240 protein-coding genes, 1 pseudogene and 2 riboswitches are annotated in these 227,658 nt (G+C 42.7%); of the genes and pseudogenes, 189 read left to right on the forward strand and 52 right to left on the reverse strand.

Annotated elements, in window-relative coordinates; all coding sequences use genetic code 11:
• Positions 1-4 precede the first annotated feature (4 nt).
• Positions 5-85 carry an IS3 family transposase gene (locus PQ578_RS22465; protein ID WP_371018277.1) on the forward strand — a complete coding sequence of 27 codons (81 nt, stop codon included), beginning with the start codon at positions 5-7 and terminating at the stop codon, positions 83-85.
• 64 nt (positions 86-149) lie between these two features.
• On the opposite strand, the gene PQ578_RS00005 is transcribed toward PQ578_RS22465, so the two are convergent.
• Together PQ578_RS00005 and PQ578_RS00010 are read right to left on the reverse strand one after the other, a co-directional pair.
• The gene (locus PQ578_RS00005) at positions 150-1,268 is read right to left on the reverse strand and encodes an NADH-dependent flavin oxidoreductase (protein ID WP_273831631.1); all 1,119 of its coding nucleotides are present in this window, start codon (positions 1,266-1,268) and stop codon (positions 150-152) included.
• Positions 1,269-1,417: 149 nt separating this feature from the next.
• A complete protein-coding gene (locus tag PQ578_RS00010; RefSeq protein WP_224884300.1) occupies positions 1,418-2,275 on the reverse strand; it encodes a MurR/RpiR family transcriptional regulator in 858 nt (285 codons plus the stop codon).
• Between the two features lie 154 nt (positions 2,276-2,429).
• On the opposite strand from PQ578_RS00010, the gene gnd reads away from it, so the two are divergent.
• Both gnd and gntK read left to right on the forward strand, forming a co-directional pair.
• Complete coding sequence (gnd, locus tag PQ578_RS00015) at positions 2,430-3,329, forward strand: phosphogluconate dehydrogenase (NAD(+)-dependent, decarboxylating) (protein ID WP_273831632.1); 900 nt, start codon at positions 2,430-2,432, stop codon at positions 3,327-3,329.
• Positions 3,330-3,504: 175 nt separating this feature from the next.
• Positions 3,505-5,052 carry a gluconokinase gene (gntK, locus tag PQ578_RS00020; RefSeq protein ID WP_273833197.1) on the forward strand — a complete coding sequence of 516 codons (1,548 nt, stop codon included), beginning with the start codon at positions 3,505-3,507 and terminating at the stop codon, positions 5,050-5,052.
• A gap of 317 nt (positions 5,053-5,369) precedes the next feature.
• Here the strand turns inward: gntK and PQ578_RS00025 are convergent, their stop codons facing one another.
• Positions 5,370-5,855: a CarD family transcriptional regulator gene (locus PQ578_RS00025; RefSeq protein WP_098445563.1), complete on the reverse strand. Its 486-nt coding sequence runs from the start codon at positions 5,853-5,855 to the stop codon at positions 5,370-5,372.
• 174 nt (positions 5,856-6,029) lie between these two features.
• Between PQ578_RS00025 and PQ578_RS00030 the strand changes: the two genes are divergently transcribed.
• Both PQ578_RS00030 and PQ578_RS00035 read left to right on the forward strand, forming a co-directional pair.
• Positions 6,030-7,001 carry a Gfo/Idh/MocA family protein gene (locus PQ578_RS00030; RefSeq protein WP_273831633.1) on the forward strand — a complete coding sequence of 324 codons (972 nt, stop codon included), beginning with the start codon at positions 6,030-6,032 and terminating at the stop codon, positions 6,999-7,001.
• Positions 7,002-7,067: 66 nt separating this feature from the next.
• Positions 7,068-8,231, forward strand: coding sequence for an iron-containing alcohol dehydrogenase (locus PQ578_RS00035; RefSeq protein ID WP_273831634.1), 1,164 nt, complete (start codon positions 7,068-7,070; stop codon positions 8,229-8,231).
• 41 nt (positions 8,232-8,272) lie between these two features.
• Here the strand turns inward: PQ578_RS00035 and ade are convergent, their stop codons facing one another.
• Positions 8,273-9,988, reverse strand: a complete 1,716-nt coding sequence (ade, locus tag PQ578_RS00040) for an adenine deaminase (protein WP_273831635.1) — start codon at positions 9,986-9,988, stop codon at positions 8,273-8,275.
• 41 nt (positions 9,989-10,029) lie between these two features.
• Positions 10,030-10,131, reverse strand: a riboswitch (purine riboswitch).
• A 211-nt stretch (positions 10,132-10,342) separates the two neighbouring features.
• Between ade and PQ578_RS00045 the strand changes: the two genes are divergently transcribed.
• From PQ578_RS00045 to PQ578_RS00070, 6 genes are all read left to right on the forward strand, one after another.
• Positions 10,343-11,998 carry a glycoside hydrolase family 13 protein gene (locus PQ578_RS00045; protein WP_273831636.1) on the forward strand — a complete coding sequence of 552 codons (1,656 nt, stop codon included), beginning with the start codon at positions 10,343-10,345 and terminating at the stop codon, positions 11,996-11,998.
• A gap of 228 nt (positions 11,999-12,226) precedes the next feature.
• Positions 12,227-12,709, forward strand: a complete 483-nt coding sequence (locus PQ578_RS00050) for a hypothetical protein (protein WP_273831637.1) — start codon at positions 12,227-12,229, stop codon at positions 12,707-12,709.
• Positions 12,710-12,812: 103 nt separating this feature from the next.
• On the forward strand, positions 12,813-13,721 hold the full coding sequence (locus PQ578_RS00055) for an HD-GYP domain-containing protein (protein WP_273831638.1): 909 nt from the start codon (positions 12,813-12,815) through the stop codon (positions 13,719-13,721).
• 126 nt (positions 13,722-13,847) lie between these two features.
• A complete protein-coding gene (locus tag PQ578_RS00060; RefSeq protein ID WP_273831639.1) occupies positions 13,848-16,010 on the forward strand; it encodes a DNA topoisomerase III in 2,163 nt (720 codons plus the stop codon).
• A 340-nt stretch (positions 16,011-16,350) separates the two neighbouring features.
• A complete protein-coding gene (locus PQ578_RS00065; RefSeq protein ID WP_273831640.1) occupies positions 16,351-18,240 on the forward strand; it encodes a cation:proton antiporter in 1,890 nt (629 codons plus the stop codon).
• A gap of 118 nt (positions 18,241-18,358) precedes the next feature.
• Positions 18,359-19,690 carry an NAD(P)/FAD-dependent oxidoreductase gene (locus tag PQ578_RS00070; RefSeq protein ID WP_273831641.1) on the forward strand — a complete coding sequence of 444 codons (1,332 nt, stop codon included), beginning with the start codon at positions 18,359-18,361 and terminating at the stop codon, positions 19,688-19,690.
• Between the two features lie 38 nt (positions 19,691-19,728).
• On the opposite strand, the gene PQ578_RS00075 is transcribed toward PQ578_RS00070, so the two are convergent.
• Positions 19,729-21,126, reverse strand: coding sequence for an MFS transporter (locus tag PQ578_RS00075; protein WP_273831642.1), 1,398 nt, complete (start codon positions 21,124-21,126; stop codon positions 19,729-19,731).
• 219 nt (positions 21,127-21,345) lie between these two features.
• Here PQ578_RS00075 and PQ578_RS00080 point away from each other — a divergent pair, with 219 nt between their 5' ends.
• From PQ578_RS00080 to qoxD, 7 genes are all read left to right on the forward strand, one after another.
• The gene (locus PQ578_RS00080) at positions 21,346-22,335 is read left to right on the forward strand and encodes a LacI family DNA-binding transcriptional regulator (RefSeq protein WP_273831643.1); all 990 of its coding nucleotides are present in this window, start codon (positions 21,346-21,348) and stop codon (positions 22,333-22,335) included.
• A gap of 180 nt (positions 22,336-22,515) precedes the next feature.
• The gene (locus tag PQ578_RS00085; RefSeq protein WP_273831644.1) at positions 22,516-23,910 is read left to right on the forward strand and encodes a sucrose-specific PTS transporter subunit IIBC; all 1,395 of its coding nucleotides are present in this window, start codon (positions 22,516-22,518) and stop codon (positions 23,908-23,910) included.
• Positions 23,911-23,976: 66 nt separating this feature from the next.
• Positions 23,977-25,416, forward strand: coding sequence for a sucrose-6-phosphate hydrolase (locus PQ578_RS00090; RefSeq protein ID WP_273831645.1), 1,440 nt, complete (start codon positions 23,977-23,979; stop codon positions 25,414-25,416).
• A 383-nt stretch (positions 25,417-25,799) separates the two neighbouring features.
• Entirely contained in the window at positions 25,800-26,735 is a 936-nt protein-coding gene (qoxA, locus tag PQ578_RS00095; RefSeq protein ID WP_273833199.1) for a cytochrome aa3 quinol oxidase subunit II, read from the forward strand.
• 17 nt (positions 26,736-26,752) lie between these two features.
• The gene (gene qoxB / locus PQ578_RS00100; RefSeq protein ID WP_159786801.1) at positions 26,753-28,696 is read left to right on the forward strand and encodes a cytochrome aa3 quinol oxidase subunit I; all 1,944 of its coding nucleotides are present in this window, start codon (positions 26,753-26,755) and stop codon (positions 28,694-28,696) included.
• Between the two features lie 14 nt (positions 28,697-28,710).
• Positions 28,711-29,319 (forward strand): cytochrome aa3 quinol oxidase subunit III, encoded by a 609-nt coding sequence (gene qoxC, locus PQ578_RS00105; protein WP_098445549.1) that lies wholly within the window; start codon positions 28,711-28,713, stop codon positions 29,317-29,319.
• Position 29,320: 1 nt separating this feature from the next.
• On the forward strand, positions 29,321-29,644 hold the full coding sequence (gene qoxD, locus PQ578_RS00110) for a cytochrome aa3 quinol oxidase subunit IV (protein ID WP_160918350.1): 324 nt from the start codon (positions 29,321-29,323) through the stop codon (positions 29,642-29,644).
• A 60-nt stretch (positions 29,645-29,704) separates the two neighbouring features.
• Here qoxD and PQ578_RS00115 read toward each other — a convergent pair whose 3' ends face one another.
• Positions 29,705-29,989 (reverse strand): spore morphogenesis/germination protein YwcE, encoded by a 285-nt coding sequence (locus tag PQ578_RS00115; RefSeq protein WP_098445547.1) that lies wholly within the window; start codon positions 29,987-29,989, stop codon positions 29,705-29,707.
• Between the two features lie 181 nt (positions 29,990-30,170).
• Between PQ578_RS00115 and PQ578_RS00120 the strand changes: the two genes are divergently transcribed.
• The 6 genes from PQ578_RS00120 to mmuM all read left to right on the forward strand — a co-directional run bounded on the left by PQ578_RS00120 (position 30,171) and on the right by mmuM (position 36,311).
• On the forward strand, positions 30,171-30,770 hold the full coding sequence (locus PQ578_RS00120) for a hypothetical protein (protein ID WP_273831649.1): 600 nt from the start codon (positions 30,171-30,173) through the stop codon (positions 30,768-30,770).
• Positions 30,763-31,938 (forward strand): GNAT family N-acetyltransferase, encoded by a 1,176-nt coding sequence (locus PQ578_RS00125; RefSeq protein WP_273831650.1) that lies wholly within the window; start codon positions 30,763-30,765, stop codon positions 31,936-31,938. The genes PQ578_RS00120 and PQ578_RS00125 overlap by 8 nt, the downstream gene beginning before the upstream one ends.
• A gap of 291 nt (positions 31,939-32,229) precedes the next feature.
• The gene (locus PQ578_RS00130) at positions 32,230-33,462 is read left to right on the forward strand and encodes an SGNH/GDSL hydrolase family protein (protein ID WP_273831651.1); all 1,233 of its coding nucleotides are present in this window, start codon (positions 32,230-32,232) and stop codon (positions 33,460-33,462) included.
• Positions 33,463-33,591: 129 nt separating this feature from the next.
• Positions 33,592-33,738 (forward strand): hypothetical protein, encoded by a 147-nt coding sequence (locus tag PQ578_RS00135; protein ID WP_273831652.1) that lies wholly within the window; start codon positions 33,592-33,594, stop codon positions 33,736-33,738.
• 65 nt (positions 33,739-33,803) lie between these two features.
• Positions 33,804-33,906, forward strand: a riboswitch (SAM riboswitch).
• Between the two features lie 82 nt (positions 33,907-33,988).
• The gene (gene mmuP / locus PQ578_RS00140; protein ID WP_273831653.1) at positions 33,989-35,392 is read left to right on the forward strand and encodes an S-methylmethionine permease; all 1,404 of its coding nucleotides are present in this window, start codon (positions 33,989-33,991) and stop codon (positions 35,390-35,392) included.
• The gene (mmuM, locus tag PQ578_RS00145) at positions 35,367-36,311 is read left to right on the forward strand and encodes a homocysteine S-methyltransferase (protein ID WP_273831654.1); all 945 of its coding nucleotides are present in this window, start codon (positions 35,367-35,369) and stop codon (positions 36,309-36,311) included. Before mmuP ends, mmuM begins: the two co-directional genes overlap by 26 nt.
• A gap of 60 nt (positions 36,312-36,371) precedes the next feature.
• On the opposite strand, the gene PQ578_RS00150 is transcribed toward mmuM, so the two are convergent.
• The gene (locus tag PQ578_RS00150) at positions 36,372-37,094 is read right to left on the reverse strand and encodes a 3-ketoacyl-ACP reductase (RefSeq protein ID WP_273831655.1); all 723 of its coding nucleotides are present in this window, start codon (positions 37,092-37,094) and stop codon (positions 36,372-36,374) included.
• 202 nt (positions 37,095-37,296) lie between these two features.
• Here PQ578_RS00150 and PQ578_RS00155 point away from each other — a divergent pair, with 202 nt between their 5' ends.
• The 3 genes and pseudogenes from PQ578_RS00155 to PQ578_RS00165 all read left to right on the forward strand — a co-directional run bounded on the left by PQ578_RS00155 (position 37,297) and on the right by PQ578_RS00165 (position 40,371).
• Positions 37,297-38,721, forward strand: coding sequence for an aldehyde dehydrogenase family protein (locus PQ578_RS00155; RefSeq protein WP_273831656.1), 1,425 nt, complete (start codon positions 37,297-37,299; stop codon positions 38,719-38,721).
• Between the two features lie 388 nt (positions 38,722-39,109).
• Positions 39,110-39,790 carry an alpha/beta fold hydrolase gene (locus PQ578_RS00160; protein ID WP_273831657.1) on the forward strand — a complete coding sequence of 227 codons (681 nt, stop codon included), beginning with the start codon at positions 39,110-39,112 and terminating at the stop codon, positions 39,788-39,790.
• Positions 39,787-40,371 (forward strand): annotated as a pseudogene (locus tag PQ578_RS00165) (GNAT family N-acetyltransferase). Before PQ578_RS00160 ends, PQ578_RS00165 begins: the two are co-directional and overlap by 4 nt.
• 39 nt (positions 40,372-40,410) lie before the next feature.
• Here the strand turns inward: PQ578_RS00165 and ulaA are convergent.
• The 3 genes from ulaA to PQ578_RS00180 are packed head-to-tail and all read right to left on the reverse strand — an operon-like array spanning position 40,411 to position 44,189.
• Positions 40,411-41,790 (reverse strand): PTS ascorbate transporter subunit IIC, encoded by a 1,380-nt coding sequence (ulaA, locus tag PQ578_RS00170; RefSeq protein WP_273831658.1) that lies wholly within the window; start codon positions 41,788-41,790, stop codon positions 40,411-40,413.
• A gap of 3 nt (positions 41,791-41,793) precedes the next feature.
• A complete protein-coding gene (locus PQ578_RS00175; protein ID WP_160918338.1) occupies positions 41,794-42,069 on the reverse strand; it encodes a PTS sugar transporter subunit IIB in 276 nt (91 codons plus the stop codon).
• A 14-nt stretch (positions 42,070-42,083) separates the two neighbouring features.
• Positions 42,084-44,189 (reverse strand): BglG family transcription antiterminator, encoded by a 2,106-nt coding sequence (locus tag PQ578_RS00180; RefSeq protein WP_273831659.1) that lies wholly within the window; start codon positions 44,187-44,189, stop codon positions 42,084-42,086.
• 387 nt (positions 44,190-44,576) lie between these two features.
• On the opposite strand from PQ578_RS00180, the gene PQ578_RS00185 reads away from it, so the two are divergent.
• Positions 44,577-45,500 (forward strand): DUF6612 family protein, encoded by a 924-nt coding sequence (locus PQ578_RS00185; RefSeq protein WP_273831660.1) that lies wholly within the window; start codon positions 44,577-44,579, stop codon positions 45,498-45,500.
• Positions 45,501-45,559: 59 nt separating this feature from the next.
• On the forward strand, positions 45,560-46,180 hold the full coding sequence (locus PQ578_RS00190; RefSeq protein WP_273831662.1) for a class D sortase: 621 nt from the start codon (positions 45,560-45,562) through the stop codon (positions 46,178-46,180).
• A gap of 45 nt (positions 46,181-46,225) precedes the next feature.
• On the opposite strand, the gene PQ578_RS00195 is transcribed toward PQ578_RS00190, so the two are convergent.
• Positions 46,226-46,513 (reverse strand): hypothetical protein, encoded by a 288-nt coding sequence (locus PQ578_RS00195; RefSeq protein WP_098445536.1) that lies wholly within the window; start codon positions 46,511-46,513, stop codon positions 46,226-46,228.
• Positions 46,514-46,720: 207 nt separating this feature from the next.
• On the opposite strand from PQ578_RS00195, the gene PQ578_RS00200 reads away from it, so the two are divergent.
• The 3 genes from PQ578_RS00200 (at position 46,721) to PQ578_RS00210 (ending at position 49,427) form a co-directional block, all read left to right on the forward strand.
• Entirely contained in the window at positions 46,721-47,932 is a 1,212-nt protein-coding gene (locus tag PQ578_RS00200) for a dicarboxylate/amino acid:cation symporter (RefSeq protein ID WP_273831663.1), read from the forward strand.
• 228 nt (positions 47,933-48,160) lie between these two features.
• Positions 48,161-48,970: a DUF3100 domain-containing protein gene (locus PQ578_RS00205; protein WP_420541497.1), complete on the forward strand. Its 810-nt coding sequence runs from the start codon at positions 48,161-48,163 to the stop codon at positions 48,968-48,970.
• A 1-nt stretch (position 48,971) separates the two neighbouring features.
• Complete coding sequence (locus PQ578_RS00210; RefSeq protein ID WP_273831665.1) at positions 48,972-49,427, forward strand: hypothetical protein; 456 nt, start codon at positions 48,972-48,974, stop codon at positions 49,425-49,427.
• 44 nt (positions 49,428-49,471) lie between these two features.
• Here the strand turns inward: PQ578_RS00210 and PQ578_RS00215 are convergent, their stop codons facing one another.
• A complete protein-coding gene (locus PQ578_RS00215) occupies positions 49,472-50,569 on the reverse strand; it encodes a DUF2515 family protein (protein ID WP_273831667.1) in 1,098 nt (365 codons plus the stop codon).
• 291 nt (positions 50,570-50,860) lie between these two features.
• Between PQ578_RS00215 and PQ578_RS00220 the strand changes: the two genes are divergently transcribed.
• The gene (locus PQ578_RS00220) at positions 50,861-51,979 is read left to right on the forward strand and encodes an HD domain-containing phosphohydrolase (protein WP_273831669.1); all 1,119 of its coding nucleotides are present in this window, start codon (positions 50,861-50,863) and stop codon (positions 51,977-51,979) included.
• Positions 51,980-52,010: 31 nt separating this feature from the next.
• Here the strand turns inward: PQ578_RS00220 and PQ578_RS00225 are convergent, their stop codons facing one another.
• Positions 52,011-52,955: an ATP-grasp domain-containing protein gene (locus PQ578_RS00225; RefSeq protein ID WP_273831671.1), complete on the reverse strand. Its 945-nt coding sequence runs from the start codon at positions 52,953-52,955 to the stop codon at positions 52,011-52,013.
• Between the two features lie 135 nt (positions 52,956-53,090).
• Positions 53,091-54,323, reverse strand: a complete 1,233-nt coding sequence (locus PQ578_RS00230; RefSeq protein WP_273831672.1) for an aminopeptidase — start codon at positions 54,321-54,323, stop codon at positions 53,091-53,093.
• Between the two features lie 249 nt (positions 54,324-54,572).
• Here PQ578_RS00230 and msrB point away from each other — a divergent pair, with 249 nt between their 5' ends.
• The 3 genes from msrB (at position 54,573) to PQ578_RS00245 (ending at position 57,714) form a co-directional block, all read left to right on the forward strand.
• Positions 54,573-55,529: a peptide-methionine (R)-S-oxide reductase MsrB gene (gene msrB, locus PQ578_RS00235; RefSeq protein ID WP_273831673.1), complete on the forward strand. Its 957-nt coding sequence runs from the start codon at positions 54,573-54,575 to the stop codon at positions 55,527-55,529.
• Positions 55,526-56,521, forward strand: a complete 996-nt coding sequence (locus tag PQ578_RS00240; protein ID WP_273831674.1) for an NAD(P)/FAD-dependent oxidoreductase — start codon at positions 55,526-55,528, stop codon at positions 56,519-56,521. Before msrB ends, PQ578_RS00240 begins: the two co-directional genes overlap by 4 nt.
• A gap of 116 nt (positions 56,522-56,637) precedes the next feature.
• On the forward strand, positions 56,638-57,714 hold the full coding sequence (locus PQ578_RS00245) for a GGDEF domain-containing protein (RefSeq protein WP_273831675.1): 1,077 nt from the start codon (positions 56,638-56,640) through the stop codon (positions 57,712-57,714).
• A gap of 24 nt (positions 57,715-57,738) precedes the next feature.
• Here PQ578_RS00245 and PQ578_RS00250 read toward each other — a convergent pair whose 3' ends face one another.
• Positions 57,739-58,542 carry an MBL fold metallo-hydrolase gene (locus PQ578_RS00250; protein WP_273831676.1) on the reverse strand — a complete coding sequence of 268 codons (804 nt, stop codon included), beginning with the start codon at positions 58,540-58,542 and terminating at the stop codon, positions 57,739-57,741.
• 271 nt (positions 58,543-58,813) lie between these two features.
• Here PQ578_RS00250 and PQ578_RS00255 point away from each other — a divergent pair, with 271 nt between their 5' ends.
• Positions 58,814-59,500, forward strand: coding sequence for a hypothetical protein (locus tag PQ578_RS00255; protein ID WP_273831677.1), 687 nt, complete (start codon positions 58,814-58,816; stop codon positions 59,498-59,500).
• Between the two features lie 116 nt (positions 59,501-59,616).
• Complete coding sequence (locus tag PQ578_RS00260) at positions 59,617-60,246, forward strand: hypothetical protein (RefSeq protein WP_224881291.1); 630 nt, start codon at positions 59,617-59,619, stop codon at positions 60,244-60,246.
• 446 nt (positions 60,247-60,692) lie between these two features.
• Here the strand turns inward: PQ578_RS00260 and PQ578_RS00265 are convergent, their stop codons facing one another.
• Positions 60,693-61,115 carry an organic hydroperoxide resistance protein gene (locus PQ578_RS00265; RefSeq protein ID WP_273831678.1) on the reverse strand — a complete coding sequence of 141 codons (423 nt, stop codon included), beginning with the start codon at positions 61,113-61,115 and terminating at the stop codon, positions 60,693-60,695.
• A 187-nt stretch (positions 61,116-61,302) separates the two neighbouring features.
• On the opposite strand from PQ578_RS00265, the gene PQ578_RS00270 reads away from it, so the two are divergent.
• The 3 genes from PQ578_RS00270 (at position 61,303) to wrbA (ending at position 63,051) form a co-directional block, all read left to right on the forward strand.
• Entirely contained in the window at positions 61,303-61,755 is a 453-nt protein-coding gene (locus PQ578_RS00270) for a MarR family winged helix-turn-helix transcriptional regulator (protein WP_420541524.1), read from the forward strand.
• An 81-nt stretch (positions 61,756-61,836) separates the two neighbouring features.
• Positions 61,837-62,286: a MarR family winged helix-turn-helix transcriptional regulator gene (locus tag PQ578_RS00275; RefSeq protein ID WP_273831680.1), complete on the forward strand. Its 450-nt coding sequence runs from the start codon at positions 61,837-61,839 to the stop codon at positions 62,284-62,286.
• 135 nt (positions 62,287-62,421) lie between these two features.
• The gene (wrbA, locus tag PQ578_RS00280) at positions 62,422-63,051 is read left to right on the forward strand and encodes an NAD(P)H:quinone oxidoreductase (protein WP_273831681.1); all 630 of its coding nucleotides are present in this window, start codon (positions 62,422-62,424) and stop codon (positions 63,049-63,051) included.
• 15 nt (positions 63,052-63,066) lie between these two features.
• Here the strand turns inward: wrbA and PQ578_RS00285 are convergent, their stop codons facing one another.
• Positions 63,067-64,023 carry a YndJ family protein gene (locus PQ578_RS00285; RefSeq protein ID WP_273831682.1) on the reverse strand — a complete coding sequence of 319 codons (957 nt, stop codon included), beginning with the start codon at positions 64,021-64,023 and terminating at the stop codon, positions 63,067-63,069.
• Between the two features lie 78 nt (positions 64,024-64,101).
• Here PQ578_RS00285 and PQ578_RS00290 point away from each other — a divergent pair, with 78 nt between their 5' ends.
• Positions 64,102-64,980, forward strand: coding sequence for an NAD(P)-dependent oxidoreductase (locus PQ578_RS00290; RefSeq protein WP_273831683.1), 879 nt, complete (start codon positions 64,102-64,104; stop codon positions 64,978-64,980).
• A gap of 87 nt (positions 64,981-65,067) precedes the next feature.
• On the opposite strand, the gene PQ578_RS00295 is transcribed toward PQ578_RS00290, so the two are convergent.
• Positions 65,068-65,376, reverse strand: a complete 309-nt coding sequence (locus PQ578_RS00295) for a protein YxiS (RefSeq protein ID WP_098445518.1) — start codon at positions 65,374-65,376, stop codon at positions 65,068-65,070.
• Positions 65,377-65,538: 162 nt separating this feature from the next.
• Here PQ578_RS00295 and PQ578_RS00300 point away from each other — a divergent pair, with 162 nt between their 5' ends.
• Entirely contained in the window at positions 65,539-66,825 is a 1,287-nt protein-coding gene (locus tag PQ578_RS00300) for an MFS transporter (RefSeq protein ID WP_273831684.1), read from the forward strand.
• A gap of 118 nt (positions 66,826-66,943) precedes the next feature.
• Here the strand turns inward: PQ578_RS00300 and PQ578_RS00305 are convergent, their stop codons facing one another.
• Together PQ578_RS00305 and PQ578_RS00310 are read right to left on the reverse strand one after the other, a co-directional pair.
• Positions 66,944-67,861, reverse strand: a complete 918-nt coding sequence (locus tag PQ578_RS00305; protein ID WP_273831685.1) for a zinc dependent phospholipase C family protein — start codon at positions 67,859-67,861, stop codon at positions 66,944-66,946.
• A 160-nt stretch (positions 67,862-68,021) separates the two neighbouring features.
• A complete protein-coding gene (locus tag PQ578_RS00310; protein WP_273831686.1) occupies positions 68,022-68,978 on the reverse strand; it encodes an ABC transporter substrate-binding protein in 957 nt (318 codons plus the stop codon).
• A 166-nt stretch (positions 68,979-69,144) separates the two neighbouring features.
• On the opposite strand from PQ578_RS00310, the gene PQ578_RS00315 reads away from it, so the two are divergent.
• From PQ578_RS00315 to fhuF, 4 genes are read left to right on the forward strand one after another with little or no spacing between them, the layout of a single operon-like run.
• Complete coding sequence (locus PQ578_RS00315; RefSeq protein ID WP_273831687.1) at positions 69,145-70,155, forward strand: FecCD family ABC transporter permease; 1,011 nt, start codon at positions 69,145-69,147, stop codon at positions 70,153-70,155.
• Positions 70,152-71,201 carry a FecCD family ABC transporter permease gene (locus PQ578_RS00320; protein ID WP_273831688.1) on the forward strand — a complete coding sequence of 350 codons (1,050 nt, stop codon included), beginning with the start codon at positions 70,152-70,154 and terminating at the stop codon, positions 71,199-71,201. Before PQ578_RS00315 ends, PQ578_RS00320 begins: the two co-directional genes overlap by 4 nt.
• 12 nt (positions 71,202-71,213) lie before the next feature.
• Positions 71,214-72,029: an ABC transporter ATP-binding protein gene (locus PQ578_RS00325; protein WP_207393216.1), complete on the forward strand. Its 816-nt coding sequence runs from the start codon at positions 71,214-71,216 to the stop codon at positions 72,027-72,029.
• Positions 72,007-72,741, forward strand: a complete 735-nt coding sequence (gene fhuF / locus PQ578_RS00330) for a siderophore-iron reductase FhuF (RefSeq protein WP_273831689.1) — start codon at positions 72,007-72,009, stop codon at positions 72,739-72,741. Before PQ578_RS00325 ends, fhuF begins: the two co-directional genes overlap by 23 nt.
• 68 nt (positions 72,742-72,809) lie before the next feature.
• Here fhuF and PQ578_RS00335 read toward each other — a convergent pair whose 3' ends face one another.
• The 3 genes from PQ578_RS00335 to PQ578_RS00345 all read right to left on the reverse strand — a co-directional run bounded on the left by PQ578_RS00335 (position 72,810) and on the right by PQ578_RS00345 (position 77,063).
• A complete protein-coding gene (locus PQ578_RS00335) occupies positions 72,810-73,703 on the reverse strand; it encodes a DMT family transporter (protein ID WP_273831690.1) in 894 nt (297 codons plus the stop codon).
• Between the two features lie 24 nt (positions 73,704-73,727).
• Positions 73,728-75,179: an amidase gene (locus tag PQ578_RS00340; RefSeq protein WP_273831691.1), complete on the reverse strand. Its 1,452-nt coding sequence runs from the start codon at positions 75,177-75,179 to the stop codon at positions 73,728-73,730.
• Between the two features lie 138 nt (positions 75,180-75,317).
• Entirely contained in the window at positions 75,318-77,063 is a 1,746-nt protein-coding gene (locus PQ578_RS00345) for a B12-binding domain-containing radical SAM protein (RefSeq protein WP_273831692.1), read from the reverse strand.
• Positions 77,064-77,209: 146 nt separating this feature from the next.
• Between PQ578_RS00345 and PQ578_RS00350 the strand changes: the two genes are divergently transcribed.
• From PQ578_RS00350 to PQ578_RS00360, 3 genes are all read left to right on the forward strand, one after another.
• Positions 77,210-78,256, forward strand: coding sequence for a class I SAM-dependent methyltransferase (locus tag PQ578_RS00350; RefSeq protein WP_273831693.1), 1,047 nt, complete (start codon positions 77,210-77,212; stop codon positions 78,254-78,256).
• 63 nt (positions 78,257-78,319) lie between these two features.
• Positions 78,320-78,793 (forward strand): glutathione peroxidase, encoded by a 474-nt coding sequence (locus PQ578_RS00355; protein WP_273831694.1) that lies wholly within the window; start codon positions 78,320-78,322, stop codon positions 78,791-78,793.
• Positions 78,794-78,848: 55 nt separating this feature from the next.
• Entirely contained in the window at positions 78,849-79,043 is a 195-nt protein-coding gene (locus tag PQ578_RS00360) for a hypothetical protein (protein ID WP_098445509.1), read from the forward strand.
• Positions 79,044-79,080: 37 nt separating this feature from the next.
• Here PQ578_RS00360 and PQ578_RS00365 read toward each other — a convergent pair whose 3' ends face one another.
• Entirely contained in the window at positions 79,081-79,704 is a 624-nt protein-coding gene (locus PQ578_RS00365; RefSeq protein WP_273831695.1) for a DUF429 domain-containing protein, read from the reverse strand.
• Between the two features lie 105 nt (positions 79,705-79,809).
• Here PQ578_RS00365 and PQ578_RS00370 point away from each other — a divergent pair, with 105 nt between their 5' ends.
• The 6 genes from PQ578_RS00370 (at position 79,810) to fumC (ending at position 86,578) form a co-directional block, all read left to right on the forward strand.
• A complete protein-coding gene (locus PQ578_RS00370; protein ID WP_273831696.1) occupies positions 79,810-80,871 on the forward strand; it encodes an FUSC family protein in 1,062 nt (353 codons plus the stop codon).
• Positions 80,855-81,217: an SLAP domain-containing protein gene (locus PQ578_RS00375; protein WP_273831697.1), complete on the forward strand. Its 363-nt coding sequence runs from the start codon at positions 80,855-80,857 to the stop codon at positions 81,215-81,217. Before PQ578_RS00370 ends, PQ578_RS00375 begins: the two co-directional genes overlap by 17 nt.
• A gap of 234 nt (positions 81,218-81,451) precedes the next feature.
• Positions 81,452-82,426 carry a TAXI family TRAP transporter solute-binding subunit gene (locus tag PQ578_RS00380; protein ID WP_098445505.1) on the forward strand — a complete coding sequence of 325 codons (975 nt, stop codon included), beginning with the start codon at positions 81,452-81,454 and terminating at the stop codon, positions 82,424-82,426.
• 36 nt (positions 82,427-82,462) lie between these two features.
• A complete protein-coding gene (locus PQ578_RS00385) occupies positions 82,463-83,017 on the forward strand; it encodes a DUF1850 domain-containing protein (RefSeq protein ID WP_224881328.1) in 555 nt (184 codons plus the stop codon).
• Between the two features lie 40 nt (positions 83,018-83,057).
• The gene (locus tag PQ578_RS00390; RefSeq protein WP_166001777.1) at positions 83,058-85,004 is read left to right on the forward strand and encodes a TRAP transporter permease; all 1,947 of its coding nucleotides are present in this window, start codon (positions 83,058-83,060) and stop codon (positions 85,002-85,004) included.
• 185 nt (positions 85,005-85,189) lie between these two features.
• Positions 85,190-86,578 carry a class II fumarate hydratase gene (fumC, locus tag PQ578_RS00395; RefSeq protein WP_273831699.1) on the forward strand — a complete coding sequence of 463 codons (1,389 nt, stop codon included), beginning with the start codon at positions 85,190-85,192 and terminating at the stop codon, positions 86,576-86,578.
• Positions 86,579-86,636: 58 nt separating this feature from the next.
• On the opposite strand, the gene PQ578_RS00400 is transcribed toward fumC, so the two are convergent.
• Complete coding sequence (locus tag PQ578_RS00400) at positions 86,637-86,828, reverse strand: hypothetical protein (protein ID WP_098445502.1); 192 nt, start codon at positions 86,826-86,828, stop codon at positions 86,637-86,639.
• A 230-nt stretch (positions 86,829-87,058) separates the two neighbouring features.
• Between PQ578_RS00400 and PQ578_RS00405 the strand changes: the two genes are divergently transcribed.
• Positions 87,059-88,054, forward strand: a complete 996-nt coding sequence (locus PQ578_RS00405; RefSeq protein ID WP_273831701.1) for a sigma-70 family RNA polymerase sigma factor — start codon at positions 87,059-87,061, stop codon at positions 88,052-88,054.
• Positions 88,047-89,033, forward strand: a complete 987-nt coding sequence (locus tag PQ578_RS00410) for a C45 family autoproteolytic acyltransferase/hydrolase (protein ID WP_273831702.1) — start codon at positions 88,047-88,049, stop codon at positions 89,031-89,033. Before PQ578_RS00405 ends, PQ578_RS00410 begins: the two co-directional genes overlap by 8 nt.
• A 122-nt stretch (positions 89,034-89,155) precedes the next feature.
• On the opposite strand, the gene PQ578_RS00415 is transcribed toward PQ578_RS00410, so the two are convergent.
• Positions 89,156-89,503, reverse strand: a complete 348-nt coding sequence (locus tag PQ578_RS00415; protein ID WP_273831703.1) for a YflT domain-containing protein — start codon at positions 89,501-89,503, stop codon at positions 89,156-89,158.
• 195 nt (positions 89,504-89,698) lie between these two features.
• Between PQ578_RS00415 and PQ578_RS00420 the strand changes: the two genes are divergently transcribed.
• Positions 89,699-90,079, forward strand: a complete 381-nt coding sequence (locus PQ578_RS00420; RefSeq protein WP_273831704.1) for a DUF1499 domain-containing protein — start codon at positions 89,699-89,701, stop codon at positions 90,077-90,079.
• A 39-nt stretch (positions 90,080-90,118) separates the two neighbouring features.
• Here the strand turns inward: PQ578_RS00420 and PQ578_RS00425 are convergent, their stop codons facing one another.
• Positions 90,119-90,940, reverse strand: a complete 822-nt coding sequence (locus tag PQ578_RS00425; RefSeq protein WP_273831705.1) for a TerC family protein — start codon at positions 90,938-90,940, stop codon at positions 90,119-90,121.
• Positions 90,941-91,115: 175 nt separating this feature from the next.
• On the opposite strand from PQ578_RS00425, the gene PQ578_RS00430 reads away from it, so the two are divergent.
• Positions 91,116-91,637, forward strand: coding sequence for a type 1 glutamine amidotransferase domain-containing protein (locus PQ578_RS00430; protein ID WP_273831706.1), 522 nt, complete (start codon positions 91,116-91,118; stop codon positions 91,635-91,637).
• A 44-nt stretch (positions 91,638-91,681) separates the two neighbouring features.
• Here PQ578_RS00430 and PQ578_RS00435 read toward each other — a convergent pair whose 3' ends face one another.
• Positions 91,682-92,230 carry a beta-class carbonic anhydrase gene (locus PQ578_RS00435; RefSeq protein WP_224881340.1) on the reverse strand — a complete coding sequence of 183 codons (549 nt, stop codon included), beginning with the start codon at positions 92,228-92,230 and terminating at the stop codon, positions 91,682-91,684.
• 91 nt (positions 92,231-92,321) lie between these two features.
• Between PQ578_RS00435 and PQ578_RS00440 the strand changes: the two genes are divergently transcribed.
• The gene (locus PQ578_RS00440; protein WP_273831707.1) at positions 92,322-92,612 is read left to right on the forward strand and encodes a DUF5327 family protein; all 291 of its coding nucleotides are present in this window, start codon (positions 92,322-92,324) and stop codon (positions 92,610-92,612) included.
• Between the two features lie 37 nt (positions 92,613-92,649).
• On the opposite strand, the gene PQ578_RS00445 is transcribed toward PQ578_RS00440, so the two are convergent.
• Together PQ578_RS00445 and PQ578_RS00450 are read right to left on the reverse strand one after the other, a co-directional pair.
• On the reverse strand, positions 92,650-93,162 hold the full coding sequence (locus tag PQ578_RS00445) for a GNAT family N-acetyltransferase (RefSeq protein ID WP_273831708.1): 513 nt from the start codon (positions 93,160-93,162) through the stop codon (positions 92,650-92,652).
• A 155-nt stretch (positions 93,163-93,317) separates the two neighbouring features.
• The gene (locus PQ578_RS00450; RefSeq protein WP_273831709.1) at positions 93,318-94,775 is read right to left on the reverse strand and encodes an aldehyde dehydrogenase family protein; all 1,458 of its coding nucleotides are present in this window, start codon (positions 94,773-94,775) and stop codon (positions 93,318-93,320) included.
• A 146-nt stretch (positions 94,776-94,921) separates the two neighbouring features.
• Between PQ578_RS00450 and PQ578_RS00455 the strand changes: the two genes are divergently transcribed.
• Complete coding sequence (locus PQ578_RS00455; protein WP_273831710.1) at positions 94,922-95,191, forward strand: hypothetical protein; 270 nt, start codon at positions 94,922-94,924, stop codon at positions 95,189-95,191.
• On the opposite strand, the gene PQ578_RS00460 is transcribed toward PQ578_RS00455, so the two are convergent.
• From PQ578_RS00460 to pxpB, 3 genes are read right to left on the reverse strand one after another with little or no spacing between them, the layout of a single operon-like run.
• On the reverse strand, positions 95,188-96,111 hold the full coding sequence (locus tag PQ578_RS00460; protein ID WP_273831711.1) for a 5-oxoprolinase subunit C family protein: 924 nt from the start codon (positions 96,109-96,111) through the stop codon (positions 95,188-95,190). The genes PQ578_RS00455 and PQ578_RS00460 overlap by 4 nt on opposite strands.
• On the reverse strand, positions 96,108-96,875 hold the full coding sequence (locus PQ578_RS00465; RefSeq protein ID WP_273831712.1) for a LamB/YcsF family protein: 768 nt from the start codon (positions 96,873-96,875) through the stop codon (positions 96,108-96,110). Before PQ578_RS00465 ends, PQ578_RS00460 begins: the two co-directional genes overlap by 4 nt.
• The gene (gene pxpB, locus PQ578_RS00470; RefSeq protein WP_273831713.1) at positions 96,872-97,594 is read right to left on the reverse strand and encodes a 5-oxoprolinase subunit PxpB; all 723 of its coding nucleotides are present in this window, start codon (positions 97,592-97,594) and stop codon (positions 96,872-96,874) included. The genes PQ578_RS00465 and pxpB overlap by 4 nt, the downstream gene beginning before the upstream one ends.
• A gap of 187 nt (positions 97,595-97,781) precedes the next feature.
• On the opposite strand from pxpB, the gene fliW reads away from it, so the two are divergent.
• The 15 genes from fliW to flgL all read left to right on the forward strand — a co-directional run bounded on the left by fliW (position 97,782) and on the right by flgL (position 107,756).
• Positions 97,782-98,231: a flagellar assembly protein FliW gene (fliW, locus tag PQ578_RS00475; protein ID WP_160918288.1), complete on the forward strand. Its 450-nt coding sequence runs from the start codon at positions 97,782-97,784 to the stop codon at positions 98,229-98,231.
• On the forward strand, positions 98,232-98,465 hold the full coding sequence (gene csrA / locus PQ578_RS00480; protein WP_226654366.1) for a carbon storage regulator CsrA: 234 nt from the start codon (positions 98,232-98,234) through the stop codon (positions 98,463-98,465). It abuts the gene before it with no gap.
• 10 nt (positions 98,466-98,475) lie between these two features.
• Positions 98,476-98,871 carry a VOC family protein gene (locus PQ578_RS00485; RefSeq protein WP_273831714.1) on the forward strand — a complete coding sequence of 132 codons (396 nt, stop codon included), beginning with the start codon at positions 98,476-98,478 and terminating at the stop codon, positions 98,869-98,871.
• A 167-nt stretch (positions 98,872-99,038) separates the two neighbouring features.
• Positions 99,039-99,875 (forward strand): flagellin N-terminal helical domain-containing protein, encoded by an 837-nt coding sequence (locus tag PQ578_RS00490; protein ID WP_273831715.1) that lies wholly within the window; start codon positions 99,039-99,041, stop codon positions 99,873-99,875.
• Positions 99,876-99,949: 74 nt separating this feature from the next.
• Positions 99,950-100,288 carry a flagellar protein FlaG gene (gene flaG / locus PQ578_RS00495; protein ID WP_273831716.1) on the forward strand — a complete coding sequence of 113 codons (339 nt, stop codon included), beginning with the start codon at positions 99,950-99,952 and terminating at the stop codon, positions 100,286-100,288.
• A 108-nt stretch (positions 100,289-100,396) separates the two neighbouring features.
• Entirely contained in the window at positions 100,397-101,869 is a 1,473-nt protein-coding gene (gene fliD, locus PQ578_RS00500) for a flagellar filament capping protein FliD (protein ID WP_273831717.1), read from the forward strand.
• Position 101,870: 1 nt separating this feature from the next.
• Complete coding sequence (gene fliT / locus PQ578_RS00505; RefSeq protein ID WP_273831718.1) at positions 101,871-102,254, forward strand: flagellar protein FliT; 384 nt, start codon at positions 101,871-101,873, stop codon at positions 102,252-102,254.
• 11 nt (positions 102,255-102,265) lie between these two features.
• The gene (gene fliS / locus PQ578_RS00510; RefSeq protein WP_273831719.1) at positions 102,266-102,640 is read left to right on the forward strand and encodes a flagellar export chaperone FliS; all 375 of its coding nucleotides are present in this window, start codon (positions 102,266-102,268) and stop codon (positions 102,638-102,640) included.
• 23 nt (positions 102,641-102,663) lie between these two features.
• The gene (gene motA, locus PQ578_RS00515) at positions 102,664-103,479 is read left to right on the forward strand and encodes a flagellar motor stator protein MotA (protein ID WP_273831720.1); all 816 of its coding nucleotides are present in this window, start codon (positions 102,664-102,666) and stop codon (positions 103,477-103,479) included.
• On the forward strand, positions 103,472-104,248 hold the full coding sequence (motB, locus tag PQ578_RS00520) for a flagellar motor protein MotB (RefSeq protein WP_273831721.1): 777 nt from the start codon (positions 103,472-103,474) through the stop codon (positions 104,246-104,248). The genes motA and motB overlap by 8 nt, the downstream gene beginning before the upstream one ends.
• 16 nt (positions 104,249-104,264) lie before the next feature.
• Entirely contained in the window at positions 104,265-104,696 is a 432-nt protein-coding gene (locus PQ578_RS00525) for a flagellar basal body-associated FliL family protein (protein ID WP_224881380.1), read from the forward strand.
• A gap of 112 nt (positions 104,697-104,808) precedes the next feature.
• Positions 104,809-105,069: a flagellar biosynthesis anti-sigma factor FlgM gene (gene flgM, locus PQ578_RS00530; RefSeq protein WP_224881381.1), complete on the forward strand. Its 261-nt coding sequence runs from the start codon at positions 104,809-104,811 to the stop codon at positions 105,067-105,069.
• A gap of 14 nt (positions 105,070-105,083) precedes the next feature.
• The gene (locus PQ578_RS00535) at positions 105,084-105,551 is read left to right on the forward strand and encodes a flagellar protein FlgN (protein WP_273831723.1); all 468 of its coding nucleotides are present in this window, start codon (positions 105,084-105,086) and stop codon (positions 105,549-105,551) included.
• Between the two features lie 30 nt (positions 105,552-105,581).
• A complete protein-coding gene (gene flgK / locus PQ578_RS00540) occupies positions 105,582-106,862 on the forward strand; it encodes a flagellar hook-associated protein FlgK (RefSeq protein WP_273831724.1) in 1,281 nt (426 codons plus the stop codon).
• An 18-nt stretch (positions 106,863-106,880) separates the two neighbouring features.
• Positions 106,881-107,756 carry a flagellar hook-associated protein FlgL gene (gene flgL, locus PQ578_RS00545; RefSeq protein WP_273831725.1) on the forward strand — a complete coding sequence of 292 codons (876 nt, stop codon included), beginning with the start codon at positions 106,881-106,883 and terminating at the stop codon, positions 107,754-107,756.
• A gap of 40 nt (positions 107,757-107,796) precedes the next feature.
• On the opposite strand, the gene PQ578_RS00550 is transcribed toward flgL, so the two are convergent.
• Together PQ578_RS00550 and PQ578_RS00555 are read right to left on the reverse strand one after the other, a co-directional pair.
• Positions 107,797-108,591, reverse strand: coding sequence for a flagellar hook-basal body protein (locus tag PQ578_RS00550; protein WP_273831726.1), 795 nt, complete (start codon positions 108,589-108,591; stop codon positions 107,797-107,799).
• Between the two features lie 11 nt (positions 108,592-108,602).
• Entirely contained in the window at positions 108,603-109,421 is an 819-nt protein-coding gene (locus PQ578_RS00555) for a flagellar hook-basal body protein (protein ID WP_273831727.1), read from the reverse strand.
• Positions 109,422-109,664: 243 nt separating this feature from the next.
• Between PQ578_RS00555 and flgB the strand changes: the two genes are divergently transcribed.
• The 33 genes from flgB to PQ578_RS00720 all read left to right on the forward strand — a co-directional run bounded on the left by flgB (position 109,665) and on the right by PQ578_RS00720 (position 135,006).
• Positions 109,665-110,054, forward strand: coding sequence for a flagellar basal body rod protein FlgB (gene flgB / locus PQ578_RS00560; protein WP_273831728.1), 390 nt, complete (start codon positions 109,665-109,667; stop codon positions 110,052-110,054).
• A 5-nt stretch (positions 110,055-110,059) separates the two neighbouring features.
• The gene (flgC, locus tag PQ578_RS00565; RefSeq protein ID WP_273831729.1) at positions 110,060-110,500 is read left to right on the forward strand and encodes a flagellar basal body rod protein FlgC; all 441 of its coding nucleotides are present in this window, start codon (positions 110,060-110,062) and stop codon (positions 110,498-110,500) included.
• 24 nt (positions 110,501-110,524) lie between these two features.
• The gene (gene fliE, locus PQ578_RS00570; RefSeq protein ID WP_273831730.1) at positions 110,525-110,815 is read left to right on the forward strand and encodes a flagellar hook-basal body complex protein FliE; all 291 of its coding nucleotides are present in this window, start codon (positions 110,525-110,527) and stop codon (positions 110,813-110,815) included.
• Positions 110,816-110,836: 21 nt separating this feature from the next.
• Positions 110,837-112,471, forward strand: coding sequence for a flagellar basal-body MS-ring/collar protein FliF (fliF, locus tag PQ578_RS00575; RefSeq protein WP_273831731.1), 1,635 nt, complete (start codon positions 110,837-110,839; stop codon positions 112,469-112,471).
• 10 nt (positions 112,472-112,481) lie between these two features.
• Positions 112,482-113,495, forward strand: a complete 1,014-nt coding sequence (gene fliG, locus PQ578_RS00580) for a flagellar motor switch protein FliG (protein WP_098445471.1) — start codon at positions 112,482-112,484, stop codon at positions 113,493-113,495.
• Positions 113,488-114,291, forward strand: coding sequence for a FliH/SctL family protein (locus tag PQ578_RS00585; RefSeq protein WP_273831732.1), 804 nt, complete (start codon positions 113,488-113,490; stop codon positions 114,289-114,291). The genes fliG and PQ578_RS00585 overlap by 8 nt, the downstream gene beginning before the upstream one ends.
• Positions 114,275-115,594, forward strand: coding sequence for a flagellar protein export ATPase FliI (fliI, locus tag PQ578_RS00590; protein ID WP_273831733.1), 1,320 nt, complete (start codon positions 114,275-114,277; stop codon positions 115,592-115,594). The genes PQ578_RS00585 and fliI overlap by 17 nt, the downstream gene beginning before the upstream one ends.
• Before the next feature lie 2 nt (positions 115,595-115,596).
• On the forward strand, positions 115,597-116,049 hold the full coding sequence (locus tag PQ578_RS00595; protein ID WP_489753146.1) for a flagellar export protein FliJ: 453 nt from the start codon (positions 115,597-115,599) through the stop codon (positions 116,047-116,049).
• Between the two features lie 14 nt (positions 116,050-116,063).
• The gene (locus PQ578_RS00600) at positions 116,064-116,909 is read left to right on the forward strand and encodes a hypothetical protein (RefSeq protein ID WP_273831736.1); all 846 of its coding nucleotides are present in this window, start codon (positions 116,064-116,066) and stop codon (positions 116,907-116,909) included.
• 14 nt (positions 116,910-116,923) lie between these two features.
• On the forward strand, positions 116,924-118,309 hold the full coding sequence (locus PQ578_RS00605; protein ID WP_273831737.1) for a flagellar hook-length control protein FliK: 1,386 nt from the start codon (positions 116,924-116,926) through the stop codon (positions 118,307-118,309).
• A 10-nt stretch (positions 118,310-118,319) separates the two neighbouring features.
• Positions 118,320-118,736, forward strand: a complete 417-nt coding sequence (flgD, locus tag PQ578_RS00610) for a flagellar hook assembly protein FlgD (RefSeq protein WP_273831739.1) — start codon at positions 118,320-118,322, stop codon at positions 118,734-118,736.
• Between the two features lies 1 nt (position 118,737).
• On the forward strand, positions 118,738-119,100 hold the full coding sequence (locus PQ578_RS00615; protein ID WP_224881410.1) for a TIGR02530 family flagellar biosynthesis protein: 363 nt from the start codon (positions 118,738-118,740) through the stop codon (positions 119,098-119,100).
• Between the two features lie 73 nt (positions 119,101-119,173).
• Positions 119,174-119,929 (forward strand): flagellar hook-basal body complex protein, encoded by a 756-nt coding sequence (locus PQ578_RS00620; RefSeq protein WP_273831740.1) that lies wholly within the window; start codon positions 119,174-119,176, stop codon positions 119,927-119,929.
• A 41-nt stretch (positions 119,930-119,970) separates the two neighbouring features.
• Entirely contained in the window at positions 119,971-120,165 is a 195-nt protein-coding gene (locus tag PQ578_RS00625) for a flagellar FlbD family protein (RefSeq protein ID WP_273831741.1), read from the forward strand.
• A 19-nt stretch (positions 120,166-120,184) separates the two neighbouring features.
• Positions 120,185-121,168, forward strand: coding sequence for a flagellar motor switch protein FliM (gene fliM, locus PQ578_RS00630; RefSeq protein WP_273831744.1), 984 nt, complete (start codon positions 120,185-120,187; stop codon positions 121,166-121,168).
• A complete protein-coding gene (gene fliY, locus PQ578_RS00635; RefSeq protein WP_273831745.1) occupies positions 121,158-122,273 on the forward strand; it encodes a flagellar motor switch phosphatase FliY in 1,116 nt (371 codons plus the stop codon). The genes fliM and fliY overlap by 11 nt, the downstream gene beginning before the upstream one ends.
• 15 nt (positions 122,274-122,288) lie before the next feature.
• The gene (locus tag PQ578_RS00640) at positions 122,289-122,873 is read left to right on the forward strand and encodes a flagellar biosynthetic protein FliO (RefSeq protein WP_273831746.1); all 585 of its coding nucleotides are present in this window, start codon (positions 122,289-122,291) and stop codon (positions 122,871-122,873) included.
• On the forward strand, positions 122,873-123,556 hold the full coding sequence (fliP, locus tag PQ578_RS00645) for a flagellar type III secretion system pore protein FliP (RefSeq protein WP_098445459.1): 684 nt from the start codon (positions 122,873-122,875) through the stop codon (positions 123,554-123,556). Before PQ578_RS00640 ends, fliP begins: the two co-directional genes overlap by 1 nt.
• A gap of 11 nt (positions 123,557-123,567) precedes the next feature.
• Positions 123,568-123,837: a flagellar biosynthesis protein FliQ gene (fliQ, locus tag PQ578_RS00650; RefSeq protein WP_098445458.1), complete on the forward strand. Its 270-nt coding sequence runs from the start codon at positions 123,568-123,570 to the stop codon at positions 123,835-123,837.
• A gap of 2 nt (positions 123,838-123,839) precedes the next feature.
• Complete coding sequence (gene fliR, locus PQ578_RS00655) at positions 123,840-124,616, forward strand: flagellar biosynthetic protein FliR (RefSeq protein ID WP_273831747.1); 777 nt, start codon at positions 123,840-123,842, stop codon at positions 124,614-124,616.
• 4 nt (positions 124,617-124,620) lie between these two features.
• Positions 124,621-125,721 (forward strand): flagellar biosynthesis protein FlhB, encoded by a 1,101-nt coding sequence (gene flhB, locus PQ578_RS00660; RefSeq protein WP_273831748.1) that lies wholly within the window; start codon positions 124,621-124,623, stop codon positions 125,719-125,721.
• Positions 125,722-125,723: 2 nt separating this feature from the next.
• On the forward strand, positions 125,724-127,757 hold the full coding sequence (flhA, locus tag PQ578_RS00665) for a flagellar biosynthesis protein FlhA (RefSeq protein ID WP_273831749.1): 2,034 nt from the start codon (positions 125,724-125,726) through the stop codon (positions 127,755-127,757).
• Positions 127,754-128,887, forward strand: coding sequence for a flagellar biosynthesis GTPase FlhF (gene flhF, locus PQ578_RS00670; protein ID WP_273831750.1), 1,134 nt, complete (start codon positions 127,754-127,756; stop codon positions 128,885-128,887). The genes flhA and flhF overlap by 4 nt, the downstream gene beginning before the upstream one ends.
• A 1-nt stretch (position 128,888) precedes the next feature.
• Positions 128,889-129,752: a MinD/ParA family protein gene (locus PQ578_RS00675; RefSeq protein ID WP_273831751.1), complete on the forward strand. Its 864-nt coding sequence runs from the start codon at positions 128,889-128,891 to the stop codon at positions 129,750-129,752.
• Positions 129,753-129,782: 30 nt separating this feature from the next.
• Positions 129,783-130,568, forward strand: coding sequence for a FliA/WhiG family RNA polymerase sigma factor (locus PQ578_RS00680; RefSeq protein ID WP_273831752.1), 786 nt, complete (start codon positions 129,783-129,785; stop codon positions 130,566-130,568).
• 14 nt (positions 130,569-130,582) lie between these two features.
• On the forward strand, positions 130,583-131,014 hold the full coding sequence (locus tag PQ578_RS00685; RefSeq protein WP_273831753.1) for a DUF6115 domain-containing protein: 432 nt from the start codon (positions 130,583-130,585) through the stop codon (positions 131,012-131,014).
• Entirely contained in the window at positions 131,011-131,448 is a 438-nt protein-coding gene (locus PQ578_RS00690) for a YaaR family protein (protein WP_273831755.1), read from the forward strand. Before PQ578_RS00685 ends, PQ578_RS00690 begins: the two co-directional genes overlap by 4 nt.
• A 155-nt stretch (positions 131,449-131,603) precedes the next feature.
• Complete coding sequence (locus PQ578_RS00695; RefSeq protein WP_273831756.1) at positions 131,604-132,161, forward strand: sigma-70 family RNA polymerase sigma factor; 558 nt, start codon at positions 131,604-131,606, stop codon at positions 132,159-132,161.
• Positions 132,158-132,304: a YvrJ family protein gene (locus PQ578_RS00700; RefSeq protein WP_098445448.1), complete on the forward strand. Its 147-nt coding sequence runs from the start codon at positions 132,158-132,160 to the stop codon at positions 132,302-132,304. The genes PQ578_RS00695 and PQ578_RS00700 overlap by 4 nt, the downstream gene beginning before the upstream one ends.
• A gap of 2 nt (positions 132,305-132,306) precedes the next feature.
• Entirely contained in the window at positions 132,307-132,549 is a 243-nt protein-coding gene (locus PQ578_RS00705) for a helix-turn-helix domain-containing protein (RefSeq protein ID WP_273831759.1), read from the forward strand.
• A gap of 48 nt (positions 132,550-132,597) precedes the next feature.
• Entirely contained in the window at positions 132,598-133,302 is a 705-nt protein-coding gene (locus PQ578_RS00710) for an ABC transporter ATP-binding protein (RefSeq protein ID WP_273831760.1), read from the forward strand.
• Positions 133,299-134,555 carry an ABC transporter permease gene (locus PQ578_RS00715; RefSeq protein ID WP_273831762.1) on the forward strand — a complete coding sequence of 419 codons (1,257 nt, stop codon included), beginning with the start codon at positions 133,299-133,301 and terminating at the stop codon, positions 134,553-134,555. Before PQ578_RS00710 ends, PQ578_RS00715 begins: the two co-directional genes overlap by 4 nt.
• Before the next feature lie 82 nt (positions 134,556-134,637).
• Positions 134,638-135,006 (forward strand): DUF423 domain-containing protein, encoded by a 369-nt coding sequence (locus PQ578_RS00720; protein WP_165998723.1) that lies wholly within the window; start codon positions 134,638-134,640, stop codon positions 135,004-135,006.
• 190 nt (positions 135,007-135,196) lie between these two features.
• On the opposite strand, the gene gerQ is transcribed toward PQ578_RS00720, so the two are convergent.
• Together gerQ and hemQ are read right to left on the reverse strand one after the other, a co-directional pair.
• Positions 135,197-135,637 carry a spore coat protein GerQ gene (gerQ, locus tag PQ578_RS00725; RefSeq protein WP_337957996.1) on the reverse strand — a complete coding sequence of 147 codons (441 nt, stop codon included), beginning with the start codon at positions 135,635-135,637 and terminating at the stop codon, positions 135,197-135,199.
• Between the two features lie 319 nt (positions 135,638-135,956).
• On the reverse strand, positions 135,957-136,703 hold the full coding sequence (hemQ, locus tag PQ578_RS00730) for a hydrogen peroxide-dependent heme synthase (protein ID WP_098445442.1): 747 nt from the start codon (positions 136,701-136,703) through the stop codon (positions 135,957-135,959).
• A gap of 431 nt (positions 136,704-137,134) precedes the next feature.
• Between hemQ and pta the strand changes: the two genes are divergently transcribed.
• On the forward strand, positions 137,135-138,109 hold the full coding sequence (pta, locus tag PQ578_RS00735) for a phosphate acetyltransferase (RefSeq protein WP_273831765.1): 975 nt from the start codon (positions 137,135-137,137) through the stop codon (positions 138,107-138,109).
• Positions 138,110-138,150: 41 nt separating this feature from the next.
• Here the strand turns inward: pta and lipL are convergent, their stop codons facing one another.
• Positions 138,151-138,987, reverse strand: a complete 837-nt coding sequence (lipL, locus tag PQ578_RS00740) for an octanoyl-[GcvH]:protein N-octanoyltransferase (protein WP_273831766.1) — start codon at positions 138,985-138,987, stop codon at positions 138,151-138,153.
• 411 nt (positions 138,988-139,398) lie between these two features.
• On the opposite strand from lipL, the gene PQ578_RS00745 reads away from it, so the two are divergent.
• From PQ578_RS00745 to PQ578_RS00755, 3 genes are all read left to right on the forward strand, one after another.
• Positions 139,399-140,631, forward strand: coding sequence for a dicarboxylate/amino acid:cation symporter (locus PQ578_RS00745; RefSeq protein WP_273831768.1), 1,233 nt, complete (start codon positions 139,399-139,401; stop codon positions 140,629-140,631).
• A gap of 192 nt (positions 140,632-140,823) precedes the next feature.
• Positions 140,824-142,107 carry an HD domain-containing protein gene (locus PQ578_RS00750; RefSeq protein ID WP_273831770.1) on the forward strand — a complete coding sequence of 428 codons (1,284 nt, stop codon included), beginning with the start codon at positions 140,824-140,826 and terminating at the stop codon, positions 142,105-142,107.
• Positions 142,108-142,277: 170 nt separating this feature from the next.
• On the forward strand, positions 142,278-142,772 hold the full coding sequence (locus tag PQ578_RS00755; protein WP_098445437.1) for a YwgA family protein: 495 nt from the start codon (positions 142,278-142,280) through the stop codon (positions 142,770-142,772).
• 69 nt (positions 142,773-142,841) lie between these two features.
• Here the strand turns inward: PQ578_RS00755 and PQ578_RS00760 are convergent, their stop codons facing one another.
• Complete coding sequence (locus PQ578_RS00760; RefSeq protein ID WP_273831771.1) at positions 142,842-143,270, reverse strand: hypothetical protein; 429 nt, start codon at positions 143,268-143,270, stop codon at positions 142,842-142,844.
• Positions 143,271-143,443: 173 nt separating this feature from the next.
• Between PQ578_RS00760 and PQ578_RS00765 the strand changes: the two genes are divergently transcribed.
• A complete protein-coding gene (locus PQ578_RS00765; protein WP_273831772.1) occupies positions 143,444-144,475 on the forward strand; it encodes an oxidoreductase in 1,032 nt (343 codons plus the stop codon).
• 81 nt (positions 144,476-144,556) lie between these two features.
• Here the strand turns inward: PQ578_RS00765 and PQ578_RS00770 are convergent, their stop codons facing one another.
• A complete protein-coding gene (locus PQ578_RS00770; protein WP_273831773.1) occupies positions 144,557-145,873 on the reverse strand; it encodes an NCS2 family permease in 1,317 nt (438 codons plus the stop codon).
• A 186-nt stretch (positions 145,874-146,059) separates the two neighbouring features.
• Here PQ578_RS00770 and PQ578_RS00775 point away from each other — a divergent pair, with 186 nt between their 5' ends.
• Together PQ578_RS00775 and PQ578_RS00780 are read left to right on the forward strand one after the other, a co-directional pair.
• Positions 146,060-146,587: a YwhD family protein gene (locus tag PQ578_RS00775; RefSeq protein WP_160918238.1), complete on the forward strand. Its 528-nt coding sequence runs from the start codon at positions 146,060-146,062 to the stop codon at positions 146,585-146,587.
• A 177-nt stretch (positions 146,588-146,764) separates the two neighbouring features.
• Positions 146,765-147,016 (forward strand): DUF2164 domain-containing protein, encoded by a 252-nt coding sequence (locus PQ578_RS00780; RefSeq protein ID WP_224881449.1) that lies wholly within the window; start codon positions 146,765-146,767, stop codon positions 147,014-147,016.
• Positions 147,017-147,041: 25 nt separating this feature from the next.
• Here the strand turns inward: PQ578_RS00780 and PQ578_RS00785 are convergent, their stop codons facing one another.
• Complete coding sequence (locus PQ578_RS00785; protein WP_273831774.1) at positions 147,042-149,099, reverse strand: transglycosylase domain-containing protein; 2,058 nt, start codon at positions 149,097-149,099, stop codon at positions 147,042-147,044.
• Positions 149,100-149,287: 188 nt separating this feature from the next.
• Here PQ578_RS00785 and bacA point away from each other — a divergent pair, with 188 nt between their 5' ends.
• The 7 genes from bacA to PQ578_RS00820 all read left to right on the forward strand — a co-directional run bounded on the left by bacA (position 149,288) and on the right by PQ578_RS00820 (position 155,539).
• Positions 149,288-150,067, forward strand: coding sequence for an undecaprenyl-diphosphate phosphatase (gene bacA / locus PQ578_RS00790; protein WP_273831775.1), 780 nt, complete (start codon positions 149,288-149,290; stop codon positions 150,065-150,067).
• 272 nt (positions 150,068-150,339) lie between these two features.
• Entirely contained in the window at positions 150,340-151,167 is an 828-nt protein-coding gene (gene speE, locus PQ578_RS00795) for a polyamine aminopropyltransferase (RefSeq protein ID WP_098445429.1), read from the forward strand.
• A 2-nt stretch (positions 151,168-151,169) separates the two neighbouring features.
• Positions 151,170-152,048: an agmatinase gene (gene speB, locus PQ578_RS00800; RefSeq protein WP_273833205.1), complete on the forward strand. Its 879-nt coding sequence runs from the start codon at positions 151,170-151,172 to the stop codon at positions 152,046-152,048.
• Positions 152,049-152,374: 326 nt separating this feature from the next.
• A complete protein-coding gene (locus PQ578_RS00805) occupies positions 152,375-152,803 on the forward strand; it encodes a YwiB family protein (protein WP_273831776.1) in 429 nt (142 codons plus the stop codon).
• On the forward strand, positions 152,800-154,461 hold the full coding sequence (argS, locus tag PQ578_RS00810) for an arginine--tRNA ligase (protein WP_273831777.1): 1,662 nt from the start codon (positions 152,800-152,802) through the stop codon (positions 154,459-154,461). The genes PQ578_RS00805 and argS overlap by 4 nt, the downstream gene beginning before the upstream one ends.
• A 115-nt stretch (positions 154,462-154,576) precedes the next feature.
• Complete coding sequence (locus tag PQ578_RS00815; RefSeq protein ID WP_098445426.1) at positions 154,577-154,747, forward strand: XapX domain-containing protein; 171 nt, start codon at positions 154,577-154,579, stop codon at positions 154,745-154,747.
• Between the two features lie 18 nt (positions 154,748-154,765).
• Positions 154,766-155,539 (forward strand): alpha/beta fold hydrolase, encoded by a 774-nt coding sequence (locus tag PQ578_RS00820; protein ID WP_273831778.1) that lies wholly within the window; start codon positions 154,766-154,768, stop codon positions 155,537-155,539.
• Here PQ578_RS00820 and uvsE read toward each other — a convergent pair.
• Complete coding sequence (uvsE, locus tag PQ578_RS00825) at positions 155,511-156,467, reverse strand: UV DNA damage repair endonuclease UvsE (RefSeq protein ID WP_273833207.1); 957 nt, start codon at positions 156,465-156,467, stop codon at positions 155,511-155,513. The two genes, PQ578_RS00820 and uvsE, sit on opposite strands and share 29 nt — an antisense overlap.
• A 325-nt stretch (positions 156,468-156,792) precedes the next feature.
• Complete coding sequence (gene cls, locus PQ578_RS00830; protein ID WP_273831779.1) at positions 156,793-157,971, reverse strand: cardiolipin synthase; 1,179 nt, start codon at positions 157,969-157,971, stop codon at positions 156,793-156,795.
• Between the two features lie 241 nt (positions 157,972-158,212).
• On the opposite strand from cls, the gene PQ578_RS00835 reads away from it, so the two are divergent.
• The 10 genes from PQ578_RS00835 (at position 158,213) to pyrG (ending at position 172,579) form a co-directional block, all read left to right on the forward strand.
• Positions 158,213-160,321 carry a (Fe-S)-binding protein gene (locus tag PQ578_RS00835; protein ID WP_273831780.1) on the forward strand — a complete coding sequence of 703 codons (2,109 nt, stop codon included), beginning with the start codon at positions 158,213-158,215 and terminating at the stop codon, positions 160,319-160,321.
• A 147-nt stretch (positions 160,322-160,468) separates the two neighbouring features.
• Entirely contained in the window at positions 160,469-161,647 is a 1,179-nt protein-coding gene (locus PQ578_RS00840; protein ID WP_273831781.1) for an acetyl-CoA C-acetyltransferase, read from the forward strand.
• Positions 161,648-161,661: 14 nt separating this feature from the next.
• A complete protein-coding gene (locus tag PQ578_RS00845) occupies positions 161,662-162,516 on the forward strand; it encodes a 3-hydroxybutyryl-CoA dehydrogenase (RefSeq protein WP_273831782.1) in 855 nt (284 codons plus the stop codon).
• A 20-nt stretch (positions 162,517-162,536) separates the two neighbouring features.
• Positions 162,537-163,679 (forward strand): acyl-CoA dehydrogenase, encoded by a 1,143-nt coding sequence (locus tag PQ578_RS00850; protein ID WP_273831783.1) that lies wholly within the window; start codon positions 162,537-162,539, stop codon positions 163,677-163,679.
• Between the two features lie 181 nt (positions 163,680-163,860).
• On the forward strand, positions 163,861-165,003 hold the full coding sequence (locus tag PQ578_RS00855) for an acyl-CoA dehydrogenase (protein ID WP_098445419.1): 1,143 nt from the start codon (positions 163,861-163,863) through the stop codon (positions 165,001-165,003).
• Between the two features lie 8 nt (positions 165,004-165,011).
• Positions 165,012-165,974 (forward strand): methylmalonyl Co-A mutase-associated GTPase MeaB, encoded by a 963-nt coding sequence (gene meaB, locus PQ578_RS00860; RefSeq protein WP_273831784.1) that lies wholly within the window; start codon positions 165,012-165,014, stop codon positions 165,972-165,974.
• A 17-nt stretch (positions 165,975-165,991) separates the two neighbouring features.
• Positions 165,992-166,597, forward strand: coding sequence for a TetR/AcrR family transcriptional regulator (locus tag PQ578_RS00865; protein ID WP_098445870.1), 606 nt, complete (start codon positions 165,992-165,994; stop codon positions 166,595-166,597).
• Positions 166,598-166,610: 13 nt separating this feature from the next.
• Positions 166,611-169,874, forward strand: coding sequence for a fused isobutyryl-CoA mutase/GTPase IcmF (gene icmF, locus PQ578_RS00870; protein WP_273831785.1), 3,264 nt, complete (start codon positions 166,611-166,613; stop codon positions 169,872-169,874).
• Positions 169,875-170,165: 291 nt separating this feature from the next.
• Positions 170,166-170,654 (forward strand): DNA-directed RNA polymerase subunit delta, encoded by a 489-nt coding sequence (gene rpoE, locus PQ578_RS00875; protein ID WP_242688433.1) that lies wholly within the window; start codon positions 170,166-170,168, stop codon positions 170,652-170,654.
• Positions 170,655-170,968: 314 nt separating this feature from the next.
• Complete coding sequence (gene pyrG, locus PQ578_RS00880) at positions 170,969-172,579, forward strand: CTP synthase (protein WP_165998672.1); 1,611 nt, start codon at positions 170,969-170,971, stop codon at positions 172,577-172,579.
• A 52-nt stretch (positions 172,580-172,631) separates the two neighbouring features.
• On the opposite strand, the gene PQ578_RS00885 is transcribed toward pyrG, so the two are convergent.
• A complete protein-coding gene (locus PQ578_RS00885; protein WP_273831786.1) occupies positions 172,632-173,162 on the reverse strand; it encodes a DUF2529 family protein in 531 nt (176 codons plus the stop codon).
• 253 nt (positions 173,163-173,415) lie between these two features.
• Here PQ578_RS00885 and PQ578_RS00890 point away from each other — a divergent pair, with 253 nt between their 5' ends.
• From PQ578_RS00890 to PQ578_RS00930, 9 genes are all read left to right on the forward strand, one after another.
• Positions 173,416-173,784 (forward strand): response regulator, encoded by a 369-nt coding sequence (locus tag PQ578_RS00890; RefSeq protein ID WP_098445414.1) that lies wholly within the window; start codon positions 173,416-173,418, stop codon positions 173,782-173,784.
• 291 nt (positions 173,785-174,075) lie between these two features.
• Positions 174,076-174,939 carry a class II fructose-1,6-bisphosphate aldolase gene (gene fba, locus PQ578_RS00895; protein ID WP_098445413.1) on the forward strand — a complete coding sequence of 288 codons (864 nt, stop codon included), beginning with the start codon at positions 174,076-174,078 and terminating at the stop codon, positions 174,937-174,939.
• Between the two features lie 185 nt (positions 174,940-175,124).
• On the forward strand, positions 175,125-175,778 hold the full coding sequence (gene fsa / locus PQ578_RS00900; RefSeq protein ID WP_160918221.1) for a fructose-6-phosphate aldolase: 654 nt from the start codon (positions 175,125-175,127) through the stop codon (positions 175,776-175,778).
• Between the two features lie 104 nt (positions 175,779-175,882).
• Positions 175,883-177,172, forward strand: a complete 1,290-nt coding sequence (gene murA / locus PQ578_RS00905; RefSeq protein WP_098445411.1) for a UDP-N-acetylglucosamine 1-carboxyvinyltransferase — start codon at positions 175,883-175,885, stop codon at positions 177,170-177,172.
• A 92-nt stretch (positions 177,173-177,264) separates the two neighbouring features.
• Positions 177,265-178,233, forward strand: a complete 969-nt coding sequence (glpX, locus tag PQ578_RS00910) for a class II fructose-bisphosphatase (RefSeq protein ID WP_273831787.1) — start codon at positions 177,265-177,267, stop codon at positions 178,231-178,233.
• A gap of 484 nt (positions 178,234-178,717) precedes the next feature.
• Positions 178,718-179,983 carry a transcription termination factor Rho gene (rho, locus tag PQ578_RS00915; RefSeq protein WP_098445409.1) on the forward strand — a complete coding sequence of 422 codons (1,266 nt, stop codon included), beginning with the start codon at positions 178,718-178,720 and terminating at the stop codon, positions 179,981-179,983.
• Positions 179,984-180,134: 151 nt separating this feature from the next.
• Complete coding sequence (rpmE, locus tag PQ578_RS00920) at positions 180,135-180,341, forward strand: 50S ribosomal protein L31 (RefSeq protein WP_098445408.1); 207 nt, start codon at positions 180,135-180,137, stop codon at positions 180,339-180,341.
• 303 nt (positions 180,342-180,644) lie between these two features.
• Positions 180,645-181,262 carry a thymidine kinase gene (locus PQ578_RS00925; RefSeq protein WP_273831788.1) on the forward strand — a complete coding sequence of 206 codons (618 nt, stop codon included), beginning with the start codon at positions 180,645-180,647 and terminating at the stop codon, positions 181,260-181,262.
• Between the two features lie 117 nt (positions 181,263-181,379).
• A complete protein-coding gene (locus PQ578_RS00930) occupies positions 181,380-181,754 on the forward strand; it encodes a hypothetical protein (protein ID WP_098445406.1) in 375 nt (124 codons plus the stop codon).
• A 30-nt stretch (positions 181,755-181,784) separates the two neighbouring features.
• Here PQ578_RS00930 and PQ578_RS00935 read toward each other — a convergent pair whose 3' ends face one another.
• The gene (locus PQ578_RS00935; RefSeq protein ID WP_273831789.1) at positions 181,785-183,119 is read right to left on the reverse strand and encodes a CoA-disulfide reductase; all 1,335 of its coding nucleotides are present in this window, start codon (positions 183,117-183,119) and stop codon (positions 181,785-181,787) included.
• Between the two features lie 152 nt (positions 183,120-183,271).
• Here PQ578_RS00935 and prfA point away from each other — a divergent pair, with 152 nt between their 5' ends.
• The 5 genes from prfA to PQ578_RS00960 all read left to right on the forward strand — a co-directional run bounded on the left by prfA (position 183,272) and on the right by PQ578_RS00960 (position 187,634).
• A complete protein-coding gene (gene prfA / locus PQ578_RS00940) occupies positions 183,272-184,342 on the forward strand; it encodes a peptide chain release factor 1 (RefSeq protein WP_098445404.1) in 1,071 nt (356 codons plus the stop codon).
• 7 nt (positions 184,343-184,349) lie between these two features.
• Positions 184,350-185,195, forward strand: a complete 846-nt coding sequence (gene prmC / locus PQ578_RS00945) for a peptide chain release factor N(5)-glutamine methyltransferase (RefSeq protein WP_273833210.1) — start codon at positions 184,350-184,352, stop codon at positions 185,193-185,195.
• Between the two features lie 93 nt (positions 185,196-185,288).
• Positions 185,289-185,897 carry a stage II sporulation protein R gene (gene spoIIR, locus PQ578_RS00950; RefSeq protein WP_273831790.1) on the forward strand — a complete coding sequence of 203 codons (609 nt, stop codon included), beginning with the start codon at positions 185,289-185,291 and terminating at the stop codon, positions 185,895-185,897.
• Positions 185,898-185,973: 76 nt separating this feature from the next.
• Entirely contained in the window at positions 185,974-186,405 is a 432-nt protein-coding gene (locus PQ578_RS00955) for a GNAT family N-acetyltransferase (RefSeq protein ID WP_273831791.1), read from the forward strand.
• A gap of 188 nt (positions 186,406-186,593) precedes the next feature.
• Positions 186,594-187,634, forward strand: coding sequence for an L-threonylcarbamoyladenylate synthase (locus PQ578_RS00960; protein ID WP_273833212.1), 1,041 nt, complete (start codon positions 186,594-186,596; stop codon positions 187,632-187,634).
• A 41-nt stretch (positions 187,635-187,675) separates the two neighbouring features.
• On the opposite strand, the gene PQ578_RS00965 is transcribed toward PQ578_RS00960, so the two are convergent.
• Positions 187,676-187,936, reverse strand: coding sequence for a DUF2533 family protein (locus PQ578_RS00965; RefSeq protein ID WP_159786343.1), 261 nt, complete (start codon positions 187,934-187,936; stop codon positions 187,676-187,678).
• A 143-nt stretch (positions 187,937-188,079) separates the two neighbouring features.
• Between PQ578_RS00965 and PQ578_RS00970 the strand changes: the two genes are divergently transcribed.
• Positions 188,080-188,637 (forward strand): manganese efflux pump MntP, encoded by a 558-nt coding sequence (locus tag PQ578_RS00970; RefSeq protein ID WP_273831793.1) that lies wholly within the window; start codon positions 188,080-188,082, stop codon positions 188,635-188,637.
• Positions 188,638-188,809: 172 nt separating this feature from the next.
• Here PQ578_RS00970 and hflC read toward each other — a convergent pair whose 3' ends face one another.
• Positions 188,810-189,739: a protease modulator HflC gene (gene hflC / locus PQ578_RS00975; protein ID WP_420541498.1), complete on the reverse strand. Its 930-nt coding sequence runs from the start codon at positions 189,737-189,739 to the stop codon at positions 188,810-188,812.
• Positions 189,732-190,697, reverse strand: a complete 966-nt coding sequence (hflK, locus tag PQ578_RS00980; RefSeq protein WP_160918211.1) for an FtsH protease activity modulator HflK — start codon at positions 190,695-190,697, stop codon at positions 189,732-189,734. The genes hflC and hflK overlap by 8 nt, the downstream gene beginning before the upstream one ends.
• Before the next feature lie 139 nt (positions 190,698-190,836).
• Here hflK and PQ578_RS00985 point away from each other — a divergent pair, with 139 nt between their 5' ends.
• The 15 genes from PQ578_RS00985 (at position 190,837) to PQ578_RS01055 (ending at position 202,764) form a co-directional block, all read left to right on the forward strand.
• Complete coding sequence (locus PQ578_RS00985; protein WP_098445397.1) at positions 190,837-191,472, forward strand: low molecular weight protein arginine phosphatase; 636 nt, start codon at positions 190,837-190,839, stop codon at positions 191,470-191,472.
• Positions 191,473-191,474: 2 nt separating this feature from the next.
• Positions 191,475-191,918, forward strand: coding sequence for a ribose 5-phosphate isomerase B (rpiB, locus tag PQ578_RS00990; RefSeq protein WP_160918209.1), 444 nt, complete (start codon positions 191,475-191,477; stop codon positions 191,916-191,918).
• Between the two features lie 13 nt (positions 191,919-191,931).
• Positions 191,932-192,504, forward strand: coding sequence for a TIGR01440 family protein (locus PQ578_RS00995; protein WP_224881512.1), 573 nt, complete (start codon positions 191,932-191,934; stop codon positions 192,502-192,504).
• A gap of 137 nt (positions 192,505-192,641) precedes the next feature.
• Complete coding sequence (gene glyA / locus PQ578_RS01000) at positions 192,642-193,889, forward strand: serine hydroxymethyltransferase (protein WP_273831794.1); 1,248 nt, start codon at positions 192,642-192,644, stop codon at positions 193,887-193,889.
• 185 nt (positions 193,890-194,074) lie between these two features.
• The gene (gene upp / locus PQ578_RS01005; RefSeq protein WP_098445392.1) at positions 194,075-194,704 is read left to right on the forward strand and encodes a uracil phosphoribosyltransferase; all 630 of its coding nucleotides are present in this window, start codon (positions 194,075-194,077) and stop codon (positions 194,702-194,704) included.
• Between the two features lie 301 nt (positions 194,705-195,005).
• A complete protein-coding gene (locus PQ578_RS01010; RefSeq protein ID WP_224881516.1) occupies positions 195,006-195,236 on the forward strand; it encodes an AtpZ/AtpI family protein in 231 nt (76 codons plus the stop codon).
• Positions 195,237-195,605: an ATP synthase subunit I gene (locus tag PQ578_RS01015; protein ID WP_159786316.1), complete on the forward strand. Its 369-nt coding sequence runs from the start codon at positions 195,237-195,239 to the stop codon at positions 195,603-195,605.
• A gap of 19 nt (positions 195,606-195,624) precedes the next feature.
• Positions 195,625-196,335 carry a F0F1 ATP synthase subunit A gene (gene atpB, locus PQ578_RS01020; protein ID WP_165998647.1) on the forward strand — a complete coding sequence of 237 codons (711 nt, stop codon included), beginning with the start codon at positions 195,625-195,627 and terminating at the stop codon, positions 196,333-196,335.
• A gap of 64 nt (positions 196,336-196,399) precedes the next feature.
• On the forward strand, positions 196,400-196,612 hold the full coding sequence (gene atpE, locus PQ578_RS01025) for a F0F1 ATP synthase subunit C (RefSeq protein WP_048311363.1): 213 nt from the start codon (positions 196,400-196,402) through the stop codon (positions 196,610-196,612).
• A gap of 103 nt (positions 196,613-196,715) precedes the next feature.
• A complete protein-coding gene (atpF, locus tag PQ578_RS01030; protein ID WP_098445388.1) occupies positions 196,716-197,225 on the forward strand; it encodes a F0F1 ATP synthase subunit B in 510 nt (169 codons plus the stop codon).
• Entirely contained in the window at positions 197,222-197,776 is a 555-nt protein-coding gene (locus PQ578_RS01035; RefSeq protein ID WP_224881521.1) for a F0F1 ATP synthase subunit delta, read from the forward strand. Before atpF ends, PQ578_RS01035 begins: the two co-directional genes overlap by 4 nt.
• Before the next feature lie 19 nt (positions 197,777-197,795).
• Entirely contained in the window at positions 197,796-199,304 is a 1,509-nt protein-coding gene (gene atpA, locus PQ578_RS01040; RefSeq protein WP_098445386.1) for a F0F1 ATP synthase subunit alpha, read from the forward strand.
• A 49-nt stretch (positions 199,305-199,353) separates the two neighbouring features.
• Complete coding sequence (locus PQ578_RS01045) at positions 199,354-200,217, forward strand: F0F1 ATP synthase subunit gamma (RefSeq protein ID WP_159786300.1); 864 nt, start codon at positions 199,354-199,356, stop codon at positions 200,215-200,217.
• 311 nt (positions 200,218-200,528) lie between these two features.
• The gene (gene atpD, locus PQ578_RS01050; RefSeq protein ID WP_159786297.1) at positions 200,529-201,938 is read left to right on the forward strand and encodes a F0F1 ATP synthase subunit beta; all 1,410 of its coding nucleotides are present in this window, start codon (positions 200,529-200,531) and stop codon (positions 201,936-201,938) included.
• A gap of 424 nt (positions 201,939-202,362) precedes the next feature.
• The gene (locus tag PQ578_RS01055) at positions 202,363-202,764 is read left to right on the forward strand and encodes a F0F1 ATP synthase subunit epsilon (RefSeq protein WP_098445384.1); all 402 of its coding nucleotides are present in this window, start codon (positions 202,363-202,365) and stop codon (positions 202,762-202,764) included.
• A 51-nt stretch (positions 202,765-202,815) separates the two neighbouring features.
• On the opposite strand, the gene PQ578_RS01060 is transcribed toward PQ578_RS01055, so the two are convergent.
• Together PQ578_RS01060 and PQ578_RS01065 are read right to left on the reverse strand one after the other, a co-directional pair.
• Complete coding sequence (locus PQ578_RS01060) at positions 202,816-203,370, reverse strand: DUF1697 domain-containing protein (protein WP_273831795.1); 555 nt, start codon at positions 203,368-203,370, stop codon at positions 202,816-202,818.
• 55 nt (positions 203,371-203,425) lie between these two features.
• Positions 203,426-203,911, reverse strand: coding sequence for a YbgA family protein (locus PQ578_RS01065; protein WP_273831796.1), 486 nt, complete (start codon positions 203,909-203,911; stop codon positions 203,426-203,428).
• Positions 203,912-204,030: 119 nt separating this feature from the next.
• Here PQ578_RS01065 and PQ578_RS01070 point away from each other — a divergent pair, with 119 nt between their 5' ends.
• The 15 genes from PQ578_RS01070 (at position 204,031) to spoIID (ending at position 218,426) form a co-directional block, all read left to right on the forward strand.
• Positions 204,031-204,408: an NADH-quinone oxidoreductase subunit A gene (locus tag PQ578_RS01070; RefSeq protein ID WP_273831797.1), complete on the forward strand. Its 378-nt coding sequence runs from the start codon at positions 204,031-204,033 to the stop codon at positions 204,406-204,408.
• Positions 204,399-204,917 carry a NuoB/complex I 20 kDa subunit family protein gene (locus tag PQ578_RS01075; protein ID WP_142329594.1) on the forward strand — a complete coding sequence of 173 codons (519 nt, stop codon included), beginning with the start codon at positions 204,399-204,401 and terminating at the stop codon, positions 204,915-204,917. The genes PQ578_RS01070 and PQ578_RS01075 overlap by 10 nt, the downstream gene beginning before the upstream one ends.
• Complete coding sequence (locus PQ578_RS01080) at positions 204,914-206,035, forward strand: NADH-quinone oxidoreductase subunit C (protein ID WP_273831798.1); 1,122 nt, start codon at positions 204,914-204,916, stop codon at positions 206,033-206,035. Before PQ578_RS01075 ends, PQ578_RS01080 begins: the two co-directional genes overlap by 4 nt.
• Positions 206,036-206,037: 2 nt before the next feature.
• Positions 206,038-207,135, forward strand: coding sequence for an NADH-quinone oxidoreductase subunit D (locus PQ578_RS01085; RefSeq protein ID WP_273831799.1), 1,098 nt, complete (start codon positions 206,038-206,040; stop codon positions 207,133-207,135).
• Positions 207,135-208,142, forward strand: a complete 1,008-nt coding sequence (gene nuoH / locus PQ578_RS01090; protein WP_098445377.1) for an NADH-quinone oxidoreductase subunit NuoH — start codon at positions 207,135-207,137, stop codon at positions 208,140-208,142. Before PQ578_RS01085 ends, nuoH begins: the two co-directional genes overlap by 1 nt.
• An 18-nt stretch (positions 208,143-208,160) precedes the next feature.
• The gene (gene nuoI / locus PQ578_RS01095; RefSeq protein WP_098445376.1) at positions 208,161-208,580 is read left to right on the forward strand and encodes an NADH-quinone oxidoreductase subunit NuoI; all 420 of its coding nucleotides are present in this window, start codon (positions 208,161-208,163) and stop codon (positions 208,578-208,580) included.
• Positions 208,577-209,086 (forward strand): NADH-quinone oxidoreductase subunit J, encoded by a 510-nt coding sequence (locus PQ578_RS01100; RefSeq protein WP_273831801.1) that lies wholly within the window; start codon positions 208,577-208,579, stop codon positions 209,084-209,086. Before nuoI ends, PQ578_RS01100 begins: the two co-directional genes overlap by 4 nt.
• Positions 209,083-209,397, forward strand: coding sequence for an NADH-quinone oxidoreductase subunit NuoK (gene nuoK / locus PQ578_RS01105; RefSeq protein ID WP_098445374.1), 315 nt, complete (start codon positions 209,083-209,085; stop codon positions 209,395-209,397). Before PQ578_RS01100 ends, nuoK begins: the two co-directional genes overlap by 4 nt.
• A gap of 16 nt (positions 209,398-209,413) precedes the next feature.
• On the forward strand, positions 209,414-211,258 hold the full coding sequence (gene nuoL / locus PQ578_RS01110; RefSeq protein WP_273831802.1) for an NADH-quinone oxidoreductase subunit L: 1,845 nt from the start codon (positions 209,414-209,416) through the stop codon (positions 211,256-211,258).
• Entirely contained in the window at positions 211,258-212,748 is a 1,491-nt protein-coding gene (locus PQ578_RS01115) for a complex I subunit 4 family protein (RefSeq protein ID WP_273831803.1), read from the forward strand. The genes nuoL and PQ578_RS01115 overlap by 1 nt, the downstream gene beginning before the upstream one ends.
• A gap of 3 nt (positions 212,749-212,751) precedes the next feature.
• Positions 212,752-214,278 carry an NADH-quinone oxidoreductase subunit NuoN gene (gene nuoN / locus PQ578_RS01120; protein WP_273831804.1) on the forward strand — a complete coding sequence of 509 codons (1,527 nt, stop codon included), beginning with the start codon at positions 212,752-212,754 and terminating at the stop codon, positions 214,276-214,278.
• Between the two features lie 205 nt (positions 214,279-214,483).
• Entirely contained in the window at positions 214,484-214,717 is a 234-nt protein-coding gene (locus tag PQ578_RS01125; RefSeq protein ID WP_098445370.1) for a DUF1146 family protein, read from the forward strand.
• Positions 214,718-215,145: 428 nt separating this feature from the next.
• The gene (locus PQ578_RS01130) at positions 215,146-215,892 is read left to right on the forward strand and encodes a YwmB family TATA-box binding protein (protein ID WP_273831806.1); all 747 of its coding nucleotides are present in this window, start codon (positions 215,146-215,148) and stop codon (positions 215,890-215,892) included.
• Positions 215,893-215,921: 29 nt separating this feature from the next.
• Positions 215,922-217,247: a UDP-N-acetylglucosamine 1-carboxyvinyltransferase gene (murA, locus tag PQ578_RS01135; protein WP_273831808.1), complete on the forward strand. Its 1,326-nt coding sequence runs from the start codon at positions 215,922-215,924 to the stop codon at positions 217,245-217,247.
• 177 nt (positions 217,248-217,424) lie between these two features.
• Positions 217,425-218,426: a stage II sporulation protein D gene (gene spoIID / locus PQ578_RS01140; protein ID WP_273831810.1), complete on the forward strand. Its 1,002-nt coding sequence runs from the start codon at positions 217,425-217,427 to the stop codon at positions 218,424-218,426.
• Between the two features lie 48 nt (positions 218,427-218,474).
• On the opposite strand, the gene PQ578_RS01145 is transcribed toward spoIID, so the two are convergent.
• Entirely contained in the window at positions 218,475-219,962 is a 1,488-nt protein-coding gene (locus PQ578_RS01145) for a glycosyltransferase (RefSeq protein ID WP_273831811.1), read from the reverse strand.
• A gap of 324 nt (positions 219,963-220,286) precedes the next feature.
• Here PQ578_RS01145 and spoIIQ point away from each other — a divergent pair, with 324 nt between their 5' ends.
• From spoIIQ to PQ578_RS01185, 8 genes are all read left to right on the forward strand, one after another.
• A complete protein-coding gene (gene spoIIQ, locus PQ578_RS01150) occupies positions 220,287-221,189 on the forward strand; it encodes a stage II sporulation protein SpoIIQ (protein WP_273831812.1) in 903 nt (300 codons plus the stop codon).
• A gap of 450 nt (positions 221,190-221,639) precedes the next feature.
• Positions 221,640-221,939, forward strand: coding sequence for a DUF4212 domain-containing protein (locus PQ578_RS01155; RefSeq protein WP_098445364.1), 300 nt, complete (start codon positions 221,640-221,642; stop codon positions 221,937-221,939).
• Positions 221,940-221,951: 12 nt separating this feature from the next.
• Entirely contained in the window at positions 221,952-223,613 is a 1,662-nt protein-coding gene (locus PQ578_RS01160) for a sodium:solute symporter family protein (RefSeq protein WP_098445363.1), read from the forward strand.
• 329 nt (positions 223,614-223,942) lie between these two features.
• Complete coding sequence (gene spoIIID / locus PQ578_RS01165; protein WP_048311390.1) at positions 223,943-224,215, forward strand: sporulation transcriptional regulator SpoIIID; 273 nt, start codon at positions 223,943-223,945, stop codon at positions 224,213-224,215.
• A gap of 139 nt (positions 224,216-224,354) precedes the next feature.
• Positions 224,355-225,356, forward strand: coding sequence for a rod shape-determining protein (locus PQ578_RS01170; RefSeq protein ID WP_273831813.1), 1,002 nt, complete (start codon positions 224,355-224,357; stop codon positions 225,354-225,356).
• A 36-nt stretch (positions 225,357-225,392) separates the two neighbouring features.
• Complete coding sequence (locus PQ578_RS01175) at positions 225,393-225,677, forward strand: DNA-directed RNA polymerase subunit beta (protein ID WP_273831814.1); 285 nt, start codon at positions 225,393-225,395, stop codon at positions 225,675-225,677.
• An 18-nt stretch (positions 225,678-225,695) separates the two neighbouring features.
• Positions 225,696-226,118, forward strand: a complete 423-nt coding sequence (fabZ, locus tag PQ578_RS01180; protein ID WP_098445360.1) for a 3-hydroxyacyl-ACP dehydratase FabZ — start codon at positions 225,696-225,698, stop codon at positions 226,116-226,118.
• Positions 226,119-226,349: 231 nt separating this feature from the next.
• A complete protein-coding gene (locus PQ578_RS01185) occupies positions 226,350-226,523 on the forward strand; it encodes a hypothetical protein (RefSeq protein WP_165998598.1) in 174 nt (57 codons plus the stop codon).
• A gap of 35 nt (positions 226,524-226,558) precedes the next feature.
• Here the strand turns inward: PQ578_RS01185 and PQ578_RS01190 are convergent, their stop codons facing one another.
• Positions 226,559-226,900 (reverse strand): helix-turn-helix domain-containing protein, encoded by a 342-nt coding sequence (locus PQ578_RS01190; protein ID WP_273831815.1) that lies wholly within the window; start codon positions 226,898-226,900, stop codon positions 226,559-226,561.
• A gap of 309 nt (positions 226,901-227,209) precedes the next feature.
• On the opposite strand from PQ578_RS01190, the gene PQ578_RS01195 reads away from it, so the two are divergent.
• Both PQ578_RS01195 and PQ578_RS01200 read left to right on the forward strand, forming a co-directional pair.
• Complete coding sequence (locus PQ578_RS01195) at positions 227,210-227,332, forward strand: anti-repressor SinI family protein (RefSeq protein ID WP_098445358.1); 123 nt, start codon at positions 227,210-227,212, stop codon at positions 227,330-227,332.
• 12 nt (positions 227,333-227,344) lie between these two features.
• A complete protein-coding gene (locus tag PQ578_RS01200) occupies positions 227,345-227,608 on the forward strand; it encodes a hypothetical protein (protein WP_273831816.1) in 264 nt (87 codons plus the stop codon).
• Positions 227,609-227,658 lie beyond the last annotated feature (50 nt).

Raw genomic sequence — 227,658 nt, forward strand, 5'->3', positions numbered from 1 at the left:
ATACATACGATTTTACAATCACCAGAGATTTCAAAAGAAACTAAACAACCTGAGCCCCTATAAATATAGAGCTCAGGCTGCATAAGAATGCTTTTTAATTTCCGTCTACTTGACGGGGGTCACTTCAATATGTGGGGCCTTTCTTCATTTTATTCTTCGATTGGGAACCAGCCAGGTACGCTGAATATCGCGTTCCAAAGCGGATCAGGTAAAACGAGTTCTTGCTGTGCATCTTTCCGTAATGTTACACGAATGTTTTCTTCGTCTCCGTTTTGGACTTTCTCTACCCAGTTCGGTTCCATGATCATTTCGCGACCAAGGGCAATGAGAGGTACGCCTGTATCAAGTGCTTTTTCTACTTCATCTGGAGTATGAAGAGAGCCGACACCGATAACAGGAACAATGTGACCGATTCGTTCTTTGATCATTTCCATGCGTGGTGTAGGGTCTTCCTCACGCATCGAACCTTGATAGAAATCGGATAGTGAAACATGAACATAATCCAGATTGCGTGTGGCAAGTTCATCTACAAGCTGAAGGGTGTCGTCCATTGTGATGCCAGGATTTTCACGTTCTTCAGGTGAGATGCGATAACCAAGAACGAAAGCACCACTAGCGTGTTTTTTGATTGCTGCTTGGGCAGATTCTAAGACAGCTAATGGGAATTTCATACGATTTTCAAGGTTTCCACCCCATGCATCTTCTCTTCGGTTTGAATGAGGAGAAAAGAACTGTTGAAGAAGGTACGTATTTGCACCATGAAGTTCTACTCCATCAAACCCCGCTTCAATTGCTCTTCGCGTTGCTTCACCGAAAGCTTGAATGGTTTCTTGAATTTCATCTTCTGTCATAGCACGAGGTGTTTTCGAACCTTCACGCTCAGCTGGGACAGCACTTGCGCTAAGGATTTCTTCATCTGGAACGAGCTCTGGAGGACACATTCTTCCGCCATGGAAGATTTGTAGAATGGCTTTTGCCCCTTCAGAGTGAATGGTATCTGCTAATTTTTTGAGACCTGGAATCTGTTCATCGCGGTTCGCTCCAATTTCACCAGCGAAGCCTTTTCCGTGCGGAAGCACATAAGCACAAGCGGTAATAACTGCACCTACACCGCCAGAACGCTTTTCATAATAAGCAAGTTCCTGTGCGGAAACAGTGCCGTCATCATTTGATAAGAAATTGGTCATTGGAGCAAGCATGACACGGTTCTTTAATTCTACCCCGGAAGGTAGCGTATAAGCTTGTAGCATTTTTCGATTTGAAGTCATTGTGTTCCTCCTTTTGTACACGTACTGTAATTCTAACTCTTACAGTTTAGCACGACGATTCTTAATTTGTCTTACGATGTGCTTTGATTTTATTGGAAGTAAGGAACATTCAAATAAAAAACCGCCAGGATCGGCGGTAGTCGTTTAAGTTAAATTCGCTTTGAAGAGATGGCTTCACGCATAAGTTGCAGTGAGTGCTTTGATTTTTCTTTTCGCGCAATCATAATATTTACATAAAGCGCATCAACGAGACTTAGCTGTGCAATCCTAGATGCGAGCGCTTCAGAGCGAAAGTCTGTTTCTTGTGAAACGGTATAGAGAGGAATATCAACTTTTTTACTTAGTGGTGAGGTGGCCAGATTCGTGATAGCGATCGTGGTTGCCCCAGTTTCACGTGCGATGTCAGCTACCCGAAGCATATCTTTATTCGTACCAGAATGAGAAATCAAGACGGCCACATCGCTACTTGATAGCTGAGAGGCTGACATGATTTGCAAATGTGCATCGCTATATGACGTTGAGCGTAATCCTGTTCGAATAAACTTATGCTGGGCGTCCATCGCAATAATTCCAGAACCACCATTTCCGTAAAATTCAATATGCGTCGCTTTTAATAAAATTTGAACGGCCTGATCAATCGTCGCATCATCCAATATGTGGTACGTGTCCTCTAGCGTTCGAATGTTTGATCGAAGCACCTTTTGGGCAACCTCTTTCGGGGAGTCCGTTTCTGTGATGGTTTCATGAATATCCTGAATCGGATTAACAATTTCTGCAGCCAGGGCAATTTTCATCGCTTGAAAGCCTTTGAAACCGATTCGCTTACAAAAACGAAAAACAGTTGCATCAGCTACGTTCAAATCTTCTGCAACCTGATTAATTGTGCTGTGGATAATCTTATTCGAATTGTTCAATATATAATCCGCCACCTGTCGTTCTTTTTCGCTAAATTGCGAATAAGAAGAGCGGATTCTTGGAAGGCAATGACGGGTTTCCGTATCGGACATGTTCATTCTCCTCTCTATCACTCCTGATTTTATCATTGTAACCGATTACAATTAAGATGAAAATAGATTCCGCTCAACCAATTGAAACAAAAAATATTTAATGTATAATTAGTATATAAGAAAAAATATTTCATTCGTATAAGGAGTTTTTCATATGAACGTCGGATTAATTGGTCTTGGCAAAATGGGATACAACCTTGCTTTAAACTTACGTGATCATGAACACAACGTGATTGTACACGATGCAAATGATGAGCAGGTTCAGAAAATGAATGAAGAGGGCTTTACAGGAAAGCACTCTCTTAAAGAAGTGGTAGCATCACTAGAATCACCACGTATTCTTTGGATGATGGTTCCTTCAGGCGATATCACTGAAGCTGTTACAACTGAATTGTCGGGCCTTCTCGACCGTGGTGATATAATCATTGATGGCGGGAATTCCCACTATAAAGATTCAAAGCGCAGAGGCGAAATGCTTTTAGAAAAAGGCATTTATTTCTTTGATGTAGGCACAAGCGGTGGGAAGTCAGGTGCACGCAATGGCGCTTGTACAATGATCGGTGGAGATAGCACTGTGTTTGATACCATTGAGCCATTATTTAAAGACATTTGCGTTGAAGATGGTTACTTGTATACTGGTGAGTCCGGTAGCGGTCACTTCTTGAAAATGGTTCATAATGGCGTAGAATATGGCATGATGCAGTCCATTGCAGAAGGTTTTGATTTACTGAGTAAAAGTGAGTACGATTTTGACTATGAAAAAGTGGCACGCGTATGGAATAACGGTTCTGTTATCCGTTCTTGGTTAATGGAATTAACCGAGCAGGCTTTCTCAAAAGACGCTAATCTTGATGAAATCCGTGGTGTGATGAACTCATCAGGTGAAGGGAAATGGACAGTAGAGACAGCTCTTGATCTCCAAACAGCAACTCCTGTTATCGCGCTTTCCCTAATGATGCGCTATCGTTCATTAGAAGACGATACGTTCACTGGTAAAGTCGTTGCAGCTCTTCGTAATGAATTCGGCGGTCACGCAACTGAAAAAAGCAATTAAATAGATAGATGTGGGAAGCATGTTGACGTAAACATGCTTCCTGATAGTTTAATGACTACTGGTTTGCTTTATTTGAACGCGCTTACAGTTGTTTTTAAGACAACTTAGCGTGAGTGCCTAGAAGATATAATAAAAAATTGGAAGATCAATCAAGTAGGAGGAATGGCTTATGACGATGAAAGAGCAATTTATGATTGGTGTCGATATCGGGACAACGAGTACAAAAGCCGTTCTATTTAATGATGACGGTCAGCCTGTTTCAAAACATAATGTGGAATACCCGCTCTTTACACCAACACCCGCGACGGCAGAACAGGACCCAGAGCAAATTCTACTAGCCGTAGTAGAGTCGATTCGGACGGTCATTCAGGATAATCAGTTACGTGGGGAGCAAGTGAAATTTGTTTCATTTAGCTCAGCAATGCATAGTTTAATTGGAGTAGATGAAAACGGAAAGCCGCTTACAAAATGCATCACATGGGCAGACAACCGGAGTGCACAGTGGGCTGAGAAAATAAAAAATGACATGGATGGACACGAAATTTATCGCCGAACAGGAACACCTATTCATCCAATGTCTCCGCTCTCCAAGCTCGTTTGGCTTAAAAATGATGAAAAAGAATTATTTCAATCAGTTGCAAAGTTCATTTCAATTAAAGAATACGTTTTCTATCGCTTTTTCCATGAATACGTGATTGACTATTCAATCGCCTCAGCAACAGGCTTATTTAATCTAGAGCAACTTAATTGGGATGAGGAAGCGCTAAAAATCGCTGGTATTACAGCTGACCAACTGTCTAAACCGGTGTCCACAACGCAGATGATGTCAGGATTAAAAGCACCTTATATTGAAGAGACAGGGCTTACTTCTGCAACCAACTTCATCATTGGGGCAAGTGATGGCGTCTTATCAAACCTTGGAGTTAACGCTATTGAGCCAGGGGTTGTAGCTGTCACAATTGGGACAAGTGGAGCGATTAGAGCAGTAACCGACCGCCCTGTCACAGATCCAAAAGGACGCATTTTCTGCTACGCACTTACGGAAGATAAATGGGTTGTAGGTGGTCCTGTCAATAACGGTGGTATCACATTCCGGTGGGTACGCGATCAATTTGCAGCATCTGAAACAGAAACAGCGAAACGCCTTGGCATTGATACGTATGAAATACTCACACGAATCGCTGAACAGGTGAACCCTGGCTCTGACGGTCTTCTTTTCCATCCTTATCTTGCTGGTGAACGTGCTCCATTATGGAATTCTGATGCGCGCGGAAGTTTCTTTGGACTTGCGATGCATCATAAAAAAGAGCACATGATCCGTGCAGTACTTGAAGGAGTTATTTATAACTTGTACAGTGTCCTGCTTGCACTTGAAGAACTAATTGGTGAACCGAAGCAAATTAAAGCAACAGGTGGTTTTGCTCGATCAGCTCTTTGGAGACAAATGATGGCTGACATCTTTAACCAAGAAGTAACCGTTCCAGAAAGCTATGAAAGCTCCTGCCTCGGTGCCATCGTTCTCGGTAAAAAAGCGCTCGGCGAAATAGACTCACTAAGTATCGTCTCAGATCTAGTAGGAGATACATTTAGCCATGAACCCAAAAAAGAAAACGTCCAAATCTACTCAGAACTACTCCCAATCTACATCAGAATCTCAAGAAAACTAACCGAAGAATACACAGCCATAGCCAACTTCCAAAACAAAACTTTGGGGAAAAACTAAAGCGTATGTGCCACGCTTAGACCCGGCAGGCACTGGAAGCCTTCAAATGAACACGCTTTTTGTGTTCAGGTTGAAGGCTGAAGTGACCGAGGGTCTGTGGCACAGGAGCTGGATGTAGCTAAAGCGGAAACACACCGTTTAGGCCCGGCAGACACTGGAGCCTTTCAAAATGAACACGGTTTTTGTGTTCAGGTTGAAAGGTGAAGTGGCCGAGGGTCTGGTGTGTTGAAGCTGGATGAGGCTAAAGCGTATGTGCCACGCCTTCACCTATACAAAAAGGGACAGCCTCATTTGGCTGTCCCTTTATATAGCTAAAATTAATGTTTAATCGCTTCTTTTAAGATAACAGTTGCTTGATCTAACTCAACATCTTTTGTCAAAACGATCTCGCTTATGAGAAACTGCTGGGCGTTTTCCAGTAGTTTTTTATCGTCAGTTCCGAGTGGTCGTTTCTTGTTTAGGGCAACGAGCTCACGGATTACTTCCACATGGTTGTGGATGTCTCCTGTTTTAAGCTTGTTCATATTATCCCTGTAACGCTGGTTTCTATTTGCACTGGGCTCTTCTACGTCAACTTCTTCGTTAAAAGAAGTAAGTACTTGGTCCATTGTGCTGACGTCAGACACTTCACGGATTTTCAGGTTTTCCGTCTTTCCTTTTGGAATCATCACCTGAATGTCACGAAAAGGCATATTAAGAATATAATAGATCTGAGTTTCACCCAGTATTTCTTTTTCCTCGATTGCTTCGACTATACCTGCACCGTACATGGGATAAAAAATCTTATCGCCTACCTCAAACAAGCGCCCACCCCCAAATTTATAAATTATAGCACATCTACTATTATAACATAAACAATTAATTTGTACGAATGGAATATTTTTTTCGATATGGCACTTTGATTGATTGATCGATGCAAACTGCATTACAATTAAAGACAAATTTGGTTTAGGCCAACTATGGAGGCGGTTACAAAGATGAAGATTGGAATGATTAGTTTCTGGCACGTTCATGCAAAAGATTATGCAGAAGAAGCGCGAGTTCATCCTGATGTGGAAATTGCAGCGATCTGGGACGAGAATGAAGAGCGTGGAAGAAAAGAAGCTCAATTGAGAGAAGTAGAGTACATAAGTGATTTAGAAGATCTTCTGAACAGACAAGAAATAGAGGCGGTTGTTGTTAGTTCACCGACAAACCGTCATAAAGAAGTAATGGTACAAGCAGCTCAAGCAGGGAAGCATATTTTTACCGAAAAAGTTCTGGCGTCTACTGAAGAAGAAGCGATCCTAATACTGAATGCGGTGAAAGAATTTGGAGTAAAGTTATTTGTTTCATTGCCGCGCGTTTATGATGGCTATACGGAAGCTGTTCAAAACTTGATTGAATCAGGTGAGCTAGGAGAACTGACGCAGACGCGCGTGCGACTTGCTCATAATGGAGCGACTGCTGATTGGCTTCCAAACCATTTCTATAACAAAGAGGAGTGTCAGGGGGGAGCGTTAATTGACCTTGGTTGTCACCCAGTGTACTTAACGAGACTTTTTCTTGGTATGCCTGAACGAGTTACAGCTCAGTTCGGATATTTAACGAAGAAAGAAGTAGAGGATCAGGCTATCGTAACATTCGGGTATAGGAATGGCTCTTATGGAGTAGCAGAAACGGGTTTTGTAACGGCTCACTCTCCATTTACCATTGAAATACACGGCACAAAAGGGTCAGCTGTCTATGGCATACCTGATAAAAAGCTAATCAAAAAAGTTTCGGAGAAATGGGAAGAAGTTATGATACCAACGGATAAACCTTCTCCATTTTCACAGTGGGTTGACCACATCCAAACGGATAGAGGGACAGATGAAAACCTTGCGCTTGCTCTTGATCTAACCGTGTTAATGGAAGCGGCTTATCAAGCAGAGAATACTAAGTCTGAAATTGTTATCAATCCCCGATAGTCAATCCTACAGTTTGGCGATTGGAGTATGGTACACTAGCTTCGACTAATGACAATGAGGTGCCTTATGAAACCATTTTTACAATACAATCCGACCCGCCTTTATTTTGGCAAAGATAAAATAAAGGAATTAGCAGGAGAACTTCATTATGGGGTGAAAGTTCTTGTGGTATATGGTGGCGGAAGCATTAAGCGAAACGGCGTTTATGACGCTGTCATGACTGAACTTAAGAAAGTAAATGCAGAAGTGCATGAGCTTTCGGGAGTAGAACCGAATCCTCGTCTCACCACAGTCGAAAAAGGCTCTGCCATTTGTAAAAAAGAAGGCATTGATTATCTTCTTGCTGTAGGTGGCGGTAGCGTCATTGACTGCACAAAAGCGATAGCTGCAGGTGCTCACTATGAAGGCTCAGCGTGGGATTTAATCACACAAAAGGAACCAATTGAATCAGCTCTACCATTTGGGACAGTGCTGACCCTTGCTGCTACAGGTTCGGAGATGAACTCCGTCTCGGTTATCACAAATTGGGAAACGAAAGAAAAGCTAGGATGGGGATCACCGCACGTATTTCCAACGTTTTCTGTACTTGATCCTACATACACATTTTCAGTTCCAGAAAACCACACTGTTTACGGCATTGTTGATAGCATGTCGCATGCGCTAGAGCATTATTTTCACCGCACAAGCAATACGCCGATGATCGATGGATTTATTGAATCCCTTCTCCGTACGGCGATTCAAACAGGTCCAAAGCTACTTAGTGATCTAGAATCATATGATCATCGTGAAACGATGATGTATATTAGTACGACGGCTTTTAACGGAACATTGAGCAATGGCACTGATGGCGGTGATTGGGCCACACACCGAATTGAACATGCTGTATCTGCCGTTTACGATATTCCACACGGTGGAGGATTGGCGATTTTATTCCCGAACTGGTTGGAACATGTCCTGGAAGAAGATCCTTCTCGAGTGAAACAGTTAGCCGTGAACGTTCTTGGCGTCTCGCCAGAAGGGAAAAGTGATTACGAAGTGGCTGTAGAAGGAGCGAAAGCACTTCGTACGTTCTGGAACTCTCTTGGTGCACCATCTCGTCTCGCAGATTATGAGATCGATGATGCTGAATTTGAAAGTATGGTTGAAAAAACCTTTATTAAGCCAGGAGTTGGCACATACAAAGAACTTGATCGGGAAAGCGTTCGAGATATTCTAAAACGCTCCCTTTAATGCAAAAGCAGCATGGCGCCGGCGCCATGCTGCTTTCTTCTTTACTCATTAATGGAAATGTGGCGAAATTCTTGAACATTAAAAAGTCCCATGTCGGTTAATTTAAGTTCTGGTATGACCGGAAGACTTAGAAAGGAGAGTGTTAAAAAAGGATTAAAATCCCTCGGGGCACCTATTTCTTGTAGCGCCAGATCGATTTCTTCTAGTTCTCTCACCACAGATGGGTAATCGTTCGTTGAAAGAAGTCCCGCAATGGGAAGTGGTAATTTCGCAATCACTTCCTGATTTCGCACAACCGCTAAGCCCCCCTGCATTTCTTGAATAGCTTCTGCGGCTTTCATCATATCTTCATCGTTTGTACCGGTCATAATTAAGTTGTGGGAGTCGTGTCCAACGGTTGTCGCTATCGCTCCATCTGGAAACTGAAAACCCTCTACAATGCCAAGTCCAATGTTTCCCGTACGGTGATGCCGTTCAATAACGGCTAGTTTCATAAGGTCCTTTTCAGCACTTGAAACAAAACCATGGTTCGCGTTGCGATCAACAATGAGCTTTTTTGCTTTTGTCACAATCTGATTAGGAATCAGTTTAATGACATTTGCTTCTTTGTCAGTTACTGGTAAATGAAGGTGTTCTTTTTGAAGCGTTGGTAAATGAACGGAATTGGTTATTCTTTTTGAAGGCGTTACTTTCGCAATCCTCTTCGTTTTACCTTTTTCTGCAACAAGTTCTCCAGCTCGATAAACTTTTGCAACAGAAAATGATTCCACGTCATCTAGGAGAAGAAAATCAGCATCAAGACCTGGTGCGATCGCTCCTTTCGTTTTTAAACCAAAGCACTCTGCTACATTTAGTGATGCCATTTGAATCGCTACGAGAGGATCTAGCCCTTCTTGGATAGCAAGTCGAACATTATGGTCAACGCTTCCCTCTGTGATCAGGTCGTCAATATGCTTGTCGTCTGTACAGAACATGAATCGTCTTGCATTTCGCTCGGTTACAGCGGGAAGAAGCTGCTTTAAGTTCTTCGCGACTGAGCCTTCACGAATAAAAACATACATTCCTCGTTTAATTCGCTCAAGTGCTTCTTCGGCCGTGATACATTCATGGTCAGTTCCAATGCCAGCCGTTTTATAAACATTCAAAGCACGAGTATCAAGACCTGCTGCGTGGCCATCTATCTTTCTGTTTTGTGCGTCATGCAATTTGTGCATCATAGAAGGGGATGTATTAGCGACTGATGGATAATCCATCACTTCAGCCAAACCGAGAACGCGGTTATGATCATAGAAAGGCTTCAAGTCTTCAGCCGAAAGAATCGCTCCGGAGTTTTCAAACGGTGTAGAAGGAACGCTTGAAGGGAGCATAAAGTATATGTCCATTGGGACATTCTCAGAATCTTGAAGCATATACGAAATGCCTTCAGTCCCTGAAACATTTGCGATTTCATGAGGATCAGTGATGATCGTCGTTACCCCACAAGGAAGGACGGCCTTTGCAAATTCAGATGGAGGAACCATTGCGGATTCAATATGAACGTGGGCATCTATTAAAGAAGGAACAACATACTTTCCCCTTGCATCAATCACGTGCTTTCCTTCGAATTTTCCTATTCCTGCAATAACGCCACCGACGATCGCGACGTCAGCTTGGATAAATTCGAGGTTGTAACTATCTAAAACAAGTCCATTTTTAATTACACATTCGGCTGGGAGCTCGCCAGCAGCTGTTTGAATTCGTTGGATTAGTTTATCCATTGTTTTGCTCCTCTCAGTCTAGACAGAGGATGACAGATTCACATTGCCAGAATTGTCATCGTAGTCAAACCATTTACGGTAGTTTGGTAGAAACCTTTGGACCATATCTCCAAAATTATACGAAACCTGGTACGTATTATTAGCGTATTTTATAGATGTCTTGGGCGCTCGTCAATAGCATCTAACATTACGACCTAAAAAATACTTTCAAATTCATATTGATAAATGAGACAAATCCAAGTAAACTACAAGTAGGTAGAATTAAATACGCAAAAAAGAAAGCGCTTTTTTTATCGATTTTTAGGCAAACGTTTGCACTTTACGAACTTTACTAAATAGATGAGGTGTAGAGATATGAAAAGAATCTGGTGGAAAGAAGCTGTCGGCTATCAAATTTATCCACGAAGCTTCCAGGATTCAAACGGTGATGGTATTGGTGACTTACAAGGCGTCATTCAGAGGTTAGATTATATTAAAGGTCTTGGCATCGATGTGATTTGGATATGTCCAATGTACAAATCTCCTAACGATGATAATGGGTATGACATTTCTGATTACCAGGACATCATGGAAGATTTCGGTACAATGCAAGACTTTGATTTGTTGTTAAAAGAAGTTCACAAACGGGATATGAAATTGATCATTGATCTCGTTTTAAACCACACAAGTGATGAGCACCAGTGGTTTATTGAATCCCGTTCATCGAAAGAAGATCCGAAGCGTGATTGGTACATTTGGCGCGATGGAAAGAATGGTAAAGAGCCAAATAACTGGGAAAGCATTTTCGGAGGATCGGCATGGGAATATGATAAGAAAACAGATCAGTATTTTCTCCACGTCTTCTCAACGAAACAGCCAGATGTAAACTGGGAAAACCCTAATGTTCGCGAAGCGCTGTATGACACGGTGAACTGGTGGCTCGATAAGGGGATAGATGGTTTCCGTATCGACGCCATCAGCCACATTAAGAAGCGCTCAGGGTTCCCTGATATGCCGAACCCCAAAAATGAAAAGTATGTTTCTTCATTTGATATGCATATGAACCAAAAGGGAATTCAGGAGTTCCTTCAGGAATTTAAGGATGAAACGTATTCGAAGTACGATGTGATGACAGTTGGAGAAGCGAATGGTGTAAGCATTGATGAAGCTGATCAATGGGTAGATGAAAAAGACGGCAAAATGAACATGATTTTTCAATTCGAACATCTTGGATTATGGGATGCCGAAGAGAAACCTGATCTTGATATTGTCTCACTAAAAAAAGTGCTAACACGTTGGCAAAAGGGCCTTGAAAATAAAGGGTGGAATGCCTTGTTTGTTGAGAATCACGATAAGCCACGTGTTGTGTCAACTTGGGGGAACGATCAGGAATATTGGAGAGAAAGTGCCACTTCAATGGGAGCGATGTATTTCCTTATGCAAGGAACGCCATTTATTTACCAGGGGCAAGAAATTGGTATGACCAATGTTCAATATCCTTCTATTGAAGATTATGATGATGTAGCCGACAAAAATCGCTACCGCATTCAGCGAGAAGCAGGAGTAGCTCATGATGCTATTATGAAAGTAATTTGGGCATCTTCTCGTGATAATAGCCGAACACCAATGCAGTGGAATGCCGATAATAACGCTGGCTTTTCTTCTGGAACACCGTGGTTGAAAGTAAATCCAAACTATACAGATATAAATGTTGAGAAGCAAGAAGCTGATGATCACTCAATTCTATCTTTCTATAAGAAGATGATTGAACTGAAGAAAAACAATCTTGTTTTCACTTACGGAAGCTATGATTTACTACTTGAAGATGATCCGCAAATTTATGCTTATACAAGAACAACAGCGGATGACAAAGTTCTTGTTCTCACAAATCTATCGATCGAGCCAGCTGTATTTGAATCGAATCTTACGTTGGAGATGAACCAGCTGCTTTTGAACAACTATCCTGTTATTGAAGAAGTGAATGATTCTATTGTATTAAAGCCCTATGAGGCAAGAGTCTATCGTCTTTAACATATCTCATTAGAAGACAGCCGCGCTTTACGGCTGTCTATTTCTCTAGGTTTACAGGTGGAAATACACACCTAAGTCGTTTTTTTATCTATAATTTACCAAATTTGTCGAATCATTAGGGTAAATATGAATAGATTTCTAGAAAAATTTACCGTATAGTGTTGATTAGTGGGAGGTATGACCCAGATCTATCTTTTCACACATACTAGTTTATTAGGGAGGATTAAAATGAAAAAGTTCTTTGTCGCCTTATTTTCAGTAGTAGCACTCTTTATGTTTATGGGTACTGGGGCATTCGCAGCAGAAAATGACAACGCTGAGATATTACAAAAGATTGAAGAAACAAATGTAGCAATTGAACAAGAAATTCAAGCAGCACAGGCTAAAGGTGACAAACTATTGTCAGCGCTTTCTCTAGAAACAGGGAAGCTAGATGCAAAACTAGAAACGGCTAGACAAAATGGAGCATCAGAAGCGGACATTGCGAAGCTTGAAAGGGAAGTACAGACAAAAAAAGCAGATCTTATTGCAAAGTACAACAAGGACCTTGATAAACTAATCGGTGATCTAATCGACAAAACGAACAAAATGACTGCAGACATGATTGAGGAAGCTGCAAAAGAAGGCATACAAGCAGAATGTTCATGGGTGTATGTGCAGATTGCAGACCGTTGGGTATGGGTTGATCCAATTAAAATTATTGGGCCATGATACAAAAAAGGGTGCATCAATTTTATGATGCACCCTTTTTTGTAACATAAATTTGTATATAATATATATAAGTCTATTGTTCCGCACTCGAGGAGGGTAAAAGTTGGAAGGTTTTGTTTTCGGCAGAAAGAATACGTATCTTGAAAGTGTAGAACAGGAGTCGGCATCCCTTAGTTTACTAGCAAGGGGGGCAGGTCTTGAATTTATGAAACACACAATTAATAAGGAAACTGCTTTTTATATCTATCCTGGAAAAAATCCAGATGCATATGAATTCTTTTATATACTTGAAGGTCAAATAAAATGTGAAGATCAAGATATTATTCTAAGTGTAGGTGATTATTTTTCAGTAAAAGCATTAACTGAGTTAATATTTTTTGAGGCAATAAATGAAACAACTCTTCTTTGGGTTATAAATGAGCCAACTTTTAGATTGATTAGTGAAGATGTTTTCAAATTGATACAAATTGTGAAAAGTGTAGGAGATAAAGATAGATATACCAAAGAACATAGTGAGCGTGTTCAAAGCGTGAGTATCAAAATAGGAAAGTATTTGGGATTATCTCCAGAAGATACTGACAACCTTATTGTTGCATCCATCCTTCACGACGTCGGAAAAATTAACGTTCCTGAAGAAATCCTTAACAAGCCAGGTGGTCTGACGGATGAAGAATATGACATTATTAAAAAACATCCTGCTGATGGAGCGGATATGATAAAAGATACGTATTATGCTGATATAAGTAATATTATTCATCAGCACCACGAGCGCCTCAATGGTTCTGGTTACCCGGATGGTCTGAAGGGTGATGAGATCACGATTGGTGCCAAAATTATTGGTGTTAGTGATTCTTATGATGCGATGACGGACGACCGTTCATATCGAAAAGCCTATACACCTGAATATGCTATGAATGAATTAAAACGTCTTTCAGACGTCTTATACGATGCTGAAGTGGTCGATGCTCTTGAAGCGGTTTTAATTGAAGAAGGCATTCTAAATAGCAACTAGCCGAAGGGAGATGGAAGACATCTTCTTTTTTGTTTGTTAAACAGGACAATTGATTTGCAATGTTTCACGTGTAACATTGAAGCTGGTATGATAGAGAAATAATCGAAATTTGAGGAGATTGGTATTGTGGGTAAACAACTTATTCTTGCAGAAAAACCCTCTGTTGGACGTGATATCGCGAGAGTATTGAATTGTACAAAAGGTGGAAATGGCTTTCTTGAAGGAGATCGCTATATTGTAACGTGGGCACTTGGTCATCTAGTGACGCTTGCTGATCCTGAAGTTTATGATGAGGCATATAAGTCGTGGAAGTTAGAGGATTTGCCGATGCTTCCAGCCCCGTTGAAACTTGTGGTTATTAAAAGAAGTGGAAAACAATTTAGCGTTGTGAAAACGCAAATGAACCGTAATGATGTAAGTGAAATTGTGATTGCAACGGATGCCGGAAGAGAAGGAGAGTTAGTGGCGCGTTGGATTATTGAAAAAGCGCGAGCTAAAAAACCACTTAAGAGGTTGTGGATTTCATCCGTCACAGATAAAGCGATTCGTGATGGATTTAAAAATCTAAAAGATGCCAACCAATACACAAACCTTTATCAAGCAGCTGCAGCAAGATCTGAAGCAGATTGGTATGTAGGGCTTAATGCAACTCGTGCTCTTACTACAAAATACAATGCACAGCTTTCAAGTGGAAGAGTGCAAACGCCTACGCTTTCGATGATTGCGAAGCGTGAGGAAGAAATCAAGTCCTTTCAACCTGAACGGTATTATGGAATGGCAGCGGTGGTGGATGGTTTTACACTAACGTATCGGGATTCAAAATCAAACGATTCACGCGTATTCGATCGCGAGCGAATTGATTCTGACCTTAAGCAGTTATCAGGGAAACAAGCGCGAATACAAGAAGTTAAGAAAGCAAAGAAAAAGACGTTTGCACCTGGATTGTATGACTTAACTGAACTACAAAGAGACGCGCACAAACGTTTTGGGTTTTCAGCGAAAGAAACACTTTCAGCTACCCAGCGGTTGTATGAACAGCACAAACTAGTTACGTATCCGAGAACTGATTCACGCTTCCTTTCTTCTGATATGAAAGACACGTTGAAAGAGAGATTAGAAGCTGTAGCGCCTTATGAGAAAGCAGCGCGAAAAGTACTCGGTAAAACGATTCAAACGGGGAAGCATATTATTGATGATCGAAAAGTATCCGATCATCATGCAATTATTCCGACGGAGCAAACGCCCGTTATTCGAGAACTTAGTGATAAGGATCGGAAAGTATATGATTTGATTGTTAAACGGTTTGTAGCCGCATTATACGAGCCATTTGAATACGAGCAAGTGACGGTAAAGGCTAAGATTGGTGAAGCAAACTTTGATACCAAAGGAAAGAGAGTGCTTTCTGCCGGTTGGAAAGCAATATACGAGACAGAGGAAGCGGATGTCGTGCTTCCTGAGCTTAAAGAGGGCCAGGAACTTCGCGTGCTGTCTCTAACAAGAACAGAAGGGAAAACCAACCCTCCGGCTCGTTTTAACGAAGGAACACTGTTAACTGCGATGGAAAAGCCAGCTCAATTTTTAAGCATGCAAGATAACAAGCTTGCAAAAACGCTTGGTGAAACCGGTGGACTCGGAACCGTTGCAACGCGTGCGGATATTATCGAGAAATTATTTAATAGCTTTTTAATTGAAAAGAATGGAAAAGATTTAACGATCACATCAAAAGGGAAGCAATTGCTTGAGATCGTTCCGGATGAATTGCAATCACCTGCTTTAACTGCAGAATGGGAGCAAAAACTTGAAGCGATTGGCAAAGGTACCCTTTCAAAGCAGTCATTTATTGAAGAGATGAAAGCCTATGCGAACGAAACCGTTCAGAAAATCAAGTCCAGTTCGAAGAAATATAAGCATGATAACGTAACAGGAACGAAATGTCCTGATTGTGGGAATTTGATGCTTGAAGTGAAAAGTAAAAAAGGTAAAATGCTTGTTTGTCAGGATCGTGAATGTGGCTATCGTAAAGGGAAAAGCAAAGTAACTAACGCAAGGTGTCCAAAGTGTAAAAAGAAACTTGAGCTTCATGGACAAGGTGATGCCCAAACCTTTATATGCAAGTGCGGTCATCGTGAAAAACTGTCGACATTTAATGAACGACGCAAAAAAGAAAAAAATACAAAAGCGACGAAGAAAGATGTTTCAAGCTATATGAAAAACCAGCAGAAAGACGAGCCGGTTAATACAGCTCTAGCTGATGCATTAGCGAAATTAAAATTAGATCAAGATAAATAACAGGGAGCAGGGTGACCTGCTTCTTTTTTCATTTAGCTGTTATTCATGTAATAAAAAAATAATATAGTATGGAAATGGATTGGTTTAACCAATTAAAGGGTACTATTCTTTTACATATTTCCTTGATAATAGTTCTTTTGATTGAAAAGAGTAGATAGTTGCCTTATCGTACCAATTGCATATAAAATGACGACATGTAAAAAGTGTTTCGTTTTTACTAATTTATCCAATTGTGAGCATATTTTCAAACATTTCTGTTCAATTCGATTATAGTGAAGTTAGTGTGAAGGACAGAATAAGAATGAAGCACGAGCAGTTGTTAAACATAAGGAGGCTATCCATGGTCGATTCGATTTTATTTAATATTATGCTTGTTGGTGCCCTCGGCATCTTTTCGCAATGGGTTGCCTGGCGTTTTCACTTCCCTGCCATTGTCGTTATGTCTATTATTGGTTTACTTGTCGGGCCGATTTTTGGCTTCCTTCATCCAGAAGATGTATTTGGAGATTTATTTGATCCATTCGTATCGATTGCAGTAGCTATCATTTTATTTGAAGGCAGTCTAAATCTTGATTTTAGAGAAATTAAGGGCCTTGGTCGCCCGGTTGGAAGAATTGTAACGGTAGGCGCATTTCTAGCATGGCTGTTAGGTTCACTGTCAGCGCACTATGTTGCAGGGTTGTCCTGGGGCGTTGCGTTTGTAATAGGCGGGTTGTTTATTGTAACGGGCCCAACCGTTATCTTACCGCTACTACGACAAGCCAAACTAAAGCCAAGACCAGCAAAGATATTAAAGTGGGAAGGAATCATCGTCGATCCGCTTGGAGCACTTCTTGCTGTTTTTGCATTTGAAATTATTAAATTTCTAAAAGTAGAGGAAGCAACGGCTACCGTTCTTCTTGTCTTTTTCTTAGGATCTCTTTTTGCCACGCTATTTGGGTTCCTATGTGGACGTGGTATTGGGTGGATGTTTGAGAAGGGATATGTTCCTGAATTCTTAAAATCTCCAGTCGTTTTCGCTGTCGTGATCCTTTGTTTTGCGGTATCTGATGAAATTACGCATGAAACGGGATTGCTTGCTGTTACGGCAATGGGGATTACGCTAGCGAACATGCATATTTCATCGATTGATGATATGAGACATTTTAAAGAGAACATTTCAGTTCTTTTAATCTCAACGATCTTCATCATGCTAACCGCTTCCTTATCCGTTGACACATTGCTTGAAATCTTCCATTGGCAAATCCTTGCGTTTGTCCTACTTATGCTATTTGTGGTAAGACCAATTTCGATCTGGTTATCCACGATTGGAACGGATTTATCCTGGCAAGAAAAAACGCTTGTTGGTTGGATTGCGCCGCGAGGAATCGTCGCATTAACTGTCGCAAGTTACTTTGCAAGTGTGTTGCTTGATGCTGGATTTGAAGATGCAAAAATCCTAATGTCTCTCACATTTGCATTAGTATTTGCAACGGTTGTTGTTCATGGGTTTTCCATTCGTTGGACGGCAGAGAAGCTTGGACTTGCAAGTGACGGTCAACCGGGAGTTCTAATCGTTGGAGGAAGTACGTTCTCAACGGCGCTTTCTAAAACATTAAAAGAATTAAAGATCCCAGTATTAATCACGGATTCATCATGGCAAAGGCTGCTTACAACGAGAAAAGCAGGCGTACCGTTTTATAGAGGAGAAATTCTTTCTGAACAAACCGAATATCGTCTGGATTTAACGCCTTACGAGTATATGATTGCGGCAACTGAGCTCGATTCTTATAACGCCCTTGTTTGTACAACATTCGTTCCTGAAATTGGACGGAACAACCTCTTCCAGTTAAGTTTACGAAACGATCGAGGGGACGATCTTGAAGAGCTTGTTCATACGATTGGTGGACGCGTGGCGTTTAAAGAAGGAGCAACGTGGGAGATTTTAAATCGTAAAGTAGAGAGTGGCTATGTTTTTCGTAAAACAAACATTACTCAGCAGTATACGTATGATCGGTATTTGAAAGAACGAGATGAAGAAACGATCATGCTCTTTGTGAAGAAACCTTCTGGTAGCTTAGAATTTTTCGCTCACGATTCTCAAACGAGAGCGGAAGCAGGCGATGTACTTGTAAGCCTGATGCCGCCAAGTAAGGAATTTAATCGGATTCGTGAAAAGCTTGATAAGCAGCGTACCGATGAGAAAGAGAAAGAAGAGAAAGAAAAAGAACATCATTTAGAAGATGAGTAAAGCCCCCAGCGAGGGGCTTTTTTTATGTTCAAAGCAAAAGTCCGATAGAAAGGGGAGTAAAGCTAGAGACTGATGGGATACCGTAATGATATGCTATTTAAAAGTAGGGGGGTTGATCATGTATGATGTAACCATCATCGGAGCTGGAGTAAGCGGGATTTTTATGGCATACGAGCTGACAAAGCGATACCCAGAATTCAAAATTATGTTGATTGATAAAGGGAAGAAACTCTCAGAACGGAACTGTAAGGCTCGTTCCAAACAAGAATGTTCATGTGACATTTGTGATCAATACATTGGTTTTGCTGGACTTGGTAAATCAGAAGGCAAGTTTAATTATACGAATGATTTTGGTGGTAGTCTCGGTAGAAAAATAGGAACAGTTCAAGCAGAAAAGCTGATGTGGGATGTCGACCGAATTCTTTGTTCTTTTGGTGGAGAAGAGGCTGAGCTCTATCATACTCATAGTCCAAAGTTAGAGGTGAGTGCAAAAAGCGTAGGATTAGAGGTGTTAACGACTTCGGTAAGACACCTTGGAACGAAACGATCTCACCATGTGTTTCAAAGCTTATATGAGATTCTTACGAAACGAATTCATTTGTGGTTTGAAACAGACGTGTATTCGATTGAAAAAAGCGATTTCTTTGAAATAAATACCTCAAAAGGAAACATACAAACAAAGAAAGTTGTGCTATCAACGGGTAACAGCGGAAGTGAGTGGATGTATCGTCAATGTGAAAAGCTTGGTCTCCTACCTGGTCCTGCTCGTCTAGATTTAGGAATTCGCGTTGAAATGCGAGGGAACCAGCTTGAGGCAATCTTAAAAGATACGTTTGAAACGAAACTTCATATTAAAAGAGAGGCATTTGAAGGAACGACGTATTGCATGAACCCGAACGGCAGAATAATAAGGAAATATCAACATGGTCTTGTGATGCCTGATGGGCAAAATAAGAGAGAAAGAGATAACGCAGGAAATAATTTAAATTTTACTTTATTTGTGCCATCTTTTTATTCTTCGAAAGAGGAGGCCGACCTTGTTGCGCAAGAGGTGATAGGTGGAATCAATAGGGGAAGAGATCGAATCGTTGTTCAGCGTCTTCAAGATTTAAAAAAACAGCAGGCGACAACGTCTCACATTCTGAGTTCAAATTCAATTGTTCCTTCTCTTGATGGAGAAGCTGGTAACCTAATAGATGAATTGCCAAACATCTATCTGGATGCTCTTCGGGAGTTTTTTGATAGTCTCGAAAAGTTGATAGGAGAGCCTATTGATGAAGAAACCTTGTTATATGGCATAGATGGAAAGTTTTATGAAGCAAAAATACCAACGAATGATTCCTTTGAAACAGATGTAACCGGACTCTTTCTAATTGGAGATTGCTCAGGAGAAACGCATTCCTTATCACAGGCAGCAGCAAGCGGTTTATATGCAGCAAAAATGATATAAAAAAAGATCGGCACTATGGCCGATCTCTTTAGTGAGTGTTACGAAGCAGATGATTCTGACAGTGCTTTTTCACGTTTCGTTAAGAACTTCAACGTGAAGATTGAAAAAGCAATTAGCGCAATACACGTTAACCCTAAATATAGGTTACTAAAGATAAGATTTTCTCCCGTTAGTGATAAAGGATTCATGGAAAATGACACGTTTTTCATTTCAAGAAGTCTTCCGAAAATAGCTGAGCTAAATGCCCCTGCAAGGAAGTTCAGTAAATTGAAAACGCCCATCCCTACGCCGTTTTGGTTGTCAGGTAGTATAGAAGATAGTAAATCGGCAGTTGAGCTTTGGATGAGCGGGAATCCAAGATAAGCAATTAATAAACAAGGTGCGATGACCCATGCATTGTAACCTGAAAATGTTGAGATAAAAAATGTGCCGCTCGCAATTAGGAGCAGAGCAATTTTAACGACAAGAATGGCGCCACGCTGTTCAATAATTTTACCGCCTATTTGTCCAATCAATCCGGCTGCCATGGCGCCAGGAAATAAGACAAGGCCAATCTTTAAGGTGGATAAACTGTTTAGTTCGCGCAACATGATCGGAATCACAAAAATCAGTCCGAAAAGCGCTGATGTACCTAGAAAGCTTGTTAGAACGGTTATCGTATACTTCGTGTTCTTTAATATCACAGGATCGATAAACGGGTGTGTGATCGTAAATGTCCGCCATAAGAACAGAATGAAAAAAACGATAAAGATTACAAGTAAGTACCATAGGAACGTTGTAATATAGAACAGCAGTGAAGCAACCGATACAGCCATTAAAGCGGCGCCTGGTAAATCAATTGAGCCTGATCGCTTTTCTTCATTCGGCAACCATTTTCGAAAGAGTGGTATTGCGAATACTGTGGCAACAGAAAATAGAAAAAGAAAACGCCAGTTCAAAGTGCCACCTACAACGCCACCAATGATTGGGCCAACTCCTGAAGCAAATGCAACCGTAGAAGAAATCAGTCCGAATACTCTACCTTTTTCATTAGGCAGGAATCGAATTGGTACGATAAAGGCAAGGGCTGGGATTGTTGCGCCACCAATCGCTTGAAGGATTCGCGCGGCTAATAAAGTCGGGTAGTTTGGAGAAAGAAAGCCAATAAAAGCACCAGTAGCAAAGATACTAATTCCTATAGTGAAAAGTGTTTTAATTGGGTAAATATCGGCCAACTTTCCGTACATGAGAGATCCAATCGCAAACACAAGAATATATCCAGTTAAGACCCAGCTTACTTCTGAAGGGCTAAGATTGAAAGATGCTGCAATATCGGGAATGGCTACATTAAACATTGTTCCATTCATAACAGCAAAAGCTAATATGGTACAAACAAGGATAATTAACTTTTTGCGTGCCGATGCATCCAATTTTTCGTGTTCATAGTAGTCTGACATAGCTGCCCTCCTTTAGTTATTTTTAAATTTGGTTAATAAGATTTATTTAGCAACCCGAAATAATACACACTCCATATAATCATAGAGGGCTAATTGGGAGATGTAAACTAAGTTGCCTGTCTAAACGATTCAACCGCACATATTTTCCCAGTTATAGACATTCGAGGATATATCGATTATGATGAAATAAGGAAAGACTGCATTAATGGAGGAACGGTTATGCCAACAATTAAAGATGTAGCAAAACGTGCTGGAGTCTCTCGCACAACAGTTTCACGAGTACTTAATGACAATGGCTACGTAAGTCATGAAGCAAGGCAACGTGTCGTTGAAGCCGTTGAGGAAATGGGATATATTCCAAGTGCACATGCTAAAACGATGCGGACGAAGCGCTCTGGTGTCATTGGCGTTATTTTGCCAAGAATTAGTACGGAAACAGCTAGTCGCGTTGTGAATGGCATTGAGAAAGAGCTTGCAGCCAACGGATATCAAATTCTTTTAACAAATACACAACTACAGCCGGAGAAAGAAATACAAAATATTAAACTACTAAAAAGTCGTCAAGTTGACGGCATTATTTTGCTTGCCACAAACCGCAATCAAGATTTACTTGATACGATTTCTGAAGCTTCGATCCCTTTTGTTGCCATTGGACAGGAGCTGAGCGGAGTAACTTCTGTGGTATACGACGATTACCATTCTGCTTTTAGTGTAACCGAGTTGCTTATTGAAAAAGGTCATCGTAACATTGGGTTTATTGGTGTACAAGAGACTGACCACTCTGTTGGGGTTGTTCGAAAACAGGGCTATCTTGATGCAATGGAAAAGCACGGTTTCCCAGTTGAAAAAGGGTGGATTCAATATGGTAACTTTACGTTTGAATCAGGTTATGAAGCGGCAAGTCAACTAGTGGAACAATCAGAGCGTCGACCAACGGCGATCTTCGCTGTAACAGATCGAATGGCGATCGGAGCGCTAGGCTTTTTGAAAGAACAAAATATTCGAATCCCTGAGGACATCGCTTTATTTGGTATTGGGGCATCAGATTTATCACGACATGTGACCCCACCACTATCTACAGTGGACTATTTTAATGAGGATGCTGGACACAAAACAGCCCAGCTTATTTTAGAACAGTTATCAGGGAAAGTTTTGGAGAAAGAAAAAATTAAACTTGATTATAGACTTATCGAAAGAGATAGTGTATAGTAACTAGTGAAAACGATGTCAATTTCTTTTTAATCAATGTGGAATCGTTCACACATCGAATGAAATTAATACTGAATTATTTAGCAAAGAAGAGCGAGTAAATGAAAACGCTCGCATTCTTGTTCGCAGAATGTGGAATCGATACCACGAGCAAGATAAACCTTGAAGGGAGTTATTAATATGGCTACAAACCGTGAGATTGCACAGGAAGTCATTGATGCCATTGGAGGCCAGGAAAATATCCAATCGGTTGCTCACTGTGCAACACGACTTAGGATAATGGTGCACGATCAGGAAAAAATCGATCAGGAAAGAGTAGAAGGGGTTGAGAAGGTAAAGGGTGCCTTCTATAATTCTGGACAATATCAAGTTATCTTCGGAACAGGAACAGTTAACCGAATTTATGATGAAGTGACGGCTCTGGGAGCGACTGGTTCAACGAAGTCCGATATGAAAGAAGAATCCGCTAAACAGGGAAATGCATTTCAACGTGCGATTCGCTCATTTGGTGACGTGTTCGTTCCAATCATTCCGGCACTAGTTGCAACTGGACTGTTTATGGGACTTCGTGGTCTTGTTTTACAAGAAGAAATCCTCGCCCTTTTCGGTTTAACGCCAGGGGACATTTCGGAAAACTTTATTCTATTCACTCAAGTTCTAACTGACACAGCGTTTATTTTCTTACCAGCGCTTGTAGCATGGTCGACATTCCGAGTGTTCGGAGGAAATCCAACCATTGGTCTTGTTCTCGGATTGATGCTTGTTACGCCAGCTCTTCCGAACGCATGGGAAGTAGCAGCAGGAAATGCAGAACCTCTTAAGTTTCTAGGATTTATTCCGGTCGTTGGCTATCAAGGTTCAGTTATTCCGGCATTTGTTGCTGGTTTTCTCGGTGCAAAATTAGAAAAGCGTATTCGTAAAATGGTTCCTGAAGCACTGGATCTAATTTTAACGCCATTTCTAGTCCTGTTAATTATGATTACTTTGTCATTGTTTGCAATCGGACCGATTTTCCATACAGTAGAAGAGTACATTATGGATGGTACGATTTTCATTCTTGATCTTCCATTCGGACTAAGCGGACTAATCATTGGTTTCTTCCATCAGATTATCGTTATTACGGGTGTTCACCATATTTTCAACTTCCTTGAAATTCAGTTGTTTGAAAACCTTGGTTATAATCCGTTTAACCCAATCATTTCAGCTGCCATCGCAGCTCAAGGTGGGGCAGCGCTTGCAGTCGGAATGAAAACAAAATCGAAGAAACTAAAAGCACTAGCACTTCCATCTTCATTATCTGCATTTCTTGGAATTACAGAGCCGGCAATCTTCGGGGTAAACCTTCGCTATATGAAGCCATTTATTATGGGACTCATTGGTGGGGCAGTTGGTGGATTCCTTGCATCACTCTTTAAGCTTAAAGCAACTGGTCTTGCAGTTACGGTTATTCCAGGTACCCTTTTGTTCTTAAACAGCCAGATCGTTTTATACCTTCTTGTGAATATCATTTCAATTGGTGTTGCGTTCGGTCTGACATGGGCATTTGGCTACAAAGACGGTATGCTAGACAAATAAAGAAAAAGGGGTCCTTATTAAAAGCGGGTCCCCTTTTTTAAAATTTTGACGAATTAGGTGGTTTATATGATCGATCGAAATGATGAATTAAAAGAGTTAGCAATAAAAGAAATAAATGAACATCGCAATACGGTTGAAAAAGATCATTTCCGTTCCGTATTTCACTTAATGCCGCCCGTTGGATTATTAAATGATCCAAACGGCTTTATTCATTGGAAAGGCGTTTATCATGTTTTCTTTCAATGGATGCCGTTCAAAACAGATCATGGTGCAAAATTCTGGGGTCATTATACGTCGACAGATCTCGTGAACTGGGAACTTCAACCAATCGCCTTGGCTCCGGGAGACTGGTATGACAAGAATGGTTGTTATTCAGGAAGTGCAGTGGTTTATGAAGATAAAATGTATCTATTTTATACAGGGAATGTGAAGGACGAAGAAGGCAATCGAGAAACTTATCAGTGTGTAGCCGTTTCTGAAGATGGCATTCACTTCGAGAAAAAAGGTGTGGTACTCCACTTACCTGAGGGGTATACACCGCATTTTCGTGATCCAAAAGTGTGGCAGCATTTAGGTAAATGGTATATGGTAATTGGCACGCAAAACTTAAATGAAGAAGGACGAGTCGTTTTATTTGAGTCAGCCAACTTAATGGATTGGACGTTTAAAGGTGACGTAACTGCTTCGGGGGAAGAAGCAATTGGTGATCTAGGATTTATGTGGGAATGCCCAGATTTATTCGAATTAGATGGTAAGGATATTCTCCTCTTTTCACCTCAAGGGATAGAGCCAGAAGGATACTTGTATCAAAATATTTATCAAACAGGATACGTATCTGGCGAACTTGATTATGTAAGTGGAAAGATGAGTCACGGGGGATTTACAGAGCTTGACCGCGGTTTTGAGTTTTATGCACCGCAAACAACGCTTGATGAAAATGGAAGAAGGTTGGTCATCGGTTGGATGGGTGTACCGGAGCAGGCAGAAGGGCATCACCCTACGATTGCTCATAAATGGATTCATATCCTGACAGTTCCTAGGGAACTTCATTACGAGGACGAGCGACTCATTCAGCGACCTGCCGTGGAACTAGAAGCGATGCGACATACCGAAATGACAAAAGAAGCGAATCTGTCGAATGAGTTAAAACAGTGGAGTGAGCTGAACGGTACGGTATACGAGCTGCTTGTTCAACTAGAAGAAATAAAAGGAACGTTTTCGGTAAACTTACGAAACAACGCCTCTCTGACATATGATTCTACAAAAGCATTGTTAACATTTAAGAGAAAAAGCTTTGTAGACGGGAGAGAAGAAACGCGCAGCTGCTTGATTAACAGCGTGAAAGAGCTCCGTTTTTATGTTGACTCTTCTTCCGTTGAAGTGTTTGTGAACGGTGGCGAAGAGGTTTTTACATCGAGGTTCTTCCCTGAGGAAAGCAACGAGAGTCTTGTATTTGAAGCTGTTGGCGATTCAAAATTTCAAGTGACGAGATGGTTGTTAAATTAATACGGCACGTACAAAACCCCACTGGACCAGTGGGGTTTTGTTTTCTTTTCTTATTTTAAATTCACGATTTCTAATAACTAATATGTGATCACAATCAAAAAAATAACACGAGTGAAACACGATGCGAAATATGTCAAAACAAGCAAGCGCTGTTTTATCCATTAGAGTTAAAAAAACCCACAAATATGAACGAATTATGAATGAAATGTGTCGAAAAAGTGATAAATGCATGAGCAACTTTTGACACTTTGTGACACGTGTCACATTTATACGATGAACCTGCTACAATAGCCAATGGTAACAGTTGTTCCCTGTCATTTATTGTTTAAAATCTACTTAACTATTATATAGGAAGAAAGGAAGGTGGCCTGGCGGTGAAGCGAATGAAATCATTTTTTGCACTCAGTATGTTTCTAGCAGTGATGGTATTGAGTGGCTGTAGTAACTTAACCGTGCTTGATCCAAAAGGACCTGTAGCAGAACAACAAGCGAATTTAATTCTTTTCTCTATTGGATTTATGCTGTTTATTGTTTTGGTCGTGTTCGTGCTATTTACACTCATCCTTGTTAAATATCGTGAACGTAAGAGTGGTCCTGAATATGAGCCTCCTCACATCGAGGGGAATGTTTTTCTTGAAATTGTTTGGACCGTTATTCCGGTAATTATTCTCATTGTCCTTGCAGTGCCAACTGTACAAACGATTTTTGCACTAGAAGAGGCACCGGAAGCAACGTCCCATAAAGACCCAATCGTTATTCATGCTACATCAGTCGATTGGAAATGGGTTTTTAGCTATCCAGAGGAAAATATCGAAACGGTGAATTATCTTCACATTCCTGAAGATCACCCAATTTTATTTAAACTAGCTTCTGCCGATTCAATGGGATCTTTTTGGATTCCATCGCTTGGTGGGCAGGAGTACACGATGTCTGGCATGATGAATGAACTTTATTTGCAAGCAGATGAAGTAGGTGAGTATCGTGGTCGTAACGCAAACTTCACTGGTGAAGGGTTTACGGAACAGGTATTTACCGTAACAGCTGAATCGGAAGAAGATTATGAAGAGTGGGTGGAAGAGGCGCAAAACGCACCTAAACTTACTCAAGAGAAATACAATGAGTTGATGCTGAAAGGTCATACAGAAGAGCAGACATTCTCAGAAACGCACCTTCAGTGGGTTGATCATGGAATGGATGCTGAATATGCAACGAAGGTTCGTAACGGCGAATCAACTGATGAAGATGATTCCTCAGAGATGGATCACTCAGAAATGAACCATGATGATTCTGAGAAAGATTCCGAGGAACACTCGCATTAAGAGAGGAGGAAGACACCATGAAATTGGATGAATTTTTTGTCACCGGGGACCCGCTCATTTACGGTGCGGATGTTTCGATCGCCTTAACGTTGATCGGTGCCATATTTGCACTAACGTATTTTAAAAAGTGGAAATGGTTGTGGACAGAATGGTTAACAACAGTTGACCATAAGAAACTCGGTATCATGTATATCATCGCAGCCGTTCTGATGCTATTCCGCGGTGGTGTAGATGCCATGCTCATGAGGGCGCAATTGACGGTCCCAGATGCAGGCTTCCTGGACGCCAACCACTATAACGAAATTTTCACAACTCACGGAACGATCATGATTATTTTCATGGCGATGCCGTTCTTAATTGGTTTAATTAACGTTGTTGTTCCGCTACAAATTGGAGCACGCGACGTCGCTTATCCGTTTTTAAACGCAGTAAGTTTCTGGACTTTCTTCATGGGGGCAATGCTCTTTAACATTTCTTTTGTTATTGGAGGATCGCCATCAGCTGGTTGGACAAGCTATGTTCCTTTAGCTGGTCTAGAACTAAGTCCATCAGTAGGTCAGAACTATTATTTACTAGGGTTACAGATTGCCGGTATCGGTACATTATTAACAGGGATTAACTTCCTAGTAACGATATTAAAAATGAGAGTACCATCCATGAAGCTCATGCATATGCCTATGTTCACATGGTCTTCATTAATTACAATGGTTATCATCATCTTTGCATTTCCGGTACTTACAGTAGCGCTTGCACTTATGACGTTTGACCGTTTGTTCGGAAGTCATTTCTTTACAATGATGGATGGTGGTATGCCAATGCTCTGGGCAAACCTCTTCTGGATTTGGGGTCACCCTGAAGTGTACATCGTTATACTTCCAGCATTTGGTATGTTCTCGGAAATTATTAGTACATTTGCTCGGAAAACGCTTTTCGGTTATAAAGCAATGGTTTACTCCATGGTTGTTATTGCCGGACTAAGTTTTCTAGTATGGGTTCACCACTTCTTTACGATGGGAGCAGGTGGAGCAGTTAACTCGTTCTTCTCTATCACAACGATGTTAATCGCCGTTCCGACAGGTGTGAAGATCTTTAACTGGTTATTCACTCTGTACAAGGGACGAATACGATTTACGACGCCAATGCTTTGGTCACTTGCCTTTATCCCAAACTTCGTTATTGGTGGGGTAACAGGTGTTATGCTGGCCATGGCGGCAGCTGACTATCAATACCATAATACGTACTTCCTTGTAGCCCACTTCCACTATGTGCTCATTTCTGGTACAGTTTATGCTTGTTTCGCAGGCTTACATTTCTGGTACCCGAAGATGTTCAATCATCGTTTGAACGAGCGCTTAGGAAAATGGACTTTCTGGATTTTTGTAGCAGGCTTCAACTTATGTTTCTTCCCGATGTATTTCCTAGGACTTGCAGGAATGCCACGTCGTGTTTACACGTATGGGGTCGCAGACGGTTGGATGAGCTTGAACGTACTTGCCACAATGGGTGGCGTATTAATGGGAATCGGATTCTTGATTCTTGTTTATAACATCTATTACAGCTTCCGTTACTCTCCACGTGAAACAACTGGAGATCCATGGGATGCAAGAACGCTTGAATGGTCAACACCAGCTCCAGTACCGCATTATAATTTCGCTCATCTTCCTGAGTCAAAAGGACATGATGCGTTCTGGATTATGAAACAAGAAAGAAAGCAAGGAAAGACACAAGAGAAGAAACCTTATAAACCAATTCATATGCCAAGTTACTCTGGTGTACCGGTTGTAATGAGTGTGTTCTTCTTTATCGCCGGGTTCGGTATGGTCTTTTCCTGGCACTGGATGTCGATCCTTGGACTTATTGGTGTACTAGCCACAATGGTCATTCGTTCGTTTGATTATGATAAAGGTTTCTACGTAAGCGTAGAAGAAATAGAAGAAGATCAAAAAAGGACTACTTTATAAAGGAGGCGTGAAGCATGGAATCAGTCGAATATTCTCCTAACACGCCTTTAGAATATCAGTCGGAAACTGGCCGACTGAATATTCTAGGCTTCTGGATTTTTCTCGGCGCCGAAATTGCACTATTTTCAACGTTGTTCGCAACTTACTTAGTATTGGTAGGTCGTACAGCGGGCGGTCCAGGACCAGAAGAGCTTTTTGAATTAAGTGGTGTGTTAATTGAAACGTTTTTGCTACTAACGAGTAGTTTCACATGTGGACTTGCCATACACTATATGAGAAATCATTCTCTTAAAGGTTTGTTTCTCTGGTTAGGCATTACACTTGCATTAGGTCTAGGTTTCTTAGGATTTGAAATTTATGAATTTGTTCATTACATTCATGAAGGCGCGGCACTAACAACGAGTGCATACTGGTCTGCCTTCTTCGTATTAGTCGGAACTCACGGTGCCCACGTTACAATGGGTATTGCGTGGATCATTCTTATCTTGATTCAGTTAAAACAGCGCGGGTTAACACCTGACACAACAAGGAAGGTCTTTATTTCAAGTCTTTACTGGCACTTCCTTGACGTTGTGTGGATCTTTATCTTCACAGCAGTCTACTTGTATGGGATGGTGATGTAAGATGTCCAACAACGAGCAGACAAACAGTCATAGCCACTTCCCATGGAGCCATTTAATTGGTTTCGGACTTTCGATCTTCTTAACGTTACTTGCTTTATGGGTAGGCTTTGCTTCAGACTTTAGCCTCAGAACGATTATGATTATTGTCGTGATCCTGGCATTGATTCAAGCGGCGATTCAGCTCTTGATGTTTATGCATATTACAGAGAGTGATAGTAGTCGGATTCAAGTTGGAACGATTTTATATGCGGTCTTTATTGCCGTGGCAGTTGTTGCAGGTACAATCTGGGTTATGTCATTCGGAATGCACAATATGAACATGTAATTAAAAAACCGTTGTTTCCCTTTAAGGGAAACAACGGTTTTTGTTTGAAAGTTAAGTTGTTTATTCTTCTGTTTGTGGCATCTTCTTTGCAAGCTGACGTTCCTTAAGAAATGGACGAGCAAAGATAAGGTAAGCAGCGATGTGTGCAAATAAAACGTTAATCGCAAAAAGTGTAATGAAGAGTGTATGTGCTACTGGAGTCATACCGCCACCAATGTAGAAAATTAGCAGTGCCCAGATTGCCACAATAAACGGCGTGTGAACGAATGCAAGCTTCTTATAATCCTGCCACAGAAACAACGGTGTAGCTGTGATAACGAAAAGATAGACCATATAGACATCCATAGTGAACAACTCCTTTTAGTGATACCGCTTACAAATTAAACTTGTGTCTAATTAAAGGATAATTTGTGAATGTTTTGTTACAATTAGTATACCACAATTGTTTGAAAATTCTACACATATTTGAGGTTTTTTTGCAATCACTTTATGATTTAAGAAGATGAATGAGAAAGTAGGGTTGACGATGAGCAGGGTTTCATTCCTTATTATATGGCTTGGATTAATTTTATATTCTGTTTTTCTAGCACCGGATGGCAATGGTTCTTATCTCTCAGATCTCCTAACGATGAATGATCCAGACGCAGGTTTACTTGCTATGTTTTCCTTACTTGGCGTTTTTCCAGCGGTATTTGCTATTCTTCTTCTACGGAACGATAGTGGATCAGTTCCAGCCTGGCCATTTGTTGTAGGCTCTTTTGTGTTAGGTGCTTTTAGTTTGCTTCCCTACTTTATTTTAAATAAAAATAAAGAACGTTCGAATCGAACACCAAATAAGGTGAGGGGATTTCTTCAATCGAGAGGTCTGTCTATTGTTCTAATCGGACTAGCTTTCGGTTTAATGGTATATGGGCTTTTTTTCGGAGAGGCGACTATTTACCAAAAAGCTTTTCTGGAATCAAATTTTGTTCATGTGATGACCATTGATTTTCTTATATTAACCGGGCTTTCAATCGTTGCTTTAAGAGATCGAGATGGGGTAGCGGGGTGGATCGGGTTGCTTCCAATTATCGGCCCATTATCTCTTGTCATTACTAAAAACAGTAAGGAGCGGAAACATGCGTAAATTAGAAAAAAACGAAGTAATCGATGCTGTACGACTTTCAGAATATGCGTTTCAATATACAGTGCCTAAAGAAGAGTTAGATGACAAAATCAAAGGATATAGCGAGCATGAAATATGGGGCGATTTCGAAGAGGATGAACTCGCTGCGAAACTCCATCTAATCGACTTTGAAACATGGTTTGCAGGAAAGAAAATGAAGATGGGCGGCGTTGCATCAGTCGCAACCTATCCCGAACATAGAAGAGGGGGGAGAGTTGCACGCCTACTCCGAAATGGGCTTTTTGAAATGAAACAAAAGGGCCAAACAATTTCCTTTCTCCATCCATTTCAAATTTCCTTTTATCGAAAATTTGGGTATGAAGTTTTGAATAACTGGAAGAAGATAGAGTTGCAAGCGCAGGATCTTAAGCCTCTTCTTGCTGTAAGTGGAAAAGTAAGACGTGTTGAACTTGATGACGTCTATGAAGTTCTGAATCCTGTTTACGAAGCGTTTGCGATTCGCTTTAATGCCATGCTCGTTCGAACGGAAAATTGGTGGAAGGAACGTGTTTATTCGAAAGGTTTTCGTTTTGCTACTTATACAAATGAAGAGGGGGATATAACAGGATACATTTATTACAAAATAGAGAATCGAACGTTAGAGGTTGAAGAAATGGTTTGTTTAGATGGGGAAGCAAGAAGAGGATTGTGGAATTATCTCTGTCAGCACGATTCTATGGTTGATCACGCTACGATTCTAACAAATGAAAACGACCAGCTCACTTTTTTATTAGCCAATCCTAAAGTGAAAACAACGGTCGAGCCGTACTTTATGGCACGCATTGTTGATGTCCAGAATTTTCTTAGGGAATATCCGTTTACGTTAAAGTCAGGTGAGACTCTCTTTCTCCATATTACGGATGATCAGGCAGAATGGAACAATGGAAGCTACCTGATAGATGCTGAAGGAATTAGGGTATTTAAGGGAGATAAGGCGAATGCAGCGTGTGCTCATCCACCAAAACGAGGCCTTCGATGTACCATTAATACGCTGACTTCTGTATTGACTGGATACCAGGAGCCTTTCTTTCTTTATGAAGCTGGTTTATTAGAAGGATCAAAGGAAGAAGTTGCGCGATTGCAAAGCATATGTTCCGCAAAGAAAACAAATTTCATGGACTTCTTTTAACTCAAAAAACCCCTAATCTCACATGTGAGATTAGGGGTTTTGTTCGTATAATAACAAAAGTGCTAGAGGTGCTTATATTTCAGAGATATTTTATCTATTGTTCTTTCGTTTGCAATTTCTTTACGTTCGGTTACATAGAGCATCAATCCATCCAAATAGGGGTATTCTGTTTATTAACAATTTAGAGACAGAAAGATTAAGACCAACTGAGGCTAGTTATGATGGACGAAGCCTTTTGTAAGGATAACTAATAGAGGTTGAATGAAACTGTAAACGAGAGGCGAGTAAACAATGACACGTATCGTAACATTATTCGTACTGATTCTTATAGCTGGATTATTAAGTATAGTAAGCGCGAAAGGATGGCCTTCTTCTATGAAGGATGCAGCCAATAAGAGTGAATGGGTAGGTTCATGGACAGCAAGCATGCAGGCCCCAGCTAAAGATGGAAATTCTCATGAGGGATTTATGGATCAAACAATCCGATTAATTCTTCGTCCGCATATGGAAGGGGAGAAAATGCGAATTCGATTATCCAATGAATTTGGTTCACTTCCTTTATCTATGAAAGAAGTGAGAGTTGCGATATCCAAGGAAGGTGCAAGTATTGATAAGGAGACGGACAAGTTGATTACCTTTGATGGAAAAGAAGCCGTAACGATTCCTCAAGGAGAAACACAGTATAGTGATCCAATTGATTTTCCGGTAAACGCCGATCAAAATATAACGGTTAGTTTGTATGTAGATCGTGAAACAGGCCCAACAACGTGGCATCAGCGTTCAAATCAAACAGTCTATATGACTGAAAAAGGGAACCATACCGGAGATGAAAAGGGCTCTGCATATACCTCAAAAGAAGAAGCATGGTTCTGGCTAGACCGTTTAGAGGTTGTGCCTGACGAATCTGTAGAAGGATCTGTCGTTGTAATGGGAAGCTCAATTGCAAATGGCAACTATTCCACGTTAAACGCAAACCGCCGTTGGCCTGATTATCTTGCTAATCGAATGAATGCGAAAGACGCTGACGTGAGAATGTCTGTATTAAATGCAGGAATTTCTGCTAACCATTTAATTAATAGTGAAGAAGGAAAAGGTCAAAATGCATTTGCAAGATTACAACGAGATGTGCTAAGTCAAGAAGGGATCAAAGGTGTTATCCTACATGAGGGCATTAATGATTTAAGACACTATCCTGAATATGATTCAAAGAAAATCATTGATCGAATGAAAAAAATCATTAAAGCAACTCACGAAAAGGGTCTTCCCATTTATGGAGGTACGTTAACTCCTTATAAAGATTCTAGTATGTTTACAAAAGAGGGAGAAAAGACGCGTCAGGAAGTGAACGAGTGGATTCGAACGAGCGGAGAATTTGATGCGGTCATTGATTTTGATAAAGCATTGAGGGATCCAGATGAGCCAGAAAAGTTTCTCTCGAAGTATGATTCTGGGGATCATTTGCATCCGAATGACGAAGGGTATAAAAAGATGGCAGAAGCGGTAGATTTTTCGATATTTAAATAAAAGTAAGCCTTGCAAAAAGAACAAACGTTCGCTAAAATTGAGTTATCAACCGAATATACGTTCTAACATCATGGTATGGCTTCCACTTTCTTAGGGGGAGCCATCTTTTTTTAGGAGGAGGGAAAGGGAATGGAAAATGAGTACATTTTAAAGCAAGCTGGGAAAGATATGAGGGAAGCGATGACGCGATTTTCTAAAGTAAAGAAACGTGATGGTATGAAAACAATTGTCCAAAGACAAATGCAGGGAAGTCGTCAATGGAAAAGAGATATTTGATAGGTGCTTTTATCGTAACGTCTTGACAAATCTTGTCTGACTTGATACTTTTGTAAAAATATATTTTCTTATCCAGAGAGGTGGAGGGACTGGCCCTTTGAAACCTCAGCAACAGGTCCATAGGATACTGTGCTAACTCCAGCGGGTGATAAACCTGATAGATGAGAGCCTTCGGTTTTATTTTGTCAGTTACGCACTCATTTTGAGTGCGTTTTTTGTTTTTCTGGATGGAAAAGTAAGGAGAAGTAACATGGAAAGCAAACAAGGTTTTCAAAGGGAAATGAAGTCAAGACATGTGGTGATGCTTTCACTTGGAGGGGTCATCGGTACGGGATTGTTTTTAAGTTCTGGATATACGATCCAACAAGCTGGCCCTATTGGGACGATCCTTTCTTATCTGGTAGGTGCACTTGTTGTTTACCTGGTTATGCTGTGTTTGGGAGAGCTAGCGGTTCATATGCCTGAGACAGGTGCCTTTCATAGCTATGCGGCTCAATACATTGGCGGAGGAACCGGTTATACAGTTGCCTGGTTGTACTGGCTAACTTGGACAGTTGCGCTAGGTTCAGAGTTTACAGCTGCTGGTATGCTCATGCAAAGGTGGTTTCCATTCGTTAGCGTGTGGATCTGGAGTGGATTGTTTGCTGCTATAATTTTTATTTTAAATGTTCTAACAGTGAAATTTTTTGCTGAGAGCGAATTCTGGTTTGCTCTTGTAAAAGTTCTGGCTATCGTGTTGTTCATTATCTTAGGTGCAGCAGCGATCGTAGGATTTATTCCAATGGAATCTGGAGGGAACGAGTCCTTATTCGCTAACTTTACAGATGAAGGCATATTTCCGAATGGTGCATTTGCTATTTTAATGACGATGCTGGCAGTGAATTTTGCTTTCTCAGGAACTGAACTCATTGGAATTGCAGCTGGAGAAACAGAAAATCCTGCTCAAACCATTCCAAAAGCAATACGAACCACGTTAATTAGACTGATTCTATTTTTTGTCGGTTCAATCTTTATATTATCAGCACTTCTACCAGCATCAGAAGCTGGCGTTCTAGAAAGTCCATTTGTTGCAGTACTTGAAAGAATTGGTGTTCCTTACGCAGCTGATTTGATGAATTTTGTTATCCTTACCGCTATTTTATCCGCTGCAAATTCAGGGTTATATGCTTCGTCGAGAATGCTCTGGTCACTTTCAGACAAGCAAATGATTTCTCCTATTTTTGCTAGGCTCAACAAAAATGGTGTCCCTCTTAATGCTGTGATTTTAAGCATGTTAGGTGGAGCACTAGCACTACTTTCAAGCATCATTGCGCCAGATACCGTTTATGTGGTGCTTGTCTCTATTTCTGGGCTTGCTGTTGTCATTGTCTGGATGAGTATTAGTGCGTCACAATTTCTTTTTAGAAAGAAATATGTAAAAGGCGGCAGATCAATTAAAGACCTCGGCTATCGAACGCCATTCTATCCAATCGTTCCGATTCTAGCTTTCGTGTTATGTCTGGCTTCCTTGATTGGCATTGCTTTTGATCCGACACAGCGAGTGGCATTGTACTGTGGGATACCGTTTATTGCACTATGTTATGGAAGTTACTATTTAACAAAACGAGTAAAGAAAAGGGGAATAAGCAATGTGGCAGAATCAAAATCCTATTAAGGCAATTTTAGAAGATTTTAATTTGGTGATATTGGACGGAGCCCTTGCGACAGAGCTCGAAAAATATGGGTGTAACTTAAATGACCCACTTTGGTCTGCGCGCGTTTTGCTTGAAAATCCAGAGCTTATCTATCAGGTTCACCTAGATTATTTCCGTGCAGGTGCAGACTGTGCAATAACATCAAGTTATCAAGCTACAATGGAAGGATTAACAGCTCGTGGTTTAGGTGAAGGAGAGGCAGTGGAGCTAATAAAGAAAACTGTTTTTCTTGCGCGCCAGGCACGGGATGATTTCTGGGAGCAAGAGGGGAAGTTGAATCGCCCAAAACCTTTTATCGCAGCTTCCGTTGGACCTTATGGAGCCTACTTAGCTGATGGCTCCGAGTATCGGGGCGATTACAATGTTAGCGATGAGGTGCTTACCGCGTTTCATCGTCCAAGAATAGAAGCATTGATTGAGGCAGGTGCGGATGTTTTGGCGTTTGAAACCATTCCGTCTTTTCAAGAAGCGAAAGTTTTAGGTTCCCTATTACAAGATTTTCCATCCACTTATGCCTGGCTTTCTTTCACTCTTCAAAATGAGGAAGAAATGAGCGATGGAACGTCTTTAAAAGCATCTTCTCAATATTTTAAGGAAAATGACCAGATTGCGGCAATCGGCATTAACTGTGCGTCTCCTTCGCTTGTGACAAAAGCGATTCATCAATTAGTTTCTCAAACCGATAAACCGATTATCGTGTATCCTAATTCAGGAGAATTTTATGACGCTAAGACCAAAACATGGCGGGAAGGTGAGTCGTGTGATGGAATTGTCGATGGATCAAATGAATGGTTTCAAGCAGGTGCACGACTAATTGGTGGATGCTGTCGAACAAGTCCTGAACAAATCAAGCGACTTTATGAAAAATGGCGACAGTAGAAAGTCAAATAAAGGAGGTAACGGCTGTCCCGTTACCTCCTTTTATTTAATGAATTTAGTTTAAAATGGATTCGTCGCCCACTGCAATGACTGCTTTATGAAAATCCGAGGGTGCAACTTCAATTGACCCACCATATATTCGGCAAGGTCCTCAGGCTGCATATACTTCTCTTTATCTTGCTCGTCAAGCTTGTCACCAAAGACGAGCTCAGTCGCAACGAGGCTTGGATTAAGAGTAAATACGCGAATGTTATTTCGACGAACTTCCTGCATAAGCGCTTCGGTCATCCCTTGAATGGCGAATTTAGAAGCACTATATGACGTAGATCCAGCAGTCCCTTTTAAACCACTACTTGACGAGATTGTGATAATATCACCGCTGTCTTTTTCAATCATTTGTGGAAGAACAGCCCGTGTTACATGATACGTTCCATAAACATTTACTTCGAATGTTTCCTTCCAGTCATCGGGTTCAATCTCTAAGAACGATCCGTAACGTCCCATTCCAGCATTATTGATCAGAATATCTGCCGAGCCCAGTTCGTTTTTCAAGTGATCGATGGCTTTATTGACTTCCTCAATCTCTGCAATGTTAGCAGGGGCAACGATCGCTTTAACTCCGTAAGATTCTGCTTCCTTAGCGACTTCGTTTAGCTTGCTTTCGGTTCTAGCAATCAAGCCAACATGAACCCCTTCACTTGCAAGCTGAAGAGCTGTCGCGCGTCCGATACCGCTACTTGCGCCTGTAATATACGCAATTTTCCCTTTAATTGTTTGTCCCATTTTGTGTCATCCTTTCTCCAATTTACTACTTTCTAGTCTATAGCTAGCAGAGTAGAGATTCAAAGATTAGCAACCGCTTTCTAAGTTTTATAAAAGCATCGGCATGTTTAACTATAGTCCTTAACGGTTACAGTTACTGTGGAAGCAAAGAAAAGCTAAATCAATATAAATCGACTAAACATAAAAAAGGAGTTTTTGCATCATGCGTAACCAATTAAAACATTACATCAATGGCGAATGGGTTGAATCAACAGGTTCAGAAACACATGAAGTAATCAATCCAGCGACAGAAGAAGTGATCGGTAAAGTTAGTCTTGGAACGAAAGAAGATTTAGATAAAGCAGTGAAAGCAGCACGTGCAGCATTCCCTTCTTTCTCTCAAACAAGCCGAGAAGAACGTGTGAAAATGCTTGAAGACATTGCAGAGGAATATGCCAACCGTAAAGAAGAAATCATTGACGTGATTACACAAGAACTCGGTTCTCCACGCTCAATTTCAGAGAAAGTTCATTACAACATGGGCTACCAGCATTTCTCTGAAGCAGCAAAAGCGTTGAAAGAGTATTCTTTCTCAGAAGATCGTGGCGATCATACAATCTTTAAAGAGCCAGTTGGCGTTAGTGGCCTTATCACGCCATGGAACTTCCCAACAAACCAATCGTCAACGAAAATTGCGAGCGCATTTGCAGCGGGAAGCACAGTTGTCTTAAAACCTGCTGAAATTACACCATTTGCAGCGATTATTTTAACAGAAATCTTTGATAAAGTGGGCGTGCCAAAAGGTGTATTTAACCTTGTGAACGGAACGGGTGAGACGATTGGTGACGGTATTAGCTCACACCCTGATATCGACTTTGTATCTTTCACTGGTTCAGCAGGTGTTGGTGAAAAAGTAATGAAGAACGCTGCAGAAACGATCAAGACAGTAGCACTTGAACTTGGAGGCAAATCTCCATTTGTAATGCTAGAAGATGCAGATATTACTCAAGCGGCTAAAGCTGCGGTTAGCCATATTGCAACAAACTCCGGTCAGGTTTGCTCGGCGGGGACTCGAATGATCATTCCAGCTTCTCGAAAAGAAGAATTTGAAGAAGCTGTGAAAAACGTACTTCCTGAATTCCCAGTAGGTGATCCAAATGGAAACAACTATGTAGGACCACTTGTTTCTGAAAAGCAATGGAATACCGTGCAGTCTTACATTCAAAAGGGAATTGACGAAGGCGCAACACTCATTGCAGGTGGAACTGGTAAACCAGAAGGTCTGGATCAAGGTTACTATGCAAAACCAACGATCTTTACAGATGTGAAAAATGACATGGTGATTGCACAAGAAGAGATCTTTGGTCCTGTTATGTCAATCATCACATATGAAACAATTGATGAAGCGATCGAAATTGCAAACGACGTGGTTTACGGTCTTGCTGGTTATGTCTTTGGTGAAGATAAAGAAACACTTCGCAAAGTGGCAACAAGCATCCGCGCCGGTCGTATTAAAGTGAACAATGCTGATATGGACTTCTCAGCACCGTTCGGCGGATACAAGCAATCTGGTATTGGCCGTGAGTGGGGAGACTTCGGAATTGAAGAGTACCTTGAAACAAAAGCAGTACTAGGATTCCCGTCTTAAGTAAAATTAATTAAGTATGAAAAAGAGCAGTTGCCATAAGGGTAGCTGCTCTTTTTTTTGTTTGAATGTAGGTGAAAATAGGCGAAAATCACTTATTTAGGTTAGTAATGAAACAATTGAAGCATCTTTTTAATTTTGCTCGATTGTAGGTTGCTTGCTTCGAGGACTATATTTACTTCATGAGATTAATCGTAAGCTTGATTTAGGAAAGAAATAAGTTTTGTAAGTTATCTGTTGATTAGTTTAAAACCGAATTGGGTTGTTCCCTTAAATAATTTACATATCACCATCAAGATTTTACCATCCAGCGAGCTGTAATACCATTTTATGTTAAAGTTTAAGGGAGATACGTATTCTATTAAAATGTGAATCAATAGGGGGCCGTGTTTTGACGAAAAGAATTTATTTTCTTCACGGATTTATGGGGACAGGGGATTTACACTTTGAGCATCAAAAAGCTTTTTTTGAACGTGATATGGAGGTCATCGCGTTGCCCTTACCAGGTCATGGCCATTCAACTGTTCCTGCGGTTGAAAACTATTTTGAAAGGGCTTTAGAGTGGTTAATAGAGGAAGTAACCAACAAAGGGCCAGGATATGTCGTTGGATTATCTTTAGGTGCTTCATTAGCCATCCATCTAGCCATAAAAAGGCCGGAACTTGTAAAGGGCGCAGTTTTAACAGGTTATTCCCCGTTTATACCGGATGATTTAAAGAGCATAATGGAAGAGCAATATACATATTTCAATAACATTCAAGAAAACGATCAAAAGAATGCCGCTTCTTTTAAACAAATTCACGGGGATAAATGGTTCGATACGTTACAGAAAGTAAATCAAATAATGACTTTTCATTATCCGAGCGTTTCAGAAAATGCGATTGCTGAACTTGAAGTACCGCTTATGGTGCTTAATGGAGGAAAAGAGCTATATGAAGTAGAGGCTGTTCAATTTTTGAAAAGAAGCAATGATAAAATAACCGTGGGGCTAATCCCTGATGCTGGTCATACGGCCAATATGGATCAACCGGCTCTATATAACAGCATGGTTCAACAGTTCATTAACAAATGAGTAGAGGTGTTCAATTGAGTGAGTTTAACCTTCAAAAAGAATCAGCAAGATTAGTAATTAGACCATTAAAAATAGAAGACTATCAAAACTGGTTACGCGAATTTAATGCAAGGAATCCTTCGCAACATGCCTATGATCCTGGGAAGTTGGATATGAGTGAGTGTACAGAAAAGTGGTTTAGAGACTTAGTGAATAAGCACCAAGAATTAGCCATAAATGATACAGCCCACGTGTTTGGTGTTTTTCATAAAACAGATGGCACGCATATTTGAATGGTTGATTTCTCAACATTAGCGAGAATGAATTTTCAATGGGCACGAATCGGCTATACGATACATAATCAATATTGGCGTAAAGGATATGGAAAAGAAGCGGTGAGCGCAGCGCTTCAGGTTGCTTTTCATGATCTTGATTTTCATCGCATCGAAGCACACATTAACCTGGATAACAGTCCATCGACTCAGCTAGCCCAAAGTGTGGGCATGGTGTATGAGGGTGTGAGGAAAGGCTTTATTTATGAGAATGAGAAGTGGACCGATCAGTTGGTTTATGTAGCGACTGCTGAAAATGAGGTAGAATAACCAAAAAACCATCCTTTTACCGAGGATGGTTTTTTTCGACTAAATCGCATCATGCTTTTCTTCTAAATTATTTTTCGCTATCGAACGTTTGATCAAGGTAGCTCCTACAAATATAGCGATGAGTAAGGCAGCAACGATGACAAGGAATAGAACGTTAGAAGATAGCAGTTCAATCAAGCCACCGAGAAGGAGTCCAACTACACCGAAATCTGAATCTCCGAATGTCGTTCCTTGAAATCCTAGTGAACCAAGCACTGGCAGAAGTAGTGCTGGCAAGAAGCTAATGATCACGCCGTTAGCCATCGAGCCAAATACCGCTCCTTTACGACCGCCAGTCGCGTTACCGAATACGCCAGCTGCCGCACCGGTAAAGAAGTGAGGCACAAGACCTGGCACAATCACTTTTAGGCCCAAGATCGGTAGAAGGAACATGCTGAGAAGTCCTGCAACAAAGCTAAAGAAGAAACCGATGATCACCGCATTGTTTGCGAAAGGGAACACAGACGGAGCATCAAGGGCTGGGATTGCATTAGGGACAACTTTATCTGCAATTCCTTTAAAAGCAGGAACGATTTCAGATAGGAGCATTCTTACACCAGCCAAAATGATGTAAACACCAGCTGCGAACGTTAACGCTTGCATAAATGAGAAGACAAGGAAGTTTGTCCCACCGCTTAGCTCGGATTCAATAAAGGTTGGGCCAGTGAAAAGAGCGACTACGAAGAATAGAATCGCCATTGTAAGTGAGACAGATACAGATGTATCTCGCAAGAAATTGAATGACTTCGGTACTTTAATTTCTTCGGTCGATTTAGAGTTCTTTCCAACTGCTTTTCCGACAGCGGCTGCGATTAAATAGCCGAACGAGCCAAAGTGTCCGATCGCAAAGTCATCACTACCCGTAATCTTTCTAGTGTATGGTTGCAATAGAGCAGGTAACAGAACCATCAGAGATCCGAGAATAAGGGAACCAGTGATGATCATTGTTGCGCCACTAAAGCCACCGGTTGAAAGAATAATTGCGATTAGACAAGCCATGAACATCGTATGATGACCTGTTAAGAAGATATACTTAAAAGGGGTGAGTCGCGCTAGTAGGATGTTGGCTACCATTCCGAAAAGCATAATCATCGCTGTTTCTGCACCAAATGCATCTTGAGCTAGTGCAACGATCGCTTCATTGTTTGGAATGATTCCTTGAATTTCAAAAGCATGATCAAACATACTACTAAAGTTATCTAGGGAGGCGACAAGCACACCTGCCCCTGCCCCCAGAATAACAAATCCCATGATCGTTTTTAGCGTACCTGATATGACATTGGCAACATCTTTTTTTTGAAGAAGTAAGCCGATAAGGGCAAATAACCCTACAAGAATCGCTGGTGTACCTAGAATGTCTTTCATTATGAGATCGACCATGATTTATGCCCCTTTCAAGTTTGCTTCAATCGCCGTCCTTAGTTCTTTTTTATCCATCAAATTATTTAGCTTAATCACATTTCGTTTGCCGTCTTCTAGATTTTCAACAATCTCAGTTGAGCCTAAGAAGTAATCAGCATTTTCAGATTTACTAGTCGTAAGGTCTGTGTGATCAACCTCAGCTTCAATTCCAAGCTCGTTTAGAATGCTTTTTACGTTCATTTCTACGATAAAGCTGCTTCCCAGACCATTTCCACATACAACAAGAATTTTTTTCATTTTTATTCTCTCCCTTAATTTGAGTATTTTGAGACAAGTTTAATAATTTCTTCTTTTTCCTCTGCGCGATAAATCATATCTAGATTTTCTTCTTCTGATAGAAGCTCCGAGAGTTGAGCAAGAGCTTTCAAATGCGTTTCGTTATCTACTGCAGCAAGAACAATTAGTAACTTAACCTGATGCTTTTCTTTAGATGAAAAAGGAACTTCTTGATCTAGTCGAAGCAAGCTCATCCCAACCGTATTCACGCCTTCTTCAGGACGGGCATGAGGAATAGCGATTCCTGGAGCAATCACGACATAAGGCCCCAAATCTTCTACGTTTTTGATCATAGCATCGATATAGGAAGGAGCAATTTGCTCTGTTGCAAGAAGCGGCATGGCTGCTGTTTTAATCGCCTCTTTCCAGTCGGGTGTATCTGTAGCAAATTGTATGGTTTCTTCGTGTAATAAGTCATTTAACATAGGTCGTTCAAACCTTTCTATAGATAAGGTGGTGGGTGATGGTGCGAATAACTGCTGTAATTCACTTCTTAGTTCTTTCTCATTCGTAATCGTGCCATGTTTTTTCATGATTTCAACGATCACATCAGGGGTAGGACCACTCTCTTCGTTTGGAGTAGTTTGAACTTCCTCCATCCAATGCAGGATTTTCTCTTTTCCCTGCTGTGTCAAAATCGGGTTAACCGTTAAAATGGGTAGCGTCTTATGCTCCAAAGGTGATGTAGAGAAGACATAATCCACGTCGTAGTGATTTTGTAGGAATTGCCTCCTTGAAACTGTTCCGATGATTTCCACATTTGTGAGAAGCTTCTCAAGCTGTCCTCTTAAAATATTTGATGTGCCAATTCCTTTTTCACAAACGATAATCGCTTTACCAAATGTTACTTCTGGAAGCTCTTCTTTCTGCATCCAAGCTCCAAAGTGCATGGCGAGATAAGCTAATTCATCATCAGGGAGCTTTTGAGACATCATCAACTCAATCGGCCAAACCGCTCGTTTCGTAATTGAAAAAACATCTGGATATTCCTGCTGGACTGACGCTGTTAATTCGTTTGTGATCGGGACATGATATTTCAGCCGGTAGTACGTTGGTTTAAGATGAAGAAAAAGAGCTTCTTCTAGTTCATCGCGCTGTTCGAATAGGACACAAGCGTAAACTTGAAATTCGTTCACGATTTCAGTAACCACTTTTCTAAGTTTATTACTTTCAAGACTACCTACCGTACCTACTTCAGAATAATTAATCCTTGAGCCAAGAAGGTGCATTGTGATAAAGCCTATCTCATCCAGTGATAAGGAAAGTTTAAATTGAGCTTCTAATTCTTTTGCCATGCTCTTTGCCGCTTCAAACTCTCTCGTTGAACAAAGAGCGTGTTTTTCATCTGGATCGAGCTGGATCCGATGTTCGCCTTTTAAACGTTGAAGAAGAACGACAAGCTGAATGGCTAGAACATGGATTGTATCGTCTGTTAACTCTACTTTTAGAATTGGTTCCGCATTCAAGATGATTTGCTTCATCGGTATGAGGTGTGAATAGGTGTGTTCATCACCATTCTTTAACAGCGGATAAAGAAAATTCGTCATTTCGGTTAATTGTCCATTGGTGAGAACCTCGGACAGAAAACGACTCAATATTCTCCGCTTGTTTTCCTCTTTCCCTTCCACACGATAGCCTGTTGATCGTTCAAACTGTAACGTTAATGCTTCATCAGCTAGAACTTTCTTAACAAGTTTTAAATCTTTAGCGACTGTTCCACGACTAACTTGAGTTCGATCCATAAAGTTCTGCATAAAGATGGGCTTATCATTTGTTAAGAGTTCGACACCAATTAAGGTGATACGTTCTGGTTGCGAATAGTGGTACTGCCATTCTTTTAGTTCTTTCATCAATTTAGGAACGGTTTGTTTGGTCTCTTCTGAGAGATAGTAACCTAATCCTTGTTTCGTTTGGATAATGGGTAGTTTGTTCTCATCGAGCCAATCGTTAATTTTTTGTAGGTCATAATGAACGGTTCGTTTTGATATCCCGAGCTGGGCGATGACATGATCAACCGTAACTAACTCAGTTGCATTCACGAGTTTTGTTAATAGAAATGTGCTTCTTTCATCAAGTGACATGGAGATCTCCAACCCCCTTACGAGTGCAAAATGATACGGTTTAAACAAATCATGATTTGATAGTGCTAAGTATATATGCGATAGAACAAATATGAAAGGGCTTGCAATGTGTTGTTTTTGTATTTCGTCAATTTGCAAAAGTGAACAGATGAGATTTTTGGATACCTAAACCTAGTCATACTCTATAAAAAAAGCGAAAGATCAATAAAAAAATATGTTTTAGAGAACGGTAAAAATGCGTTTTAATTTCACTCTGTTGGGAAAATAAGGATTAGGTGAAAGAAACTGGTGATTAAAAGATGTCCCATCCTGTAGTCTTATCCATCATTTACTGTCACATCACATCCCTAGCCTTCTCTTGCCAAAAAAATGAATTGGAGTGTTTTGATGTTAAAGAAGTTAGTCCCTCTATCGGTAGCAGCAGTTGTTTTTGTAGGAGCTCCGTTTCACACATCAGCAAAGGAAATGAGTGCAACGGACATTTTAAAGCAGTCAAGTGAAGCGATGACTAAGGTTGAGAGCTATTCTACAAAAACAAATATGGAACAGTCGATGCCTCTTGAAGGAGAAACAATGATGATCTCCAGTGAATCCGAAGCAGACATTACGTTAAAGCCTTTTGCGATGCATCAGGTCGTCACAACAAAATCACCTGAAGAAGGCGAAATTTCGTTAGAATCTTATTGGACTGAAGAAGGTTTTTATCAAGAAGATCCCGAAAAAGGCTGGATCAAGATGCCGGAAGAACTCACAAAGGGCTTAGAGGAACTCCAAAGCATGTCTTCGGTTGAAGCACAAATGACTCAAGCTGAAGAACTTGGCAAAGAGATGAGCGTTGAAGAGACGGATGATGGTTTTGTGTTAACGTACGAAGGGGACGGCAAAACGTTAATGGAAGCATCCATGAAGATGTTCCAAGAGAGCATGTCAGGTGAAGAAGGTTCCGGATCGATGAAAGGTCTTATGGAGCAAATGACGATTAATGACGTTAGCTATAAAGTAACAGTTGATAAAGATTCGTATTACATGAAGCATTTAACGATGGATCTTGATATGGATATGAAGATTGAAGACGAAAGCATGAACATGAAACAATCGATGGAAATGTCGATCAACAACTTTAATCAAGTTGATACGATTACTGTTCCGGCTAATGTAATTGATTCAGCTAAACCATTGGATGGAATGGAAGAGGGCGGCAAAATGCCTGAAACAGCTACAGCCAATCCAATGCTTGCTATGGGTGGAGTAGCGTTGGCGGCAGCTGCAGGTGGTTTACTTCTTTATAGAAGACGTTCCGTTAGCTGTTAATAGGGCTTAAAAACCGCATAATAAGCGGTTTTTTCGCTTTTCTTAGTGAGGTGAAGACTATGAACAAATTATATGCCTTGGTCATGTGTGCAGGCATTGTGATGGCGGGCTACTATGGGTATGAATGGTGGCAGGGCACACAGGGAGTAGAACAAGTTTCTGCAGAAGAAACGAAACAGTGGAAGAGTGAAAAGGGATCCGAGGCTACGATGGAAGAGAGCGGGAAGGTTCAAGAGGTTTTAATGAGTGATCAGATAAAGCAGTTTAAGGTTGGACAAGAAGTAGGCAGGCTAGTTATCCCTACGATTGAAAAAGGATTTAAGACCTATTGGGGAACAGATGAAGATACGTTAAGTCAGGGAGTTGGCATGTATGTAAGTCAATTCACCACCACCCCAGATCAGAAGCGCCACACCGTTCTGAGCGGCCATCGCGATACGGTTTTTACTGATCTACAAAACGTGGAAAAAGGGGATGCCGTCTTTCTTGAATACGATGGAAAACGGTATGAATATGCTGTGGTCGACATGAAGATCGTAGATGAAAGCGATCGAACAGTAATTGTTGATAAAGAGGAAGCCACCTTAACGTTAACAACATGCTACCCATTTGATTTTATCGGAAGTGCGCCTGAGCGGTATGTGATTCAATCTGAATTAGTTTATGTGTCGGATATGTAACTACTAGTCTATAAAAGCAAAAGTCCTGCCGTCGAGCAGGACTTTTTACGTGTGAGAAAGTGTGATAGTTGGGCGTAATCGCGGGGTAATGGTTTCTACAAGCTGTTTACCGTTACCTTGCTCATTTAACTGAACGAAATGGAGTGCAGTGCTTTCTTCTACTTCATAAGTGAGACCTGTGTTGTAGTCGATGAGAAAATACATTTTTCCATCTTCAACCGTCCCTGATAAGAGCTCGTACTTGTCGTATTCGAAGTGTACTTCTGTGCCGTATTGCGTCATCTCAAGATATGTTTCAAAGGGGGTGACAGGGAAACCTTTTAAATTATTCATCTTCATCCTCCAACTTTTACTAGACTTTAAGAAGCAGTCTAACCAAGTAAGCTGTTCTTTATACTTGAAAACGAGAATAAGAGAGTAAAAGTTTAATAATGAATTTAGTTGGATGATAAAGCTAACCTTTTGACTTTCAAGGAATTGTGCTGTATCTTATTTCCTAGTAAATATATACGAATAATTAGCGTTTGAAGGAGGGGAACGATGAAGAAGATTGTGAGAGGCTATTTAAATGCTTCGTTGATTATAAAAATTACGGTTGCGCTTGTGCTCGGAATTGCAGTAGGGCTCATATTTGGTGAAAATGCAGCAGTTCTGGCACCATTGGGAGACTTATTAATTAAATTGCTATCGTTTCTGATCATTCCACTTATTCTATTTACATTAATCGTTGGTGTCAATCAAACGAAACTAAGTAACCTTGGTAGCATGGGCGGAAAGGTATTTCTTTATTACGTCTTAACATCTGCACTAGCGATTATTGTTGGATTAACCGTAGCGAACTTGTTTAATCCAGGTACGGGTTTATCGATAGATCCAGACCAATCGTTTGATGTACCGGATAATCCAGGTATCGTCAGCGTGCTGTTAAACATTGTGCCATCAAACATTGTTACGGCATTTAACGAGATGAATCTCCTTGGGATTATCTTTACTGCCTTTGCTTTTGGGATCGCCATTGCTGCGTTACGAAATTCGGAAGAACATGGGGCGCTTGGCGAACACCTTTATAAAGTGGTTGAAGGCTTAAATGAAGCCACATTTAAAATCATGAACGTTATTCTGCAATATGTTCCCATCGGGATCTTTGCAATCATTGCGAAAACAATTGGTAATCAGGGATTGGATACAATTCTCTCGCTCGGAAATATGATCGCCGTGCTTTATATTGCGTTGATTGTACAAATCGGTATCTATGTTTTGTTCTTACTGTTGTTTAAAGTAAGTCCGAAAGAGTTCTTTCGTAATGCAAATAAGCCAATGATTACGGCTTTCGTGACGCAAAGTAGCTCTGGAACCTTGCCGCTTACGATGAACGCGGCTAAAGGATTAGGCATTCCGAAAAGTCTTTATAGCTTTAGCTTGCCACTTGGCGCAACGATTAATATGGACGGAGCAGCTATTCGAATTGCGATTTCTGCAGTCTTTGCGGCGAACGTCGTTGGCTCACCGCTTAGTTTCACAGATATGGTAATGGTCGTGATTGTTGGTACACTTGCATCGATTGGTACAGCAGGCGTTCCAGGTGCTGGTATTGTTATGATTGCAACCGTGTTTGCACAAGTAGGATTACCAATGGAAACCGTTGCGTTATTAACAGCCGTGGATGCTTTAGTTGGAATGGGGGCCACTGGTCTTAACGTAACGGGGGATCTTGTTGGCGCGAGCATTATTAATCGAAAAAAAGACCAGTAAATATAATACTCAAAAAAAGTCAGGCATGATGCCTGGCTTTTTATTTTGCTTAAAATTTGATTTTGATTTTAATAAGATTGTAGTTAAGGTATTTGTATTCGCTTACGATTTCGAAATCAGTCCTCAATTCAGTGGTGTGTAAGAATAATCCATTTACTTTTAAGAATCAAAATATTAAGATAACAATAACTTTAGAGCTTTCATGCAGAAAAGGAATGGGGGATTTGGGTGACAGAACTTAAGGGAATTTGGAAGGACTGGCGTTTGCATCTACTTGTATTTGGAGTTGTGGCGTTAACAGAGTGGATTGGCGTTTTCCAGTTTACGGTGGGGCCAGGCGTTATTTTACTACTGCCAATGTTGTATGCCATGCTCATTGGACTTGGATTGTTTTTTACCCCAGTGATTAAAAAAGCACAGGCGCTAAATGCGGAACCGCTTATTGTATTAGGTGTGACCTTGCTTATTGCGAAAATAGGGGTAATTATTGGCCCTTCACTACCGAAGTTAATTGAAGCGGGTCCGGCCTTGCTTCTGCAGGAATTCGGAAATTTAGGCACGATTTTCATTGCTCTTCCAATCGCTGTTTTACTTGGATTGAAAAGAGAAAGCATTGGTATGACACATTCTGTAGCACGAGAGCCAAACGTTGGGTTGATTGTTGATAAATATGGTTTCAATTCACCTGAAGGACGAGGCGTAATGGCGATTTATATTTTTGGTACAGTTTTTGGGGCTGTGTTTATGGGCGTTATTTCCGGATTCCTGGCGACGATTACACCATTACATCCGTTATCGTTCGCGATGGCGTCTGGCATTGGAAGTGGAAGTATGATGGCGGCTGCAAGTGGCTCGCTCGTTGCTGCTTTTCCTGCATTTTCCGATGATATTATCGCATTTGCAGGCGCGAGCAATTTGCTTTCGTTATCAACAGGACTATACATGAGTATTTTCATTGGTCTTCCACTAACAGAAAAGATGTATCAGCTCATGACTAGAGAAAAATCATCCCAACCAGGCGTGAGGAAAGGAGCTTAATATGTTACTAAAAAATGTACAAGAGTGGACGTTATTATTAGTTATCTTCGGTTTGATTGCTGCCATTGGGAACTGGATTGGCTATAGTGTGTTCCCTGTTGCTGCTTTACCAGGTATGGCGGTTTTAATTGTGATTTGTTTAGCTGGCCTTATTCTTCAGCACGTTCTTCCTGTGAATATTCCGAGCGTGGCTTACATCGGGATTATTGGGATTCTTGTATCTATGCCCGTCATGCCCGGCTCTGAGTATATCGTAAAGTGGACTGAAAATATTAACATCCTGGCTCTAGCAACGCCGATTCTTGCATATGCTGGTATCGCAATTGGACGCTCATGGACAGATTTTGTGAAGCTTGGGTGGCGTAGCGTTGTCGTAGCGATGTTCGTTATGGTTGGGACTTTTCTTGGTTCAGCGTTAATCGCTGAAGTGGTCTTACGAATGCAAAAGATTATTTAACAAAAACTTCCCTCGCGGAAGTTTTTTTATGAAGAAATACCGGTTCATAAGAGACTTTCTAATAAGTGAAGTGATCGGCAGTAGATCTTTGCTGCATTTCCTGAAAAATCAGGATTGGGCAATTTGAAAAGTGAAAGCGCAGAAGTGTTGACGAACCAATCCTTGCGATCAGGCGAATCATGTTGGACATCTTTCCATACAGATAGAAGAGGACTATAAAGACGCGGTCCTTTTTTGAGCGAGCATTGTTCGAGGACGCGTTTTTCGTCTGGTTGCCCTTCTTTTAGTGAGTGAAAGAGCTCAGGCCAGAAATCTTTTCGTGATCCAGTATGAGGGTGGCGTGTTGACCACTCCAACATATCATTTAGAGTCGAGTCGTTAGAAAAAACAAGCTGATAAAGCCGTTTTCCAAGTTCAATCCGTTCTTTCACGTAAAGAAAATGTTTGGCAGGTTCTCCAATGAGTTGAATCGAGCCGTTCCGAATCAGTGGGAACAGGAGCACGTTCATATTGAAAACATTTTGGATTTGAAAAGGAAGTGTGTTAAACACGGTTTGGTGAAAGTGCTGATCATTTATGACACGTGAATTGATGTAGTGCTGTTCGTTAATGATGAGGGCAACTGAAAGGGTGTCTGAGGCTTTATCTTTCCAGAAACGGTTCCAAATGACTTTCATAAAAGAAGAAACGTGAAAGGCTGATAGAAGGTGGAAAAGTGGCTTATTCACCTTAAGACTTTCTGCATAAATCAGCAGCTGCGGGTACGCATCTTGAAAGATAAGCCAATTCCCTCGTTCTAGAAAGGAAAAGAATGCGTGCTGATCATCTGGTGATAAGAAGCGAGGGAGATATTCTCCTTTTAAATCAGTCATGGTCCATCCAGCATTCCGCGAAACAAGATGGGCAAGGAAAGCCCAGTGAATTTCAGGGTGCTTTAAGTAAAAATCAAGATACGCTTTGGTCCGCGTCACATTATTTCGATTGGCTTGCTCTGTTTGTTCGCGAATAATTCGTGTTAGCTTCACTTCTTCACCCGTTAAAGTGAGGGTTGGAGGTGGTAAATGGCAAGCCTCTTTCAATTCCTTCATAAGAGGTATTTCCTTTTTACTCGCTGATTGAAATAAGGGGAACGATAACTTCACACCGATTTCCCTCCTGATGCCTTGTTTTTATATACCTATGTCAGTGAATTTAGGAAAGAAGACTGTTTTTATCAAAAATCAAAACCATCTGATGGTTGTAGCAAGTCCAGAAAGTTTATTAATTGCCTTTTCATTAAGGTATAAATTGAAGTTGTATTTCTTCTTCCTTAATCTACCACCAAATGGTATATACGTGTATGATAGAAGTATTTATTAGATTTGAACGAGGTAACTGGGGGATTTTTCTCCAAACACTGTGCAATGATCCTACAAAGGGAGGCCGACTGTTAGATGAATGGCCGCTGGAAGAAAGAACTTGAATCAGAGGAACTTCTCGATGTCATCTTTGCTTACGCATCGCGTATTACGATTGAGAACAATCTTGATCGCCTTTTGTCGCTGATGGCAGATATGGGGCGGGATATGACGGTTGCCGAGCGCTGTATGCTGTGGTTATATGATGAACAAAAAGACGAGTTATGGGCGAAAGTGGAAGAGAGGACGAAGGAGGTTCGTATACCTGCTTCAAGCGGTTTAGCGGGGTATGTTTTTCAGACGGCAGAACCGCTTGTGATTGAAGATGCCCATCATGACGATCGATTTCATGCAGACATGGATCTGACGTACAACTATCGAACGAAGTCCGTTATGGTGATTCCACTTAAAAATAAGCAGAACCAGACGCTAGGGGTATATCAAGTGATTAATAAATTAACGAAAGAGGGTGTATTTACGACCCGTGACGTTAAAAAATTAAGCCTCGCCGCCTCTTATACTGCCCAGGCACTTGAAGCAGTACTGATGAATATGGAGATGGAGGAAGCACAAAAAGAAATTATTTTCAAAATGGGAGAAATCGGTGAAGTTCGTTCAAAGGAAACAGGCTCTCACGTCAAGCGTGTAGCAGAGTATGCAAAGCTTCTTGCTATTAAATCTGGTTTAAGCGAAGAAGAAGCAGACCTTATCAAAGTCGCCTCCCCCATGCATGATATCGGCAAAGTAGCGATTGCTGATGCGATACTAAACAAGCCAGGCAAACTGTCGAAACAGGAATTTCTTGAAGTGCAGGCTCATGCCAGCATCGGCTATCACCTTCTTCAAAATTCAAAACGAACGATACTAAAAGCAGCAGCGATCATCGCAAAAGAACATCATGAACGTTGGGATGGAAAAGGTTATCCTGAAGGACTAAGTGGAGAGGAAATTCATATTTATGGTCGAATTGTCGCTGTAGCCGATGTATTTGATGCCCTTGCCACGGATCGCCCATATAAAAAAGCGTGGGATCTGGAAGATATTCTTACTCATTTTCAAAATGAGAAAGGAAAGCAGTTTGATCCAGCGTTAATTGACGTCTTTTTAGAAAATCTGCATGGTTTTCTCCAAATAAAAAAACGATACGAAGATTAAAAAGAAAAATAAAGAGCGCACTCGGCGCTCTTTATTTTTGTAGAGAATGGAGGTTAGAAAGTTCTTGATCGAGCGTGTCAGCGATCGCTTTCATACCAGAAACCCCTGCTTTTCTTTCTGCTTCTGCATTGTAGTTTGTATTTGTGTTCACATCGTAAGTAAAAAGATCTCCACGTTCATTTTGAATGCATTCAATTCCTGCGAAAGCAATGCCGTTCGCTTTTAAGAAAGCTTCGTAATTAGCGAGAACAGGATGATCGAAGTTCTCGATCACTTCGAATTTAGGCTTCGGCCCCTCCGTTGTAGGACAGAAAGTATCGCCAACCTGGCACACATCTGCAGGGCAAAGTTCAAAGCCTTCTGACGTATCAACGCGAACAGCATATAGAAACTTACCGCCTACGAATTCACATCGCGTTATGGATGCGTCAGGTGAAGAAATGTACTGTTGAAGCAATGTAATCCCGTCAATTGAATCTTCAAAATCATCGCTCTTCACATAAGCTTTCAGCGTCTCAGGATTGTTGAATAGCTGAACGCCGAGCCCTTTACCTGCTCGGTTGTGTTTCGTAATAAACTGTTCAGAAAACGCATCCGCTGCTTTCGCAAGATGATCCTTCCCAACGGAAGCAATGGTTTTGGGTGTAACGATTCCATGCTTTCTCAGGGCTGCATATTGTGCCACTTTGTTTACTTCAAGAGCAAGGGCACGGCTATCATTTAATACTCTTCGACCGTGACTCTCCAACCATTCGAGTACTGCTCCTGTGTATTCAGGAGCATAACGATGACCACGCGTATGAGAAGAGGCACTCATGCGATTATAAAAAATACCGTCTGGCGGTACATCACTTAAATCAAGGCTTCCTTCACTAAGAAACCAGTCTTCGTATGGGACATGAAGCGCCTCAAGTTCTTGCTTGAGAGGCTTTGTCCATTCTTCATTTTCATGGATGATGAATACTTTCGCACTCATGACATGACCTCCTTCATTTATAACCGTTAAAACCCATCACTTTACTCAAGTATAAAGGAGTTTCGGTTAGAATCCTAGTAAAAACGATTTGTTAAAGCACCAAAAAAGCAGAGCGCACGCGCTCTGCTTAAAGAGCTAGATTGCCCAGTTTCCTTTTCGGAAGACCGGCTCACTAGTTCCATCTTCTTTGATTCCATCAATGTCCATTTCAGCGGACCCGATCATAAAGTCAACGTGCGTGACGCTTTCGTTCGCTCCTGCTGCTTCAAGCTCTTCTTTCGACATGGTTTTACCACCTTCTAGGCAGAAAGAATAAGCATTTCCAATCGCAAGGTGATTCGAAGCATTTTCGTCGAAAAGCGTGTTAAAGAAAATGATTCCCGCATTTGAAATAGGTGAATCATTAGGAACGAGCGCAACTTCACCTAGGTAGTGTGCGCCTTCATCTGTTTCGATAAGATGTTGAAGTGTTTCATTGCCTTGCTTCGCTTCAGCTTTAATGATACGACCTTCTTCAAATGTAAGCGTAAAGTTTTCAATCACTGTTCCACCATAGCTTAGCGGCTTTGTTGAAGAAACAACGCCGTTTACGCCGTTTTTATGTGGAATGGTGAACACTTCTTCTGTCGGCATGTTTGCGACAAAATGATCGCCTTCCACATTTTCGCTAATGCCACCAACCCACTGATGAGCCTGTGGAAGGTCAATTGTAAGATCAGTGCCTGGTGCACGATAGTGGAGCTTGCTGTAATGTTTCGCATTTAAATAGTCCACTTTTTGTTCAAGGTTTGCGCTATGTTCTTTCCATGCTTGAACCGGATTTCCTGTTGATACACGAGTCGCCTGGAAAATGGCTTCCCACAGCTTTGCTTCTTGTTCGTCTTCAGGTGTATCAGGGAATACTTTCTCTGCCCATGCTTTCGAAGGAACCGCGACAACAGACCAGCTGTTGTGATCAGACATAATGTAGTTACGGTAGCCTTCCATTGCCTTTCCTGCTGTTTTGCTCGCATTCGAAATTCGTTCAGGATCGACTCCTTTTAAAAGGTCTGGGTTGGAAGATGTAATCGAAAGGAATGCTGCACCGTTTTCAGCCAATTCCTCAAATCCTTTTGCTTTCCATGTTGGAAACTCCTTGAATGCTTCATCTGGTGCCTTATCATACTTAATACGAGTTAAGATTTCGTCATTCCACTCAACGTGAACATTCTTTGCACCAGCTTCATAAGCACTTTCTGCAATATTACGCACAAATTCAGCTGATGTGAGAGGAGCGTTTACGACAAGTGTTTGTCCTTTTTGAATATTTACGCCAACTTTAACCGCTAGATCTGCGTATTTCTGAAGATTTTCATGAAACGTATCCATAGTCAAAGGTCTCCTTTTTCCAAATAGTCATACAACTAAATTGTAGCAGATTTCAATAATTTTAGTAAATTATTCCCTGATTGCCTATTGCTAAAGCAAGTTTCTGGCAATAAACCGTCCATTTCGGATATGTTATAGATAGTGAAACTTTGAACTGAGGGAGCTTTTTCCCAGAAGTTAGTTGAGCAGGTCCCGACAATCACCCTCACTTGAGGTGAGGATAAATCTTCTATATTGGAGTGATAGAGAATGAGTACGAATTATGAGCTTGCAACATTTGCTGGAGGTTGTTTCTGGTGTATGGTTGAACCATTTGAAGAAATGCCTGGCATTCAAAGTATCGTATCGGGCTATACAGGTGGAGAAAAGCCTTATCCAACATACGAGGAAGTGATTTCAAAATCGACAGGGCACGTAGAGGCTGTCCAAATCACATTTGACCCAAATGTTTTCCCATATAGTAAATTGCTTGATCTGTTCTGGCGTCAAATTGATCCGACAGATGCAGGAGGGCAGTTCTTTGATCGCGGTGATACGTATATTACAGCGATCTACACCCATAATGAAGAGCAAGAGCGCCTTGCTGAACAGTCACGCAAAGATTTAGAAGCAAGCGGTCGTTTTTCAAAACCGATCGTGACAAAAATTCTTCCAGCTAAACCATTTTACCCTGCGGAGGATTATCACCAGGATTACCATAAGAAAAATCCTGCTCACTACAATCGCTACAAAAAAGGATCAGGTCGTGCTGATTTTATAGAAAAAAACTGGGCTTTTGAAAAGAACGATGACGAGCTTCGGAGCCGTCTTACAGACATTCAATATGAAGTAACACAAAAAAACGGTACAGAGCGTCCGTTCCAGAACGAGTATTACGATAATGCAAAACCAGGTATCTATGTGGATATCGTATCGGGTGAACCGTTGTTTAGCTCAACCGATCAGTATGACGCAGGGTGCGGCTGGCCAAGTTTTACTCAGCCAATCAACAACCATTTTGTCAAAGAAAAGAAAGACTTCAGTCACTTTATGATTCGAACAGAAGTGCGAAGTAAGGAAGCGGATTCTCATCTCGGCCATGTCTTTAATGATGGACCTGAAGAAAATGGGCTACGCTACTGCATCAATTCAGCAGCAATGAAATTCGTTCCTAAAGAAAGTCTAGAAGAAGAAGGATACGGCGAATACCGAGTATTGTTTGAATGAGAGAAGTTGATGTTGCCATCATAGGTGGCGGTATTGCTGGAATTTTGGCGGCTAGAAAGCTAATGAAAGCTGGATTTGAAGTACTTGTACTTGATAAAAGCAAAAGCGTCGGTGGCCGTCTCGCAACACGAAGGATTGACGGTGGCCGCGCTGATCATGGGGCGCAATTCTTTACCGTTCGAACCGATTCGTTTCAGCAGCTAGTCGATGAATGGGAGACCAACGGCTGGGTATCGAAGTGGTTTGGACAGAAACATGCAAGATATAAAGCAACAAACGGAATGAATCAACTAGTGAAAAATCTTGCAAGTAAAGTCCCAGTTCACCACCCGTTTAAAGTGAACCGCATCATTCACGATGATGAGAAATATGTGGTCATTTCTGAGGAAGGTGAGCAAGTAACATCCAATGCGATTCTTCTAACGCCACCAGCACCTCAAACGGTACAATTATTGGAAAGAAGTGATGTGCTTTTTACAGAAGATACAATGGAATCACTTAGGGACATTCATTTCGATCCTGCGCTCGTTTGTCTTATGACGTTAAAGGGTGAACTCGCTTTTCTTTCGCCTGAAGGTCACAAGGACACCGATTTACCTGATGGCATTGAGCGTGTTGTGGATAGCCATGCTAAGGGGATTTCTGAGGAAAAAATCCTAACCATATATGCAACGTCTGATTTCTCAAAAGCTTATTATGATCATGGCGATGATGAAATCATAGATGAAATATTATCGAGGTTAGATTTTCTCCTTCCAAATGAATTTATTAATAATCGGCAGTTAAAAAGATGGCGCTACGCTCAGGCAGACCGCGTCTATCCCCATCCATTTCTGCAGATGTCTATGAATGAAGCTGTTTTCGTTGCAGGAGATGCTTTCTTACATGAAGAGGATGAAACAGGAAAAACGCGAATCGAAAGTGCTGTCGTATCAGGGCTATCTGTCGCCGATGCCATGCAGCAGTTTTTGAACGGGAAGGCTTCTACGTGAAGCCTTCTTTTTTTGCATTGGAATGTTTTAGAAAGTTATGAAAACAATCGAATGTCTAGTTTATTTTCGTTATAATAGAATATGTGGAAAAAATTTCATTATTGGAAAAGGTCAATATGAAAAGGGTTGAAAATGAAGTGAATGTGAAAAAACAAAACGATCATTCGATTGAAACGATTTTATCCCTATTTCGATGGGTTTTTCTCGTTATTGCAGGTGGATATTACTACTTTCTCTTACAAGGAACGAGCCTCTCTTTTTTAGTTTTGTTTTTATTTGGCGTCGTTTATATGACGATTGCTGAATTCGCGCTTCACCGTACTCCTTTGAACTCAAAAAGATATCAATATATGACTAAATTAAGCGTGGTTTTTGATTACGTTGCGTTTCTCTGGTTGATTGCCCTTACTGGTGGTGCAGAAAGTTCTATGTTTCCCATCGCTTACTTAATTATTTTACACGTTTCCGTATATTGGAAATTTACTGGCGGTATGGTTGCAGCTCTTTTACTTGGCAGTGGATATACCGGTGTTCTTATCTTTAGTGGTTATTCGTTTACCGGCGAAGGGCTTGTTGTTTATCTTTTAGACTGTATGTTTTTAATTTTTATTGGGTTATTAGGGGGGATCATCGTTTCAAGAGAGCGAATGATGCGCTCGAAAAACACGCAGCTAGAGGACATCGCTCGAAAAGATTTTTTAACAGAACTCTACAATCACAGGTCATTCCAAGAAGATTTACGTTATTGTGCTGAGCAGGGGAATCCGGTACTTGTTGTGCTTTCCGATATTGATTATTTTAAAGCGGTGAATGATCAATTCGGACATATGGTTGGCGATAATGTATTGCGTAAAATTGGTGATATTTTCAAAGAACAAATCGGAACGAGTGGAAGAGCATATCGGTATGGGGGAGAAGAACTTGCCATTCTACTTGATGCAACAAATATTGAAGAAGCGAAAGAGCGTCTTGAAAAGATTCAACTAGCTATTCGAAATACGTCCTTTACGGCGGACGGTGAACGCTTTAGCATAACAATGAGCTTTGGCACAGCACTTTTCCCATTCGAAAATGGTATGACGCCTTGTTTGAAACTGGCAGATGAACGTTTGTATTTAGCGAAGAAACAGGGGAGAAATATCATTTACTGGTATGACCAATATATAGAAAAAAGCTCACGTCTCAAACTTTAAGGAGGAGAGACGTGAGCTTTTTTGTTAATGTAATCCGTTTTTATGTAAGATCGACGTAATAATATGCTTGGATGAATTCTCAAAGAGAGAAAAGTAATTGAGGACATGTCGATCAGGAAAAAGTTCCTTCTGAATGACAGATGCAGTCTTTCCATCGCTGTGTTTTTGGAGCACCTGGTTCTGTATGGAAAGAAGATAATGAAGCTTTTCCTCCAGTCGCTTCCGTCCATTTTGCAAAACGCCGGCATGAGAACAAAAAACGGTGTCAAAATCATAATTTAAAACATGATGAAGTGATTGAATGACGTCCGGAATGGATTCAAACGCGAAAATGCTTTTAGGGTGACTCATCACATAAAGATCACCAGTAAACAACCATCCCTGATTCTGTTCTAGTAGAGCAAAATGATCAGGAGCATGCCCCGGAGTATGAAGCAATTCAAATGTATGATGCTTCGTTTTAATGCGGTGCTCAATTCCCTTTGGAGCAAAAGGCTTTCTAGATCCCCAAAATACTCTTCGGTACAGTGGAAGATGAGGCTTATCGCGACAAAGAGGAATCCCAGTCGGATGGATGTAGATTGGAATCGACCCAGGTACGATTGAAGCATTTCCAGTATGATCTTCATGGTGATGCGTTAAGATTATTTGGGTAAAGCGTTCATTTGAAAGAAAATCACTGATATCTTTTTGAAGACGACTTGGACCACAGTCGATTAAAAGTTCGTCAACAAGGTACATATAGACATTCATTCGAACGCCGCCAAGTTGAAAGGTTCCTTTTACCGCTTGAACCCCATCAAATTCTGAAACGGTGAGCAAATTCATCACACCTTCCACTAATCTACATCTAGTATAGCGATTTTAGCGGAGAAAAAAAGGTTTTTTGTGTTCAAACGAGTGTTGATAGAGACTAGAGAGAGCTGCTTTAGAACTGTAGAGATAATAAAAAGTACTGTGTGAAAAAGTTTCATTTACTTAATTACTGTTAATTCAAACAATTAATTTGAAAAATATATTATTAGTGAAGAAATTCTACTATAACTATTGAAAATGGGTATTCCAAGTTAACCTTTTGTCCAGTTCAAGTGGCGATTTTTTGAATAAATTACTATTAACATTGATTAATAAGTCAATGAAATTAAAAAGGGAAGTGAATATTTTGGATTTTATGTGTAACAGTAACAAGTCTCATCAGCAACACTCTTGTTGTCCTGCTGATAACTCTAGTATTGAATGTTTGAAAGTGTTGTCCGTTATTTGTAGCAAGCGTGTACAGAAAGTAGCGGAAGCTCGTTTAGATTTATTGGATCTAGGTATACCAGCTGGTACTGATCCAGATCTTCTAACTTTTGATGTAACAGCAGATCCAAACAATATCGTTATGAGAGGTACTTTGTTAGAAGGAAAGGTTGTTAACTCTGGATACGTACCTGTATCTGTCATTATTTCAGTTGCAGGTGTTGCTTTACCTGCAGTTAGCCTAAACTTACCTTTCCAAGCTGAAACAGAATGCCCGGGAGCTTGTCCAGGAGATGACTTACAAGAAACGCGACCAATTATTGAAGGGGTTTTGGAACCAGTATTCACTCCAGTTATTAGTATTGGTGATGCCCTCACCCTAGGAACACTTACTTTTAAAGTCATTATTAGAACTCAGATTACAGTTTCTAGAGAAAAGCTTGTCGAGGCTTCTGTTAAAGTCATTGGTGATATTAATGAGGATCGTTGTGTAACAGATCAAATTACGACTCCTACTTCGCAGACAAGAACGTTCTTTGGGTAAGTTAAAGTGACCGGGGTTATTTACCCGGTTTTTTTGTTTTCTATTTTTATACAGAACAGATAAGTAAGGGTCAACATATCCTGTTTTATATAAAAAGATTTTTCGGGGGGCTAATGATGTCAATTGAACAAAACGGTCAGTGCAAAGATATTGTGAATGTAAATGAAATGGTCTTAATTCAATCGATCATTTTATCAAAGAAACTGACAATCAGTGCTTATACAAAAAAGGATATTGAAATTCATCCTAAAATCAAAAAATGTAAATTTGTTCCGGACTTGAATAGTATGAATTTGCAGGTGTCTTTGTTAAAGGGATTAGTGATTCTTCAGGGTTTCATTAAAGGAAAGCTTATTTGTGATGGAAGTATAATTGATACGATAACTTTGCCGTTTCAACATGAATTAATATGTGAAGAAGTATGTCCTGGTGATGAGTATAAAACAACTCCACCCATTTTAGAAGGAGTACTGGAGCCTCAATTTATTTACGAGGAGCGGGGATGCGGAATCATTATCCTCAAGGCAATCTTTAGTTTACAACTCACTGTGATACGAGAAAAAATAGGGAAAGTTAGTGTTACTATTTTGGGTGACATAAATGAAGATCGCTGCAATAATGAGCACTTTAAAGTAAATTCACCAGTGTGTGAAAAAAACCATATAGAATATGTTGAACCAGAATGTTGCGATTGTCATGAAAAAAAACCTAAAAGTCTTTTAGGTAAATATATGTCTTATGATTAAGATATAAAGATTAGTGCAAATACCGTGGTAGTTTCATCTATTCCTTTTTTATTTTTAAACATAATTTAATAGAAAAGGAAGGTGAGATATTATGTGCCATGAATGTCATGCAGAAAAGTATTGGAAAACAAATAAGTCTTGTTGCAAGAAGAAAAAAAGTATACTTCGAATAGAAGAAAAGGAATGCTCGCATTGTTGTTGTGGCTCTACAAGACATACGTGCTATTGTTGTATTTGTAAACCTTGTACTTATCACAGAACATGTCAGCGTTGCTGTTCGTGTTCTTGTGATTTATAGAAGAGATATCCTCAACAAAACCGTTAAAAGATAGTTTTATTGAGAAAGCACATTGGGCAAGTTAAGACCAATGTGCTTTTTGATAATCCAAGAAAAAATGTGCTTTTATACCGTTATAAACTGGATATGAGAAATAGTAACCTTTATATTATTTAGAAATTGCTTCTAGTTCAACTTCCATATTTCCACGCGTTGCTCTTGAGTAAGGGCACGTTTGGTGCGCAGCTTCGACAAGCTCCTCAGCAGTCGCTTGATCAACGCCAGGGATCGTAACGTGAAGTTTCGCGCTAAGGCCAAATGCGCCGTCCTCTTCTTTTCCGATCGAAATGTGAGCTTCAACTACCGTATCTTTAATTTTAATACGTTTCATGCGGGCAACCATGTTTAGTGCGCTATCGAAACAAGCAGCATATCCAGCTGCAAACAGTTGTTCAGGGTTTGTTGCTTCTCCCCCCTGACCACCAAGTTCCTTTGGCATACGAAGATCCATATTGATTACGCCGTCTGAAGATTCTACTTTACCCTGTCTGCCGCCGTGAGCAGTTGCTTTTGCTGTGTATAGTGAATTCATAATAAAATTCCTCCTTGTTATTTAGTTTGTGCACAATTTAATTTTACAAGATTAAATATAACGCACCACTTTTCATCTGTCAACAAAGGGGAACTCGTTCTTCTTGTAAAAAGTTAGGAAACGCTCTTGTTGACAACAGGGCTAAATCGGGATAAGTTGATTGTGCACAACTTATTGTAAAGAAGGGATTACTATGAACCATAATGAACAATTAAAACTAGAGAACCAGCTCTGTTTTTCTGTATATGCTTGTTCAAGAGAAATTACGAAGATGTATCGTCCTTATTTAGATCAGCTTGGCCTGACGTATCCGCAATATCTTGTCTTGCTTGTTCTTTGGGAGCATCATGAAACATCGGTAAAAGCGCTCGGTGCCGAGCTTTACTTAGATTCTGGTACGTTAACGCCGCTGTTAAAACGGATGGAAGAAGCGGGTCTAGTGAAACGTGAACGTTCAAAAGAAGATGAGCGTCGAGTGATGGTTCATTTAACGCCAAAAGGGGAAGAGTTAAGAGATAAAGCCTCCATTATTCCTGACGCGATGGCGGCAAATAGTGGCTTATCGAAAGAAGAATTCAAGAAAGCACTAACGGGATTTCAACAGCTGCTCGATCATATCCACTCTGTTAATGAAAAATAGTACCGTCTTTTTTGAAAGAGTTGACAGAAGGAATTGGAATTAAGTATAATTATCTCGAATTCAAGATATTAGAAGTTAAGGGTGAACGTTATGAATGAAAAAGATCGTGAGCTTTCACTAAAGCTATTCATTGTCCTGGCTAGATCGAATCGCTCTGTTACCGATCATATTAAAACAGATATTCAAAGCTATGGACTGAATCCAACGGAATTTGCCGTTCTCGAATTGCTTTATCACAAAGGTAATCAGCCACTACAGCAAATTGGTGAGAAAATTTTACTCGCAAGTGGAAGCATTACGTATGTGGTCGATAAGCTTGAAGGAAAAGGGTACTTAACGCGTAATCCATGCCCGAACGATCGTCGGATTACACATGCCGTTATCACAGATGAAGGTAAAAAGTTAATGGATCGTATTTTTCCTAACCATGAGAAACAAGTACAATCGATTTTTGCCGGATTGGATGAGCAAGAGAAAGAAACGGCTATTACATTACTAAAAAAATTGGGTCATTACGCGGAGGAGCTGTAAAAGCTTCTCTTTTTTTATCCATTTTTACCCTTTTAAATGTTTGGATTAAGAAGAAAAGGGTATATCTTGAAGTAGAGATAAATGAATTCAAAGTAAATGGCGAACAAAACGAACCGAGTGAAAAGGAGTGGAAAAATGAGTACAAAAATTTTAATTCCGTATTACAGCGCGTATGGTCATATTTACGAAATGGTTCAGTCTGTAGCTGAAGGTGCAAAAGGCGCTGGTGATGTAGAAGTGAAGATCGTGAAGATACCTGAATTTGATGTCGTAAAACAGGCAATGTCGGATCAACCACCTTACGTGGAAGCACAAGAAGCACAAAACAGTATTACCGAAGCGACGCTTGATGATTTACGCTGGGCTGACGGGATTATCTGGGGAGTCCCAACTCGCTATGGTTCCATGCCTGCTCAAATGAAACAATATCTTGATTCAGCGGGATCACTTTGGATGAATGGTGAATTAGAAGGGAAAGCGACGGCGGTGGTTACAAGTACCGCTTCGATTCATGGGGGACAAGAAACGACAGCACTCACAACGTTTGTTCCGCTTATGCACTTTGGTTTGATCTATGTTGGGCTGCCATATGGTGAGAATCCTGAGCAGCTAACAACAGATGGCATTGGAGGCTCTCCTTATGCCGCTTCAACTCTTGCTGGTGGCGATGGCTCAAGAATGCCAGTTGAAGCTGAATTAACGATGGCTTCCCGCCTGGGTGCACGCGTAGCAAAGGTTGCTGGAGCCTTAAAAAATATAAAATAGGCCAAAACCAGCTTCTCACATGGAGAAGCTGGTTTTTTTGATAGGCTTCGTCTCCTGCATCGCCGTTACGCCAAGAAGCCCAAAGAGCGAGAAGCCGAATGTATTGACGAATCCATGGAAAAAGATCATTAAAGGAATGCCAAGGATCACCGTTTCATTAATATGAGCAAATCCATAGATCATCGCGGAGCTCATTGAAAACAGGAGAGAGGTGAATGAAATTGACAACAGCATTTGCACCGAATACTCAAGTGTTGGTACTAAGTAGACGAGGCAAAGGATTGAAAAGATGATTAGCGGTGTGACAAATTCAACGACTGAAATAAACTCAAGAACAGGTAATGAATCTGAAAGCGTAATTCCTGTTGCGATAAACGGTGGGCCAAATAAGACAAGGATGGCGATCAGTTTAAACAAGGGTTTTAAGTTAGGAGCTTTTGCCAGCAGACGTTTTCCAATGAACGCCATCGTAATCGGTGTAATAAATGCCGCATAGTGAAAATGAATGGATGTAAGCAGTACGATGACATCGCTAAAATGAAGGATTTGCACACCTGAACGGTGCAAAATAAGCCAGAGTCCACCGATGCTAACGTACATCAATCCAAGTTGGATTAACACATCAAAAATCGTGCTTTTTTTCCATGTTTGCAAGAGGCGCGTAACTCCATAAAGCGCGATTAAACTAGTTGTAAGTAACCATGGAACGGCTAGCAGAGCTGCTAACATTCCTTGTTCAAGAAAGAAGGAAATGCCCGTTAGGACAGCTGAAGCAAGTTGTAAACGGGTGGCATAATGGTAGAAAACATTCTTTTTTTGTGATACAAGGTTCAGCGTTAGCGGAACGAGTACCAGATAGGCGAACATTAATAAAATCATCACATATTGAAGCGTATCGATCGGGGTTGTGATCAATTTTGTTACAACGAACGCAATCCATATAAATAGACCGGCAAAACTACTTGTTTTCATTAGGAATTCACCTCTTCTTTAGTGTACGATGAAGACAAGTGTTAGAAAAGGAAATTCTGGGAAGAGAGGCGATTTACTATGGAGAAAAAGCCAGTACTCGGGTTTATTGGAATCGGCGTTATGGGGGAAAGCATGGTTCGAAACTTGATCAAAGCAGGATACCGGACCCTTATCTCAACGCGAACAAAACAGAAGGCTGAAGCCCTTATTCAAGAAGGGGCAGAATGGTACGACGAAGTGAAGGATGTGGCGGAGAATGCTGATGTGATCATCACGATGGTCGGTTACCCGAAAGATGTAGAAGAGGTATACATAGGTAAGAATGGGCTGCTTGAACATGCACGAGCGCATTCTATATTAATTGATATGACAACCTCAAGCTCAGCGCTAGCCGAAGAAATTTATCAGCATGCTTTGTCCAAGCAGCTCTACGCGCTTGATGCACCTGTATCAGGGGGAGACGTTGGTGCCAAAGAAGGAAAGCTATCGATTATGGTAGGCGGTGAATTAGAAGTTTTCGAAAACGTTCAGCCTATTTTTGAAGTAATGGGTCAAAACATCGTTCTCCAAGGACCAGCTGGAGCAGGCCAACATACGAAAATGTGCAACCAAATCGCGATTGCCAGCAACATGATTGGCGTTTCTGAAGCGATTGTTTATGCTGAAAAAGCAGGATTAAATCCGACAACGGTCCTTGAGAGCATTGAATTCGGTGCTGCTGGAAGCTGGTCACTAAGCAATCTGGCTCCAAGAATGATCTCTAATCGGTTCGAGCCTGGCTTTTATGTAAAGCATTTTATAAAAGATATGACGATTGCCCTTGAGTCCGCCAAACAAATGGGAATGTTAACCCCAGGACTTGAACTTTCGAAGAAGTTATATGAAGATCTTGCTGAGCGTGGCGAAGAAGATAGTGGCACGCAGGCACTCGTAAAGTTATTTCGCGATACAAACTAAACGAAGCCCCAGAGCTTATGCTCCGGGGCTTTCATTGAGTTTAAAAGGGAAGTTTCCCTCTCCTATCGAATAAACTCTATGAAACAACTATTTCTCTGGTTTTGAACGTTTTTCGATCTCTTCAGATACAACAAATGCAAGATCATCATTACCAAAGAGGGAAAGGACACCCATTACCGTTTGATCAGGGATATGTTCTGATTCTTCTTTCGGCACGACGAGTTCGATACTTTGCTTGAGAGCAGGGTTATTAATTTGATCAGGATAAGCTTTCTCGTAAAGCGTTTCTGGATTCAAGTCATTATTGACGCACCACTGGGCAAAGACAAGAATCATCATGTTTTCATCACGCTGATAGTTTTCGATCACTTTGTTTTGAATATCATTTTGGTCCATAGGACGACCTCCGTTTCATCACTCTACCGTAAGTGTACTCGCACCAAGAATGTGTGGCAAGTCTGCTCGTTGTAAAAGGTTTATGAAGAGTATTCCAGCGCGAAGAATGAGACGTTGAGACCTGATATGCTGAAAGAAAATGAACAACATGGGGGCAAAGAGATGAGGAAAAAAGAGATTCGTAGCTGGATGATGTATGACTTTGCTAATTCTGCTTTCGCAACAACAATGATGGCAGCCGTTTTACCTGTTTTCTATTATGATGTTGCTGCCAAAAACATTGATCAAAATCTTGCTACTTCTTACTGGGGCTATTCGCAATCGATCGCTGTTTTAATTGTTGCGATTCTGGCACCCGTACTCGGTGCCATTGCAGATTACTCCAATTCTAAAAAAGTATTTTTGCGCTTTTTTGCCTACATGGGAATGATCGCAAGCATCTTAATGGCGTTTGTGGGCGAGGGAGGCTACCTGTTTGCTTCAATTCTATTAATCTTTGGTACGATCGGTTTCTCGGGAAGCAACGTCTTTTACGATGCATTTTTACCGGAAATCGCAAAAGGAGAAGAGATTGATCGCATTTCAGCAAGAGGCTATGCGTTTGGGTATATTGGCGGTGGCCTGCTCCTTCTCGTGAATCTGATGATGATCCTAAATCCATCCTGGTTTTTTCTTCCGAATACGCTTGTCGCCACGCAACTTTCATTCGCTAGCGTTGGCGTATGGTGGTTTATCTTCTCCATCCCCATGTTCAAAAACGTGAAAGAAGTGGAACATACTCAGCCTAAGTTAAGCGGCTCCTATGCGACGATCGGGTTTAAAAGGCTTCGCACGACGTTCAAGGAGTTAAACCACTACAAACAGCTCCTTCTTTTCCTTGTCGCTTTCTGGTTATTTAACGATGGAATATCGACCATTATAAAAATGGCGACGATTTATGGCAGAGATATCGGCATTGATGCGAATGATTTAATCGCTGCGCTCCTCATCACGCAGTTTGTAGGAATTCCCTTCGCGTTTTTATTCGGCTACTTGGCTAAAAAAATTCGCCCTAAGCGAGCGCTTATGCTCGCACTGTGGATTTACGTTGGGATTGTCTTTCTTGGTTATTTCATGACTACCGCCACGCATTTCTATCTGCTTGCAATCATGGTCGGCTTCGTTCAGGGAGGTGCTCAGGCATTAAGTCGATCGATTTTTGGAAGTATGGTTCCCGATCACAGACATGCAGAGTTTTACGGATTTTACGGCATTTCCGCTAAATTTTCAGCGATTTTCGGTCCTTTTCTCTTTGCCTTCGTTGGCCAAGTAACGGGATCAAGCCGTCTTGGTATCGTTTCACTCGTCGTCTTTTTCTTAGCAGGCATCTATTTACTTAACAAAGTAAACATCGATCAAGGGAAAGAGCAGGCGAAGGTTGTTATGGCAAGTGAAGGGCTGGATGTATAGGGGTTAATGGAATTGCGGAATTCGCGTTCATGTAACGTAAAAGTCAGTTCCCAGGCCACAAATGAGGCTCAGAGCAGCATACCCACCTGCTCTGAGCCTTTTTTTATCTTGAAACCCCTTACAAAATAGGGTCGAAGTGTTTTAATTCAAGTGGAAGGGTGCTATCTTTTCCTGTGTCATACGAGCGGTTGCCAATTTGTGTCTTCAGTTCCGTCATACAATTTTCTTCGTTGTGCCAGTAGTCATGGATGAGAGGGAGGATATTCGTTGCTTCTTCTTTCGCTTGCTCAAGCAGCTCTTCAAAAGTTGCGGTTGATTCCTCGTCTTTCACCGCGGGGTGAATCCATGGTGTTCCTTCTCGATTTAAATAATCTTCATCACCGATTTGTTTTCGATAGGAAAAAGAGGAGACTTGTTTCTTTAAAAGCTGATTTTTCCATCCGTGCGGGTCAAATAATAGTTTAAGCGCAAGGACCATATCGCGATAAGATTGGTTAATGTAATCCTCTGGCATGCGTTCAGCTGTCTCAGGATAAAAAGATTGAATACATTCATAAAGCATCAGTTCAATGGGAGGATAGAGTGATTTTCCAATTTGGATTTCTTGATAAACGGGGGTTTTCCAAGTTTCCACATCTTTATATTCTTTCATCAAAATGGTATCAATAATGATTTCAAGCTGCTGATGTCTGTTGCCTTCAAGACCAGAACGGTAGTGGATATAGGGGTGAGTGTTTCGATCCAGAATATGATGCGTCACAAAGCCAAGAATATAAGCTCGCAGCATCGGATCATCTTGCTTTCCATATTCAATCATTTCCATGAGGAATGGGCCGCAATGATCTTGATGAAGAGCAGAACCAACTTCCTGCACCGGCTTATTTTTTTTCCACGGCCAGAAATTATGGTAAAAGAAAGGGTCGGGTCCCTGAGCACCAAGTCGAAAGTAAGGCAGGTCACCTTTGATCGTGTTCCATATGCCGGCTTCCATCGCAGCTTCTTCACCGAATAAAATATGTGTCCAGACATTAGGCATCGATTTATCCCCTCCTTATATGTCTTTCTATTAGTATACCTGATGAGAACCCGTCTTCTTGCCACTTTCTTACGAAAAGAAAACCATCTCCTAAACCAATTCCCTTATTTGTGAAAGGATAATCAAAAAAGCCCGGCATTGGCCGAGCTTTCATTACATCCTATTCACCTAAAAAGACTTCTTTGATATCATCAAGCATCAAGTTAGCGGAAAGTACGCCACCAGACGTATTCCAAATTGCATCACTTACTTCATGAACATTTCCGTCTTTTACAACCTGTAGATTGTTCCAAAGCGGATCATTCGTCCATTCTTCAGCAGTGGAATTCGCTTCACCGTCTCCAGCTTCATATGTGAAGTAGAAGAGGACGTCGCCATCCATTTCTGGGATGCGTTCTTTTGTTACTTCTTCAGCGAAATCTTCTTTTTGCTGAGATTCTGGACGAGCAAAGCCGAGCTGCTCAAGTATAACCCCTGAGAAAGAGTCTTTGTAGTAAATTCTCGTTTGGCCAGCTAGGAAACGTACAACGGAGACCTTTTTGTCTAGCTGATCACCAAGCTCCTCGCTCATTGAATCAATGCGATCACTATAGGCATTCATTACTTCTTCGCCTTTATCTTCTTTGTTTAGTGCTTTGGCATAAAATTCAAAGTTCTCCTGCCAGTCACCTTTTAACGTTTCGGAATAAACCGTTGGAGCAATTGCGCTAAGCTGATCATAAATGTCTTCTTGACGAAGCTTATTTCCGATAATGAGATCAGGCTTTAGTGCAGCAACAGCCTCAAGGTTTACTTCACTTTCCGTTCCGACAACTTCAACGTCTTTCATGTCGTCAGAAATATGATCGTACCAAGGATCACCGAGCCATGATTGCACTGCGCCGACAGGTTTTACATCCATTGCAAGTAAAGCTTCCGTTCCTTCATTTGTTAAAATAACAACTTTTTCAGGATTTTCTGGAACTTCTGATTCACCCATCGCGTGCGTTACTGTACGAGTCGATTCCTCTTCCTGTTTTTCACCCGAGCTGCTATTTTCATTATTTCCGCTCGTTCCACAAGCAGCTAAAACCATAAATGCTGCAAGGGAAACGATGAGCCAACTTTTTTTGAACATATGTATTTCCTCCTTGTTAGTGATAATCGTTTTCATTTACGATGTAATCATACTGAATTGTCACACAAGAGTCAATAGTTAAATGAGATTGATTCTCAAATTCATTGACACGTTTTCATTCTTTTTTTACACTTATAAAGGATGATGAAGAAAGGGATTAACCTTTATGACACATAAATTACATTCAGTAAATAGAAAATGGTTCGGGATTGTGATTGGCTTACTTCTTGTCATGATGTTGATGGTGGCAAGCGTTGTTTATGGACTAACGAGTATTACATGGGCAACGGCTTGGCGGGCGTTTACGCAATTCGATGGAAGCAATGCACATATTATTATTATTGAAAATCGCGTTCCGCGAGCATTAATTGGCGCCGCTGTAGGTGCAAGTCTCGCTGTTGCGGGTGCGCTCATGCAGGCAATTACACGTAACCCTCTCGCATCACCATCTATTCTAGGCGTAAATGCAGGGGCGAGTTTTGTCATTGTGATTGCCGTTACGTTCTTTTCCGTTTCCTCACTTACGACGTTTAGCTGGTTAGCGTTTCTTGGAGCGGCATTTGCCTCAATCCTCGTTTATGTACTTGGTTCACTTGGAAGAGAAGGACTTACGCCGATGAAGCTGACGCTTGCTGGTGCAGCGATGGCAGCGATGTTCTCCTCGTTAACGCAAGGTATGCTCGTTTTGAATGAGAAGGCTCTTGAAGACGTTCTCTTTTGGCTTGCTGGGTCTATTGAAGGACGTAGTCTAGCCATGCTTTATTCGGTGCTCCCGTATATTGGAATCGGTTTAATTGGTGCACTTTTTATCAGTACAAAAATTAATACGCTCGTCATCGGAGAAGATGTCGCAAAAGGGCTAGGCCAACGTACGCTTCTTGTAAAAGCTGCTGCTGCACTTTTTATTGTCTTTCTTGCAGGCGGTTCTGTAGCCGTAGCAGGGCCTATTGGATTTATCGGCATTGTGGTGCCGCACGTGGCTCGCTTTTTTACTGGCCCGGATTACCGCTGGGTCATTCCCTATAGTGCGATATTAGGCGCAATACTACTGCTATCTGCAGACATTGCGGCGCGTTATGTTATTTTGCCGCTTGAAGCGCCTGTGGGCGTATTAACAGCTGTAATCGGTACACCGTTTTTTATATATATTGCTCGAAGGGAGTTTAAACAGCTATGATGAAATACACTTCCTTTCGAATGAAAGCTATTTCTTTTTTACTCGATCGCCGTGCATTATGGGTGATCGCTGGACTCGTTGGTGCGGTTATTGTAACTGCGCTCCTTAGTATCGGTCTTGGTGAGATTTTTATGACACCAGACCAAGTGGTTAAGGCGCTGTTTGGGTATGGTGATGAAATGAATAAGCTTGTCGTAAAACAGTTTCGCTTCCCGAGGATTGCCATGGCGATTTTAGCAGGAGCTGCTCTTGCCGTGTCAGGAGCGATCCTACAGGGGATGATTCGAAATCCGCTTGCTTCTCCTGATATTCTCGGTATCACTTGGGGCGGTGCGCTTGCGACAATTGGCTTTTTAACAGTGTTTAGTGATAAGGCGACTGCGCTAACAGTCAGCATTCAGTGGATGCCGCTTGCATCCTTCACTGGAGCAGTTTTAGCAGGGTTTCTCGTATTTATTTTATCTTGGAAAAACGGCATTTCACCGATTCGATTAGTCCTGATTGGAATTGGCTTAACGGCGTTACTGCAAGCACTAACAACGCTATTAATGATTGTTGGACCAATTTATCGAGCATCTGATGCGAATATTTGGATTACGGGGAGCGTTCATGGAACGAATGGACAGGATGTGCTTACGCTCTTACCGTGGGTTGTAATCCTGATGATTCTGCTCATGGTTTACTCTAGAAGAGTGAACTTACAAGAGCTTGGCGACGATGTGGCAAAAGGAGCAGGCGCTATGCTTTTAAAAGATCGCATCGTTCTCCTTTTAATCAGTACGGCACTTGCGGGAGGGGCTGTCGCATTCGCCGGTGGTGTTGGCTTTGTTGGCTTAATGGCACCTCATATTGCAAGAAAGTTAGTGGGCTCTTCTTTTGGTGTGCTTGTTCCTGTTTCAGCCCTTGTCGGCAGCATGCTTGTCATGATTGCAGACTTAATTGGACGCACGCTTTTTTCACCGCTTGAAGTTCCGGCTGGTGTGTTTACGGCAGCGATTGGCGCACCGTATTTTATCTATTTATTGTATCGTTCGAGAAACAAATAAGGAGGTGGCGGCATGTACGCACTGCAAACGAAAGATTTAACGCTTGGATATGGAGAACAAACGGTCATTGATCAGCTGAACTTACTCATCCCAAAAGGAGAGATGAGCGTTTTAATTGGTGGGAATGGTTGCGGAAAATCAACGCTTTTACGAAGTCTTGCCCGTCTTTTAAAGCCGCATTCAGGTGGCATCGTTCTGGATGGAGAGGCGATCTCAAATAAGCCAACGAAAGAAATTGCCCGGAAAATGGCCATTCTTCCCCAATCCCCTGTCGCCCCTGAAGGACTGACGGTTCTGCAGCTCGTGAAACAGGGTCGTTATCCGTATCAATCCTGGTTTAGTCAGTGGTCAGAGGAAGATGAAGCCGCTGTGCAAAAAGCACTTAAGGCGACGCATATGGAAGACTTTGCAGAGCGCGATGTCGATTCACTATCCGGAGGCCAGCGTCAGCGTGCTTGGATTGCCCTTACCCTTGCTCAAGATACGGACATTATTTTGCTAGATGAACCGACAACATATCTCGATCTCGCGCATCAAGTAGAAGTGCTCGATTTACTTTTTGAATTAAATAAAGAAGATAACCGGACAATTTTGATGGTGCTGCACGATTTAAATCTGGCGTGTCGTTATGCGGATCATGTTATTGCAGTAAAAGATAAAGGCATCTATGACCAGGGGAAACCAGAAGACATTGTGAATGTTGACCTTGTGGAACGCGTATTTGGCCTTCAGTGTGACATTATTGAAGATCCACTATTTGGGACGCCGCTTTGTGTGCCGCATGGTAAAGGGAGGAAGGTTCATCGTGCAAGAGCAACTGGTATTTAGCAGAGAGGAGAAAGAGAAGTTAGAGCAATTGCGCCTTACGTTTGGTGGAGAAGGGGAACACACTGCTCAACAACTTTTGGATTCCGAACAGTTAAAAGCGTTACTTGAACGACTTGTGTCAGAAGGCCATTTTCCATCAGTGATTGTCGCAGGGTCACAGTTCATGAAGCGATATGGGTTTATGACATTAGCGCCGATTCTATATGCCTTTACGATGTGGGATAAACCGATTCTTGCCGGACCGGATGAGCTGGAGATTGCCATGAATACGCAGGCGGCGGTGATGCAGGTAACAATTCCAAATTCGTTGAAGAGAAGTGAAAAGGAGCGGGCGGATATTAGAGCAGAGCTTGCGAATAAGCTCATCAATGAGAACCTTGCTCCATTCGTAGAAACGATGGTGAAAACAACGAAACTATCCGCAGCCATTCTTTGGGAAAATGCGGCGATTTACCTTTTTTGGGTCTATGAAACACTCATTCCTTCAGAAGGGAATGCGGAGCAGGTAAGGCGAGCGAAAGAAGACTTTCATTACCTGTTGAAAGAGTTTAACTGCACAAGTTTTACGTGCGGTGCAAACCCGTTCATGCCGTATTATTCAGAAAAAGTAGAGAGAGATAACGGACCAATCCGCTTCCGTCGCACGTGCTGCTTGTATGATCAAATCTCAGAAGGTGGCGCATGCTGTAAGACGTGTCCAAAGGCGCGGTGACAGGCACTGCCCGCTTTAGCTCGAATGATGTCGAAATAGCCAGGCGCGCCCTTGAGGGGCGCGCCTGGCTATTTTTTCGGTTTTCTTTTGGTTTTATAGCTTCTAATAAAAAGATAGAGACCTGTAATGATAATCCCGCCACCGATCCATTGCATGGTGTGCAGTTTCTCGCCAAGGATAAAATACGCGAGAATACTAGCGCCAATCGGTTCAAATAAAATGCTCATTGAAATCACGTTCACGCTTACCCACTTTACTGCCCAGTTCAGGAGTGAATGCCCAAGCAACGTAGGGAAGATGGCTAGTAAAAGGAAGTATCCCCAGTCTGAAGAAGGATACGAAAAGAAAGGGTAGCGTAATAGTATGTTATAGAGGATAAGGGTCAGTGCTGCGATTCCATACACAATGAACGTATAGGGGATAAGGTCCAAACGCTTGCGAATGTTTTGCCCAAATAGAAGGTAGGCGGTAACCATTGCACAGGCAGTAAGGGCAAGAAGATCTCCCCATAGGGCCATTCCGCTAATTCGAAAATCACCCCAGCTTATAACAATTGATCCTGCCACAGCTGTCACCCCTCCAGCAATTGCTAGAAGGGTGAGTTTTTCTTTAAAGAACAAATACGTTCCGATAAAGGCAAACAGTGGCTGCAGTGTAACAAGAACGACTGAACTTGCGACAGACGTGTAATTTAATGACTCAAACCAGAGGATAAAGTGAAATGCGAGACTGATGCCCGCAAGACTACCAAACCCCCAATCTGACATTTTAATTTGTCTAAATGAATTACGATAATTTCGTAGCACAAGTGGCAACATGATCAGAATCGCAAAAGCGAGACGATACATCGCAATGACCGAAGCTGGTGCTGAAGCGAGCTTTACAATGACAGCGGAAGTGGATATAAATAAAATAGCGATCATAATTGCAAAATAAGGCTTTGTGTGTTGATTCGTAAACAATTCGTAGTCAATCCTCCCGACAACTTAAACGAGTTCTGCCTCAACCTCTGTTTTTTTAGAATCGTGTTTCTGACAGCGTTGATAACCACCGATGCGCTGCTCAATCTGTTCACCTAGCTGAAAGAGCGCCTCTTCATGACCAACCCGACTTACGAGCTGTACACCAATCGGGAGCCCTTCCTTACTCATTCCAATTGGTATGGTCAGGGAAGGGAGTCCCCATACATTCGCATAAGCAATGTATGGCATATAGTTTAAAAATGTTTTCCGAATGGAGAACAGCTCTTGATATAGCTCTCCATGAAGGGGTGCTGGAGAATGATAAACAGGCATAATTAAAATGCGGTCATCCAAGTAATCGTCTAGTAGTTCATCTCCACGTTTTAGTGAAGCATGAATTTGTTTCATTTGTTTTTGATTCGGTTTAAAAAGTTTTGTGCCGATGAGCGCCCAGGAAAGGTAAGAATGGACATCTGAACTTCGGAAGAGCTTTTCTTTCATAAACTCACTGAACGGACTAGCTTTTTCATTGTCTGACATGAGTTTGGCCATATCCGCCCCACCATCAACGGACATCATTTGTTGCCACATATGAGCCGCTTCTTCAAAGAAAGGAGGATTTGCCTGTTCCTCAGCAAGTTCTCCATCAAACGCGTCTCTGATGCTAGCAATCAACTGAAAGGTTTCTCGATTAATTGGATAGCGGTGATGAGGAACAGGATAGACAAGCTTAAAATCATCGAGATTTCGCGCTGATGGCGGTTTGTAAGCAATAATCTCATTAATTAATCTTGCATCCTGGACGGACTTACTCATGGCACCGATGCCAAGCATGCGTTCCTGCTCGGGCTTATCGATGTAAGGAAAATTTCCTTCCTGTGATACCTGGCGATTGCCGGATTTAAAGCCGACAATGCCATTAAAGTGAGACGGGAATCGAATTGAACCGCCAATATCAGCTCCAAGTCCAACTGCGGCACCCCCTGATGCGATTAAAGCACCTTCTCCACCACTTGATCCCCCAGCGGTTCTAGTCACGTCCCACGGATTATTCGTTCGACCGTAGTGCTTATTATCGGTTTCCTGACAGTAACAAAGGGCAGGTGTATTCGTTTTTCCTAATAGGATGGCCCCTTCTGCCCGAAGGCGTTTCACAACTTCAGCATCTTCCTTTTCTCGTGAGCCTGCTCGATAGCTCAGGCCACCCGTTGTCGCCATGTTTTTGACATGGAAACATTCTTTGACGCTAATTGGAACACCGAATAATCGGCCTTTGGCTTCTCCAGTCGTAAGGGTATAATCGGCTTTTTTTGCTTCTTCGATCGCTTCATTAAAGCGATCTTCTACAAGACAATTCAGGATAGGATTAATCGTATTTAAATGATCAATATACGTTCGAACAGCATGGTACGACGAAATTTCGCGTCTGGAAATCTTCTTCGACAGGGACAGGGCATCCATTTCTAATAGTCTCATGCTATCCCTCCATTATTTACCGGCCTATCCTCCGGCTTGGTTAGTTATCCTATTCGTCTTGAATCGATAAAATCCTTTATTTGGGGTATCTACTCAATGGAAAAGGCATTTCGAAAACATCGAAATGCCTTTGTGAATCTACATTGCAATAGAAGAATCGGCAGGAAGTTTTCCATAAAATAAGTTCCGTTCATTCGTCTTTGGATGATAGTGAACAAGTAAAATCGTTTGCTCTGCTTGCCCATTTATAGAACGAGGTAAAAGTTCAATGACAGTATGCTTATGAAGCTCTCGCTCTGTTAGACTGACTGATTGGTAGGAAGAGCCAAGAATAGCGGGTTGTTCGCTAACAAGCTTCAATAAAGCAGCTTCTGACTCTTTTTCTAACCGGTCGTTCCACCAGACGGTTCGCGGTTTTTGCTTTGAGTTTGATAAATAATCGATTTTCATTAGCGTGGATACATGTTCATGGTGATGAGGCGCATGCATCTTAATAAAATCAGCGAGCCGTCGGAAAAGATCTTCAAGCTGATGGCCGATACGAGACCAACCTTTTCCTTCCCAATAGCTACCAAATGCCTGAAAGAAATCAAATGGCGATGAAAAAACCTCAGTTACAAGATATTCAATCGTTGCATCCATTCGGTGATCATTCCAGTATTTTTCGAGCACATCTTCAACCTGTTTAATGCGAATAACGTCATCAAAAGAAAGAACGTTATTTCCGAGAATTTCATAAGGGGCATTGTCCATGTATAGATAGCCGTGTTTTTCAGCACTCAGTCGTACACCGGTGCCACGAAGCATTTTTAGAAAGCCGAGCTGAAGCTCTTCTGGACGAAATGAGAAGACGTCGTTAAATGTTTTACGAAACGAAGCGTAATCTTCTTCGGGAAGGCCAGCGATTAAATCAAGGTGCTGATCAATTTTACCCCCGTCTTTTACCATCGTCACCGTTCTAGCGAGCTTTTCAAAATTTTGTTTCCGCATCACGAGTTCATTTGTTGCGTCATTTGTAGACTGAATTCCGATCTCAAAGCGAAATAGACCGGGCGGAGCTTCGCGGTTGAGGAATTCGAGTACTTCAGGACGCATAATGTCAGCGGTAATTTCAAACTGGAAGACGCAGCCAGGGCGATGCTCATCAATCAGAAATTGGAACATATCGATTGCATAATTTCGTCTAATGTTAAAGGTTCGATCCACGAATTTAATCGTTTTTGCGCCGTTGTCCATTAAGAAGCGCAGCTCTTCCTTCATTCGTTCGACAGGAAAGTATCTAACGCCGACTTCAATTGAAGATAAACAGAACTGGCAGGAGTATGGGCATCCGCGACTCGTTTCCACATAAGTGACGCGACGACCGAGATCAGCAAGATCCTCTTCGAATCGAAACGGAGATGGAATTTCGCTTAGGCTAAGCTTTGGTGCTGGTGGATTAATCTGGTTCTCTCCATCTTTTCGATAAGCGATGCCTTTTACATTTTCAACTGAGCTTCCCATTTCAATAGAGTGAAGAAGTTCTTTAAACGTCACTTCTCCTTCTCCCATAACAATGTAGTCGGCCTGTGGAATGCGATCAAGCCACTCATACACATCATATGATACTTCTGGTCCGCCAAGTACAATCGTAAGGGAAGGATTCACTTTTTTTAACATTTCAATGACGGGAATGGTCTCCTCAATGTTCCAAATGTAGCAGCTAAAGCCAATCACATCAGCTTTCATACTGTGAAGGTCACTAACGATATTCATAATGGGGTCTTTAATCGTATATTCTGCCATCTGTACTTCGTAGTCAGGGGCAGCGGAGGCTTTTAGGTAACGCAATGCGAGACATGTGTGAATAAACTTCGCATTTAACGTACTTACAACAATCTTCATTATTTTCCAACTCCTGCATTGTTAATCTTCTTATTATATCACCAGAATGGATTCTTTTCTTAAGAAAAATACGTCTGATCATTCGCAAATATTTGTAACGAAAGCGCTTACGTGAGAAAATAAATAAAAACTGGGGAGTGACGCAATTGGAACTTGCTTCAATAACGCCCGAACACCCTTTTTCTGAACAGGACTTTGAGTACACAGCGCTCATGCCAAGCTATCGCGTTGATTTAAGAAATCCTCGTAATGAACAGTTGGATCGTTTTGTAAATGCCAATGTTGTTCGTGACTGGTCAGAACTGTCATGGAAACAGGTAGGAAGGCCATTTGAAGTAAAGAAGCTTGCAAAAGAACGGAAAGATTGGGAAGCGGAGCATGAGCAGGATATGCCGGTCAAAACATCTTGGGAGTACTTTAACCGCTCGTTCCATAACCTTTTCATGCAGGATGTTCCAGCTGAGCAGCAGCGGTTAAAAACGTCTCTAATAGATAGTTTCAAAGGCTTTCATCTCCGCGATGTGAAGCATGGGCTAGGGGAGATGGTTCGCCTGTCTCTTTGGAACTATGTGCACCGAATTGAAGATGGCATCTGGGATCCGCGAGGAAAGCGGGCTCTTTTTGAAGGCCTTGATGTGAAAAACCCTCGTATTCTCTTTCTTGGCGCTGCGGAAGGATATGAGGCGATGCAGCTTCATGCGATGTATCCAGGTGGAGAAGTTGTCATGGTCGACTATGATGCGTTTTGTAAAACAGATCGTTTTGGTCATTTTCCAAATTCGTATCCTTTTCTCGGTGCAAATCCACAAACTGGTGGTCCGAAAGTTTGGTACAAAGATCAGATGAATATTAGCTATCTTGTAAAAGATATCCGCGACCTCGATTTTCATAAAGAGTTTGATATTGTGTTGAGCGTTGGTTTGCTTGAGCATGTACCTGATGAGCATAAACCAGCGATACTAGACTGGCATCGAAAGTTTGTGAAGGATAATGGGTATGTCATCATGACGACGCCTCGCAATCAAATGAAGTCGCGAATTTATTATCACGTCATGGCCGATATGATGAACCACACCTATCGTGAGCTTATGGATATCCGTCAGATGGGGCTCTACGCTTATGAGAACGGCATGGATATTGTTAGACACGGCTATATTAAGGTGCATAATGGAATCATTGCACGAGCACGCTAAATGCTAGCACTCTATTCAGAACTATGATAAAAGTGGGGTGAGACAATTACTAGGAGGGGTAACATGAGTGTCCATTCATTCACTGCTGAAACGCTTCAAGGGAAAGAAATGCCGCTTTCAGAATATAGCGGAAAGGTTCTTCTTATTGTCAATACGGCAAGCAAATGTGGGTTAACTCCACAATATGAAGGGCTTCAGGAGCTGTATACGTCGCTTGAAGACAAGCCTTTTGAAATCCTCGGATTTCCTTGTAACCAGTTTGGCGAGCAGGAACCTGGATCGAAGGAAGATATTGAGGAATTCTGTTCAATAAACTATGGCGTCAGTTTTCCAATGTTCGCTAAAATCGATGTGAACGGCGTAAATGCTCATCCTTTATACAAGTATTTAACGCAGGAAGCGCCAGGGATTGAACACGGTGATATTCCATGGAACTTTACGAAGTTTCTCGTAAATCAAAATGGTGAGGTTGTAAAACGCTATGAACCTAAGACTGAGCCGGGTGATCTAAAGGAAGATATCGAGGGAATGCTCTAAAAAAGGTTCGGAAATTGTCGAAGCGGGGTATATCATTTCTGAGGTGATCTTCAAAATGAAATGGTGGATTCCGTTTTGCTATATGATTGGCACGTTTTCAGGAGCGATGCTCAGTGGATGGGGCATGGACCGTGAGTGGGATGTGTTTCCTTCATTTGCGATGGCAATTACAGCATTTTTTATAGGAATATTTTATATTGTCGTTCGCGACGTCGTTCCAAAAGTCTTTGATGAGACCCTACGTAACTAGTACGCAGGGTTTTTTCGTATGTCAAAAGCTTCTTATGTTAACAACTCATATCAAATGGGTGAAACGGGGGTTCCGCTTGATAGAGAAACTCTGATTTTCTTTCATGCCATTTCCAGGCAGCATACGCAGCCAGGCAGGAATCAAAAGAGTGCGAGGACTGAAGCGCTTTTTCTGGAATTCCGGTCATCCCTTCGCTCTCGAGAAAGTTTCTTAGCTCATAGCGTGAGTCAATGTCTGTTTTGTAGGCGAGAACGGCTTCTAAACGCGCGCGTAATCCAATCGCAGCTCCAGGATGAACCTCAACGATATGTGCATTCGCTTCAAGACCTCTGGAGAGCGAAATCCCTCTTAATGTTAAATACACCATCCGCGTCATGGTAGGTGTCATAATTGAGCCGCTTCGCATCCCGGCGTTCACAATCCGCTGTCTTAGGGCACGATCGGATGGACGATCGCCGCCACCTGGTTGATAGGAAAGTGGCGCATCTATTCCGATCGTTACATCTTTTTTGCCTCTGAATTGCTCGTAGATTTTTTCATCGGTAGCGCCTTCAAATAACTGTACAAATGAAAGTTGTGCAGCGTTCCCCTCGAAAATCGCTAGTGACGTATCTTTCGTGTTTGATGGTCCTGATAAGTCAATGCCAGCATACTGATTCATAACCGCTCTCCTTCTATCCGAATTAATTAAACAATAAGTGGAAAATGGGTTCATGTAAACCATGAGCGTACGTTATAATGAAGGAATAGAAACGGACTGATACGAATGATAGACATTAAGCATAAAGTATTTAAATTTGTTGGTGGACGTATTTTAAAAACAGGACTGGCGGCATTTCTGACCGCCTGGATTTGTGATGCGCTTGGACTACCTGTTCTTTTTGCGGTCATAACCGCGATTGTAACAGTTGAACCGACGGCATCTGATTCCATTAAAAAAGGACTTGTGCGCTTTCCTGCCGCGGCGATCGGCGCTGGATTTGCGATGCTGTTTGAATCTTTTTTACATCAATCGCCCTTCACGTTTGCGTTAGCCGCAACCTTCACGCTAATCGCCTGTCATAAGCTTGGACTTGATGACGGGATGCTCGTCGCAACGCTCACAGCTGTGGCGATGATTCCAGATACAACAGGCGATTATATGACCTCTTTTGTGGGCAGACTCAGTACGACGTTAATCGGTATTGTCGTTTCAACGGCTGTTAACTATTTTGTGATGCCACCTAAATTCCATACGATGATCAATCAGGCTGTTAAGCGTCTGTACAAGAATGCAGGTGATTTATTAGACCAAATTATCATTGACCTGCCCCATGCCAAAAGACAGACACTTGTTTACCAGCGATTAAGTCGCGATCTTGAACGAACGTATAAATTGATTTCATATCAGCGAGAAGAGTGGAAATATCGCAGGCACAGCATTCATGAAGTGCGTAGTTTTTCAGTTGTTCTAAAAAAGCTCGAATACTTACAGAAGATCCTTTACCATCTTGGCAATATGTTGTTCACAGATACGAAAAACACAATTGATCAGGACGATCATCGGATTATTATTGAAGCAGGTCGTTCGATTTCAAAAGCGTTTCACAATCCTTCTGTCCAGAATTCAGAAGAGCATTTGGAAAGCATTGAAAAACTTGATCAGTTGTTTCACGATCTGGATGACACGAGGGATGAAACAACTGATCCGCGTCATCATTTCACCGGAAAGATGATTGTGATCTTTGAATTATTATCTTTAAATGATGTGATTGATGATCTGTCAATTTTAGTGGAGAAAGAGAAAAGGTACAAAAGTAGGGGGAATAAACGTGACGCTGATCTTTGAGGAAAAGTGGGATCGTACGATTGCGGATTGCGATCGTAAAATGTATCAGGACATTTATGCAAAGCATCCGATACAAGAGGGCAAGTTACAGTTTATTCCGGTTCGGATTGCGTTCAACCACCGGAATGACTTACTCGCATCTGTCTGTATCGTAAATGGCAAAGATGACTGGAAGCTCGAAGACCGTTTGCTGTCTTATTTTGAACAGAATACGCTTATAGCGGAGAAGCGTTTTACTCACGAGCTAACGGTGCAAGCGAACACAGCTGTACCATGGACATTTATTTTTACCCCTGAGACGATGGTTCGACAAGCAACACTGCAAAACTGGGAAATATCTGATTAAATTGATAAAAAACCACAAATTGAAATCCATGTTTTTATGCGATTTCGTGTTCTTTCGACAGGACTTTAACCAAGATTTCTAGTCGAAAAAAAACGAATGAAGTAGAAACGTGGATTTTTTTGTATTAGTACAGATTTAGTATGAGGCGTTGTACTTGAACAGCCTGTACCAATTGCAGGAACAATATGGTATAGTAAATTTGAAATTTTCTAATTATTGAAGGGGGAGAATGGCATGGGAAAGAAAAAGTTGATGAGTTTGTTTGTCGTCGTGCTATCGATGGCAATGATACTCGGTGCTTGTGGAGGGTCTGATTCAGAAGGAGAAGCGAACGGATCCCCTTCAGAGCTAAGTTTATTAACTGGTGGTACGGGAGGAACTTATTTTCCTTTAGGTGGTGAGCTTGCGAATATTATTCAAGATGAAACAGATATTGAAAGTGCAAATGCTCAGTCCTCTGGTGCTTCTGTTGAAAACATGCAGATTCTCCAAGATGGCGATGCAGACGTTGCGTTTACGCAAACAGATATCGCAGCTTATGCAACAAATGGTGAACTGATGTTTGAAGATGGAAAAGTAGACAATATCCAGGCAATTGGAACGCTATATCCTGAAACAATTCAAATCGTAACGCTTGAGGAAAGCGGCATTGCCTCTGTAGATGAATTAAAAGGAAAGAAAGTATCGGTTGGAGCCCCAGGAAGTGGAACATACGCGAATGCGGAGCAAGTGCTCGCAGCTCATGACATTACAATGGACGATATCGATGCGCAGCACCTTGCATTCGATGAGTCAACAGAAGGTATTCAAGACGGTACAATTGACGCGGCCTTTATTACATCAGGTACACCGACAGGCGCAGTCGAAGGACTATCTGCACAAAAGCAGGTGACAATCCTACCAATCGAACAAGATAAAATCGATAAGCTGATTGAAGAGCACCCGTACTATGCAGAAGATACGGTAAAAAGCGGAACTTATGGCCTTGAGAGCGATGTGAAAACAGTTGCCGTTCTTGCGATGCTTGTTGCTCGCTCAGATCTTGATGAAGATTATGTGTATCAAGTGACGAAAGCGATCTTTGATAACTCTGATAAAATCACCCACGCAAAAGGTGAGTTCATTACAGCTGATTCCGCACTAGAGGGTGTTGGCATTGATCTTCATCCTGGTGCTAAGAAATATTTTGATGAAAAAGGTGTCGAGTAAGTAAGAATCTATAAAAAAAGGATGTGACGGACGCAGGTGAAAAGCCTGCGTCTTCTTACGATGAAACCTTCTGATTCAACAAAACAGTTTATGTATCAAACGTCGATCGCCCTTGTACTCATCTTAATCGTTTTTCTTTATCCGTTTTTTCCTGTAGTGGCTCTTGAAAAGGGGGAGTCCGGAAAAGTTATTGCATATGTGCCATTTGAAGATGATCCAGCGAACTTTGACATTCGCTACACACACTCCGTTCACAAAACGCCGGTGCAGGAATCATATTATGTATCGGAATCAGGTGAAATCGTGCAGTATGAACTGGCGTATGAGAATTTCGCGATCGGGATGCCTTCTCACGCAGATGCAGGAGAGCGCTTTGTCCAAGATGAAGAGGGATATAAAATCAAAGATATGAACCGGAAATTTCCGTTTATTGACCTTAGAACGGGACAGGTAGTAGCCAACCATGTCCTTCTTGTACAAGATAAAGAAATTGAATTAAGTCGGATTATCGAACCAGGATCATGGCTTCATCTTGAATCAGAAAACATTAGTTTATGGCAATGGATGAAAGGAGTGAACGTACTTGAGTGAGAAAGATCAGCCTCCGAAAACGAAGGAAGATAAAGAGCAGATGACAGACGAACAAACGCAGGAACTAATGGCGAAATTCGATCCTGAAGCAGGGCATCGAAGGCTGACGGGTATTATTGGATGGATCGCTCTTGCCGGGCTTGTAGGCTTCTCTGTATTCCAGCTTTATACGGCCATATTTGGCGTTTTTACAGCCCAGCTGCAGCGCTCCATTCACTTAGCATTTGCGCTCGGCCTTATTTTTCTTTTATTCCCAGCTTCTAAAAAGAAGCTGCGTGATAAAACAAAAGGAAGGTTTCAAGTAGCCTGGTACGATGGGCTTCTTGCGATTATTGGGGTGTACGTGGGAATGTACTGGCCGCTAAACTTCGAAGAACTTGTTTTCAGAGTTGGGCGTTTAACAACGCTCGATTTAATCGTCGGTTTCCTTGCGATCGTACTTGTGCTAGAAGCCACTCGTCGTGTTGTTGGCTTGCCAATCACAATTATTACATCAATTTTTTTGCTTTATGCGTACCTTGGCCCATATATGCCTGGATTTCTACAGCATCGCGGGTTAAGCATCGACCGAATTATTCGCTCCATGTACTATACGACAGAAGGAATTTTAGGAACGCCGCTCGGGGTGTCTTCAACCTTCATTTTCCTCTTCCTTCTCTTTGGCGCTTTTCTCGTCAAAACTGGGGTTGGGCAGTATTTCAATGATCTCGCCTTAGTCATTGCAGGAAAGCGAGTTGGTGGTCCTGCAAAAGTAGCGATCTTCTCAAGTGCGCTTCAAGGAACGATTAGCGGAAGCTCGGTTGCGAACGTTGTTACGTCTGGATCGTTTACAATCCCAATGATGAAGCGACTCGGTTATCGAAAAGAGTTCGCAGGTGGTGTTGAGGCAGCGGCTTCGACAGGTGGCCAGCTTATGCCACCGATTATGGGTGCTGCAGCGTTTCTTATGGTGGAATTTATTGGAGGCATTACGTACTGGGAAATTGCGAAAGCGGCCACGATTCCTGCCTTGCTTTATTTTACAGGAATTTGGATTATGACTCATTTTGAAGCAAAGCGGATTGGATTACGAGGATTAACGGAAGATGAGATGCCAAATCGAAAAGCCGTGCTCGCTCGGATATATCTTCTTTTTCCTATCGTTGCCGTTATTTTCTTCTTAATGTCAGGTACGTCCGTTACGCGTGCAGCTCTTTATGCGATCTTATCTGCGATTATTGTAGGAGCGATTAATAAAGAAACACGCATGGGAATTGGTGATTTTATTGATGCTCTTGCGAACGGTGCGCGAACGGCCTTAGGTGTAGCGGCGGCAACGGCTGCAGCGGGTATGATCGTTGGTGTTGTGACGCTTACTGGACTCGGATTAAAGCTCGCGAATAGCCTCGTTTCTCTTTCAGGAGAAAATTTGCTGCTCACGCTTTTCTTCACAATGATCGCCTCGCTTATTCTCGGAATGGGATCACCTACGACGGCAAACTATGTGATTACATCGACGATTGCGGCTCCCGCTTTAATCGTATTATCTGTACCTGAGCTCTCAGCGCATATGTTTGTGTTCTATTTCGGAATTGTAGCTGACATTACACCGCCCGTTGCGCTCGCAGCATTTGCGGCAGCAGGTGTGTCAGGAGGAGAGCCTCTTAAAACAGGCGTCCAATCCGCCAAGCTCGCGATCGCCGCGTTTATCATTCCATACATTTTCGTACTCTCACCTGAGCTTATGATGATTGATACGACGTGGCAAAGCCTTCTTTGGGTACTATTTACATCGTTAACAGGTATGATCAGCATTGGCGCAGGTATGATTGGTTACTGGTACCGTCGCACACATATTGTTGAGCGAATCGCAGCTGTAGCGGCAGGCGTTATGCTCATCTATCCGGAAGGTTCAACAGACCTTGTTGGACTTGGACTCTTTATTGCCCTACTTGCGCTTCAATTGTTGATTAAGCAAGATGAGAAAAAAGAAGTTGCGAATGCTTAAGAAGTCGCTCAGCGAATGAGCGGCTTTTTCTATGTGAAAATGCTCGTATCTCCTGATTCCCGGTATTAGGAGAGTGTGTTATGATGAAAGCGTCGTCATAATGAGAAATTTATTTGAAGAGAAAGGACTTCTCTTTTTTTTATCGAAGTGGAACCTGTTAGCTTATACTCTGAAGGAGGATCACAATGGATTATCGAATTGAACGAGACACAATTGGAGAAATCAAAGTACCAGCAGATAAAATGTGGGGTGCACAGACGCAACGAAGCAAACAGAACTTTAAAATCGGCAATGAGCAAATGCCGCTTGAAGTAGTAAAAGCATTTGCGATGTTGAAAAAGGGCGCAGCGCTCGCAAATCAGCGTCTTGGTAAGCTTGAAGATGTGAAAGCTGAAGCCATTGTGAAGGCAGCGGATGAAGTCATTAATGGCGATCATAATGAACACTTCCCACTTGTTGTATGGCAGACTGGAAGTGGAACGCAGTCCAATATGAATATGAATGAAGTGCTCGCATTTCGTGCGAATGAACTTTTACAGGAACAGGGAAGTGAAGAACGTATTCATCCAAATGATGACGTGAACAAGTCCCAATCTTCCAATGATACGTTCCCAACAGCGCTGCACGTTGCGGCCGTTCTTTCTGTTGAGGATCATCTTTATCCAGCTCTTATTGAGCTGAAAGAAACGCTCTATCAAAAAATGCAGGACAATGAACATATAATTAAAATTGGACGTACGCACCTTCAAGATGCAACGCCACTTACGCTTGGTCAAGAAATTAGCGGCTGGCATCGGATGCTTGTGAAGTGTGAGAACATGCTTCTTGAAAGTGTGAAATACATGAAGGAACTTGCGATTGGTGGAACAGCGGTTGGAACTGGACTAAATGCACATCCGAAGTTCGGGGACATGGTAGCGGAAGAAATTAGCAAAATGACGGACAAGACGTTCGCATCAGCTGAAAATAAATTCCACGCCCTTACAAGTCACGATGAAATTGTCCATGTACACGGTACGCTAAAGGCGCTTGCAGCGGATCTGATGAAAATCGCAAACGACGTGCGCTGGCTTGCAAGTGGACCGCGCTGTGGTATTGGTGAACTGACTATTCCAGCAAATGAGCCGGGGAGCTCAATCATGCCAGGTAAAGTTAACCCTACTCAGAGCGAAGCGCTTACGATGGTAGCAGCACAAGTAATGGGGAATGACGCAACAATCGGTTTTTCAGCGAGTCAGGGTAACTTTGAACTAAATGTCTTTAAGCCAGTTATCATTTATAACTTCCTCCAGTCATCGCGTTTACTCGCAGACGGAATGAAGTCCTTTAACGATAATTGTGCAGTAGGCATTGAGCCGAATGAAGAAGTGATTCAAGATTACTTGAAAAATTCGCTTATGCTTGTAACAGCTTTGAACCCGCATATCGGTTATGAAAATGCGGCAAAAATTGCGAAAAAAGCGCATGAAGACGGTACAACGCTACGTGAATCTGCTCTTGAGAGCGGCCTTCTGACAGCGGAGCAGTTCGATGAGATCGTTCGTCCTGAAGATATGATTGCACCAAAAGAATAAATCAAAAAGCGGGATCCCAGTGGTCCCGCTTTTCGTTTCTTTCAGGAGGGGAAAGCGGTTACACTTTCCGAGGTAAAATGGCCATGATGCCTTTGTAGATCAAGACAAGAGCAAATAGCAGCGCTGCTAGAAAGCCAACAACTTCGAAGACCGGATTAAGACTCTCGAGGAATGAATCTGCTTCAGACAAACGAAGTAATGCAAACCCAGCAATCATAGCGGCTACGAAAAGCAATGTTCGATCCAACATATCAGCACTCCCTTTGAAAGAAATATTTTTATTGCCCTACAAATATATGCGGTTGAAGACGAGCGAAGAACTAATTTTTTGAAGGGGGGTCTGGCTCCTCTCTGACCCCCTATACATACATTTGGCCTCCTATAAAAGACAAAGCCAAAAAGAAAAAGTTTCGGTTTATTGACGGAATCAATGGATGGGAAACGTCTATATAAGTGAAAGCTCTAGTGAGGTGAAACAACTTGACGGAATCAATTGTAGAATGGCAGACAGAAGAAGGGTTTCGGGAGGTGGTAAGCCGCTATGCGAATGCGCTCTATGCGGTTTCTTATAGTGTTCTGGGGGACTACCATCTGGCCCAGGATGTTGCGCAAGAAGCCTTTATAAAAGCCTACTTGAAGCGCCGTTCGCTGGATAATCCAGAGAAAATAGGTAGTTGGTTAACGAGTATTGCTCGAAATCTAAGTCTGGATTTAAAAAGACAACGAAAGCGGATAGTACAGGTGATGGAACAGTCCTTTCAAGAAAAGGCACTTGTTCATTTCCTTGAAGCGAAAGAAACAGAAACAAGCGATCTTGTTTGGCTAGTGCTTTATGAGCTAAAGGAAGATGTTCGAACTGCTGTTGTGCTGCATTACATGGGCGGGTACTCGATGTCAGAGATTGCTTCCATGTTAGCTTGCTCCACCTCTGCAATTGAGAGTCGAATCCGAAGAGCTAGAGCAAAGATGAAAAAGGAGATGAATGAGATGGTAGAAAAGAATTTAAGTAAGCAGAACGTTGGGGATGAATTTGAACGGAAAGTATTTAAAGAATTGCGTCTTCGCAGTGCCTTATTCGATCAAGTGGAGTTAACGAACGCCAAATTCATGAATTCAAACTTAGCTCAATCGAACTTTTCGGATGCATATATGGTTGAAGCAACATTTAAGAACATAAATATGAGTGGAATTTCATTTCGAGATATTGATCTTAGTGACTTAAAAGTTGAGGATGCACAAATGGGTGGCGCGGTTTTTCGAAATATCGGCTTACCGCCTGAGGATCATCTTGCAGCGGGAAGAAGAGAAGAGCACATGCCGATTCTTTTTGAAAAATGTGACCTTCATGGGAGCACTTTTACAGGTTGTAATTTAAAAGGTGTGAAGGTGGAGAAGTCAAAAATGGAAGGCATGATGATTGATGGGATTTCGGTGGAGGAATTGTTGAAAGTTTATAAGGAGAAAAAGAGTGAGTGAGCTTAGGGTTTCCATTGAGTCCTATCGTGGTCGTTCCTTTGAAGTTGGTGAAGGCGTGGGTGCTCATGAACAAATGAAAGACGTACAGCAGCGGTGTGAGCATTTTGTCCAGCCAATTAATATCGAGGAAGCCCGCACTGTTTATCAACACTTTGCTCCACATCTACTAGATGAAATGGAAGGAATGAGTGAGACCTTATCAATATCACTAAATGATGCGCTAACTCTTTTTAGTGGATATGATTTACCTAAGCTCGAAGGATTAGGGTGTACGGCACTCATGACCGATCAAGGGTATGTGAGGAATTATGATTTTGGTCCTGATTACTATGATGGAAGGTTGATTTTAAGGCAGCCATCCGAATGCTATGCTACGTGCGGTCATAGTTTGTTAGGTATTGGACTCCATGATGGGATGAATGAACACGGACTTACGGTAGGACTTCATTTTGTATCTACTCGCTTACATCAAAAAGGATTAATGGCTGGCATTATCGTAAGAATGGTATTAGATACATGCCGAACGGTTGAAGAAGCCATCATCTTATTAAAAGATTTGCCTCATGCTGATGAGTATAATTACTCATTAACGGATGCTTCGGGTAAATCTTCGGTTGTTGAAATCGGACCTTCTGGTAGCGAGGTGAGATGTAAAGCAACGCTTTATTGCACAAATCATTTTCAAAAGTCTAACTCACCTCAGGCAACAGAAAGCTCGATTCAACGATTAACCTATCTAGAAAATCATCCTATTGTTAAGGTGGAGAAATGGTTTGATGAATTTAGAAATCCATTTTCCCCATTATTTTTTAGGGATTATGACAATCTATTTGGAACGCTTCATACTGTCATGATGAACCCGAAAGAACGTTTATTTAAAACAGTGATAGCGGGAGGGGAAGAAGTTATTACGATTCATTTTCAAGATTGGGTTAATGGTGGCACAGTGAATAATAGGAATATAAGTGTAACACTTTAAAGCGGTAGGGGTAAAAAGCGGTAGGGGTCAGGCTCGTGCCTGACCCCTATGCTACTTCCACCACTGCAAAAAAAGCCGCTGATTCAACACCGAATCAGCGGCTTTTGCTTATTGTTTATTCCTTACTTCCACTCTGTTACTTTATCTGTATCCGTCACAAACATGAAGATCTTACCTTTGTCCATTTCTTCTTCATAGCGCTCAGATTCTTCTTTCGAAAATCCGATTTCCTGCATTTTGCTTCGCAGTTCGTCGCCTTTTTTACTAAATACGTTCTTCAGGCTGCTAAGCCCCATTTCTTTTTTACCGATCGTGTTTGCATCAACGCCGTCTGCAACGCGCTCTGTGCGGTCGTCGTCATGGGAAAGCACGTAGATGTCATCTTTTGAGACGCCGATATTGCTTAGCTCCTCGATATCATTCTTTAGTTTCTCATCGTTTTGATATTCACGTACTACTGGTCTACTCACAATATTGCCTCCTTCAAAGATTAAAATCCTGTTTTTTTGATCACACGAGTACTATTCACGCTATTAGAGAGTTCTAAACGAGAAATTTGCACATCAATGTGCTGCTTTTTTAAGACATAGTAAGGCATAATAAGTTCAAATGGTGAAGTGATAGGGTATAGATAGAATAGAAAAAGATTATTGGAGGCGATCAAAGTGAGTTCAGAACAATTAGGCGTGAAAGAAGGGAAACTTGCTCCCTGTCCAGATAAACCAAACTGTGTATCGAGTCAAAGTACTGACGAGAAGCATGGGATGAAGCCAATTCCGTATAACGGGACGGCAGAAGAAGTATTAACTAAGTTAAAAACAATCCTAACCAATCGAAAGCGCACCGAAATTGTAGAAGCTGATACCCACTACATACGAGCGGAGGAGAAGTCAAAACTGTTTAAATTCGTTGATGATATCGAATTTTACATTGATACAGCAAGCGAAAATATTCATTTTCGTTCAGCTTCTCGGACCGGATACTCAGATATGGGTGTTAATAAAAAGCGGATGAATGAAATAAGAGAAGCGTTTCAAAACGCATAAAAATAGCAGGTGCCAAGTCAGGCACCTGTTGTTTTGTAATTAAAAATCATTCGCTTCATCATTTTCTTCTTCAAGCGTATCTTCATTCTCGTCTTCTCGTTCTGTTTCCTTACGTTCTGAAGATAAAAACCAGCCGCCAAGGGCAATGGCAACTAGGACACCCCAGAACGTGATTTTCCACGCAGTTTCTTTCGGGAAATCTTCTGCGAGGATGCCGAGGTTTGGATGCGCAAGCGTATAGACAGCGAGCTTTACCCCAACCCAGCCGACAATTGCAAACGCAGCGGTTTCTAACCCAGGCTTACGATGCAAAAGCCTCACAAAATAATTTGCAGCGAATCGCATAATAATCAGCCCAACAATTCCTCCTGTTAAGATCACAAGGAATTGACCACCATCCATGCCACCAATTCGCGGTAAATTTGTATTTGGAAGCGTTAATGCTAAGGCGACGGCCGCCAAAATGGAATCAACTGCAAAAGCAATATCGGCAAGCTCTACTTTTAGAACGGTTGTCCAAAAGCCAGCCCCTTGCTGAGAATTCTTTTCCTTTTTGCTTTCTTTTCGATCGTTTAAGAAAAACTTTTTAACAAGGTGATTTAAACTAAGAAACAGCAAGTAAATGGCGCCAATGGCCTGTACCTGCCAAATATCGACGAGAAAAGAAATGATGAAGAGAGAGCCAAAGCGAAAGACAAATGCTCCGCCAAGCCCATAAAACAAGGCTTTTTTGCGCTTTTTTGGATCAAGGTGCTTCACCATAATGGCCATGACGAGGGCATTGTCTGCTGCTAGCACCCCTTCAAGACCGATTAAAACGAGTAGCACCCAGGCATATTCCAGTAAAAGACCAATATCCATGGTTATCTCTCCTTTACCTTCTCATTAGTATTCCCAGATGGACAGGACCATACTAGAGAATACCTGCTTATAAAGGCAGATCTATCCTGAGCTGGATTCAGTTCTGATAAAGATGAACGTTAATCGTTTTGAAATCGAAGAAAAATGGTATAAGGTAAGGAGTGGAGGTGGAAGTATGCGTTTAGAAAATAAGAAAGTCATTAGTCTTGTTCATCATGAATTTGAAGATCTCGAACTAACCTATCCTTATTATCGTCTTATTGAAGAAGGAGCAACGGTTCATTACGTTGGTGAGAAAGCAGGAGAGAAGTATGTTGGGAAATACGGCGTACCGGTCGTTTCTGACTATGCTTATGAAGACATTAACCCTGCAGACTACGACGCGATTCTTGTTCCAGGTGGCTGGGCACCAGATAAAATCCGCCGTTTCCCTGAAGTATTAAAAATGGTACAGCATATGGAAGAAAATAAGAAACCAATCGGCCAGATTTGCCATGCCGGATGGGTCTTGATTTCTGCTAAGGTGTTAGAAGGAAAGAAAGTAACGAGTACGCCAGGCATCCGTGATGACATGGAAAATGCCGGCGCTACGTGGATTGATGAGCCTGTTGTTGTTGATGGTCATCTTGTATCTGCGCGTCGCCCGCCGGATCTTCCACAGTACGGAAAAGCCTTTGCTGACCTTTTAGCGAAATAATAGTGAAAAAGCGCGCGTCTCAATTGAGGCGCGCGCTTTTAATATTATTCTGTCACTTGATCTAACTTTCCAGTTGCAGGGTCAATCACAAGTCCGTGAACAGGAAGGTCTTTTGGAAGTAGTGGATGATTCTCAAGGATCGACACACTGTTTCGAACGCCGTCTTGAACGGTTGTAAACCCTTCAAGCCATGAGTCAAGATCGATGCCAGCATGCTCCATGGTAGAAACGACTTCTTTCGTTACGCTCTCTTCGATTTTATGTCGCAACGCATCAGGCTTCACTTTCCCCATTCCACAATCATGGTGGCCGATTACCCATACTTCTTCAGCTTGAAGCTCATAAACGGCAACGAGAATACTACGCACAACGCTATCGAACGGATGAGTCACGATTGCCCCTGCGTTTTTAACCATTTTCACGTCGCCATTTTTTAAATTCATCGCGCGTGGAAGAAGTTCAACAAGACGCGTGTCCATACAAGAAAGGATGACAACTTTTTTATCTGGCAGACCAGTGGTTTCGTATGGGACATATTCCTTGTTTTTCACAAATTCCTCATTAAATTTCAGAGCTTCTTGAAGAGTATCCATTGTTTAATCTCCCTCTCATTTCATTTTTTATTTCGTTTGTAGTTTGGTACACTAGGGATAAAAGATCCTTCACTAAAAGGAGTTTACCGATATGAAAGATATCCCGATTAATCAGCTGATTCAGCAAATGAATACACGTATGAAACAGCTTACTTATAACGTTGAAGAAAATGATGCGGACGTGAACGGCATTCGTGAAGAGCTCATTGCGATTAAAACATACTGCGACATGCTACTGCAGGCATCGGGAAGCAGTCGTCCAAAGACGCCTTCTGCACCTGCCCCTAAGCCACTCCAACAAGTCGCACCCGTTCAACAATCTCTTGCATCAAAACCGATGAAAGACGATGATGCCAACGAAGATTCAATCTTTGACTTTTAACGAAAGGCCGCCCATGAGCGGCTTTTTGTGTGCCGTTTTAGACGCCGAACGCTTTCGGATAGACAACTTCTCCGCTCACGTCTTTTAGAGCACCCATCTTAAGTTCTTTCACCATAAACGCATCTCCTGCATCAAATGGGCCAGAAAGCTTCTGCTCACAAGCAGGAACGAAACCGAATCTTGGGTAGTATTCTTTATGACCAAGCACGACGACGTGGCGGTATCCGAGTGAAGTCGCTCTCATCATGCCATCTTGGATGAGCATGCTTCCGATTCCTTCCAGCTGTAACTCAGGTACGACTGCGACAGGAGCAAGCGCAAGGGACGTGATGTTTTCTTTTTCTGTTGAAATGGTGATTTCACTAAAAAGAATGTAGCCGATTGGATCACGTCGATTATGTAGCGCCACAAGAGAAAGCTCCGGGACAAAGTAGGCAGAATCCCGAATCTCTTTAACGAGCGTTACCTCATCTTCTCCACCAAACGCTTTTTGTAAAATGGTTGAGATTTCCTCATGATCCTGTAACTTCTCTTCACGAACTTCAATCATGTTTCCATCTCCTTTTCTCTATCTATTTTTTCAAAAATGAAAATAAAAAGCAACAATATAGCCGTCCTCCCACTATTTCCCGGGTAACTCATTTTTACTTAGGGAAAGGGAGCGCACGAAAAAAGCCCTCGAGCGAATCGAGGGCTTTCAACGACTTATTGGAAAAATGGATACTGACGACGTTCTTGTTGAACGGAAATCCATTTCACAGTTGTAAATTTATCAAGAGCCCATTCGCCGCCGAAACGGCCAAGGCCTGATTCTTTTTCGCCACCGAAGGCCATGTGTGCTTCATCGTTTACCGGCTGGTCATTAATGTGTACCATGCCTGTTTCGATTTGATGCGCAACCTGAACACCGCGGTTTAAGTCAAGTGAATGAACAGAGCCACTAAGGCCATATGGAGAACCATTTGCAATTTCAATCGCTTCGTCTACCGTGCTAAATTTAATGATGGGCGCAACGGCACCGAATATTTCATCTTTCGCAATTGACATGTCATTCGTTACGTTCGTTAAAATAACCGGATGCATCACATTACCTTCGACTTCGCCACCAAGAATTTTCTCAGCGCCTTGCTCAAGTGACGCGTTAAGCGATTCTTGAATACGCTCAACAGCGTCTTTGTTGATCAGTGGACCAACGGCTGTTTTCGCGTCAGACGGATCTCCAACTTGAAGGGAAGCGACTTTTTCTTTAAATGCTTCCACGAATTTGTCGTGAATGCTTTCATGCACAATAATGCGGTTGATTGCCATACATATTTGACCTTGATGCAAGAATTTACCGAATGCTGCTGATTCAGCTGCCTGATCGATATCTGCATCATCAAGCACGATAAATACGTTGTTACCGCCAAGCTCTAGCGCGGTTTCCTTAATGTTCTTACCTGCAAGCTCACCGATATGTTGACCAACTTCCGTGGAACCTGTGAAGGAAATCAACTTTGGAATTGGGTGAGTGACGAACGCATCACCGATTTCAGAACCGCGTCCTGCTACGACATTAAGCACGCCTTTTGGAAGTCCTGCTTCTTCAAAGAGTTCAGCGATGAGGAACCCTGCTGTTACAGGCGTTTCAGATGCTGGTTTTAGAACAACCGTGTTACCAGTTGCGATCGCAGGTGCAACCGAACGCATAGAAAGGTGAAGCGGGAAGTTCCATGGTCCGATGACACCGATTACGCCTTTCGCGCTTTTATAAATGCGGTTTTCTTTCCCAGGCGTATCAGAAGGGGCGATTTGTCCTTTCATGCGATAAGGGAACGATGCCGACTCTTTCACAACGCGAGTGGCTGCTGCCCATTCGACGTTCGCTTTGATCTTCGTACTGCCTGATTCTTTCACAAGCCAGTCAACGATTTCTTCTTTACGTTCTGTCATAAGCGCTGCTACTTTATCAAGAATTTGCTGACGCTTGCCTGGCGTTGTGTGTGCCCAGGATTTCTGTGCTTCTTTTGCCGTTTTGTAAGCTTTATCTAAATCTTCTTCAGATGCTGAGTTTAATGTAAAAATTTCATCGCCGGAAAATGGATTATAATTTGTTACAGTTTTGTCACTAGAACCCGTAACCCATTCACCGTTAATATATTGCTTCGTATATGTGTTAGCCATGAGTCATCCTCCTTTAGTGTACGTTAAAGAAGGTTCCCGAATGCTTAAAGGATTAAACATACTAGCGCACATGAATGTTTTTCCAACATAAAAAAGGCAGGGAGGGACAAATTGATAGTAATCCCTAAAGAAAGGAGGGAGACAGAATGCCGGAACCATACCCGTTTTTTAATCAAGGGGAAGAGATGAAAAATGCACATACGTATAACGTTTATGTGAATGACGATTATGTGGGCAATAAAATTTTGTTCTCTCAGTGTGAAAAGATTGAAGATCTGAGCGACTATTTAAATAGTAAAGGTTTCTACAATTTCCAGGCTGAAGCTGAAGGCGATCATTATCACTTGCAAATGACCGAACAAGATCAAGGGGAGGTTGTGAAGGACGAGCTTCACAGCTACCTCCGCCTAAATTAGCGATGAATTCGCTCCCAAATACGGAGCTTCTGTTCAACCTGTTTCGCCGCTTCTTGAGCTTCTTCTACCGTTACTTCTTGAAAACGAATTTTCCCACCAGGAGGAAGCTGGGCAATGAGTGACAAATCAGGACCAATCACTGTTCCGATCCGCGTGTATCCACCTGTCGTTTGCCGATCTGCAAGCAGGACAATCGGCTGACCGTTCCCAGGGAGTTGGATGCCGCCAAGCGGAACTGCATCTGAAACAACGTTCGCTTCATGATTCGTTTTAAGCTCAGATTGAAGGCGGTAGCCCATCCGATTGGATTGCGGCGATACTTCATGAGTCATAGCGAAAAAATCCGAAACGACCTTATCAGAGATTTGTTCATGATGAGGTCCTTTCACAACGCGAACTTCAACATCACGATCATAATCAGGAATCTCGGTGAAAAAGAGCCCGGTTCCTGCTTTTTGTTTTCTAGGCTCACCTACGAGTTCATCACCTTTCTGAAGCGGGCGTCCAAGTCCAGCTGGTTCATAAACGGAGCGACTCCCCATATAGCGACATGATTGAAATCCTCCTGAAACGTTGAGATAAGCGCGGACGCCAGTGCGCGGCTTTCCAAACTCAAGCACCTGTCCTTTTTTAATAAGGACGGATTTCCAGAGAGGAATCCGCTTTCCATTGATCATCGGAGATAAATCGCCTCCAGTTACAGCGATCACAAAAGATTCTTGTGCAATTAATTCTGGACCCTGCATCGTCACTTCAAGACCAGCCGCACCTCGTTCGTTGCCAACCAAAAGATTACCAACCTGAAGAGCGAAGCGGTCAAGCGCGCCAGATGCCGGAACCCCGTACTTCAAATATCCGACACGTCCTAAATCTTGATAGGTTGTATACAATCCTGGTTTTTCGACTGAAAATAACTTCACCGGTTTCCGACCCTTTCCATCTCAATATTTTCTTCCTCAAATCGTTTCCGAAGCGCCTTAATAAACGCAAGCGCTGACGACTCGTCTCCGTGCACACAAACCGTATCCGCTTCAATCGAAATAATCGAGCCGTCCATAGCCGTTACGGTTCCTTCTTTCACCATTTGAATTACCTGTTCGATCGCCGCTTGCTCATCTCGAATCATCGCATTTTTTTCAACGCGCGGTGTAAGCGAACCGTCAGGCTGGTACGTCCTGTCGGCAAACACTTCAGAAGCATAAGGAAGTGCAGCGTCCTGCGCAGCGCGAATGAGCTCTGAATTGGCAAGCCCAAATAGAATCAGTTCTGAATTAAAATCCTTCACGGCCTGCGCAATGGCGTTTGCGAGTTCCGGATCTTTAGATGCCATATTGTAAAGCGCCCCGTGCGGTTTGACGTGCTGAAGTGGAACTTCATGCGCGCTGCAGAACCCGTGCAGTGCTCCGATTTGATAAAGAACGAGCGAGTACGTATCCTCTGGGGTAATGTTCATATTGCGGCGTCCAAAACCAACTAAATCAGGAAATCCGGGGTGCGCCCCGATACCAACATGATGCTCTTTCGCCCATTCTACCGTTTTATTCATAATATGCGGGTCACCGGCATGATAGCCACATGCAATATTGGCGGAAGAAACGAGTTCAAGCACCTGTTCATCCTGACCGACCACATAAGTACCAAAGCTTTCCCCAAGGTCGCTGTTTAAATCAATACGAAATGTCATTCGGATTCCTCCCTGCGTTCAAATTCGTACGTCCCAACCTCAACTTCACGTTGAATGCGCTTAAATTCATCTTCGGTAATCGATCTAAACCGTAAATAATCGCCCTGCTCAAACAGAAACGGCTCTTCTTTTTCAGCATCAAAAAGCTTTAGCGGCGTGCGCCCGATAAGATTCCAGCCTCCAGGTGAAGCGAGCGGGTAAATCCCAGTCTGACTTTCAGCAATGCCAACGGATCCAGCTGGAACAGACTTCCTAGGGTTTTCAAGGCGCGGCATCGCGAGACGTTCATCAATTCCGCTTAAGTAAGGAAAGCCTGGTAAAAAGCCGATCATGTTAATGAGGTAGTGTTGCTTTGTATGTAAGTCGATCACTTCTTTGTTGGAAAGGTTTTTGGCAGCTGCGAGATTTTCAAGGTCCGGACCATAGTCGCTCCCGTAAACCGTTGGAATGGTAATCACCGTCTTCGTCTTTTGGTGATGCGCGTCAATTTCGTTCGCGATAGGTTGAAGGACATTAGTGATTTCTTCATACGAAAGCTTCCACGGATCATAGTAAACGGCCACAGAGTCATAGGCAGGTACCCATTCCGTAATGCCAGCATGATGGTGGTGAAGCTTTTGACAAAATGATTGAATTTTATTTGTTAGAGCAGTTGAAATGTCTTCATCAAAACAGCATTTCACAGCTGCTTCACCGAGCGGATAAAAGGTGATCTTCATGACGCTTTCTCCTTTCATGTTGATCGTTATGTGATTAAGAATAAAACTTCGACACGATTCTGCTTTTTCAGCGGTCGTCTGTTACGTTAAGTTTACCGAAATTTCAAAAAGACAACAAATTATCCATGGAAAAAAGCGCTATAGGCCTTATAATGAGGGTACACACTGATCAACAAAGGAGATCGCTATGAAATTACATACTGCACGCTTTGGAGAAATGGACGTCACCGAAGAACGTCTCGTCACGTTTGAAAGTGGCATCCCTGGCCTTGAGCACTTTACAACTTACTGTCTATTACCCGCCGATGACAATGATGAGTCTCCTTTTTACTTTTTACAATCAACAGAAGAAAGCGGCCTTTGCTTTTTTCTCGCAGATCCGTTTTCCTTTTATCCAAATTATGAAGTAAACCTTGACGATAGCACGCTCGCTCAGCTTAATTTAACCGATCCAGCCCATGCACTTGTGCTCTCGATTCTTACTGTTCAGGGTTCATTAAAAGAAGCGACGATGAATTTAAAAGCACCGCTTATATTTAACACAGAAGAACATACTGGAAAACAACTTGTCTTAAAACAGGAGTATGGCATCAAAGAACCTCTCTTAAAGCAAGTGAACACAGAGGAGGCGGAATAAATGCTCGTACTTGGACGTAAAAAAGGCGAATCGATTGTGATTAATGATGAAATAGAACTTAAGATTATTAGCATTGACGGTGACACCGTTAAGCTTGGTGTAGAAGCGCCGAAGAACATTGCCATCCACCGAAAAGAAGTATATGAAGCGATTCAATCGGAGAATAAGCTTGCCGCAATGCAGGAATTTAGCTTGGAGGATTTGAAGGAGTTCAGGAGAAAAACGAGTTCATAGGAGGGGCTTCATGAGTTTCTTTGAAGGTGTTTATCAAGTGAACATTCGTGTGCGGAATATAGAGGACGCAGTGAAATGGTATGAAGAAATGCTCGGTCTTCATGTGACAAAAGACTACGGAGGTACAGTGGTGCTCGGAGTTGGAGAAGGACAGACGGCGATTTGTTTGATTGAGTTGAAGGAAGGGGAAGAGCTTCCTTCAGCTGATGCGACCGGGTCTTACCCAGTGCTTCATTTAACAGAGGAGCATGTAGAAACGTTTAAAAATGAGCTGCAAGAGCGTGGCGTTTCGGTAGATGAAGAAGATGGAATTGCGCATTTTAAGTTTTATGATACGGATGGGAATAGTCTTGAGGCTTATTTGCCTGGGCTTTATGAGAAGGAAGAGTATGCGCATTTAAGGTAAATTCTTATTAGGAGTGGAACCGCTATCTTTTGGATGCGGTTCTTTTTTGAATATTTTTCAGAAAAGTATTAAACATCCTAAAATGCCTGCCGATAATAGGGATGTTAGGAAGTCCAAACGGATGTGGATTTTCTTGATAAACCAATTACATGGAGGTAGATTTAGGGATGATTATTAATCACAACTTAGCAGCAATGAACACGTACAATCAGATGGGTGCTAACGCAGCAAATTCATCAAAAAACATGGAAAAGCTTTCTTCGGGGCTTCGTATCAACAACGCAGCTGATGATGCAGCAGGTCTTTCAATTTCTGAAAAAATGCGTGCTCAAATTCGTGGGCTTGATCAGGCTTCACGTAATGCTCAGGATGGCATCAGTCTTCTTCAAACGGCTGAAGGTGGACTTAACGAGGCTCACTCTATGCTTCAACGTATGCGTGAGCTGACTGTTCAAGCAGCGAACGACACAAACTATACAGAAGACCGCGCAGCTATACAAACTGAATTAGATGAGCTTGTTACAGAAATAGGCAACATTAATACTCGAACTGCATTTAACAAACAAAACTTACTTGATTCTTCAGCTGGTAATGCTGGTAGCATTACACTGCAGGTTGGAGCTAACTCTGGAGAAACTATGGTACTAGACTTCGCAGTCGATGGTATCAACCTAAATGATATTGTAGGAACTGATCTCGCTAGTCTTTCTGTTGCAGATACAGCAACGTCTGCAACTGCTCTTGATGCAATTGAAGGTGCTATTCAGAAAGTTAGTTCAGGACGTTCTCAAATCGGTGCTTATCAAAACCGATTGGAGCATACCACTAACAACCTTGGTACAAGCTCTCAAAACCTAAGTGCTGCTGAATCACGTGTACGCGACGTAGACATGGCTAAAGAAATGATGGAGTTTACTAAGAACAACATCCTTAACCAGGCGTCACAAGCAATGCTCAGTCAAGCCAACCAACAGCCGCAGGCTGTACTACAACTTCTTCGTTAATTTACTCACAAGGTGGTCTTCAATTGAAGGCCACCTTTTTTAAAACAAACTGATCGAGAATTGGAGATTAGCTGATGGAACTAAGAGACGTTTCAATCACACCTATTGGACCACCTAAATTAACTCAAATAAAGAATACTGAAATGAATAAGACGGTCGAAAAACATGAGGTAGAAGAAAAAGTTTTATCAAAAGAAATCGTCGAGCACCACATCCACACCCTAAACACCTATCTCCAACCAACTAAAACCTCTCTCAAATTCCAACTTCACGACAAGCTAAACGAGTACTACGTCCAGATTATCGACACACAAACCGACGAAGTGATTAAAGAAATCCCTTCAAAAAAGTTTCTTGATCGCTATGCGGCAACGACTGAGTTAATGGGCTTTATGGTCGATCAGAAAATCTGAGCGTTTGAACTCTCGATGGAGGGTTCTTTTTTAGGACTTTTTACACCTTAAACAATTCCATTACCCTGCCGATAGTATGAATAGAAGGTATGAACGGAGGAGATGTTCATGAGAATTTCCGGGTTAGCGACGGGGATGGATACAGATCAGATGGTAAAAGATCTCATGATGGCGGAGCGAATTCCGCTCGATAAATTGTCTCAAAAGAAGCAAACGATGGAGTGGCAGAAGGAATCGTATCGTGAATTAAATACAATGATGTCGGATATGCGAAGCAGGGCTTCATCGATGCGGCTGCAGTCTGGTTACAATGCTTTTAAAACCGTTTCATCTAACACAGGAGCCGTTACTGCTACAACGACATCTGCCTCTGTCCCAGGTTCTTATTCGGTTACCGTTAACGAACTCGCTCAAAGCGCCAAGTTTACATCAGGACAAGCGATTCAAAATGAAGCGGGCAGTGCGGCGAAGGGAACAGATAAAGTACTTCAAACAGGTGAAGCGGATACGACGCTTCAGCTTACAAATAGCAAAGGGCAAACGGCTTCCATTACCATCACGGCATCAGACACATTAAAAAGTCTCGCTGAAAAAATAGCGGGTGCGACTGACGGAACGACAGGTGAATCACTTGGGTTAAGAGCAAGCTTTGATGACACCACCTCTCGCTTCTTCATTTCCTCAAAATCAATGGGAGGAGATGAGTCCTTTACGCTCGGATTCAGTGATCCAACGGTAGGGAGTCGTATTCTCGGTGGCGCCGCAAACACTGCACAGGGGAAATATGGTTCCGTGACGTTTGATGGCATTGTTGTCGATAACTTGAAAACGAACACGACCACGATTAATAATCTAAAGCTAGACCTTGTCCAAAAAGGGACTTCCACCGTATCGGTCCAAAGTGATGCTCAGGCTCCTTTTGACATGATTAAGAATTTTGTTGAGAAATACAACGAGTTCATGGATAAAGCGCAGGGGATGCTGACTGAAAAGCGTAACCGCGATTTCCCTCCGCTCACAGATGCGCAAAGAGAAGATCTTACTGAGAAAGAGATCGAACTTTGGGAAGAGAAAGCGAAAAGCGGGATGCTTCAAAGTGACGCAACGGTCCGGGGAATTGTGAGTGATCTTCGCAGTGCCTGGATGTCACCGGTTAGCGGAATTCCGGCAGGTGAGCTTAGCATGCTTTCGCAAGTAGGGATCAATACCGGTTCGTATCAGGATGGAGGCAAGCTCTTTATCGATGAAGCCAAATTAAAGAGTGCACTAGAACAACAGCCTGAAGAGGTCATGAATCTGTTTACGAGCGGCACAGATGGGATTGGCGATCGGCTTTATGACTCCGTTAACAAAGGCATTGATCAGTTAGGAAAAAAAGCAGGGACGCCAGGAACGCTTGTCGATAGTAGCTTTCTTTCAACGAGGTTAAAAGATTTAGATGAACAGATGGAAAACTGGGAAAATAAGCTCGTGACGATTGAAGATCGGTATTGGAAACAATTCTCGGCGCTTGAAACGGCGATGAGTCAGCTTAATCAGCAAAGTGCATGGGTACAACAAAACTTACTTGGTGGGATGTAAAATGAGAAGAAATGATGCGTTAAATCAACTACATGTGGTGACAAATCAAATCGCAAAATCACTTGGTGAAATCAATCCATCCATGAATCAAGATGGGACAGAAAAGCTTGACGGTATTAATCATATGATCACCCGTCGTGAGGAAACAATAAAATTATTAGAAGAAGCGATGGAGACAGAAGGCAAGGATTGGACGGAAGATGAACAAGGACTATTACAACAGCTAAGCGCTCTTGAAGAGACGATTCAACCGAAGCTGTCGGAGCTTTATTCAGCTTTTTCAGATCAAATGAGACGTTTCCAACAAGGAAAGGCAGCATCGAATAATTACAAATCTAAGACAGCCACATATATGGACGGCGCCTTTTTCGATCAGCGTAAATAGGGGGAATTTTTATGGCTATGAAAAATCCATATCAAACGTATCAAACGAATGCGGTCGCAACGTCATCGCCTCAGGAATTAACGTTAATGCTTTATAACGGCTGTATCAAATTTATTCGTCTCTCCTCTATTGCGATGGAAAAAGGCGATATGGAAGCGAAGAACACAAATATCATTAAAGCGCAAAACATCCTTTATGAATTGCGTTCGTCCTTAAATATGGAGATGGATCTCTCACAAACGATGGATGCGCTCTATGAGTATATGATTTCGCAGCTTGTAACGGCGAATATTCAAAATGATGCGAGCATTTTAAAAGAAGTCGAAGGACTTGCGGAAGAGTTTCGAAATACGTGGAAGCAAGCGATGGAACAGGCAAAGAAGTAAGTTAAACAAAGAGGGTGAAAGCAATGGAAAAAACATCTCTGTTCGGTGTGCTCCTCGGTTTTTTCGTCCTAGTTGGCGGATTAATTCTCAAAGGTGCAAATCCGGCTGCTCTATTAAATCCCGCTGCCCTCGTGATTATTTTTGTTGGGACAGCGGCAGCACTACTTATTGCATTTCCATTTAACGAGATTAAGAAATTCCCAACATTATTAAAAATTATCTTCTCCAATCAGAAGCTTCTTAGTGAAAAAGAACTGATCCCGATGTTTCGTGAGTGGGCAACTGTTGCTCGTCGTGAAGGCCTCCTTTCGCTTGAAAATAATCTTGAAGAGATTGATGATGATTTTCTAAAAGGCGGCTTCCAAATGGTGATCGATGGTCATTCACATGAAGCGATTGAGGAAATTTTAGTAGAAGATATTGAAGCTATGAAAGAACGTCACAGGATGGGAGCGGGGATCTTTACTCAGGCTGGTACGTATGCCCCGACGCTCGGTGTTCTTGGCGCGGTCGTTGGGCTTGTCGCAGCGCTTAGTCACCTTGGGGATATGGAGCTCCTTGGGAAGTCGATTGCTGCGGCGTTCATCGCCACGCTTTTTGGGATTTTCACAGGTTACGTTCTCTGGCATCCATTCGCAAATAAGCTAAAGCGTAAATCCAACGCTGAGGCTCGAATTAAAATGATCATGCTTGAAGGTCTTCTGGCCGTTCAGTCAGGCGCATCGCCTCGTATGGTAGAAGACAAGCTTCTCGTCTACTTGCCAAGTAAGGAACGAAACCTTGAAGTTGAAAAGAAATCAAGTCAATCAGAGGTAGAAGGAGTAGGCGCAGATGCGTAAGAAGAGACATGAGGAGCATGAGGATCACGTCGACGAAAGCTGGCTCATTCCATATGCCGATATGTTAACGCTTCTACTGGCTCTTTTTATCGTTCTTTTTGCTGCAAGTACGGTTGATGTGAAAAAGTATGAAGCGATGTCTCAATCTTTTCAGGAAGTGTTAAGTGGAGGAACCGGGATTTTAGAAGGCGAACCGGCGATGCTCGACCCAGAAGACGGTTCCTTTGTAGGCATGACGGATGAGCCTGAAAAAGAAGAGGCAAAAGAGGAAGATCCTGAAGAAAAAGCATTGGAACAGGATCAGAATAAGCTTCAGAAATTACAAGGTCGTATTGATGAATATATCGCTGATCAAGATCTTGACTCCTATTTAAAAACGAAGTTAACGGAAGAAGGACTTTTGATTACGATAAAAGAAGCAGCGCTGTTTCAAAGCGGAAAAGCCGTGTTAACAGGAGATGCGAAACCACTTGCCAAACAAATTTCAGATCTTCTCGTTACGGATCCACCGCGTCGGATTACGGTAACCGGTCATACGGATGATCGCCCGATTAAAACGTCACAGTATCCATCGAACTGGCATTTAAGTTCTGAGCGCGCGCTGAATTTTATGACAGAGTTATTGAATAACAAGAAGCTTGATCCAAAGTTATTTAGTTTTACAGGATACGGAGAATATCGCCCGATCGATTCAAATAAAACGGAAGAAGGCAGAGCAAAGAACCGAAGAGTTGAAGTGCTCATTCTTCCATACAACGTAGAAAATTAGAATAAGAGGTGAAAGAATGAAACGGATTCTAATAATCTTCCTAACAGCTCTTGGTATTGTCGGGGCTGGGGCTGCCGCAGCTGTGTTATTTCTCGATATTGATTTAAAAAAAGTGGTGGCGCAGGAAGAGAAAGAACCAACAGCGGAAGAGCTTGCCGCAAGAAGCTTTACGATGGAACCACTCACAACAAATTTATCATCCGATCATTTTGCGATTGTGCAGCTGAACTTGCTAGCTGATCATGAGAAAAGCTATAAAGAACTTGAAGTTCGTAATCCCGAATTAAAAGCGATCGTTATTTCAACGTTAGCCGGTCTTACAAAAGAAGATTTGAAAGGCTCTGAAGGTCTTAAAACATTTGAAGAATCGATCAAAAACGAAGTGAATCAAGTGCTGCATGACGGAAAGGTAGAACGTGTTCTCGTCACGGACTTTAAAATTCAGTAAGCGGTTAACTTTTTTCAAGAAATTTCCGATAATAACGGTATAATCCTCAAATTCGGGTACGAATAATAGAATAGGAGTAGTATGATAAACTATCGGAAAGAGGTGACCGGATATGAATATTAATAAACCATCAGCACCACCCATTGTAAACCCTTACCAGAAGCATAATCCTGTTACGAAAGTTGAGCAGGTGAAAAAGGCTCCTCGAGAAGATGAACTTCAAATTTCAAACAAAGCGAGAGAACTATACGACATGAAGACCGAACAAGAGCGCGAAGCGAAAGTAACGGCCATCAAGAAGCAGATTGAAGAAGGTACGTATCGTGTCGACAGTCAGAAGACAGCTGAGAAGCTGTTTGATCAGTGGTTTTAACAGGAGGCGGCACGATGGGACAGGAACTTTTAGAGGTTATGGGTGAAATGATTCTTCTTCATGATAAGTTAATCGTTCTTTCTGAAGAAAAAAAAGAAGCGTTAGTAGAACGAGACGTAAAGCGATTGACAGAAATCATGAACAAAGAAAAGGAGCTTCTTCAAAAACTTCGGGTTAACGAAGAGAAGCGACAGCAGATGACAGAAAATCTTGCAGGACGAGACCAAACGCTTAAACAAGTTCTAGGCTTATTAAGTCCGCCTGTTAAGAGAATGGTCGAAAATAGAGCGGCTGATTTAAAAGAAAAAGCTGAAAAACTACAGAGTATGAATAATGTAAATGAAGAGTTATTAAGGGATGGGATGGCATTTGTCCATCATATGATTGGCCATTTAACGACAACAAATCAATCGATCACTTACGGCAGGCCCAACCAGAAGCCATTGCAAACACCGCGAGGATATTTTGATACGAAAGCCTGAGGGATCAGGTTGAGAAAGGAACGGATTTGAATGACGTCTACGTTTCATGGATTAGAAGTCGGTAAGAGAAGTCTCTATACGCAACAAACGGCTCTTACGACAACAGGTAATAATATATCAAATGCGAATACTCCCGGATATTCGAGGCAGCGGGTGGATATGCACGCAACGTCTTCCATACCGTATCCTTATCAAACTGGTAACTCATCCTCACAGCTTGGGACTGGTGTAAGTGTTGAATCGATCGAACGTGTTCGTTCTGAATATCTGGACAGCCAGTACCGCGAGCGAAATGGTCAATTAGGAGCTGAATCGATGAAGCTTGAAACGCTTCAACAAATCGAAGAAATGACGAGGGAACCAGGCAACGGACTAAGTGCGTCCTTCGATCGCTTCTTCTCAGCGTGGGAAGATCTTGCTTCAAACCCAGATAGTCTTGCGGCTCGTGCAGTTCTTGTGGAACGTTCAGAAGAACTGTTATCACAAGGGAAAACGTTAAATGATGGATTAGCGAGTCTATCAAAAAGTTTGAATGACCAAATGACAGCGATGGATGATCAGATCACCGCCATCTCCTCACAGATTGATCGTTTAAACAAAGAGATTGCTTTAAAACCTGAAGCGAACGAGTTAAAAGACCGACGTGACCTTTTAATGGATGAAATGTCAGGACTGAACGCACAAAATACTGGAAAACTTGGAGGGCTGAAGCAGTCGCTCAGTGAAGTAGATCATTTTCAAAGCGATCTGAATGAAGTGTTTAATCAACTCATTAATGGATCTGGTATGAATAACCTTATGACAACTGGAGATTCACTAGTTAAAGATGCCAATGGTACGATCCAAAAAGGAAGGGCGATGTTTGATACGAGTGGGACTGGCGATACATTTCTTGAAAAAGTTAGTGTGAATCAAGAAGTAAAGGCCAATCCAGCTACGATTGCTGCTTCTTCTACTAATAGTGCAGTGAGTAATGGCGATATTGCCACTACAATAAGCGATTTAAAAAACGAAACACTTTCGTTTAATGTGGCAAATTCAAATGTAAATGCAGAAGCTAGCGTTGGCGACTTTTACGGTATGCTTATTTCAAAAATTGGCGCAAAGTCACAGGCTTCGGAACGATCAGTAGAAAGTCACCAAGCCGTCTTAAAGTCAATTGACCAAAACCGGATGTCAGTAAGCGGCGTCTCGCTTGATGAAGAAATGTCGAACCTCATTCAATTTCAGCATGCTTATAATGCAGCAGCTCGCTATGTAAGCACAACTGATGAGCTTCTAGACGTCATTATTAATCGCATGGGCGTTTAGTAGAAAGGAGATCATCAAATGAGAATTACACAGCAAATGCTTAGCTCAAACATTACCTCTCAGCTACAGCAGAACCTCTCACGCTATGAAAAAGCGAATGAACAGGTTTCAACAGGGAAAAGAATCAATACGCCTTCTGATGACCCAATTGGTGTTCAGAAATCTTTGAAACTCGCCTCTCAGCTAGCTGATAATGAGCAATATGAACGTAACACTGATTATGCTCTTTCCTGGATGGAAACAACCGACCAGGCCCTTAACAGCATCTCTAACGCGCTTCAGCGGGCAAATGAGCTAGGTTTACAGGCGTCGAACGGAACGAACTCACCAGAAGATCAGCAATCGATCGCAAAAGAAATTGAGCAGTTACGTGCTGAAATACAGGATATTGCCAATACAAAGTTTGATGGAAAGTACATCTTCAATGGACAGAAAACAGATCAACCGATTCAAATTGCAGAGAATGGCGATCTAACGTATAACAACCAGCCATTGATGCAGCGCATGTCTTCTAGCAATACGATTGAAATGAATGTTACGGGAGAAGTGTTTGATGGGAAGGTGAACCTGTTTAAGACACTTGATCAGCTTTCAGGCGCGTTAGCGAGTGGGAATCAAGAAGGTGTTAGCAGTGCACTGGAACAGATTGAAACTGGTAAAGAGCAAGTGTTAAATAGCTGGACTACCCTTGGCGCAAAACAGTCGAGAGTAGAAGGAATGAATCAACGCTTGAAAGAAGAGAACCTTTCTCTACAAACGCTCGTTTCTAAAACTGAAGATGTCGATTTTGCCGAAGCCATCATGAAACTTAAAACCGAAGAAAGCGTCTACCAGGCTTCTCTTGCTGCAAGCGCGAAGATCATTCAGCCATCTCTATTAGACTTTCTTAGATAAACAAAATCCCTCTCACGCGAGAGGGATTTTGTTTATTGACTTATCTTTTGATCGTATTCGCAAGCCCCATCATTTCATCCGCCATTTTAATCGCCTGACTTTGGAATTGGAGGAGTCGCTGTGTCGAGATCATCTCCGTTGTTTCATTCGTTAAATCCACGTTCGACATTTCAAGATAGCCCTGTCTTGTTTTATATTCTTCTCCATTAAGCGCGACAAGCTCATCATTCTCTTGAAGAGAAAATTCATTTCCTCCGACGTTCACGAGCGCCTGAGGGCGATCGATTTTAGCGATACTGAGCTGAAACGTTTGTTCATTGCCGTTTGCATCCGTCGCTACTAGTTCTCCGGCTTCAGTGATGCTGATTTCGGATGGATTACGATCAAACGTAATCGCATTGCCGTTCGTATCAAGAATCGCATTCCCACGGCCTGTTACGAGTGAAAATGCTCCGTTCTGATTTTGAATCTCAAAAGAACCATCTCTCGTATAGTTTACGGAATCGCCGTTTTGAACACGGAAGTAAACATTCTCTCCTTCAAGCATCAAGTCAAGATTACGTCCCGTTTCTTGAGCAGATCCTTGCTTGTGGTTAAGTGCTGTTAAACCAACTTTTGATCCAAAACCAATGCGAAGGTTTTCGGGCGTTTCTCTTCCAGGCTCTGTTGCTTCACCAGTTTGGTTTGCATACGTTTGGGTTAAGAGATTCTGGAACGTCGCTTCTCGGCTTTTATAACCTGCTGTATTTACATTTGCAATATTAGTTGCGATCGTATTCATTTTCTTTTGTGTCTGACTAAGTGAAGAAGATGCGGTAGCCATTTGAATATTCAATCGAAATCCTCCTAGTAGACGCGACCGACATCATTTACGGCTTTGTCGATGCTTTGATCGTACGTTTGTAGTACTTTTTGGTTTGCTTCATATAAGCGATACGTGTTAAGCATATCCGTCATCGTTGTCGTCATATCCACGTTTGAACCTTCAAGGTAGCCTTGTTTTACAGCATATTCGGTGATTTCAGTTGTTTGAATATTGATTGGCGCATCAGCTTCATCGCCTTCCCATGCAAAAACGCCATTTCCTTGCTGGGTGAGGTTAGTAGGATCACCCGTATAGCCAATCCATAGCTGCTGTTCATTTCCATTTTCCTCTATAATCGTGCCATCATCTGTCACAGTGAACGATTCGCTCGTTAGTTGAATCGGCTGAAGATCTTCGCCAATTACTTGATAGCCCTCAGTTGTCGAAAGAAAACCCTCTTTATCGACAGAGAAATTTCCATTTCTAGTGTAGCGAATCGCGTTATCCTCTAGACGAACGCCAAATAATAATAGGCCTTTTTTACTAGTTTCTGCATCGATTGGGAGATTCTCATCGATAAGAGCCAGGTCTGTTTGTTTGCTAGTTTCTTTAAGAGAACCGCTTGAAAAGTTGGGAATGCCTTCCTGTGTATAGACGCCAGTTTGGAGCGTGCCAATGGAAGAGTTAGGGGGCGTGTTCGTATTTCTTTCTTTCATCAAGTATTCAGGGAAGGAACGGAAAGTTGCTTCATCCTGCTTAAAGCCTGGTGTTTCAGCATTTGAGAGATTATTCGTTAAGAACTGTTGCTTTCGCTCACTTGCCATCATGCCGGACGTAGCCGTATACATGCCTTTAAACATTTTTTCGCTCCCATCGTAGTACGATCGTACGTGTACTTAGAAAATTATACCTCTATTATACCGCTTAGATGTGGGAAAATTAAGTGAAAAAAGTCGTTTTTTAGGTGAAAACACTCATTTACTATTATTTTTGACAATGCTATGCTAACAATATCGAAAAAATTGTCGAAAGAGTATACTTTTGCATACAAAACCAATATTTACCTATATAAACACATTTATACAAGGAGTGTGGAAAGCTTCGTGAATGTTTTTCAATCGATCAAACCGCTTGAACAAGCATTAAATGCGTCAATGGTTCAGCAGCGAACGATTACGTCAAATATATCAAATGTTGACACCCCTAATTACAAACGACAAACCGTTTCATTTCAAGATAATCTGCAGGAAGCTACTAGGAACCTGCAGAGCTACAAATCAAACCCCAAACACGTCCCTTTTAGTAACGAAAAAAATTCATTAAACCCCGTTGTTAAGACGGATCAACGTACAGTAAATCAATCGAATGGAAACAACGTTGACATGGATATTGAAATGGCAGAACTCGCGAAAAACCAGCTTTGGTACAATGCGATGGTTGAAAAGACGAATAGCCAATTCCGTGACTTACAAACAGCAATTCGAGGGAGCTAAAGAGAATGAATTTATTTAACGGATTCAACACAAGCGCTTCAGCGTTAACAGCAAACCGCCTCCGAATGGACGTCGTTTCCTCAAATATTGCGAATGCCGAAACCACGCGTTCAGAACTTGTTGATGGTGAATGGCAACCGTACAAGCGAAAAGTAGTAGAGCTAGAGGAGAACTCGTTTGAAAGCAAGCTTCAAGCTGCAATGGGGAATGAGTCCCCTTCTGGAGTGAAAGTATCGAATATACAAGAAGATAATGCGCCAAATAAGCTTGTTTATAATCCCGCTCATCCCGATGCGAATGAAGAGGGGTATGTAGAGATGCCGAATGTAGATATGGTGAAGGAAATGGTTGACCTTATGTCAGCCTCACGTTCATATGAAGCAAACGTAACGGCGTTAAACGCCACCAAAAGTATGTATATGAAAGCGCTCGAGCTTGGGAAGTAGAGATGTCGAGCATAGGGGGATTATATGAACACAATTAGTGCACTTCAGCAGCTTCCAGCTCAGGCAAAGTCTCAAGTTTCTTCAGGAGAGGCGACAGCTGATTTTGGTCAAATGCTACAGGATGCGATTAAACAAGTGAACGATAATCAGGTCGCATCGGAAGACATGACAAATAAGCTCGTAACTGGAGAAGTTCAAGATGTTCATGAAGTCATGCTTGCAGCACAAAAAGCCTCACTATCTCTTAATTTAACAGTAGAAGTGAGAAATAAGGTTATTGAATCATACCAGGAAATCATGCGCATGCAAATGTAGCCAATCAGGGATGGATAAAAGATGAACCAACAACTACTGAACTTTAAAAGTCGCTGGCAGGAAACGTGGGGAAGTTATTCCACAAAAACGAAATGGCTGATCGGAGGGACATTTCTCGTCACTCTTCTCCTACTTCTATTCCTTGTTTTTTGGATGTCTAAACCTAATTTAACGCCGATATATTCTAATTTAACGCCGACCGAAGCTGGTGAAATCAAAGGGGCCATCGAGCAGAAAGGGATTCCGGTAGAAGTTTCAACTGACGGAACAACGATCAGTGTGCCGAAGGATCAGGCGTCTGATTTAAAAGTAAGTCTAGCGGCTGAAGGTATTCCCAAAAGCGGTAACGTTAACTACAGCATCTTTAGTGAAAATATGGGCATGGGGATGACAGATCGCCAATTCGATGTTGTAGAGCGAGATGCGATGCAAAATGAACTGAGTTATTTAATTGAGCAAATTGGCGGTATTCAGGAATCAAAAGTGATGATTACCCTACCAGCAGAAAGTGTTTGGCTTGATGAAACAGGTGAAACAGCTTCTGCTTCGATCGTTCTTACAAGGGATCCAGGTGCTCAGCTTGACCAGGGCCAAATGACAGGCCTTTATCATCTTATAAGTAAAAGTGTTCCGAATCTCCCTGTCGAAAACATTGTGATCATGGACCAGAACGGAACTGCTTTTGATTACGGAGAAAACGGCGGTGTTGATACAACTTTATCCGCTTACCAGCAGCAAGAAGATATTCGTAACGGCATTGAAAAAGACATGCAGCAGGAACTCCAACAAATGCTTGGCATGATTCTCGGTCAGGATAAAGTGGTTGTCTCCGTGATGGCTAGCGTTGATTTTACAAAAGAAAAACGCACCGAAGATCTCGTTGAACCTGTCGATGAAGAAACAGGTGAAGGCATTGATATTAGCGTTGAGAAAATCATGGAATCGTATTCTGGCGATCAAGCTGCTGCTCAAGATGGGACGGGCACAGATGAAGGCGAAATTCCAAACTATAATGCAGATGATCCGGATGCCCAGGGTGACGGTTCTTATGAAAAAGTAGAAGACCGTATTAACCGTGAAGTGAATCGCATTCATAAAGAGATTGAAGAAAGTCCTTATCTCATTGATGATATTACGATAAACGTTGGGGTAGAGCCACCTGTGGCTGATGATATCACGACGTTAACTGCAGCTGATATAGAAGATATTCGCACGGTCCTTAAAAATGTTGTCCGTACCTCGTTAAGTGAAAGTGAAGTTCCGCTTGATGACGCGGCTCTTGAAGAGCGGATCTCGGTATTTGCGAATGAATTTAAGGGACGGGCCGACTATGAAGAGCCAACAGAAGGCATCTTTTCAACAATGATGGATAGCGTTCCGGTTTGGGTGCTTTATACCGTTGCAGGTGGAGTAGGGGTTCTTGTTATAGGAGGAATTTTCCTATTATTCCGACGTCGTGGAGGTAAAGATGAAGATGACTTTATGGAGTTTGAAGAATCTTACAGCGTTCCGGAAGACCATTATTTACCGCGTGAAGAACGTGAAGTCGATATGACGCCAGAGACACTTGTCGGAAAAGACGAGATTGAAAGTCTTGCAAAAAATGATCCAGAAGAATTTGTGAAACTACTAAGATTATGGATGAAAGAAGAATAGGAGGGGTTGGATGGTGAGCACGACAGAAGAATTAACGGGAACTCAGAAAGCGGCAATCCTTCTTACTTCTTTAGGACCAGACTTATCCGTACAAACCTTTAAACATTTATCGGAAAAAGAAATTGATCAGCTTGCGCTTGGGATCTCAGAACTTCGAAAAGTAGAACCTGATGAGCGTGAAGCCGTCGTAGACGAGTTTATTCAAATGGTTAAAGCGAAAGACTATATCGCGGTCGGTGGCATTGAATATGCACGGCATGTTCTTGAACAGGCACTTGGGCCGAAGAAGGCAGAAGAGATTTTGACACGTTTAAAAGCGAACCTAAAAGTAAAACCTTTTGCGTTTGCACGAAAAGCGGATCCCGATCAAATTTTAAATATTTTACAGCAGGAGCATCCGCAGACGATTGCGCTTGTTCTTTCCTATCTTGATGCAAAGCAATCGTCTCAAATTCTTTCCTCGCTGCCGCAAGAAAGTCAGGCCGATGTTGCGCGCCGCATCGCACTAATGGATAGCACATCACCAGAAGTCATTAGTCAGCTTGAGACGATTATTGAAGGGAAACTTAACGCAACGGGCTCCCAAGACTACACATTTACAGGTGGAGTGGAAGCGATTGTTCAGGTGTTGAGCAGCGTTGATCGAAGCACAGAACGAACGATTTTAAGTTCACTTGAAAAAGATGATCCTAATCTAGCAGAAGAGATTAAAAAGCGGATGTTTGTGTTCGAAGATATCGTGACGCTTGATGATCGCTCGATTCGCCTTGTGATTAGCGAAGTGAAGGATGAAGATCTCTCCATTGCGTTGAAAGTCGCAAGTGACGATGTGAAGGATACGATTTTCAGAAATATGTCCAATCGCCGGGTCGATACGGTAAAAGAAGAGATCGAATTAATGGGGCCGCTTCGACTACGTGAAGTGGAAGAAGCCCAGACGCGCATCGTTTCTGTCATCCGCTACCTTGAAGAAACTGGTGATGTGATGATTGCGCGCGGCGGAGGAGATGATTTGATTGTCTAACGTCATCCGACAAACCTCTGGCGAAAAGCGAGCCGTTCCAAAGGTGCTTGAACAGAGAACAGTTAAAGAACCAAAACGTAGCCGTATTCTTCCGACGAGGACAATGACTATAGAAGAGAAGAAATCTCAGCTTCTGGAAATGATGATTCGTCTTGAAGATCTCTATCATACAATTCGAACGAGGCTTGGAGAAGAAGAAGCGAATGTGCACCATCATTTAGAGAAAAAGCAGCAGGAAAAAGAACTAGAGTGGCAAGAAACGACGAAAAAAATCGTGCGAGAAGCGGAAGAAAGCGGGTATGCGGCTGGATATGAAGCAGGCATGCAGCAAATTCATTTCGAGTTCGATCAGCAAAAGAAAGAGATGGAACAGATGGTGAAGGCCGCTTATGACAAGAAAGAAGAGTTAATTCAAAGCGCTGAGCCGTTTCTTCTCTCGCTAAGCACGGCCATTGCGAAGAAAATTATTTTAAAAGAATTGGAACAACATCCTGAAGTGCTGATTGGCATTGTTCAGGATACGCTGAAAAAAGTGCAGGATCGTGGTGAAGTCGTTTTTCAAGTGTCGACAGAAGACTACCAACACGTCATGCCGATGGTGGACGAGCTAGAAAAACAACTAGATGTAAACGCAAGTCTTAAACTTGTTCCTATGAATGATTTGGATGTCGGCTCTGGACTTGTTCATACGCCGAGTGGATCGTACGATATTTCGATACATAGTCAGCTTTCTGAAATGAAAAAGCAGCTACTAGCAATGTTTGAGGAGCGTACGATCGATGAGCATGAACGTTGAACCTTATCTGTCACAAATTCAGGCAATCGAAACCGTTCAGAAATATGGAAAAGTAACGCAGGTCATTGGACTGACAATTGAATCGCTTGGACCAGAAGTGAAGATCGGTGAGCTTTGCTACTTGTACCCAGCGCCATTAAAGGAGCCAATCGAGGCGGAAGTAGTAGGTTTTCGTGAAAATCGCGTTCTCCTTATGCCGATGCATGACCTATCAGAGATTGGTCCTGGGTGCCTCGTTGTGGCAACAGGACAGCCGCTTGAAGTGAAGGTCGGCTATTCGCTACTAGGTACGATTCTTGATGGACGCGGTAGGCCGCTCGATCAAACAGATCTTCCAGGAGGGTTAAAGGCCGTTTCCACAAATCGAAAGCCGCCAAATCCGATGACGAGACCACGGATTACGACGCCTTTTCAACTTGGCGTTCGCGCGATTGATGGTTTGTTAACAGTTGGACAGGGTCAGCGGATAGGTATTTTTGCAGGAAGCGGCGTTGGAAAAAGTACGTTAATGGGCATGGCAGCACGAAACTCAGAAGCGGATGTAAACGTCATTGCACTCATCGGTGAGCGTGGACGTGAAGTAAGAGATTTTATTGAACGCGATCTTGGTGAAGAGGGCTTAAAGAAATCCGTTGTCGTTGTAGCAACATCGGATCAGCCGCCGCTACAGCGGATTAAGGGTGCATTAACGGCAACGTCAATTGCAGAATTTTTCCGGGATCAAGGAAAAAACGTCATGCTGATGATGGACTCGGTGACTCGATTTGCGATGGCACAGCGAGAAGTAGGGCTTGCGATTGGCGAACCGCCAACGAGTAAAGGATACACGCCAAGCGTCTTTGCTCTGTTGCCAAAACTATTAGAGCGATCAGGGACGGCAGAGACGGGATCGATTACCGCTTTCTACACGGTTCTCGTTGATGGCGATGATATGAATGAGCCAATTGCCGATGCGGTACGAGGCATTTTGGATGGGCACATCGTTCTGGATCGAAAACTCGCGCAAAAAGGGCAGTATCCAGCTATTAACGTTCCGCAAAGCGTCAGTCGCGTTATGAAAGAAATCGTAACGCCCACACATATGAAATCAGCAGAAGAGTTTAAGCGGCTACTTGCCGTCTATGTGTCTTCGGAAGATTTAATTAACATAGGCGCCTATAAAGCCGGTACAAACAGCAACATCGATAAAGCAATCTCGATTCATCCAGAGATTGAAAAGTATATAAAGCAGGGCATTGATGATCAGGCTTCATTTGAAGAAAGTAAGGATTGGCTACTATCTCGATTTGGAAAGGATGACTAACCATCGCAGCTTTTCAATTCCCATTTCAACGAATTTTGGATGTGAAAGAAAACGAAAAGTCTCAGGCTCAGCTCGAAATGGCGGAGTCGCTCAAAGTACAGGTTGATCTCGAGCAGGAAGCACATCAACTTGAAGAAGACATTCATTCCAAGCGACTTCGACTTGAACAACGTCAGTTAGAGGGCCTTCCGATTATCGAGCTTTTAAAAGAAGAAGAGCATATGGCTTATCTCGAAAAGCAGCTTGAACGAAAACGACAACAACTGAATCAGGTCGAACATAAGGTAAACGAACAACAGGATACCCTTGCTTCAAAAGTAAGAGAAGAGAAAACGTGGCAATCGATCAAAGAAACGAGAAAAGAAGAGTTTTACCACGATATGAAAATAATCGAACAAAATGAACTGGACGATTTAAACACTGTGCGAGCGTATATGCTGACAAGAAACGGCTAAGAGGAGTGAGAGAGATGCGAAAGCGACAGAAAAGTTCATGGAAAGAACGCATCATCCACGGTTTTCTTTTGCCGCTTGCCTTTATGGCGACCGTACTGCTCGTCGTTCTGCCATTTCTTGGCTATGATCTGTTCGCAGTGGCAACTTCACTCACCAAAAAGCCGATCGCTTATGTTGAGAACAATTTAACGGCTGAAGCTACTGATCAAAATGAAGAAGAACTGCTTAAGAAAGAAATCGATGAGAAAGATATCGAAATATCTGGATTAAAAAAGCAGTTGGACGAAAAAGAAATTGAGCTAGGGAAGAAGCAGTCTGAGCTTGAATCGCTATCCGAAGAAATGAAAAGCGAATTAGCCGACAAAGAAGAGCGCGAGAAGAAGCTTCAGCAATTAGCCAATACATATGAAGGCATGTCAGCTTCAAAGTCAGCTTCGATTATGGAAAATCTCACGTTAAATGAGGCTGCTCTCTTACTCGATGCGATGGGAAGTACAGAGCAAGCGGCAGTGCTCGGTAAAATGAACGCAGCTGTTGCGGCGGACCTTACTATCGCCTTAAGAGATCTTGAAAAAGCAGACGAGCCCGAGATTGCGGCGATGCAAGAAAGAATGACGCTTCTCATGAATGCGATTGACCGTGAAGACAGTTCGCTCTCTACATCAGATGTTGCCAAAGACTTATCCGAAATGCCTGAAAAAGAAGCGGCCGGTATCCTTTCGAAGATGGCTCAGTCTGAAGAAGAGAAAGAAATGGGACTCTCCATTCTTAAAAAACTAGGAGATGACAAGCGGAAGGCTTTACTCGCAGAAATGGAAGAATCGGTTTCATCTAGTTACGTCGCTGATCTAGCGAATTGAGAGGAGGTGAAAAAGTGAACGCCATCCAGTCACTTGGAAAAAGCGTGATCGTGCAGCCTAAGCCAACAGCCAATTCAACTAACTTTTCAACTTTGTTAAATGCTTTAGGAGTAAAGGTGGATGAGCAAGAAGCGGGTAGAGATCAAGGAACTGCAGGCGAGAGTGAATTGGAGCAAGGTGATGGAAAAATTCTATACAGTGAAGTTGAACTACCGCTCAATCTTCTGATGATAAATAATTCAGTACATCCGTTAGACATTCAAGGTAGCCAAGCGTCCAGTTCGCCTAAGGTTGAGGAATCTCGTGAACACGCTGAGACCATACAGGTGAAAAGTGGACGTCAGCAAGGATTCATCTTAACAGGTTTTATGAAGCAGGAGTTAGAGACCATGGAGCAGGTTGGAAAGCAAACAACTCTTGAGTCTGTCGCTTCCAAGTTACCTCTGAGTAATGAAGCAAGTGCGCAGTTACAAGGAAAAACCTTTTTTCATAAGGGAGTAGAAATCTTCCCTGGAGTTTCGAAGCAAGACTGGTTGAAGATGCAGCAAGTTGCAACAAACGTTCTCGATAATCCGTTAGGGGAGAAGGCGCTCGAAGCAATGAAGCTAGTTGAAGCTGCGAAGGTCCAAGAGTCAGGCGAGCCACTCGAGATGATCAAGCAAATGACAGCTGAGCAACCTTCCACACAAAAAAATCTTGATGTAACAATCGATCAAACTCCTCATCTAGAAAAGGAAGAACCGATTGTGGAGGACGAGCAGCAAAGACTTGTCCTGGATAGAGGAGAAAAAGCGAAGCCATCAGTTGATCACACAGAAGTAACTGAGCAGCTGGATAACTTGGAACAAACAGCTACTGAAACGTTTGGAAAGGACGTTCAATTGGACGAAAAGCCAGACGGTCTTCCGCTAGTAAAGCAAAGCGAGACACTTGTTAAAGAAGCTCCCGTACAGGCTCGTTTCGTGAGCCTAGAACTAAGTGAAATGATAACGGAGCGGATGCACGTTTCCAAAAATGGCGATGAAACAAACATCAGAATAAAGCTTTCTCCAGAAAATCTTGGACAGCTTGATATTCGATTAACGACATTAGATGGGAAAGTGACAGCGCATATCGTGACCGCGACTGCAGGCGCAAAAGAATTGATCGAATCACAGCTTCATCAACTTCGGCATACGCTCGTCCAACAGGGCATTCAGCTTGATAAAGTCGAAGTAGTCCAGCAGTCGCAGGGATCCCAACAACCTTTCATGCAGGATGGACGAGGAGAACAGGGCCAGCAGTTTCAGCAAGGAAAGCAGCGCCAGGAAAGAAAAGGCGAATATGAATTAGAAGACAATCCGCTCGTAACAAACGAAAGAGAAGAAAGCACGTCCGGCGGAATTAACTACGCCATTTAGGAGGGATAACATGAATACAAGCTCCGTCACAGCCATCCAACCTGTTCAAACGCAAAAGACCGAGCTGCCAGGTCAGCTTGGAAAGGATGATTTCTTAAAAATTCTCGTTGCCCAGCTTTCCAATCAGGATCCGATGCAGCCGATGCAGGACGCTGAATTTATTGGACAGATGGCGCAATTTAGTTCACTTGAGCAAATGACAAACATGAATACGTCGATGAACAAATTTGTTGATCGTCAGTTACAAAGCTCTATGACGGATTATGCGGATTTGATTGGAAAAAGCGTTCAGTGGCAAGAGAATAACGAGGTTAGCTCTGGAAAAGTTCAGGCCGTTTTATACAAAGAAGGCACCGTCCTCGCAGAACTTGATAATGGTCAACAAGTAGACGTTTCCCTTTTAGAGCGCATCGAAACGAGGGAATAGTATGGCAAATATTCAAGTCAATCAGGCATATTATCCGAAGCAACCCATTCAATCGGTTAAAAAGCAGGAAGGCAGTTCTTTTGCAGATCAGCTAAAACAAACGATTGAGTCTCAAGTTTCATTCAGTCATCACGCACAAGTTCGACTCGAGCAAAACGGGATTTCGCTTTCAGATCAGCAGCTCCAACAGTTAAATAACGGAGTGGAGAAAGCGCGAGAAAAAGGATCAAAGGAATCGCTCATGCTGATGAAGGATCTCGCTTTTGTTGTTAGCGTTAAAAACAACAAAGTTATTACCGCCATGAAGCAGGACAATATGGAAAACCAAATCGTAACGAACATTGATTCAGCACTTATTTTATAGTGGCCGGACCGAGCAGGAGGCCGATTCGCTGTGGACCGATTGAAGCAGCGACACAATTAGAGGGGGAAACATTTTGTTAAATTCAATGTACTCAGGCGTTTCAGGAATGAGAGGCTTTCAAACGAAGCTAGACGTGATTGGGAATAATATCGCGAATGTAAATACAGTAGGTTACCAGAAAAGTAGAGTGCTGTTTGAAGATATGCTGAGTCAAAGCGTAGCTGGAAACTCCGTTAACTCGATGCAAGTCGGTCTTGGTTCATCTGTTTCTGCCATTAATATGGTCGATAGCCCAGGATCACCGATGACGACAGGTGTTCAGACGGATCTTAGCATTCAAGGAGATGGGTATTTTAGAGTACAGGCTGAAAGCGGCACTGAATACCTTGCTCGTTCGGGATCTTTTCAGCTAGATCCTGAAGGAAATCTTGTAACAACTCAAGGATACTCTGTGTTAGATAACCTAGGGAATCCAATTGAAAATATTGGCCAGATTTCTAGTATAAATGCAGCTGGCCAGATTACGTACACAGATAATAATGGCAACCCTCAGCAAACTATCAATTTAGGGATTGGTACAGTTCCAAACCCAGCAGGTCTTAATAAAGTTGGAAATTCCCTCTTTCTTGAAACAGAAAAATCTGGGGTAGCCGCTGAAGGTCTTCCAGAAGGTTCCCGCGTCGTAGCAGGTCAACTCGAAATGTCCAACGTTGACCTAACCGAAGAGTTCACGGAAATGATTGTAGCACAACGTGGATTCCAGGCGAACTCAAGAGTGATTACAACGTCAGATGAAATCCTTCAAGAAATCGTCAATTTAAAACGATAGGGGGTAAGGGCTGAGGAGTTTCCTCGGCCTGCTCTGTTCATATGATATCGCTAACCAAAATAAATCGAGAAACGATGATGTTAAATGCGCTCTACATTGAAACGATTGAATCAACGCCGGATACGATGATTCTATTAACGAATGGAAAACGCTATGTTGTCATGGAATCAATCGATGAAGTGAAACAGCTCGTTACGGAATTTTACCGTAACATTAACGTACTAGAGAAAAAATAGACGAACGGGGGTGACCATGTTGTCTGATATGCTATCGCCAGCAACTGTCGATGCGCTTCTTGCTGCTATTAATGAACCTGGGCAGAAGAAGCCAATGAAAGAACGAAAAGTGCAAACGTACGATTTTAAAAGAGCGCTTCGCTTTTCTCAAGACCACATTCGAATTTTAACGCGTATTCACGAGAACTATGCGCGGCTTATGACGACCTATTCATCCGCTCAGCTTCGGACGATCATTCAAGCCTCCGTTCATTCTGTTGATCAGATGCCATTTGAAGAATTTGTGAAGTCGATCACAGAGAACTCGATTCTTAGTCTCTTTGTTGCTTCACCATTACAAGGACAGATGGTGCTTGAAGTGGCGCCGGAGCTGGCATATGCGATGCTTGATCGCATGCTTGGAGGTCAAGGTGTTCAACCGGATAAGCTCTCTCATTTAACTGAAATTGAGACCATGGTGATTGAGCGGATTTTTAGCAAAATCCTAGAAAGTTTTCAAGACGCCTGGACGTCCGTTCTTAAGCTGAAAACGGAATTAAAAGAGCTTGAAGTGAACCCGCACTTTCTTCAAATTGTATCACCGAACGAAACAGTCGTAACCGTTACGTTACGTGTAACAGTGGGAGAAGTGAGTGGCAATATTCGCCTTTGTCTTCCGCACGTCGTTCTTGAACCAATCATGCCAAGACTTTCCGCTCATCACTGGCTTTCCAATCAAAAAAAGGATCGCGAGCCGCAGGAAAGCAAGGAACTTGAGAAGAGATTGAAAAAAACCAATCTAGGCATTGTTGCAGAGCTTGGTCATTCTGAAATAACCATTGAAGAATTTTTGAATTTAGAAGATGGAGACGTCATTCGCTTAAACCAAACGGTGTCTGATCCGCTCATTGTAAAAGTTGATAATCGCGTGAAATTTCACGGACAGCCTGGAACATCAAAAGGCCGAATGGCTTTACAAATTACTGAAGTGAAGGAAGAGGAGGAAATAGGGCATGACGGATGATCGCCTTTCAAAAGAAGAAATCAATGCGTTATTTCATGAAGCAGCTGCAGGGAAGGAAGAAGACGTCGTATCTTTTCATCAGGTTGAAAAGGAAGCGTTGAGCGAGCTGTTTAGCGTCGCAATCGGCAGTCTTACGACTACACTTTCATCTGTTTTTATGCAAGATGTGTTTGTTTCGAATGTCGCGATGGAGATTCTTCCTGAAGATCGTTTTCAGCAAGAAGTGTCTCTCCCTTATGTAGAAGCAGCGATTCGCTATGAGGGAGCAGCTGCTGGAGAAACGATCATGATGGTGAACCCTCCTGATGCTCAGGATATGGCTGATATTTGGCAAGTAGCCAGAGGCGATGACGGCGATGAAAGTGTGGATAAAAGCTTAACCGCTGTGATGACAGGCATGATGGACAGTATCCATAAGGGACTGAGCATGGCTTCAGGCTCTTCATTTTCAGGATCGTTTACGAATCTTCAGGTTGTTTCTGAGTCAGCAAACTCTGTACTTATAGAAAAAGGGACAGAACCGATTTATGTCGATCTTACGTTCGAGCTTTCAATCGGTTCAATTGTACAAACTGTGGTCCACCATGTGGTGCCAGGAAGCGTAGCAAAGCAAATTAGCGAACTTCTCGTTAGCGCAGAGGACCTTCAAGCAGCTGAGGAGAAAGAACTTGAGACACAGAAGGCAAAGGAGCAGGAGGCCGAATTGCAGCAATCAAAACAGCCTGAACAGGTTTTAGAAGAAAAGGAACCAGTCACTTTTGCCTCACGTGTGAAAGAGCCTGAGCCTAATATCCAAAACGTACAGTTTACAAATTTCAGTCAGGAAGATCACCCATACGGTGAGCAACGAAACCTAAATATGTTATTAGACATTCCGCTTCAGGTGACGGTAGAACTAGGCCGAACGAAGCGCATTGTGAAAGACATACTTGAGCTTTCACATGGATCGATTTTAGAGTTAGATAAGCTTGCCGGAGAGCCGGTCGATATTTTGATTAATAGTAAACTCATCGCTAAAGGTGAAGTTGTCGTGATCGATGAGAACTTTGGGGTCAGAGTAACCGATATTTTAAGTGCAGCCGAGCGTTTGTCAAAGTTGCGTTAGAAGGAGTGTTTACAGATGAGACAGCATGTGATTAGCATCATGACACTCCTCTTTTGCCTTGTAATCTTAATGCCTGATTCTGTGGTAGCGGCTGCTAATAACGGTAGCGTAACAGACTGGCTAACGGAAGATGGAGACGAGCCTTCTGAACCTCTAGAAGAGCAGACTGAAGTAGATGGAGCGAACACGAATATTTTCTTTCTTCTTATTAAGCTCGTTTTCTATACGATCGTCGTCGTTGGGTTGATCTATTTGCTTATTCGGTTTCTATCAAAGCGGCAGCAAAAGCTTCAACATCATTCGGTTTTTACACCGATTGGGGGAACGCCGCTAGGTAACAATAAATCGGTTCAAATGGTGAAGGTTGGCGATTCGCTCTATATGATTGGCGTAGGCGACAACGTGAATTTGCTGAAAGAAATTGAAGATAAAGAAGAAGTAGAGCGCATCTTAGAGCAGGCGGAAGAGCAGAAGTCAGGGTTCTCCTTTTTGAATCAAAAGCAAGCGGGCATTCAAGAGATGATTCAGGCAAGTTTTAAAAAACAGCGAAACAAACGGAAGAACTATTGGGACGACGGCGATGAAAGGGACGATAAGTAATGGATTTGCTCATAAACTTAACGATTCCAGGCCTTGACTTCGGTTCAAACGCCACAGAAGATGTGTCCGTCACCATTCAGCTCGTCCTTCTCTTAACCGTTCTCTCGCTTGCCCCAGCAATTCTAGTATTGATGACCTGTTTTACGAGAATCGTTGTTGTTCTTTCCTTCGTTCGCTCAGCGCTTGCGACGCAGTCAATGCCACCGAATCAGGTGCTCATTGGACTCGCTTTGTTTCTAACCTTTTTCGTTATGTCCCCAGTTCTTTCAGAAATTAATAGTGAGGCACTACAGCCGTATTTAAATGAAGAGATCGGACAAGAAGAAGCGCTTGATGCAGCTGAACTGCCGATCAAAGAGTTTATGGCGGGGCATACGCGCGAAAAAGATCTCGCTCTTTTTTATAAGTATGCAGAGCTAGAGAAGCCGGAGTCCGTAGAAGACATTCGCTTAACCGCACTCGTTCCTGCTTTTGCGATTTCAGAACTGAAAACAGCCTTTCAAATTGGATTTATTATCTTTATTCCATTTCTCATTATCGATATGGTCGTCGCCTCAACGCTCATGGCGATGGGGATGATGATGCTACCACCGGTTATGATATCTCTTCCGTTTAAAATTTTATTATTTGTGCTTGTCGATGGCTGGTATTTGGTCGTCGAATCACTTCTATTAAGCTTCTAAGGAGGACGACGATGACGCCAGATATGGTCATTTCACTTGCAGAAGATGCTGTTTATACCGTGATTATTATTTCAGCTCCACTTCTGTTAATCGCTCTTGGCGTGGGGTTAATCGTCAGTGTTTTTCAGGCGATGACGCAAATTCAAGAACAGACGCTAGCGTTTATACCAAAAATCGTTGCCGTACTGTTAACGATTGTTTTGTTTGGACCGTGGATGCTTACAACGCTACTCGATTACACAACGAACTTATACCAAAATTTATACAGGTTTATCGGCTAAATATGGAAAGTGTCGTTAACGCTCTGCCCTTGTTTTTACTCGTTTTCATGAGGGCAACGTCATTCTTTATTACCGCACCCATTTTTTCAACAAGAAGCGTTCCAAACCGTTTTAAAGTGGGACTTGGTTTTTTTATAGCTTTGATTGTAACAGCCGGCTTAGGCGCAGAAACAGATTTAGCACTTGATCTGACGTTTATCATCTACATTTTAAAAGAGTTATTTATTGGTCTGTCGCTAGGCTTTATTGCTTCTCTCATCCTTTATACCGTGCAAGTTGCAGGGGCCTTCATCGATTTTCAGATGGGGTTTGTCATTGCGAATGTCATTGATCCACAAACGAGAACACAGGTACCGATTATCGGAAACTTTAAATACATGCTTGCCTTACTCTTTCTCGTTTCCGTTGACGGTCACCATATGATGCTTGACGGACTTGTAAGAAGTTATGAGCTTTTGCCGGCTGATGTGCTCCTTAGCCAGGCAGACAGTCAGTCACTTGCGCGCTTTATCGCTGAAGTTTTCGCCGGGATGTTTTTCTCTGCGTTTCAACTGGCGCTTCCGATTGTTGCCTCTTTATTTCTAGTCGACGTGGCGTTAGGGCTACTTGCACGTGCTGTCCCGCAAGTGAACATTTTTGTTGTCGGATTACCGTTAAAAATCTTTGTTGGCTTTGTCCTTATTCTTGTCACGATTCCAACTTTTTTCTTTTTACTGCGAGGGGTGTTTCAAGAGATGCTGGATACGATGGGCCAGCTTATTCAACTATTGGGTGGGTAGTACGATGCGAACATATCGCTTCCAGATGGATCTCCAGTTTTTTTCACAGGAAAAGACGGAGAAAGCAACACCGCAAAAGAAACAGGAATCTCGTAAAAAAGGTCAGGTAGCAAGAAGTGCTGAGATTCCTTCCGCATTTATGATGATAGGCGTTTTTTTATTTATGTCGTTCATTGGCGGATGGATGATTGAAAGTCTTCAATCGATGTTACGAGGCAACCTTGTTCAAATCACGAACTGGACGCTCACAGAGCAAAACGTCGATCGTATGTTAAAAGAAAACGTCTGGCAAGCGGCTTTGATTGCAGCACCACTAATGGGGATCTCCCTTATCATGGGCGTGCTAGGAAACTATATGCAGGTTGGTTTTCTCGTTTCGACTGATCCGCTCCAGGCAAAACTTGAACGGATTGATCCGATAAAAGGAGCGAAGAGGATTTTCTCAGCTCGCACGCTTGTTGAACTTTTAAAATCATTAATTAAGATTACCTTTATTTCAGCCGTTACGTTTATTGTTCTTTGGAATAAGCGAGATGAAGTGATGCTTATTTCGCAAAAGTCGATTGGAGAAGCCACTGCTCTTGTAGGCTCACTCATCGTTCAAACGGGGTTAGCTGTAGGAATTCTATTATTATTTTTAGCCCTATTAGACTATGTTTATCAGAAATATGACTTTGAAAAAAACATCCGCATGTCAAAACAGGACATCAAAGATGAATATAAAAAGAGCGAGGGTGACCCGCTCATTAAATCAAAGATTAAAGAAAAGCAGCGCGCGCTTGGAATGAACCGCATGATCTCAGAAATTCCAAATGCGGACGTCGTCATTACAAACCCTACGCACTTTGCCGTTGCGCTTCGGTACGATCCGAAAGAAATGGATAAGCCGACAGTCGTCGCGAAAGGGATGGATTACGTGGCGCAAAAGATTAAAGAGAAAGCGAAAGAGCACGAGATTATTACGACGGAAAATGTCCAGCTTGCGCGTGCGCTTTATTATCAGGTAGAAATTGGTGATGGGGTGCCAGAAGAGTTGTTCAAGGCTGTCGCAGAAATACTTGCTTACGTTTATAGCATAAAAGGCTACCCGGGAGGAGGGAACTGACGATGAAAATAAAAGATTATGCCGTGCTCGTATCCGTCATTATGATTGTGATCATGATGGTGATCCCGTTCCCTCCGCTCTTACTCGATTTTCTCATTATGATGAACATTAGCTTAGCGCTCACGATCATCCTTGTTGCGATGAATACGAAAGAAGCGCTCCAGTTCTCGATTTTTCCATCGCTTTTGTTATTAACAACGCTGTTTCGCCTTGGCTTAAACGTTTCAACAACTAGGTCGATTCTAACGAACAAAACAGGTGGACAGGTGATTGAAACGTTTGGTTCCTTTGTTGTTGGCGGAAGTGTTGTCATCGGACTCCTTGTATTCCTGATTCTTGTTATTATTCAATTCATTGTTATTACAAAAGGATCCGAACGAGTGGCTGAAGTAGCTGCTCGATTTACGCTCGACGCGATGCCAGGGAAGCAAATGAGCATTGATGCTGATTTGAACGCAGGTATGATTTCAGATCGCGAGGCGAAAGTAAGCCGAGAAAAAATTGCGCGTGAAGCTGACTTTTATGGGGCGATGGACGGAGCCAGTAAGTTCGTAAAAGGCGATGCGATTGCCGGAATTGTCATTACGTTAATTAATATTATCGGTGGACTCATTATTGGAATGGTCGTTCATGGGATGCCAGTTGGCGATGCGGCAACGACGTTTACGCTTCTCTCGATTGGCGATGGCCTTGTTAGTCAAATTCCTGCGCTGCTCATTTCAACAGCGACGGGAATTGTCGTAACGCGAGCAGCATCAGATGGCAACCTAGGATCTGATATCACCTCGCAAATCTTTGCTTATCCGAAGCTTCTTTACGTTGTTGGATCGGTTGTAGCGCTCCTCGGACTTGCGACACCGATTAATCCGCTTCTCACATTTCCAATCGCAGGGCTCCTCGTCTATGGAGGCTGGACGATGCAAAAGAATCTTGATCAAACGAAAGAAGTCGAATTAGCCGCAGGCGACGAAGAAGTCGAAGAAATGAAAAAGCCAGAAAGCGTGACGAGTCTTCTTCAAGTCGATCCAATTGAGTTTGAGTTTGGCTATGGACTTATTCCACTAGCCGATCAAAAACAGGGCGGTGATCTTCTCGATCGCGTCATCATGATTCGCAGGCAAATCGCGCTTGAATTCGGGATTGTCGTGCCTGTTATTCGAATTCGTGACAACATCCAGCTCGAACCGAACGAGTACGTGATCAAAATAAAAGGAAACCGCGTAGCTGGTGGAGAGGTTCGGCTGGATCAATACCTTGCGATGAGTAGCGGTTTAGAAGATGAAACCATTACAGGGATCGAAACGGTAGAACCCGCTTTCGGACTGCCAGCTCTATGGGTAACGGAAGAAGTGAAAGATCGCGCCGAGCTATCGGGCTACACGATTGTTGATCCACCGTCAGTGGTTTCCACCCACTTAACAGAAGTAATCAAGCGCCATGCGCATGAGTTGTTAAGTCGTCAGGAAGTGAAGCACTTGCTCGATAACGTCAGAGAATCCTCTCCAGCTGTTCTAGAAGAACTGATTCCGAATATCCTAACAATCGGTGATGTGCAGAAAGTGCTAATGAGGCTGTTGAAAGAGAAAGTCTCGATTCGATCATTAGATATGATTCTTGAATCATTAGCCGATAACGGCGTGCGTACGAAAGATACTGATGTATTAGCGGAATATGTGCGTCAGTCATTATCTCGCCAGATCACGTCACAAGTAGCTGTACCTGGTGAGCCTGTGAAAGTCTTAACAGCAGGGGCGCGACTTGAAAAGCGCTTCGCGGAATCGGTTCAGCAATCGGATCAAGGAAGTTACTTAGCGCTTGATCCTGAAACATCGCAAACCATTTATCAGGAAGTACTGCAGCAAGTAAGCCGCCTTCAGCAGTCAGGCATTCAGCCAATTCTATTAACGTCACCTGCGATCCGCATGTATTTACGCCAATTTTTAGAGCGCTATATGCCTGAGCTCACGATTCTTTCCTATAGCGAGCTAGAGCCTGATGTTGAAGTCCAAAGTGTAGGAGTGATTAATCTACCATGAAGATCAAACGCTATGTAGTCACCCACCTTCGTGAAGCGATGCCCCTTATTAGGCAGGAGCTCGGCCAGGATGCTGTTATTTTAAATACGAAAAAAGTAAAAGTAGGCGGGATTTTCGGCTTGTTTCAAAAACAGCGCCTTGAAGTGCTCGCTGCTCTTGATGAGGAAAAAGTAGCGAAAGAAGAGACAGAGTTTGCGACGCTTTTACAGTCAGAAAAAAAGCGTCGGGAAGAGGCGCCTGAACGAGTAGAAAAACAGGGGCTGGACAAACTGCCAGAAGCTGAGACTCAGGTGCTTGGTGAGCTAAAATCGATGAAAGAAATCATGATGCAAATGATGGAGAATGAGCGATTGCCGAAACAGTTAAAGCCAGTACAAGCCTTTTTAGATGCTCAGGAATTCTCACAGGCAATTCGCTCAGGTGTCATGGCGGAACTACTGATTAAATCAAAATCTTATCCAAATTATGCAAAAGAAGATGCTTTTACATGGATGAGACAGGAATTTGCGAAAAGAATAAAGAATTATCCTAGTATAAGAAGTGAACCGAAGAAAATACGGTGCTTCGTTGGTCCAACAGGTGTGGGGAAAACAACGACAATTGCAAAAATAGCCGGGCATTTATTATTGAACGAGCGTCAATCCGTTGGCCTTATCACGTCAGATACGTACCGGATTGCCGCAGTCGAACAGCTTCGAACGTATGCCGATATTCTTGGCATCCCAATGGAAGTTGTCCAGTCTCCGGCCGATTTAGGGCAGTCACTTGAACGCCTTTCCACTTGCGACGTCATTCTCATGGACACAGCGGGTCGAAATTACCAACAATATAGCTACATTACACAGTTAGAAACGCTTTTATCTGGTCAGGAAATGTCAATTACACTCATGTTAAGCCTTACCCATCGTTATTCTGATATGAGATTGATTACTGATAATTTTCAATCGCTCGGGGTATCGGAAGTGATAATGACGAAGATGGATGAAACCACAGTTCGCGGGCCGATTTTTAATTTTATGGAAGATTACAACCTTCCGATTACGATCCTAACAACTGGGCAGAACGTACCCGATGATCTCGTGAGAACGACACCAGAGTTCCTCCTTGATCTGGTGATGGAGGGACGATGAGATGGCTGATCAAGCGAATCAATTACGTCAAGAAGTGAAACGTCGCCTTCATTCTGATTCAAGTAAACGAAATACAAAAGTGATCGCTGTGACAAGTGGAAAAGGCGGCGTTGGAAAGTCGAATGTATCGCTTAATTTTGCCCTTAGTCTTGTTGCGTTAAATAAAAAAGTAGTGATTTTTGATTTAGATGTCGGTATGGCAAACCTTGATGTGCTGATGGGGGTAACGCCGAAAGAAACCATTATGACGATGCTTGAGAAGCAGCTATCACTTGAAGCCGTCGTTGAAACAGGGATAAATGGTCTTCAATATTTAGCAGGTGGTCATGGAATCGGAAAAATTCTTACGTTAGACGCCCAGCAATTAAATCATTTTTTTAAAGAAGTGGGTTCGCTTCAAGGCAAAGTGGATTACATTATTCTCGATACAGGCGCGGGGCTCACTTATGAAGGGATGCGGTTTCTTCAAGCGGCTGATGATGTTTTTCTTGTCATTAATCCTGAGCCGCCTTCGATTACAGATGGATATAGCGTTCTAAAAGCGCTCAATGAAAAAAATAAACAAGCCTCTGTCAAACTGATCGTGAATCGATCCCTTACGAAGGAAGAGGCTGAACGTACATCCCTTAATTTCCAAAAAGCCTCTGTTCAGTTTTTAAATAAGTCGATTGATTTGCTTGGGGCAATTCCAGATGATCCTTTTGTGCGTAAAGCGGTTATCGCACAGTCACCCTATTTACTCGAATATCCAAACTCGAAAGCGGCAAAGGCAATAGACGAATTGGTTCGATCGTATTTAAACCTTCCTTCTGTTTATAAGCTTGGCGTGAAAGGGTTTTTGACAAAGGTACTGTTTCATAAATAAGCGGGAAGAATTTTTCAGGTGGTGAACTTCATGAAATCCAAAATGGATAAACAAACAACCGAATATTGGAGAGCGTGGAAAGAGGAGAAGCAGGAAGAGGCGGGCAACCATCTTATTGCGCTTTATCGTCCGCTTGTTGATTTCGCTGTGCAACGATATGCGGCCGCTCTCCCATCTACCGTTCAGCGTGATGACCTTACGAGTTTCGCTTATCAGGGGCTTCTTGATGCACTTGAAAAGTTCGAGCCAGAACGTGATTTGAAATTTGAAACATACGCCGGCTGGCGGATTAAAGGCGCAATCATTGATGGACTTCGTCACAATGATTGGGTGCCACGCTCCGTTCGTGATAAGGCGCGTAAAATCGAAGAAGCTTATGCTGTTTTAGAACAGCGAAAACAAACATCGAGCACTGACCGTGATGTGGCCGAGTTCCTTGGTATGACAGTTGAAGAAGTGCAGCGCGTGATTCAAGATGCATCATTATCAACAATGGTATCAGTTGATGAGCCTGTGCAAGAGGAAGATCAGCAAAAAATCGAACGGTATAGCGTGATTGAAAACGAGCATGCCGATTTACCAGAAAAGCATCTACACCACCATTTTATTAAAGAACTATTAGCTGAAACGATTGACCGCTTACCTGAGAAGGAAAAGCTTGTCGTCTCACTCGTTTATTTTGAAGAACTGACGCTTACTGAGATTGCAAGAATTCTAGGATTATCAACTAGTCGAATTTCACAGCTACACTCGAGAGCTCTCCTTCGGATGAAGGGTGTCCTCCGCGCTAACAAAGAACATGTTCAATCAATGTAATCGGAGTGATCCTTATGTATCCATTCATTTTTATTAGTATTGCGCTTCATCTTGTGAGCTTTCTATGTATCGTGCTTCTTTTTCTAAAGCAAACGAAGGGAACGGAAGTACGAGAAGAGATTGCAGTCAGTATGGAAGTCTATATCGAACAGCTTGAGGAAGAGAATGACCGTCTCTTAAAGGAAGTGAAATCCTACGTCGATAAACGTGAAAACCAGCTGGATACGCGCCTTCGCGTTATAGAGCAGGCTCGTGCTCCTGAAGTCGAGGAGGCAACGAAACCAGTTATCATTCAGCACCCTTCCGCTCATAATGAACGAAATCAAAAAGCCGTTCAGCTTCACCAGCAGGGCTTTTCGGTAGCAGACATTGCGCGGATATTAAACTGTGGGATCGGAGAAGTAGAGCTGATCGTCAATTTACATGGAAGGTCTGAACAGCGATGAAAATTCAGCAGCACGGCAAACCATCGGTTGATCCTTTAAAGCTAGATTTACCAAAAGGAAACAAGCAGGTTGCGTTTCAGTCTGTGATTCAGGAGGCGTCTAAAGAGTTGAAAGGGGCTGAGCTTCAGCGTCTTCTGCAACAAATTGACCGTCAGGGTGAGCTGCTTGGAAAGGAACGAACGTTTCAGAACTTATCTGCCTACAAGAGGATGGTAAAACAGTTTCTTGAAGAAGCGGTTAGCCAGGGCCTTATGCTTTCCGAGAAAAAGAGCATGGATCACTATGGCAGAAGTCGCACGTACAAGCTTGTGGAAACGGTAGAGAACAAGCTCATTGAAATTCAGGAAGAGATGCGAGAGAAAGAGAAGAATGGAATGACCTTATTATCGCTGATCGGTGAAATAAAAGGCCTGCTTGTTGATCTTTCTCTCTAGTTCGATCGACCTATGTGAAATAGGAAGTATTGACTCATGGTTATTTGCATGAGTTTTTTTTATAATAAAATAAGAACATACGTTCGAAATGATGGTTGTGATTTTTATCTTTCAGCATACTTTCATTCCTACAGACAGAGAAAGGAGAGGTGAGAATGAAAAATGAGTGGCGTTTAGATAAAGTGATGGAGGAGTTAAAGGAAAATCTCTTGTTTCAGTCGTTTATTCAAGAAGAAGCGCATTGGACAAGTTTTATGGAGGCTTATGAATCGCGGGATCGTGAAGCGTTAAACAGACTCAATTCTCTTTTTCATAAGTATTACACGGAAATTCGATTTATCGCTTATGTGACGAAACTCATTCGTTACACGGCCATTAACTTTGATCGAAAGCGTAGACTTGGGCATCTTCGTTTTCCTCTCACACTTGATCAGCCTGTAGGAGCCTCAGATGTTGCCTGGATTGATTTGATTGAAAGCCCGACAAGTGATGGAGAACCAGCGTTTGAAGAGAGTATACAGCAGAAATCCCTTTATCTTGCTTTTAGCAGGTTAACGTCAAAGCAGAAAGAGGTTCTAGACCTATTTTATCGCTTCGAGCTATCGGATACGGAGATTGCTAGAACGGCTGGTATTTCGCAGCAAGCCGTAAGCAGAAGGCGTAAACGAGCCCTTGAGAAGTTAAGGGCTGTAGGAAAGGAGGGGAGTTCATGAGCATCACAACAGTGATTAACGCGATTATCGGTGATTTAGGATTTCCGATTGTGGTCTCTCTATATTTGCTCGTTCGACTTGAAAAGAAAATTGATGATCTCACGAATGCAGTGGAGGATAAGGAAACAAACAAGAAGGGATGACTATGGAGAAAAGACTATATACGCTTTTACAGCAGGCAAAGAATGAAGACAAAGAGGGACTGAATGCAATCCTCAACCAGTTTGAGAAAAAAATTGAAGCAGAACTCAGGCAAACGTCCCCTCAAAATAGAGATGATTTACGACAGGAATTAGTGATGAAGGTTATGGAAGCTGTTGAAAAATACAGTGTGGGGGATGTGCCGAACTTTGAACAGTTTATTGAAGCTCAAAAACGGAAGAAATAGGAAACTTTTATCCGTTTTATCTCGTATAAAAGGGTAGAGGTGAAGGTAATGTTGAAGGTTGCGATTGAGGAAGCAGGTTACGAAAAAAGAGAGAGTAAAATTCGAGAGATTGCATTTGAAGTAAAGAGTGGAGAGCTGCTTGGGTTACTAGGGTCAAACGGAGCGGGTAAAAGTACAACGATTAAGACGATTCTAGGGTTGTTAAAAGAATGGAAAGGAAACGTCACGTTTGAGAATGAGACGCGCTATGCTTACGTTCCAGAGCAGCCGGTTTTCTATGATAGCTTAACGCTTTGGGAGCATTTAGAGCTTGCGGCAGCGGCAACCGCGTTGGCTGATGAGGACTGGGAGGAGCGTGCAAAAGATTTGATCCGTTACTTCCAGCTTGAGCACGTGATGCATCATCTACCGTCAAGCTTTTCAAAAGGAATGAGACAAAAGGTGATGCTAATTACCGCGTTTATGCTACGGCCTGATGTGTATATCATTGATGAGCCGTTTCTAGGATTGGATCCACGGGCAACGAAAGACTTTTTAAAGCTAATTGAAAAAGAACGAGCGCTCGGTGCGGCAATCTTAATGTGTACGCATGTGTTAGATACGGCGGAGCGGGTATGTGATCGCTTTGTTTTACTGTCGAACGGAACGCTTCTTGCAAAAGGGTCGCTTCAGGAAATGCGTGAGCAATCTGGCTTAGAGATCGACAGTTCGCTTCTTGATTGTGTTGATACGTTAATGGAGCAACGAATATGACATCCTTTCAACTTTTACGACAGCGAGTAAGTGACGATCGTCGTTATAAAATTCGTGATTTAAAGGCTGCGCTTGATTGGACGGTTTGGCTCTATATTCTGATTCCAGCGCTCATGATTGGTGTTGCTTATTACCGCTCCTGGTGGCTGGTGGCACCAGACTGGCTCGCAGTAATTCCTGAGCAGGCGGCTGTATTTCCACTGTACTTAATCGCAACGACCTGGTCATTACGGATTTATACAGAAGAAGCGGATCAGGTGTATTTGTTGCAAAACGCAGTCCTTAGTAAAGGACTGAAGAAGTGGGGGATGGCGCATTCACTTTTGAAAGGAATGCTCGTAACGTCTCTTGGAATTGGTGTTGCTCTTCCGTTACTCATAACAGGATGGGGTTGGAGTGTGGAGCGAGTGGCTGTTACAGGGCTATTTCTACTTTTAATGAGTTGGAATGCGAAAACGTGTCGGTATTTTATTGATCTGTTCGTGCCTTCAATTTGGGTGAAATGGATACCCGTTGGATTTGTGAACCTGCTTTCCATTGTAATCCTGCTTGCAGTGAGCCAGGTCGGCTGGAAGTACGAATGGGCGGTTGCTGCCGGGATCGGAAGTTTACTCCTTCTGTTGGTTGTTCAGCTCCGGGCACGTGTGCAGATGAGGGGAACCTTTTTTCACGATGCGGTCATCGAGCGGGGGTATAAGCAGAGTATAACGAAATTTTTGATGGGAAACGTTGGGGTCGCGCCGGCGACTCTAATTGTTCGAAAACAGCCTTTTCTTTTTCGAGGCTCCAAGCGAATACGTAAGAAACGTTCTCCACAGACAAGGATGATCGATCTTTATACGAAATGGTTGCTTCGATCGGTTGGAAAAATGCAATATTACCTACAAGTGATCGGCTGGGGAACGGCAGCGATCCTTTTATTGCCACTGGTTGTGAAAGTGGTGGTGCTTCTGTTTGCACTTTATGCGCTGATCGGGCTATCGAGAGCGGACTGGCGTGAGTTCTCAGAAGGTAGCTATGCTCAGTTATTTCAGTGGGAGACGTCGCTACGTGAGGAAGCGGAGAAACAAGCGTTAAAGCTCGTGTCGATGCCGAGTTTTCTCTTGCTCTGTTTGGTAACGGGGTCTTCATTCCCTGGATGGATGGGACTGTTACTTTTTCCGTTAGGCGGTTGGTTTGTTTTTAAAGAAAGTGTGCAAATGGTGCACAGAGGTATGCAAACAGGTAAGTGGCAAGATTCGAAAGGTATATGAACAATTTCAGAATTCGTTGCTTCATTCAAGCGCTTTCCGCTATGATGGGAGAGAAGATTCGGACGAGGGAGCGGATAATGAGATGAAGCTATTTTTAATTATTGGTGCGATTAATGCGGCGCTTGCAGTTGGACTTGGCGCATTCGGTGCACATGGATTAGAAGGACGACTATCAGAGAAAATGCTAGAAACGTTCAAAACAGGTGTTCAATATCACATGTATCACGCGCTTGGGTTAGTTGGAGTAGCTATTGCGGCAGATAAGCTCCAATCTGCAGGATTGATGCAATGGGCCGGCTGGCTGATGTTTGCTGGAATCGTGCTGTTTTCCGGCAGCTTGTACGTGCTTAGCCTGAGCGGAATTAAGATTCTTGGTGCGATCACGCCGCTTGGTGGCGTCGCGTTTATTACAGCGTGGATTTTGGTTGTGGTTGCGGCGTTTAAGGCGTAGCGTGAGTGAGCAAGTTCGCGAGTTCGCGGGTGCCTGTCACCACCCGCTATATATCGAAAGTTGGCGGATGGTTGCGGTTTATTGGCTAATTTCTCAGGATATTGGCCAAAACGGGATTATATTGGCCAAACTCACAATATATTGGCCAAAACAGAAAGCTGCCGGAATCCCGGCAGCTTTTTCATATCCGCTAACGCGGAGTATATTGCGTTGTTTGTTGAAGAGGGTAATTATACTCGAGCTCTTCATCAAATGTAATATAGTCTAAATAAACCATGAGTAAAATATAACGTTTGCCTGTTTGGGGATCAGAAAGAATGATATGATCTCTTCCCGCTGCTTCGACCACCCCTTTAAACACTTTCGAATTCCATTTCTCACTGTTTTCGAACGTCATGTAAACGGTGGCGATTTTCCCTAAATTCAAACGCAGGATGTTTTCGATGTAAGATTGCTCTACGGCAAGTTGTGCAGGAAAGCCTACCCCCATGGATGCTCCTTGAACTTGCTGTCCTTGACCAGGGAAGCCTGAAGGATACTGTGCCATTTGCCCGCCTTGCGGTTGCTGCGGCATTTGCCCATAGCCGCCCATGTTTTGTGACTGTGGGGTTTTCCAGTATTGATTATTCATCATAACCCTCCTTAAAGCGTTCTCTTAAAAACTGTTGTAAACTTCCGCACATTTGCTTACGGTCGGCTTGGTAAAGCCGTGTGACTTAAAGCGTCCCTCATTCCAATGGTTAAACCGCTAGGCGCAACCAGAGTTAAAGAACCAGAGCGAATAGCTAGCAAATTGATGCTTCGGGCACGCAAATAAGAAAGGATAATGCCATGGCTCTACGTAACTCATTGTATGTACGAAATGAAAGAATATGCCTATGACGAAAATCGCTCAGAGAAACAAAAAAGCTCTCCTGAACACAAAAAAAGTGTTAGAAGAGCTTGCAAGATTATACGTATAAGAATTGTGGAAGGCGTTCTTTTGGAAGGTGAGTTCCAACGTAGAAGCTACCAAATTCGCCATAACGGGCACTAACTTCATCGAAGCGCATTTCATAGACAAGCTTTTTAAACTGAAGCACGTCGTCTGCGAAAAGCGTAACGCCCCATTCCCAGTCATCAAAGCCAACAGAGCCTGTGATAATCTGCTTTACTTTGCCAGCATAGCTACGTCCAATCAGTCCGTGACTACGCATCATTTCACGACGCTCGTCCATTGATAGCATGTACCAGTTGTCGTTTCCTTCGCGCTTTTTGTTCATTGGATAGAAGCACACGTAAGGAGCTTCTGCTAATTCTGGCTTCAAGCGAGCCTGGATGCGCGGATCATTATCAGGATCGCTATCTTTTCCAGCCATATAGTTACTAAGCTCAACGACAGATACGTAAGAGTATTCTTTCACCGTATATTCAGCTAATGTCGTTTTGTTAAAAGCATTTTCAATTTCATTTAACTCTTCCATAGTTGGGCGGAGGAGCATTAACATAAAGTCCGCTTTCTGACCAATGATGGAATAAAGTGTATGACTTCCTTGTTTATGGCCTGCTGTGACTTCCCATTTTTCAAGGAACGTTAGAAATTCATTCATCGCAAGATCACGTTCTTCGCTTGAAAGCTGTTTCCATGCCGTCCAGTTCATAGTACGGAAGTCATGAAGGCAATACCAGCCATCGAGAGTAACTGCTGCTTGATTCATATCTGATTCACTCCTTATCTTTTATCACACCAATAAGGCAGGTTACGTTTATACAGCAACTGCCACTAAAGGTCCGATTGGTTCAACTAACCATCAAAGCAAATCAAACAATGCCCACTCTGATGGAAGTTTCACTATATCCACTTCCTACTATACCAATACTTGTCCCTCTTTAAAAGCGATTGAGAGTGACGATTGGATGAAAAAAGATGCTCAGAAATCGGATAGAAAATCAGTACCAATGTTTAAATACGATCGTGTTAGCTTATAGTTAGAAGAGTATCAAGAATGAAAGCTACTAATGAACCTTTGGATTCGTCTGAAAAATAGAACTTTTATATGAAAGAGCTTACAATCAGGGATTTATTTTCGTTTTGTGGGAAAAAGAGTTATCGTAGGAGTTGGATATTAAAAACAATGAGGTGAAAATAATGAGTGATCTTTTTACAAGCATGAAAGACCAGGTAAAAGCAGGCTATCCGACAATCGTTTTTCCAGAAGGAACAGATGAGCGCGTATTAGTAGCGGCTAACCGTCTTGCAAAGGATGGCATCTTAAAGCCAATCGTTATTGGTGGAGAAAATGCCATTCAAGATAAAGCAACAAGCTTAAATCTTACATTGCACAGTGATCTAACTGTGATGGATCCAGCAACTTATTCTGAAATGGATGCTCTTGTTGAATCATTTGTTGAACGTCGTAAAGGCAAAGCAACAGCGGAACAGGCGCAGGAAATTCTTCTTAATGTAAATTACTTTGGGACAATGCTCGTTCACACAGGTAAAGCAGACGGCCTTGTAAGTGGTGCTGCTCACTCGACTGGTGATACGGTTCGTCCGGCACTTCAAATTATCAAGACGAAAGAAGGCGTGAAGAAAACATCTGGCGCATTCGTTATGGTAAAAGGTGATGAGAAGTACGTTTTTGCTGACTGTGCGATTAACATCTCTCCTGATAGTAATGATTTGGCTGAAATCGGTGTAAGCAGTGCAGAAACAGCGAAAATGTTTGGCATTGAGCCAAAAGTAGCGATGTTAAGCTTCTCGACAAAAGGATCTGCAAAATCTCCTGAAACAGAGAAGGTTGAAGAAGCAACGCGTCTTGCGAAAGAAATGGCACCTGATCTTATTATTGATGGTGAATTCCAATTTGATGCTGCCTTCGTTCCAGAAGTTGCTCAAAAGAAAGCACCTGAATCGCCACTTAAAGGGGAAGCGAATGTATTTGTATTCCCTAGTCTTGAAGCAGGAAACATTGGCTACAAAATGGTTCAGCGCCTTGGTGGCTATGAAGCCGTTGGTCCAGTTCTTCAAGGGCTAAACAAACCAGTTAACGATCTTTCCCGCGGATGTAGTGAGGAAGACGTGTACAAGCTGGCATTGATTACTGCAATGCAAAGCCTATAAGATATGAAACTCCCCTGAAGGCATGCCTTCAGGGGAGTTTTTTAACCGAGCGCTTTTTCATTACGCGTGAAGACGCGCTGATAATTGTAGTCATAAAGAGAAAGCTCAGGAATTGAAAGGTGTGCTGTTGTCATTGATCCGGCATACGTCTTTAGCGTTTTCAGCGTTTTCATCATCATATCTGAAACGGTTAATTCTTCTCCGATTAATTCAGTTAACGAAGCCATTGTTTCTGGAACAATTTCAGGATAGGTGAATTTCGTTGCTTCTCCGTTCACACCTCGTTTATAAAACTCCTGAATCACAGACGCTCGCTCTGCTCCACTTCCATCTACGCATAAGTAGACTTGTACGGCAACTCCTCCGCGAAGTCTGCGCTGAGAAATGCCGGCGAATTTCTTTCCATTAATGCTTAAATCATAGCGACCAGGACAGTAACTACCGACAATTTCACGGTCTTCGATTGTGACATTATACGGTGCTAGCATTTCCTGTACAAAATCGACCATTGCTCCGTACCCTGTATCGATATCAATTTGCTGTTGCTTCTCAGCTAAGACGAGTGAGAGATTTAAGACGCCTGCATCAAGGACAACGGCAAGGCCACCGGAGTTTCTTACGATTACTCGATACCCTAGAGATTTTAAATAGTGAACGGCCTCTTCAAAATAAGGAAGGCGCGTATCTTGTATGCCAAGGACAATCGTATTGTGATGAACCCATGAGCGCAAAATTGTTGGCGATTCGCCGCTTCCAGCGGAATTGCAAAGCGTATCATCCATTGCGAACGATTGGAGGGCATCAAACGACGGGCCAAGGGTTGATTGATCAATAATCCGCCATGTTGGCTGATAAAGAATTGAATCGTTGTTTCCCATTTTCTTACCCCTTTTTCACGTACTAATCGTTCCTATTATAGCAGACGAAAGGAGTTTTAAGACATCATCCGACAGTATTTCCCGGGTGATGACAAAATCGCTGATCCTTTTTACCCAATTTCAGCCCTTATTTCCCTATAAAACTTCGATTTCTAAAGTAAAATGAGGGCTTGCGAAAAAAAGGAAATTGCGAGAATTGTCTAAAATGATATAATGATAATTACGGTAGTTTCAAGTTAGCGAGCGAGCGGGTATAGATAGAAAAGAAATGGTAATCTATGTAAGAGCTTTCATGTATGACTTAGATCATAAGGAAAATCTACATAAAGCAGAAATTAGCCAGCATTGTGCGGTCCGTATTATGCACACGATGATGGTATCAAAGTCGATGAGACGAAAGGGGACATGTTTATGAAGCTAACAGTTAAAATTATTGCAGGTCTTGTTCTAGGTATCCTAGTTGGTGTGATCTTTAATCTATTTGCACCAGATGCCTTTGGACCTGTCGATCAATATTTATTTGGTCCTGTTGGGCAAATCTTTCTGAACTTAATTAAGATGCTCGTTGTACCAATCGTATTCTTCTCTATCGTAGTAGGAACAGCCGGAATAAGCGATCCGAAGAAACTTGGCCGAATGGGCGGGAAAACAGTTGCGTTTTTCCTCGTTACAACAACGGTTGCCATTTCGATTGCAATGGCACTTGCTTACTTAATTAAACCAGGTGTTGAAGGATCGTTCTCAGGAAACTCAGACTTTAAAGCTGAAGAAGCACCTCCTGTGTTGGATACAATTATTAATATCATTCCAACCAACCCTATTCAAGCGATGGTTGAAGGAAACATGCTTCAAATTATCGCATTTGCTATTTTCGTAGGTTTTGCCCTTGCGATTCTTGGAGAACGCACGAAAGCACTACGTGACTTGTTTGAACAAGGTAACGACGTTATGATGTATCTTGTTAAAATCATTATGGAAACAGCGCCATACGGTGCTTTTGCGCTAATCGCTTCTGCCGTTGGTGGCCAGGGGAAAGAAGCTCTACAATCGATGGGAATGTATTTCCTAGTTGTACTAGGAGCTTTGCTCATTCATTTTCTCTTCACATATGGTAGTGCGATTTACTTCCTATGTAAAGAGAATCCAATTAAATTCTATAAAGCTTTTGCGCCAGCGATGGCAGTTGCTTTCAGTACTTCTTCTAGTAGCGGTACACTTCCAGTTTCAATGAAAACCGCTCAGGAAAACTTGAAAGTACCAAAGCAAATCAGTAGTTTTGTCCAACCGCTTGGAGCAACAATTAACATGGACGGAACGGCGATTATGCAAGGTGTTGCAACGATTTTTATTGCTCAAATTACCGGTGTTGATTTAACCTTTACACAGCTTATTATTGTTGTAGTTACGGCGACACTCGCTAGTATCGGTACTGCAGGTGTACCAGGAGTAGGACTCATTATGCTCGCAATGGTTCTAAAGCAAGTAGGTTTACCTGTCGAACCGATCGGCTTAATTCTTGCCGTTGACCGTCTTCTTGATATGACGCGTACGGCTGTTAACATTACAGGTGACGCAGCTTGTGCGATGTATATTGCAAAATCAGAAGAAAAACGTGAAGGCAAAAAAGTTGAAACTGTTCTATAACATGAATTAAGAGGGGCACGTGCCCCTCTCTATATGCAGAATGATTTGACGCTCAGCTTTATTCATTTCCATTCTTTTTATCTACCCAAACAACATGAGCCTTCTCCCATCACGACCCGGGAGAAGGTTTTCATTTGTTATGGGGTGGTATATAATGAAGGGATGAATTTGACGGAAGGAGCCTGCCGCGGAATGCTCGAACGATTAAACGAAGAAAAAGTATTTAAAGACCCTGTCCATCGCTATATCCATGTTCGATACCGTTTAATCTGGGATCTGATTGGTACGAAAGAATTCCAGCGTTTGCGGAGAGTTCGCCAGCTCGGAACAACGTATCTTACTTTTCACGGGGCAGAACATAGTCGCTTTAGTCACTCACTCGGTGTTTATGAGATTGTGAGGCGTATTAACGAGATTTTCTCTCAGTATGAGGGATGGGATGAAAAGAATAGGCTGTTAAGCATGTGCGCAGCGCTATTGCATGACGTTGGGCACGGGCCGTTTTCACACTCCTTTGAAAAAGTATTTAACCTTGATCATGAAGATTTCACGCGGATGGTCATTCTAGGTGACACTGAAATCAACAAGGTACTACGAAGGGTGAGCGATGATTTCCCGCTTCAAGTTGCGGATGTCATTGCCAAAACGCATGATAATAAACTTGTGGTTAGCTTAATTTCAAGCCAAATCGATGCAGATCGGATGGACTATCTTCTTCGGGATGCTTATTTTACAGGGGTCAGCTATGGTCAATTTGATATTGAGCGTATTCTACGCGTGATGCGCCCGGGTGACGATCAAATCGTCATCAAGCAAAGTGGTATGCACGCAGTAGAAGACTATATTATGAGTCGCTATCAAATGTACTGGCAAATTTATTTTCATCCTGTGACGCGAAGTGCAGAGGTGATTTTAAGTAAAATTCTTCATCGCGCAAAGGCGTTATTTGAGCAGGGCTATCACTTTCAACATGATCCGATTCACTTCTATTCTCTTTTTAAAGAAGATATTAGTCTTGAAGATTTTTTGAAGTTGGATGATTCTGTTGTGATGTTTTATTTCCAGATCTGGCAGGAGGAGAAGGACCATATCTTGAGCGATCTATGCGAACGGTTTATGAATCGTAGGCTATTTAAATACATCGAATTTAACCCGATGCAGCAAATGAATGCGTGGCGAGAGCTACATGATTCCTTTCATGAAGCGGGAATTGATCCTGATTATTATTTAGTGGTTGATTCATCTTCCGATTTGCCGTATGATTTCTATCGGCCCGGTGAAGAAGAAGAACGGTTACCGATACATCTATTAAAACCTGGTGGCGATTTACGTGAGCTTTCGCGTGAATCTGATGTGGTGGAAGCTATTTCGGGTAAAAAAAGAACCGATCATAAACTGTATTTCCCTGCGGACTTTATTCTTGAAGGAAATACAGATGCTACTCGTCGTATTAAGTCATTGCTTCAAATCGATTAGCTGTTCAAAAAGAAAGGCAGTCCTGGCATGAAGTTCGCTTCCGCTACAGGTGATGCTGGTGTGTGTTCGAAAGAAGTGGCGTGGATCGTTTGCAAAGCTTTTGAACCTCATCTGATAAAGTAAGATTGCTTTTTGGACAACCTGTAAAAAGTACATGGGAGGGGTGCAGGTTGCTAGAAGATCACGCGAAAGTGATAGCTGTGTTGAAAGAAGCCGGAGAAGTCATTGGACGTAAGAAACTACAAAAGATCATCTACATTTGCAAAAAGTTGCAGTTTCCATTTAACGAGAAATATCAGTTTCATTTCTATGGTCCTTACTCAGAAGAGTTAACACTTAGAGTCGAGGAACTTTGTAACTTGGGTCTTGTCACCGAAGTGAAAGAAAGTAAAGGGAACTATTACCAATATAAATATGCAGTAACGGAAGAAGGCGATGAATTTCTAGGTCATTACGATTTTGAATTGCCTGAACTTCGTCAGTGTATCAGTGAAATTAATAGCCAGAGCTCCCGTTTTCTTGAACTCGTTTCAACGATTCTTTTTTTCGATCGCCTGACAAAAGAAGAAGTTGTTGAGAAAGTTCATACGATTAAACGGAAGCAAAATTATTCTGAAGATGAAATTGAGCAAGCCTATGCTTTTATGGAAAAGCTTGGCTGTTAATGCCATTTTGGCACAATAGATGAATAGACAACAAAAGGTGCCCTTTCGGGGCACCTTTTGTTGTTGAAATTAACCTTTCATCGTCATTTTCTTATCTCTATAAGTAAATTTCGTGAAATCTACTTTTCCAATAATGAACCCAGCGAAAAGTATGATGATCATGATTAGAAAAGAAATAAGGAGTGTACTTAAGTAAGGGAGAAGCAGCTCTGAAATCTCGGGTAACGTACCTGCCATCATAACGACGAGCGTGAAAGAACTAATAACATGGAACGTAATTCCCACTCCGAGCGCAATCGTCGTTTTTATTTCAAGAAGGGTAGGAAGCCAGTACGTCGAAAGTAGAAGATAAGCTACCAGGATGGTGAGAATTGAAAAGAAGCCAGCTAATCCAGTATGATGATAGCCGCCTGCTGCTAGAATGATCGTATAAATGAGAGAAGCGAGTAATCCAAGAATAAAACTGATCATAATAGGGGAATAAAGGGTTTTTTTCATAATAAAGCCACCTTCTTTACAAATGTTTCGGATTCATTACATAAATACCCGTCTGAACATTAGTATAATCGTTTATTAGTATCAAAATTTGGAAAAAGAAGTCGAGTAATTTGGGCATTTTTGTCGAATTGAAAAAAGGGTTCAAAAGGCTTATAACGCGGGAGTGAGGAAGAATGAGAGAAGTAAAAGTAGGTTTAGTTGGCTTTGGATTTTCAGGGGCGACGTTTCATGCCCCTGTCATTGAAGCGGTAGAGGGATTAACGATTTCAACAGTCGTTTCTTCGAATGCAGACAAGGTCCATCGTTCATTTCCAGAGGTGAATGTTGTGTCGTCTATGGAGGAGTTGTTAACCGATGAGGAAATCGAGCTGGTCATTATCACGACGCCGAATGAGTTTCATTTTCCAATGGCCAAACAGGCTCTTGAAGCAGGAATGCATGTTGTTCTTGAAAAACCATTCACTGTTAGTGTAGAAGAAGGGGAGCGGCTCATTGCGGTTGCAGAAGAAGGTGACCGGTTGTTAAGCGTGTACCATAACAGACGATACGATAGTGATTTTCTCACGATTCAACAGCTCATAAAGGAAGAGCGGCTTGGATCGGTTATCACTTACGAGGCTCATTACGATCGCTATCGTGCGGAGGTACGTGATCGTTGGCGAGAACAAGACAAGAAAGGATCTGGCATCCTATTTGATCTCGGTTCCCATTTAATTGACCAGGCGCTCACCCTCTTTGGGAAACCGGACGGCGTTTATGCGGATATAATGGCCCAGCGCGAAGAAGGCAAAACAGATGACTACTTTCACCTGATTCTGCATTATGGAAAAAAGAGAGTGATTCTTCATGGTGGCTCTCTCGTAAAAAAACATGGGCCACGCTATCAAATTCATGGGATAAAGGGTTCGTTCTTAAAATGGGGCATTGATCCTCAAGAGGAAGCATTGATAGCGGGAAGAGTTCCAGGAGACGCAGGTTGGGGAGAAGAAGCGCGAGAGCAGTTCGGTGTGCTGACGAATGAAGAAGGTGATCACGTGGTGAAGACCTTACCTGGATCTTATCAAACGTACTACAAGGAAGTTTATCAGGCCCTGAAAGAAGATAGCGCGCCACCGGTCACTGCTGAAGAAGCGCTGAATGTTATTAAAGTGATTGAGCTTGCATTCAAGAGTAGTGAAGAGAAAAAAGTGATGCATTGGGTATAGGTCGTCGATTGGAAGGGCGTTACCTGTATTAGTGGATTTTTAGAAGATAAAAAAGCTCCGCCCAGTGGGCAGAGCTTTTGATTATGCATGAGGCAGAAAAGCAAGTTGATAGAAGAATAATACGGCGAAAAGGTAGAGAAGCGGATGAACGTCACGCCATTTTCCTTTAACAACTTTTAAAATAGGGTACGTAATAAAGCCAAGAGCGATTCCTGTTGCAATACTTGCAGTTAGTGGCATTGTGAGAATGATTAAGAAAGCTGGGAATGCTTCGTCAAATTCACTCCAGTCGATTTTGCCAACGGCGCCAATCATTAAGCTTCCGACGATAATGAGCGTTGGTGCTGTAATCGCTGCAAGACCTGATAGAGAGCCGACGAGTGGGCCAAAGAACGCAGAGACAATGAACAAGATCGAAACGACGACAGATGTTAAACCAGTTCGACCACCAGCTGCAACGCCTGCAGAGGATTCAAGATAAGCACTTGTAGGGCTTGTTCCAAAAATGGCTCCAACTGTTGTGCCGATCGAGTCAGCAAGAAGTGCCTGACGAGCACGCGGCATTTTCTTCCCTTTCATTAAACCAGCTTGTTCAGCAACGCCAACCATCGTACCGGTTGTATCAAATAAAGTAACGAGTAAGAAAGAGAATACAACGGCGTATAAGCCGTATTCAACCATATCTTTAATTGCCTGAAGTGGGCTTCCGAAAATGAAGAATTCAGGAGCCGAAGGTGTTTGCATAAAGCCTTCTTTAAATTCAAGCTGTCCTGTGAAGATCGCAATCATCGCAGTAACGATCATGCCGAAGAATAGTGCCCCAGGAACGTTACGGGCCATGAGAATAAGCGTAATGATCAGGCCAACAAGTGCTAAAAGCACTTCAGGAGAATGAAGGTTTCCAAGACCAACAAGGTTTTCTTCATCAGCTACAATAATGCCTGTCATGCGAAGGCCGATAAACGCAATGAATAAGCCAATTCCAGCTGTGATACCAAGCTTAAGATTTGTCGGAATGGCTTCAATTAGCTTCTCACGGAATGGGGTTAGAGAAAGAATAATAAATAATAATCCCGCAATGAAAACAGCGCCAAAGGCGACTTGATAGGATACGCCTGCCTGTCCACCTACGACGGAAAATGCGAAGTAAGCATTTAGACCCATACCAGGTGCAATTGCAATTGGGTAATTTGCGAATAAACCCATCCATAGTGTTCCGACAACGGCTGCAATAATCGTTGCGATAAAGACAGTATCGAACGGAACCCCTGTTGAGGATAGGATAATTGGGTTAACAATTACGATATATACCATTGTCAGGAAAGTGGTTAATCCTGCAAGAAATTCTGTTTTAACGTTTGTTCCATTTTCTTTCAAGCGGAAAAAGGAGTTAAACATGGTAAGACCTCCATTAAATACGAACGTTTTTTAAGCACAAATACTATAATATTCGTAATAAACGCATTTGACAAGGGGTAATCTAAAATCAATTCCGATAAAACGTGAATGGCTGTGACATGAATCCATTCAGGTAATTGTGATAAAATGATAGCGGACAATTGCGATTGAAGGAGGTACTAAGAAATGGCAAATGAAGAAGAAAAGAATCCGAAAAAGAAGCCTTCAACAGGTTTTAACATTTTAAGTGGTGATTCTACTGACGGACACGGAGGTTATGGAGTAGGTACGATTAACCTCGATAACGTTTCACCTGTCATTATTGATCCGACAACGGACGAAATTTATGTAGATGTAGGTGCGCTTCACGCGCGTAGTGCTCTTGAAAAACGCAAGAAGCTCGTTAAGACGCGCGAAGAAGTGCCAGATGGTCATACAGCTTGGATAGTATGGGTGACCCTTCAACGTACGGAAGAAGGACCACACTATTATGGCATTGGCGCGTGTGAATTTTTCTTTAATGCAGAAGCGAAGCGCGCATGGAAAAGCATGCCGGAGCATGTAAACAATATGGATAAATCCATGAAGGGTAAAGTCGTTGTCGACCATATGGATGCTAAATCAAAACAAATGCTCCGTAACTATTTAATTGAGTTTGATAAAGAAGTCTATGAACGTTCCAGTGATGAAGTGAAAGCAGGACTTCAAGACTAACTTTGAGTTGTTTTCTGACTAATTGATAAAATCCCTTGAGGTTTCCTGAAACTGAGCGTAAACTTATGGTTACGCAACACATATAGCTAGGACCCAAAACAGCCCGGGGAAGTTTCCCCGGGTTGTTCTGGTTCTAGGGAACATTTCGTAAGCGTTTGCTTAGAGAGGGTGAGCAAGGTGTATCAAATCTCACGTGCGAAAAAGAAAGAATTAGTTGAGCGCATCCAAGCATTTTTCTATGAAGAGCGAAATGAAGAAATTGGCGATCTTGCCGCTGAAAACGTTTTGCATTTTGTGATGTCCGAAATCGGTCCTACACTTTACAACGCTGGAATTTCTGACGCAATTGGTATGACAGAACAAAAGTGGATCAGTATCGAACAAGACCTTGAGGCGTTAAAGAAGCCAGATCCAGAAGTGAATCGCTAAGAAAGACGGGTGTAGCACCCGTCTTTTATCTAATCCAATTAAAGAACCGATCGAAAATGCCTTTTTTCTGCTTTTCTTGCTCTGAAGAAGGAGTTCCGGGATGATCTTCACAAAGGTGAGAAGGCTCAGTTCCTTCTATATAATAAGTTAAGCGCTTCACAGGGCAATTGTCAGTCGCGATCAGCCCTGTTTGAGGATCAACCTCTATCCCAACCACATTATCTGGTTTCTTAAAATCAGTCGCTTTTTCCTCAGCTAGCGCCTCTTCGATAAAATTTGCCCAGATCTTTTTCGTATAAGAGCCATCGTTACGATGATTCAATTTCTCTCCTTTATCGTATCCAACCCAAACCGCTGCGGTAAGCTGCGGTGTAAATCCTACCATCCAACTATCTGTAGAAGTTGACCCCGTTTTGGCGGCAGCCGGTCGCGTTAAGAGGTGATCAACGCCAGACCCCGTGACGCGCGTGTAATCATTGAGTGATTCATCGAAGACGCCGGTCATCATACTGGTCGTCACAAAAGCGGCCTCAGGATCTAAAACAAGCTCAGATTGTGATGAATGCTCATAAATCACTTTGCCATCGCGATCCGTTACTTTCTCGATGTAGTAAGGAGAAACGCTATAGCCACCATTTGCTAGCATGCTATATGCTTCTGTCATTTCCATCATCCCAACAGGCTTTGTACCAAGTGCAAGAGAAGGGATGGCCGATAGTTTACTTGTAATTCCAAATGATTTTGCCGTATTAACGAGCGTTTTTTCCTCCAAAAACATATGTGTTTTTACCGCGACAACATTATCAGAAAGAGCTAAAGCTTGTGCAAGAGTAATTTCCTCATTCGCATAAACGTCTCCATAGTTGTGCGGAGAATAGGTTTTCTTTTCGTTATCATAGTAGAAAGTCGTTGGCTCACTTCGCACAAGCGTCGAAGGCGTGAAGCCATTTTTGATAGCCGCATAATACAAAAGCGGTTTAAACGTGGAACCTGGCGTCCGCTTTGCCATCGTGGCACGATTAAATTTACTTTCTGAATAATCACGACCTCCGATCATCACCTTAACGGCTCCTGACGTCGGTTCCATGGCGACGAGCGCTGCCTGAATATCGCTTTTTTGGTCAATGGAGGAGGCAACCCACTTTTCTGCTGCTTTTTGCATCTGAGCATCAAGTGTCGTATAAACATGGAGCCCACCTTGCTCAATGACACGCTCATCAAGTGAAAGCACCGATCTTAATTCCTTTTTTACTTCCTGAGCAAAATAAGGCGCGATGTCGGACTTCGTTTCTTCCGTGAACGTTTGGAGCGCCATGTTTTCTGTTTCTGCTTGCATTGCTTCCGCTTCAGACAGCACATTGTTTGACACCATCGCTTGGAGAACGGTGCTTTGCCGTTCCTCTGCCCGCTCGGCATCGGCATAAGGAGAGTAATAGCCAGGTCCTTTCGGAATGCCGGCTAGCATCGCCGCTTCTGCAAGAGAAAGTTCCTCCGCTTTTTTGCCAAAGTACGTTCTTGCTGCAGACTCAATCCCGTAAGAGCCGTGTCCATAGTAAATCGTATTTAAATACCCTTCAAGAATCTCTTCTTTTGAATAATGAACCTCGAGCCGGTAAGCATAAAAGGCTTCTGCGATTTTTCGTTTCCACGTTTTATCATGTTCTAAAAAGAGATTCCGCGCATATTGCTGTGTAATGGTACTAGCTCCTTGAACTTTTGCCATTGCTTTTAAATCAGCTAGAATGGCCCCGCCGATCCGTTTAAAATCAAACCCCATATGATCGTAGAAATGCCTGTCTTCAATGGCGATTGTTGCATCAATCACGTTGGGAGAAATATGTTCAAGGTCAACCCAATAGCGGTTCTGACCATCTTGATTTGATTCGCTTATAACCGTTTCATCATGATCATAGTAAATCGTTGTTTGTGGAACTTGAAGTTCGGGAGCTCCCATAAACACCGTTAGCAAATAAAGCATCCCCATAGACATCCCGATTAACACGATGCCAATCATCATTAATTTACTTAGAAGCATGGTCCATCGCTTCCAATAATGGAATCGCTCATCCTTGAGCCATTTCATGTGGTTCACCCCCACATCGTCTTAAATCTAGTATGTAACAATCTAGAAACTCTTAAACACGTTTCCCGATGAAAGATACTTGTTTTTTCAAAACGAACGACGGTAGCAATAAGTTTAAAAAATAGTTGTCCAGTTTTTGAATAAAGTGAACTATACTAAAACTTAATTGAGAGCGGGGAGAGAAACGTATGGAGATTATGATTGCAATCATACTTGGGATTGTAGAAGGACTAACAGAATTTTTACCAGTTTCATCAACGGGGCATTTGATCTTAACAGGATACTGGCTCGATTTTACTGGAGAGAGGGCAAAGACGTTTGAAATCGTCATTCAACTTGGGTCAATTCTTGCGGTGGTTGTCATGTATCGAAAACGATTTGTTTCGTTATTATCACCAAAATCAAGTGAAGGGTTAACCCTTGTTCATCTTATCCTTGGTATGATTCCAGCTGTAGTAGCGGGCTTCCTTCTTCATGGGTTTATAAAAAGTTATCTATTCTCGCCATATACCGTCGTCATCGGACTGATTGTTGGTGGTGTGTTGATGATTTTCGCTGATCTAAAAAAACGTGCCCCTGTTAGTTCAAGTTTAGATGACTTAACGCTGAAGCAGGCTTTCTCGATTGGTCTCTTTCAATGTTTAGCACTGTGGCCAGGATTTTCACGGTCAGGTGCCACGATTTCAGGCGGCGTCTTACTAGGAACAAATCACAAAACAGCGGCTGAATTTTCGTTTATTTTAGCGGTTCCGATGATGGTGGCGGCAAGCGGATATGATTTATTGAAAAGCTATCAGTTTTTATCCGTATCTGATCTTCCAGTATTTGCGACAGGCTTTTTGGCAGCCTTTGTTGTTGCGCTTTTCGCTATTGTAACATTTATTAAATTCGTGGAACGCGTCCGATTGATCCCTTTTGCGATCTATCGATTTGTACTCGCTCTCTTTGTTTGGATGGTGTTGTTTTAGCGCGAATGGAAGAGAGGCAAATTCATTACTGTTAGAAACAAGAAATGAATGTAGAAAATTCTCTTGCTTTTTACGCAGAGTCGACTATACTTTTCTTGTGCTTTAAGAAACTTTTTAAAGGGACGAAAGGATAAGGAAAACGGTGGCTTCCGTTTGGTGGCAAGCTTTCCTGATGCTTAGATCCATTTTTTTGCTACATACTAATGGTGTTTGGACCTATGCGGTTCGGGAACGGTCTTAGTGTAGCAATTTGACATAGAGGAGTGGTTTACATGGAATTATGGTACACAGAGAAACAGACAGAAAGCTTTGGCATTACGGCGAAAATTAAACAGACGTTGCATACAGAACAAACTGACTTTCAGCGTCTGGATATGATTGAAACAGAAGAATTCGGAAACATGCTAGTTCTTGATGGCATGGTTATGACGACGGAAAAAGATGAGTTCGTCTATCATGAAATGGTCGCTCACGTACCGTTATTTACGCATCCGAATCCAAAACACGTTCTTGTTGTTGGTGGTGGAGATGGTGGTGTCATTCGGGAAGTATTAAAGCACCCATCTGTTGAAAAAGCAACGCTTGTTGAAATCGATGGCAAAGTGATCGAGTACTCGAAGAAATACTTGCCTTCCATTGCAGGAGCATTAGATAATGAGCGTGTTGAAGTGCTCGTTGATGATGGCTTTATGCATATCGCAAAAAGCGAAGGAGAATACGACGTGATTATGGTCGATTCAACGGAGCCGGTTGGACCAGCTGCAAAGCTTTTTGAGCGTGGCTTTTATGAAGGCATTTCAAAAGCTTTAAAAGAAGACGGTATTTTCGTTGCACAGACGGACAACCCATGGTTTAAAGCAGACTTAATTACACAAGTATCCAAAGACGTAAGAGAGATTTTCCCGATTACGCGCGTTTACACAGCGAACATTCCTACTTACCCAAGCGGTCTCTGGACATTTACGATTGGTTCGAAAAAGAATGATCCGCTTGAAGTACCTGAAAGTCGCTTCCATGACATTGACACAAAGTACTATACTAAAGAGCTTCACACGGCTAGCTTCGCACTTCCGAAATTTGTACAGGATCTCATTAAATGAGCATGAAGTTTGATGAAGCTTATTCAGGTAACGTATTTATCCTAAGCAATCCGTCTTTTGATGAAAGTAACGTAGTGATCTACGGCATGCCGATGGACTGGACGGTTAGCTTCCGTCCGGGTTCTCGCTTTGGGCCAGGTCGGATTCGTGAGGCTTCTCTCGGTCTTGAAGAATATAGTCCTTATGCTGATCGTCATCTTGAAGAAATTCGGTACTTTGATGCAGGTGATATTCCACTTCCATTCGGGAATCCACAGCGAAGCATTGATATGATTGAAGAATACATCGATTCGTTGCTTGAATCTGGAAAGTTTCCACTTGGTATGGGTGGCGAGCACCTTGTGACGTGGCCAATTCTTAAAGCATTTCATAAGAAGTACGATGATCTTGCATTGATTCACATTGACGCACATGCAGATTTGCGAGAGGAGTATGAAGGCGAACCGCTTTCTCATTCCACACCTGTTCGTAAAATTTGTGGGTTGATTGGTGCAGAAAACGTGTACTCGTTTGGAATTCGCTCTGGTATGCGTGAAGAGTTTCAATTTGCGAAAGAGTCAGGCATGCACATGCATAAGTTCGACGTTGTGGAGCCTTTGAAAAAGGTGCTCCCAACGTTAAAAGGACGCAACGTGTATGTGACGATCGATATTGATGTGCTTGACCCTGCTCATGCACCTGGAACAGGCACGGCTGAAGCAGGTGGCATTACATCTAAAGAATTACTTGAAGCGATCGCGGCGATTGCAGGTTCGGAAATTAACGTAGTCGGAGCCGATCTTGTTGAAGTGGCTCCAGCATACGATCCATCTGAACAAACGCCAATTGCGGCTAGTAAATTTATCCGAGAAATGTTGCTTGGCTGGACGCATAAGAAATAAAGCGTAGAGGCTGTATTCTATTTGAATACAGTCTTTTCTTATTGGAAAGAATGGAAGAACTTTTAGTTATGCCATTTCGTTAAGTCCCCTCTCATTGTGACAAAAAGCGTCACATTGAGATTGGCCTTAAGCTTGTCGGGGGTGGACAAGGCCCCTGCGCTTTTCCTGATCCAGCTCCGAGGCCTACCCCCTCGAGGTCTTAAGTCCCCTCTCATTGTGACAAAAAGCGTCACACTGAGATTGGCCTTAAGCTTGTCGGGGGTGGACAAGGCCCCTGCGCTTTTCTTATAATAAGAAAGTTAATGCTTTAGTGAGGACGTGAAGTGATGAGTGATCATCCGATTGAAATAACGATTGATTCCCGGATTCAGTCAGGGGAAGAGAAAGAGTCTACAAATTATTCCGTTCAGGGAAACCTTGTTGAGAAAGGCGAAGTGCTTTATTTGCGTTATGAAGAAAGCCTGGAGATTGGGAAGGTTTCAACAACGGTGAAAATAGATCAAGAACAAGTGACCGTGATTCGAAGAGGAGCACTTTCCATGCGTCAGCAGTTTGCGCCAGGACAAGTGTCAGAATCTCTTTATAAAACGCCGTTCGGAGCGATGCCGATGCAAATTCGAACAGAACGTATTGAGCAGCTGGTGGACAAGGAGAAGTTGAAAGGTCGTTTAACGCTACGCTATTTGCTTTACCTTGAAGAAGATGAAACGCAGCGACATGAGCTGTCGCTAAGCTGGAAAGGAGCAAGTCAATGAACAGTGTGGAACAAAAGAAAGAGCAGTTAAAAGAAGAGATTAAGCAAGCCGTCATCAAAGCGAACCTTGCCTCCGAAAGTGAAATACCTGAAGTGATTCTGGAATCACCGAAAGATAAGGCGCACGGTGATTATGCAACGAACATGGCGATGCAGCTTGCTCGTATTGCAAAGAAAGCACCTCGTGCCATTGCAGAAGATCTAAAAGCGAATCTTGATATGACAAAAGCAGGCATTAAACAAATTGATATTGCGGGTCCAGGATTTATTAACTTTTTCATGGATACAGCTTATTTAACAGAGCTCATTCCAACGATTCTTGATAAAGGAAATAACTACGGTCGTTCAGCTGACAAGAATGAAAAAATCCAGGTCGAGTTTGTTTCAGCCAATCCGACTGGAAGCTTGCACCTTGGTCACGCGCGAGGAGCAGCAGTAGGCGATACGCTATGTAACGTACTAGACCGTGCTGGTTATGATGTATCACGTGAATATTACATCAATGACGCTGGAAACCAGATTCATAACCTTACTGTATCTCTTGAAGCGCGCTACATGCAGGCACTTGGAAAAGAAAAAGACATGCCTGAAGATGGCTATCAAGGACAGGATATCGTGCAGTTCGGGAAAGATCTTGTTGAGAAAGAAGGCGATCGTCTCCTTCAACTTAACGACAAAGAGCGCTATGCTTATTTCCGTGAATATGGACTTGAGCGCGAGCTTGAAAAGCTTAAAAAAGATTTGAAGGAATTTGGCGTTGAATTTGATGTCTGGTTCTCTGAAACATCTCTTTATCAATCAAACAAAATCGATAACGTTCTTGCGAAGTTAAAAGAGCGCGGTGAAACGTTTGAGCAGGACGGTGCAACTTGGTTCCGTTCCACCACTTACGGCGACGACAAAGATCGCGTTTTGATTAAAGGTGACGGCTCTTATACGTACTTAACGCCGGATATCGCTTACCACCAGGATAAGCTATCTCGCGGTTTTGATAAGTTGATCAATATCTGGGGAGCAGACCATCACGGTTACATCCCAAGAATGAAAGCAGCCATTGAAGCGCTTGGCTATAAGCGTGAGCAGCTTGAAGTGGAAATTATTCAGATGGTGAATCTCTTTAAAGACGGCGAGAAAATGAAGATGAGTAAACGAACAGGGAAAGCCGTTACCCTTCGTGAATTAATGGATGAAGTGGGCATCGATGCGATGCGCTATTTCTTCTCCATGAGAAGCTCGGATTCACATCTTGATTTTGATATGGATCTTGCTGTATCTCGTTCGAACGAAAACCCTGTGTACTACGTGCAGTATGCGCATGCTCGCGTATGTAGCATTCTTCGTCAAGGCGAAGAAATGGGCTTAACAGAAGACGCAGATCTTTCTCTAATTACATCTGAGAAAGAAATGGACCTTCTTAAGAAGCTCGGTGAACTTCCTGAGGCGATTGCAGAAGCAGCGGAGAAGCGCATGACGCACCGCATCACGAACTATGCATTTGAGCTTGCTCAGGCGCTTCACAGCTTCTATAATGCGGAACGCGTGTTGGATTCAGAAGATCTTGCGAAAAGCGCAGCACGCTTTAAGCTGATGAAGGCCGTTCGTCAAACAATTCAAAACACGCTAGAGATAATCGGCGTCACAGCTCCAGAAAAAATGTAATAACGAAGTCCTGTTGCAAAAGCGACAGGACTTTTTTTCTTAATCATGATGACATTCCAATCAATTTTTATAATGAATCATTCATTCGGTCATACTTTAAAGAAGAGGTGATCGGATGAAGACGGTATTAATCGCAACATTAACGGGATTTTTAGTAGGTCTTATTTTTGCTTTCTTAAAACTTCCGATTCCAGCTCCGCCTGCTTTTGCAGGAATTGCTGGTATTGTTGGCATTTACCTCGGATTTAAAGCGTACGAGTGGATGGTCGGATTTTTTTCATTATAAGGAAATGAGGTTAACGGATTGGCATATGTAAAGGTAGACGATTTTGACTTATTTTATGAAGAGAAAGGGAGCGGGCTGCCCCTGATTTTTCTTCACCCACCGGGGATGGGGCATGTTGTGTTTCATGAACAGGGGAAGCTTGCGAAGCATTTTCGCATCATTGTTTTCGATATGCGAGGTCACGGGAGAAGCGGATTAGGTTCAAAGGAATTTTCGATTGCTCTGTTAGCAAATGATTTAAAACTTCTGATGGAGGCACTTAGCATAAAAGAAGCAGTGCTGATAGGCTATTCCAGCGGAGGAAGTGTCGCTCAGGAGTTTGCCATTCAGCATCAAGAAAAAGTAGCCGGACTCCTTTTATGTGGTGGGTTTTCTGAGGTGAGCGATCCATTTCTCCAAGCTGAATTTCGAGCGGGGAAGGCGCTTGTTCATAAGATGAAGGTGCTTTCTTGGATTCTTGCGAAAGGACATGCGAGAAGCGAGGCAGAGTTTAAAATGTTACGTTCGTACATCGTTAGCACGAATCCATACCTGCTTGAGAACTTCTACGAAAAAGGACGTCGCTATGTGTGCACAGACAAACTAAGCGCGCTCCATATACCGTTTCTGCACGTAACGGGAGAGCGCGCCTTTTACTTTCATCATTATCAAAAAAAGTATCGAAACTATGTACCGCACTGTCAGCTCGTGCGCGTCTCGAATGCGTATCATGAGCTACCAACAAAATCGTGGAGAGAGTTAAATCAGATTATTTATCAGTTTGCTACTTCCATTGAATTGAACCGCCGCTAAGTCGCTTTACACCGCGAACGGCTGAAAGATCTTCGACAAGCTGAAGAGCTGCGAGATCTTTTTTCTTTGCTTCAATCATAATGTCTGCATCTTCTCCGTGCTCTTTCAACATGTTAAGAAACGGAATCGCAAACTCACTGTCCACATAATCAGCATGACTGCGATACGCACTCGTTGATTTTGGAGAAGAGAGGTGGAATTTTGGTCGAATTCCGTGCGATTCCCACGTCTTATACACTCGCTCGAAGAATGGATCAGGCAGGCCATCGCCTGGATTCGCCATATGATGATGGTAGTCGAAAATAAACGGCACGCCGGTTTGCTCACATGCTTCTAGTGTTTCTTTTGCAGTATAGGTTTTGTCGTCATTTTCAAGCGTTACGTGCGAACGGACGGCAGTTGGGATCGTATCGAAGTTTTTATAAAATCGTTTTAACGTTTCCACTTTATCTCCATAAGCGCCACCAATATGGATATTGACGATCGAACGTGTGTCAAGACCCATTGCCTCTAACATGGCGACATGATAATTCAGATCCCCAATTGCATTTTCTGTTACGTGTGATTTGGGACTTGTAAAAAGAGTAAATTGATTTGGGTGGAAGCTTACGCGAAGCTTGTGCTTCTTAACTAGATTTCCGATTTCTTCAAAAAGTTCTCGAAAAGGCGTGATATAATCCCAGGTTGCTTCAGGATGCGTTGCAAGCGGCACGATGGATGAAGACATGCGATAAAGATCAATTTCATGCGCAATATTATAATGAAGCGCTCGAAGCGTACTTTTTAAATTCGTCTCTGTAATACTGTGCAGTTTGGCTTCTCGCTCTTCTTTAGGTAGCTTTGACCACGTCGCAAATGTCATCGTTCGCGCGGGGGAAGCTTCATACAATGCGAGCGCGTTCGATACATAGCCGAATCGAAGTTGCATCATGAGGTCGACTCCTTTCTTGAAAGGTCTGATCGTTTCATTCCCTTTGACCTTAAGTTAAAACGGAACGCAGCACATTTAAGCTTAAGGCTCTTCTCTAATAAGTTGTAGCTTTTCAATCAATTATTGATATTGAATAAAAAACCACACCTCGCTAATTGTAGCGGAAGGATGCTCGACTCCTGCGGGACTAGCGGGACAGGTGAGACCCCACAGGAGCGAAAGCGACGAGGAGGCTCACCGCCCGCCCCGCGGAAAGCGAGCATCCTGTAGCGGAAATTAACCACTTATCTAAAAACAACAATATCTACGAAAAGAGCCAAACTTAAAGAAACGGACTAAAAAGACGTGCGATTGGAGCAATCATGCGATTCCCAATCGTTCGATCTTGAAGTCGCTTCAAATCGAGGCGCTCAGACTGAAGCAGATCCTTCATAATAACCTCCTTGATTTCCGAAACAAAATCATGAGAGTGTAAAAGGCAATTGATCTCGCCATTAATGTGAAAACTTCGCTGATCGAAATTCGCCGTACCGATATCACAAAACGTATCATCAATAACCATCACTTTGGCGTGGTAAAACCCGTTCATATATTGATACACTTCACAACCAGCCTGGATCAGTTCGACGAGATAGGGATAAGATGCTTCTTTTACGAGGGGATGATCAGCGCGCATTGGTAAAATGATTTGCACAGACACGCCGCATTTTAATGCACGCAAAAGACTCGTTTGGACGGTTTGTCCTGGAATATAGTATGGTGTCCCAATTTTGATCGACGTTGTTGCTTTATCAATATAAGAAGCGAATGATTTTTCGATATCACTTCCATTTGTAATGTGAAATGTAAGTGATTCAGCCCCTTTTTCCAAATTGGCTGAAACAGCTTCAATAGGAGAGGAATGGTTTTCCATCCAGTCGTGAACAAATTGATCTTGTAGTCCCTTTACAGCTTCACCAGTTAACCTGAGATGGTAGTCGCGCCAATAGCCGAATTTCGGGTCTTTGCCCGCATATTCGTTGCCCACATTAAACCCACCTATATAGCCAACCTTTCCGTCAATAACGGTTATCTTACGATGATTGCGTTCATTTAAAGAAGTAAAGAGATTCGGAAAAGAAATTTTTCTAGAATAGGAAAAGTGGATGCCGCATGAGCGCATTTTGTTAATGGTGGATTTCTTTAAGGCATGACTGCCTCCGTAGTCTGCAAGCAGGTAAATGAGAACGCCAGAACCAGCTTTTTTACAAAGGTGATCAATCACCTTTTGACCTGTTTCATCATTACGAAAAATGTAAAACATCATTTGGATTTCTTTGCTCGCGCTGTCGATATCGCTAAGCAACTGTCGGAAAAAATCATCTCCATCCCCGATGAAAGTGGGATTACCGGTCGTTTCAATCCATGAAGAAGAAGTCTGCTTTCTTTTTTTACTTCCTAAATGAAGATCAATAACGATCCATAATACGAGAACAAGGAGAACGAAAAAAAAATACCTCATGCGTTTCACCACTTTCCACTGCTGATATGGACATAGTTTGTCCTAAACTTGAAAAAAGTAAAAAAAATTCTCTGACTGAATGCTCATTCATTTGTTTTTGTGTTATACTAAAGTCAGAAAATTACTTTCATTCTGACTTAAAAGCGTTTTCATAAACGGTTTGGACATTCGGGGAGCACCATCGTTCAAGCAACTTAGAAGCGGATAAGAAGGAATGACTCGAAAGGAGAGGTTTGCCAACATGGATGTTTTATTGATCGCTAACTGGATTGCTTTCATTCTTGTAACCGCTTACGCACTATTTTTGTTTGGTTATGTTGTTAAGACGCGATACGAATACATTAAGCTTGGAAAGAAAGCAGAATTTGATCATTCCATGAAAGAACGACTAGAAGCAATTCTAGTTAAAGTATTTGGGCAAAAGAAATTACTAAAAGATAAGAAGAGTGGAACCATCCATGTGATGATGTTCTACGGTTTCCTTCTCGTTCAATTTGGTGCCATCGATATGATTGTAAAAGGTCTATCGCCGGGGTCGCACCTGCCTCTTGGACCGCTTTATCCAGCGTTTACGTTTTTCCAGGAGCTCGTGACGCTCATGATTTTAACAGCGGTAGTATGGGCATTCTATCGTCGCTATATTGAAGCCATTGCTCGATTGAAAAAAGGCTTTAAAGCAGGACTTGTCCTCTTATTTATCGGTCTTCTTATGATTTCCGTCCTATTTGCCGGCGGTATGGAAATCATTTGGCATGATGCAGGTTACTCGTGGAGCGCACCAGTAGCTTCAGGAATTGCGTTCCTGTTCTCCTGGATCAATGAAACAGCAGCGATTGCGCTATTCTTCTTTTTCTGGTGGATCCACCTGCTCGTACTACTTACGTTCATGGTGTATGTACCGCAATCGAAGCATGCCCACTTAATTGCTGGTCCAGTGAACGTTTTTCTTGGCCGCACGCACAAAGTTGGTCAGCTTTCATCCATTAACTTTGAAGATGAAAGTCAAGAAACATATGGTGTTAATACAATTGAAGATTTTAATCAAAAGCAGCTCGTCGATCTGTACGCTTGTGTAGAATGTGGACGCTGTACAAATATGTGTCCGGCAACTGCAACAGGAAAAATTCTTTCTCCGATGGATTTAATTGTTAAGCTACGTGATCATCTAACGGAAAAAGGAGCAGCCGTCACATCAAGAACACCTTGGGTTCCAGCGTATGCCTTCTCAAACACAGCTGGAAATCAAATCGCTTACCAATCACGTGAACAGCAAGAAACAGCTGCAGCAGCAGAAGGGCTTGTAAGCGGAGATTTAATTGGAAATGTCATTACCGAAGAAGAAATTTGGGCTTGTACAACGTGCCGTAACTGTGAAGATCAATGTCCGGTTGAGAATGAGCACGTTGATAAGATCATCGACATGCGCCGTCACCTTGTCTTAATGGAAGGGAAGATGGATAGCGATGTTCAGCGCGCGATCACAAACATTGAACGTCAAGGCAACCCTTGGGGCATTAGCCGGAAAGAGCGTGAGAACTGGCGCGACCTACGTGACGATATCGTTGTTCCAACGGTGAAAGAAAAAGAAAAAGCTGGCGAAGAGTTCGAATACCTCTTCTGGGTTGGATCAATGGGCTCTTACGATAACCGTAGCCAGAAGATTGCTGCTTCTTTTGCGAAAATCATGAATGAAGCAGGCATTTCATTCGCAATTCTTGGAAATAAAGAAAAGAACTCTGGCGATACGCCACGACGTGTAGGAAACGAGTTCTTATTCCAGGACCTTGCACAGAAAAACATTGAAACGTTCCAGAAGCATAACATTACAAAAATCGTGACGATCGATCCTCATGCTTATAACTCTCTTAAAAATGAGTATCCAGAGTTTGGGCTTGAAGCAGAGGTTTATCACCATACAGAATTATTGTATGACTGGATTAAAGAAGGAAAACTGAAGCCGAAGCACGAAGTAAACGAGAGAATCACCTATCATGATTCCTGTTACCTCGGCCGTTACAACGAAGTGTACGATCCACCACGTGAAATTCTTCGCAGTATTCCAGGCGTTGAAGTCATCGAGATGGACCGCAACCGCGAAAACGGTATGTGCTGTGGCGCAGGTGGCGGTTTGATGTGGACAGAAGAAGACACAGGATCCCGTATTAACGTAACGAGAACCGAGCAGGCACTAAGTGTGAAACCTTCCGTTATCGGAAGCGCATGTCCATATTGCTTAACGATGATGAGTGATGGGACGAAAGCGAAAGAAGTAGAAGAAGAAGTGGCAACGCTTGATATCGTCGAGATTTTAGAACGCTCGATTGTTCAAAAGAAAGCCGTTCTCCAATAGACTGTTTGGCAAAGGGTTAGCTTATGCTGGTTTTAACGACTGGCATGAGCTCTTTCCTTTGTTACTTTGTCGGTAAGGTGAGCGAGCGTTCAGTCGTATTTTACGTAATAATGATAGCGTTTTCAAAAAAAGAGAGGAGAGGATTTTGTGGGCAAAACGGTCATCGTTAGTGGCGTAAGAACGCCATTTGGAAAATTTGGAGGGGCTTTAAAATCAGTTGAAGCATCTAAGCTTGGTGGAACAGCGATCAAAGAAGCGTTAGTTCGCGCTGGAGTTGAGCCAGGAGATGTTGGTGAAGTGATTATGGGATCGGTGCTTCAAGGTGGTCAGGGGCAAATTCCATCGCGTCAGGCCGCAAGACACGCGGGCATTCCGTGGGAAGTGAAAACTGAAACGATTAACAAAGTGTGTGCCTCTGGTCTTCGTAGCGTCACGCTCGCCGATCAGATCATTCGCTCTGGTGATGAAGAGGTGATCGTGGCTGGTGGGATGGAATCGATGAGCAATGCGCCATACATTATGAAAGATGCGCGCTGGGGCATGCGAATGGGCGACAAACAAGTTGTGGATCTTATGGTGCATGATGGATTGACCTGCTCTTTTGACGGGTGTCATATGGGCGTTTATGGAAACACGACTGCTGATGATTATGAGATTTCGAGAGAAGAGCAGGATCGCTGGGCGACAAGAAGTCAGGAGCGAGCGGTGAAAGCGATGGAAGCTGGGATTTTTGCTGAAGAAATTATCCCTGTTGAAGTGCCGCAGCGAAAAGGAGAGCCACTTGTCGTTGAACATGATGAAGCGCCAAGAAAAGGCACAACGGAAGAGCAGCTCGCGAAACTAAAGCCTGTGTTCGGTGCTGACGGAACGATTACTGCGGGGAATGCACCTGGTGTAAATGACGGAGCAGGAGCGCTCGTTCTGATGTCAGAAGAACGCGCTTCGAAAGAAGGAAAAGAAGTGATGGCAACGATTCTTGCGCATACGGCTATCGCAGTTGAAGCAAAGGATTTTCCGAAGACGCCGGGGCTTGTGATCAATGAACTTTTAACGAAAACAGGAAAATCGCTTGAAGAAATCGATCTTTTTGAAATCAATGAAGCGTTCGCAGCTGTCGCACTAACGAGCGGGAAAATTGCTTCTCTTGATGAGGAAAAGGTGAATGTACACGGTGGTGCAGTGGCACTTGGTCATCCAATTGGCGCAAGCGGTGCGCGCATTTTAATAACGCTTATTCATGAATTGAAGCGACGCGGCGGTGGCATCGGAATAGCAGCGATCTGCAGCGGCGGTGGTCAAGGCGACGCTATTATGGTTCAGGTATAGAAGGGAGCATGACAATGGAAATCAAAACAATCATGGTGATTGGTGCAGGACAAATGGGATCAGGGATTGCGCAGGTGTGTGCAGCGTCAGGCTATACCGTGTACTTAAATGATTTAAAGCAGGAGTTTATCGATAAAGGACTTGCAGGAATTGAGAAAAACCTCTCAAAGCAAGTTTCCAAAGAGCGGATTACACAGGACGATTTGAACGGAACGATGGAGCGTTTGAAACCAACAACAGATCTGCAGGATGCAAAGCATGTTGATATCGTCATTGAAGCCGCAGTTGAAAACATGGAAGTAAAGGGAAACCTTTTTGCACGCCTGGATGAAATTGCCGAGAAACATACAATCCTTGCAACAAATACATCTTCCCTTCCAATTACGGAAATTGCGGCAGCGACAAAGCGCCCTGAGAAAGTAATCGGCATGCATTTCATGAACCCGGTACCTGTCATGAAGCTTGTTGAAATCATTCGGGGCTTAGCGACAACGGATGAAAGCTATCAAGCGGTTGAAAAGCTGGCAGTGGATCTTGGAAAAACAGCGGTGGAAGTAAATGATTTTCCTGGATTTGTGTCGAATCGAATTTTGATGCCAATGATCAATGAAGCGATCTATACCGTTTATGAAGGTGTGGCGTCTCCTGAAGATATCGATAGCGTAATGAAGCTCGGCATGAATCATCCGATGGGACCACTAACGCTCGCTGATTTTATTGGGCTTGATACGTGTTTGTATATTATGGAAACGCTTCAAGAAGGATTTGGTGATGACAAATATCGCCCATGTCCGCTTCTGCGAAAGTATGTAAAAGCCGGCTGGCTCGGACGTAAGACAGGAAGAGGCTTCTACCAATACCAGGTTTAACACCACGAGGAGGAACGAGCATGGAGCTTGTATTTACGGAAGAGCAGAAGATGATGCAGAAAATGGTTCGCGACTTCGCGGAAAAAGAAATCGCCCCAATCGTTGAGAAAATGGAAGAGACGGATCGCTATCCACGCGAAGTGATCAAACGAATGGGCGAGCTCGGTTTAATGGGCATCCCGATTCCAGAAGCGTACGGTGGAGCGGAAATGGACTATACGTCTTATATTATTGCGATTCATGAGCTCTCAAAAGTAAGCGCCACTGTTGGCGTAATTCTATCGGTTCATACGTCCGTTGGGACACTACCGATACTAGCGTTTGGAACAGAAGAACAGAAAAAACGCTACATTCCGAAGCTAGCGACTGGTGAATACCTTGGTGCGTTCGCACTGACGGAACCGAGTTCGGGTTCAGACGCAAGCAGCATGAAAACACGTGCTGTAAGAGACGGAGATCATTACATTTTGAACGGCTCAAAAATCTTCATTACAAATGGTGGAGAAGCAGATACGTACGTCGCCTTCGCTAGAACGAATCCGGATGAAAAAGGAAGCAAAGGCGTAACCGCATTTATCATTGAGCACGACATGCCTGGCTTTAGCGTCGGAAAGAAAGAGAAGAAAATGGGACTACACGGCTCGAATACGGTGGAAATCATTTTCGAAAACTGCCGTGTACCTGTTGAAAATCGTCTTGGCGAAGAAGGGCAGGGCTTTAAAATTGCAATGGCGAATCTTGAAAGCGGTCGCATTGGAATTGCGGCTCAGTCACTAGGGATTGCAGAAGCGGCGCTGAACTATGCGACGGCATACGCGAAAGAACGCCACCAGTTTGGCAAGCCCATCGGTCAGAATCAGGGGCTTGGATTTAAGCTTGCGGATATGGCAACAGAAGTCGAGGCAGCAAAGCTACTAACCTATCGTGCAGCTGACCTTAAAAACCACAAGATCCCTTGCATGCAGGAAGTATCCATGGCAAAGCTCTTTGCATCGAAAGCGGCCGTGAAAGCTTCGATTGAAGCGGTTCAAGTTTACGGAGGATACGGCTACACGAAAGATTACCCGGTAGAACGCCTCTTCCGCGATGCAAAAGTATGCGAAATCTATGAAGGAACGAGCGAAATCCAGAAGATCGTCATTAGCCGGAACCTGATGAAATAAAGAAAAGCGCAAGTGACCGAGGGTCTGGTCACTGTAGCTGGATCAGAAAAGCCGGGGATACCGTTTTATTGGCCAAAAACCAATTATATTGGCCAAACTTCATTTTTATTGGCCAAATTCGAGATATATTGTCCAAAATCAACTTTTATTGTCCAAACCACCAAAAAGGGAGAGAAATGAGATGAACTTTCAACTATCAGAAGAACATGAAATGCTACGCAAAATGGTGCGGGACTTTGCGAGGAAAGAAGTTGAGCCAACTGCAGCAGAGCGTGATGAAGAAGAGCGCTTTGATCGCAAGCTTTTTGATCAAATGGCGGAACTTGGCTTAACGGGGATTCCTTGGTCAGAAGAGTACGGCGGCATTGGCTCGGATTATTTAAGCTACGTGATTGCAGTGGAAGAGCTTTCTCGCGTATGTGCTTCTACAGGAGTAACCTTATCCGCTCATACCTCTCTAGCCGGTTGGCCGCTAAATGCTTTTGGTACTGAAGAACAGAAGCAAAAGTTCCTCCGTCCAATGGCAGAAGGGAAGCTTATGGGTGCTTACGGCCTAACAGAGCCTGGATCAGGATCTGATGCAGGTGGGATGAAAACGACGGCAAAGCTTGATGGCGATCACTACATTTTAAATGGATCAAAAATTTTCATTACAAACGGGGGCGAAGCGGAGATCTACATCGTGTTTGCTCAAACGGATAAAGAAAAGCGCCATAAAGGCATTACGGCGTTTATCGTGGAAAAAGGCACGCCTGGATTCTCCATGGGTAAAAAAGAGAAAAAGCTTGGCATTCGTTCTTCTCCAACGCTTGAAATTATTTTTGAAGATTGTCGTGTCCCGGTTGAGAATCGTCTTGGAGACGAAGGGCAAGGCTTTAAGATCGCTATGAAGACACTTGACGGTGGACGTAACGGGATTGCTGCTCAAGCTGTTGGCATCGCGCAGGGTGCGCTAGATGCGGCTACGGCGTATGCGAAAGAGCGTAAGCAGTTTGGTAAGCCGATTGGTGAGAATCAAGGCATTGGCTTTAAGCTAGCCGATATGGCTACAAAGATTGAAGCCGCCAGACTATTAACTTACCAGGCAGCTTGGAAAGAAAGTCAGGGTCTGCCGTACGGAAAAGAATCGGCGATGTCTAAGCTATATGCTGGTGATATTTCAATGGAAGTAACGACAGAAGCGGTGCAAGTCTTTGGTGGTTATGGCTATACGAAGGATTATCCGGTTGAGCGCTACATGCGTGATGCGAAAATTACGCAAATCTATGAAGGTACAAATGAAATTCAGCGTCTTGTTATTTCAAGAATGCTGATGGCTGATTAAGAAGCGCTATGCATCCACTCGCAGAACGACTTTCAAAAAAGGATGAGCGAGCGCTCGCTAAAGCTATTAGTCTTGTCGAAAATGATGCTGAGGATAAATTAGAATTGCTGAAGGATATTCATCCGATGACAGGGCGGGCCCACTACATTGGCATGACTGGGTCACCTGGCGCAGGAAAAAGTTCACTCGTGAATCGTCTGATTACGTACTTAAGAAAACAAAACCTTACCGTTGGCGTTGTCGCTGTGGACCCGACGAGTCCGTTTAGCGGTGGGGCTCTTCTTGGCGATCGGGTTCGGATGGCGGAGCATTTTACAGATCCAGGCGTATTTATTCGGAGCATGGGAACGAGAGGAAGCCTTGGAGGATTATCGCGAACGACGAAAGAAACCGTTCGTTTGATGGATGCCTTTGGTTTTGATGTTATTTTAATTGAAACGGTTGGGGTTGGGCAATCGGAGCTCGACATTATGAAAATCGCGGATACGATTGCGGTCGTTTTAAATCCGGGTAGCGGAGATGTGGTGCAAGTCTTTAAGGCTGGCATCATGGAAATTGCAGATCTCTTTGTCGTGAATAAAGCGGATTTACCAGGCGTTCCGAAGCTTCTTGCCGAGCTTGAAAGTATGCTCGATCTTGTGAAGCATGATGCACCGTGGCGCCCACCGATTGTAAAGGCGATCTCTGTTCAGAATCTAGGTCTTGAAAAAGTGTGGAAACGAATGAAGGAGCACTTTGAATACAGCAAAGCATCCGGTGAGCGTGATGCTCGGCGTAAAACGTCCCTTGAGCGTGAAGTGATTGAAGTGGTGCATGCTGAAATGATGAAAAAGCTTATGGAATATGAAGAAACGGAGAAAGGCTGGGTCGAGGAAGTGACAAGTGGTTCCATTGACCCTTACTCAGCTGCTGTAAAACTGCTTCAGAATTACATGGACGGCAGTCTTGAGAGGAAGGGGATGGGAAGGTGAAGAAGAACGTGCCTTCGATGGTGAAAGATGAGAAGCTGATCCAGAAACGTCGCGAGCAAATGATTAAAGCGGCGGTCTCTCTTTTTAAAGAAAAAGGGTTTCATCGGACAACGACGAGAGAGATCGCTCGTGTCGCCGGGTTTAGCATTGGGACGCTTTATGAATACATTCGAAAAAAAGAAGACGTGCTATATCTTGTTTGCGACAGTATCTACGATGAAGTGCGCGAGAGGCTCGAAGAACAGCTGAAGCCAGATATAACGGGGATTGAGCGGCTGAGGCAGGCCCTTCATGCGTTTTATCATGTCATGGATGATATGCAGGATGAAGTGCTTGTCATGTACCAGGAAGCAAAATCGCTCCCGCGGGAGACGCTTCCCTACGTATTGAAAAAGGAACTCGGTATGGCCGAAATTTTTGAGCGACTGATTGAAGAGTGCGTGACGGAAGGGAAGCTACGCCTGACAGAAGACGAGATCTATGGCGCTGCGCATAACATTCTTGTGCAGGGGCAAATGTGGACCTTTAGGCGTTGGGCGCTGCATTCACATTATTCAATTGAAGAATACACCAAAATGCAAGAAGGATTTTTGATGCAGGCGATCGAAGCCAAAAACGTATAGAGGAGGAACTGCAGTGAGTGTAGTTGAAACGTATAAACCGGTTAACCACGTTCGTTTTGTAACCGCTTCAAGTTTGTTTGACGGCCACGATGCATCCATTAACATTATGCGTCGAATTTTGCAGGCAAGTGGTGCGGAAGTGATCCATCTTGGTCATAACCGGTCTGTTGAGGAAGTTGTGAATGCTGCGATTCAGGAAGATGCGCAGGGAATTGCGATTTCTTCCTATCAGGGCGGTCACATGGAGTATTTTAAATACATGTACGATCTTTTGAAGGAAAAGGGGGCTTCTCACGTTAAGATTTATGGTGGGGGAGGCGGCGTCATTATTCCTAAGGAAATTAAAGAACTTCACGCCTACGGAATATCACGTATTTTCTCACCTGATGATGGCAGCGACCTTGGACTTCAAGGCATGATCGACCACATGATCAAGGAATGTGATTTCCCGACATTTAAACAAATTGATAATCAGATTGATCGTTTGCATGAACGTGATCCTCAAGCTGTATCAAGTCTGATTACGCTAGCGGAAAGCTATGGAGGAGACCGCACAGAAGAGACGGCGGCCGCTGCTGAGCAAGTGTTCGATAAGCTAAAGAATATGGAAACCGATTCACCAGTTCTTGGGATTACTGGAACCGGTGGCGCCGGGAAAAGTTCCTTAACCGATGAGCTCGTGCGACGTTTCATTAATGAATTTGATGATAAGACGGTAGCGATCCTTTCCATTGATCCGACAAAACAAAAGACTGGCGGCGCTCTGCTCGGTGACAGAATTCGTATGAACGCGATTCACAATGATCGCGTCTTTATGAGAAGCCTTGCAACGCGGAAATCAAAAACCGAACTTTCGCTTTCGATTCGTGAAGCGCTAACGGTTGTGAAGGCGGCTGGCTATGACTTGATCATCATTGAAACGAGCGGAATCGGCCAGGGGGATGCCGAGATCGTTGATATTTCCGATGTTTCGATGTATGTGATGACAAGTGAATTCGGTGCGCCTTCTCAGCTTGAGAAAATTGATATGATCGACTTTGCTGATTTGATTGTCATTAATAAATACGAGCGAAAAGGTTCTGAAGATGCCTTGCGAGATGTAAAGAAGCAATACCAGCGCAGTCACATGCTGTTTGAACAAAATTTAGATCAAATGCCCGTCTATGGCACAATCGCCAGTCAATTTAATGACCCGGGCACGAATACACTTTTTAAAGCATTGGTTGATACCATTCATCGCAAGTGTCGCAATGACTGGGCAACAAATATTGAAACGAGTGACATTGTTGAAAAGCTGAATTTGATTATTCCGCCACAGCGCCAGCAATATTTACAGGATATCTCTGGCTCCGTTCGACGCTATCATGAATATGTTGAGAAACAAGTTCAGCTTGCGCGAAAAGCGTTCCAGCTCCAAGGGACAATAGAGATGCTTGAGAGTGCGGCAGACAACGACGAGACTATCGCTATGCTAACGAAAATGAAAGATCAAAACATGGACGACATGCATACAGAAACCCGTAAAATCATCGAGAACTGGCCTGAAGTGAAAGAAAAGTATAGCGGAAAAGAGTTTGTGACGGTGATCCGAGAGAAGGAAATCGTGACGGAGCTTACGACAAAGAGTTTGTCTGGCCTTGATATTCCTAAAGTTTCTCTACCGAAATACGAGGACTGGGGAGAAATCGTTCGCTGGGTTCTAAAAGAGAACGTACCAGGCTCGTTTCCTTATACAGCGGGTGTTTTTCCGTTTAAACGAAAAGGCGAAGACCCGAAGCGTCAATTCGCAGGGGAAGGAACACCAGAGCGCACGAATCGCCGCTTTCATTACCTTTCTGAGAATGAAGATGCAAAACGCTTAAGCACGGCCTTTGATTCCGTCACGCTATATGGAGAAGATCCAGACTATCGACCAGATATTTACGGAAAAGTTGGCGAAAGTGGCGTAAGCATTTGTACGCTTGATGATATGAAAAAGCTTTATGCAGGGTTTGATTTGTGTGCGCCTTCGACTTCGGTATCGATGACGATCAACGGCCCCGCGCCAATCATTCTTGCAATGTTTATGAACACGGCAATCGAGCAGCAAATCCAGCGCTTTGAAGAAAAAGAAGGCCGGAAAGCAAACGCCGAAGAGCTTACAAAGATTAAGGCACACACGCTGAGCACTGTTCGTGGTACGGTTCAAGCTGATATTTTAAAAGAAGATCAAGGACAGAACACATGCATCTTTTCAACGGAATTTGCCCTTCGAATGATGGGAGATATTCAGGAATATTTTATTAACGAAAACGTGCGCAATTACTATTCTGTATCAATCTCGGGATACCATATTGCAGAAGCTGGCGCCAACCCAATCTCTCAGCTAGCGTTTACGCTTGCCAATGGTTTTACGTATGTTGAATACTATTTAAGCCGAGGCATGGATATTGATAAATTTGCGCCAAACCTCTCATTCTTCTTTAGCAATGGTCTGGATCCAGAATATACGGTCATTGGAAGAGTTGCCCGCAGGATTTGGGCAACGGTGATGCGCGAGAAGTACGGCGCTAATGCGCGTAGTCAGAAGTTAAAGTACCATGTTCAAACGTCAGGTCGCTCCCTGCATGCGCAAGAAATGGACTTTAATGATATACGCACAACGTTACAAGGTTTAATGGCGATTCATGACAACTGCAACTCGCTTCACACGAATGCATACGATGAAGCGGTAACAACGCCGACAGAGGAGTCGGTTCGTCGGGCGATGGCCATTCAAATGATTATTACAAAAGAGCACGGGTTAACGAAGAACGAAAACCCGCTCCAAGGTTCGTTTATTATCGAAGAATTAACAGACCTTGTCGAAGAAGCCGTTCTTAGTGAATTTGAGAAAATCAATGCACGCGGTGGGGTACTAGGTGCGATGGAGACACAATACCAGCGCGGCAAAATTCAAGAAGAGTCCATGCATTACGAGATGCTAAAACATAGCGGCGAGCTTCCAATCGTTGGTGTAAATACGTATAAAAATCCGAATCCACCAGCAGAAGAAGAGTGGAACATGGAACTTGCCCGAGCGAGCAAAGAAGAGAAGGAACAGCAGATTACGAACTTAAAGCAGTTTCAGGAAGCGCATGCTGATAAGACAGAAGAAGCGCTTAATCGCTTAAAGCGTGCCGCCCTTAGTAAAGGAAACATTTTTGAAGAGTTAATGGAAACCGTTAAGGTCGCGAGCCTTGGCCAAATTACAAGAGCTCTTTATGAAGTGGGCGGGAAATACCGTCGTAATATGTAGGCAGTAAAGAACTTGTCAAATGCAAGCGTTCATATTATTGTAGGAGGAAGGACTTCCCTTCCTCCTTTTCGTTCGAAAGAGAAGAGCATTTGGAAGATTAAATCCTGTTATTTCAATAGATTTGTTTGAAAATCGTAGCATAGATTGTGTAAATTTGTTTATAATGAATGGTATGTTTTGAATTAGGGTATAACGAGCAACATGAAACGCGATCGTTTTAAAAATAGTGAAATGCTCGTTTTTTTAGTAGCTATTATTCATAGGAGATAATTGAAAGGGAGTGCCGATATCGTGAGTAGCTTAAAGCAGCTGTCTGCTGAAGACATTCAAGAAACATCAATGATTGATATTATGTATTTCATCCTGCAGGACGAGAAGAAACCCGTTTCTTTCTATAAACTGATGGACCAGATTGGAAAGATGAAAGGTTTATCTTCCTCACAGCTTCAGGAAATGCTTGCAGAAGTATACACAAACTTGAACACGGATGGTCGATTTGTAACGCTTGGAGACAACCAGTGGGGTCTAAAAGGCTGGTACCCAGTTGAGCAATCACAAGAAGAGCTGGCAACAACAATCAAGCCTAAGAAACGCAAGAAGTCTGAAGATGACCTTGGTTTCGATGAAGATGATGAAGATGATCTTGAAGATCTTGAAGTTGATGACCTTGACGATTTTGATGACGACGACTTCGATGATGATACAGAAGATTTGGATGATGAAGACCTTGATGATGAAGATGACGACGACGTGGAAGACGACGAAGAAGAAAAGAAATAATTTCTGTCGCTTCTTGACTTTCAGTAGCGAAATCGGTAGAATCATTTTTGGGCTTCACCAAAATACTAAACTAATTTATAGATCCGATATAAAAACAAAAGTGCCCCCCATTTATGGGACAGGTGCCACTTTTGTTTTTTTTGTTTTTATACTCACATTGAGAAGCTTTTAGCAAGTAAGAGTGGACCTTCCGTTTAATTAAAGAAAATTGTATCCATCTGCATGGATTTTATTAAAAAAATAAAATCTCTCGTTTCAGATGAATCCTCTCCCTTTCTAAAAGGGCAGAATACAAACCATGAGGGGGCAGAAAGATGACAGCAAAACATAAGAAGTACATCTTTGTAACAGGCGGCGTTGTTTCGTCACTTGGTAAAGGTATCACAGCAGCTTCACTAGGACGACTTTTGAAAAACCGTGGCGTGAGTGTAACGATTCAAAAATTCGATCCATACATTAACGTTGACCCAGGGACAATGAGTCCTTATCAACACGGAGAGGTATTTGTAACGGATGATGGCGCTGAAACAGATCTTGACCTTGGTCACTACGAGCGCTTCATCGATATCAACCTTTCGAAAAACTCTAACGTAACGACAGGTAAAGTCTACTCAACTGTTCTTCGTAAAGAGCGTCGTGGTGACTACCTTGGTGGTACGGTTCAGGTTATTCCGCACATCACGAATGAAATCAAAGAGCGTATTTTCCGTGCTGGAAATGAAACAAATGCTGATGTCGTGATTACGGAAATCGGTGGAACAGTTGGAGACATCGAAAGTCTTCCATTCCTTGAAGCAATCCGTCAAATTAAGAGCGATATTGGTAAGGAAAATGTGATGTACATTCACTGTACGCTACTTCCTTATTTAAAAGCTGCAGGTGAAATGAAAACAAAGCCAACACAGCATAGTGTAAAAGAACTTCGTAGTCTTGGCATTCAGCCAAATGTGATTGTTGTTCGTGCTGAGCAGCCTGTTCCTCAAGAAATGAAAGACAAGATTGCTTTGTTCTGTGACATCGATGAGCACGCCGTGATCGAAGCACAGGATGCTGACACGCTTTACAAAGTACCTCTAGCTCTTCAAGAACAGAAGCTTGACGAAATTACTTGTCAGCACCTGAAGCTAAACTGTCAGGAAGCGGACATGGATGAGTGGAACGCACTTGTAGATAAGGTTCAAAACCTTTCTAGAAAAACGAAAATTGCCCTCGTTGGTAAATATGTAGCCCTTCAAGATGCTTATATTTCAGTTGTGGAATCTCTAAAGCATGCTGGCTATGCGTTTGACGCAGACATTGATATTAAGTGGGTAAACTCAGAAACAGTGACACAAGAGAATGTAAAAGAGCTTCTTTCTGATGTCGATGGTATCCTTGTTCCTGGTGGATTCGGCGATCGCGGAATCGAAGGAAAGATCACGGCGATTCAGTATGCGCGTGAAAATAAAGTACCTTTCTTAGGTATCTGTCTAGGTATGCAGCTTGCTTCTGTTGAATTTGCTCGCAACGTTCTAAACCTAGAAGGTGCGCATTCAGCCGAAATTAAGCCAACAACGAAATACCCTGTCATTGATCTTCTACCTGAACAAAAAGATGTGGAGGACCTTGGTGGTACGCTTCGTCTTGGACTTTACCCTTGTAAGCTAACAGAAGGTACAAAAGCTTATGCTGCTTACAATGACGAAGTCGTCTATGAGCGTCATCGTCACCGCTATGAGTTCAGTAACCAGTATCGTGCGCAAATGGAAGAGGCAGGATTTATTTTCTCTGGTACGAGCCCTGATGGCCGTCTTGTTGAAGTTGTTGAAGTGAAAGATCACCCGTGGTTTGTCGCTTCACAATTCCACCCAGAATTTACGTCACGTCCAACACGTCCACAGCCACTATTTAAAGAATTTATTGGCGCTTCAATGGCGAATAACTAATTAAAAAAAGACATCCTTTTCTACGGAGAAAGGGATGTCTTTTTGTTTAGACTTAAAATTCGTAGCCGTGTTCTTCTAGTATTTCACGAGTGGTTAAATAGAGAGCATGATAAACATATAAAGAAGTGAGTAAGGCTGGATAACCTATGCGTTCTCCTTCATCATTTGGAACAAGACCGGTCGTTAATCCGGTGTTAATATGAAAATCGGTGTTTTGCTCAAGGATAGGATCGGCTTCTTTTCGCGTAGCGGAAATACCGACGACCGTTGCACCAGTCGCTTTAAACGATTCCGCATGCTTCACAGCCGCTTCGTCTTCACTAAGCCTTGAAAATAAAAGGACACAATCATTCTCAGTCAAATCGGCAGGGTCATGAAGAATCGCACTTGAGGGAAGCTTTTCAGAGCCGTACACTGCTTCGAGAGCAGCTCCCTGAAGTTCGTTTTCCCCATAGAAATAAACTGTACCACCGCCTGTAATAATTTGAGCAAACAAGCGCGAAATATCTTCTATGATCATTTCGTGCTGATCCTGAATCCCTTTAAATTTACCCATTAACTGAGTCGTGAAAATCTTAAGCATTGGATCACTGCCTTTCTGTTTTTTATGAAAAATTGAAAGCTAATTTTGTGTCGATCTGGGTATAGGTATACAAATGAATTGCTAGCGGAAAGGAGGTGGGATGAGCGAATACATTTACATGTATAACCGGTCACTATTATAACGAAACTGTTCAACACTTGCGAATATCAGCCCTCAATGTATAATCAGGAAGGGATTCACGATCTTTAAGCGAACTTAAACATAAGACTAACGGAAAAGTAGGTGCTCACATATGAATGAAAAAATCTTAATCGTAGATGATCAATACGGTATACGCATCCTTCTTAACGAAATCTTTCAAAAAGAAGGCTATCAAACATTCCAGGCAGCAAACGGCGTTCAAGCACTCTCAATCGTAAAAAGTGAGGATCCTGACTTAGTTATTCTCGATATGAAAATCCCAGGAATGGATGGGCTAGAGATTTTAAAGCGAATCAAAAAGATGGAAGCAAGAGCGCTTGTTATTATCATGACGGCATATGGCGAATTAGACATGATCCATGAAGCGATGGACTTAGGGGCAATAACGCATTTTGCGAAGCCTTTTGACATCGATGAGATTCGAGCAACAGTCAAAAAAGAATTAGCATCGCTTTCATAACAAAAGGTAACGCTTACATAAACAAATCCTATTAAATCAGGCTTTTTCCCCTTCTATTATAGAAGTGATATGCTATAATAGAACCGTGTTTTTGGATAAATTGTAGACGAAATGAACTCAGATTAGCTGAAATTTCTTAAGCTGGGGCATACATAAAAACACCACGTTTGTGCCATCTTGTAGAAGACAGTTTTTTCTGGATGCATCTGCATGCTTCAATAACAAGTATTCGTTATTAAGATGTTCCAGGTCAGACCTGGCAATTTTAAATTAGATTGAGGAGGATTTATCATGCCTTTAGTTTCTATGAAAGAAATGCTCGAAAAAGGTAAAGCAGAAGGCTACGCAGTTGGCCAATTTAACCTTAACAACCTTGAGTTCACTCAAGCGATCCTACAAGCTGCACAAGAAGAACAATCACCAGTTATCCTTGGTGTTTCTGAAGGTGCTGCTCGTTACATGGGCGGATTCAAAACAATTGTTACAATTGTAGAAGCGCTTATGGAAGAGTACAAGGTTACAGTACCAGTTGCGATCCACCTTGACCACGGTTCTAGCTTCGAGAAGTGTATGCAAGCAATCAATGCTGGATTCACTTCTGTTATGATCGATGGTTCTCACTACCCTCTAGACGAAAACATCGCACTTACTTCTAAAGTAGTGGAAGCTGCACATGCAGTTGGTGTTTCTGTAGAAGCTGAGCTTGGACGTATCGGCGGACAAGAAGATGATCTTGTGGTTGAAGACGCTGATGCTGCTTACGCGATTCCTGAAGAGTGTGAGCGCCTTATCAATGAAACTGGTGTAGACTGCTTCGCACCTGCACTTGGTTCTGTACACGGTCCTTACAAAGGTGAACCTAACCTAGGATTCGACCGCATGGAAACAATCAGCAAAATGACTGGTGTTCCTCTCGTACTTCACGGTGGTACTGGTATTCCAACAGCTGACGTTAAAAAAGCGATCAAATTTGGACATGCTAAGATCAACGTTAACACGGAGAGCCAAATTTCTTCTGCTAAAGCAGTTCGTTCTGTACTTGAAGAAAAGCCAGATCTTTACGATCCTCGTAAATACATGGGACCTGCACGCGATGCAATTAAAGAAACAGTAATTGGCAAAATGCGTGAATTCGGTTCTTCAAACAAAGCATAATCTTCTTAAAATCGGATCATCAAAACCGCTCTATTATGAGCGGTTTCTGATTTCCGTTTTTTAATCCCCTACCTACTACCTTGCGAATATTTTTCATTTATTTACAACCAAATCAGCTAACGCAAAACAAAATATGTTAAAATTTTTCTCGTAAACGCTTTCTAAAATAAAGGAGGACGAATGCAATGAAAATTTTCATAGATTCCGCTAACTTAACTGACATTAAAGAAGCACATGATATGGGTATCGTTTCAGGTGTAACAACGAATCCGTCCCTCGTTATGAAAGAGAAAGTAAATTTTCACGATCGTCTTCGTGAAATTACTAGCCTTGTAGCTGGATCGGTTAGTGCTGAAGTGGTTTCCACTACAGCTGAGGAAATGATTGAAGAAGGTAAACAGCTTGCTGAAATCGCTCCAAACATCACAGTGAAAGTACCGATGAACCGTGAAGGAATGAAAGCAGTTAAAGCATTCTCTGAAGCTGGTATTAAAACAAACGTAACGCTTGTTTTCTCTGCGAACCAGGCATTGCTCGCAGCACGAGCTGGTGCTTCTTACGTCTCACCATTCCTTGGTCGTCTTGATGATATCGGTCAAAATGGTCTTGATCTTATCTCTGAAATCTCTGAACTGTTCGCGGTGCATGGCATCGAAACTGAAATCATTGCTGCATCGATTCGTCACCCTATGCACGTAACAGAAGCCGCCCTACGCGGAGCTGATATTGGTACAATGCCTTTGAAAGTTGTTCTTCAAATGCTTGAGCACCCGCTAACAGACAAAGGAATTGATCAATTCCTTGCCGATTGGGAAGAAGCGAAAAAAGCAAACGAATAAAATGAACGAATTGGCATGAACTTCCTGTTTTTGCCCATACTATTCTTATGAAGTATCATGACAGAACGAGGAACATACGATGCGGACGAAGAAGGGAGACCGTTATGGAAAAGTTGATGATCGCTGGAGGCCACCGTTTAAGTGGAACCGTTCAGGTAAGCGGAGCCAAGAATAGTGCGGTAGCATTAATCCCGGCGGCTATTCTAGCAGATTCCACTGTCACTATTGATCACTTGCCGAACATTTCTGACGTTGGGATTCTCCGTGATTTGCTTGAAGAAATCGGGGGACAAGCTGAGCTAAATGGAAATACATTAACTGTAAATCCTAAAGATATGATTGCGATGCCGCTGCCGAATGGCAAAGTAAAGAAGCTACGTGCTTCTTATTATTTAATGGGTGCAATGTTAGGTCGTTTTAACAAGGCGGTTATCGGACTTCCGGGCGGATGTAATCTTGGACCACGTCCGATTGATCAGCATATTAAAGGATTTGAAGCGCTTGGCGCAAAAGTAACGAATGAACAAGGGGCCATTTACCTTCGTGCAGATGAACTAAGAGGCGCTCGCATTTACCTTGATGTTGTAAGCGTTGGAGCGACGATTAACATTATGCTTGCAGCGGTTCGTGCGAAAGGTCGTACCGTGATTGAAAATGCAGCTAAAGAACCTGAAATCATTGACGTTGCCACACTTTTATCAAGCATGGGCGCAAAGATTAAAGGGGCTGGAACGGACGTTATTCGAATTGACGGCGTGGACGAGCTAACCGGCTGCTATCATTCCATTATTCCTGACCGCATTGAGGCAGGAACATATATGATCATGGCAGCTGCGATGGGTGATGAAGTTGTGATCGACAATGTTATTTCTCAGCACTTAGAATCGCTTATTGCGAAACTACGTGAGATGGGTGTACAAGTCGAGACAAATGAAGATCAAGTTTTTATTCGTTCTCCGCGTGAAGGTTGGAAAGGCGTTGATCTTAAAACCCTTGTTTATCCAGGCTTCCCAACCGATCTTCAGCAGCCGTTTACTTCGCTCTTAACAAATGCTGAAGGTAGCAGTATTGTAACCGATACGATCTATAGTGCAAGATTCAAACACATCGATGAACTACGTCGAATGGGTGCGAACGTTAAGGTTGAAGGACGTTCTGCCATAATTAATGGCGCTGTGAAGCTCCAGGGAGCAAAGGTGCGTGCTTCAGATCTACGTGCTGGTGCAGCCCTTGTTGTGGCTGGCCTAATGGCTGAAGGCGTCACAGAAGTCTCAGGTCTGGAGCACATTGATCGTGGCTATGAACGACTCGTTGAGAAGCTTAGCAATCTTGGTGCGCGGGTTTGGCGTGAGAAATTAGACCAAGAAGAGTTGAAAGAAGTAGAAAGTTCTTAAATTCGCAGAAATGGTGGTGAAAACCACCATTCTGTTATCTCTGTTTTGAAAGCGTTTTACTAACGTTGCGCACCCCGGGGGAGGAAAGCATGATGGAAAGAAGTTTAACGATGGAACTTGTCAGAGTGACAGAAGCTGCTGCGCTCGCTTCAGCACGCTGGATGGGAAGAGGCAAGAAAGAAGAAGCTGATGATGCAGCGACAACGGCAATGCGAGATGTGTTTGACACGGTACCGATGAAGGGAACGGTGGTTATCGGGGAAGGGGAAATGGATGAAGCCCCGATGCTATATATCGGTGAAAAACTTGGAACTGGTTATGGTCCCCGCGTAGACGTCGCGGTTGATCCTCTTGAAGGAACCAATATCGTAGCAGCAGGAACGTGGAATGCACTCGCTGTGTTAGCAGTTGCTGATCACGGCAACTTGCTGCATGCACCTGACATGTATATGGACAAAATTGCGGTCGGACCGAAAGCGGTAGGCAAAATCGATATTAACGCTTCCGTTCATGATAATTTGAAGGCGGTTGCTGAAGCGAAAGGAAAAGAAATTGAAGACTGCGTGGCGGTCATATTAGACCGCAAGCGGCACGAAAAGATTATAGAAGAAGTTCGTGCTGCAGGCGCTAGAATTAAGCTCATTTCTGATGGAGATGTGGCAGCGGCAATTAACACGGCCTTTGATGACACAGGCGTTGATATTTTATTTGGGTCAGGTGGCGCCCCTGAAGGTGTGCTTGCTGCCGTTGCATTGAAATGTCTCGGTGGAGAAATACAGGGTAAACTTCTCCCTCAAAATGAAGAAGAGTTGAAACGATGTAACGAGATGGGAATTCATGATGTTTCCCGCGTTCTTTACATGGAGGATCTCGTAAAAGGGGAAGATGCCATTTTTGCGGCAACTGGCGTGACAGATGGCGAATTATTAAAGGGTGTAAGATTCAGGGGAACTTCTGGTACGACCCAATCGGTTGTTATGCGCGCAAAGTCCGGTACTGTGCGCTTTATAGACGGAGAACACAGTTTAAAAAAGAAACCAGACCTTGTTATTCGTTCTTAAAAGTTCATGAGACGTACATGATTCAACACCACAAGAATGATTTCATGTTGAATATTTTTTAGGAATCTGGTAAAACTATAAGGTGCTGTATTATTTCCTATTACTATTCGCTCAACATCGTTGAGTGGAAAAGTTGATTTTTGGCTCAAATGTCGTCATTCGCCTAGTGGACACCTGTTCCCTTTTAGTTAATGGCGAAAATGAGCCAAAAATCATTAAAGATCATGTTCAAGAGTAACGATTGCTAAGCAACACCTTCGTTGTGCACTTCCTCTACTCTCACTTAAGAGATTCCTGAATGGATCACATACTAGCCTCTCACAGGATCTCAACAAACTCTTTCTCTCTTTCTTTATTATTCATATTCAAAAGGGCGATCTGTACACAACATACCTCTGTTGTTTGAATGAACCTTTTGTGCACTTATTTCATTTTCCAATCATTTGGGTAAAACCCATAATCATTTAAAAAGTGTGGTGTCAACATGGCAGTAAATATATCAGAACTAGAACAAATGACATTAAAAGAGCTTTATGAACAAGCTCGATTATACAAAGTCTCTTACTATAGTAAGTTAAACAAACGAGAGCTTGTTTTCGCTATTTTAAAAGCCCAGGCAGAGCAATCAGGACTTCTGTTCATGGAAGGGATTCTTGAAATTATCTCGTCTGAAGGATTTGGCTTCCTTCGCCCGATTAACTATTCGCCAAGCGCAGAAGACATTTATATCTCGGCATCTCAAATTCGCAGATTTGACCTTCGTAATGGGGATCGCGTTTCTGGGAAAGTACGCCCTCCAAAAGAAAATGAACGCTATTATGGTCTTCTACACGTAGCAGCAGTGAACGGGGAAGACCCTGACTCTTCGAAAGAACGCGTCCATTTTCCAGCGCTAACACCTCTTTATCCTGAGAAGCGTATGAATTTCGAAAACAAATCAGGCAATCTGTCTACACGAATCATCGACATGATTTCACCAGTGGGGTATGGGCAGCGTGGACTAATCGTAGCGCCACCTAAAGCTGGTAAAACGATGCTTTTGAAGGAAATTGCCAATAGCATTACAACGAACCATCCCGAAACGGAATTAATCGTTCTTCTCATTGACGAGCGTCCTGAGGAAGTGACGGATATTGAGCGTTCTGTTGATGGCGATGTAGTTCATTCAACATTTGATGAAACGCCAGATAACCATATTAAAGTAGCTGAGCTTGTGCTCGAACGTGCGATGCGATTGGTTGAGCATAAGAAAGATGTTGTTATTCTTTTGGATAGTATTACACGTCTTGCTCGTGCTTATAACCTCGTCATCCCACCAAGTGGACGTACGCTTTCCGGTGGTATTGATCCTGCAGCCTTCCATCGTCCAAAACGATTCTTTGGTGCGGCGCGTAACATTGAAGAAGGCGGAAGCTTGACGATTTTAGCAACAGCGCTAGTTGAGACAGGTTCGCGCATGGATGATGTCATTTATGAAGAATTTAAAGGAACGGGTAACATGGAGCTTCATCTTGATCGTCGTCTCGCAGAACGCCGCGTCTTCCCTGCGATTGATATTCGTCGCTCTGGTACACGTAAAGAAGAGTTGCTTCTTCCGAAAGAACAGCTTGAAATGCTTTGGACGATTCGTAAGAGCATGGATGACTCCTTTGAATTCGTTGATAATTTCTTGAAGCGTCTTAAGAAAACGAAAGAAAATCGAGAGTTTTTTGATCTGTTTGAGAAGGAAAAAAGCGGCTCATCTAGGTAAAAAGTGAGGTTTTTCGTTACAAGATGATCAATTGCATTGTCTGGAACACCCTGCTATAATACGTCTATGTGTGCAGAAGCTAAAAGGCACTGCCTTTTAGCTTCATTTAACTCTGTTTCCTCAGGAATCAGGGCGGAAGGAGATGAAATTCATGAAACAAGCGATTCATCCTGGTTATGAAACCATTAAGGTAAGATGTGCTTGCGGTAACGAATTCGAAACTGGTTCTACAAAACAGGACGGCGTGAGCGTAGAGGTTTGCTCTGAGTGCCATCCATTCTATACTGGACGTCAGAAGTTCAATGACGCTGGTGGACGCGTAGATAAGTTTAGAAAAAAATACAACCTAAAAGGTTAATGATAGAACAGGCAAGTTTTTACTCCTTGCCTGTTTTTTAACTCAATGAAGCAAGAAATGATCATCATGCAGAGCTACTTTGCACATATTTGTAGGAAGAAACGGTTCGAACAAACCTTTGTTCACTCGTTTCTTCCTATGAAGGATGATTTTTAAGATGGGCGAAGCCTTTTTAAGCGAATACGAGTGATTGCGTCTTGTAAGCACTCTACGATCAATAATTGGATGAAAGTATACGCAAAATAAGGACTGCGCTGATCAGTCATTTTTTTATGCTTATGCTGGGAAAGGAGAAGCGGTTGAATGCATGTTATGAAGTACAGCGGCTGGATTGAGGTTGTTTGCGGGAGTATGTTTTCCGGGAAGTCCGAAGAATTAATTCGTCGTGTAAGACGAGCGACTTATGCCAAACAAAAAGTTCAGGTGTTTAAACCAAAAGTGGATAACAGATATAGCGAAGAATCTGTTGTATCTCATAATGGAATGTCAGTTATCGCTGTTCCGGTTGATCATTCACAGGCGATCCTGGACCGCGTTGCAGAAGATACGGATATGGTTGCGGTTGATGAAGTGCAGTTTTTCGATGAAGGTATTGTGGATGTGGCGCAACAGCTTGCGGATGAAGGGGTTCGTGTGATCGTTGCTGGATTGGATCAGGATTTCCGCGGTGAAGCTTTTGGGCAGGTGCCAAAGCTTTTAACGGTAGCAGAATCCGTCACAAAGCTTCAAGCGATTTGTGTCGTGTGTGGGTCTCCAGCAAGTCGTACGCAGCGTCTTATTGATGGCAAGCCTGCTCATTACGATGATCCGATTATCCTTGTTGGTGCATCTGAGTCTTATGAGCCGCGCTGTCGTCACTGTCATAAAGTACCTGGGAAGCCGACGGCACGGGATCATCAAGAACAAGAAATCTCAAAGTAAGTCCGGGAAACCGGGCTTTTTTTTGTGCTTTCGAAATAGCGGATTCGTAACAAAAAGCGCTGATTTGAATCTAACCATCATTTGTTGGGCACCTTAAAAACAGGAGGTGACCGACTGATGAGAAAGATAACCTGGATGATGCTTGTGTTTCTGTTGCTTGTATCAGCCTGTTCGCCACTCAAGCCGCCAGAAGCAAATGGACAGGCGGGAGAAGGTCAAAATTTAAATACAGATATTAATCTAAACCCACAGTCCTATCGGAATATGAGCGTGGACAAGCCAACGATTAGTGACGATCAAGATAAAATTCGAGAGGTAGTCGAGGCAGAAGGTTTCGATGCTGGATTAATTTCGATTACAGGCAATCATGCGTGGGTAAATGTTAAATTTACAAATAAACAAGAAGCGGAACTAAATAATCAGAAAAAAACGCTTGCCGCTAAAATTTATCAAGCAGTGCCAAGATATAAAATTCACGTGCGAGCAAGATAAACCCTCTCAATAACGAGAGGGTTATTTTTATTAATGCTGAGCTCGTCTCGCTGCTTGTTGCAACGGATCCCAAACGCTGTTGTAAGGTGGAGCGTAGGCGAGATCGAGGTCCTCGATGTCATGTAGGGTCATTTGGTGATAAAGAGCAGTCGCAAGTACATCAACGCGCTTATCCACACCATACTTACCAATAAACTGCCCGCCAAGGATGCGCTCGTTATCATCTCGGAAAATGATTTTGACACATAGCTCTCGTGCATCAGGGTAATATCCAGCGATATCTGTCGCTTCAGTAGAACAGCTAGCGAACGGTAAGTTTAGTGCTTCTGCTTCACTTGTTGAAAGGCCTGTTCGACCAAGCGTTAAGTCAAAGAATTTAATAACAGAAGTACCGACAATTCCTTTAAATGTATTCGGCTGTCCGACCATATTCAGTCCTGCAATACGCCCCTGTTTATTTGCTGTCGTCCCTAGAGGAACAAAGTCATCACGTTCTTTGACACGATGGTAATGTGTCGCACAGTCTCCAGCGGCATAGACGTCCTCTTTGCTCGTTTGCATGTAGCGATTCACCTGTATTGCCCCGTTAGAAGCGGTGTGTAGTCCGCACTCCTTAAGGAAACCTGTATTAGGCTTTACTCCAACAGAAACGAGAACGAGATCTGCTTCATATTCTCCTTTATCTGTTACGATCTTTTTCACGCGCTTTTCACCTTTAAAAGATTGCACGCCTTCGTTTGTATGAACAGCAACCTCGTTTCGCTCTGCCTCATCATGGATCATCTTCGCCATGTCTTCATCAAAAATGCTAGCGAGGTGTGGCCCTAGTTCAATGATGCGCACATTTTTACCAAGTTCACGGAACGTCTCAGCCATTTCAAGTCCGATGTAGCCGCCTCCAATAACCGCAACGTTTTTAACGGAGTCATCCAAATCATTGATTACCTTCTCAGCATCCGGAATCGTTTTTAATGTATGTATTCCTTTAAGATCAATTCCTTCCCAATTTGGTTTCACAGGACTAACCCCTGTCGCGATCAACAGCTTATCGTATTTTTCGGTAAAATGTTCGCCGGACTTTAAATTGATTCCTTTTACAATTTTTTTATCGGTATCCACATTCGTTACTTCATGATACACACGAGCATCGATGCCATACTTCTCTCGAAACGTATCGACAGATCTAGCAATAAGTTTTTCAGTGGATTCAATTTTTCCACTAATGACATAAGGGAGGCCGCACTGTCCATAAGAGTAGATATTCCCCTTCTCAAGCGTCACAACTTCCGCTTCCTCATCATTTCGAATAATTTGCATGGCTGCACTCATACCAGCTGCATCGCCGCCAATAATGACGAATTTCATGTTCAAACCGCCCCTTCCGGAATCGTTCATTTTTACTAACCTACTTCCAGTTTACCCTGAATAAATCAAGTTCAAGCTATTTTTGCTTTTGACCTGTGAAATGTCCTATACTATAATTAGAATGTTATGCAACGAAAACGAGGTGAAAGATCTTGTTAGACCGTTTAGAAATTGTTGAAGAACGTTATGATAAGTTAAATCAGTTGTTGAGTGATCCAGAAGTCATTAATGACACGACGAAACTCCGGGAATATTCCAAAGAGCAATCAAGTCTTGAGGAAACCGTTCAGGTGTATCGTGAATATAAGGAAATTCTCGAAGGCATTCAAGATGCGAAAGCGATGCTTGAGGAAGAAAAAGATGCAGAAATGCGTGAAATGGTGAAGGCTGAGCTTTCCGAGCTTACACCTAAAGAAGAAGAGTATGCGGAGCGGTTGCGCGTGCTACTTCTTCCAAAAGACCCGAACGATGATAAGAACGTAATTATCGAGGTTCGCGGAGCAGCGGGTGGAGATGAAGCCGCTCTATTTGCAGGTGACTTGTACAAAATGTACAGCCGCTTTGCCGAAATGCAAGGTTGGAAGTCTGAAGTCATTGAATCAAGTTCAACCGAGCTCGGTGGTTTTAAAGAGATTATCTTTATGATCAACGGTGCCGGCGCTTATTCAAAAATGAAGTATGAGAACGGAGCTCACCGCGTTCAGCGCGTTCCGTCAACAGAATCTGGTGGTCGTATTCATACGTCTACGGCAACCGTTGCGGTGCTTCCTGAAGCAGAAGAAGTAGAAGTTGACATTCATGATAAAGACATTCGTGTTGATACCTTTACTTCAAGTGGACCAGGTGGACAGAGTGTTAATACAACGATGTCAGCGGTTCGCTTAACGCATATGCCAACTGGTGTAGTAGTTTCATGTCAGGATGAAAAATCTCAGATTAAGAACAAAGAAAAAGCGATGAAGGTTCTTCGTGCTCGTGTGTATGATAAGTTCCAGCAGGAAGCACAGAAAGAGTATGACGATAACCGTAAATCCGCTGTTGGTACTGGCGACCGTTCTGAACGTATTCGCACGTACAACTTCCCGCAAAACCGCGTAACGGATCACAGAATTAACTTAACGATCCAAAAGCTTGACCAGATCCTTCAAGGTAAGCTTGATGAGTTCATTGATGCGCTTATTACAGAAGAGCAAACGCGCTTAATGGCGGAAGCTGGAGAGTGACCCTATGATGACTGTATTCGAAGCCCTTAAATGGGCTTCTTCTTTTTTAGAGAAGTACGGACGTGAAGCATCGGCTGCCGAGTGGCTGATCAAACACGAGTTAAATGTATCAAGAACAGAACTCTTGCTTCAGATGCAAGATCAAATGCCGGATTTTGCAAGTTTTGAAGCGAAAATAAACCAGCACGCTAGCGGCATTCCTGTTCAGCACATTGTTGGAAAAGAAGAGTTCTACGGAAGAACGTTTCGCGTGAATCATCATGTCCTCGTGCCAAGACCTGAAACAGAAGAGCTTGTGGAAGGCATTCTTTCTAGGGCAAAAAGGCTGTTTCCTAACCCGGAAAAAGCCACGATCGCCGACATTGGTACCGGAAGCGGGGCGATTGCGATTAGTCTAGCGCTAGAACTGCAAAATCAAAACGTCACAGCAGTGGATATTTCTCAGGAGGCTCTCGAGGTAGCGAAGGAAAATGCGTGTCAGCTTGACGCTTCCATCTCGTTTCTTCACGGTGATTTACTTCAGCCGTTACAAGGACAAACGTTTGATATCGTCGTTTCTAATCCTCCTTACATTTCAGAAGAAGAATATGCCACTCTTGACCCATTAGTTCGAGACCATGAACCGATTCGTGCTCTTGTAGGAGGAGAAGATGGCTACGTACTTTATCGCCGACTTGCGGAAGGTTTGCCTGAGCTGATTTCTTCTCCAGGGTTAATTGGATTTGAGGTAGGCGAGAAGCAGGCAAGAACAGTTGCCGCAATGCTCGAAGCTTCTTTTGGTGAGCGTATTCAGGTCGAGGTTGTGAAAGATATTAGTGGGAAAGAACGAATGGTATTTGGTATTGTAACGTAACCCTGTCGATTCTACTCGCATTCTGGTGAACAGTTCTACGTTTAAAACGTATGAATCTGGCCAGAATGAGAGCTAGAAGGGACGGGATACAAGATGAATCAAAGAGGACTTATTAATCTATTAATCTCATTTATTATTCTTGCTTCAAGTCTCCAGGGTTCGGGCGTTGTTACAGCAAATCAGCAGATTATTCCAGACGAAGCGATTCGTCTTCGCATTTTAGCAAATAGTAATAGTGAAGAAGACCAATCAGTGAAACGCCGCATTCGTGACGAAGTTAATGAATCGATTAATGCGTGGGTTGCTGATTTAACATCGATTGAAGATTCTCGTCGTGTTATTAAAAGTCACCTAAATGAAATTGAAGCAATCGTAAAAAAAGAGCTCGAGTTAATCGGTAGCCGTGAATCATTTTCTGTCTCCTTTGGAGAAGTTGGTTTCCCAACGAAACTGTATGGCGATTTTGTTTACCCTGCCGGCGATTACGAAGCCGTCTTAATCACAATTGGGGAAGGTCTTGGGGATAACTGGTGGTGTGTTCTTTTCCCACCGCTTTGTTTCCTTGACTTCTCAAATGGGGACGCTGTTCAGGCGGAAAGCGATGCGCCTGTAGAAGAGCCTGCAGAAGACGTGGAAGTTGACTTCTTCTTGGTGAAAATCATGGATACGATTGTGGATTGGGTGAAAGGAATATTCAGCTAACTGGTCTATTCTCCTTCTTCAACGCATAAGACCATAACAGAACGGTTTTGTGTGAAAACTGAAGGAGGAGATCCATTTGTTTCTCGTTAGAAAAGCAACGACAGATGATGCCGTAGCCGTTAGGAATTTTGTTATGCAATCCGGCCTTGATGTGGACGGGCTACCTGATATTGAGTCGTTTCTTATTGCAGAATCAGAAAAAAAAGACCTGCTAGGCGTGATTGGACTTGAAACGATAGGTGCGTCAGGTCTCCTAAGAGCACTCGTCTTAAATAGCTCTGAATCAACTTCTGAACGATTATTACAGTTTTTTGATCAGGTACTTCTTTTTGCCAAAAAAGCAAATTTGGACGAGTTGTTTCTTACCTCAAAAGAAGAATCATTTTTCTTTCAAGTTTTCGGTTTCTCGACAATTCCCGTCGAAGAAGTACCGAAGTTAGTAAGGGAAAATGAGCTATTTTCCAATCAATCAGATCAGCGAGTGATTATGAGAAAACGTTTAAACTAGGTGATCTCATCAACATGGTTATACACAAATCGAACATATGTTATCCACATTGTGTGGATACTTGTGTGTTAAGCGAAAGGAAGCGTTTTTACGAATTGTGTAGAATTCTGTGGAAAGATCACTTATTATCCCGAAATAACCGGGTTTATTAGCATTTATTGAATAAGAAGGTGAATAACGTGGAAGGTATCCACACAAATGTTTGGTATGTGGATGAAAATGTGGATAGTGAAAAAGTTTATCCACAGGTTGTGGAAGCTGCCGAATGTTTACAACGTAATGAAGTCGTCGCTTTTCCTACTGAAACCGTCTATGGCCTAGGGGGAAACGCGCTATCCGAAGAAGCTGTGGCCAAAATATTCAGTGCGAAAGGCCGTCCTGCCGATAATCCACTGATTGTACACGTGGCGAGTCGTCCACATGTGGAAAAGTTAGTATCACATATTCCAAAACAAGCGGATAAGCTAATGAATGCGTTCTGGCCAGGCCCATTAACGATTGTATTACCTGGTGGTAAGAGCGTAGCTTCAAATGTGACCGCGGGGCTTGATACGGTGGCCATTCGCATGCCTGACCATCCAGTGGCACTTGCGCTTTTAAAGGCGGCGAATTTACCACTTGCTGCGCCAAGTGCAAACTTATCAGGAAAACCGAGTCCAACCACAGCGAAACATGTGATTCATGATTTAAGTGGCAGAATTGCTGGTATTGTAGACGGCGGTTCGACAGGTGTAGGGCTTGAGTCTACGGTTGTGGATTGTTCAGGAGATCATGTGACTATCCTTCGTCCAGGTGGTGTGACGAAAGAGCAGTTAGAAGAAGTTGTTGGGGAAGTGAACGTGGATCCAGCGCTAAGTGACGATGGGCAAAAGCCCAAATCCCCTGGGGTAAAGTACACTCACTATGCTCCGACTGCTCCGGTAACGCTTGTGGATGGTTCCCCGTCATACTTGCAATCACTTGTGGACAAGCGAAGAGCAGAAGGTAAAAAGATTGGTGTTCTCGCAACGGAAGAATCGAAAGCAACGTACCGTGCCGACGTGGTCATCCCATGCGGAACAAGAGCAGATCTGATTTCAGTTGCGAACCGTTTGTATGATGTCCTAAGGCAGTTCGATGAATCAGACGTTGATGAAATTTATAGCGAAATGTTTACACATGAAGGCGTAGGAGCAGCCGTTATGAACCGGCTATCAAAAGCAGCCAGCAATCGTGTGATCAAAGAATAGCAAAAAACCCGCTCAGGCCTTGAGCGGGTTTTTATTATAGACTAGCTGCGTTTTTTGTTGACGAACTCTTCTACCATTTGCGGTGTTACGTACGTACGGGTAGGGATGCTTCCTTGTTTTGCAAGTTCATTAATTTGTAGAGAAAGTTCGTTAATGCGATCAGTTGTAAATGGTTCGTTAGCTGCACATAATTCGGCGGCATGCGCAATTGCGGCTTCTCGCTCTTTATCTAACTGAATAAACAAATTAATTTCCCTGTTTTTTTGACTAAGCTGATTCGAAATCCCTTTATGCACACTCATCGTATTTGTTCCTCCAATTTGGCTCAATCATTACTAAAACACTACCCTTAACGAGCCTTACTTAATCTATTATTCATTCTTTCCCTTCTATTTTCAAGAGGACGTGCATAAAAGTTGAATAGCACGTCTCGGGGGGAGATGGAATGATTTCCACTGCATTAATTGGAGAGCTCGCCACATTAAGCATAATGGCATTTGCTCTCGGTATGGATGCTTTTTCAGTTGGACTTGGCATGGGTATGATCCCGCTCCGTCTCCGCCAAATTGCCAAAATCGGTGTGGTGATTGGACTATTTCATATGGGAATGCCTCTTGCCGGAATGATGATTGGCCGCGTTTTATCCGAACATTTTGGCACAGTCGCGACGATGGTGGGCGGCGGCCTTTTGCTGTTACTCGGTATTCAAATGGGACTTTCCTCGCTATCATCGCGAGATAAACCGTTTGTAACTCCTGTCGGATTAGGCCTGCTTGTTTTTTCGTTGAGCGTTAGCCTTGATAGTTTTTCCGTTGGTCTAAGTCTCGGTATTTATGGAGCAAGAGTATTTGTCACGATTCTATTGTTCGGCCTGATCAGCATGTTCTTAACCTGGTCTGGTTTAATGATGGGTCGAAAGTTCCAACGCTGGATCGGTTCTTATAGCGAACTGCTTGGAGGCTGCATCTTATTTTGTTTTGGGTTGAAGTTGTTGATCGTGTAATGGTGTGATGATGTGTGGGCTGGTGGGGATTTGGCCAATAAAAATGGATTTTGGACAATATAATGAACTTTTGGCCAATAAAATCCCAGTTTGGCCAATAAAACGAGAATTTAGCCAATAAAGCACTTTCAGGGAGGGCGCTCGGTTATACAAGTGGCCTCCCTGAAAAAATTTACTCCGTAATGCCCTGTAAAAGCCTCGCATACGGTGAATCTGCTGGTAACATAATCACGGTTTCGTCGTTAAGCGTTGTTTTATACGACTCAAGCGTGCGGTAAAGTTCATAGAATTCGGGGTCTTTGCTAAATGCTTTATTGTAGATTTTAGCCGCTTCGGATTCACCTTCTGCGCGAATTTCTTCCGCATCCGCATCGGCCTTGGCAAGGATCGTATCAACCTCTTTATCTGTTTCTGCTTTGATTCGATCGGAGTCAGCATCCCCTTGAGATAGGTACTCCTGTGCTTTCGATTCACGCTCTGAAATCATGCGTTGGTATACAGACTGTTCATTCGCATCAGGAAGATCGGTCCGCTTCATGCGCACATCTGTCACTTGGATGCCGTATGAATCGCGTTCAAGTAATTCATTCACGCGTTCTCGCACATTGTCATTAAAACTGCCTCGATTCGACTTTTCTTCGTTAATGATCTGATCGTACTCAAGCTGACCAAGTTCTGAGCGAATAACAGAGAAAATGAATTCCCCCATTTTTGCTTCCGCATTTTCGATTGTCCGTGCGTTAGTAATCATATCCTGTGGATCACTAACTGACCAAACTGCATAGTTATCAACAGTCATCCGCTTTTTATCTTTCGTTGTGATTTCTTCTGGATTCACATCATAAAGCATTTGATACTTTGGAAGTGTCGTCACAGATTGGATAAAGGGCACCTTCATCTTTAGTCCAGGCTCCGTTTCAATCTTAACAACGTCTCCGAATTGGCGAATCACTTTGTACTCGCCTTCCTTTACAACGAAGAGAGTGCTGAAAATACTGCCAATGATAATGAGGAGGAGAACAATAAGCAGAATGCTTTTTGCAATTTTGCCTGGACTCATCTTACGGCGATGTTCATCCATATTAAAAACGTTCTCACTCATTCTTTTCACTCTCCTTTGGCTTCGGTGTTTCAGTCGTTTTTTCTTGGGCGGGTTGAATCGGTAAATACTTCACCGTGTCTCCGCCTTCATCGGTAACATAAATCTTTGTATCAGGTAGCACTTCTTCAAGCGTTTCTAAGACAAGTCGCTGTCTTGTGATATCTGGATTATTCTTGTATTCATTGTACAGAGCGTTAAATGTGGCGACATCCCCACGCGCCTGTTCGATTCGTTGTGCTTTTTCACCTTCTGCTTTGGATATACGCGCATCTTTTTGACCCTCCACAACGCTCAGTTCCTGGTTTTTGTATTTCTTCGCTCCGTAGATGGTCGTTTCTTTTTGTTCGCGCGCATCGACAACGTTTGTGAACGCTTTTCGTACTTCATCATTTGGGAGTTCCACGTCTTGAAGCTTTACATCAAGTATGGAAATGCCAATTTCGTAGCGATCAATCAATTTAGTAAGAATGTCTCGGACGTTTCCTTCAATTTCCGCTTTTCCTGACGTTAGCGCTTCATCGATTTCGGAACTACCGATAACGCCTCTTAATGAAGAAGAAGTCGCATTGTAGAGTATTTCTTTCGGTTCATCTGAGTAATATAAGTATTGTTTTGGGTTAGTGATGCGCCACTGAACGACAAGGTCAGCGAGCACGATGTTTTCATCTCCAGTAACCATTTTGGTTTCCTCTGGATAGTCCACAATCTTTCCATCTTCCTCATCGTATCCGAACGTTAAGCTGAATGTTTCTCTTGGTAGAATATCGACCTGCTGGATCGGCCATGGAAGTTTAAAATGAAGACCAGCATCGCTAATTTCTTCATCAACTTTTCCGAACGTCATAATGACAGCCTGCTCGGATTCATCCACGGTATACCAGCTTGTAACGAGGATTACGCCAAGAATAAGAAATAGAACAATGCTTCCTGCTAAAATAACGACTTTTCTTTGTGACATGCGACTTTCCCCCCTTGTTTTGCTTCTAACAAGTATTACGGACAGATGACAAAAAGGTTTCAGAACTTCAAGTTTTTTTCGCTACGCGCGAGGGGTGGATTTATCCCCTTTCTTCTCTCATAATAAGAAGGGAAGGGAAGTGGACAAGGTGAGAGTTGTATTTGTGTGTACAGGTAACACATGCCGCAGCCCAATGGCGGAAGTGATCTTAAAAAATAAAAACAACAAAATTGAAGCGAAATCGGCTGGCGTTTTTGCAGCGAATGGCGCACCGGCGAGCCGTCAGGTAGAAATACTTTTAGAAGAGAAAAACGTGCCATTTACGCATACAGCGAAAATGTTGGATCGGAATCTAGCAGAATGGGGCGATCTTCTCCTAACGATGACGAGTAGCCATAAAGCGCTCGTGCTTAGGGATTTTCCTGAAATTTCTCATAAGGTGTATACCTTAAAAGAGTATGCCGCAACAGAAAACGAAAAAAAGTACGATGAGTACCAGGAAAAAGCAGCTGAAATCGAAATGAAGCGAGCGGCCTTTCTTCATGACATCACAAAATTAGATACAGAAAAACAAGCCGAAAAGCGTCAACAATTCGAAGCAGAAATGAGAAAAGAGTTAAGTGAGTTGCAAACGCTTGAACAAGCGTTACCTTCGATGGATATATCGGATCCGTTTGGCGGAACCATTGAGCAATATCGAACAACATATGCAGAAATTGAGGAAGCGATTGAGCGAATGATTGAGCGGCTCGATCGAGAAGAATTGGAGGGATAACCATGAAAGTTGCCGTAGGTGCCGATCATGCTGGTGTGAAAATTAAAGAAGACATTATTCACGTGATTCAAGAATTAGGGATGGAGCCTATCGATCTTGGCTGTGACTGCCATGATTCAGTTGATTATCCTGACTATGCGATCCCTGTAGCCGAGAAAGTAGCGGCTGGTGAAGCGGATCGCGGCATTTTAATTTGTGGTACGGGTATCGGAATGTCGATTGCAGCCAATAAAGTAAATGGCATTCGCTGTGCGCTCGTGCATGATCTTTTTAGTGCGAAAGCCACAAGACAGCATAATGATTCCAACGTCTTAGCAATGGGCGAGCGTATTATTGGACCAGGACTTGCGACTGAAATTGCGAAGGTGTGGCTTGAGACAGAGTATGAAGCAGGTCGCCATGCAAAACGAGTCGGTAAGATTACGGAATACGAAGCAAAGGGATAAGGAGGCGTTTTCTGTGAATGAACAAACAGCGCGTCAAATCACCCGTCATACGCTAGAAGCGCTCGGAGATCTTCAGAAAGATGCGCGTCTTTCAGAGCGTCATTTACTTGTCGTTGGGATGAGCTCAAGTGAAGTAGTCGGTCAGCGAATCGGAACGGCCGGCACCATTTCAGCTGCAGAAGCGATTTATGAAAGTGTTCAAGTCTTTCAAAAAGAAACAGGTGTTCAGCTTGCCTTTCAGTGCTGCGAGCATTTAAATCGAGCACTAGTCGTTGAACGAGAAACAGCTTATGCGAAAGGGTATGACATTGTCGCAGCAATTCCGACAACACGAGCAGGCGGTTCCATGGCAACGCATGCGTATGCAAACATGGCAGATCCGGTCCTTGTGGAGTTCATTTCAGCAGATGCCGGGATTGATATAGGGGATACGTTTATTGGTATGCACATCCGGCATGTAGCAGTACCTGTGAGAGGGCGACACACGTCGATCGGTGAGGCTCACGTGACGATGGTTCGTTCAAGACCAAAGTTAATTGGTGGAGAGCGTGCGTCGTATCCAGGAAAAAATGAGCACTGCTTTTAGTCTTAAAACCGAACGATAATTTAGTTCGTTTATCTAATATACGGATTCGAACTTCTGTGGTACAATGCAATCGAGATTAAATACGAACTGTTCGTGTTCACGAATGGTAATTTGTGTGGGATGGAAAGGGGATATCAATGCAAAACCTAGCAAAGCAGGATCAAGAACTTTTACAGGCAATGAAAGACGAGCTTGGTAGACAGCGCAGTAAGATTGAACTTATCGCATCAGAGAACTTTGTATCAGAAGCCGTTATGGAGGCACAAGGGTCTGTTTTAACTAACAAGTATGCGGAAGGCTATCCAGGCCGACGTTATTACGGTGGCTGTGAATATGTCGATGTCGCTGAAAATATTGCAAGAGACCGTGCTAAGCAGCTGTTTGGTGCAGAGCATGTGAACGTGCAACCTCACTCTGGCGCACAAGCTAACATGGCTGTTTATTTCACGATTCTTGAGCAGGGTGATACTGTTCTTGGCATGAACCTTTCTCATGGTGGGCATTTGACTCACGGAAGCCCTGTTAACTTCAGTGGCGTGCAATACAACTTCGTGGAGTATGGCGTTGACAAAGACTCACATCGCATTGACTACGATGATGTTCTTGAGAAAGCAAAAGCGCACCGTCCAAAGCTAATCGTTGCGGGTGCGAGTGCTTATCCGCGTGAAATTGATTTTAAACGATTCCGTGAAATTGCAGATGAAGTGGATGCTTACTTGATGGTGGATATGGCGCATATTGCAGGTCTAGTTGCAACTGGTCATCATCCAAATCCTGTGCCACACGCCCATTTCGTAACGACAACAACACATAAAACCCTTCGTGGCCCGCGTGGCGGCATGATTCTTTGTAAAGAAGAATTTGCGAAGAAAATTGATAAGTCAATTTTCCCTGGTATTCAAGGGGGACCACTCATGCATGTGATCGCAGCAAAAGCGGTTGCCTTCGGTGAAGCTCTTTCTGACGATTTTAAAGGTTACTCTGAAAAGGTTGTTGCAAATGCGAAAAAACTCGCTTCAGCACTTGAAAAAGAGGGCATTAACCTCGTCTCAAACGGAACGGACAATCACCTTGTCCTTCTAGATTTACAAAGCCTGGATTTGACAGGGAAAGTGGCTGAAAAAGCCCTTGATGATATAGGCATTACAACGAATAAAAATACGATCCCATTTGATCCACAAAGCCCATTCGTAACGAGCGGCCTTCGTATCGGTACGGCAGCTGTAACGTCTCGAGGGTTTGGTGAAGCAGAAATGGAAGAAATCGCAAGCATTATTGGTGATGTGTTGAAGCGGCATGAAGACACGGATGCTCTTCAAAAAGCAGAGAAACGTGTTCAAGACCTTACTGCTAAATTCCCAATGTATGAAAACCTTTCTTATTAAATAGACACGGACGCCGGGAGATGATCATTTCCCGGCGTTTTTCTAAAAGGATAAGCCTTCGTTATTTAATGGGAAGAGCGTGAATATTTCATCATTTTTGAAAGCCTTGAATCAACTCGCGTTTTTCTGTAAAATTGCGAAGAAGATTTAGGAACGAAACCAAAACGAAAAGGGGAGTGCATACGATGGGTAAAGTATACGTGTTCGATCATCCGTTGATTCAGCATAAGCTTACATACATTCGTGATGAGAAAACAGGAACGAAGGAGTTCCGTGAACTTGTGGACGAAGTGGCAGCGTTAATGGCTTATGAAATTACAAGAGAGCTTCCGACTGAAGAAGTGATGGTCAAAACGCCTGTAACCGAAGCGAAATCAAAGGTTCTTTCAGGTAAAAAGCTTGGACTAGTTCCGATTCTAAGAGCCGGTCTTGGCATGACAGATGGAATTCTTAAGTTAATTCCTGCTGCAAAAGTAGGACACGTTGGTCTTTATCGTGATCCTGAAACGCTTCAACCGGTAGAATACTATGTAAAACTTCCTGCTGATATTGAAGAACGTGAATTCATCGTGATTGATCCAATGCTTGCTACAGGTGGTTCGGCTGTTGAAGCAATCAACTCCCTTAAGAAACGCGGTGCGAAAAACATTAAAATGATGTGTCTGATTGCAGCACCTGAAGGCGTAGAGCTTCTTAACGATGCGCACCCTGATGTCGATATTTACATCGCAGGTCTTGATGAGAAACTAAATGAAAAAGGATACATTGTTCCAGGTCTCGGCGATGCCGGAGATCGTTTGTACGGAACGAAGTAATTTGGAAAAATCTCTTCCTTCTCTGGAAGAGATTTTTTTGTCGAGATATCAACAAATGTGAAAAAAAAGTGACAAATTCCACCTTAAATAACAGGGAATCATTCCCTGTTTTCTTTGATTAACACAACTCTCCTCCTGTAAGCGTTACTATCCTTGGTATTACAGGCTTTTTTAAGCGTTTTTTCATTTGTGAATTTGATCACACCATTTCCTCCAAACACATTGACATCATGTACACCCTATTGTAGACTTACAAAGGGTATAGTGATAAGGTTTTCATTTACTCGAAACATCCTTTTCAATGACTTACCTTTCTAGCAAAGGAGCGCTTTTATTGAAGGCGATGGCTCTCTATACGACAATCCTTTCATATCTTGTTGGATCGATCCTTACGGGGGTATTTTTGGGGAGATGGATGGATCGCCTATTCGACACTTTTCCACTTTTTCTCATCATTGGTCTTTTGCTCGGTTTGGGCGGAGGAGTTTATGGATTGGTTCGTCTTCTACATAAGTTTACAGGGGAAGATTAAATGACAGAATACACTCAAAGTTTTCGCCGCTACATGCAATTCACCCTGTATTTGCTCGCCATTTTCGTAATGGGTTGGGGGATTACCTCATATAAAGCATTATTCCTCGGGTTAATTCTTGGCACCATTTTCAGTATTTACAACCTATTCAACATGTTCCGTAAGATTGACCGTCTTGGTGAAGCTACTGTAAAAGGGACAAAGGCTAGGTCACTAGGTCTGTTAACAAGACAGGCTGTTGCTGGACTCGGCGTACTGATTGCATTAAGGTACCCAGAGTATTTCAATTTGCTAGGTGTGGTAATTGGGTTAATGACCACCTACATTATCATTCTCATAGATTCAACATCCAAAATACGCTTTAAGTAGGAAGAGAGGTGAAAAGCTGTTGGAACATCATGCACCTACAACTGAATTTTTAGGAATGACTTTCAATCTATCCAATATTCTGATGATCACGATTGCTTCTGCCATTGTATTCATTCTTGCAGTAGTGACAACTCGCTCCTTAGCGATGCGACCTACGGGATTGCAGAACTTCATTGAGTGGGTAATGGACTTTGTTAAAGGACTTATTGGAAGCACAATGGATTGGAAAACTGGTGGACGCTTCCTGTTTCTTGGGATGACGCTACTCATGTATATCTTTGTATCAAACATGCTGGGGCTACCGTTCGCCATTGCCGTCGATTCTGAACTTTGGTGGAAGTCTCCAACTGCAGATCCGACGATCACGCTAACATTAGCAACGATGGTCGTGTTGTTAACACATTATTACGGTATTAAGATGAAAGGTGCGAAGGAGTACGGAAGAGGATTTGTTAGTCCACTGAAATTCCTATTTCCTTTTAAAATTATTGAAGAATTCTCGAACACCTTAACTCTTGGCCTTCGTCTTTATGGTAATATCTACGCTGGTGAAATTCTGCTTGGACTTCTCGCAGGACTCGGTGGCGCAGGAATTGCTGGAGCGCTTGGAGCCTTTCTTCCTATGCTGTTGTGGCAAGGTTTTAGTATCTTTGTCGGTACAATTCAGGCGTTTATCTTTACAATGCTAACAATGGTTTACATGGCGCATAAAGTGGCAGACGACCATTAAAACAAGGTATCAATGAGTTTTTATTATATAAAAATATTTATGAATTATAAGGAGGAAATTTAGCATGGGTTTATTAGCAGCTGCAATTGCAGTAGGTTTAGCGGCAGTAGGTGCCGGTATTGGTAACGGTCTTATCGTAAAGAGTACAGTTGAGGGAATTGCTCGTCAGCCAGAACTTCGTGGTACGCTTCAAACAACAATGTTTATCGGTATTGCACTAGTTGAGGCACTTCCAATTATTGCGGTCGTTATTGCATTTATCGTAATGGGTCAATAATTCAATTAGATAAGGATACAGATTTGTTTCATGATGGCGGAGAAAGTTTCGAAATGAAACCTTCGCCATTCGTTTTGTATGACCTCTGAAGGGAGTGAACACGGTGTTCAATAGTTTAATTCTAGGAGCAGGATTTGCTGCAGGCGATATTCTTTTCCAACTTGTCGCATTTATTGTTCTTCTTGCACTACTTAAGAAGTTTGCATGGGGTCCGCTCATGGGCATCATGAAAGAACGTGAGCAGCACATTGCGAACGAAATCGACTCAGCTGAGAAGAACCGTAAAGAAGCTGAAGCATTCTTGAATGAGCAGCGCGATGAAATGAAGCGTGTTCGTCAGGAAGCGAAAGCTATGCTTGAGAATCAAAAACAAATGGCTGACCAACAAGGTCAGGAAATGATTGAAGCGGCTCGTCTTGAATCCGAGCGTTTGAAAGAAGCGGCTACTGCTGAAATCAAGCGTGAACGTGAAAGTGCAGTTGCCTCTCTACGTGAACAGGTAGCTTCTTTATCTGTCATGATTGCTTCAAAAGTTGTTGAGAAGGAACTTGATGAGCGTGCACAAAAGCAGCTGATCGATGAGTATCTTGACCAGGCAGGCGATCAGAAATGAGTAGAGAACATGCAGTAATCGCAAAACGTTATGCCGGTGCTCTTTTTGACATCGCTCGTGAGAACGATAACGTCGAGCAAATCAAGAATGAGCTAACTGTTGTTAAAGATGTCTTTCATCAAACGCCAGATTTAATGAATGTGTTGAAGCATCCAAAATTCACAACAGCTGAGAAGAAGAACATGATTCAGACTAGTTTTGGGTCGTCTCTCTCCACTCACGTGATGAATTTGCTTCTTACACTGATCGAACGTAAGCGTACAGCAATCGTTTTCGAACTTGTTGACCAATATGAAACATTAGCATATGAACAAAAGCAAACAGCAGTAGCGAAAGTTTATTCTGTGAAGCCTCTAACGGAAGAGGAGCAGATGAAAGTCTCTGCAGTATTTGCGAAACGAGTAGGCAAAACAACGCTTCTGATCGAGAATGTGATCGATCCTACTTTAATCGGTGGTATTAAAGTACGTATTGGTAATCGCATTTTTGACGGTAGCATTAGCGGAAAACTTAAACGCATGGAACGAGAATTAGTTTCAGCGAAGAGCTAGAAGATAGGGGTGAATATGCATGAGCATCAATGCTGAAGAAATCAGTGCGCTGATCAAGCAGCAAATCGCAAATTATCAAACTGATATTAAAGTTGATGATGTTGGTACCGTTATCCAGATTGGTGATGGTATTGCTCGTGCCCACGGTCTCGATAACGTGATGGCAGGAGAGCTTGTTGAATTTTCAAACGGTGTTATGGGTATGGCTCAGAATCTAGAGGAGAGCAACGTTGGTATCATTATCCTTGGACCATACACTGAAATTCGTGAAGGCGATGAAGTACGTCGTACTGGACGCATCATGGAAGTTCCAGTCGGTGAAGAACTTCTTGGCCGTGTTGTAAACCCTCTTGGACAACCTGTTGATGGACAGGGCCCACTAGGTACAACAAAAACTCGTCCGATCGAAAGCCCAGCACCAGGGGTTATGGATCGTAAATCAGTACATGAGCCACTTCAAACAGGAATCAAAGCAATTGACTCTCTTATTCCAATCGGACGCGGACAGCGTGAGCTAATCATCGGTGACCGTCAGACTGGTAAGACTTCGATTGCAATCGATACAATCCTAAACCAAAAAGACGAAGATATGATCTGTATCTACGTTGCAATTGGTCAGAAAGAATCTACGGTACGTGGCGTTGTTGAAACGCTTCGTAAGCAGGGTGCACTTGATTACACAATCGTTGTAACTGCAGGCGCATCTCAGCCTTCTCCACTTCTTTTCCTTGCGCCATATGCTGGTGTAACAATGGGTGAAGAATTCATGTATAACGGCAAGCACGTTCTTGTTGTATACGATGATTTAACAAAGCAGGCTTCTGCATACCGTGAACTTTCCCTACTACTTCGTCGTCCTCCAGGTCGTGAAGCATATCCAGGGGATGTATTCTATCTTCACTCACGCCTTCTTGAGCGTGCAGCGAAGCTTAGTGATGCAAAAGGAGCAGGTTCACTAACTGCCCTTCCGTTTATCGAAACACAAGCTGGCGACGTATCAGCTTATATCCCAACTAACGTTATCTCCATCACTGATGGACAGATCTTCCTTCAATCTGATCTTTTCTTCTCGGGTGTACGTCCAGCGGTTAACGCCGGTCTTTCCGTATCCCGTGTAGGAGGTTCCGCTCAGATTAAAGCGATGAAGAAGGTTGCCGGTACACTACGTCTTGACCTTGCATCATACCGTGAGCTAGAAGCATTTGCTCAGTTCGGATCTGATCTTGATAAAGCAACACAAGCGAAGCTGAACCGCGGTGCTCGTACGGTTGAAGTTCTTAAGCAGGGGCTAAACAAGCCACTTGCAGTTGAGAAGCAAGTTGCGATTCTCTACGCTCTAACTCGTGGATTCCTTGACGATATCCCGGTTACTGATATCCAGCGTTTTGAATCTGAAATGATGACATGGATCGAACACAACAAGAAAGACATTTTCAATACAATTCGTGAAACAAAAGCTCTTCCTGATGAAAAAGAATTCAACGGTGCAATCGAAGAATTCAAAAAGAGCTTCGCAGTATCTGAATAAGAGGGATGCGGCGGAAACGCCGCGGCCAGCTTAAAAGGTGGTGAAATGAATGGCATCTTTACGCGATATTAAGTCGAGAATTACATCGACGAAGAAAACAAAGCAGATTACAAAAGCAATGCAGATGGTTTCGGCTGCGAAATTGAACCGTGCTGAAATGAATGCCAAGTCATTCGTTCCATACATGGAGAAAATTCAAGAAGTTGTTGGAAGCATTGCAAATGGATCAAGCGGCGGAAGTCATCCGATGCTAGAAAGTCGTGAAGTGAAGAAAACGGGCTATGTGGTGATCACATCTGACCGTGGACTTGCTGGGGCATACAATAGCTCGGTACTACGTCATGTGTATAGAACAATTAATGAGCGTCATAACTCAACTGATGAGTATGCGATTATCGTAGCTGGTAAAGTAGGACTTTCCTTCTTTAAAAAGCGCGGAATGCCTGTTGTTGAAAGTGTCGTTGGTCTTTCAGATCAGCCTGCTTTTGCAGACATTAAAGACATTGCATCTCGAACAGTTGGGATGTTTGAAGATGGAGCTTTCGATGAGCTTTATCTTTATTACAACCACTATGTAAGTGCCATTCAGCAAGATTTAACGGAAAGAAAGCTTCTTCCGTTAACGGATATTGAGACTGGTGGAGGCAAATCACTCGCAAGCTACGAGTATGAGCCATCAGAAGAAGAAATTCTTGAAATCCTCCTTCCTCAATATGCTGAAAGCTTGATCTACGGAGCGCTTCTCGATGCGAAAGCAGCAGAGCACGCATCTCGTATGACAGCGATGAGAAGTGCGACAGACAATGCGGACGATCTTATCGGCGACCTTACACTTTCTTACAACCGTGCTCGTCAGGCTTCAATCACTCAGGAGCTTACTGAGATTGTGTCTGGTGCGGCGGCGTTAGAATAGCGGAAGTGGCCGTTTAGGCCCGACAAGCGCTGGAGGCTTTTCGAATGAACACGGCCTTTGTGTTCAATCGAAAAGGTGAAGCGACTCGAGGGCCTGGCCACTATAGCTGGACAAACGAAAAGCGAAGGCGACTGTTTGGACCCGAAAATCGTTGGAGGCTTTTCGAATGAATACGTTTTTTGTATTCAATCGAAAAGGTGAAACGATCGAGGGGCCAGGAGCCGTAGCTAGACAATACTACGATAAACCATAAATGCTATTTGAAAGGTTTACTTTCAAAGGCAGCTTAAAGCAAGTTAGGAGGGAACAGGATGAACAAGGGATACATTACCCAGGTTATGGGTCCGGTTGTAGACGTTAAGTTTGAGAGCGGCAAGCTCCCAGAAATCTACAACGCCCTTAAAGTTAACTATATCGCTCAAACCGGTGCTGAAGAGAGCATCGAATTGACGCTTGAAGTCGCGCTTCACCTTGGCGATAACTCTGTTCGTACCGTAGCAATGGGTTCAACAGACGGACTTGTACGTGGAGTTGATGCTCTAGATACAGGTGCACCAATCTCCGTTCCAGTTGGAGATATCACACTAGGACGTGTATTTAACGTACTAGGTGAGAAAATTGACCTTAATGAAGAGCTCGGCGAAGTTCGCCGCGATCCGATTCACCGTCTTGCACCAGTATTTGAGAACCTTTCAACAACAACGGATATTCTTGAAACAGGAATCAAAGTAGTTGATCTTCTTGCACCATACGTTAAAGGTGGTAAGATCGGTCTCTTCGGTGGTGCCGGTGTAGGTAAAACGGTACTTATCCAGGAATTGATCAACAACATCGCACAAGAGCACGGCGGTATTTCTGTATTCGCTGGTGTTGGTGAACGTACGCGTGAAGGTAATGACCTTTACTACGAGATGACTGATTCTGGTGTTATTAAGAAAACAGCAATGGTATTCGGTCAGATGAACGAACCACCAGGTGCACGTATGCGTGTTGCCCTTTCAGGTCTTACAATGGCAGAATACTTCCGTGATGAGCAAGGACAAGACGTTCTTCTCTTTATCGATAACATCTACCGCTTTACACAAGCTGGTTCAGAGGTATCGGCATTGCTTGGACGTATGCCATCAGCAGTAGGTTACCAGCCTACACTTGCTACTGAGATGGGTCAACTTCAAGAGCGTATTACGTCAACTAACAAAGGTTCTGTTACTTCAATCCAGGCAATCTACGTACCAGCCGATGACTATACTGACCCGGCTCCGGCAACGACGTTTGCTCACCTTGATGCAACAACAAACCTTGAACGTAAACTATCTGAGCAAGGTATCTACCCTGCGGTGGATCCACTTGCTTCAACTTCTCGTGCGCTTTCTCCGGAAATCGTTGGAGATGAGCACTACAACACGGCGCGTGAAGTGCAACAAACACTTCAGCGCTACAAAGAGCTTCAAGACATCATCGCAATCCTTGGTATGGATGAGCTTTCTGATGAAGATAAGCTAACTGTTTCTCGCGCTCGTCGCATTCAGTTCTTCCTTTCTCAGAACTTCCACGTAGCTGAACAGTTTACTGGACAAAAAGGTTCATACGTACCAGTTAAAGAAACAATCAAAGGATTCAAAGAAATCCTTGATGGTAAACACGATGATATTCCAGAGGACGCATTCCGTCTTGTTGGGACAATTGAAGAAGTAGTAGAGAAAGCGAAACAAATGGCGTAATGAAAAGCGGATTGGGCCTGATTAAATCTGCGGGATGTTGGAGGCCATGAGAATGAGACGCTTTTTGTCTCAATCGAATGGGTGAAACAGCAGGAAGATTTGGCCCATGCAGCTAGACAATGAAAAGCGGAATGGGCCTGATTAAATCTGCAGGATGTTGGAGGCCATGAGAATGAGACGCTTTTTGTCTCAATCGAATGGGTGAAACAGCCGGAAGATTTGGCCCATGTAGCTAGACAATGAAAAGCGGAGGCGACTGCCAATGCTGTCGATGTCTAGCTCCAGCGCCTACCCCCTCGAGGTCTTAAGTCAATCATCATTGTGGCAAAGACCGCCACATTGATGCTCGCCTTAAGCTTGTCGGGGGTGACCAAGGCGCTTACGCTTTTCTAAATTCCGATCACCACACCCAGGGAGGGGTACGATGAATACATTGAAAGTCAGTGTAGTCACCCCTGACGGCCCGGTATACGAAGGGGAAGCTGAATTGGTCAGCGTAAAAGCAAAGAGCGGTGAGCTCGGTATTTTACCAGGACACATTCCGCTTGTTGCCCCTCTTACAATCAATGCGGTGCGTTTCAAAAATGGAGCGGATACACATTTACTGGCCGTTAGCGGTGGGTTTGTTGAAGTAAGGCCAAAGCAAGTAACGATCCTTGCAGAGTCTGCTGAATTACCTTCTGATATTGACGTGGAACGCGCGCGTGCAGCGAAGGAAAGAGCAGAACAACGCTTGGATCAAGCGAAGCAAGACAATGTTGATTTCAAACGCGCTGAGCTAGCGCTTAAGCGTGCAATCAACCGCCTTGATTTGGCAGGTAAATAAATGGAAAGCACCAGCGGGAATTTCCCGCTGGTGCTTTTTTTGCAATTAAGACTATACATTCGGTAGTAAGCTATTCATTTTGTTAATCGTTTTCCAATTTCGTACGGTCGCATACTCATTAGACCGAGTGATGAAGGCCGCAAGTTTTGAATTTCGAATGCTCTCATGAAACAGTAAATAAATTTCCCTACCTCTAATCTCACATTCTTCGGTTTCAGATGCATAAGTGAGAAGTTTCTTTTCGTCATCCGCTAAGAGAGGTTCTCCTACCATTGCCACATAAAGACTTTCTCCAATCGCTGTTTCCTGCGCTTTTGAAATTTGTTCGTCATGAAAAGGACAGTTTTCGATCAAGTTCTTCCACTCTACAGCGGTCCTTAAAACGATGGGGACCTTTAATTCAAACTGTTTACGAATAATCTGTTCCATCTTTTTTCTTAAAAGGACTTCAGATTCCTCTGATTGAAACAAAACGTTCCCACTTTGAATATACGTTTTCACATGCTGAAACCCTTCATTTGAAAGGGCATCGCGCAATTCGGACATGTTGATTTTATTCTTACCGCCGACGTTAATGCCCCTTAATAATCCGACATAGGTTGTCATTTTCATCCCACCTTCTTTTGTTGGTTAACTACGCGATGCTAACGTGGAAATCCTTTTATTTTTCACTGCTTTCTAAATAATCTTCTCTCGAGACAATCTTCATCTGTTTTTGATCATATACCTCATTCCATTTCCTCTGTGGTTGAACAAAGCTGCTTTGTAACAAATAATCAGACGGATACGTTTTGAGTAGCTTCAAAAGCTGCATACGAAACAGTTCAATGTTGTGATCGGTTAAGGGATCTAAAGCAGATAGTTGCTTATTCATAGCGGCGATAAATTCATCTTTCTCCTCACTTGTTGCTCTTTTTTTGAAATAGCCCCACATATGTTGGAGTGTTGTCCGCATACCTTTTTTAGTATAGGGAAGAGTTAAGGTTTCCTTTAGTAAGTCATAGACGTAAAGCAATTCTTCAGGAGATTTCGCTTTTTTTAATGAATTTCCTATCTTTTTGTAATGTTCATAGCCTTTGGCCATCACCGTATATTTATTTCTTGCCCACAGCTTTTCTGTCAGCGTTCGGATTCGTTTATCGCTCATTTGATCACCTCTGTTCGAAATTTTAAAAAAACTTACAAATAAAAGCAAGAATAAGAGTGGGGATGTTGAATTAGTATACAAGACTAGCAACTTACAGCACGATGAGAGGAGAGACCTTCATGGGTGAATCACTTAACGTGTACCAAAATAGTTACCTCTTCGTAATCATGTTCCTTTTCCTTGGCCTTCTCCTTCCAGCTGTTGCCCTAACGGCAGGAAGATTCCTTCGTCCCTCAAATCCAACATCTGAGAAACAAACAACCTATGAAAGCGGCATAGAGCCGTTTCACCAAAGCTGGATTCAGTATAACGTTCGTTATTATTTATTCGGACTGCTTTTTGTCATCTTTGATGTCGAAACTGTTTTCTTGTATCCATGGGCTGTTGCCTATCAAAAGCTTGGTTTCTTTGCGTTCATCGAAATGATGATCTTTATTGTCATGCTATTAATTGGCTTACTATACGCATGGAAAAAGAAGGTGTTGAAATGGATTTGAACTTAGAAAATATAACGCCGGAAGAATACGAGGAAATGAAGCATAATGTTTTTCTCGCAACGCTTGAAAATGTAAAGGCCTGGGCACGAAGCAATTCGCTCTGGCCGTTAACGTTTGGTCTCGCCTGCTGTGCAATCGAAATGATGGGTTCGGGAGCTTCCCACTATGACCTTGATCGCTTTGGAACGTTTTTTCGAACATCGCCAAGACAGTCTGATGTCATGATTGTATCAGGAACCGTAACGAAAAAAATGGCTCCTGTACTAAAGCGTCTTTATGATCAAATGCCTGAACCAAAATGGGTCATTGCGATGGGCTCATGTGCGACAGCGGGCGGCCCATATATTAACTCCTATGCAGTGGTTAAAGGAGTGGATCAAATCGTTCCTGTTGATGTGTATATCCCTGGCTGTCCGCCAAACCCAGCAGCCCTCATATACGGCATAAATAAACTACAAGAAAAAATTCGCTATGAAGCGCGCACCGGAAAGCGGGTGACGAATCGATGAGCGATCAAACACCAGAAGAGCTGGAAGCAAAGCGAAAAGCCGTAGAAGAAGCAAAACGGAAGGCAGCTGAGTTACGGAAAAAGAAAGCGGAAGCCGAGAATCCCGCCGATGACCTTGAGCTTCAAAAGAAAAAAGCGGTCGCAGCAGCTAAAGCAAAAGCAGCTGCGCTGAAAAAGCAAAAAGAAATGGAGCAAAGTGAACAGAACAGCGTAGCGGAGGAAGAAGACGTTGAACTTGCGAAAAAGAAAGCAGTCGCAGCTGCGAAGGCGAAAGCGGCGGCGCTGAAAAAAGAAAAGAACCAAAACGTAACGGATCAGGATGCATCAGAAGACGATGTCGCCCTCGCGAAAAAGAAGGCGGTCGCTGCCGCAAAGGCGAAAGCCGCTGCGTTGAAAAAGCAGAAAGAAATGGAGAACGGCGGTGGAGGTGACGACGAAGCTACCCTTGCGAAAAAGAAAGCCGTAGCTGCTGCAAAGGCGAAAGCGGCAGCCCTAAGAAAGCAAAAAGAGGCAGGTAGTTCCGATACTACTACGGATGAGAAGGCAAAAGCGATCGCAGCTGCAAAGGCAAAAGCCGCTGCTGCTAAAGCAAAGAAGGCTGCTTCGGAAATGGAAGAGCCTTTAAAAGAAGAAAGGCCATCACCAAATCAGCCTGTGCTTGACCGGTACCTGCACATCATTCGAGAAAACCTTGGGGACGACCTTCTTGAAGATGCTTATATTAATCGTCTCGCCAAAGACGTGCCGACGCTTGTGGCGAGGAAAGAAACGTACTTAAAAGTGGCGCAGTTTCTTAAATACAATGAGCTTCTTGCTTTTGATTATCTTTCTGAAACGCACGGCACCGACTTTGAGACTCATATGGAAATTTACAACCACCTGTATTCGTATCAAAATCGCCAGAGCGTTGCCTTAAAAGTGAAGATTGATCGAGACAAACCTGTCGTAGATTCGTTGACATCCCTTTGGGCTGGAGCAAACTGGCCTGAGCGAGAAGGATATGATCTGTTAGGCATTGTTTTCAATGGGCATCCGAATTTGACGCGAATCATGATGCCGGATGACTGGATCGGCCATCCGCTTCGAAAAGATTATGAGCCATATGATGTGGAGGTGTAGCTATGATTCGGACAGAGGAGATGCTTTTAAATGTAGGTCCACAGCATCCGAGTACGCATGGCGTCTTTCGTATCGTGCTTACAATTGATGGAGAAGTCATAAAAAAAGCAAAGCCTGTTATCGGTTACCTTCATAGAGGCACGGAAAAGATTGCAGAAAACCTTCAATACACGCAAATTATCCCGTATACAGACCGAATGGATTATCTTGCTGCCATGACGAATAACTACATTCTCTGCCATGCGGTTGAAACGATGATGGCAATGGACATTCCCGAGCGAGCGGATTACCTTCGCGTCATTGTGATGGAGCTTGGAAGAATAGCGAGTCACCTTGTTTGGTTCGGAACCTATTTGCTCGACATCGGTGCGATGAGTCCGTTTCTTTATGCCTTCAGAGAGCGAGAAGTGATCATTAATTTGTTAACGGAGATCTCAGGAGGACGACTGACCTTTAATTATATGCGCGTTGGTGGCGTCAAATGGGATGCGCCTGAAGGCTGGCTCGAGAAGGTACGAGAGTTTGTGCCGTATATGAGAGAACAGCTCGCCGGCTACCATGATCTCGTAACAGGGAATGAAATTTTTATGGCGAGAATGAAAGGGGTAGGCGCTTATTCAAAACAAAAGGCGCTTGCGTACTCATTAAGTGGTGCGAACCTACGCTGTACAGGCGTGCAGTGGGACCTCAGGAAAAACGAACCTTATTCGCTTTATGATCGCTTTCAGTTTGAAGTTCCCGTCTTTACACAAGGTGACGCTATGGCACGCTACAACTGTCGTATGGCTGAAATAGAAGAAGCACTAAAGATTGTGGAGCAGGCAGTTGAACAAATTACCGAAGGGCCGATTATGGCAAAAGTGCCGCGGATCATTAAGCCTCCTGCTGGTGAGACGTACGTGCGCATTGAATCGCCGCGCGGAGAAATTGGCTGCTACATTGCTTCCAAAGGGAAAAAAGAGCCATATCGCCTCAAGTTTCGTCGACCGTCTTTTTATAATTTGCAAATCTTACCTGAGTTACTTGAAGGGGAGAATATCTCGAACTTGATCGCTATTCTCGGTGGCATTGATATTGTGCTCGGGGAGGTGGACGGCTAATGATCAACGATATGCTTGCATCGCCACCTGGATACTGGCAGACCCTCAGTTTTTTCCTTGTGGGTGCCGCCATGTTAATGGTTGTACTCGGGTTCGTGACGTACGCCATTTTGGCTGAGCGAAAAGTGCTTGGGTTTATGCAGCTTCGTCATGGTCCAAACAGAGTAGGTGGGCGATTTGGATTATTACAAACGGTAGCGGACGTTTTGAAGCTTTTATTAAAAGAAGATACGATTCCACGCGATGCGGATCGCCCGCTCTTTATCATTGCGCCTGTTGTTGCCTTTGCACCGGCGTTTATCGTGATCGCTGCCCTTCCACTAACCGAGCAGGTTTCCTTTGCCAATATTGGCGTTGGCTTGCTTTATTACATTGCCATATCTGGGATTTCAACGATAGGCATTCTAGCAGGGGGATGGGCATCGAACAATAAATACGCGTTGCTTGGTAGCATGCGATCAGCGGCGCAGATGATTTCTTATGAAATTCCGCTTGTAATGAGTGTTGTAGGAATTGTGCTATTAACTGGATCGTTAAATCTTAATACCATTATTGCCGAGCAGGAGTCTGTTGCCTTTTTGTTTAAACAGCCGCTTGCGTTTCTAATCTTTTTGATTGCTTCCGTTGCGGAATTGAATCGAACCCCATTTGACTTACCTGAAGCAGAATCAGAGCTCGTCGCAGGGTATCACGTTGAATATTCAGGATTTCGCTTTGCATTCTTTATGCTTGCGGAATATGTTTATTTATTTGCGATGGCATCGCTCACAACCATTCTTTTTCTTGGAGGATGGCAGGCAATTCCGTTTTTAACCTTTATACCAGGCGCAGTCTGGTTTGCGCTTAAATTTATTTTCATCGTGTTCGTGATGATCTGGATTCGCGGCACGTTTCCTCGTCTCCGAGCCGATCAACTTATGTCATTCGGATGGAAAATTCTTTTACCGCTCGCTTTATTAAACATTTTTTTAACGACCATTGTGATCGAGATCATTCGCTCATTCTAAACAAGGGAGGAAGCCAACATGCGTGGATTAGCGAAAGGCTTAGCTTACACCCTCAAAAACATGACGAAGGAGAAAGTGACGTACCAGTATCCGGATCAGCCCCTTGCTTTACCAGATCGCTTTCGCGGTATTCAAAAATTTTACCCTGAAAAATGTATTGTATGTAATCAGTGTGTTGCGATTTGTCCGACAGACTGCATTTCATTGACAGGTATCAAACATCCCGATCCAACAAAAAAAGGGAAAATTATCGATACGTACGATATTAATTTCGAAATTTGCATTTTGTGCGATCTATGCACAGAGGTCTGTCCGACTGAAGCGATTATCATGACAAATAATTTTGAGCTCGCTACGTATAGCCGCGATGATCTATTTAAAAATTTAGAGTGGCTCGATGAAAATGATACGAACCTTCGAAAGGAAAACAAAGTATGACCGGGGAGCTGCTCATATTTATTTTTCTATTTCTTATTACGATGACCGGCGGCTTACTGATGATTAATCTCTCAAAAGTGATCCATATGATGATGGCGCTCGTCCTAACGTTTCTCGGCATTGCAGGACTCTATATTATGCTTTCCGCTGAATTTGTAGCGGTCGTTCAAATCTTAATTTATTCTGGAGCAATTACGATCATTATGTTATTTGGCATTATGCTAACAAAACATTCAGAGGAAGAGCCGAAGACAGGATGGGCGAAAAAAGGTATCGTGTTAACAGTTGTCACCGCTTTCTTTTTGATTGTATTTAAAGGCATTCGGACAATTTCACTCGGTCCGCAAGCGGAGAAACTTCATGAAAACAATACCGAGCAGGTGGGGCTAATGTTGTTCACAGATTATGTCATTCCATTTGAACTAGTTTCTGTCGTTTTACTCGTTGCGCTTGTTGGAGCCATTATCCTCGCGAAAAAGGATGAGGAAGAAGGTGAGAAGCCATGAGCTCGATTCCACTTTCCGCCTATTTATTAACCGCTTTGCTCCTGTTTTGTATAGGACTATACGGCGCGCTAACGAAGCGAAATGCGGTCATAGTGTTAATTTCGATTGAATTAATGCTGAACGCCGTTAATTTAAATCTTGTTGCATTTGCAAAATACGGTGTTGGCGCATCGATTCGCGGTCAGGTATTTTCTCTTTTTACGATTACGGTTGCGGCAGCTGAAGCGGCTGTTGGGCTCGCTATCCTGATTGCCCTTTATCGAAACAGGGCTACCGTCAATGTTGATGAAATGAACACACTTAAAAAGTAGCGAAGGGGGTAGAAACGTGGACGCTGTCTGGCTTATCCCAATATTGCCGCTTCTCTCATTCCTTATTATTCTATTCACCCGGCCGATCCTCTATCGAAAAGCCGGTTTTGTTGGAACGATTTTCGCTGGAGCTGCCTTTGGCTGTGCGCTTCTTGTCCTATTCAGTCATTTAATAAAAGGAAATCGGCTTGTAGAAACCAATTGGCTATCGATCGATACCGTAATGATTACGGTGGGATATGAAGTAAATCCATTAAATGCGTTAATGCTTGTGATCGTGACGCTTGTCAGTTTTCTCGTACATATGTATTCCATCGCTTATATGGCGAATGACGAGCGCATTGCCACATTTTTTGGGTACCTCGGTCTCTTTACGTTTGCAATGACGGGGCTTGTTCTTTCACCAAACCTTCTGCAGCTCTACATTTTTTGGGAGCTTGTAGGGGTTTGCTCCTTCCTTCTTGTAGGTTTTTATTTCTATAAACCTGAAGCAAAAGCAGCCGCTAAAAAGGCTTTTATCGTAACGAGAATAGGCGATATCGGTTTGCTCGTTGCGATTTTCTTATTGTTTTGGCAAACGGGTAGCTTTGAGCTCGATGTTATTTTTGCAGCAGTGCAAGCAGGTGACATCGCGCCATCGATGATTACACTTATCGCAATTCTAATTTTTGTTGGAGCGGTTGGAAAGTCAGGACAGTTCCCGTTTCATACGTGGCTTCCGGATGCAATGGAAGGCCCGACGCCAGTCTCAGCATTGATCCATGCGGCTACGATGGTAGCAGCTGGTGTCTATCTTGTTGCCGTGATGTATCCACTCTTCTCAAGCTCTGAAACAGCAATGACGACTGTAGCCATCACAGGAGGATTTACGGCAATTTTTGCAGCCACAATCGCTCTCGTGCAGCGAGACATTAAACGGATTCTCGCTTATTCGACGATTAGCCAGCTCGGTTATATGATGCTTGCATTAGGTGCAGCAGGTTACACAGCAGGTATTTTTCACTTAACGACGCACGCTTTTTTTAAAGCGCTTCTGTTTCTCGCGGCAGGAAGTGTAATTCATGCCGTTCATGAGCAGAACATTTTTAAAATGGGTGGGCTTAGAAAGCAACTTCCGATGACAGCAGCATTATTCTTAATCGGCTGCTTGTCGATTTCAGGATTTCCGCTTTTCGCAGGTTTTTTTAGTAAAGATGAAATTCTCATTTCAACCTTTGCCGACGGGCGATACGTTTTATTTTCGATTGCGCTATTGACGGCTTTTCTCACAGCTTTTTACATGTTCCGTTTGTACTTTCTCGTCTTTTCTGGTGACCGTTCGAGTGAAGCGAAGGAGTCTTCAAGGGTGATGTTGATTCCAATGCTCGTACTCGGGGTGCTTTCGATCGTTGCAGGTTATATTCAGACAGCCTGGTTCGGTTCGTTTCTTGGGGACTGGTTAGAAACGAGTCCATATCCAGTGGCAGTCGTTCATCACGCTGCGCCAATGTGGATTCCTATAAGTGCAATTCTTTTCTCACTAGCGGGCATTGTACTTGCCTGGATGACGTATGCGAAAAAGCGACCGCATGCAGAAGAGAGTTCAGGTGACTTACACCGCCTTTTATCAAAAGGATACTTTCTCGATGAGGTTTATGATAGGACCGTCGTAAAAGGAACGCGTGTCATCGGCTACTTCTGGGTATACTTTGATCGTTTTATCATCGAAGGAGGTGCACAGGCGCTCACAGTGCTTGTAAAACGAATCGGAAAAGCGGGATCAGGCGTACAATCCGGTCAGGTGCAAACGTATGGAACGGTAGCCTTCTCAGGTCTTGTCGTTGTCATGCTGTTAATTGCCATATTAGGGGGGTATTTCTAATGGGCTTGCTAACGATCTTAATTCTCTCCCCGCTGCTCGGCGTAATCGTGCTTAGCCTCATGCCATCAAGGCATCGATTGATTAAAATGGTTGGTATTCTTGGAACAGTGCTACCGCTAATGGTAACGATTGTTGTTTTCAGCTTTTATGATCGGACACTTTCAGGTATTCAATTCGCAGAAAGTTATCAGTGGTTTGAATTAATGACGGCAATTAGTCCAAATGAGCCATATCCGGTCACATATGATCTTGGGGTAACCGGTCTGTCTCTATTGTTTTTAATGCTATCTGCGCTTATCACCTTTCTCGCTTCACTCGCTGCCGTTCGGATTCAGGAGGGTGTAAAAGGGTTCTATATTCTCTTTTTACTACTGGAACTCGGGATTCTTGGCGTCTTTTCTAGTGAAAATTTATTTTTGTTTTTCTTATTTTTTGAAGTGACACTTGTGGCAATGTTTTTCCTCGTTGGAAAATGGGGAGGGTTTGAGCGGGAAAAGGCTGCTTTTTCTTTCCTTGTTTATAACGGCATCGGTTCAATTCTGCTTCTAATTGTCATCATTGTGCTATTCGTTGAGATGCGAACGATGAATATTAGTGAACTAACCTTTCTTTTGCAAGAAGCTGATTCTTATGAATTTCTTTCAGGGAATACGCGAATGTGGCTCTTTGTCCTTCTTCTAGTCGCGTTTGGTACAAAGCTTCCGATTGTGCCACTTCATACGTGGATGGTTCGAGTGCATGTCGAAGCTCCAATCGCAGTAGTAATGATTCATGCGGGTGTTTTACTGAAGATTGGTGCTTATGGGCTTATTCGTTTCGGAGCAGGTTTTTTCCCTGATCAGCTAAAAGAAACGGCCGTTATTCTGGCGATTCTTGGCGTTGTTAATTTACTCTATGGAGCTTTTATCGCTCTTGTACAAACGGAGCTGCGCGCCTTACTTGCCTACTCATCGGTTTCCCATATGGGCATTGTGCTCATTGGAGTGGCATCCTTTAACACGGCTGGTCTACAAGGAGCGATCTTTCAAACAATTTCACATGGTTTGATCGCAGCGCTGCTGTTCCTCCTTGTTGGCGTTATAATTGACCGCTTTCACACAACAGAGCTTGCGAATTTAGGGGGAGTAGCAAGTCAGACGCCGCTTTTCGCAGGATTCTTTCTTGCTGCAGGTCTCGCTTCACTCGGGTTGCCAGGAATGAGTGGGTTTATTAGTGAATTTCTCGCGTTTCTCGGTTTATTCGAAACGATGCCTGTCATTGGCAGTATCGGTGTAATCGGTCTGATTTTAACCGCGGTTTATATGCTCCGGGCAGTGCTGGCCGTGACGTTCGGAGAAAGAAAACCGATTTTTGATAAACAAAAGGATTTATCAGCGATGGAACTAGTTCCGTCCGCCGTTCTTCTCAGTCTCATTATCTGGATTGGTGTTTACCCTGCAGTATTGTCCAACACACTTCAAATAGCGCGTACGCTCGGGATTGGGGGTTAAGATATGGAGATCAATGAGTTACTAAACTACCAATGGAGCAGCATGATGCCAGAGTTTACAATACTGCTGACGGCAGTGACGCTATCACTACTTGATTTGTTTATGCCAAAGAACAGAGATAGAGCGATTCTCGTCTGGTTTGCTCTCGCAGGCATTGCGTTGGCCATCGTCTTTCTCATTTTTCAGCTTGATGATGGCGTTGTAACGATCATAAATCAAACGTATCGACTTGACTCCTTCGCAAAAGCATTTAAGCTTCTTATGCTCATTGGGACGGGTCTCGTTCTACTGCTAGGGATAAAAGCAAATGACCTTGATGAGGTAAAAGGAGAATATCCCTACCTCTTGCTAACAGGTTTACTTGGCGGGATGATGATGGCTTCAAGTGCAGATTTAATTACGCTTTTCGTCGGGTTAGAGCTTCTTAGTCTTTCATCCTACATTCTTGTTGGCATTCGTAAAAAGAACCAGTTAGCGAATGAAGCTGCTTTTAAATACATCGTTAATGGCGGAATTGCGACAGCCATCACACTGTTTGGAATGAGTTACTTATTTGGCCTTACAGGGGAAACAAACATTTATGAAATCCAAGCTTTAATGGGTAGCGACATTGTGACAGAGAATAGGTACATCGCTGTGTTTGCTTTTCTGATGATTTTTGTTGGTCTCAGCTTTAAAATAACAGCCGCCCCATTTCATATGTGGGCGCCGGACGTATACCAGGGGGCTGAAACGCCGATCACCGCCTATCTTAGTGTCGTTTCAAAAATTGCAGGGTTTGCGATCATGCTCAGACTCCTCATGGTTCCATTTGTTTTTGCACCTGGAACTGGAAAAGTGATTACACCAGATGGGGTAAGCTATGAGACGCTACTTGTCTCGGTTCGTCCTTATCTTGTGTTACTCGCTGTTCTTACAATCCTGATTGGAAATGTCATTGCGCTAAGGCAGTTGAATGCGAAAAGGCTGTTCGCCTATTCGAGTATTGCGCACGCCGGCTACCTTCTCGTTCCTTTAGCTGCTTTATCAGAGCTCGTCTTTGATGCCGTCTGGTTTTACCTTGCCGCTTATTTGTTAATGAATCTCGGGGCGTTTGCCGTGATTCATGCCCTAGGTGATGAAGCGAAAGAGGTAACAGTCGATTCTTTTGCCGGTTTATTTAAACGCTCTCCTTATGTCACGATTGCGATGACGATCTACCTTTTATCGCTCGCTGGCATCCCGTTAACGGCTGGCTTTATCGGCAAGTTTGAGATTTTCATGAGCGCACTAGGCACCGAGCCAAAGCGATTCGTTCTGGCGCTGGCCATGTTAACCGGAACAATCCTCTCCTATGTTTATTATTTTGGTTTATTCATTCAAATGTATTTCCGTCCATCAGTAACGAAAAAGCCAGTCGTTGCCTCAAATGGGCTTGTCGCTGTACTCGCAATCACCGCAGCAGGAACCGTTATACTTGGCGTCTTTCCTTCCGTTGCATTAACCTTTATTCACGATCACTTTCAATTCCTTGAAATCTTTAATCCCTGAAACAGCAGAGTAATCTGCTGTTTTTCCGTGTATCAAACGAAGAAAAAGGAAAATATGGCGAAAACGCCTTATTTGTGCGAGAAAAAACCGCTGATTAGGGGTAAAGTAGGATATTCATTTGTATTGAAATCTCTTATAATAGGCTATTAGATGGAAAAATGTACGTTTGTCGAATGGTGCACTTGCAGATAGGGGGGTAGATAAGATGACAGAAGCACTGGCGCAACAATCGATTTTAACGATTGTGATTAACCTGGTTTTCATTATGATTACCTGGTGGGCGTTACAAACCGTTCGGTTCGATGTCTTTTTCAAAAAACCGAACAGTCCACAGGCGAAAGTCCTCATGATCTTGCTAACCCTAAGCATCGGTTCCCTCGCAAGCAGTTTCTTCCTAGATTACTACAACTGGTCACTCCGTCTACAATATTTCTTTTAAAAACGAAAAGCGGAAACGCCCGTTTAAACCCGACAAGCGCTGGAGCCTTTTAGAGTGAACACGGTCTTTGTGTTCAATCAAAAAGGTGAAGCGACTCGAGGGTTTGGGCGTTGCAGCTAGCCAAGAAAAGCGTAAACCCCCGTTTAGTCCCGACAAGCGCTGGAGCCTTCCTGAATGAACACTTGCGTTCAATCTGGAAGGTGAAGCGATCGAGGGACTGGGCGCAGCAGCTAGACAAGAAAAGCGAATCCGCCTGTTTAAGCCCCTAGGGTTTAGACAAGCACTGGCAGCTAGAAAAACTCAATAACAGTTCATATACAGAAGCTTCGTACGGAATTTGTCGGGATCTGACTACAACTTCCATGTATGCCTTCCCCTCCCATGGTCACACTGAAAGATAAGAAGACCAGAACGGGGAGAGGGTTAAGATGAGGCTTCTAATCGGATTACTGTCCATTTTACTTCTAGCGAGCTTTTCGAATGGTACATCAGTCTCAATTGAAGATGAAACGGAAGTAAAGACTGCCGAGATGGCGAATGTTCTATTGACCCACAATTATTCTATACAAAAGTGGTCTCTTTACACACGCGAAAAAGTGAGTTTCATTCCAAAGTCGTTAGGGTACAAAGGTATTATGTCCGAGATTTCCAAAAGAGCACCAGGTTTTCAATGGGGTGATTTGGAAAAAAAAGACGGTAATGTAAAAGTAAGCGGGACAAGAATCGATTCAGAATTGGGTACGAAAGAAACACTGACACTTGTGTCTTATCCAGAAGAAAATCGCATTAGCTCTTATCTTATTTATAACATGGAAATTAAAGGGTTTTATCAGGAGGAATGGCGAACAACGTACGAACGATTTAAGGCGCAAAAGTCACAATTAGTTACGCAAGAAGCCCCAGTTTTCTCTTGTTTTGTGGGTGAGAAAAATGATACAATGAACATTGTTTTGTACAATGAAGCAGACAAGCTGTTAGGAGCTTTTTCCGCTTCAAAAGTAGAAGAAATCAATGAAGAGACGTTTGTATCTCTTTCCGCATACCATGAAGAGTGGGAAGCAGATCTCGTAACGAACAACCAGAGAATGAACATACAAATAGCATTACGTAATACAGGAATAGGCGGCGGAATAACCGCTACAATTGGCACACCAATAATTACGACTGAATATTAATATACAAATAGGACGCGGAGGGGAATACGTTGGAAAAAATCATCGTCCGAGGTGGCAGGAGATTGTCAGGCTCTGTGAAAGTAGAAGGAGCTAAAAATGCAGTCTTGCCCGTCATCACAGCATCTATTTTAGCAGGTGAAGGCACGAGCACGTTAAATGATGTGCCTGCCCTTTCAGATGTACACACGATTAGTGAAGTATTAAGCTATCTTAATGTTGAGACGCAAATAGAAGGTAACACAATTAAAGTAGACGCAACAAAACCTTTGGAAACAGAGGCACCATTTGAAGCAGTTCGTAAAATGCGAGCTTCGTTTCTTGTGATGGGACCACTTTTGGCCCGCGTGGGTCATGCCCGTATTGCATTACCTGGAGGTTGCGCAATTGGCTCAAGACCGATTGATCAGCATCTTAAAGGCTTTGAAGCAATGGGTGCAGAAGTGACAATCGGTAATGGCTTTATTGAAGCTGGTATTAAAGGAAGACTACAAGGGGCAAAGATTTATCTTGATTTCCCAAGTGTAGGCGCCACTGAAAATATTATGATGGCAGCTGTACTTGCAGAAGGTACAACGGTAATGGAGAACGTTGCTCAAGAACCTGAAATCGTTTGTCTTGCGAACTATCTTAATGCAATGGGTGCAAAAGTACGCGGCGCAGGTACTGGTACGATTCGTATTGAAGGTGTGGAAAAGCTCGTAGGAGCAGAGCACGCTGTTATCCCAGACCGTATTGAAGCAGGAACATTCATGGTAGCTGCTGCAATTACAGGTGGTAACGTATTAATTGAAAATGCTGTTTCGGAACATCTTCGTCCATTGATTGCGAAGATGGAAGAAATGGGCGTTCAGATCACTGAAGAAGGTCAGGGCCTTCGCATTATTGGACCTGAAACGCTAAAGCCAGTTGACTTGAAAACAATGCCTCACCCTGGGTTCCCTACGGATATGCAATCCCAGATGATGGCGCTATTACTTCAAGCTAAGGGTACAAGTGTTATTACTGAAACAGTCTTTGAAAATCGCTTCATGCACGTGGAAGAATTCCGTCGCATGAACGGAAACATCAAGATTGAAGGACGCGCAGCTATCATTGAAGGACCTTCTACACTTCAAGGTGCAGAAGTTTCTGCTACTGATTTGCGCGCTGGAGCTGCTTTAATTCTAGCTGGACTTGTCGCTGATGGCTATACTCGTGTTGATGAGCTGAAGCACCTTGACCGCGGTTACGTTGACTTCTCTGGGAAGCTTGCAAGCCTTGGAGCTGATGTTGAACGTGTAACAGTTGATGAGACAGCAAAGCCTGCAACAGAAGAGTCTGAGCAAGCTGTTAATGTAAAACCTAAATTTGCATAACGTGAATAAAAGAGGAGGCCATGGCCTCCTCTTTTTTATGTACAAAAAGTGGCTGTGAGGTCAATCGTTTACATATATATGGTAAAAAAACTCCGTATCTGCTTGCCGTTTCTGTTCTAAATGGTTGTCCATCTCCATACGATGATAGGGGTAAGCAATCGAGAAGGAGGCATGTGAATGAAGCGAATTGTTGGCTCACTAATTCTGTTTGCGGCGATTCTAATCCTTCTCCCATCTATTCTGGTTTTACCTTTTGGAGCAACGGAGACGAAACCACAGACTAGTGAAGGGAATCAGATGAAGAAGGAGAAAATAACAGAAGCGGTTGAAGTAGACGTACCGGTCTTTCGATCAGATCAGAAAGAAACAATAAGTATTCCGATCGAAGACTATGTGAAAGGTGTTGTCGCTGCTGAAATGCCTTCAGACTTTAATATGGAGGCGTTGAAAGCTCAGGCGCTTACCGCAAGAACGTTTGTCGTAACGAAGCTTAAAAATCCTTCTGCCAATCTTCCTGATCAAGCTGTCGTCACAGATACGATCCAGGATCAGGTATATAAGGATCAAGCACAGTTGAAAAAAGCGTGGGGAGAAGAATTTGACGAAAAGTATGCGAGAATTGAAGAAGCGGTTCAAGCAACGACCGGTCAAATTTTAACCTATGAAGGTAATCCAATCTATGCTTCTTTTTTCTCTACAAGTAATGGCTATACAGAGAATTCAGAAGACTATTGGGAAAATAAAGCACCTTATTTAAGAAGTGTTGAAAGTCCTTGGGATGTTGATTCGCCAAAATACGAAGATAAAGCAACGTTCACAGTGGCAGAATTTGAACAGAAACTTGGGGTAGACCTTTCGAACAATTCCATTGGATCCATTGAAAATTTGACCGAAGGCAAAAGAGTAGCGGAAGTTTCAGTAGGTGGGAAAACGTTTACTGGTAGAGAAATAAGAGATCTTCTCGGACTGAGGTCTTCTGACTTTACGTGGGAACGAGTGGGAGACACGATTAACGTGGTAACAAAAGGGTACGGACATGGAGTTGGCATGAGCCAATATGGAGCAAATGGAATGGCGGAAGATGGTAAGGCGTACGCTGATATTGTGAAACATTATTATCAAGGTGTCGCGATTAGTGAGATGGAGAACTACGTGACAGATTATACGGCGCAAAGGTAAAAGAAAGACCGCTACTGTTCACAGTAGCGGTCTTTTTCTGGAGAGACTTTAGTTAAAGAAGGGAAGCTTAAATTTTTTCTGTTGTTTACCTAGAAGAGCACTCCAATTTGATACAAAGGCTTCTTCTCGGAATTCTTTCTCGACGTCAATCGTTCCAAAATCCATATCCTTTACTTGTACCATTGCTTTTGATAGTGCTTCAATATTGTTTTTCTCAACGATAAGCCCATTTTCATGATCCTTTACTAAATCTCTCGGACCATATTTAATATCGTAAGCCACAACAGGACACCCGTTATTCAGACTTTCCATAATCACAAGCCCGAATCCCTCATACTGACTCGGGAGGAAAGAAGCTTTTGCTGAAGCAAAAACACCTTCTGGATCATCGGTTAATCCTTTTAACGTTACGTGGTTTTCAAGCTTGTATTCTTTAATCTGCTCTTCAAGCTTTTCTTTTACCGGTCCTTCTCCATAAATATCAAGCGTAAAGTCAGATAGCTGTTCTCTCGCCATTTGATAGGCTTCAATTAAATGATCAGGTTGTTTCACATCGGTTAACCTGCCGATAAAAACAAATTTATTTTGCTTCTGAACACTTTTGTTTTTAGTGGAAGGAGCAATGGAATGTGGAATAATGCTGATCTTTTCATTGTTAAAGATATGATGAGAGAGATCTTTTTTCTGTTCATGAGTTAACGCAACAATATGATCAACGTCATCCGCATGCTCGATCAAATACTGATAAGACGATTTGACGTCATGAATGTCTTCGCTTTGTAGGTGTGTATTGTGAAGGATGGCGATTTTCGTTACGTCATTTCCCTTCATTTCACACAATGGTTTATCAAGAAGACGAGCATCATTAATAATGGTAGAACCATCTTCTATCATGTGCTCAAGACAATAGCGGAAGAAGTCTTTTTCTGTTTTAAATTCTAGAATGTCTTGTCCACTAAAGAGATGCATGCGAATCAACTTACTTTCATTTGAACCATCAAACGTTTTATTTACATAAGCATTGCCAGCATCATCATAATAGATTTCTTCAAGCTTATTTGTCGTTCCTTGCTTGTAGTTAATCTTTCTATGGCATTTCCCAAGGCTATTAAATTCTTTTCTACAGGCCCGTTTACGGTTGTAAGGATCCATAAAGTCGATAAATTTCAAAGAGCCGTCTTCCGTATCATAGTTTTTATAAAGAACGTACTCTCCGTTTTCAAAAAAGCGATAGGCTTTATTTTTCTTTACTTCACGATACGTAAGGCCTTCTTCTTCAATTGGTTGCTCTACTTTATTACCTGAATAAGAACGATTGGCCAGATAATCGTAAATATTAATCATTTTTACCGAGCGCGGAACTTTATTCTGGCTATAGTACTGCTCGTAGATCTCTCCGTAGTATGGGTTGTAGTTTGTTGTAATAATTGTATATGACATGTCAGCTTGCTCAACTAGTTTCTTCGTGCGGTCAAGGAGGGACTTTGTTCTGCCTCCATATTGCTCAGGCAGTGTTGACGTAATCACGTAATTCATTATCTGTTAATCCCCTTTATGATCATTTTGATGTTATCAAAATAGATTTTGTTGTCAAAAGCGTATAAAGGTTATATACCCTATTGCCTAAGGAATCATTCTTACAAATAGATAACAAAATAGATACAAGAAACACTTACATATTGAGTAAAGAACTGGGTAATTAAATCAGTAATATCATGCTTTCATCTATTAAGGGAAACAAAGAAATTTCAAATCGATGCATAAAAGAAATCCCTTTGTCGAAAAATAAATAGAACTTTTTTTCATAAGAGGTATATAAATCTCGCAACCTGACCACAATGTTGCTGAGGTGATGAACAAATGGGAGACGAAAAACAACGATCTCATCCTGTTGAAAAAAGCGCTTCTAAATGGCAGAAGCTAGCAAGAAAACGTTGGATTTATCCAGCAGTCTATCTTGGTTTTGCAGCAATTGTTCTTGCAACCGTTCTATGGATGCAAGGCGGGCAAGACAATGCAAAAGATTTAAGTGGAATTGATGAAGAAAGAAGTGCCTTTGACACAAATGACGAGTCTGTTCCAGTTCTTGGTGATTCAGAAGTCTTTAAAGTACCTGCATCCGAAGATAGTGGCGTATTTGTGCAGAAACAATTCTATGACACATCAGCTAGCACGGAAGAACAACAAGCAGCCCTTGTTTTCTATAATAATACCTACTACCAGAACGCAGGAATCGACTATGCTAAAGAAGATGGCGCTAGTTTTGATGTCAAAGCCGCGATGAGTGGTAAGGTTGTGAAAGCAACGAACGACCAGTTACTTGGAAATGTTGTTCATTTAGAACATAACGATGGTGTTGTGACTGTTTATGAATCGCTTGAAGCTCTTGAAGTAGAACAAGGCGATACTGTAAAGCAAGGCGAAAAGCTTGGTACAGCTGGAACAAACACGTTTGATACAGACGCAGGTGTCCACGTACACTTTGAAGTACGTAAAGATGATGTGCCGGTTAACCCACTTGATGTGTTAAACCAGCCTTCCTCAGCAGTTGAAGCGCCAGACGCTGGTGACGAAGTTTCAAACCCATCAGCCTCAGAAGGTACTGACGTTGAAAATCAGGACAACAGTACAGAATCCGAAATGGATGCTGAGAAAGACGCCGAAGAAGATGCAAACAGTGCTGACGAGGATCAATCCGACGAGCAAAAAAGCAACGAGCAGAAATCGGACGATCAAAAATCAGATACAAAGGATTCAGAATAACAGAAGTCCCCGAGTGATCGGGGGCTTTTTGTATGGAATGATATCGGACACCATTCGACCTTTCCCGGGAAATAGCGCTATCATTCCTTATCGATTGGAAAGATTCGCTTCTTTGTGTCGGGAACACAGGTCTATTGTCATGTGGCAATAGACAGTTACTGGTAAGTTAGTCTCATTGACTTCCTCGTATGGTAGAAACATAATGAGAAGTGTATTTTAGAAAATTCAGATAATTAAACAAGAAAGGAGAGACTACTTATTTTATACGTGTTGCTAGCTGCTGCTATAGTCTGTTTAATTTTTACAATCAAAAAGCGAAAAGGCGTATACTTACTAATCCCAATTGCCCTCATGGGAATCTATTTTATTATTGAGATTGCTAGAGTTCCGCTTGGCTTTGTCGAAACAATCGAACTTATTTTTAACTTAAAATAGTTAGGAGGTTCACTTATGAAAAAGATTGATAAGAAAATGGCAGATGCTTACTTTCATGCGAGAGTAAGGTTGATTTCGATCTTACTTTTTTTCTGGTTTGCCGTGTCTTTTGGAATGGTACTGTTTGCTGAAACGCTTGCGCAATATACGTTTAACGGATTCCCGCTTCATTATTTTATGGGCGCGCAAGGTTCGATTGTTGTCTTTATTATTCTATTATTTGTTAACGCTTACATATCGGACAGAATTGATCAAAAGTATGGGTTAGTCGAAAAGAGAGTGAAAGCAACGAAAGGACAAACCTTACAATCATAAGGGGGATAAGGGATGGATACACAATTTCTAGTTTCACTACTACTTATTGTCGCATCATTTGGTCTATACATTGGGATTGCCGTCTTTAATCGCGCACGTCAAACGTCCGAGTTCTTTGTTGCTGGTCGAGGCGTACCCGCGATTTACAATGGTATGGCGATCGGAGCGGACTGGATGAGTGCCGCTTCATTCATCGGTCTTGCTGGAACAGTGATGGTTCTTGGCTATGATGGGCTTGCTTATATTATGGGGTGGACAGGAGGGTATTTGCTGTTAACCTTTCTGTTAGCGCCGCAATTGCGGAAATACGGGCGTTACACGGTTCCGGAATTTATTGGCGATCGTTTTCAAAGCAAAACAGCCTTAGTTATCGCAGCCATTGCAACAATCATTATTAGCTTCACCTATTCGATTGGTCAGTTAGCAGGGTCAGGCGTGGTAATTGGAAGACTGTTTGAAGTAGATGCCAAAGTGGGCGTTATGATAGGAGTCGTTATTATCGCGATCTATGCGACATTTGGGGGGATGAAAGGAATTACGTGGACCCAGGTGGCGCAGTATATTATTTTAATTCTTGCCTACTTAATACCCGTTATTTTCATGTCACTTCAAATTACGAATAACCCGATTCCGTGGCTAAGCTATGGGAATGTCGTATCAGAACTTGGTGAATTAGATCGAGAGCTCGGAATCTCTGAGTATTTTGCACCGTTCGAATCAGCGTCAAAGTGGCAGTTTATTGCCCTTATGTTTAGTTTAATGGCTGGAACAGCTGGGTTGCCGCACGTTATCGTTCGCTTTTATACCGTATCTACGATGAAAGCAGCACGGTGGAGCGGCGCATGGGCGCTACTTTTTATCGGTCTCCTCTATTTATCTGCTCCAGCCTATGCGGCTTTTTCTCGCTTTATTTTGATGAAACAAGTAGCAGGCAGTCCGATCGACTCTTTGCCTGCATGGACGGAGAAATGGGTGAATACCGGACTTCTAACGATGGCTGATACGAGTGGAGATGGCATTCTCCAGTGGCAAGAGATTGCGATCAGCAATGACATTGTGGTTATGGCTACACCTGAAATTGCTGACTTAGGCATTTTTGTGATTGGTCTCGTCGCAGCAGGAGCGATGGCTGCTGCGTTATCGACGGCTGGTGGGTTACTGATTGCAATTTCCTCTTCGTTTTCTCATGACATTTACTACCGCATCATTAATCCTAGGGCAACGGAGCGGAAGCGGATGTCTGTTGCGCGCTGGTCTATTTTGATTGCGACGATTGTAGCGGGAGTCGTGGCGTTAAATCCACCGGGAGTGATCACGCAAATTGTAGCCTGGGCGTTTGCACTTGCTTCAGGAACGTTCTTTCCAGCACTTATACTCGGGGTGTGGTGGAAGAGAGCGAATGCACCAGGTGTCATTGCAGGGATGATCGTAGGATTATTGGTCACCTTAACGTACATTTTCCTTGCAAAGTACGGAGGCTTTACGATTTTAGGCATTATTGACACTGGAGCAGGAATCTTCGGTGCTACGTCAGCCATTTTAACAAATGTCATCGTATCGTTAAGTACAAAACCACCATCTGAGAAGCTTCAGAATGAAGTGATGGATCTCAGGTATCCTGAACAGCTTACATTCAGAGATGGAGAGGTATGGAAAGACGATGAGGTTATCTAAAAGAAGAATCTCCGGTTGTAAACTGGAGGTTCTTTTTTCTTGTTTCGTAACATACAAAAAAACCAACATGGTCCATTTAAAAGAATATTTAAATAAAATCCCTTGTCCCTCTTGACTTTTAGGAATATAACCACCTTTGCTTTAATAAAATGTTACAAAACTTAGTAAATGAGGGGCAGAGGTGAGAAGTTGTGGTAAGGCTTCGAAGTATTCTTGCATGCAATACTCCTGACATCATGTAGGTCACCTGATGACTAGAGCTTCGTAGCATGATCACTTTATCAGTCTCATTTCGCATCTCTCACATCCAATTTAGGGAGGCGAGTGGTGTGCACGATTACATCAAAGAGCGAACCATCAAGATTGGAAATTACATCGTGGAGACTAAGAAAACGGTGAGGGTGATCGCAAAGGAATTTGGCGTTTCTAAAAGTACTGTTCACAAGGATTTAACAGAACGACTTCCTGAAATTAATCCGGACCTCGCCAATGAGGTGAAGGGCATTCTCGAGTATCATAAATCGATACGCCATCTCCGCGGCGGCGAAGCAACGAGAATAAAATATAGAAAGGATACGGAAAAAGAAGAAGCTGTCAAATAATGCGCCTAAAAACGACAATTTTTTCTAAATACTTTCTTCCTGTTTCTTAATTTATGGTACAATATACTAATGGATATGTAGTTTAAACATACTAGTACTGAAACTATAGATGAGTGTTAGAATACAGGGAGGATACGTCATGTTTTCACGTGATATTGGGATCGATTTGGGTACGGCGAACGTACTGATTTATGTGAAAGGCAGAGGCATTGTTTTAGATGAACCGTCTGTTGTAGCACTAGACACGAGTACTGGAAGAGCGCTTGCTGTTGGTGAAGAAGCAAGACAAATGGTTGGCCGGACTCCTGGAAACATCGTTGCAACGCGTCCACTTAAAGATGGCGTGATCGCAGACTTCGATATTACAGAAGTGATGCTAAGACATTTCTTGAACAAAATTAATGTAAAAAGCTTTCTATCAAAGCCGCGTATTTTAATTTGTACGCCTACGAACATCACATCTGTTGAGAAGAAAGCGATTAAAGAAGCTGCTGAAAAAAGCGGTGGGAAACAAATATTTCTTGAAGAAGAACCAAAAGTAGCTGCAATTGGCGCTGGCATGGATATTTTTCAGCCAAGCGGTAATATGGTTGTGGACATTGGCGGTGGAACGACAGATATCGCAGTGCTTTCAATGGGCGATATTGTCACCGCCTCTTCCATTAAAATGGCAGGGGACAAGTTCGATTACGAAATCCTGGATTACATCAAGAAAACGTATAAGCTTCTCATCGGGGAGCGAACAGCAGAACAAATTAAGATCAATGTAGCGACGGTATTTCCAGGCGGCCGGAAAGAAGAACTTGATATTCGTGGACGAGACATGGTATCAGGACTTCCACGGACAATCACTGTAAAATCTGATGAAATTCAGCAGGCACTTCAAGAGCCAATCTCCCACATGGTGATGGCTGCTAAGAGCGTTCTAGAACGTACACCTCCTGAGCTTTCAGCGGATATTATCGACCGTGGTGTCATTATGACAGGTGGAGGCGCACTACTTCACGGGATCGATCAGCTATTTGCTGAGGAGCTTATGGTTCCAGTTCTCGTAGCAGAAGAGCCAATGAGCTGTGTTGCAAAAGGGACAGGCCTTATGCTTGAACATATTGACAAGATTGCTAAGAAAAAATTAATCTAAATTTGAACCGAAACTATTCGTAAGGGTGTAATCATAATGGCGAACAACCATGAAAAGGTGAACCAGTCCTCTGAAGAAAAAGTCACTCTTAATAAAGAGGCCGCACAAACGAATAAGAATCACGACGAGCAAGAGCGTAAGCCAAAGGTGCGGTTAATCCCCATTTGGCTACGCCTTCTTCTCGTTGCCCTCTTGCTTATGGCATCCCTTCTTGCAGGGGCGATGATCGGTTACGGTGTAATTGGTGATGGTAGCCCTGGCGATGTGTTTAAAAAGAGCACCTGGGTGAAGATAAGTGATATTGTTAAAAAAGAAGAGTAACAGATAGGAGAATAAGATATGTTAGATAGTCAGGAAATAAAAAAGATTATCCCGCATCGCTACCCTTTCCTTCTTGTTGATCGAATTCTTGAAGTAGAAGAAGAAGTACGTGCGGTCGGTATTAAGAACGTGACAGCAAATGAAGAATTCTTTAATGGCCATTTTCCGGACTACCCGGTTATGCCAGGAGTTTTGATTGTAGAAGCACTTGCTCAAGTAGGGGCAGTGGCGATGCTTAAGAAAGAAGAAAACCAGGGGAAGCTTGCTTTCTTTACAGGCATTGATAAATGCCGATTTAAAAGACAAGTGAAACCAGGTGATCAGCTTCGTCTTGAAGTGGAAATCATCCGCATTAAAGGACCGATTGGTAAAGGAAAAGCAACAGCCACTGTTGATGGTGAAGTTGCTGCTGAAGCTGAAATTATGTTTGCCCTTAAGTAAGTATAAAAGAGCGAATCCTCCCTTCTTGTGTCAGTATTTTGACACAAGAAGGGAGGATTCATTTTTAGACCCGGAACGGAATTATTGTTGGCATGTTAAGCACTTATCCGTATTGTAAAACCATCATAGAGACTATGTAAATTTCAACATTTTCCCTTTTGGACCTGATATGATTTACTCAACCGTTAAATAGCGGTAAAAACTTATCGAGTTCAGGGAGGAATTTTGGAAATGAATAACAAGAAATTCATGCTCAAAATTGCAACTTCGTTAGTAGCTGTTATGTTAATCACAGCGTGTAACAGCGGTGAAAATGATTCAGAAAACGGCAACAACTCTATGAACAATGGAAGTAACACCGAAGAGCCCGCAGCTAACGAAAACTCCGAGAACTCTGCTGAATAAGAACTTTCTCTCCTGTCCATCCTGGACAGGAGTTTCTATTTTTCCGGCTCGCTTTTTCCGTGATGCAATTGCCACTTTTTAAACTCTAAATAATCCGCAAAGTCTTCTTTTGTAATGCCAGAGCGCATGGCCTCTTCAATCAATTCTTTCCATTCTGTATCAAGTACAGGTTCCTCATAATCTTCTTCAAGAATGAATACCTCAATCGGCACTTTAAGTTCCGCTGCGATTTTTTCAAGAAATTGAATAGAAGGATTTGCCTGTTGATTTCGCTCGATGGAACTTAGATAGGACTTTGCTACCCCTGCCCGCTTTGCTAATTCTGTCAAAGACAATCCCATTCGATTCCGATAAAGTTTAATTTTTTCACCGATCATCCCTTTACCTCGACTTTATCATTATTTAATGAGTTAATTTTATCAAGAACGCATTGTTCTGTAAACAGAACAATAGTCATAGATTTTATAAATGAAAGAGAGAATGAAAGATAAAATTGTGAAAAATTAAGAATAGTAGAGGATTTGTTAGAAAATAGCAAGTTTATCCAAAAATACAGCTTAATATAATGAATTTTCACTCTTTTTAATCTTCCAAAATAAGACTATATTAGATGTACATTCTAAATAAAGAACAAAACGTTCTTTATTAGTGTCGGTAATTGCTGAATTTGATAAGGGGGATGGGGAATGAGAACGTATACTGACGAAAAATTGGATCAGGATTGGGTGACCCTTATGTCAATCGCAAGAAATATAGGTTTGTCTAAGGAGGAAGTGAAGCGGTTTTTAATCAATTCCTCAAAAAAGTAAGGAGGAATGATGGTGATTAAATTAGGTGAGGGGACGTTTGTATCCTATATACTAGGGAAAAGAATCAAAGTGATAGCGGTTGATGAACAAATCGCCAAGCTCTACATTAACGATGAATATAAAGGCAACTGTGATCTGCCTTTTATTCTAGAGAAAATTCACAGTCTCGAAAATAAAGATCAGGACATCAAGGGACTGATCGAGGATGAACAAAAGATGTATGAGGAACTAAGTGAAATTATTAAAAACCAAACCATTTCGCCTCATAATGAGTAAGAAAAGGACCATAAGATTTAATCAAGCTTCCCCGGTTTACTCTCTAGATT

Source organism: Guptibacillus sedimenti, assembly GCF_028610665.1.
In the GTDB taxonomy this organism is placed as follows: Bacteria; Bacillota; Bacilli; order Bacillales; family Guptibacillaceae; genus Guptibacillus; species Guptibacillus sedimenti.

What these genes read in the sequence shown, in the direction of transcription:
- PQ578_RS00005 (WP_273831631.1), bottom strand. Translation starts at nt 1,268, where the DNA reads ATGACTTCAAATCGAAAAATGCTACAAGCTTATACGCTACCTTCCGGG.
- PQ578_RS00010 (WP_224884300.1), bottom strand. Translation starts at nt 2,275, where the DNA reads ATGTCCGATACGGAAACCCGTCATTGCCTTCCAAGAATCCGCTCTTCT.
- gnd (WP_273831632.1), top strand. Translation starts at nt 2,430, where the DNA reads ATGAACGTCGGATTAATTGGTCTTGGCAAAATGGGATACAACCTTGCT.
- gntK (WP_273833197.1), top strand. Translation starts at nt 3,505, where the DNA reads ATGAAAGAGCAATTTATGATTGGTGTCGATATCGGGACAACGAGTACA.
- PQ578_RS00030 (WP_273831633.1), top strand. Translation starts at nt 6,030, where the DNA reads ATGAAGATTGGAATGATTAGTTTCTGGCACGTTCATGCAAAAGATTAT.
- PQ578_RS00035 (WP_273831634.1), top strand. Translation starts at nt 7,068, where the DNA reads ATGAAACCATTTTTACAATACAATCCGACCCGCCTTTATTTTGGCAAA.
- ade (WP_273831635.1), bottom strand. Translation starts at nt 9,988, where the DNA reads ATGGATAAACTAATCCAACGAATTCAAACAGCTGCTGGCGAGCTCCCA.
- PQ578_RS00045 (WP_273831636.1), top strand. Translation starts at nt 10,343, where the DNA reads ATGAAAAGAATCTGGTGGAAAGAAGCTGTCGGCTATCAAATTTATCCA.
- PQ578_RS00050 (WP_273831637.1), top strand. Translation starts at nt 12,227, where the DNA reads ATGAAAAAGTTCTTTGTCGCCTTATTTTCAGTAGTAGCACTCTTTATG.
- PQ578_RS00065 (WP_273831640.1), top strand. Translation starts at nt 16,351, where the DNA reads ATGGTCGATTCGATTTTATTTAATATTATGCTTGTTGGTGCCCTCGGC.
- PQ578_RS00070 (WP_273831641.1), top strand. Translation starts at nt 18,359, where the DNA reads ATGTATGATGTAACCATCATCGGAGCTGGAGTAAGCGGGATTTTTATG.
- PQ578_RS00075 (WP_273831642.1), bottom strand. Translation starts at nt 21,126, where the DNA reads ATGTCAGACTACTATGAACACGAAAAATTGGATGCATCGGCACGCAAA.
- PQ578_RS00080 (WP_273831643.1), top strand. Translation starts at nt 21,346, where the DNA reads ATGCCAACAATTAAAGATGTAGCAAAACGTGCTGGAGTCTCTCGCACA.
- PQ578_RS00085 (WP_273831644.1), top strand. Translation starts at nt 22,516, where the DNA reads ATGGCTACAAACCGTGAGATTGCACAGGAAGTCATTGATGCCATTGGA.
- PQ578_RS00090 (WP_273831645.1), top strand. Translation starts at nt 23,977, where the DNA reads ATGATCGATCGAAATGATGAATTAAAAGAGTTAGCAATAAAAGAAATA.
- qoxA (WP_273833199.1), top strand. Translation starts at nt 25,800, where the DNA reads ATGAAATCATTTTTTGCACTCAGTATGTTTCTAGCAGTGATGGTATTG.
- qoxB (WP_159786801.1), top strand. Translation starts at nt 26,753, where the DNA reads ATGAAATTGGATGAATTTTTTGTCACCGGGGACCCGCTCATTTACGGT.
- qoxC (WP_098445549.1), top strand. Translation starts at nt 28,711, where the DNA reads ATGGAATCAGTCGAATATTCTCCTAACACGCCTTTAGAATATCAGTCG.
- qoxD (WP_160918350.1), top strand. Translation starts at nt 29,321, where the DNA reads ATGTCCAACAACGAGCAGACAAACAGTCATAGCCACTTCCCATGGAGC.
- PQ578_RS00115 (WP_098445547.1), bottom strand. Translation starts at nt 29,989, where the DNA reads ATGGATGTCTATATGGTCTATCTTTTCGTTATCACAGCTACACCGTTG.
- PQ578_RS00120 (WP_273831649.1), top strand. Translation starts at nt 30,171, where the DNA reads ATGAGCAGGGTTTCATTCCTTATTATATGGCTTGGATTAATTTTATAT.
- PQ578_RS00125 (WP_273831650.1), top strand. Translation starts at nt 30,763, where the DNA reads ATGCGTAAATTAGAAAAAAACGAAGTAATCGATGCTGTACGACTTTCA.
- PQ578_RS00130 (WP_273831651.1), top strand. Translation starts at nt 32,230, where the DNA reads ATGACACGTATCGTAACATTATTCGTACTGATTCTTATAGCTGGATTA.
- PQ578_RS00135 (WP_273831652.1), top strand. Translation starts at nt 33,592, where the DNA reads ATGGAAAATGAGTACATTTTAAAGCAAGCTGGGAAAGATATGAGGGAA.
- mmuP (WP_273831653.1), top strand. Translation starts at nt 33,989, where the DNA reads ATGGAAAGCAAACAAGGTTTTCAAAGGGAAATGAAGTCAAGACATGTG.
- mmuM (WP_273831654.1), top strand. Translation starts at nt 35,367, where the DNA reads ATGTGGCAGAATCAAAATCCTATTAAGGCAATTTTAGAAGATTTTAAT.
- PQ578_RS00150 (WP_273831655.1), bottom strand. Translation starts at nt 37,094, where the DNA reads ATGGGACAAACAATTAAAGGGAAAATTGCGTATATTACAGGCGCAAGT.
- PQ578_RS00155 (WP_273831656.1), top strand. Translation starts at nt 37,297, where the DNA reads ATGCGTAACCAATTAAAACATTACATCAATGGCGAATGGGTTGAATCA.
- ulaA (WP_273831658.1), bottom strand. Translation starts at nt 41,790, where the DNA reads ATGGTCGATCTCATAATGAAAGACATTCTAGGTACACCAGCGATTCTT.
- PQ578_RS00175 (WP_160918338.1), bottom strand. Translation starts at nt 42,069, where the DNA reads ATGAAAAAAATTCTTGTTGTATGTGGAAATGGTCTGGGAAGCAGCTTT.
- PQ578_RS00180 (WP_273831659.1), bottom strand. Translation starts at nt 44,189, where the DNA reads ATGTCACTTGATGAAAGAAGCACATTTCTATTAACAAAACTCGTGAAT.
- PQ578_RS00185 (WP_273831660.1), top strand. Translation starts at nt 44,577, where the DNA reads ATGTTAAAGAAGTTAGTCCCTCTATCGGTAGCAGCAGTTGTTTTTGTA.
- PQ578_RS00190 (WP_273831662.1), top strand. Translation starts at nt 45,560, where the DNA reads ATGAACAAATTATATGCCTTGGTCATGTGTGCAGGCATTGTGATGGCG.
- PQ578_RS00195 (WP_098445536.1), bottom strand. Translation starts at nt 46,513, where the DNA reads ATGAATAATTTAAAAGGTTTCCCTGTCACCCCCTTTGAAACATATCTT.
- PQ578_RS00200 (WP_273831663.1), top strand. Translation starts at nt 46,721, where the DNA reads ATGAAGAAGATTGTGAGAGGCTATTTAAATGCTTCGTTGATTATAAAA.
- PQ578_RS00210 (WP_273831665.1), top strand. Translation starts at nt 48,972, where the DNA reads ATGTTACTAAAAAATGTACAAGAGTGGACGTTATTATTAGTTATCTTC.
- PQ578_RS00220 (WP_273831669.1), top strand. Translation starts at nt 50,861, where the DNA reads ATGAATGGCCGCTGGAAGAAAGAACTTGAATCAGAGGAACTTCTCGAT.
- PQ578_RS00225 (WP_273831671.1), bottom strand. Translation starts at nt 52,955, where the DNA reads ATGAGTGCGAAAGTATTCATCATCCATGAAAATGAAGAATGGACAAAG.
- PQ578_RS00230 (WP_273831672.1), bottom strand. Translation starts at nt 54,323, where the DNA reads ATGGATACGTTTCATGAAAATCTTCAGAAATACGCAGATCTAGCGGTT.
- msrB (WP_273831673.1), top strand. Translation starts at nt 54,573, where the DNA reads ATGAGTACGAATTATGAGCTTGCAACATTTGCTGGAGGTTGTTTCTGG.
- PQ578_RS00240 (WP_273831674.1), top strand. Translation starts at nt 55,526, where the DNA reads ATGAGAGAAGTTGATGTTGCCATCATAGGTGGCGGTATTGCTGGAATT.
- PQ578_RS00245 (WP_273831675.1), top strand. Translation starts at nt 56,638, where the DNA reads ATGAAAAGGGTTGAAAATGAAGTGAATGTGAAAAAACAAAACGATCAT.
- PQ578_RS00250 (WP_273831676.1), bottom strand. Translation starts at nt 58,542, where the DNA reads ATGAATTTGCTCACCGTTTCAGAATTTGATGGGGTTCAAGCGGTAAAA.
- PQ578_RS00260 (WP_224881291.1), top strand. Translation starts at nt 59,617, where the DNA reads ATGTCAATTGAACAAAACGGTCAGTGCAAAGATATTGTGAATGTAAAT.
- PQ578_RS00265 (WP_273831678.1), bottom strand. Translation starts at nt 61,115, where the DNA reads ATGAATTCACTATACACAGCAAAAGCAACTGCTCACGGCGGCAGACAG.
- wrbA (WP_273831681.1), top strand. Translation starts at nt 62,422, where the DNA reads ATGAGTACAAAAATTTTAATTCCGTATTACAGCGCGTATGGTCATATT.
- PQ578_RS00285 (WP_273831682.1), bottom strand. Translation starts at nt 64,023, where the DNA reads ATGAAAACAAGTAGTTTTGCCGGTCTATTTATATGGATTGCGTTCGTT.
- PQ578_RS00290 (WP_273831683.1), top strand. Translation starts at nt 64,102, where the DNA reads ATGGAGAAAAAGCCAGTACTCGGGTTTATTGGAATCGGCGTTATGGGG.
- PQ578_RS00295 (WP_098445518.1), bottom strand. Translation starts at nt 65,376, where the DNA reads ATGGACCAAAATGATATTCAAAACAAAGTGATCGAAAACTATCAGCGT.
- PQ578_RS00300 (WP_273831684.1), top strand. Translation starts at nt 65,539, where the DNA reads ATGAGGAAAAAAGAGATTCGTAGCTGGATGATGTATGACTTTGCTAAT.
- PQ578_RS00305 (WP_273831685.1), bottom strand. Translation starts at nt 67,861, where the DNA reads ATGCCTAATGTCTGGACACATATTTTATTCGGTGAAGAAGCTGCGATG.
- PQ578_RS00310 (WP_273831686.1), bottom strand. Translation starts at nt 68,978, where the DNA reads ATGTTCAAAAAAAGTTGGCTCATCGTTTCCCTTGCAGCATTTATGGTT.
- PQ578_RS00315 (WP_273831687.1), top strand. Translation starts at nt 69,145, where the DNA reads ATGACACATAAATTACATTCAGTAAATAGAAAATGGTTCGGGATTGTG.
- PQ578_RS00320 (WP_273831688.1), top strand. Translation starts at nt 70,152, where the DNA reads ATGATGAAATACACTTCCTTTCGAATGAAAGCTATTTCTTTTTTACTC.
- PQ578_RS00325 (WP_207393216.1), top strand. Translation starts at nt 71,214, where the DNA reads ATGTACGCACTGCAAACGAAAGATTTAACGCTTGGATATGGAGAACAA.
- PQ578_RS00340 (WP_273831691.1), bottom strand. Translation starts at nt 75,179, where the DNA reads ATGAGACTATTAGAAATGGATGCCCTGTCCCTGTCGAAGAAGATTTCC.
- PQ578_RS00345 (WP_273831692.1), bottom strand. Translation starts at nt 77,063, where the DNA reads ATGAAGATTGTTGTAAGTACGTTAAATGCGAAGTTTATTCACACATGT.
- PQ578_RS00355 (WP_273831694.1), top strand. Translation starts at nt 78,320, where the DNA reads ATGAGTGTCCATTCATTCACTGCTGAAACGCTTCAAGGGAAAGAAATG.
- PQ578_RS00360 (WP_098445509.1), top strand. Translation starts at nt 78,849, where the DNA reads ATGAAATGGTGGATTCCGTTTTGCTATATGATTGGCACGTTTTCAGGA.
- PQ578_RS00365 (WP_273831695.1), bottom strand. Translation starts at nt 79,704, where the DNA reads ATGAATCAGTATGCTGGCATTGACTTATCAGGACCATCAAACACGAAA.
- PQ578_RS00370 (WP_273831696.1), top strand. Translation starts at nt 79,810, where the DNA reads ATGATAGACATTAAGCATAAAGTATTTAAATTTGTTGGTGGACGTATT.
- PQ578_RS00380 (WP_098445505.1), top strand. Translation starts at nt 81,452, where the DNA reads ATGGGAAAGAAAAAGTTGATGAGTTTGTTTGTCGTCGTGCTATCGATG.
- PQ578_RS00390 (WP_166001777.1), top strand. Translation starts at nt 83,058, where the DNA reads ATGACAGACGAACAAACGCAGGAACTAATGGCGAAATTCGATCCTGAA.
- fumC (WP_273831699.1), top strand. Translation starts at nt 85,190, where the DNA reads ATGGATTATCGAATTGAACGAGACACAATTGGAGAAATCAAAGTACCA.
- PQ578_RS00400 (WP_098445502.1), bottom strand. Translation starts at nt 86,828, where the DNA reads ATGTTGGATCGAACATTGCTTTTCGTAGCCGCTATGATTGCTGGGTTT.
- PQ578_RS00425 (WP_273831705.1), bottom strand. Translation starts at nt 90,940, where the DNA reads ATGGATATTGGTCTTTTACTGGAATATGCCTGGGTGCTACTCGTTTTA.
- PQ578_RS00430 (WP_273831706.1), top strand. Translation starts at nt 91,116, where the DNA reads ATGCGTTTAGAAAATAAGAAAGTCATTAGTCTTGTTCATCATGAATTT.
- PQ578_RS00435 (WP_224881340.1), bottom strand. Translation starts at nt 92,230, where the DNA reads ATGGATACTCTTCAAGAAGCTCTGAAATTTAATGAGGAATTTGTGAAA.
- PQ578_RS00440 (WP_273831707.1), top strand. Translation starts at nt 92,322, where the DNA reads ATGAAAGATATCCCGATTAATCAGCTGATTCAGCAAATGAATACACGT.
- PQ578_RS00445 (WP_273831708.1), bottom strand. Translation starts at nt 93,162, where the DNA reads ATGATTGAAGTTCGTGAAGAGAAGTTACAGGATCATGAGGAAATCTCA.
- PQ578_RS00450 (WP_273831709.1), bottom strand. Translation starts at nt 94,775, where the DNA reads ATGGCTAACACATATACGAAGCAATATATTAACGGTGAATGGGTTACG.
- PQ578_RS00455 (WP_273831710.1), top strand. Translation starts at nt 94,922, where the DNA reads ATGCCGGAACCATACCCGTTTTTTAATCAAGGGGAAGAGATGAAAAAT.
- PQ578_RS00465 (WP_273831712.1), bottom strand. Translation starts at nt 96,875, where the DNA reads ATGACATTTCGTATTGATTTAAACAGCGACCTTGGGGAAAGCTTTGGT.
- pxpB (WP_273831713.1), bottom strand. Translation starts at nt 97,594, where the DNA reads ATGAAGATCACCTTTTATCCGCTCGGTGAAGCAGCTGTGAAATGCTGT.
- fliW (WP_160918288.1), top strand. Translation starts at nt 97,782, where the DNA reads ATGAAATTACATACTGCACGCTTTGGAGAAATGGACGTCACCGAAGAA.
- csrA (WP_226654366.1), top strand. Translation starts at nt 98,232, where the DNA reads ATGCTCGTACTTGGACGTAAAAAAGGCGAATCGATTGTGATTAATGAT.
- PQ578_RS00485 (WP_273831714.1), top strand. Translation starts at nt 98,476, where the DNA reads ATGAGTTTCTTTGAAGGTGTTTATCAAGTGAACATTCGTGTGCGGAAT.
- PQ578_RS00490 (WP_273831715.1), top strand. Translation starts at nt 99,039, where the DNA reads ATGATTATTAATCACAACTTAGCAGCAATGAACACGTACAATCAGATG.
- flaG (WP_273831716.1), top strand. Translation starts at nt 99,950, where the DNA reads ATGGAACTAAGAGACGTTTCAATCACACCTATTGGACCACCTAAATTA.
- fliD (WP_273831717.1), top strand. Translation starts at nt 100,397, where the DNA reads ATGAGAATTTCCGGGTTAGCGACGGGGATGGATACAGATCAGATGGTA.
- fliT (WP_273831718.1), top strand. Translation starts at nt 101,871, where the DNA reads ATGAGAAGAAATGATGCGTTAAATCAACTACATGTGGTGACAAATCAA.
- fliS (WP_273831719.1), top strand. Translation starts at nt 102,266, where the DNA reads ATGGCTATGAAAAATCCATATCAAACGTATCAAACGAATGCGGTCGCA.
- motA (WP_273831720.1), top strand. Translation starts at nt 102,664, where the DNA reads ATGGAAAAAACATCTCTGTTCGGTGTGCTCCTCGGTTTTTTCGTCCTA.
- motB (WP_273831721.1), top strand. Translation starts at nt 103,472, where the DNA reads ATGCGTAAGAAGAGACATGAGGAGCATGAGGATCACGTCGACGAAAGC.
- PQ578_RS00525 (WP_224881380.1), top strand. Translation starts at nt 104,265, where the DNA reads ATGAAACGGATTCTAATAATCTTCCTAACAGCTCTTGGTATTGTCGGG.
- flgM (WP_224881381.1), top strand. Translation starts at nt 104,809, where the DNA reads ATGAATATTAATAAACCATCAGCACCACCCATTGTAAACCCTTACCAG.
- PQ578_RS00535 (WP_273831723.1), top strand. Translation starts at nt 105,084, where the DNA reads ATGGGACAGGAACTTTTAGAGGTTATGGGTGAAATGATTCTTCTTCAT.
- flgK (WP_273831724.1), top strand. Translation starts at nt 105,582, where the DNA reads ATGACGTCTACGTTTCATGGATTAGAAGTCGGTAAGAGAAGTCTCTAT.
- flgL (WP_273831725.1), top strand. Translation starts at nt 106,881, where the DNA reads ATGAGAATTACACAGCAAATGCTTAGCTCAAACATTACCTCTCAGCTA.
- PQ578_RS00555 (WP_273831727.1), bottom strand. Translation starts at nt 109,421, where the DNA reads ATGTTTAAAGGCATGTATACGGCTACGTCCGGCATGATGGCAAGTGAG.
- flgC (WP_273831729.1), top strand. Translation starts at nt 110,060, where the DNA reads ATGAATTTATTTAACGGATTCAACACAAGCGCTTCAGCGTTAACAGCA.
- fliE (WP_273831730.1), top strand. Translation starts at nt 110,525, where the DNA reads ATGAACACAATTAGTGCACTTCAGCAGCTTCCAGCTCAGGCAAAGTCT.
- fliF (WP_273831731.1), top strand. Translation starts at nt 110,837, where the DNA reads ATGAACCAACAACTACTGAACTTTAAAAGTCGCTGGCAGGAAACGTGG.
- fliG (WP_098445471.1), top strand. Translation starts at nt 112,482, where the DNA reads ATGGTGAGCACGACAGAAGAATTAACGGGAACTCAGAAAGCGGCAATC.
- fliI (WP_273831733.1), top strand. Translation starts at nt 114,275, where the DNA reads ATGAGCATGAACGTTGAACCTTATCTGTCACAAATTCAGGCAATCGAA.
- PQ578_RS00600 (WP_273831736.1), top strand. Translation starts at nt 116,064, where the DNA reads ATGCGAAAGCGACAGAAAAGTTCATGGAAAGAACGCATCATCCACGGT.
- flgD (WP_273831739.1), top strand. Translation starts at nt 118,320, where the DNA reads ATGAATACAAGCTCCGTCACAGCCATCCAACCTGTTCAAACGCAAAAG.
- PQ578_RS00615 (WP_224881410.1), top strand. Translation starts at nt 118,738, where the DNA reads ATGGCAAATATTCAAGTCAATCAGGCATATTATCCGAAGCAACCCATT.
- PQ578_RS00625 (WP_273831741.1), top strand. Translation starts at nt 119,971, where the DNA reads ATGATATCGCTAACCAAAATAAATCGAGAAACGATGATGTTAAATGCG.
- fliY (WP_273831745.1), top strand. Translation starts at nt 121,158, where the DNA reads ATGACGGATGATCGCCTTTCAAAAGAAGAAATCAATGCGTTATTTCAT.
- PQ578_RS00640 (WP_273831746.1), top strand. Translation starts at nt 122,289, where the DNA reads ATGAGACAGCATGTGATTAGCATCATGACACTCCTCTTTTGCCTTGTA.
- fliP (WP_098445459.1), top strand. Translation starts at nt 122,873, where the DNA reads ATGGATTTGCTCATAAACTTAACGATTCCAGGCCTTGACTTCGGTTCA.
- fliQ (WP_098445458.1), top strand. Translation starts at nt 123,568, where the DNA reads ATGACGCCAGATATGGTCATTTCACTTGCAGAAGATGCTGTTTATACC.
- fliR (WP_273831747.1), top strand. Translation starts at nt 123,840, where the DNA reads ATGGAAAGTGTCGTTAACGCTCTGCCCTTGTTTTTACTCGTTTTCATG.
- flhB (WP_273831748.1), top strand. Translation starts at nt 124,621, where the DNA reads ATGCGAACATATCGCTTCCAGATGGATCTCCAGTTTTTTTCACAGGAA.
- flhA (WP_273831749.1), top strand. Translation starts at nt 125,724, where the DNA reads ATGAAAATAAAAGATTATGCCGTGCTCGTATCCGTCATTATGATTGTG.
- flhF (WP_273831750.1), top strand. Translation starts at nt 127,754, where the DNA reads ATGAAGATCAAACGCTATGTAGTCACCCACCTTCGTGAAGCGATGCCC.
- PQ578_RS00675 (WP_273831751.1), top strand. Translation starts at nt 128,889, where the DNA reads ATGGCTGATCAAGCGAATCAATTACGTCAAGAAGTGAAACGTCGCCTT.
- PQ578_RS00680 (WP_273831752.1), top strand. Translation starts at nt 129,783, where the DNA reads ATGAAATCCAAAATGGATAAACAAACAACCGAATATTGGAGAGCGTGG.
- PQ578_RS00685 (WP_273831753.1), top strand. Translation starts at nt 130,583, where the DNA reads ATGTATCCATTCATTTTTATTAGTATTGCGCTTCATCTTGTGAGCTTT.
- PQ578_RS00690 (WP_273831755.1), top strand. Translation starts at nt 131,011, where the DNA reads ATGAAAATTCAGCAGCACGGCAAACCATCGGTTGATCCTTTAAAGCTA.
- PQ578_RS00695 (WP_273831756.1), top strand. Translation starts at nt 131,604, where the DNA reads ATGAAAAATGAGTGGCGTTTAGATAAAGTGATGGAGGAGTTAAAGGAA.
- PQ578_RS00700 (WP_098445448.1), top strand. Translation starts at nt 132,158, where the DNA reads ATGAGCATCACAACAGTGATTAACGCGATTATCGGTGATTTAGGATTT.
- PQ578_RS00705 (WP_273831759.1), top strand. Translation starts at nt 132,307, where the DNA reads ATGGAGAAAAGACTATATACGCTTTTACAGCAGGCAAAGAATGAAGAC.
- PQ578_RS00710 (WP_273831760.1), top strand. Translation starts at nt 132,598, where the DNA reads ATGTTGAAGGTTGCGATTGAGGAAGCAGGTTACGAAAAAAGAGAGAGT.
- PQ578_RS00715 (WP_273831762.1), top strand. Translation starts at nt 133,299, where the DNA reads ATGACATCCTTTCAACTTTTACGACAGCGAGTAAGTGACGATCGTCGT.
- PQ578_RS00720 (WP_165998723.1), top strand. Translation starts at nt 134,638, where the DNA reads ATGAAGCTATTTTTAATTATTGGTGCGATTAATGCGGCGCTTGCAGTT.
- gerQ (WP_337957996.1), bottom strand. Translation starts at nt 135,637, where the DNA reads ATGAATAATCAATACTGGAAAACCCCACAGTCACAAAACATGGGCGGC.
- hemQ (WP_098445442.1), bottom strand. Translation starts at nt 136,703, where the DNA reads ATGAATCAAGCAGCAGTTACTCTCGATGGCTGGTATTGCCTTCATGAC.
- pta (WP_273831765.1), top strand. Translation starts at nt 137,135, where the DNA reads ATGAGTGATCTTTTTACAAGCATGAAAGACCAGGTAAAAGCAGGCTAT.
- lipL (WP_273831766.1), bottom strand. Translation starts at nt 138,987, where the DNA reads ATGGGAAACAACGATTCAATTCTTTATCAGCCAACATGGCGGATTATT.
- PQ578_RS00745 (WP_273831768.1), top strand. Translation starts at nt 139,399, where the DNA reads ATGAAGCTAACAGTTAAAATTATTGCAGGTCTTGTTCTAGGTATCCTA.
- PQ578_RS00750 (WP_273831770.1), top strand. Translation starts at nt 140,824, where the DNA reads ATGCTCGAACGATTAAACGAAGAAAAAGTATTTAAAGACCCTGTCCAT.
- PQ578_RS00760 (WP_273831771.1), bottom strand. Translation starts at nt 143,270, where the DNA reads ATGAAAAAAACCCTTTATTCCCCTATTATGATCAGTTTTATTCTTGGA.
- PQ578_RS00765 (WP_273831772.1), top strand. Translation starts at nt 143,444, where the DNA reads ATGAGAGAAGTAAAAGTAGGTTTAGTTGGCTTTGGATTTTCAGGGGCG.
- PQ578_RS00770 (WP_273831773.1), bottom strand. Translation starts at nt 145,873, where the DNA reads ATGTTTAACTCCTTTTTCCGCTTGAAAGAAAATGGAACAAACGTTAAA.
- PQ578_RS00775 (WP_160918238.1), top strand. Translation starts at nt 146,060, where the DNA reads ATGGCAAATGAAGAAGAAAAGAATCCGAAAAAGAAGCCTTCAACAGGT.
- PQ578_RS00785 (WP_273831774.1), bottom strand. Translation starts at nt 149,099, where the DNA reads ATGAAATGGCTCAAGGATGAGCGATTCCATTATTGGAAGCGATGGACC.
- bacA (WP_273831775.1), top strand. Translation starts at nt 149,288, where the DNA reads ATGGAGATTATGATTGCAATCATACTTGGGATTGTAGAAGGACTAACA.
- speE (WP_098445429.1), top strand. Translation starts at nt 150,340, where the DNA reads ATGGAATTATGGTACACAGAGAAACAGACAGAAAGCTTTGGCATTACG.
- speB (WP_273833205.1), top strand. Translation starts at nt 151,170, where the DNA reads ATGAAGTTTGATGAAGCTTATTCAGGTAACGTATTTATCCTAAGCAAT.
- PQ578_RS00805 (WP_273831776.1), top strand. Translation starts at nt 152,375, where the DNA reads ATGAGTGATCATCCGATTGAAATAACGATTGATTCCCGGATTCAGTCA.
- argS (WP_273831777.1), top strand. Translation starts at nt 152,800, where the DNA reads ATGAACAGTGTGGAACAAAAGAAAGAGCAGTTAAAAGAAGAGATTAAG.
- PQ578_RS00815 (WP_098445426.1), top strand. Translation starts at nt 154,577, where the DNA reads ATGAAGACGGTATTAATCGCAACATTAACGGGATTTTTAGTAGGTCTT.
- uvsE (WP_273833207.1), bottom strand. Translation starts at nt 156,467, where the DNA reads ATGCAACTTCGATTCGGCTATGTATCGAACGCGCTCGCATTGTATGAA.
- cls (WP_273831779.1), bottom strand. Translation starts at nt 157,971, where the DNA reads ATGAGGTATTTTTTTTTCGTTCTCCTTGTTCTCGTATTATGGATCGTT.
- PQ578_RS00835 (WP_273831780.1), top strand. Translation starts at nt 158,213, where the DNA reads ATGGATGTTTTATTGATCGCTAACTGGATTGCTTTCATTCTTGTAACC.
- PQ578_RS00845 (WP_273831782.1), top strand. Translation starts at nt 161,662, where the DNA reads ATGGAAATCAAAACAATCATGGTGATTGGTGCAGGACAAATGGGATCA.
- PQ578_RS00850 (WP_273831783.1), top strand. Translation starts at nt 162,537, where the DNA reads ATGGAGCTTGTATTTACGGAAGAGCAGAAGATGATGCAGAAAATGGTT.
- PQ578_RS00855 (WP_098445419.1), top strand. Translation starts at nt 163,861, where the DNA reads ATGAACTTTCAACTATCAGAAGAACATGAAATGCTACGCAAAATGGTG.
- meaB (WP_273831784.1), top strand. Translation starts at nt 165,012, where the DNA reads ATGCATCCACTCGCAGAACGACTTTCAAAAAAGGATGAGCGAGCGCTC.
- PQ578_RS00865 (WP_098445870.1), top strand. Translation starts at nt 165,992, where the DNA reads ATGGTGAAAGATGAGAAGCTGATCCAGAAACGTCGCGAGCAAATGATT.
- pyrG (WP_165998672.1), top strand. Translation starts at nt 170,969, where the DNA reads ATGACAGCAAAACATAAGAAGTACATCTTTGTAACAGGCGGCGTTGTT.
- PQ578_RS00885 (WP_273831786.1), bottom strand. Translation starts at nt 173,162, where the DNA reads ATGCTTAAGATTTTCACGACTCAGTTAATGGGTAAATTTAAAGGGATT.
- PQ578_RS00890 (WP_098445414.1), top strand. Translation starts at nt 173,416, where the DNA reads ATGAATGAAAAAATCTTAATCGTAGATGATCAATACGGTATACGCATC.
- fba (WP_098445413.1), top strand. Translation starts at nt 174,076, where the DNA reads ATGCCTTTAGTTTCTATGAAAGAAATGCTCGAAAAAGGTAAAGCAGAA.
- fsa (WP_160918221.1), top strand. Translation starts at nt 175,125, where the DNA reads ATGAAAATTTTCATAGATTCCGCTAACTTAACTGACATTAAAGAAGCA.
- murA (WP_098445411.1), top strand. Translation starts at nt 175,883, where the DNA reads ATGGAAAAGTTGATGATCGCTGGAGGCCACCGTTTAAGTGGAACCGTT.
- glpX (WP_273831787.1), top strand. Translation starts at nt 177,265, where the DNA reads ATGGAAAGAAGTTTAACGATGGAACTTGTCAGAGTGACAGAAGCTGCT.
- rho (WP_098445409.1), top strand. Translation starts at nt 178,718, where the DNA reads ATGGCAGTAAATATATCAGAACTAGAACAAATGACATTAAAAGAGCTT.
- rpmE (WP_098445408.1), top strand. Translation starts at nt 180,135, where the DNA reads ATGAAACAAGCGATTCATCCTGGTTATGAAACCATTAAGGTAAGATGT.
- PQ578_RS00925 (WP_273831788.1), top strand. Translation starts at nt 180,645, where the DNA reads ATGCATGTTATGAAGTACAGCGGCTGGATTGAGGTTGTTTGCGGGAGT.
- PQ578_RS00930 (WP_098445406.1), top strand. Translation starts at nt 181,380, where the DNA reads ATGAGAAAGATAACCTGGATGATGCTTGTGTTTCTGTTGCTTGTATCA.
- PQ578_RS00935 (WP_273831789.1), bottom strand. Translation starts at nt 183,119, where the DNA reads ATGAAATTCGTCATTATTGGCGGCGATGCAGCTGGTATGAGTGCAGCC.
- prmC (WP_273833210.1), top strand. Translation starts at nt 184,350, where the DNA reads ATGACTGTATTCGAAGCCCTTAAATGGGCTTCTTCTTTTTTAGAGAAG.
- spoIIR (WP_273831790.1), top strand. Translation starts at nt 185,289, where the DNA reads ATGAATCAAAGAGGACTTATTAATCTATTAATCTCATTTATTATTCTT.
- PQ578_RS00965 (WP_159786343.1), bottom strand. Translation starts at nt 187,936, where the DNA reads ATGAGTGTGCATAAAGGGATTTCGAATCAGCTTAGTCAAAAAAACAGG.
- PQ578_RS00970 (WP_273831793.1), top strand. Translation starts at nt 188,080, where the DNA reads ATGATTTCCACTGCATTAATTGGAGAGCTCGCCACATTAAGCATAATG.
- hflC (WP_420541498.1), bottom strand. Translation starts at nt 189,739, where the DNA reads ATGAGTGAGAACGTTTTTAATATGGATGAACATCGCCGTAAGATGAGT.
- hflK (WP_160918211.1), bottom strand. Translation starts at nt 190,697, where the DNA reads ATGTCACAAAGAAAAGTCGTTATTTTAGCAGGAAGCATTGTTCTATTT.
- rpiB (WP_160918209.1), top strand. Translation starts at nt 191,475, where the DNA reads ATGAAAGTTGCCGTAGGTGCCGATCATGCTGGTGTGAAAATTAAAGAA.
- glyA (WP_273831794.1), top strand. Translation starts at nt 192,642, where the DNA reads ATGCAAAACCTAGCAAAGCAGGATCAAGAACTTTTACAGGCAATGAAA.
- upp (WP_098445392.1), top strand. Translation starts at nt 194,075, where the DNA reads ATGGGTAAAGTATACGTGTTCGATCATCCGTTGATTCAGCATAAGCTT.
- PQ578_RS01010 (WP_224881516.1), top strand. Translation starts at nt 195,006, where the DNA reads ATGACTTACCTTTCTAGCAAAGGAGCGCTTTTATTGAAGGCGATGGCT.
- PQ578_RS01015 (WP_159786316.1), top strand. Translation starts at nt 195,237, where the DNA reads ATGACAGAATACACTCAAAGTTTTCGCCGCTACATGCAATTCACCCTG.
- atpE (WP_048311363.1), top strand. Translation starts at nt 196,400, where the DNA reads ATGGGTTTATTAGCAGCTGCAATTGCAGTAGGTTTAGCGGCAGTAGGT.
- PQ578_RS01035 (WP_224881521.1), top strand. Translation starts at nt 197,222, where the DNA reads ATGAGTAGAGAACATGCAGTAATCGCAAAACGTTATGCCGGTGCTCTT.
- atpA (WP_098445386.1), top strand. Translation starts at nt 197,796, where the DNA reads ATGAGCATCAATGCTGAAGAAATCAGTGCGCTGATCAAGCAGCAAATC.
- PQ578_RS01045 (WP_159786300.1), top strand. Translation starts at nt 199,354, where the DNA reads ATGGCATCTTTACGCGATATTAAGTCGAGAATTACATCGACGAAGAAA.
- atpD (WP_159786297.1), top strand. Translation starts at nt 200,529, where the DNA reads ATGAACAAGGGATACATTACCCAGGTTATGGGTCCGGTTGTAGACGTT.
- PQ578_RS01055 (WP_098445384.1), top strand. Translation starts at nt 202,363, where the DNA reads ATGAATACATTGAAAGTCAGTGTAGTCACCCCTGACGGCCCGGTATAC.
- PQ578_RS01060 (WP_273831795.1), bottom strand. Translation starts at nt 203,370, where the DNA reads ATGACAACCTATGTCGGATTATTAAGGGGCATTAACGTCGGCGGTAAG.
- PQ578_RS01065 (WP_273831796.1), bottom strand. Translation starts at nt 203,911, where the DNA reads ATGAGCGATAAACGAATCCGAACGCTGACAGAAAAGCTGTGGGCAAGA.
- PQ578_RS01070 (WP_273831797.1), top strand. Translation starts at nt 204,031, where the DNA reads ATGGGTGAATCACTTAACGTGTACCAAAATAGTTACCTCTTCGTAATC.
- PQ578_RS01075 (WP_142329594.1), top strand. Translation starts at nt 204,399, where the DNA reads ATGGATTTGAACTTAGAAAATATAACGCCGGAAGAATACGAGGAAATG.
- PQ578_RS01080 (WP_273831798.1), top strand. Translation starts at nt 204,914, where the DNA reads ATGAGCGATCAAACACCAGAAGAGCTGGAAGCAAAGCGAAAAGCCGTA.
- PQ578_RS01085 (WP_273831799.1), top strand. Translation starts at nt 206,038, where the DNA reads ATGATTCGGACAGAGGAGATGCTTTTAAATGTAGGTCCACAGCATCCG.
- nuoH (WP_098445377.1), top strand. Translation starts at nt 207,135, where the DNA reads ATGATCAACGATATGCTTGCATCGCCACCTGGATACTGGCAGACCCTC.
- nuoI (WP_098445376.1), top strand. Translation starts at nt 208,161, where the DNA reads ATGCGTGGATTAGCGAAAGGCTTAGCTTACACCCTCAAAAACATGACG.
- PQ578_RS01100 (WP_273831801.1), top strand. Translation starts at nt 208,577, where the DNA reads ATGACCGGGGAGCTGCTCATATTTATTTTTCTATTTCTTATTACGATG.
- nuoK (WP_098445374.1), top strand. Translation starts at nt 209,083, where the DNA reads ATGAGCTCGATTCCACTTTCCGCCTATTTATTAACCGCTTTGCTCCTG.
- PQ578_RS01115 (WP_273831803.1), top strand. Translation starts at nt 211,258, where the DNA reads ATGGGCTTGCTAACGATCTTAATTCTCTCCCCGCTGCTCGGCGTAATC.
- nuoN (WP_273831804.1), top strand. Translation starts at nt 212,752, where the DNA reads ATGGAGATCAATGAGTTACTAAACTACCAATGGAGCAGCATGATGCCA.
- PQ578_RS01125 (WP_098445370.1), top strand. Translation starts at nt 214,484, where the DNA reads ATGACAGAAGCACTGGCGCAACAATCGATTTTAACGATTGTGATTAAC.
- PQ578_RS01130 (WP_273831806.1), top strand. Translation starts at nt 215,146, where the DNA reads ATGAGGCTTCTAATCGGATTACTGTCCATTTTACTTCTAGCGAGCTTT.
- spoIID (WP_273831810.1), top strand. Translation starts at nt 217,425, where the DNA reads ATGAAGCGAATTGTTGGCTCACTAATTCTGTTTGCGGCGATTCTAATC.
- PQ578_RS01145 (WP_273831811.1), bottom strand. Translation starts at nt 219,962, where the DNA reads ATGAATTACGTGATTACGTCAACACTGCCTGAGCAATATGGAGGCAGA.
- spoIIQ (WP_273831812.1), top strand. Translation starts at nt 220,287, where the DNA reads ATGGGAGACGAAAAACAACGATCTCATCCTGTTGAAAAAAGCGCTTCT.
- PQ578_RS01155 (WP_098445364.1), top strand. Translation starts at nt 221,640, where the DNA reads ATGAAAAAGATTGATAAGAAAATGGCAGATGCTTACTTTCATGCGAGA.
- PQ578_RS01160 (WP_098445363.1), top strand. Translation starts at nt 221,952, where the DNA reads ATGGATACACAATTTCTAGTTTCACTACTACTTATTGTCGCATCATTT.
- PQ578_RS01170 (WP_273831813.1), top strand. Translation starts at nt 224,355, where the DNA reads ATGTTTTCACGTGATATTGGGATCGATTTGGGTACGGCGAACGTACTG.
- PQ578_RS01175 (WP_273831814.1), top strand. Translation starts at nt 225,393, where the DNA reads ATGGCGAACAACCATGAAAAGGTGAACCAGTCCTCTGAAGAAAAAGTC.
- fabZ (WP_098445360.1), top strand. Translation starts at nt 225,696, where the DNA reads ATGTTAGATAGTCAGGAAATAAAAAAGATTATCCCGCATCGCTACCCT.
- PQ578_RS01185 (WP_165998598.1), top strand. Translation starts at nt 226,350, where the DNA reads ATGAATAACAAGAAATTCATGCTCAAAATTGCAACTTCGTTAGTAGCT.
- PQ578_RS01190 (WP_273831815.1), bottom strand. Translation starts at nt 226,900, where the DNA reads ATGATCGGTGAAAAAATTAAACTTTATCGGAATCGAATGGGATTGTCT.
- PQ578_RS01195 (WP_098445358.1), top strand. Translation starts at nt 227,210, where the DNA reads ATGAGAACGTATACTGACGAAAAATTGGATCAGGATTGGGTGACCCTT.